Origin of the sequence: Dechloromonas sp. HYN0024, from assembly GCF_003441615.1 — a bacterium.
Taxonomy (GTDB): Bacteria; Pseudomonadota; Gammaproteobacteria; order Burkholderiales; family Rhodocyclaceae; genus Azonexus.
Genome location: NZ_CP031842.1, coordinates 113,926 through 342,443, shown reverse-complemented (window position 1 = coordinate 342,443; position 228,518 = coordinate 113,926). Strand labels below are relative to the sequence as shown.

Here is a 228,518-nt window from a genome sequence, read left to right as displayed (position 1 = left end):
CCATCAGACGCTTGATATTCATTGTGACTTCGCGACGCAGATCACCTTCTACGGTGAATTTGCCGACTTCGTCACGCAGACGATCCATGTCCGCATCGGACAGGTCCTTCATTTTGGTAGAACGAACGATGCCGGCCGCGTCACAAATCTTTTGTGCGCGGGTACGGCCGATGCCGAAAATCGCGGTCAAAGCGATTTCTGCATGCTGATGGTTCGGAATGTTTACCCCTGCGATACGGGCCATCGAATCACTCCACTATTTCAAAATTAACAAATGCCGACACCAGAGCCATTAGCCCTGGCGCTGCTTGTGACGCGGGTCCTTGCAAATGACGCGCACGACACCCTTGCGACGGATGACTTTGCAATTGCGACACACGCGCTTCACTGAAGGTTGCACTTTCATGTTTAACTCCTCGTCTGCGAGAGCTTGGAAGCAGCCGTGATTCCTTGCCCTGCGGTTTATTGCGTAGAGAACTCTTTTACTTGACCCGGAAAACGATCCGGGCCTTGCTTAAATCATACGGCGTCAATTGCACGGTCACTTTGTCACCAGGAAGAATTCGGATGTAGTGCATCCGCATTTTTCCGGAAATGAACCCATGAACAATATGGCCATTTTCCAACCGGACCTTGAAGGTCGCGTTTGGGAGGTTTTCAACAACCTCCCCTTGCATTTCGATGTAATCCTCTTTTGCCATAAGCGATTACTTGATCATCGGCGCGCCTTTGAAATTTGCCTTCTTCAGCAAGCTTTCATACTGGTGCGACATCACGTACGCCTGCACCTGGGACATGAAGTCCATGGTCACGACGACGATAATCAACAGAGAGGTACCCCCGAAGTAGAACGGCACATTCCACTTCAGAATCAAAAATTCCGGTAACAAACAGACGACAGTAATGTAAGCCGCCCCGATCAGCGTCAAGCGCATCAAGATCTTGTCGATATAGCGCGCCGTCTGCTCACCCGGACGGATGCCGGGAACAAAAGCACCGCTCTTCTTCAGGTTGTCGGCGGTTTCCTTGGAATTGAACACAAGGGCCGTGTAGAAGAAACAGAAAAACACGATCGCCGAGGCGTACAGCATGACGTAAATCGGCTGTCCGGGCGACAAGGTGCCGGCGACATCCTTCAACCAGTGCATCGACTCGCTGGCGCCAAACCAGTTGGCGACCGTAGCCGGGAACAGGATGATCGAGGAAGCGAAGATCGGCGGAATAACACCGGACATGTTCAGCTTGAGGGGCAGATGCGAGCTCTGACCGCCATAAATCTTGTTGCCAACCTGGCGCTTGGCGTAATTAACCAGAATCTTCCGCTGGCCCCGTTCGACGAAGACCACGAAGGCGGTGACGACCACGACCAGAACACAGATGATCAGTGCCGTCAGCGGGTGCATGGCACCAGTGCGAACCAGCTCGAGCAAGCCACCAATAGCGTTCGGCAGCCCGGCAGCGATACCGGCGAAAATAATGATCGAGATACCATTGCCCAGACCGCGCTCGGTGATCTGCTCACCCAGCCACATCAGGAACATCGTGCCGGTCAGCAGGGTCGATACCGTAGTCAGTCGGAACATGAAGCCCGGATCGTTAACCAGCCCAGCCTGCGCTTCAAGTGCCACCGCGATACCCAGCCCCTGGAACAGGGCAAGAATAACGGTGCCGTAGCGCGTGTATTGCGTAATCTTGCGACGTCCGGCCTCACCCTCTTTTTTAAGGGCTTCCAGCTGCGGACTGGCGACACTCATCAGTTGCATGATGATCGAGGCCGAAATGTACGGCATGATCCCCAATGCAAAAATGGTGAATCGCGACAAGGCACCACCCGAGAACATGTTGAACATGCCCAGGATGCCGCCCTGTTGCGAATTGAAGAGATCGGCCAGCGCGTTGGGGTCAATCCCAGGAACCGGAATGTGGGCGCCGATGCGATACACAACGAGCGCGCCAAGCAGGAACCAGAGCCGGCGCTTGAGATCGCCGAACTTGCCACCCTTGCCAACGGTATTGGGATTTGCTGCCAACGTTCTAACCTTTCCCTGTCTTACTCAGCGACGACGACGGAGCCGCCAGCGGCTTCAATTGCAGCCTTGGCACCCTTGGTCGCGCCCACACCCTTGAGGATAACCTTGCGAGCGATGGCGCCCGAAAGGATGACCTTGGCGGAGAGAGCATCACCCGGAACGATACCGGCGACTTGCAGGGCGAGGAGATCAATCTCTTCAACCGGCAGACGCTCGAGATCGGTCAGGCGGACTTCGTAGTTACGGGCACGCGTCAGCGAGTTGAAACCGCGCTTCGGCAAGCGACGCTGCAAAGGCATTTGACCGCCTTCGAAACCAACCTTGTGGAAACCGCCCGAACGGGACTTCTGACCCTTGTGGCCACGGCCACAGGTCTTGCCGAGGCCGGAACCGATGCCACGACCGACGCGCTTGGCGGCCTTCTTGGAGCCTTCACCCGGCTTGATGGTATTCAGACGCATGGCTTAACCCTCAACCTTGACGAGATACTGAACCTTCTGGATCATGCCGCGAACACACGGCGTATCCACCAGTTCAGAGGTGCTGTTCAGCTTGCGCAGACCCAGACCACGCACGGTGGCGCGGTGGTCCTGCTTGGTGCCGATGATGCTCTTGACGAGCTTCACTGTGATTTTCTTGTCAGCCATGACTTACCCCAGAACCCGTTCGATCGGAAGACCACGCTTGGCGGCAATTTCCGACGGCGTATTGACCTTCGACAGACCGTCGATGGTGGCACGCACGATGTTGTAAGGATTGGTCGAGCCGTGAGCCTTGGCCACCACGTTGGTCACACCGACAACTTCGAAGACAGCGCGCATGGCGCCGCCGGCGATGATGCCCGTACCTTCCGGTGCCGGCTGGATCATCACGGTCGTGGCGCCGTGACGGCCCATGACGGTGTGATGAACGGTGCCGTTCTTCAGGCTGACCTTGGCCATCTTGCGACGGGCCTCTTCCATTGCCTTCTGAGCAGCAACGGGCACTTCGCGGGACTTGCCCTTGCCCATGCCGATGCCGCCATCGCCGTCACCAACGACGGTCAGGGCTGCGAAACCGAGGATTCGGCCGCCCTTAACCACCTTGGTAACGCGATTGACCGCGACCATCTTTTCGCGCATGCCGTCATCACGCTCTTCAGCTTGCTGCGGCTTCTTGTTTCTTTCAGGTTTAGCCATTTTCTAACCTTATCCTTTCGCGGCGATCAGAACTTCAGACCGGCTTCACGCGCGGCTTCCGCCAGCGCCTGAACCCGACCGTGGTACTGAAGACCGGAACGATCGAAAGCCACTTGCTCAATGCCGGCGGCCTTGGCGCGCTCGGCAATCAGCTTGCCCACCGAAGTGGCAGCAGCCTTGTTACCGCCGTTCGGAACGTCATTACGAACGTCCTTGTCCAGCGTGGAAGCCGAAGCCAGAACCTTGCCGCCACAGGGCGAAATGATCTGAGCATAGATGTGCTGGTTCGTGCGATTGACGCACAGACGCACAGCCTTGAGTTCGGCGATTTTGGCCCGGGTTTGGCGGGAACGGCGCAGACGCGCTTGTTTCTTATTAAACATATGCCACCCTTACTTCTTCTTGGTTTCCTTGATAACCACCACTTCGTCCGAGTACCGAACGCCCTTGCCCTTATAGGGCTCCGGCTTGCGGTATGCACGAACTTCGGCAGCGACCTGGCCAACCTGTTGCTTGTCGGCCCCCTTGATCAGGATTTCGGTCTGGGTCGGGCATTCCACTTTCACACCAGCCGGCATCTTGTGCGCGACCGGGTGGGAAAAGCCCAACGACAGGTTCAGCACATCGCCGGCGGCCTGGGCGCGGTACCCCACGCCGACCAGCTGCAGCTTGCGCTCGAAACCCTTGGAAACACCAGTCACCATGTTGTTGATGTTGGCACGCATGGTGCCCCACATGGCAGCTGCGTTAGCGGCGCCTTCAACCTTGGAAACCTGGACGTTCTGACCTTCGACGGAAATCGTCACGGACGGATGCGTAATTGCCTTCAGGGTACCCAGCGGGCCCTTGACGGTAATTTGATCGCCGATGGAGACTTCAACGCCTGCCGGCAAAACGATGGGATTCTTACCAATACGAGACATCGTTATCCCCTTATGCCACGATGCAAAGAACTTCGCCGCCGACCTTGCTGGCGCGAGCCTTGCGATCAGTCATGACGCCCTTGGGGGTCGACACGATGGCGACGCCCAAACCGTTCATGACGCGAGGAATGTCTTCGCAACCCTTGTAGATACGCAGACCAGGCTTGGAGACACGCTCGATGCGCTCAATGACCGGACGACCGGCGTAATACTTGAGTGCGATATCGAGGGTCGGCTTGCCATCAGCCTGACGAACTGCGAAATCATCAACGTAACCTTCATCCTTGAGCACGGCAGCGATAGCCACCTTGACTTTGGACGAGGGCATGGAGACAGACGCCTTCTCGGCGAGCTGGGCGTTGCGGATGCGAGTCAGCATGTCCGCGATCGGATCGCTCATAGCCATTTCTGAATCTCCTTTTACCAGCTGGCTTTAACAACACCCGGAACTTCGCCATTGAAGGCCAGTTCGCGGATCTTGTGACGGCACAGACCGAACTTACGGAAAACACCACGCGGACGACCAGTCAGCTGGCAACGATTGCGCAGACGAGACGGGCTCGAATTGCGCGGCAGGGCCTGAAACTTCAGACGGGCAGCGTAACGCTCATCGTCAGACAGGCTCGCGTTGTTGAAAATCGCCTCGAGGGCAGCACGCTTCTTGGCGTACTGAGCCACAAGCTTGCGGCGCTTTTCTTCACGGTTGATCAGAGCAAGTTTTGCCATGATTGCCTCAATTCTTGAACGGGAACTTGAACGCCGCCAACAGAGCCTTGGCTTCTGCGTCGGTTTTCGCGGTCGTGGTGATGCTGATGTTCATACCCCGCAGAGCATCGATCTTGTCGTACTCGATTTCCGGGAAAATGATCTGTTCTTTAACGCCCATGTTGTAGTTGCCCTGGCCGTCGAAACCCTTGCCAGACACCCCACGGAAGTCGCGAACTCGCGGCAGCGCAACAGTAACCAGACGATCCAGGAACTCGAACATACGCGGACCACGCAGCGTGACCATGCAACCGATCGGGTAGCCATCACGAATCTTGAAGCCAGCAATAGACTTGCGAGCCTTGGTCGTCACCGGCTTCTGACCTGCAATCTTCTGCATGTCGCCAACGGCGTTTTCGAGAACCTTCTTGTCAGCCACCGCTTCACCGACACCCATGTTCAGGGTGATCTTGGTGATGCGCGGAACTTCCATCACGGACTTGTAACCGAACTGCTTGCTGAGATCAGCAACCACGGTTTCTTTGTAAAACTCTTGCAAACGCGCCATGTCCGCTCCTTATGCGTTTACCAGTTCGCCGTTCGACTTGAACACGCGAACCTTGCGGCCATCCTCGAGCGCCTTGATGCCGACACGGTCAGCCTTCTTGGTCGCCGGATTGAACAGCGCAACATTGGAGATATGAATCGGCATATCCTTATCGACGATGCCACCCGCCACACCCTTTACGGGGTTCGGCTTGACGTGCTTCTTGGCACGATTGACACCCTCGACGAGCACATGCTCATCATCGACACGACGCAGCACGGTACCGCGCTTGCCTTTGTCTTTACCGGTAATCACGACGATTTCGTCGCCTTTACGAATTTTTTCCATGGCCAGTCCTTACAGCACTTCAGGAGCCAGGGACACGATCTTCATAAAGCGCTCGGTACGCAGTTCGCGGGTTACCGGGCCAAAGATGCGCGTGCCGATCGGCTCGAGCTTGTTGTTAAGAAGAACGGCGGCATTGCCATCAAAGCGAACCAGCGAACCATCGGGACGACGAACGCCCTTGGCGGTACGAACCACCACGGCATTGTAAACATCGCCCTTTTTGACGCGGCCACGCGGGGCAGCATCCTTGATGCTGACCTTGATGATGTCACCAATGCCAGCATAGCGGCGCCTGGATCCACCGAGCACTTTGATACACATTACTGAACGTGCGCCGGTGTTATCGGCGACATCCAGAGTCGTCTGCATCTGAATCATTTAAATTAACTCCAACTTAATCCACTTGCGCGGTCAGTCTTGGAACCCGTACGGGTTGAACAACTTCGCAAACCCTCAGGACGAGGGCCGCAAAAAAGAAGCCGGATTATACCGGCTTCTTTGATGACTACGCAAGCATTTTAAGAAACTTTCGTTATACAACGATCGCCTTCTCAAGAACGCTCGTCACTGCCCAGGTCTTGGTGCGGGAAACCGGACGGGTTTCGACGATCTCGACGAGATCGCCGGCCTTGGCCGAATTGCCTTCATTGTGGGCGTGATACTTCTTGGAACGAACCATCACCTTGCCGTACATGGGGTGCTTGACCTTGCGTTCGACGAGGACGGTAACCGTCTTTTCCATCTTGTCGCTGACAACGCGACCGACGAGAGTACGTTTGATACTGGTGGTTTCGCTCATTGCTGCACCGCCTTTTCACGGATAAGCGTACGAACGCGAGCGATGTCGCGACGCACCTTGGACATTTGGCTGGTATTGGACAGCTGCTGGGTAGCGAGCTGCATACGCATACCGAACTGGGCCCTCAACAGGTCCAGCAATTCCTTGTTGAGCTCGTCCACGCTCTTGGTTCTCAATTCACTAGCTTTCATGATTACCCCAGATGACGAGTCACGAAGGTGGTGGCAATCGGCAACTTGGCAGCAGCGAGAGCAAATGCTTCGCGGGCCAGGGCTTCATTGACACCATCCATCTCATAGAGCACTTTGCCCGGCTGGATTTCAGCAACCCAGTACTCCGGGTTACCCTTACCGTTACCCATACGAACTTCGGCCGGCTTCTTGGAAATCGGCTTGTCCGGGAAGATACGGATCCAGATGCGACCGCCACGCTTGATGTGACGGGTCATGGCACGACGGGCAGCTTCGATCTGGCGAGCCGTCAGGCGGCCACGACCGGTTGCCTTGAGGCCCCACTCACCGAACGACACCTTGGTGCCACGGGTAGCCAGACCTTCGTTGCGCCCCTTGTGTTCCTTGCGGAACTTGCGGCGATTTGGTTGCAGCATGTTAAGCACCTGCCTTTCTTGCGCCCGGCGCACCAGCACCATCAGCCTTCTTGACGGTACGGGTACGCGGCTTGTCGCCTTCCGGCTTGCCCGGTGCACGACGCGGACGACGATCATCGGCCACCGGCTCGACAACTTCCGGCTGCTCGTTACGATCCAGCATGTCGCCCTTGTAAACCCAGACCTTGATACCAATGATGCCGTAGGTGGTCAGCGCTTCAGAGGTTGCGTAGTCAATGTCGGCGCGCAGGGTGTGCAGCGGCACACGACCTTCACGATACCATTCGCTACGGGCAATTTCAGCACCGTTCAGACGGCCGGCGCTCATCACCTTGATGCCCTGGGCACCGAGGCGCATGGCATTTTGCATGGCGCGCTTCATGGCACGACGGAACATGATGCGCTTTTCGAGTTGCTGAGCAATCGAATCGGCGATCAGTTGAGCATCGATTTCCGGCTTGCGGATTTCTTCGATCGACACATGGACGGGAACGCCCATGATGCGCTGAAGATCCGTACGCAGCTGCTCGATGTCTTCGCCCTTCTTGCCGATCACCACACCCGGACGAGCCGAATAGATGGTGACGCGGGCATTCTTGGCCGGACGCTCGATCAGCACACGACCCACAGAGGCGTGCGCCAGCTTGCGCTTGAGATACTCACGAACCTTGATGTCTTCGTTGAGCATCCCCGGGAAGTCCTTGCTGTTGGCGTACCAGCGCGAACCCCAGTTCTTGGTGACTGCCAGGCGGAAGCCAGTCGGATGAATTTTCTGTCCCATGGCTCTTCCTTAGTTACCAACGGTCAGATAGATATGGCAGGTCGGCTTGATGATCCGATTGCCACGACCCTTGGCGCGCGCGGTGAAACGCTTGAGCACCATGCCTTTTTCAACGTAGATGGTTTTCACCGTCAGTTCGTCGATATCAGCACCATCGTTGTGCTCGGCGTTGGCAATTGCCGACTCCAGCACTTTCTTGACGATACCGGCGCCCTTTTTGGGGCAGAAAGCCAGGATGTTCAGAGCCTGGCCAACCGGCTTGCCGCGCACGAGGTCCGCAACCAAGCGGCCCTTTTGCGCAGAGAGGCGTACGCCTCGCAAATTTGCACGAGTTTCCATGTCAGCTCCTTACTTCTTGGCCTTCTTGCCGGCGGTGTGACCCTTGAACGTACGGGTCAGCGAGAACTCGCCGAGCTTGTGACCGACCATATTTTCGGTAACGAACACCGGAATATGTTGCTTGCCGTTGTGCACCGCAATCGTCAGGCCGATGAACTCGGGGAGGATCGTCGAACGACGCGACCATGTCTTGATCGGGCGCTTGTCGCTGGTGGCGCGGACTGCTTCGACCTTGTCGATCAGATGCGCATCAACAAACGGGCCCTTTTTGAGAGAACGTCCCATTTCCTACCCCTTAACGCTTGTGACGGCGCTGAACGATCATGCTGTTCGTGCGCTTGTTGCTGCGGGTGCGGTAACCCTTAGTGGGCTGACCCCACGGATTGACTGGCACGCGACCTTCGCCGGTACGACCTTCACCACCACCGTGGGGGTGATCAACCGGGTTCATGGCAGTACCACGAACGGTCGGGCGAATACCACGCCAACGCATAGCACCGGCCTTGCCGTACTTGCGCAGATTGTGCTCTTCGTTGCCAACTTCACCGATGGTGGCGCGACATTCGACATGCACGCGACGCACTTCGCCGGAGCGGAGGCGGATCTGGGCATAGGAACCTTCGCGAGCCAGCAGCTGGACGGAAGTACCGGCCGAACGCGCAATCTGCGCACCCTTGCCAGGCATCATCTCGACGCAGCAGATGGTCGTACCAACCGGAATATTGCGGATCGGCAGAGCGTTACCCGACTTGATCGGCGCTTCCGAACCACTCATGATCGGCTGACCAACTACCATGCCCTTGTTGGCAATGATGTAGCGGCGCTCGCCGTCGGCGTAGCACAACAGGGCGATATTGGCAGTACGGTTCGGATCGTATTCCAGGCGCTCAACCTTGGCCGGAATCCCGTCCTTGTTGCGCTTGAAATCGATAACGCGATAAGCCTGCTTGTGACCGCCGCCTTGATGGCGAACGGTGATACGGCCATTGTTGTTACGACCGGCATTACCGGACTTGGCTTCTACCAGGGCGGCAAACGGCTTGCCTTTGTGCAGATTGGGGTTAACCACCTGAACAACGGCACGACGCCCCGGGGAAGTCGGCTTGACTTTAACGAGGGCCATTAAGCATTCCCCCCTTCAACAAAGTTGAGTTCCTGGCCCGGCTTGAGGCTCACATAGGCTTTCTTCCAGCCCTTGCGACGACCAACCGCACCCTTGAAACGCTTGACCTTGCCCTTGACGTTGGCGACTTGAACAGCGCCCACTTCAACCTTGAACAGGAGTTCAACGGCAGCCTTGATTTCCGGCTTGGTGGCATCGGAAGCAACGCGGAAGATTACCTGATTGTGCTTGTCAGCAACGTAGGTAGCCTTCTCGGAGATTTGCGGTGCGAGCAGCACCTGCATCAGACGCTCTTGATTCATCCCCACATCTCCTCGAACTTGGCCACGGCGTTCTTGGTCACGAGGACCTTGGCGAAGCGAACTAGGGAAACCGGATCGGCTTCCTGAGCTTCCAGCACCAGAACGTTGGGCAGGTTGCGCGACGAGAGATAAAGATTTTCACTCAGCGCGTCGGTGATGACCAGAAGATTGCCTTCGAGACCCAGATCCTTCAGCTTTTGCGTGAAAAGCTTGGTCTTCGGCGCATCGACGGACAGATCGTCGATGACGACGAGGCGGTCCTGGCGGGCCAACTCGGAGAGAATCGCAGCCATGCCGGCGCGGAACATCTTCTTGTTGACCTTCTGGCTGAAATTCTCTTCCGGAGAATTCGGGAAAATACGACCGCCCCCACGCCACAGCGGGCTGCCATTGCTACCAGCACGGGCACGACCCGTACCCTTTTGGCGCCACGGCTTGGTGGTGGTGTGACGGACTTCGGAGCGATCCTTCTGCTGACGGTCACCGGAGCGTGCGTTGGCCTGATAGGCGACGACGATCTGATGAACCAGCGCTTCGTTGAAATCGCGACCGAACAGCACGTCGGAAGCCTGCAGCTTGGCAGACTCCTGGCCTTGTTCGTTAATTACCTTGAGTTCCATGTCGCCCCCTTAGCCCTTGACTGCCGGACGTACGACGACGTCAGAACCCTTGGCGCCAGGAACGGCACCCTTGACCAGCAGCAGCTGGCGGTCAGCATCAACGCGAACAATCGTCAGTCCCTGCATGGTCGACTGAACGTCACCCATGTGACCGGCCATGCGCTTACCCGGGAAAACACGACCCGGATCCTGCGCCATACCGATGGAGCCCGGCGCGTTATGCGACAGCGAGTTACCATGGGTTGCACGGTTTGAACTGAAATTGTGGCGTTTGATACCACCCTGGAAACCCTTACCGATGGAGCTACCGGTCACGTCAACCTTTTGCCCTTCGGCAAAAATGGTGACGGCAACCTGGTCGCCCGCCTTGAAAGTGGCGAGCTGATCAGCACCGATCAGGAATTCCTTGAGCACATGCCCGGCTTCGACACCCGCCTTGGCCAGATGGCCAGCGAGGGGCTTCGAAACACGAGAGGCACGGCGCTTGCCGAATGCGACCTGAATGGCTGAGTAGCCATCGATCTCCGGCGTTTTTACTTGGGTCACTCGGTTGTTAGACACGTCAAGCACAGTTACCGGAATGGACGCGCCATCCTCGGCAAAAATGCGAGTCATGCCAACCTTGCGACCAACAAGGCCTAGACTCATGGTTATTCTCCTCATCGCCGGCTGCGATTGGCCGGTCGATGTAAAACAACAAATGGGCAGCCGTCGCCGGCCACCCCCGAAAGGCGCGGATTATATCCGCTAACCCTTATTACTGCAACTTGATTTCGACGTCCACGCCAGCCGGCAGATCCAGCTTCATCAGCGCATCAACGGTCTTGTCAGTCGGATCAACGATATCCATCAAACGCAGATGGGTACGAATTTCCAGCTGATCACGGGAAGCCTTGTTGACGTGCGGCGAACGCAGGATGTCAAAACGCTGTTTGCGGGTCGGCAGCGGCACAGGACCGCGGACAACTGCACCGGTACGCTTGGCGGTTTCAACAATTTCCTGAGCGGATTGATCGATCAGGCGATAGTCGAAGGCCTTGAGACGGATACGGATTTTCTGGCTTTGCATTTTTGGCTTCCAAAGAGCGATGGGGTGAAGCGAACCTCACCCCGAATTTTTAAAAGAACGAATTACTCGATGATCTTGGCAACGACACCGGCGCCGACGGTACGACCGCCTTCACGGATGGCGAAACGCAGACCTTCTTCCATGGCGATCGGAGCGATCAGCTTGATGGTCATGGCGATGTTGTCGCCAGGCATAACCATCTCGACGCCTTCCGGCAGATCGATGGAGCCGGTCACGTCGGTCGTACGGAAGTAGAACTGCGGACGGTAACCATTGAAGAACGGGGTGTGACGGCCGCCTTCATCCTTCGACAGGATGTACACTTCCGACGTGAAGTGGGTGTGCGGCTTGACCGAACCCGGCTTGCACAGAACCTGACCACGCTCGACGTCTTCACGCTTGGTACCACGCAGCAGCGCGCCAACGTTGTCGCCAGCCTGACCCTGATCGAGCAGCTTGCGGAACATTTCAACACCGGTACAGGTGGTCTTGACGGTCGGGCGGATACCAACGATTTCGATTTCTTCGCCAACCTTCACAACACCACGCTCGATACGGCCGGTCACCACAGTGCCGCGACCCGAGATCGAGAAGACGTCTTCAACCGGCATCAGGAACGGCTGGTCAATCGCACGTTCCGGGGTCGGAATGTAGGAGTCCAGGGCATCAGCCAGACGGAAGATCGACGGCTCGCCGATTTCAGACTGGTCGCCTTCGAGGGCCTTGAGGGCCGAACCGTGAATGATCGGGGTGTCGTCGCCCGGGAAGTCGTACTTGGACAGCAGCTCGCGCAGTTCCATTTCGACCAGCTCAAGCAGCTCAGCATCGTCAACCATGTCGCACTTGTTCATGAACACCAGAACGTACGGCACACCAACCTGACGGGCCAGCAGAATGTGTTCGCGGGTCTGCGGCATCGGGCCGTCAGCAGCCGAACAAACCAGAATCGCGCCGTCCATCTGGGCAGCACCGGTAATCATGTTCTTGACGTAGTCAGCGTGACCCGGGCAGTCAACGTGAGCGTAGTGACGATTCGCGGTTTCGTATTCAACGTGGGCGGTATTGATCGTAATACCGCGGGCCTTTTCTTCCGGCGCTGCGTCGATTTCGTCATACTTCTTGGCCGAACCACCAAACTTGGCGGACAGAACCGTCGTGATCGCCGCCGTCAGCGTCGTCTTGCCATGGTCAACGTGACCAATCGTGCCAACGTTTACGTGCGGCTTGGTACGTTCAAATTTCTCTTTTGCCATTATCTGTTCTCCAGCAATTACTTCTTGTTAATGACCGCCTCGGCGACGTTCTTCGGCGCTTCGGTGTAGTGCTTGAATTCCATCGAGTAGGTGGCACGACCTTGCGACAGCGAACGCACGGAAGTCGAGTAACCAAACATCTCGGACAGCGGGACTTCGGCCTTGATGACCTTGATGCCGCCAACCTGGTCTTCCATACCCTGGACGATGCCACGACGGGAAGAAAGGTCGCCCATGACGTTACCCATGTACTCTTCCGGCGTTTCGACTTCAACTGCCATCATCGGCTCGAGCAGCGTCGGGCTGGCCTTCTTCATACCTTCCTTGAAGGCCATCGAAGCAGCCATACGGAAGGCGTTTTCGTTCGAGTCAACGTCGTGGTAGGAACCGTCGAACAGCGTGAACTTGACGTCCACCACCGGGAAGCCAGCCAGAACGCCGCTGGTCACTGCATCGCGCAGGCCCTTGTCGACCGCCGGGATGAATTCGCGCGGAACCACGCCACCCTTGATGGCATCGACGAATTCGTAGCCCTTGCCGGCTTCGTTCGGCTCGATCTTGAGCCAGACGTGACCGAACTGGCCGCGACCGCCAGACTGCTTGACGAACTTGCCTTCCTGCTCGACAGCCTTCTTGATGCATTCGCGGTAAGCAACCTGCGGGGCACCGACGGTGGCTTCGACGTTGAATTCACGACGCATACGGTCAACCAGAATTTCCAGGTGCAGCTCACCCATACCGGAAATGATGGTCTGACCAGATTCTTCATCGGTACGCACGCGGAAGGACGGATCTTCCTGAGCCAGACGACCGAGAGCCAGACCCATCTTTTCCTGGTCAGCCTTGGTCTTCGGCTCGACGGCAACGTGAATCACCGGCTCCGGGAAAACCATGCGCTCAAGCGTAATGACCTTGGCCGGATCACACAGGGTGTCACCGGTCGTCGCTTCTTTGAGACCAACGGCAGCAGCGATGTCGCCAGCGCGCACTTCCTTGATTTCTTCACGCTGGTTGGCGTGCATCTGCAGAATACGGCCCAGACGCTCCTTACGACCCTTAACCGGGTTGTAGACGGTATCGCCAGAATTGATCACGCCAGAATAGACGCGGAAGAAGATCAGCTGACCAACGAACGGGTCGGTCATGATCTTGAAAGCCAGAGCCGAGAATGCCTCGTCGTCGGCGGCACGACGCTCGCCTTCGGATTCGTTCTCGAGAATGCCCTTGACCGGCGGGATGTCGACCGGCGACGGCAGCAGTTCGATCACGGCGTCGAGCATCTTCTGGACGCCCTTGTTCTTGAACGCGGTGCCGCACAGCATCGGCTGAATTTCACAGGCGATGGTACGGGTACGCAGACCGAAGATGATGTCGGCTTCCGACAGTTCACCCTCTTCCAGGTACTTGTTCATCAGCTCTTCGGTGGCTTCTGCAGCTGCTTCAACCATCTGCTCGCGCCAGCTGGCAGCATCGTCAGCCAGCTCAGCCGGGATGTCACGAGCGTCGTACTTCATGCCCTGGGAAGCTTCATCCCAGTAGATGGCCTTCATCTTGATGAGGTCAACCACACCCTCGAACTTGTCTTCAGCCCCGATAGGGATGACGATAGGCACAGGGTTGGCCTTGAGGCGAAGCTTGAGCTGATCAACGACGCGGAAGAAGTTGGCGCCGGAACGGTCCATCTTGTTCACGAAGGCCAGACGCGGCACGCCGTACTTGTTGGCCTGACGCCAAACAGTTTCCGACTGCGGCTGGACGCCACCGACCGCACAGTAAACCATGCAGGCAGCATCAAGAACACGCATCGAGCGCTCGACTTCAATGGTGAAGTCAACGTGACCCGGGGTGTCGATGATGTTGATGTGGTGCGGCTGGAACTGCTTGTCCATGCCACTCCAGAAACAGGTGGTAGCAGCCGAGGTAATGGTGATACCGCGCTCCTGCTCCTGCTCCATCCAGTCCATGGTGGCGGCGCCATCATGCACTTCACCGATCTTGTGATTAACACCGGTGTAATACAGGATGCGCTCGGTCGTTGTCGTCTTGCCGGCGTCGATGTGCGCGCTGATACCGATATTGCGGTAGCGCTCGATGGGTGTTTTACGTGCCACGTTAGAGCCCTTTGAAAATTAGAAGCGGAAGTGAGCAAATGCCTTGTTGGCATCAGCCATACGATGCACTTCGTCGCGCTTCTTGACGGCACCACCGCGGTTTTCAGCGGCTTCAAGCATTTCGGCAGCCAGACGCTGGCCCATGGACTTCTCGGAGCGCTTGCGGGCAGACTCACGCAGCCAGCGCATGGCGAGCGCGGCGCGGCGAGCCGGACGAACTTCGACCGGGACCTGGTAGTTGGCACCGCCAACGCGGCGCGACTTCACTTCGACCATCGGACGAACGTTGGCCATAGCGGAGGCGAACACTTCGAGCGGGTCCTTGCCGGACTTGGTGGTGATGATATCGAAAGCGCCATAGACGATACGCTCGGCAACAGACTTCTTGCCGCTTTGCATGATGGCGTTTACAAACTTGGAGACATCGACATTGCCGAACTTCGGATCCGGGAGAATGTCACGCTTGGGTACTTCACGACGACGGGGCATATTGACCTCTATTAAACACGATTCAGTTGAAAAGCCGGGCTAGGGTTTTACCCTCCCGGCCTCTCCCGACCGCCCAAGGGGACGGCCACTTACTTAAGCCACTAATTGAATTAAGCAGCCTTCGGACGCTTGGCCCCGTATTTGGAACGGGACTGCTTACGATCCTTGACACCCTGCGTATCGAGGGAGCCGCGCACGGTGTGGTAACGCACACCCGGCAAGTCCTTGACACGACCACCACGGATCAGGACCACAGAGTGTTCCTGCAGGTTGTGACCTTCACCGCCGATGTACGAAATGACTTCGAAGCCATTCGTCAGACGAACCTTGCAAACCTTACGGAGAGCGGAGTTCGGCTTTTTCGGGGTGGTGGTGTAAACACGGGTACAGACGCCACGCTTCTGCGGGCACTTTTCCAGAGCAGGAACCTTGCTCTTGGCCTTTTCGGCTACGCGCGGCTTGCGCACGAGCTGGTTAATGGTCGGCATATCAAACTTCCTTCAACGGCCGGGCACAGCAATACTGGTACACGACGGCTATTTTGTTATCCAAAGCAGAGACAATGATTAGCCTCCGCCGACAAAGACCATAAATTCTATGGCCGATCAACCCCCTTGTCAACGAGACAAGGGGGCTTCCAACAGACTTACTGGTCCAGCTCGCTGCCTTGCGTTGCGTTTTCTACCACAGCTTCGGCTACCGGAACAGCGGCTGCCGCGAGTTCTTCGCTCGCCACCTGGGCCTTGCGGCTGCGGTGATAAGCCAAGCCGGTACCGGCCGGGATGAGACGGCCGACAATGACGTTTTCCTTGAGACCACGCAGTTCGTCGCGCTTGCCCATGATGGCAGCCTCGGTGAGAACCCGCGTCGTTTCCTGGAAGGAAGCGGCCGAGATGAACGAATCGGTGGACAACGAAGCCTTGGTGATACCGAGCAGCATGTGGTCGAAATTGGCCGGAATCTTGCCATCGGCAATCGCCCGGTCATTTTCGGCCAGCAATTCGGCACGTTCGACCTGTTCGGACTTGATGAACTTCGTATCACCCGGTTCGGTAATGGCGACGCGACGCAGCATCTGACGGACGATCACTTCAATGTGCTTGTCGTTGATCTTGACGCCCTGCAGACGATAAACGTCCTGAACTTCGTCAGTGATGTAGCGGGCCAGCGCCTCGACGCCCTGCAGACGCAGGATATCGTGCGGATCCGGTTCGCCTTCGACGATCTTCTCGCCCTTGTTGACGACCTGGCCATCGTGCACCAGAACATGCTTGTCCTTGGGAATCAGGTACTCGTGAGCGGTGCCGTCGAGATCGGTAATGATCAGACGCTGCTTGCCCTTCGTATCCTTGCCGAAACCGATGGTGCCGGTGTACTCGGCGAGCACGGAGGCATCCTTCGGAGTGCGGGCTTCGAACAGCTCGGCAACCCGCGGCAGACCGCCGGTAATGTCGCGCGTCTTGGCAGATTCTTGCGGCATACGGGCCAGCACATCGCCAACACCGACCTGCTGGCCGTCGAGCACGGAAATGATCGAGCCAACCTGGAAGGCGATGGAGACGGTGTGGTCGCTACCAGCGACACGGACTTCCTGACCGTTTTCGTCAAGCAACTTGACGACCGGGCGCAGACCCTTGACGGCAGCCTTGCCGCCGCGCTTGTTGTCGATGACGACGAGCGTGGAGAGGCCTGTCACATCATCGACCTGCTTGGCAACGGTGACGCCTTCTTCGACATTCTCGAAGCGAGCGGTACCAGCGTATTCGGTAATGATCGGACGGGTATGCGGATCCCAGGTGGCCAGCTTGGTACCGGCCTTGACGGCCTTGCCTTCATCGACCGACAGCATGGCGCCGTAGGGCACCTTGTGGCGTTCACGCTCGCGACCATGATCATCAACGATCAGCACTTCGCCGGAGCGCGAAATAACGACCTTCTCGCCCTTGGCGCTGGTGACATAGCGCATATTGGAGGTGTAGCGCACGGTACCGGCAGACTTGCCTTCGACCTTGTCAGCGACAGCCGCCCGGGAAGCCGCGCCACCGACGTGGAAGGTCCGCATGGTGAGCTGGGTACCCGGCTCACCAATCGACTGGGCCGCGATCACACCGACTGCCTCACCGGCGTTGACCATGGTGCCGCGACCGAGGTCACGACCATAACACTGGGCGCACAGGCCGTAGCGGGTATCACAGGTCAGCGGGGTGCGAACCTTGACTTCGTCGATACCCAGCTTGTCGATCAGATCGACCAGATCCTCGTCCAGCATGGTGCCAGCGAAGATGATCGATTCCTGGGTTTCCGGATCGACCAGATCATCGACCACGACGCGACCGAGAATACGCTCGCGCAGGGCTTCGATGACTTCGCCGCCTTCGACCAGGGCCTTGACGACAAAACCGTTGCGGGTACCGCAGTCATCTTCGGTAATGACCAGATCCTGCGTCACGTCGACCAGACGACGCGTCAGGTAACCCGAGTTCGCCGTCTTCAACGCCGTATCGGCCAGACCCTTACGGGCACCGTGCGTCGAGATGAAGTACTGGAGAACGTTCAGACCTTCGCGGAAGTTGGTGGTAATCGGCGTCTCGATAATCGAGCCATCCGGCTTGGCCATCAGGCCGCGCATACCAGCCAGCTGACGAATCTGGGCAGCGGAACCGCGAGCGCCGGAGTCGGCCATCATGTAGATCGAGTTGAAGGAGTCCTGCTTGACCTTCTTGCCGTGACGATCGACCGTTTCTTCGTGGCCGAGTTCGTCCATCATGACCTTGGCAACCTGATCGCCGGTACGGCCCCAGATATCGACGACCTTGTTATAGCGTTCGCCGTTGGTCACCAGACCGTTGGTGTACTGGGTTTCGATCTCTTTCACTTCGGCTTCGGCCGAGGCGATGATCTCGTATTTCTTGGCCGGGACGCGCATGTCGTCAGAGCAGAAGGAGATGCCGGCGCGGGTAGCCAGGGCGTAACCGTTCTGCATCAGCTTGTCGGCGAAGACAACCGTTTCCTTCAGGCCGCAGCGACGGAAGGATTCGTCAATCAGCTTGGAGATTTCTTTCTTCTTCAGGGCGCGGTCGATCGACTTGAACGGCAGGCCCTTCGGCAGAATTTTCGAGAGCAGGGCGCGACCAGCCGTGGTTTCGACACGGACCAGCTTTTCAACGAACTCGCCATCGGCAGCCGCCGGCTCGTACTGCTTGAGACGGACGGAAATCCGGGAGTGCACGTCAAGCTGACCAGCCGCCATGGCGCGTTCGATCTCGTTGGTGTCGGCGAAGTACATGCCCTCGCCCTTGCCGTTGATCTTTTCGCGGGTGGCGTAGTACAGACCCAGCACGATGTCCTGCGACGGCACGATGATCGGCTGGCCGTTGGCCGGCGACAGCACGTTGTTGGAGGCCAGCATCAGGGTGCGGGCTTCCATCTGCGCTTCGAGCGAGAGCGGGACGTGGACAGCCATCTGGTCACCGTCGAAGTCGGCGTTGAAGGCCGCGCAAACGAGGGGGTGCAACTGGATGGCCTTGCCTTCGATCAGGGTCGGTTCAAACGCCTGAATACCAAGACGGTGCAGGGTCGGCGCGCGGTTAAGCATGACCGGATGTTCGCGGATGACATCTTCGAGGATGTCCCAAACGACCGGTTCCTGGCCTTCGACCATCTTCTTGGCTTGCTTGATGGTGGTGGCGTAGCCGAGCACTTCGAGCTTGTGGAAGATGAAGGGCTTGAACAGTTCGAGCGCCATGAGCTTGGGCAGGCCGCACTGGTGCAGCTTGAGCTGCGGACCGACCACGATGACCGAACGGCCCGAGTAGTCGACGCGCTTGCCGAGCAGATTCTGACGGAAACGACCGCCCTTGCCCTTGATCATGTCGGCCAGGGACTTGAGGGGACGCTTGTTGGCGCCGGTCATGGCCTTGCCGCGACGACCGTTGTCGAGCAGCGAGTCAACCGATTCCTGCAGCATGCGCTTTTCGTTGCGCACGATGATTTCCGGCGCCTTCAGTTCGAGCAGGCGCTTGAGACGGTTGTTCCGGTTGATGACGCGACGGTAGAGGTCGTTCAGGTCGGAGGTGGCGAAACGGCCACCGTCGAGCGGGACGAGCGGACGCAGGTCAGGCGGCAGGACGGGCAGGACTTCGAGGATCATCCAGTCCGGCTTGATGCCGGACTTCTGGAAACCTTCGAGAATCTTCAAACGCTTGGCCAGCTTCTTGTTTTTGGCTTCCGAGCCGGTCACTTCGAGTTCGGCGCGCAGGGATTCGACTTCAGTATTGAGGTCGAGGTTGCGCAGCAGTTCACGGATGCCTTCGGCGCCCATGAAGGCCACAAACTCGTCGCCGTGCTCTTCCATCATTTCCAGATACTGCTCTTCGGTGAGCAACTGGGCGCGCTGGAGGTTGCTGACCATGCCCGGATCGGTGACGACGTAGGCTTCGAAATACAGCACGCGTTCGATGTCACGCAGGGTCATGTCGAGGACCATGCCAAGACGCGACGGCAGGGACTTGAGGAACCAGATGTGGGCGGTCGGCGAGGCCAGTTCGATGTGACCCATGCGGTCGCGACGAACCTTGGCCAGCGTCACTTCAACGCCGCACTTCTCGCAGATCACGCCGCGATGCTTGAGGCGCTTGTACTTGCCGCACAGGCACTCGTAGTCCTTGATCGGGCCAAAGATCTTGGCGCAGAACAGACCATCGCGCTCCGGCTTGAAGGTACGGTAGTTGATGGTTTCCGGCTTCTTGACTTCACCGTAGGACCAGGAACGGATCTTTTCGGGCGAGGCGAGACCAATGGTAATCGCGTCAAATTCCTCTTCGGCGGTTACCTGCTTGAATAGATCGAGCAATGCTTTCATCGTTTATCTCCCAGCCCTAAATCAGTAACGTTCCAGATCGATATCGATCGCCAGCGAACGGATTTCCTTGACCAGCACATTGAAGGATTCCGGCATGCCGGCATCGATCCTGTGCTCGCCCTTGACGATGTTTTCGTACACCTTGGTACGACCATTCACGTCATCGGACTTCACGGTCAGCATTTCCTGCAGCACATACGATGCGCCGTAGGCTTCGAGCGCCCACACTTCCATTTCACCGAAGCGCTGGCCACCAAACTGTGCCTTGCCGCCCAGCGGCTGCTGGGTAACCAGGGAGTACGGGCCGGTCGAGCGGGCGTGCATCTTGTCATCAACCAGGTGATGCAGCTTCAGGTAGTGCATGTAGCCAACCGTCACCTGACGCTCGAATGCCTCGCCGGTACGACCGTCGAACAGGGTCATCTGGCCCGAGGACGGCATGCCGGCCATGGCCAGCATGGCCTTGATTTCTTCTTCCTTGGCGCCGTCGAACACTGGCGTCGCGAAGGGCACGCCGTTGGTCAGGTTACCGGCCATTTCAAGGATTTCGGTGTCGTTCAGTTCCTCGAGGTTTTCGGCCTTGCCGCTCGAGTTGTAGATCTGATCGAGGAAACCGCGGACTTCCTTGGCGCTCGACTGGGCACGCAACATGGCACCGATCTTGTGACCGAGACCCTTGGCGGCGAGACCGAGGTGCACTTCGAGAATCTGACCGACGTTCATCCGGGACGGCACGCCGAGCGGATTCAGCACGATGTCGACCGGGCTGCCATCAGCCATGTGCGGCATGTCTTCGACCGGCAGGATGCGCGAAACGACACCCTTGTTACCGTGACGACCGGCCATCTTGTCACCCGGCTGCAGGCGGCGCTTGACGGCGACATAGACCTTGACCATCTTCTGCACGCCCGGCGGCAGTTCGTCACCCTGGGTCAGCTTCTTGCGCTTGCCTTCGAAGGCGATGTCAAAGTCCTTGCGGGCCTGCTCCAGGCCATCCTTGACCTGCTCGAGCTGCTGCGCTGCTTCGTCATCGGCCAGGCGAATGTCGAACCAGTGGTGCGGATCCATACCGTCAAGGTAGGACTTCTCCAGGACCGAGCCCTTGGCCAGCTTCTTCGGGCCTCCATTGGCCTTCTTGCCAAGGATCAGACGTTCGACACGGGCAAAAGCGTCGCGTTCGACGATGCGCATCTGGTCAGCCAGATCAAGCTTGTAGTGACGCAGGTGCTCGTCGATGATCGACTGGGCACGCTTGTCGCGCTCGATGCCTTCACGGGTGAACACCTGGACGTCGATAACCGTGCCGGCGATGCCGGACGGCACGCGCAGCGAGGTATCCTTAACGTCAGAAGCCTTTTCGCCGAAGATGGCGCGCAGGAGCTTTTCTTCCGGCGTCAGCTGGGTTTCGCCCTTGGGCGTGACCTTGCCGACCAGCACGTCGGCGGCTTCGACTTCAGCACCGATATAGACGATACCGGAATCATCCAGACGCGACAGCTGCGATTCGCCGAGCGAAGCGATATCGCGGGTGATTTCTTCAGGACCGAGCTTGGTATCGCGGGCGACGACCGTCAGTTCCTCGATATGGATCGAGGTATAACGGTCTTCGGCGACAACGCGTTCGGAGATCAGAATCGAGTCTTCGAAGTTGTAGCCGTTCCACGGCATGAAGGCGATCAGCATGTTCTGACCGAGGGCCAGTTCGCCCTTGTCGGTCGATGCACCGTCCGCCACCACATCGCCCTTGGCGATCAGGTCGCCGACGCGCACCATCGGACGCTGGTTGATGTTGGTGTTCTGGTTGGAACGGGTGTACTTGACCAGATTGTAGATATCGACGCCGACTTCGCCAGCAATCGTTTCGTTGTCATTCACACGGACCACGACACGGGCGGCATCAACGTAGTCAACCTTGCCACCGCGCAGGGCGACCACGGCGGTGCCGGAGTCGACAGCGACGGTGCGCTCGATGCCAGTACCAACCAGCGGCTTTTCCGGACGCAGGCAGGGTACGGCCTGACGCTGCATGTTGGCACCCATCAAGGCACGGTTCGCGTCATCGTGTTCGAGGAACGGAATGAGCGAGGCAGCGACGGAAACGATTTGACCCGGCGCCACATCCATGTATTGAACGCGTGACGGCTCGGCCAGAATGGTTTCGCCCTTTTCGCGGCAGGTCACCAGGTCGTCGGAGAGACGGCCATCGACCAGCGAGGCATTGGCCTGGGCGACGACGTAGTTGCCTTCTTCAATGGCCGAGAGGTATTCGATATCGTTGGTCACCTGGCCGGCATTGACCTTGCGGTAAGCGGTTTCGATGAAGCCGTAGCTATTGACGCGGGCAAACAGGGCCAGCGAGTTGATCAGACCGATGTTCGGACCTTCCGGCGTTTCGATCGGGCAGACGCGACCGTAGTGGGTCGGATGCACGTCGCGCACTTCGAAGCCGGCACGTTCCCGGGTCAGACCGCCCGGGCCAAGGGCCGAGACGCGACGCTTGTGGGTGATTTCCGACAGCGGGTTGGTCTGGTCCATGAACTGCGAGAGCTGGCTGGAACCGAAGAACTCCTTGATCGCGGCGCTGATCGGCTTGGCGTTGATCAGGTCGTGCGGCATCAGGTTATCGGATTCGGCTTGCGACAGACGTTCCTTGACGGCACGTTCGACGCGCACCAGACCGGCGCGGAACTGGTTTTCGGCCAATTCGCCCACCGAACGGACACGACGGTTACCGAGGTGATCGATGTCGTCGATTTCGCCACGGCCATTGCGCAGTTCGACGAGGATCTTGATGACTTCGACGATGTCGCGCGGCGACAGGGTGAGCTGTTCACGCACTTCGATATTGGCGCCAAGCGGCTTGATCTTGGCGGCCAGGGCTTCGGCTTCAGCCTGGGTGACGTTCTCCACCATGGCGCGGGCGCCAAAGGGCATCAGACCAACCAGATCCTGAATGGCCGACAGCGCGAAACCAGAGGCTTCGGCCAGATTCTTCAGGGCAGCTTCAGCCTTGGAGGCCAGGCCCTTGAGCATCAGCTTGTATTCAATGACGTCCGGACGGGTCAGACGACGGTTGAACTTCATGCGGCCAACGCCGGACAGGTCGTAGCGCTCGTCGGAATAGAACAGGCCGTTGAAGAGGATTTCAACCGCTTCTTCCGTCGGCGGCTCACCGGGACGCATCATGCGATAGATGGCGACGCGGGCAGCCTGACGGGTCGCCGTTTCATCGGCGCGCAGGGTGTTCGAAATGAAGGAGCCGCGATCGAGTTCGTTGGTGTAGAGCGTTTCGATCGTGGTGATTTCCGACTCGCGCAGCTTGGCGAGCAGGGTTTCGGTGATTTCGTCATTGGCATTGGCAACCACTTCGCCGGTGCCCTTGTCGATGGTGTTCTTGGCGATGACGCGGCCAATCAGGAATTCGTCGGGCACGGCGATCTGCTTGATGGCAGCCGCGCCGATATCACGAATATGCTTGGCGGTAATTCGCTTGTCCTTGGCAACGATGACCTTGCCATCGGGACCCACGAAATCGAAACGGGCGACTTCGCCGCGCAGGCGTTCCGGAACCAGCGTGAACTCGACCTTGTCCTTGGCCAGCAGGAAGGTGTCGAATTCAAAGAACTGGGCCAGGATTTCCTCGGCCGACATGCCGATGGCCTTGAGCAGCGTGGTGACCGGCATCTTGCGGCGACGGTCGACGCGGAAGAACAGGGTGTCCTTCGGATCGAACTCGAAGTCCAGCCAGGAGCCACGGTAGGGAATGACGCGTGCCGAGAAGAGCAGCTTGCCGGAACTATGCGTCTTGCCGCGGTCATGCTCGAAAAAGACACCCGGCGAACGGTGCAGCTGGGAAACGATGACGCGTTCCGTACCGTTGATCACGAAGGAACCATTGGTCGTCATCAGGGGCATTTCGCCCATGTAAACTTCCTGCTCCTTGACTTCCTTCACGGTATCCGGCGCTTCGCGGTCCATGATGACCAGGCGAACCTTGGCGCGCAGGGACGAGGCAAAGGTCAGGCCGCGCTGCTGGCATTCGGTAACGTCGAAGGCCGGCTCACCCAGCATGTAGCTGACGAACTCAAGGCGGGCGTTGCCGGAATGCGAAACGATCGGGAAGATCGAGGTGAACGCAGCTTGCAAGCCCTCGTTTTTACGCCGTTCGGGAGCGACTTCGTCTTGCAGGAAATCCTTGAAGGACTGCAACTGGGTCGACAGCAAGTACGGAACGTCAAGCACACTGGCGCGCTTGGCGAAGCTCTTGCGGATGCGTTTCTTCTCGGTGAAGGAGTAAGTCATGGTAACTCCGTGAGGATTGAATCAAACGTTGAACCTGAGAAAACAGGCAAACGCAAACGAACTCTCCTCCCCCGGAGGGAAGAAGAAAGTGTCGTTTGCGTTTGCCAGCTGGCGATATTCAAGTTCGTTTTAGGGATCTAGCTAACCTGTCATACAAAGCACAAAAGGGCTGGCGACAAAGCCGCCAGCCCGCTTGCGAAGCGTCGATTACTTGACTTCGACCTTGGCGCCTGCGTCTTCCAGTTGCTTCTTGAGAGCTTCAGCGTCAGCCTTGGAAACACCTTCCTTGACTGCCTTCGGAGCGCCATCAACCAGATCCTTGGCTTCCTTCAGGCCCAGGCCGGTAACGGCACGGACGACCTTAATGACTTCGACCTTCTTATCGCCAGCTGCGTTCAGCATCACGGTGAATTCGGTCTGCTCTTCAACAGCAGCGGCAGCACCACCAGCCGGGCCGGCGACGGCGACGGCAGCGGCGGAAACGCCAAACTTCTCTTCGAATGCCTTGACCAGGTCATTCAGTTCCATAACGGTCAGGGAGCCTACGGCTTCCAGGATGTCTTCTTTGCTAATTGCCATTTCAATAAACTCCTAAATCAGTTCGTATGCGGTAGGGATCAAGCGGCAGCTTCTTCGCGCTGGGTAGCCAGGGCAGCCAGACCGCGGACGAAGCCGGCGACCGGAGCTTGCATGACGTACAGCAGCTTGGAGAGCAGCTCTTCGCGGCTCGGGACGGACGCGAGCGCCTGCACACCAGCCTTGTCGAGCACCTTGCCGGCGTAGGAGCCAGCCTTGAGTACCAGTTTGTCGTTGGTCTTGGCGAAATCGCTAAGGACCTTCGCTGCTGCCACGGGATCGGCGGATACGCTATAAATCAGCGGACCGACCATGTGATCAGCCAGGCCGGCGAACGAAGTGTCCGCGACCGCGCGACGTACCAGGGTATTCTTCAACACACGCAGATAGACGCCAGATTCGCGAGCCTTCTTGCGCAGCACGGTGAGGTCACCGACCTCAATGCCACGGTATTCGGCAATCGCGATGGTCTGGGCGTTGGCTACTTGTGCCGCTACCTCAGCTACAACCGCTTTTTTGTCGTTCAGATTGAGACCCACGGGTCCTTCCTCCTTTCAAGTCATAACACGACGGGAAAAATTTCCCGCCGCACCTACGGCGACCTGAACCAGAAGCTATGCTCCCCGTTGCCGGGTAGCAGAAAATCTTGTTCGGGGACACCGTCTGCGCAGGGTGCTTTCGCGATTAAGCTTCGTTTCCGAAGCGCCTGCGGTCTTTGACGATTCGCTGACGACTGTTTGCACAGCCCTCAGCGACCCAAAGTACTTTTAGCCAACCAGCGTGGCCTGATCGACGCGAACGCCGGGGCCCATCGTGGCAGCAACTGCAACCTTGCGGAGATACTGGCCCTTGGAAGAAGCCGGTTTCGCCTTGTTCAGCGCGTCGATCAGGGCCTTGAGATTGGACTCGAGGCTCTCGACCGAGAAGGAAGCACGACCGATGGTGGCGTGAATGATGCCGGCCTTGTCGGTACGGTACTGGACCTGACCAGCCTTGGCGTTCTTCACGGCGGTGACAACATCCATGGTCACGGTACCAACCTTCGGATTCGGCATCAGGCCGCGCGGACCGAGGATCTGGCCGAGTTGGCCGACGATCTTCATGGCATCCGGGGTAGCGATGACGACATCGAAATTCAGATTGCCAGCCTTGACTTCGGCAGCCAGGTCGTCAAAACCGACGACTTCAGCACCGGCAGCCTTGGCGGCTTCGGCCTTTTCGCCCTGGGCGAAAACGGCAACGCGAACCGACTTGCCGGTACCAGCCGGCAGCACAACGGAACCACGAACGACCTGGTCCGATTTACGGGCATCAACGCCGAGGTTAACGGCGACGTCGATCGACTCGTCGAACTTGGCGGTGGCGGTTTCCTTGGCCAGCGTCAGCGCTTCCTGAACCGGATAGAGCTTGAGCGGGACAACTTTGCCCTGCTGGGCCTTTTGCTTTTTGGTGAGCTTAGCCATGATTACAGACCCTCTACCGTAATGCCCATGGAACGGGCGGAACCAGCGATGGTGCGAACAGCGGCTTCCATATCGGCAGCAGTCAGATCGGGCATCTTGGTCTTGGCGATTTCTTCAGCCTGGGCGCGGGTGATCTTGCCCACCTTGTCGGTATGCGGCTTGGCCGAACCGGACTTGATACCGGCAGCCTTCTTGATCAGAATGGTGGCCGGCGGCGTCTTCATCACGAAGGTGAAGGACTTGTCGGCAAAAGCGGTGATCACGACAGGAATCGGCAGACCCGGTTCGACGCCTTGAGTCTGGGCGTTGAAGGCCTTGCAGAATTCCATGATGTTCAGACCGCGCTGACCCAGTGCCGGGCCGATCGGGGGCGACGGATTCGCCTTGCCAGCCGGCACTTGCAGCTTGATATAACCAATAATTTTCTTGGCCATAATTGCTCCTAATTGATGAGTGGTAGCGCGCTTTCACGGAAATCTATTCCGCTACCGGCGCTCCTCTTGCCGAAACAAAGGGCTTTCGGCTTGCCCTGAAACCAGAATCAGGCTTTTTCGACCTGACCAAACTCGAGTTCGACCGGCGTAGCGCGACCGAAAATGGTCACCGAAACGCGGATACGATTTTTTTCGTAATTAACGTCCTCAACAGCACCATGGAAATCGGTAAACGGACCTTCCTTGACCCGGACGACTTCACCCACCTCGAACAGCACCTTCGGACGGGGCTTTTCAACACCTTCCTGCATCTGCTGCATGATCTTGTCGACTTCCTTTTCGGAAATCGGGGTGGGCTTGGTGGCGGTGCCGCCAACGAAACCGGTGACCTTGGGCGTGTTCTTCACCAAGTGCCAGGAGTCGTCGTCCATTTCCATTTCGCACAGCACGTAGCCTGGAAAGAACTTGCGTTCCGAAATGGCCTTCTGGCCATTCTTCATTTCCACGACTTCTTCGACCGGAACGAGAATCCGACCGAACTTTTCCTGCATGCCAAGACGCTCAATGCGCTCCAAAATTGCGCGCATGACGCTCTTTTCGAAGCCGGAGTAAGCGTGAACAACGTACCAGCGTTTACTCATGATTTCTTCCAGCCCAGGACCAGGTCATAGAGAACCCATTCCAGGCTTTTGTCAGTGAGATACAGGAAGACCGCCATGACCACGACAAAAGCGAAAACCGCCCCGGTCGTCTGCATGGTTTCCTTGCGGCTCGGCCAGACCACCTTCTTGGCTTCGACAACAGCCTCGTTGGCGAACATGAAGAAGCGCTGCCCCGACTCGGTTTTCCAAGCCACGGCAACTGCCAGCGCCAACCCAACGAGGACCGCCAGGACGCGCAAAATCATTGCCTGCTCGGAGAGCAGGTAGAAGCCAGCCACGCCAGCTGCCAGAATAACCAGCGCCAGCGCAAACTTGATCTTGTCAGCCATGAAATTCGCGATCTTTAAAGAGAGTGGCAGGGGCGGAGGGAATCGAACCCCCGACCTACGGTTTTGGAAACCGTTGCTCTACCAATTGAGCTACACCCCTGCGGCAGAAACATCAAAGCGCCGCGGTTGCCCGAGGCGCCTTGATTACAAAAATTACCGATTACTCGATGATCTTGGCAACGACACCGGCGCCGACGGTACGACCGCCTTCACGGATGGCGAAACGCAGACCTTCTTCCATGGCGATCGGAGCGATCAGCTTGATGGTCATGGCGATGTTGTCGCCAGGCATAACCATCTCGACGCCTTCCGGCAGATCGATGGAGCCGGTCACGTCGGTCGTACGGAAGTAGAACTGCGGACGGTAACCATTGAAGAACGGGGTGTGACGGCCGCCTTCATCCTTCGACAGGATGTACACTTCCGACGTGAAGTGGGTGTGCGGCTTGACCGAACCCGGCTTGCACAGAACCTGACCACGCTCGACGTCTTCACGCTTGGTACCACGCAGCAGCGCGCCAACGTTGTCGCCAGCCTGACCCTGATCGAGCAGCTTGCGGAACATTTCAACACCGGTACAGGTGGTCTTGACGGTCGGGCGGATACCAACGATTTCGATTTCTTCGCCAACCTTCACAACACCACGCTCGATACGGCCGGTCACCACAGTGCCGCGACCCGAGATCGAGAAGACGTCTTCAACCGGCATCAGGAACGGCTGGTCAATCGCACGTTCCGGGGTCGGAATGTAGGAGTCCAGGGCATCAGCCAGACGGAAGATCGACGGCTCGCCGATTTCAGACTGGTCGCCTTCGAGGGCCTTGAGGGCCGAACCGTGAATGATCGGGGTGTCGTCGCCCGGGAAGTCGTACTTGGACAGCAGCTCGCGCAGTTCCATTTCGACCAGCTCAAGCAGCTCAGCATCGTCAACCATGTCGCACTTGTTCATGAACACCAGAACGTACGGCACACCAACCTGACGGGCCAGCAGAATGTGTTCGCGGGTCTGCGGCATCGGGCCGTCAGCAGCCGAACAAACCAGAATCGCGCCGTCCATCTGGGCAGCACCGGTAATCATGTTCTTGACGTAGTCAGCGTGACCCGGGCAGTCAACGTGAGCGTAGTGACGATTCGCGGTTTCGTATTCAACGTGGGCGGTATTGATCGTAATACCGCGGGCCTTTTCTTCCGGCGCTGCGTCGATTTCGTCATACTTCTTGGCCGAACCACCAAACTTGGCGGACAGAACCGTCGTGATCGCCGCCGTCAGCGTCGTCTTGCCATGGTCAACGTGACCAATCGTGCCAACGTTTACGTGCGGCTTGGTACGCTCGAATTTTTCCTTAGCCATTCCAGTTCCTCAATAATCAAATAAATAAAAAATCCAGAATCCAAGCTAACGGTGGTGCCCATGAGAAGAATCGAACTTCCGACCTCTCCCTTACCAAGGGAGTGCTCTACCACTGAGCTACATGGGCCTACCTTAAAACTCCAGCCGTACTGCGTTATGGAGCGGGTGAAGGGAATCGAACCCTCGTCTTAAGCTTGGAAGGCTTCAGCTCTACCATTGAGCTACACCCGCTTATTACGCCCGCAACACAGGCTGCTACAGCATTTAATCTGGTGGAGGGGGAAGGATTCGAACCTTCGAAGGCAGAGCCGACAGATTTACAGTCTGTTCCCGTTGACCGCTTGGGTACCCCTCCGGAAGAACCCGAGATTATCCGGACGACCATCAGCCCTGTCAACACCAAAAAACAGAAAAGCCGACATATAGTCGGCTTTTTGCAGATTTGCGTCCGAAATTACTTCTGGGAAAGAACCCAGGCAACCAGCTTCTTGGCTTCGTCTTCGGTGACATTGTTCGGCGGCATCGGGATCTGACCCCAGGTACCCTTGCCACCAGCCTTAACCTTGGCGGCCAGCATGGCCGGCGCACCCTTGTCGCCCTTGTACTTGGCAGCGACATCCTTGTAAGCCGGGCCAACCAGCTTCTTGTCGATGGCGTGGCAGGACATGCAGTTCTTGGCCTTGGCCAGAGCTTCGTCAGCCTGGGCCTGACCGGCCATCACGATACCAGCAGCAGCCATCACGGCAACATAAACAGCTTTCATTCTCTCGCTCCGTTATTCAGGTTAGTGGATACATCAGTAATGGATGATAAAACCCTTTTCTATCCCTTGCAAACCGGATGCTCAAAGGCACTTATCACGCCTATCCGAGTGAGTTAACGCGCGGTGCCGGCACACCGTTGACAGCGAATGTTTATATCGGGCGAGACGACACCGCCAGCAAGGCGCCGGCCGAGACAAACAAACCACCAAAAAAACGATTCTGCCGCCGGATCGCTATCGGGTCATGCAACCAGCGCCCAAGATGGACGGCTGCAAGTGCATAGCCCGACATCACGGTCAGATCGGTCAGACAAAGGGTCGTCGCAATGATCAGATACTGGGGCACCTGTGCCTGGCCCGGGCTGACAAACTGGGGCACCAGGGCGGCGATGAAAATAATCGCCTTGGGATTGGTCAGATTGACCAGGACGCCCTGCAGGAACAAGCCCTTGCGAAGTACCGGCGGCGCGTTGGCATCCACCGGCACTACCGGTGCCCGCCACTTCTGGAATCCGAGCCAAACGAGGTAAGCCGCACCGAGAAACTTGACCACCGAAAATGCCGTTTCGGACGCGGCGACCAAAGCACCGAGACCCAGCGCCACGATCAGCAGATGGATCAAAATTGCCGTCTGCAGGCCAAGTATCGCCATCAGCGCAGCCCAATAGCCATGCCGCATGCCAGTGCTCATGCTGATGACGGCTCCCGGCCCGGGCGTGACGGCAATCAGGATCGATGCCAGCAGAAACCCGAGCCAGACCGCCAGGGTCATTTGCGGCGCTGAATCTGCTTGACGTCGCGCACAGCACCCTTGTCAGCCGAAGTGGCCATCAGGGCGTAGGCCTGCAGTGCCGCCGAGACAGTACGCTGACGATCGACCGGCTGCCAGGCGGCGTCGCCCTTGGCATCCATGGCGACGCGACGGTTGACCAGTTCGCCTTCTGAAATGGCCAAATGAATGCGGCGATTCGGGATGTCGATTTCGATGGTATCGCCCTCTTCCACCAGGCCGATGGCGCCCCCATCGGCGGCCTCCGGTGACGCATGGCCAATCGACAGCCCTGACGTACCACCGGAGAAACGGCCGTCGGTCAGCAGTGCGCAGGCTTTACCGAGACCCATCGACTTCAGATAGGAGGTCGGATAGAGCATTTCCTGCATACCGGGACCGCCCTTCGGGCCTTCGTAGCGGATCACGACAATGTCGCCGGCAACGATGCGTTCGCCCAGAATGGCCTCGACTGCAGCATCCTGGCTTTCAAACACGCGCGCCTTGCCGGTGAACTTCCAGATCGATTCGTCGACCCCGGCCGTCTTGACGATACAGCCGTCGACCGCGATGTTGCCGTAGAGCACGGCAAGCCCCCCCTCTTGCGAGAAGGCATTGGCCTTGTTGCGGATACAGCCGTTGGTACGATCCAGATCAAGCTCGTTGAAGCGCCGATCCTGCGAGAAGGCGACCTGAGTCGGCACGCCGCCCGGCGCAGCCTTGAAAAATTCATGCACCTTGACGTCGTGTTCACGAACGATGTCCCAGCGATCGATGGCCTCGCCGATATTCTTGATATGGACGGTCGGCACGTCACGGTCAATCAGGCCAGCCCGGTCGAGTTCGCCGAGGATGCCCATGATGCCGCCCGCACGATGCACATCCTCAATGTGGTACTTGTCAGTCATCGGCGCCACCTTGCACAAGCAGGGAACGGCACGGGAAATGCGGTCAATGTCGGCCATCGTGAAATCGACGCCGGCTTCCTGCGCCGTGGCCAGAATGTGGAGGACAGTATTGGTCGAGCCGCCCATCGCAACATCAAGGGTCATGGCATTCTCGAAGGCCGCCTTGGTGGCGATCGAGCGCGGCAGCACCGAGGCATCATCTTCTTCGTAATAGCGCTTGCACAGCTCGACAATCTGCCGACCGGCGCGCAGGAAAAGTTGTTTGCGGTCAGCATGCGTGGCAACGACCGTACCGTTGCCCGGCAGACTGAGACCGAAAGCTTCGGTCAGGCAGTTCATCGAGTTGGCGGTAAACATGCCGGAACAGGAGCCGCAGGTTGGGCAGGCAGAGCGTTCGATATCATCGAGATCAGCCTGAGAAACAGCGGCATCCGCTGCCTTGACCATGGCATCGACGAGATCAAGGTGCACAACGTTGCCCTGAATCTTGACCTTGCCGGCCTCCATCGGTCCGCCGGACACGAAGATAACCGGGATATTGAGGCGCATGGCGGCCATCAGCATACCCGGCGTGATCTTGTCGCAATTGGAGATGCAGACCATGGCGTCGGCGCAATGGGCGTTGACCATGTACTCAACCGAATCGGCAATCAGGTCGCGACTGGGCAGCGAGTACAGCATGCCGCTATGGCCCATGGCGATGCCATCGTCGATAGCGATGGTATTGAATTCCTTGGCCACGCCGCCGGCCGCTTCGATCTCGCGCGCCACCAGCTGCCCCATGTCCTTGAGGTGCACATGGCCCGGCACGAACTGGGTGAAACTATTGACCACAGCAATGATCGGCTTGCCGAAGTCGCCATCCTTCATGCCTGTGGCGCGCCACAGGGAGCGGGCGCCGGCCATGTTACGGCCGTGGGTCGAGGTGCGGGAGCGATAATGGGGCATGGAAATCTCCGTCGGAAACTGGCGTCGATGTCTTGTCATCGGACGCGAACTATAATCGGCTAATTCTAGCCCACTCTGAACCTTCGATGCTTCTTCACCCGCAGTTCGACCCCGTCGCCTTTTCGCTCGGCCCCCTGTCGGTACGCTGGTACGGTTTGATGTATCTCCTTGCCTTCGTTCAGTTTATTTTTCTTGGGCGCTACCGCATCAAGCATGGTTCATCGACCCTCAGCGTCGAGCAACTCGACGACCTGCTCTTCTACGGCATGCTCGGGGTCATCGTCGGTGGTCGCCTCGGGCAGGTTTTCTTCTACGACCCGGCTTATTACCTGAGCAACCCGCTCGAAATCCTTGCCGTCTGGAAGGGCGGCATGAGCTTTCATGGCGGATTTATCGGTGTCCTGGTGGCGCTCGGGCTGTGGGCGAAAAAACAGGATGTGAACTGGTGGGACATCACCGACTTTGTCGCCCCACTCGTTCCACTCGGTCTTGCCGCCGGCCGCCTCGGCAATTTCATCAACGGCGAACTGTGGGGGCGCGTCACCGACGCCAGCCTGCCGTGGGCCATGGTCTTCCCGCAAGCCGGGGACATGCTGCCCCGTCACCCCTCGCAGCTCTATCACATAGGCCTCGAAGGCTTTTCGCTGTTTGTGATCTTGTGGCTTTATTCCAGGCAGTCCCGACCGCGTAGCGCCGTATCCGGCGCTTTCCTGGTCGGCTACGGCTGCTTCCGCTTCATCACCGAATTCTTCCGCGAACCGGACGCCGGCATTTTCGGCCAGTCCTACACGATCAGCATGGGCCAGTGGCTGTCCCTGCCAATGATGCTGATTGGCGTCGCGTTGCTGGTGCTCGCCTACCGCAGGAAATCTCTATAATTATGGATTACGTTATTCACCACACAACAGGAATCGACTCATGACACGTCCGTTCAAGGTTCTCGGCATTCAGCAAATCGCCATCGGCGGCCCCTCCAAAGAAAAGCTGCGCACCCTGTGGGTCGAGAAATTCGGCCTGGAAATCACCAGCACCTTTGTTTCCGAGCGAGAAAATGTCGACGAAGACATCTGCGCCATGGGTAGTGGCCCCTTCAAGGTCGAAGTCGACCTGATGCAGCCGCTCGATCCGGAAAAGAAGCCGGCCGTGCACACCACGCCGCTCAACCATGTCGGCTTGTGGATCGACGACCTGCCCAAGGCCGTCGAATGGCTCTCGGCCAATGGCGTGCGCTTCGCCCCGGGCGGCATTCGCAAGGGCGCCGCCGGTTTCGACATTACCTTCCTGCACCCGAAGGGCAACGAGGAGTTCCCGATCGGCGGCGAAGGTGTCCTCATCGAACTGGTTCAGGCGCCGCCGGAAGTCGTGTCGGCTTTCGCCAAACTGGCCGCCCAATAAGCCTTCATGGCGGACATCCCCGAGCACGAACTCGAGGAAACCCGCGCCGCGCTCGCCCCCACCCTGGAGGCGACTGCGGCGATCCTGCCCTGGGTCCGCACGCCACGCAAGGCACGCTTCGACCCTAAGCTCAATACCCGCTGGATCGCCGCCAGCCGCCATCTGGCCACGGCCTGGTCGGAGCGTCATGCGGCTGACAATGTCAGACCGGCCATTTTCAGTCTCTACGCCATCGCCATCGAAACCGCCGACGCCGATTGTCTTCGCCTCGGCGAAGCCCTGGCCTGCGCCGCCGACCGTCTTGAAGAAACATCCCCAACACCCCGCCTGATCGCGGCAATTACGGCCTGCATCGAATGCCTGGATGATGCCGCCGGCCTTGAACATACCGCCTTTGGCGAACGCGCCAGCCATTTTGCCAAGCGACTGGAAGCCTGCGCCACGGCGACGACGAGCGACGAGCGCTCGGCCATCCTCGACCAGTTATTTGTAAACGAAGCCAGCGAACAGATCCAGTTGATGCGGGATGCCCTGGCGGCCCTGCCGCCGGATGCTTATGCCCTGTCTGTCGAAGCCCGGAAGCTGACCGACCAGGCTGAGCTGCTCGAGCTATGGGGTGTCATGCACCTGGCCCGGCACCTCACCGGGTTGATCGGCCAACAAGCCGGCAATCTCGAGGATGGTGCTGTCAGAGCCAGTATTGAGCAAAGACTGGGGGAACTCGGTGCAGCCCTAGCCTGCATTCGGGGCTGAATCTGGCAACCTTACCGGCGGGCCTGCATCAGACACGCCCGTCACCAGCCCAACCGCAGGTCTAGTGGCCTGCCGCCAGGGCCAGCCCACCACCAAAGACAGCACGCTCCCGGGAGGCATCAAAAATTGCCTTGAGTTGCTCGCTGGCAATTTGCGCCTGACGCCGTGCCTCATTCGCCTCATGCTCAACCAGCGCAAGGGTCACCAGATTGGCCACCGCCTGGGCAAACAGGACATGGGCTGACGCCCACGGCTGGCGCGAAGCGACCTGTTCAAGACAAAGTACGCCCTGAAGTTCACCACGGATGTGAATCGGCATATCAAGCTTGGCCGTTACATCATGCTGCGGCAGGTAGCTAGCAAGAAACTCTGTGGTCAGAGGATGAACATAGGCATCGTCGGCGGCAATGCTGCGGCCTTCATGCAAGGCCCGGAAGTAAGACGGATACTGGCTGGCTCGCAGGCTCTCACCCTTGCTGTGGCGGCGAGCCGACATCTCGTAGAGATCGAGACAGACGAGTTCCTGATGCTCGTCATTGAGCGCCCAGATACTGACGCGCTCAACGCCGGAGCGTTCCGCCGCCGCCTCGGTCAGGATGCTGAGCATCATGTCGAGGGGAGCCTCCTTGAAAAAGGCACCACGCGACAAGCTGGCAATGCCCTCCTGTAACTCGAGCGAGGACATCAAGGGCCTTCCGATTCCCGGATTGAGCAGATGTTCCATAAGTTTCCGACTCGCCTAACCCCGCAAGGGGGAATAATCATGTCGGAATTTTAGGAAATCCTGCCCAATTCACCTGTGAAATTTTCCACACCAGACAAAAGTAATACGCTGAATCGTCTCTATTTTTCGGGCCCTGGGGTTGTTTTGAAAATAAACGCAGCCCGCTCGACATCAGTGACCCAGACCAGCCCGTCGCCGTAATGCCCGGTCTGTGCCACCTCGGTGATACGCTGAAAAAGGATTTCTGCCACCTCATCCGGCGCGACGATTTCAATCCGAACCTTGGGCGTGTAGTCGGTTAGCTCCTCCTTGATCCGGCTCCGCGCCGGCACGTGCCGCGACGGCGCGCTGCACCCCTCGACCTTGCTCACCGTCATACCCGGGAAGCCAGGCAACAGCACCAGCGCATCACGCAACATGGCGAGTTTGTTGGGACGGATAACCGCCTTGATCTCTTTCATGCCTGAACCTCGTCTTCGTCAAACCAGCGATAAATTGTCGGCAAAACCAGCAGCGTCAGCAGTGTGCAGGTGATCAGGCCGCCGATAACGACAATCGCCAGAGGGCGCTGCACCTCGGAGCCGGGGCCGCTGGAAAACAGGAAGGGGATGAGGCCCAGCATGGCCACGGTTGCCGTCATCATGACCGGGCGGAAACGCAGCGTAGCCCCTTCGACCACCGCCTCGCGCACACTGCGCCCCTCATCCCGCAGACCGCGGATGTACGAGACGAGCACCACGCCATTGAGCACGGCAATGCCCCACAGGGCAATGAAGCCGACCGAGGCTGGCACCGACAGGTATTCGCCGCTGACGAACAGGCCGATGATCCCGCCGATGGAGGCAAAAGGCAGCACGGTGATGATCAGCGTGGCAAAACGCAGCGAATTGAAAAGCAGGAAGAGCAGGAAGAAAATGGCCGCGATGGTGATCGGGATAATGATCTTCAGGTGGCCGAGCGCCCGCTCCATATTCTGGAACTGCCCGCCCCACTCGAGATAGTAGCCCTCTGGCAACTTGATCTGGCCATCGACTTTCTCCTGCAGCTCGGCGACAAAGCTGCCCAGGTCCCTGTCCTTGACGTTGACGCCGACCACGATGCGCCGTTTGCCGAGTTCCCGCGAAATCTGGGCCGGGCCATCCATGACGCTGATCTTGGCGACATCTGCCAGGCGAGCCTGCGCCCCACTTCGCGAGGTGATCAGAATGTTCGAAATTTCCTCGACGTTATTGCGAAACCGCTCCGGCAAGCGGACCACGCCCGGGAAGCGTCGTTCGCCCTCAAAAATCTCGGTCGCCACCTTGCCGCCCACGGCCGTTTCGAGCAGGTCGTTGACATCCGATACGTTGAGACCGAGTCGGGCAATCGCCTGCCGGTCGATTTCAACGGACAAGTACTGCTGGCCGCTGATCCGCTCGATACGCAAGTCCTCCGCCCCCTCAAGGGTCTGGGCGACCTTGCCAATCTGGCCGGCAATTCTTTTCAACTGATCGAGATCGTCGCCAAAGACCTTGACGGCAATATCCGAGCGAACCCCCGTCACCATTTCGTCCACCCGATCCGAAATCGGCTGCGCCATGACCACCTGAACGCCCGGCAAGGCTTTCAACTTCTCGCGCATGGCATCCTGAATGGTCTCCTGGGTCCAGCCAGAGGGCCATTCGCTACGCGGTTTAAGGCTGACAATGGGCGTTGATTCATTTGGCCCTTGTGGATCAGCCGGCGACTCGCCACGCCCAACCCCGGAAACCGCCGACTTGACACCCGGCACCTGCATGACCAGACGCATGGCTTCCATTTCCATCTTGACCGACTCATCGAGGGAGATGTTCGGCACGCGGTTGATGCCGGGCACCACCGAGCCTTCCTTCATTTCCGGGATGAAGGCCGTGCCCAGGAAGGGCAAGGTGGCGATGGTCAGGACGAAAGCCCCGACCGCCATGATCACCGTCTTGCGCTCGTTACCAAGAGCCCAGTGGAGCATTTTCAGGTAGCGCTGCTTCATGATGGCGATCAGCTTTGTGTCGTGATCCCCATCATGCGCTGGCGGCTTGAGCAGGTAGGTCGACATTACCGGCGTCAGCGTCATCGACAACACCAGCGAAATAGCCAGGGCAATGGCGATGGTGTAGGCCAGTGGCGCGAACATCTTGCCCTCCATACCCTGCAGGGTCATCAGCGGGAGGAAGACCAGAATAATGATGCCGACACCGAAAATAACCGGCGTTGCCACCTCGACCACGGCACGCAGAATCACCCGTATCTGGCCATCACCGCTCCTGGCATGACGGCCAAGCTGGAGGAAGGCATTTTCGACCACGACCACCGAGCCGTCGACCATCAAGCCGATGGCTATGGCCAGGCCGCCGAGCGACATCAGATTGGCCGATATGCCCAGCCTGTTCATCGCCATAAATGTCAGCAACGGCGTCAGCACCAGCGTCCCAACGACGATAAGCGATGAACGCACGTCCCCGAGGAAGAGAAAAAGCACGACCACAACCAGCATCACACCTTCGAGCAAAACCTTGGTCACTGTCCAGAGGGCCGCATCGACCAACTCGGAACGATCATAGTACGGCTCAATTTTCAGGCCATCGGGCAACATTCCCTTGCGATTAATTTCCTGGACCCGCGCCTTGACCCGGCTGACCACCTCCTTGGCGTTGCCGCCGGCGATCATCATCACGACACCACCAACCGCTTCCGTTGTCCCGTTCTTGATCACGGCGCCCTGGCGCACCTCATGGCCGATTTGCACATCGGCCACATCACCGACGTACACCGGCACACCTTCTTTCTCCTTGAGCACGATAGCCCGCAGATCGCCCAGGTCACGGACCAGGCCAACGCCACGAATCAGATATTGCTCGGCATATTGCGGCAGGACGCCGCCCCCGGCATTGGCATTGTTGCGCCCCACGGCCTGATAAACATCGGCGACACTCAGTCCGAAATGGCGCAGCTTGTCGGGATTGACCAGCACCTGATATTGCTTGGCAAAGCCGCCTTGAGAATTGATCTCGGCGACCCCTGGAATCGAACGCAACAGGGGACGAACCACCCAGTCCTGGGCGATCCGGCGCTTCATCAGTTCTTCTTCACTGAGCGTCTGATCGCCGTCATCCGCACGCTCCAGCGTGTATTGATAGACTTCACCGAGACCGGTCGACACCGGACCAAGCACCGGCGTGATACCCGCCGGCAAGCGGGACCCAACTTCGAGCAGGCGCTCCATGACCAGTTGGCGGGCAAAATAGACGTCTGTCTTGTCATTGAAGACCAGTGTAATCAGCGACAGGCCCGGCTTGTTCAGCGAACGCATTTCCTCCAGCCCGGGCAGCCCGGTCATCGCCACTTCGAGCGGCACGGTCGCGAAACGCTCTACTTCCTCCGGCGAACGCCCGGAGGCCTCGGTGGCAATCTGGACCTGAACATTGGTGACATCAGGAAAGGCATCGACCGACAAATGGCGCGCCGCATCCAGACCGAAAAAGAACAGGACGGTGGCAACTACCGCAACAACGAGGCGCTGCTTGAGCGCCGCACGTACAAGGGACTCGATCACGCGCCCTCCATTTCCTTGCGATTACGCTCGTTGTTGAGATGGAAAGCACCATCGACCACCAACTTCTCGCCGGCCTTGAGACCGGAAAGCACCACCCGAACCCCACCCTGATCCGGCCCTAGCTTGACCTTGACGAGGCGAAAAATGCCATTTTCCCCGGCCACAAAAACGTGATCCTCATCATTTTCGCGAACCACGGCACCGGCAGGCACAACCAGACGCTCGACTGGCTTCGCCTCGATCAGCATTGAAGCCAGCATGGCCGGCTTGAGACGACCGTCCCGGTTATCCAGTTCGGTACGCACCAGAACGGTACGCGTTTCGGGATCGATGGTCTGACCGACAAAAATCAATTTACCGACCAGCTTTTCGTTGCCCAGAGCCGGCACCTCAATACTCACCGACTGCCCGGCCTTGACCTGGCTAACCTGCTGCTCCGGCACCTGCGCAACCGCCCACAATCGGGAGAGATCAGCCACCACAAACAGGGCGTCGGCTGGCTGCACCACCTGCCCCTGCGCCAGCTTGCGCTCGACGACGACACCACTCAGGGTTGCCGCCACCGGTGTTACCGAGTTGACAGCCCCCTGTTTGGCCAGGCGATCAATCGCCCCCGGACTGACGCCGAGCAATTGCAACTGATCACTGGCCGCCCGTGTTTCGGCGGTCGAAATATGAAATTCGCTTTCCCGACGCTGCAGTTCAGCCGCGCTGATCACATCGGCCTCAAACAACGCCCTGGCGCGCTCGGCATTACGGCGATTGAGTTCAAGCTGGGAGCGCGCCTTGAGATACTCCAGTTGCTGACTGGACAGTTCGCTGCTGTTCAGGCGGGCCAGAACCTCTCCTTTTTGACGCTTTGCCCGAGCAGGGCATCGATGTCTGTGACCCGACCGGTCACCGTCGCACCAATGCGAGCCAAACGCTGCTCGTCAAAGTCTATGCGGCCGCTAACCCGCAAGGTTTCGGCCACAGGCTGGGTGTTGACTGCACTGATCCTGAGCTGCCCCAACAACGCCGGCGACGGAGAAACCGCCATTGGATCGTGCACCTGGGGCGCGGCGGCCTTTTTATGCTCCTGATTGCAGCCGCTCAGCGCGGTTACAACCAACAACAGAAACAGGAATTCTTTCATTGTTCTTTTCCTCCCGGCAGGGCCCGCAGTCGTTCAATTTCAACCCAGGCCGAAGCCAGTTCATAACGCGCCGTAATCAGTTCTGCCCGCGCCGCACGAAACACCCGCTGGGCATCGAGAACCTCGAGAAACCCGCGCTCGCCAAAACGATAAGCGGCCTCGGCCACCGTCACGGCCGCCTCGGCCTGGCGGAGGATGCCTGACTCGAGTGCGCCAACCTGCGCCTGGGCGATTTCATATTGCTGGAAAGCAATCTCGAGTTGCTGCGGCAGTGAAAACTCCTGTGCCGCCAACTCGTGGCGGGCCCGCGACAGTTGGGCCGATGCTTCGCCAACCGGACCGTGGCGTCTATCCCACAATGGGATCGAGACCACCACGCCGAACTTGCTGACCCGGGTCTCCGGATCTTCATCGAGACCCGCTTTCAGGGCCACATTTGGCCAGCGCTGACGCCGCTCAAGATCAAGCTGATGTTGCGCCCGCACCATTTCGGCGCGTGCCCGCGCCAAATCAGGGCTTGATTCAGCCAGTTGTTTGCGCAACGCACCAAGCGGGGGCACATCCAGGGGGTCTCTCAGGTTGCCGCGCAGGACAAAATCAGCGGACAAGCCTTCGCCGACGCTCTGGCGCAATTGCAACCGCGCCTGCTCCCGCCGAAAGCCAGCCGCCTGCGCGATTTTCTGCACATTCAGCAACTCGGCATCGGCTTTGATCAGTTCAAAACGTGGCGCTTCGCCAGTGTCCACACGGAGTGCGATGCGTGAGCGCACACTCTCCATGGCAGCCATATCTTCTCGGGTATTACTCAATTCAACATCGCGGCGCAGCACTTCGAAATAACGCAAACGGAGGCGCGCCAACGCATCTGCCTCGAACGCCTTGACCACTGCCGCCGTCGAATCCAGCCCGGCTTCCGCCACGCCAATCCGCGCCGTCCGCCGCCACGGCATATCGAGCGGCTGGGTCAAGGTGATGCTGCGAGCGTCGCCGGTATTGCCGCCCACTCCGCGGCTGCGCACCGTCCCCCCCAGATATTCAAGCTCCGGATTGGGAAAGGCTGCGGCACTATCTACCGCAGATCGCGCCACCGTAATCTGTTCACGAGCTGCCATAACAGTGCGGCTGGTGGAAAGCGCCAGGGCTTCAAGTTTCGCCAGGTCGTATTCGGGCTGCGCCACGGCGAGTGTCGCAGCGCAGCCCAAGGCGAAGGTCAGTACTTTTGTGCATTGCATCATAAGCATTACTTAGCAAAGCGCGTGCCATTGGAGGACGACGATTAACGACCGCCCAGTGCAGCAATCCGTTCTTCCAGCGGCGGATGGGTCGAAAACAGCGCCATCCAGCTGCTGCCACCGGCAATTCCCGAAGCCGCCATGCTTTGCGGCAAGGGATCGGTATGCAGGCTGCCCAGGCGACGCAAAGCATTCTGCATCGGCACCGGCGAGCCCATCAGGCCGGCGGCACCGGCATCGGCACGAAACTCGCGCTGCCGCGAGAACCAGGCAACGAGGATGCTGGCGAGCAAGCCGAAGACCACTTCGCAGATCATGCTGGTCACCATGTAGCCAATGCCCGGCCCGGAATTTTCGCTATCACCGCGCCGCAGGAAGCCATCGACCACATAGCCGACGATGCGGGACAGGAAGACAACGAAGGTATTCACCACCCCCTGAATGAGGGTCATCGTCACCATGTCACCATTGGCAATGTGGGCGACCTCGTGGGCCAATACGGCTTCAGCTTCATCACGCGTCATACCCTGGAGCAGACCGGTCGATACGGCGACCAGCGAACTGTTTTTGCTGGCGCCGGTGGCAAAGGCATTCGGCTCACCGTCGTAGATGGCGACCTCCGGCATGGGCAGACCGGCCCGTTTGGACAAACGGGCGACCGTGTCAACCAGCCACATTTCCGTCGATGAACTGGGCGACTCGATAACCCGTGCCCCGGTACTCCATTTGGCCATGGTTTTCGACATCAGCAGCGAAATGAAGGCACCGCCAAAGCCGATCACGGCGGCAAAGACAAACAGCATGCCGACATTGAGGCCGTTCGCGGTCAGGAAGCGATTGACGCCAAGCAAGCTGGTAGCGACGCTGAGCACCAGCATGACCGCCAGGTTGGTAGCAAGAAAGAGAAAGATACGTTTCATGGTGAACTCCACAAATGAGCAACGCCGCGATGATAGAACATTGCACCAAAGCAAAAAACTGATCAAAATTGAACAATACTTCGATTTTTTCGATAACAAATGACGCCACTCAACTATAAACATCTCCATTATTTCTGGGTCGTTGCTCAGGAAGGCAGCATCACTCGCGCCGCCGATCGACTTGGCGTTGCGGTCCAAACCATCAGCGGCCAGCTTTCGCTGCTCGAAAAGCAGCTCGGCAAGGCACTGTTCAACAGTCAGGGACGGGGATTGGTCCTCAGCGAGGCAGGTCGGGTAGCACAGGGCTACGCCGATCAGATTTTCCAGCTCGGCGAAGCCCTCACCGAGGCGGTCGAAAGCAGTGGCAGCGCGTCGACGCTGCGCCTGCGCGCCGGGATTTCCGATGGCATCCCCAAGTTGCTCGCCTATCGCCTGCTATCGACCGTCACCAGCATGCCGACCGATGTGCGCCTGATCTGCGATGAAGGCGAATTTGAAACCTTGCTCGCCGACCTCGCCCTGCATCGACTCGATGTCGTACTGACCGACCGGCCCGCCCCGGCCAGCGCCAATCTCAAGGTGTTCAGCACGCCGCTGGGCGAATTCGCCACCGGTCTGTTCGCCATCCCGGCATTGGCCGAACGCTACCGGGACAATTTCCCGGCCTGCCTGGAGGGTGCCCCACTCCTCCTGCCAACCCGCCACAATGCACTGCGTGGCCGTATCGATCGCTGGCTCGAAAGCACCAATATCCTGCCAAAAATCGTCGGGGAATTCGAAGACAGCGCCTTACTGACCACCTTCGGGCGCGGCGGGCTGGGCATCTTTCCGGCTCCGCTGGCCCTGGCCGAGCAAGTCGCCCACCAGCTGGAAGCAGTGCCGCTCGGGGCCATGAGCGGCGTCAGCGAACTCATCTACGCCATCTCCAACGAGCGGCGCATCCGCCACCCCGCCGTCGAGGTGCTTTGCGCTGCTGCGCCGCAAGGCGTCCTTGAGCCAAGGGTATAATTGCTTCCCCCCAACGCCAATCAAAGTACAACGCCAATGTCGCAGTTCCGCAAGACCGCCTTCCTCGCCCTGAGCCTCGTTTTCGCCGCCCAAGCCCTGGCTCAGCAACTCCCCGCTCCCCCGACGCTCGCCGCCAAGTCCTGGTTGCTGCTCGAAGTCGGCTCGAATCAGGTGCTCACCGCCGAAAAATCAGACGAGCGGCTTGAGCCCGCCTCGCTGACCAAGCTGATGACGGCTTACCTGACCTTCGCCGCCCTGCACAAGAAAACCCTGGCCCTTGAACAGCCCCTGCCGGTCTCGGAAAAAGCCTGGCGTACCGGTGGATCGAAGATGTTCGTCCGGGTCGATACGCAAGTAGCGGTCGAAGACCTGATCAAGGGCATGATCGTCCAGTCGGGCAATGATGCCTGCGTCACGCTGGCCGAAGGCATCGCCGGCAGCGAGGAGAACTTCGCCCAGATGATGAATCGTGAAGCCCAGCGCCTGGGCATGAATGCCTCCAGCTTCCGCAATTCGACCGGTTTGCCCGACCCTGCCCACTACACCACGGCGCGCGACCTCTCCCTGCTTGCCTCGGCACTGATCCGCGACTTCCCCGAGGAGTACAAAAAGTACTACTCGATGAAGGAATACACCTACAACAAGATCACCCAGCCGAACCGCAACCGTCTGCTCTATCTCGACCCTACGGTTGATGGCGTCAAGACCGGCCATACCGAAGCGGCCGGCTACTGTCTGATCTCCTCGGCCCTGCGCGACAAGCGTCGCCTGCTCTCGGTCGTTCTCGGGACGACCTCGGATAGCGCCCGGGCCAGCGAGTCGCAGAAACTGCTGAACTGGGGCTACATCTCCTACGACGCCGTGTCGCTGTACGCCAGGGGCCAGGCCGTCGCCACGCTACGCGTCTGGAAGGGGGCTCAGCGCGAGGTCAAGGCCGGCTTCACCAGCGATCTGGCGATCGCCGTGCCCAAAGGCTACGCCGACAAGGTCAACTCAGAATTCGTCGCCGAACCCCGCCTGATCGCCCCGATCGAGGCCGGCCAGAAACTTGGCATGCTCAAGGTCACCATCGACGGCAAGGTTTATGGCGAATATCCCGTCGCCGCCCTTGAAAAAGTGGAAATCGGCAACATCTTCATTCGTATCATGGATACCATCCGCCTCTGGTTCAACTAAGTCGTGACCCCTTACGTCGCCGATCCCGTTTACCTTAACGGACAGTTCCTGCCTTTGGCCGAAGCGGGCATTTCGCCGCTCGACCGCGGCTTTCTGTACGGCGATGGTGTCTATGAGGTGATCCCGGTCTATTCCCGGCGGGCTTTCCGCATCGAAGAGCACCTCAAGCGACTTCAATCCACACTGGACGGGATCAGGCTGACCAACCCCCTGACGACCGATGGCTGGAAAGCGGTGGTGGTCAAACTGATCGAAGGTGCGCCCTGGAGCGACCAGTCGATCTACCTGCAAGTCAGCCGCGGTGCCGACAACAAGCGGGATCATGCCTTCCCGCCCGCCACCGTGCCGCCAACCGCCTTTGCCTTCGCCTCGCCTTTGGTGACAACGCCGGCCGATGTGCGCACCAAGGGGGTTGCCGCGATCACGGTGCCCGACCTGCGCTGGGCACGTTGCGACCTCAAGGTCATCTCCCTGCTGGCCAACGTGCTGGCCCGGCAACAAGCCGTCGAGCAAGGCTGTGCCGAGGCCCTGCTGATGCGCGACGGCTACATGAAGGAAGGGGCTGCATCAAACATCTTCGTGGTCAGGGACGGCGTCCTGTGCGCCCCACCCAAGACCGAGCTGATGCTGCCCGGCATCACCTACGACGTCATCCTTGAACTGGCAGCGCAACATGGCCAACCCGTCAGAATCGCAGAAATCGAAGAAACTGAACTTCGCGCTGCCGACGAGGTCTGGATGACCTCATCAACCAAAGAAATCCTCGCCATCACGACGCTGGACGGCAAACCGGTCGGCAATGGACCCCATGCCGGCCAGCCCGGCCCACTCGGGCAGCAGATGTGGCAGTGGTATCAGGATTTCAAGAACACCGTAATGCGTAAAGGCTGAAATGGCTTCGTACAAGGACACGCTTCTCGAATTTCCCTGTGAATTCCCCCTGAAAATCATGGGCAAGGCCGATGATGGTCTGGCCCAGGTCGTCCTCGACATCGTCACCGTTCACGCGCCGGACTTCGACGGTGCCACCATGGAAATGCGCGCCAGCTCGGGCGGCAACTACCTGAGCCTGACGTGCACGGTGGTCGCCCGCTCCAAGCCGCAACTCGATGCGCTCTATACCGACCTGAGCGGCCACCCGCTCATCAAGGTCGTGCTCTAAACCTCCGTGACACCCATCATCAAACGTCTGGGGCATGTCGATTACGCGCCGACCTTCCAGGCCATGCAGGATTTCACGGCAACCCGGACAAGCGCGACGCCAGACGAAATCTGGATCGTCGAACACCCGCCGGTCTATACCCTCGGTCAGGCCGGCAAGCCGGAACACATCCTGCACGATGTCGGCATCCCCATCGTCAAGATCGACCGCGGCGGCCAGGTCACCTACCACGGCCCCGGTCAGGTTGTGCTTTACCTGCTGCTTGACCTCGCCCGCCTGAAACTCAAGGTACGCGAACTGGTTACTGCCATCGAGCAGGCGGTCATCGATCTGCTGGGCCAATACGGCGTCACCGCCGAACGACGCGACGGGGCGCCCGGCGTCTATGTTGGTGACGCCAAGATCGCCGCGCTCGGCCTGCGTATCCGTAACGGCTGTTCGTATCATGGCGTCTCGCTCAACGTCGACATGGATCTTTCCCCCTTCGCCGCCATCAATCCCTGCGGCTATGCCGGGCTGAAAGTCATCCAGACCAAAGACCTGAACATTCCGCTCACGGCTCATGAGGCCGGCGAGCAACTCTCTCAATACTTGCGACAGCAACTGGACAAACAACATGGCTGAGAACGACAACCCCGGCAGCACCAAGCAAAAAGGTGTCAAACAAAAGGGCGAACTAAAAACGGCGCGCATCCCGATCAAGATCGTGCCGGTCGACACCCCGCTGCGCAAACCCGAGTGGATACGCGTCAAGGCCGGCAACAGCGCCGGTCGCTTCGGCGAAATCAAGACCATGCTGCGCGAGAAGAAACTGCACACCGTCTGCGAAGAAGCGGCCTGCCCCAACATCGGTGAATGCTTCGGGCGCGGCACGGCAACCTTCATGATCCTCGGCGACATCTGCACCCGCCGCTGCCCGTTCTGCGACGTCGGCCACGGCCAACCGCTGCCGCCCAATCCGGAGGAGCCCCGGGAACTGGCGGAATCAGTCGCCATGCTCAAGCTTCGTTATGTCGTGATCACCAGCGTCGACCGTGACGATCTGCGCGATGGCGGCGCCCAGCACTTTGTCGACGTGATCAGCCATGTCCGCGAACTGTCGCCGACCACCACCGTTGAAACCCTGGTTCCCGACTTTCGTGGCCGCATGGATGTCGCCCTCGATGTCCTCGGCGGCGCCCTGCCCGACGTCCTCAACCACAACATGGAAACTGTGCCCCGCCTCTACAAGCAGGCCCGCCCCGGCGCTGACTACAAGCACTCGCTGGAATTCCTGAAACAATTCAAGGCCCGCTATCCTGCCGTTTCAACGAAATCCGGCCTGATGGTCGGTCTCGGTGAAACCGATGAAGAAATTCTCGACGTCATGCGCGACCTGCGCGCCCATAACGTCGAAATGCTCACCATCGGCCAGTATCTTGCCCCATCCGGCCATCACCTGCCGGTCACCCGCTACGTTCATCCTGACACCTTCAAGATGTTTGAGGAAGAAGCCAAGAAGATGGGGTTTACGGGTGCTGCTTGTGCCCCGATGGTTCGTTCAAGCTACTGGGCCGACCAGCAGGCACACAGCGCCGGGGTTGCCTGATATCGCACGTGGTATATCGTCAGCCGCAAAGGCCGACCAAAACAAAATGCCCGGTAACGGATACCGGGCATTTTTCTGGGCAAAACCTATCGGACGTTGGGCGGCGGTGGCGGCGGTGAACCCGGCGGCGGCGGCGGGATGCTGGCATCTGGCGTCCGCGCTGTAGATCGCGGAACCGCCATGTTGGCCGGCACCGGCACACGGTGTCCCTTGGCGTACATGCACTGGATGTACGCATTGTCGTATTGACGCTGGGTACCTACACCCGAGGCACGGGCGCTGTCAGCGCCAACGGCACTACCGAGCAGCAAGCCAGCCCCGGCCCCGGCACCAACACCGCGATGCCCGCCGATAGCGGCCCCGGCCACTGCACCGATGGCCGTTCCGACGGCGGCACTGGTGATCGCCGATTCCCTGGATGCATTTTCAGCCGTCTTGCCGCCAATCTGATAATGGGCATATTCACGGCAGGCCATGTCGTCGCCGCGGAAGGCTTCGATCGAATAGCCGGTACCGGGCAGAACCATGACTGTTGGCCCTGTCGGAAAAACGGTACAGGCACCCAGAAAGACAGCACCGACAACAAGCCCAAGGCGCTTGGCAACAATATTATGTTCGGTCATTTTCATCTCTCCGGTTGCGGCAGAATTTTTTGCCAGCCACCCGGGCAGTCCTTGATGTAAGGGTAATAGCCCTTGGCGCTAGCGCAGTAATACCAGTATTGCTGCCCACCAGACTCCGGGGCGGCTGCCGGTGCCGCGTCCTGCTGCTCGATATAGACTGGCGGCTGGGCGGGGGGCACAACGATCACCCGAGGCGGGTAGTAATACGGCGGGGGATACCAGACCGGTCCCCAGACAGGTGGTCCGACATAGACGCCGAAATGTGAACGGCCATGCGCCCAAGCGCCGTTCATGCCGACCAACAGCAAGGCCAGCAATACGACGATATATTTTTGCAGTTTCATAGCAATACCCGATTTACCAATAACTCACTTACAAGATAGCCAATTATCGGCAAACCGGGGAAACAAAATTGCTACTGTTTGTAAGCGCCAATCACAGCAATTTCAGGCGTTTTGCCGCTTCACGCAGCTCGCTGCGGAAATTCGGATGGGCGATGCCGATCAGTGCCTCGGTACGTTGCTTGGCGGTTTTGCCGCGCAGCTGAGCCACCCCGAATTCGGTGACGACATAGTTGATATCATTCTTGCTGGTCGACACATGAGTTCCCGGCGACAGCGTCGGGACGATGCGGGAAATGGTGTCATCCTTGGCCGTTGACGGCAGCACGATGAAAGCCTTGCCACCATTGGAGCGGTTGGCTGCCCGCACGAAATCGGACTGACCGCCGGTACCCGAGTAGGGAATCGGACCGAGACTTTCCGAGCCGCACTGGCCGAGAAAGTCGATCTGCATCGTCGCGTTGATGGCATGCAGGTTGTCGTTCTTGCCAGCCAGATAGGGGTCATTGGTGAAATCGACCGGATGCATCTCGAGGGCCGGATTGCGGTGCATGAACTGGTAGAGCTTCTTCGAACCGAGCGCGAAAGTAGCCAGCATCTTGCCCTGGTGGTAGTTCTTTTTCCGGTTGGTGACGACACCCGCCTCGACCAGCGACATGATGCCATCGCCGACCATTTCGGTATGGATACCGAGATCGCGCTTGTCAGTCAGTTGCATGACCACGGCGTCAGGAATGCCGCCATAGCCGATCTGCAGCGTTGCCCCATCGGGGATCATGTCGGCGACGTACTTGCCGATGGCCTCCTGAACCGGACCAATTTTGGGCAGGCCGACTTCGAGAATCGGATCATCGCTCTCGCACAGCGCCGCCACCTGTGAAACATGAATATGGCAGTCGCCATTGGCGAAAGGTACGTTCGGATTGACTTCAAGCACCACGACGCGCGCCCGACGAATCGCCGCCATGGTGTAGTCGGCGGCCAGCGCCAGCGAGAAGAATCCGTGCTCATCCATCGGCGAGGCCATGCTGAATACGACATCGGCCGGCATCAGGCCGCGATTGAGCAACTCCGGCATTTCCGAAAAATAAGCCGGAATGAAATCGACCCAACCTTCCTTGGCACCCGGACGCGTCGCACCGCTGTAGAAATAGGCAGTGTGACGAACATGCTCGACCGTTTCGGGGTCGAGATAGCCGTACTTCCGGACAGCAAGAATCTGCGAAATCTGCACATCACGGAAATCGCGACGGGCATCGGAGAGGGCAGTCAGCAGGCTGGGCGGCTCCCCGACCGCCGTCGGGACAACAATGGTGTCACCATTCTTGACAACACGAATGGCATCGGCGGCGGACATACGTTTTTGCTGGTACAAAGCCTGAACTGACATCTGCTATCTCCTGAAATTATATTTTGGCAAAACCATCATCCTCGCATGCCGGCTCAAGCCATAAGCTGACGAGGATCAAATCCCATGCCTGCTGCATGGCAGCCATCACGGCTTGCGATTGCTCCCCGCGACCATGCGAATTTCAAACAGGCGGCACTCGAGCGGACCGTTGAACAATGGCGTTTTGCGACTCGGCTTGAGTCCGACCAGTTTAGGCAAACGCAGGTCAGCTGTGAAGAAGAAACAGTTCCAGCCAGCCCAATGTTTTTTCAGCGCCGAACCGAGCTCGGGATAGAAAGCGGCCAGTTCATCCTGTTCGCCGATCCGCTCACCGTAGGGTGGATTGGTCACCAGAATGCCGTGATCGGTGAGCGGCTGTGTTTCCAGCAGGTCTTCCCGATCCACCGTCACGACATTGCCAAAGCCAGCTTCCTGAAGATTGCGCCGGGTCGCTCGCACAGCCTTGTCGTCAATGTCGTAGCCCCGGATATCCATCGGCTCGGCCGGCTTGACGCGAGCATCGGCGGCCTGGCGAATGTTCGCCCAGTTGAGGGCCTCGAAATTGCGCAGCATTTCAAAGGCAAAACCACGATCCAGTCCGGGGGCGCGGTCGAGCGCAATCTGCACCGCCTCAAGCAGGAAGGTACCACTGCCGCACATGGGATCAACCAGGGGTATGCCGGGCTTCCAGCCAGTGATTTTCAGAATCCCGGCAGCCAGGTTTTCCTTCAGCGGCGCATCTACGCTGGCCTTGCGAAAACCACGCTGCCACAAGGGCTGGCCGGAAGTATCGAGATACAGCGTGCATTCGTTTTCGGACAAAAAGACATGGATGCTGACATCCGGATGGCGTGTTTCAATATTCGGGCGGTCACCGCGATCCTCGCGAAAACGGTCGCAGATGGCGTCCTTGACACGCAGCGTGACGAAGTCGAGCGATTTGAGCGGACACTTGATCGCCGTCGTCACCACGCGCATCGTCCGCGTCACATCGAAATGATTCGGCCACAACTGGCGGACGGCCAGTCGATAGATATCGTCTTCCTTGGCGTACGGTCCCTTGACGATATGCCACAGGATGCGTGTCGCCAGCCGGGATTCAAGGTTGGCGCGATAGCAGACCGACCAGTCACCACTGAAGAAAACGCCGCCATGCGTCGTCCGCAACTCTTCACCGCCGACGTCACGCAGTTCTTCGAGCAGATGTTCTTCCAGCCCGCGCGGGCAGATAGCAAAATATTTGTTCATGTCAGAATGGCTTGAGGACGACGAGGAATAGAACGATCAACAGGACGATGACCGGCAGTTCGTTATAAAAGCGGTACCAGATGTGGGTCTTCTTGTTCCCGCCCCCCTGAAACTGCTGGAGAACGCGACCGCAGTGCCAGTGATACACCGCCAGAACAGCCACCAGCGTCGTCTTGGCGTGCAACCAGCCACCGGAAAACCCGTAGCCAAACCACAGCCAGAAACCCAGGGCAATGGCCAGAACGCCGAGTGGCGTCATGAACTTGTACAGCTTGCCGGCCATCAGCAACAGACGGTCACGCTCGGCGACACTGTCGGCCGGCACCATGGCCAGATTGACAAAGATGCGCGGCAGGTAGAACAGGCCGGCAAACCATGAAATGACCATCCAGATATGCAACGTCTTCACGACAAGCATGCGTTTCTCCTGGCTAGCGAATCAGCTATCCCGACATCAACCGTCGGGTAGGCAAGACGCAGTTTTAATTCGTTTTTAAGCCGCCCGTTACCGATGCGGCGGGATTCGCGCATGAAGGACATCTGCACCGGCGACAGTCGTTGCTCGGCCTCCTCCCGCGAAATTCGCGGCGCCTGAGGGAGGGCAAAGGCATCGGCAACCCGGTCGAAATAGTCAGCCATCTTCAGGTCGGAATCATCGACGACATTGTAGACGCGGTTGGTACCACCGTGACGCAAGGCGGCAATACAGGCAGCAGCCAGATCGTCAGCGTGGATATGGTTGGTGTAGGCATCATCTGCCTCACGCAAGGCCGGCATGCCCCGGCTCAACCGGTCGACCGGCAGGCGGTCGGCGGCATAAATACCCGGGGCGCGCAGGATGCTGACCCTGACCCCGGTGCGCAGCCCCCAGGCGCGCAGGCAGCTCTCGGCATCGACCCGGCGGCCAGCCCGCGAACTCTCGGGGTTAAGGTGGCGTGTTTCATCGATCTGCGCCCCGCCACAGTCGCCGTACACCCCCGTGGTGCTTACGTAGATCAGTCGCCGTGGTAGACTTTTGCCCTTGCTCAAAGCGGCCAGCAGATTGCGCGTTCGGGTGTCGAAGCGGCCTTCGCCGGGCGGCGGAGCCAGATGCAGCACGTCATCGGCCAGCCCGGCCAGGCGCTGCAAACTGGCCCGGTCGTCAAGGTCAGCCAGCACCGGCGTCGCTCCTGCGTCACGCCATGCGGCTGCCCGTGCCGGATCGCGCAGCAAGGCGAAAACGCGGGCACGGGAGGGGCGCAGGGCAAGGCGGGAGAGAATGCGGCGGGCAACGTCTCCGCTGCCGACAATCAGGATTTTTTGCACGCCGGCATTGTAGCCGACGACCAAGGGGATTTTATGAGCTACCACATCACTGTTCAGCCGAGCGGCCGCGAGTTCGCGGCTGAAAGCGGCGAAACCCTGCTCGACGCGGCGCTGCGTCAGGGCCTGACCCTGCCCTATGGCTGCAAGGATGGGGCCTGTGGTGCTTGCAAGGGCAAAGTGGTGAGTGGCGAGGTCGACCACGGCAAGTCACAGCCGCACGCCCTCAAGGACGACGAAAAGGCCGCTGGCCTGACGCTCTACTGCTGCGCCACGGCGCAGTCCGATCTGGTTATCGAATGCAAGCAGCTCGGCTCGGCCCGCGACATTCCGGTCAAGACCATGCCCTCGCGTATCGAAAAGCTCGAGAAGCTGGCCCCGGATGTCATCGAACTTCACCTCCGTTTGCCAGCCAACGAACGCCTGCAGTTCTGGGCCGGGCAATACATCGACATCCTCCTCAAGGATGGCAAAAAACGCAGCTATTCGCTGGCCAATGCGCCACACGATGATGCCGTGCTGCAACTGCACATCCGCCACGTAGCGGGTGGCCTGTTCACCGAACAGGTGTTTTCAAGCCTCAAGGTCCGCGACATCCTGCGCTTCAATGGCCCGCACGGCAGCTTCTACCTGCGCGAAGACTCAAAAAAGCCGATGATCCTGCTCGCCGGCGGTACCGGCTTCGCGCCGATCAAGGCCATCGTCGAACACGCCATCGCCGAGAACTGCCAGCGCCCGATAGCCATCTACTGGGGCACCAAGGCGCGCATCGATCTCTACCAAAACGAGTTGCCGGAAAAGTGGGCGGCCGAGCACGCCAATATCACCTATGTGCCGGTGCTCTCCGAACCCGCTGCCGATGATGCCTGGAGTGGTCGTACCGGCTTCGTCCATGCCGCTGTGCTGACCGACTTCCCCGATTTATCCCGCTATCAGGTCTATGCCTGCGGCGCACCGGTAATGATCGATGCGGCCAGACGCGATTTCGTGGCGCAAGGCTTGCCGGAAGAAGAATTCTTCGCCGACGCCTTCACCTTCTCAACGACCTGATCAGAAGCCAGCCAAGCGTCACAACACGGCGAACGCTCAACGCTGCCAGGCGCAGCCCTTGAGAACCTGGCCGTTCACCCCGACCGACGCGGTCCAGGCGAAAGCGCCATTGGCCTGGGCATCACGACAGATCGTCTTCTCCAGACTGACTGTCAGCTTGAGATTGTCGCCAGTCCCGTCATAGCGGGCGTACCGGCCATCCATCCGGAATTCGGCATAGGGCAGCACCACATCAGGCTTGCCATAGCGTTGCAGACGGACATGCTCGCCCCCCGCCACCAGCGCCCAGGCGGGGTCGTTGCCGGCGGCCCTCCATGACTCTTCCTTGCCCCCCGGCATCTGGCAGCGCCCTTCGACGCGCGCCATGTTGAAGGCCGAGGCTTTCAGCGTGCCGTTATCGAGCACGCCAAGCAGTTCAACGTATAGCCGCTTGCCTGCATCAAGACCGAGGCTGGTGAGTACCGCCGTCACACTGCCATCGGGCGAGACATCCTCGACATTGGCGTAACTGCGGTCACGACAAGGCGAGAAAATCAGCCGGTCGCCCTGCTTCATCATCAGTCCGAAAGCCATTTTTGGTGCTGCATCGACCGGTTTTACCTCGTCGGCCAGCAGGGCGGTGGCAAGCAACAAGACAGCCAGTGCGGCGGACAGGTGGCGAAATTTCATGGCTCGGCGTTCCGGTAAATGGCGATGTCGGGCATTGTCCTCCCGCCGGGTGGTAAATCGTTTGATCCAGCTAAAAAACCGCGGGTGAACTCAGGCTTCCCGGCCAAAACTTGTCAGACGGACGTCCACCGTCACTGCCAGCGTGGTCAGCGCTGCCGCTCGCCCCCGTCCTTCGGCGCTGGCACGATAGAGATGTGGCGTCATGGCCAGCAGATCGGCAATCAGTTCCTGACTATCAAGGCACAGGGAAAAACGGACGGTTTCCATGGACAGGCGACAAAAGCCGGCCGGCACCTGCTGATCAGCAGCGCGCTCGGGTTTCAGCGCCGGGTAGATGATTTCACGCAGCTCGCGCAAATGGTCGGGCCCGGCGTCTACCTGCAACAACCGGCCGCCAGGTTTGAGAACACGGGCAAACTCGGCATAGACCGGAAACCCGAACATGCACAGCACCCGGTCCAGCGTCTTCGCCAGGACGGGCAAATGGGCGTTGGTGCCGACAATCCAGTTCGGCCGCTGGTCCTGCTTGGCCGCCGACAGGACTGCCCACTTCGAAATATCCAGCCCGAGCACCGCCAAGGTTTGTCCATTATCCTGCGCCGCAGCGAGCTGACGCAGGTAGTAGCCCTCGCCGCAGCCAGCATCGAGGCAACTGATCGTCGCGTCATCGGGAAGTCCGTCCAGCACAGCCCGGCTGACCGCGGCGGCAATCGGCTGGTAATGCCCGGCGTTGAGAAAACGACGGCGGGCAGCGACCATTTCCTTGCTGTCCCCGGGGTCGCGTGAACGCTTTTGCTGAACCGGGAGCAGGTTGCCATAGCCCTGGCTGGCGATGTCAAAACTGTGGCCGGCTGCACAGCGCCAGGCCGGGCCGTGGCCGAACAGCGGGGCCCCATCGAGCGGACAGGCCAGCGACGGGAAGGGGATGACGTTCACGAAAACCGCCGACCGAACGAGGGCATCCGATTCATTCGCCGAGATAAGCGGCACGAACCTTGGGATCATCGAGCAACATCGCCGATTCACCATTGAATGTAATCTCTCCGCTCTCCATGACGTAGCCGCGCTGGCTCGATTGCAATGCCAGCCGTGCGTTCTGCTCAATGAGAAGGATGGTCATGCCATCAGCGGCGACAGCACGAATGACCTCGAAGATCTTCTGGACCATGATGGGTGCCAGCCCCATCGATGGCTCGTCAAGCAGCAGCATCTTCGGTCGGCTCATCAAGGCACGACCAATCGCCAGCATCTGCTGCTCTCCCCCGGACAAGGTGCCGGCTAGCTGAGCTGCGCGCTCCTTGAGGCGGGGGAAATAGCCGTAGACCTTGAGCAGATCGTTTTCGACCTCGGCTGGATCGGTACGGATAAAGGCCCCCATGTGCAGGTTTTCCAGCACGGTCAGACGAGGAAAGACGCCCCGCCCTTCGGGAACGAGCGCGATGCCTTTGCGAATGATGTCGTGCGGCGCGATGCGGCTGATCTTTTCGCCGCAAAAATGCACATCACCGCCGACCGCATCGAGCACCCGCGCAATCGCCTTCAAGGTACTCGTCTTGCCAGCGCCGTTGGCACCAATCAGTGCGACCGTTTCGCCCTCATTGACGTGGAAGGTGATGCTGCGCACCGCCTGAATGCCGCCATAGGCGACGTGGAGTCCGGTTACTTCAAGCACCTAGGTAAGCCTCGATAACGCGTTGATCTTTTTGCACGACGGCCGGCACATCCTCGATCACCAAGGCGCCATAGTCGAGGACGGCAACGCGGTCGCACAGGCCCATGACCAGCTTGACGTCATGCTCGATGAGCAGGATGGTCGTGCCGTCGCGACGGATGCCATCGATCAGGTCACGCAGTTGTTCGGTTTCGGTGGCATTCATGCCGGCGGCCGGCTCATCCAGACAAAGCAGTTTCGGCTCGGTGGCCAGGGCGCGGGCAATTTCCAGACGGCGCTGATCACCATAAGAGAGATTCTTGGCCAGATCGTCGGCCCGCTCCTCGATCCGTACATAGTGCAGCAGATCAATGGCGCGCTGGCGAATCGCAGCCTCTTCGGCCCGCGTCGCGGCATTGCGGAACATCGCCCCGATCACCCCGGCCCTAGTCCGCACGTGACGGCCGACCATGACATTTTCCAGTGCCGTCATGTTGCCGAACAGGCGGATGTTCTGGAAAGTGCGGGCGATACCACGCTCAGCGGCCTGATCCGGCGCATCGGCGACGAGCGGTTTGCCGTCAAAGACAAAACCACCGCCATCCGGCACATAAAGGCCGGTCATGCAGTTAAAAAAGGTGGTCTTGCCAGCCCCGTTCGGGCCGATCAGACCATAAATTTCGCCATGGCGGATCGACAACGAGACGTCCTGCAACGCCTTGACGCCACCAAAATGCTTGGCGATGGCTTTCGCCTCAAGCAGAACGGGGCTCATGACTTGGCCTCAGTCAATTCCCGCTGACGCTCCGGCGATGGCCACAGCCCGGCTGGCTTGAAACGCATGACGAGGACCAGGGCCAGGCCGAAGACCAGCATGCGCAGACTTTCCGGATCCACCAGCATCTTGCCGAAAACCGCCATCTGCAAGGGGCCGACGCCATAACGCAGGACTTCCGGCAACACTGTCAGCAACACCGCGCCAAGGATGACGCCGGGGATATGCCCCATGCCGCCGAGCACCACCATGGCCAGGATCATGATCGACTCGATCAGCGAAAAACTTTCCGGCGATACAAACCCCTGCATGGCGGAAAAAATGCCGCCGGCAACACCGCCGAAACTGGCCCCCATGGCGAAGGCCAGCAACTTGAGGTTGCGCGTGTTGATACCAATTGCCTTGGCGGCGATTTCATCCTCGCGGATGGCCTGCCAGGCCCGGCCGATCCGTGAATTCTGCAGACGGATGTTGATGATGATAACGAGGATGGCCAAAGCGACCAGAAGGAAGTAGTACTTCTGCGGACCGCTCAGCGAAAAACCCAAAATCTGTGTCGTCCCCGAGAACTTGAAAGCACCGAAACTGACCGGATCGATCAGCGTGATGCCCTGGGGGCCGTTGGTGACATTGATTGGTGCGTTGAGGTTATTGAGAAAGATGCGGACGATTTCGCCGAAGCCGAGCGTCACAATGGCCAGATAGTCGCCACGCAGCTTCAGCGTCGGCGAACCAAGCAGGACGCCGGCAAAACAGGCCAACCCGGCACCGAGCGGCAAAATCGCCCAGATCGGCCAATGCAGTCCGAAATGCGGGCTGGCCAGCAAGGCCCAGGTGTAGGCACCGACAGCGTAGAAAGCGATGTAGCCGAGATCGAGCAGGCCGGCCAGACCGACGACGATGTTGAGGCCAAGGGCAAGGAAAACGTACAGGATGGCGAAATCGAGGATACGCACCCAGGCCTGCCCGCCCAGCGCAGCGACAAACGGCAGGGCAATGAGGAGCGCAGCAGCCAGCACAACACCCGCACCCGACCGGAAAAACTGACTGGATTTCATGCCCGGTCCCCCGTCTTTTCGCCAAACAGCCCCGAAGGCTTGAACATCAGCACGACGATCAGCACCACGAAGGCAAAAATATCCTGATAGTGACTGCCGAGGAAGCCGCCGGTCAGGTCGCCGATATAACCCGCACCCAGCGCCTCAATGATGCCGAGCAGGATGCCACCGAGCATGGCCCCGGCGAGATTGCCGATGCCGCCGAGCACCGCCGCCGTGAAAGCCTTGAGACCAAGCATGAAACCCATCTGGTAGTGAGCAATTTCGTAATAGGTGCCCACCATGACACCGGCCACCGCCCCCAGCGCCGAGCCGATGACGAAAGCGGCAGCGATGACGCGGTTGATGTTGACGCCCATCAGACTGGCCACCGCCGGATTTTGCGCCGTGGCGCGCATGGCCATGCCAAGTTTGGTGCGATAGACGAGGAGAAGCAGCCCCCCCCATCGTTGCCGCCGAGACGAGCACGATGATGACCTGGATGGCGGTGAAATTGGCGCCAGCCAATTCGAAATCAATTTTCGGCAGCAAGGCCGGGAAAGTCAGGTAATTGCGCCCCCAGATCATCATCGCCAAATTTTGCAGGACAATAGACATGCCGATTGCCGTAATCAGCGGCGTCAGACGTGGCGCATGGCGCAGCGGCCGATAGGCAACGCGCTCCAGCGCCCAGCCAAGCGCCATGCACACCAGCACCGCCGCCATCAGCCCGGCCAGTCCGGCCAGTGCCACCGGCATGCCGGCCTTGATCAGTGATCCGGCGACGGTAATGGTGACCAACGTTCCAATCATCACCACCTCGCCATGGGCAAAATTGATCAGCCCCATGATCCCGTAGACCATCGTGTAGCCGAGCGCGACCAGCGCGTAAATGCTGCCCTGAACGAGACCATTAATGATCTGCTGGAGAAAAATATCCATTTAGTCTTTTTCTGGTGAACCATAAGGAAACGGCACCTTGCGGTGCCGTTTCCATGCAGCGGATTAAACGATTACTTCTTTTCTGCCGCCGCCTTGGTCGCTTCAGCCGCATCCTTGACGGCTGCAGCACCGGCCTTGACGACCTCCTTGGCCGCTTCCTTGGCTTCGCCGACAGCCTCCTTGCCGACGGCGCTGGCTGCACCGGCAACCGCCTTGGCGGCGTCCTTCACGTCAGCGACAGCTTCCTTGAGATCGGCTTTCGCGGCCTCGAGCGGACTACCGCCCAGCGTCTCGACATATTCGAGCTTGCCACCCGCATACTTGTAGATGGAAATGGCACCGCCCTTGAGATCACCCTGAGCATCGAACTCGATCTGGGCTGTGACACCATCGTACTTGGTCTTGCCAATGGCCGGCAGATACTTGGCCGGATCAACCGAATCGGCCCGCTTCATCGAGTCGGCCATGACCATTACGGCATCATAGACATACGGTGCGTAAAGCTGAATTTCTGCGCCGAACTTCTTGGTAAATCTCTCCCGGAACTCCGGACCCTTCGCCAGCTTTTCGAGGGGCATGCCGGGCAGCGAGCAGAACTGGCCTTCGGTGGCGGCACCACCGAGCTTCATGAATTCCGGCGTACAGATGCCATCGCCACCGAGGAATTTAGCCTTGATGCCAAGTTCCTTCATCTGCTTGGCCATCGGGCCACCTTGGGCATCCATGCCACCGAAGAAGACCATTTCGGCCTTGGTCGACTTGATCTTGGTCAGAATGGCCTTGAAATCGGTGGCCTTGTCGTTGGTGTATTCGGTGGCGACAATCTTGATGCCGGATGCTTCGGCGGCTTTCTTGAATTCGTCGGCCAGACCCTGGCCGTAAGCGGTACGGTCATCAACAATAGCCACCGTCTTGACGCCCTGCTTGACGGCAAATTCGCCCAGGCTCTTGCCCTGCTGAACATCGTTGGCCATGACCCGGAATGCCGTGGCGAAACCCTGCTGCGTGTACTTCGGATTGGTCGCCGAACCGGAAATCTGCGGAATGCCCGCATCGGCATAGAGCTTGGAGGCCGGGATGGTGGTACCGGAATTGAGGTGGCCAATAACGCCGTTCACCTTGGCATCGACGAGCTTCTGGGCAACGATGGAGCCCTGCTTGGGATCGGCCTGATCATCTTCGTTGATCAGTTCAAATTTGACCTTGGCACCACCGACTTCCATCCCCTTGGCGTTCAATTCCTCGACCGCCAGTACTGCACCGTTTTCGTTGTCCTTGCCCAGATGCGCCTGCGGGCCAGTCATCGGGGCGACATGCCCGAGCTTGACAACGACTTCGGGCTTGGCAGCCGGCACCGGAGCAGCAACGGGCTTGGGCTCTTCCTTCTGTCCGCAGGCAGACAGGGCAAAAGCAGCAGCAACGGAGAGGGCAACTACGGAAAGCTTGGCATGCATCGGGGGGGCTCCTGATCTGAGGGAAAAAGCACCCGCTGATTGTCCGGAGCCGCCTCGTGCCTGTCAATCATAAGATGGTATGATAAAAGCGTATTTTATCCCCCCAGAGTCATTGATGCCGGCCCTCGCCCGTTTGCGTTTCTATTTCAGCAAGACTGCCCGCAAGATCTTCTCCTTGCTGCCACAGAAGAGCCGTCACAACGTCTATCGTTCCTTCATCGACTGCGATCCCGAACCGAACAAACGTCTGGTTCTCAAAATCGCCGAAACCCGCGAGGAACTCGAAGCCTGTTTCAAGCTCCTGCACGACGCTTATGTCAGCAGTGGCTTCATGACGCCGGATCCTTCCGGCATGCGGGTCACGCTTTATCACGCCCTGCCGACCACCACGACCCTCTGCGCCAAACTCGACGACCAGGTCGTTGGCACGCTTTCACTGATCCGGGAAAGTGCCATCGGCTTTCCGCTTCAGCACATCTTCGACCTGACCAGCGTCCGCGAGAAAAAAGGCAATATCGCCGAAGTTTCGGCCCTCGCCGTACATCGGCGCTTCCGGCGGACCGGGGGAACCATTCTTTTCCCCCTGATGAAGTTCATGTACGAATACTGCACGACCTTCTTCGATACCCGCCACCTGGTCATTGCCGTCAATCCCCGCCATATCGAGATGTACGAGTCGCTGCTCTTCTTCAAGCGCCTGGCCGCCAACGTCGTCGAGAAATACGACTTTGTGAATGGTGCGCCGGCCATCGGCGCCACACTCGACCTCAAGCATGCACCGGAGAAAATGCGCCAGACCTATGCCGGGAAACCGCCCAACCGCAATCTTTACCATTATTTTGTTGAAACCCGGCTGGCCAACATCCAGATTCCCAACCGCCGGTTTTTCACCACCAACGACCCGGTATTGACCCCCGATCTGATCGACTACTTCTTCAACCAGAAAACGCAGGTCTTCGACAAGCTGAGTGATCGCAAAAAATCGCTACTCCACCTGATCTATGATCTGCCAGCTTATTCCGGCATTCTCCCGAAACTCCCCACCCATGGGGCGGCCAAAAAAATTCGCCAGCACCGACGCTTTTCGGTCAAGTGTCCTGGACGCCTGAGCAATGCGACAACGCTCTTCGAGAAACCGATCAATATCGAAATCATCGAGATCGCCCGCTTTGGTTTCCGGGCCAGAATTGACCGGCAGATTCCCGCCAATGTATGGCTCACCGCCACCGTCCGGCTCGGCCTCAATGAAGTCTCCCGCCTGACCGTCCAGGCCGTTCAGGAAATCGACGCCAACGATCAATACTACTGCGGCTTCCGCATTGGCGAACCAGATCTGGTCTGGCGAAAATTCGTCTCCGCGCTGTATGAAGGGCATACTCACCAGGATCTTGATCAGGCCACCAAATTCCTCACCTGACCCCTTCCCTGAAATGTTGTCCCAGTTACTGCCGCAGCATTCCGGCACTGCTTTTCCCTAGGCAACTCGGCGGGTCCCCAGTATCGCCGCGACGACTCCATCCCTGCCCCTAGGCCTCCATCTGCGGTCGCCCCAGCCGCAACCCGTGCCTCCGACTCAAAGGTCTACCGGGCGGCAGCGCCGGCGGAGCCTGAGAGAGAAGGGGCGAGATCGGCCTTGATGGCATAAAATTGGCAGATGTCCTCAACACCCAAACGCCAGTTCGCCCTGCAAGGCGCAGCCGTCATTCTGGTTTTGTCCATTGCCTGGCCCTATTACGGCTGGCAGGCCAGCGCCCTGCCGTGGCTGGAAACCAGCCTCGCTATTGGGGGCGTCGCCCTGTTTTTTGCAACGCTGTCGCGTCAGCCCTGGTGGTGGCGGGTCATTCACGCCGGCTTCATGCCGCTCGTCTGGTTCACCCACACCCAGGCCATTGACCCCAACTGGTTCCTCTTCGGGGCCATTCTGCTCCTGCTTGTCTTTCGCGGCGCGCTCTCCGGGCAGGTTCCGCTCTACCTGTCGAACCGGCAGACCGTCGGCGCGCTGGCCGAACTACTGGCCGAGCGAGGACCCAGCCGCTTCCTTGACCTTGGCGCCGGCCTCGGCAGCACCACTGTACCGCTCGCCGACGCACTCCCCGACAGCCGATTCACCGGCGTCGAGAACGCCCCGCTGACCTGGCTGGTCGGCCGATTCTTTAGCCTCGGCCGCCCCAACATTCGCTGGCGCTGGGACGATCTGTGGCAGACCCCGTTGAACGATTACGACGTCGTATACGCCTTTCTCTCACCAGCACCAATGCCTCGACTATGGGATAAGGTCAGGGCCGAAATGCCAGCCGGTAGCCTCTTCATCAGCAATACTTTTCCGGTTCCCGGGGTCGCACCGGATCGCATCATTGACGTTGACTGCGTGCCCCCCCGGCCGCTCTATTGCTACCAGCTCTAGCCAAGATGCTGACGAGAAAGCCTGAGACCCTTGCGCTGACTGTCGCCCTGGCCAGCACGCTGATAGTGCTCCTGGTCTTTCTTGTCGACCTGACCCTGGCCCGCCATAACGACATCGAAGCCGGCGAACGTCGCCTGCAGCACTTCGGCATCATGATGGCCGAGCACACCGCACGCAGCTTCGAGGCCGTCGACGTCCTCCTCCGGGAGACAGCCACTGACCTGTCGCACAACCGTCGCGACTGGGAGGACTGGAGTTCGGCCAAAGGTTGGGAATATGTCGCCCAGCGCCACTCGCGAGCCATGCCGCAGTTGCGCGACCTGATCGTTTTTGACCGGCAGGGCAACCAGCGTTTCATTTCCACCCAGTTTCCGACGCCGCTCATCAGCGTCAAGGATCGCCCCTACTTCATCACCCTTGAAAAGGGTGCCGAGGCGACCACTTTCGGCCCCTACGTCAGCCGTAATTCCGGTCACTACACCTACGCGCTGGCTCGCCGCCTGACCGGAGACAAGGGCACCTTCACCGGCGTTGCTTTCGCCACCATCGAACCCGCCTACCTGCAGGATTTTTGCTGGCCAAACCGGCTGACCGACGATTCGGAAGCGGTACTGACCAATGCCCAGGGTGCGATCATCGCCTCCTGCCGCCCCAGTGATCTGAGCCGGCAATCATCCATCCTCGGCGCCCAGGCGGGCAATGCGCTGTTTGACGGGAAATTGCGCAACCTGACCCTCGCAAACGGGATGGCCCGAAGCAATGGGCTGCTCGTCTCGATATCCGGCGTACCCGGTTTTTCCGACCTGCACATCCTCACCGCCATCCCTGAAAAAACCTTGCTGACTGCCTGGCACAGCCGTCTCTTCGAACTGTCCACGCTCGGCTTGCTGGTCACCGTTGTGCTCCTCGTCGGCGCCCTGCTCGTCCGCCGCCAGATGCGCGACATGTCGACCATGACGGCAGAGCTTGCCGCCAGTCACGACCATCTCGAAGAACGTATCCGCGCAGCAACCGTCGAACTGGCCGGCCAAAAGGATGCAGCCGAACGCGCCAACACGGCAAAAAGCCGCTTTCTCGCCGCCGCCAGTCACGACCTGCGACAGCCACTGCACGCCCTTTCACTCTTTTCGGCCGATCTTCAACGTCAGGTCCGTCATGGCCGAACGCCCACCGAACTGCCACGACTGGCCGAACAGATCGCGGCATCGACCAGCATGCTCGGCGAACTGCTCGACTCACTCCTCGACATTTCCCGCCTCGATGTCGCGGGGATCAAGCCGGATCGCCGACCTTTCCCGCTTCAGCCGCTGTTCGAACGGATCAACAACTCCTTCCGGCGGGCCGCTGCTGATCGCAATATCGCGCTGCGCTTCCGCCCTACCGAACTATGGGCCAATACTGATCCGCTGCTGGTCGACCGGATGATCGCCAATCTGGTTTCCAATGCCCTGCGCTACACCTCACCCGGAGGCCGTGTTCTTGTCTCCGCCCGACGGCGCGGCGATCAGATCCTGATCGAAGTGCGCGACAGTGGCATCGGCATCGCCCGCGAGCATCAGGCCGCGATCTTTGCCGAGTTTTATCAGGTCGGCAACACGGCACGGGAACACAACAAGGGATTGGGTCTCGGACTTTCCATCGTCGACCGACTGGCACGCGCACTCGACATTCAGGTTGCACTGCGCTCACGGGTCGGCGAGGGAACCACCTTTTCATTACGCCTTGCCGCCGCCTCACCGCTGGCCGAAGCCGATCAACCGGCGAGCCAGCCACCATCGGGGGACAGCGTGCATTGCATGGGCGACTCGGAAGACATGCAGGCCTGCATCGAACTTCTCAAGAGCTGGGGCTACGCCGTCAGCACCGCCCGTGGCGAAGCGACCCAGGCGCTCCCAAAAAATGCCGTGCTCATCATTGACGGGGGCGAGGCCGAAACCCTCAGCGCTGCACAGGCCACCGGCAACCCCCTGATCGTTCTGGCCGACACAGGTGGAGAACCCCTGCCCCCCGGAGCCCACCTTCTTCCAACGTCGGTGCGCCCGGCCAAACTGCGGGCGCTAATCAATCAACTTCAGAAGACGCTTTCGAAATCGATGCCATAACGGGCCACGGCGACCAGCGCCTGAGTCCGGCTGCTGACCCCGAGGGCCTTGAATACTGCCGTCGCGTGAATCTTGACGGTGCCTTCGGACAACCCCAGCTGTTCGGCGATATCGCGATTCGACATGCCGCGTACCATGAGTCCGAGGACCTGGCCCTGGCGATCGGTCAGGCCGATTTCGTCTGGCCGCACACTCATTTTCGACGGTGCAACCGGCGTCATATCGTCCATTTGCGACACCAGCTGACCGGCCGGCCGGAAAATGTTGCCCGCCAGAACATCGCGCACCGCGGCCAGAAGCGCTTCGCCGGAAAAGGCCTTGGGAATGAAGCCGGAAGCCCCGAGATTGAGGACCCGGGTGATCGTCGGCATATCGTCGAAAGCCGACACCACGGCCACCGGCATCGCCGGGTAACGCCGGCGCAGGATATCCAGGCCGGCAAAACCATCAATGCCGGGTAAAGCGAGATCGAGCAATACCAGATCAAACTCACCCTCGCCATCCAGGACGTTCAGCGCCGACTCGAAGTCCCCGCTCTCGTGCACCTGCGCCCCCGGTTCAACCTGACCGAGCAAGCGCACCAAACCCTCCCGAACCAGCGCGTGATCTTCTACCACCAACAGCTTCAACATAGGTCCCCCTTGTTCGATAGATTAGCAATTTATCATTTTTGCCTTAATAAGTGGTTTAAGATAATGAGATACAACGCGAAGGAGAACGAGATGTCCGACAATCAGGTACACGACCCGCTCAATTTCATGCGAAACATGTGGGGCAATATGGGCTTCTCCCTTCCCGGCATGGTCGCACCAACATTCGATGTCGAAGAGCTCGACAAGCGCATCAAGGACATGAAGGCAGTCGAAGGCTGGCTGCGCATGAACCTGTCAATGCTGCAGATGACCATCCAGGGTCTTGAAATGCAACGGACCACGGTTGGCGCTGTGCAGGCGATGGGCAAAATGGCCTCGGAATCCGCCAAGTCGATGACGCCTGAAGCAGCCCCCGAAGCGCCCCCGGCCGCTGCCCAGCCGAATTTCTTCCAGGGTGCCATTCATCCGGAAAACAGCCCCATTTCTGATGCGGCCATGTGGCCCTGGCAGATGATGCAGCAGATGCGTGAGCAGATGCAGCAAAGTGCCGAGGCAGCCGCCCAGGCTGCTGCTGCCGAAGCCGCTACGCAGCCGAAGGCGAAGCGCCCGGCCGCCAAGAAATAGTTAGAACTAGGAGGCCAGCCACGCTGCCCAGAGCGGCAGCGTGAGCATCGAACCGAGCGTCGTCGCCGAAATCAGCCAGGCCACGCTCCTGCCATCGCCCCCCATGCGCATGGCCAGAATATAGGCCGATGAGGCCGTCGGCAGTGCGGCAAAAAGCACCACCACCTGATAGTTGAGCCCGGACAGGCCGAGCAGCGTACCGACGCCGATGGCAACCAAAGGCAAAGCCAGCAACTTGACCGCCACCAGCCAGAGGGAAAGCCAGCGCACTTCCGGGGTACTTTCCAGACGCAATGCCGCCCCCACGGTAATCAGGCCAAGCGCGATCGACGCATCGGCCAACCGTCCCAGAAAAGCCTGCAGAGGTGCCGGTGGCACGAATCCGGCCAGATTGAGGAGAAAGCCGGCAGCCGTCCCCCAGATCAGTGGATTGCGTGCCACTTCGCGCCACAGGCCGACCTCGCCATGGCGCGCCAGCATCCACACGGAAACCAGATTGGCAAAAGGTACTGCAGCGCCGACTATCAGCCCCATCGTGGCGATGCCCGGCGAACCGAAGAGCATGCCGGCAACCGCCAGCGCAATGTAGGAATTAAAACGGTAGGCGCACTGGAACATTGAGGCGAAGGTCAAGGCCGGCAGCCGGATGAACAATCGAGGCACAATGCCCAGCAACATGCCCGCCCCCATCGCTGCCAGTGCCGTAGCCAGAACAGGGAGTGCGGCGCCGATATCAAGCCGGGTCTTGATGATGGCGTTGATGAGCAGCGCGGGAAAGAGGATGAAATACACCAGCTTCTCGACGCCGTTCCAGAAATGGTCGCCCAGCTGCATCCAGCGACGGATGGCCACACCCAGCAGGATCAGGGCAAAGTCCGGGAGAAGCAGCAAGGCGGTGTTCATAAGGGCCGGTCGGCGATTGCCGCATGCCGCGCCCCGGCGCGGTCACGCATCACTCTGGACAAACGCTCAGGAGGTCAGCCTCGAGTTCGACTTCAATACCTTTTTCAAGCTTTTGCCCGATAAACATGCCGCGATACAGGCGTCCGCCATTCTCGGCTTTTCTGGCATGTGGCGTCTCCCAGTCGATGACGCGCATACGGACCACGCCAATCTGCTCATCCCGTTCTGGTGCATCGGCTGAAACACAGGGTGATGTCAGCACATGGCGATTGAACTCATCCCGGCTGTACTGCAGGAGCGTTTTACCCGACACGACCGGACATTTCCCCAGATGGCGGGTACGAACGTCGGCAGCCAGCACCTCTCCCTTGAGGAAAAAGACCGGATCAGTTGCCACCCAGCCGGCCCCGCCTTCCTCGTAGCGAACGCAGTGACCGGTCCGCAGCAGTTCTGGCTGCTTGAACAACAGCCGGGCCGAGGGCCGTAGCGCCGGCTCGGCAGCTTGCGCTGACAGCGTCAGGCAAGCGAGCGCAACAAGGAGAATTCGCATGGCAATTTTCCGGCTCAATAGGTCCGGCTATCTTCAATCACCTTCCCGTCGTTGGGCAAGCCCCCCGGCGTAATAAATGCCACTTCGCCACGCAATTTGGTGACCTCACGCAGACTGGTCACCAAGGCCTTGTCGAGCACCTCATGTCCTGCCTCAATCTCGCAATGGAGGACCATGCGGTCCTGCCCGCCGGGATTGTCGACAACCAGACGCATGCGATGGATTTCCGGATGCCGGCTGGCAATCTGGGCCACCTGCTCGGGATGGACGAACATACCCTTGATCTTGGTCGTCTGATCAGCCCGGCCCATCCAGCCCTTGAGCCGGATGTTGCTACGTCCACAGGGGGAGCGACCAGGCAGGATGGCCGAGAGATCGCCGGTGGCGAAGCGGATCAAGGGATAATCGGGATCAAAGGTGGTCACCACGACTTCGCCAACTTCACCCGGCTCGACCGGATCGCCAGTACCGGGACGGACGATTTCAACGAGTACCCCCTCCTCGACAACCATGCCCTCTTCCGCATCGGTTTCGTAGGCGATGGCACCAATGTCAGCGGTGGCGTAACACTGGCGTACCGTAATGCCGCGCTCGCCGAGCCACTGGCGAGTAACCCCGGGCAGCGCCTCGCCGGACACGCAGGCCTTGCGCAGCGAGCCAATGTCAGCGCCCATTTCCTCGGCCTTCTCGACAATGATGCGAAGAAAGGAAGGTGTCCCGGTATACGCCTCCGGCTTGAGATCGACCATGGCCTGGACCTGTTGCTCGGTCTGCCCGGTACCGCCGGGAAAAACAGCGCAGCCGAGCTTGCGGGCTCCGCCCTCCATGAGAAAAGCACCCGGCGTGAAATGGTAGGAAAAGCAGTTGTGCACCAGATCGCCATCGCGAAAGCCAGCCGCGTATAGTACCCGCGCCATGCGCCAGGGATCTGTGTCCCGGCCCTGCATTTCGTAGATCGGCCCTGGCGATGCGAAGACCCGCTTGGCCTTGTGTCGGGGCAAGGCATTGAGACCGCCGAAGGGTGGCGTCTTTTTCTGCAATTCGATGAGATCGCGCTTGCGGGTCAGGGGCAATTTCGCAAGTGCCTCGCGCGTCGCGCACTCAAAAGGATTAACCCCGGCCAGCGACTGAAAATAGTAATGCGTCGTTTCCTTGGCATGCGCTACCTGACGCGCCAGCTTGTCCATCAGATCAGCCTCGCGCTCGTCCGGGTCGCGGGTTTCCAGCGGATCGTAATAGCTCATTTCAAATTTCTCCGTATTTTCGCGGTTGCCCATGGCGCTTCAGATTTTGGGTTTCCCGGTCACGAGGCGCATAGTCCTCGGTTGCAAAGTAGCGTTTCAGGGCAAGACGGAGACCGGCGCCGTTGGCTCCCGCCAACAAGCCGGCCGACAACGCCGCCATGGAACGCGCACTGCAACCGACTAAGATAGCCAGCGTTTGCGGCGACGGTAGTGCTTTACGTCCTTGAAGGACTTTCTCCCGGCCGAACTGAGTCCCAGATAAAACTCTTTGACGTCTTCATTCGTCCGCAGGTCTTCCGCATTGCCTTCCATGACCACCCGCCCGTTTTCCAGGATGTAGCCGAAATCGGCATAGCGCAGGGCAACCATGGTGTTCTGCTCGGCCAGCAGGAAGCTGACGTTCTCGCGGGAATTGAGGTCTTTGACGATCTCGAAAATCTCTTCAACAATCTGCGGCGCCAGGCCCATCGACGGCTCGTCAAGCAGGATCATCTCCGGCTTGGCCATCAGGGCACGGCCAATGGCGCACATCTGCTGCTCGCCACCGGAGGTGTAGCCGGCCTGCGAGGTACGCCGCGTCTTGAGGCGGGGAAAATAGTGATAAACCTTTTCCAGACTGTCCTTCAACTCGGCCCGCGAAATGCTGCGCGTGTAGGCGCCGGTCAGCAGGTTTTCCTCGATGGTCAGGTGGCCAAAGCAATGCCGCCCTTCCATGACCTGGATGACGCCGCGCTTGACCAGCTCGTTAGGTGTCAGCTGATCAATGCGATCACCCTTGTACTCGACCGAACCCTTGGTCACATCGCCGCGCTCGGCATGCAGGAGGTTGGAAATCGCCTTCAGGGTCGTAGACTTTCCGGCGCCATTGGCCCCCAGCAAGGCGACGATCTTGCCTTTCGGCACATTGAGCGAAACCCCTTTGAGCACCAGTATCACGTGGTCATAAATGACCTCGATATTATTGATGCTCAGGTAGTTGTCGACCGCAGCAGCGGCAGTTTGTGTGGTCATAAGTCTGTCCGATTCATGGGACGGAGAGAAAGAGCGAGGGCTCGCGCCCCCACCCTTTTCTCCTGACGTCTCATTTTTCCTTGGAGCAATCGCGCGGCGTGATGCCCTTTTCCTTGGCGTACTGCTTGGCAGAAGCCTGGAAGAGCGGGTGGATGAGGCCCTTGTTACCCTCGATCCAACCGGACACCGGTACCCACTTGGCACCATCCCACTGCTGGATTTTCACCTTGCCAGAGCCTTCGTGGTTGTCGCAGGAGGTCTTGATTTCCGGCAACAGATCGGTGGCACCCAGCGTCTTCAGACGGGCATCGGTGATGTTGAGATTTTCCAGCGCCCAGCGGGTCTGCTCGCCATTGAGTGCCTTGCCCTTGCCATATTTTTCCTGGCCCTTGCGAATGGCCTCGACCGACAGGACGGCAGCGGATACGCCACGGTTATAGAGGATGGTCCCGATCTTCGTCTTGTCCTGCATATTGCCCTTGCCGGCACCGTAAACCACCTTCTCGATATCGGCGATGACCGGCACCTGCGTCCCGGCGACGTTCCACGTTGCAGCCATATAGCCCTTGGCGGCATCGCCGGCCGGCACGACGTCTTCTTCCGAACCGGTCCACCACGAACCGATCATCTTTTCCCGCGGGAAGCCGACCTTCTGGGCAGCCTTGAGCGCCGTCTGGTTCATCACGCCCCAGCCCCAGAAAATAACGAAATCTGGCTTTTCCTGGCGAATCTTGAGCCACTGCGCGCCCTGCTCGTTACCCGGGTGGGCAACCGGAATCTGCACCATCTCGAACTTGTTGAGCGAGGCTTCGGCATTCAGCGCAACGATCGCTTCCTTGCCATAGGCCGAGTCGTGATACAGATAAACGATCTTCTTGCCAGCTAGGCTGCCGCCATTCTTGTCCTTGAGGAACTTGACGATAGCCGAGGCCTGCATCTGGTACGTCGTCACTAGGGGAAGGCGTAGGGGAAGACCGAGCCGTCAACCGCATCGGTGCGGCCGTAGCCCATCATGGCCAAGGGCAGCTTGTCCTGAGCCGACTTGTCGATCAGGGCGTAGGAGATGCCGGTCGACATCGTGTGCAGCGGGCCGGCCGACTTTGCAGCTTTGCTCTTGAGGCGCTCGTAGCACTCGACGCCCTTGGCGTTGTTGTATTCCGTTTCGCACTCTTCGTAGGTCATCTGGACGCCGTTGACGCCCTTTTCCTTGATGTTGACGTAGTTGAGGTAGTCGATGAAACCACCATAGAAGGCCTGGCCGTTGGAGCCATAAGGACCGACCCGGTAGTCAATCAGCGGAAAGAACTGTTCTTCGGCAGCCACGGCAAACTGGGACAGCATGGCCATGGATACCGCAGCGACGGCAACAGCAGGTTTGAATTTTTTGATCATTGAATGTCTCCTCCAGTTAATACAACAAGCGGCGGGGCCCCACCGCTTGAACCACAGTCATTCCTAGTGCGGGAACGGCCACAAGCGAAGCTTCTCCTTGGCGATCTGCCACAAACGGGCCAGCCCGTGCGGCTCGACGATCAGGAAGAACATGATCAGCGCCCCGAACACCGTAATTTGAATATGCGACACGGTGGCGCTGGAAAACGGCAGCCCGAACAGATCGGCAAAGAACGGCAGGGCAATATCAAGAAAGATGGGCAGCAGCAGGATGAAGGCCGCGCCGAGGAAGCTACCCATGATCGAACCAACCCCGCCGATAATGATCATGAACAGAATCTTGAAGGACATTTCGAGCGAGAAGCCATCCGGTTCGACCGAGCCGAGATAGCAGAAGGCGTACATGGCACCAGCCACACCGCAGTAAAAGGAACTGACGGCAAAGGCCAGCAACTTGGTCGGCATCAGCTTGATACCGATCACCGAGGCAGCCACGTCCATATCGCGCACCGCCATCCACGCTCGGCCCGTCGTCGAGCGGACCATGTTCTTGGCAGCCAGGGCGAGGACAACGACGATGGACAGGACCAGCAGGTATTTCTCGACCGGGGTCTTCAGTTCATGGCCGAAGAAAATCAGTTGCTGGGTCGAAATGACCCCGGACGATGAATTGTTCGACAGCCAGGGAAACTTGGTCAGGCACCAGACGATAAAGAACTGCGCCGCCAAAGTCGCCACTGCCAGATAAAAACCTTTGATGCGCAGTGATGGCAAGCCAAACAGGATGCCGACGCCGGCTGCAGTCAGGCCGGCCAAAGCGAAGGAGACGAGAATGGGTATGCCTTCGATACGCAACTGGAAGTTGTAGGCGGCGTAAGCACCAACCGCCATGAAGGCGGCCGAACCGAGCGACAACTGCCCGGCGTAACCGGTCAGGATGTTGAGGCCAAGCGCCGCCAGAGCAAAGATCAGGAAGGGGATGAGGATGGCCGAGAACCAGTATTCACTGGCAAACATCGGCACCCCAAGAAAAGCAACGATAAGCAGGGTGATGACCCCGATCCGGTCCTGGCGGATCGGAAACAGTTGCTGGTCGGCGGCGTAGGTCGTCTTGAATTGACCGGCTTCACGGTAAAGCATGTGTTTTCTCCCTTAAACCCGGTCGATATGGCGTTCGCCGAAGAGACCTTCGGGGCGAACGAGCAGGAATAGCAGGGCGAGTACGTAAGGGAACCAGCCTTCGATACCGCCAAAATTGCCCCCAAACAGGTCCTGCATGACGGGTGGAATGTAGATTTCAGCCAGCTTTTCGGAGGCGCCGATGATCAGGCCGCCGACAATGGCGCCCGGCACTGAGGTGAAGCCGCCAAGGATCAACACAGGCAGTGCCTTGAGCGCCGTGAAAGTGAGCGCAAACTGCACACCATTGCGGGCACCCCACATCATGCCGGCCACCAGAGCCACGAAGCCAGCCACGCCCCAGACGATTGCCCAGATGTTCTGCAGCGGGATACCGATCGACAACGCTGCCTGATGATCGTCCGCCACCGCCCGCAGCGCCCGGCCGATGCGGGTGTACTGGAAGAACAGGGCGAGCGTGGCGACGAGCACGGCAGCGACACCAGCGGCTACGAGGTCGAACTTGGAAATGACCATGTTCCAGTTGTCGAGAACCCAGGGAATCGGCTCGTCGACGATGCCCAGTTCAAGCGCCCGCGGCTCGCTGCCGAAAATCATCGGCGCCACACCTTCGATGAAAAAGGCCAGACCGATGGTCGCCATGAACAGCGCAATGGGCGGCTGATTGACCAGTTTGCGCAGAACGAACTTTTCAGTCGCAATGCCGAACAGCGTCATGATGATGAAGGCGAGAATGATCGCCAGCCACAGCGGCGCCCCCTTCTCCATGCAGCCGACGACCGACAGCGCCGCCAGATAGACCATGGCACCCTGAGCGAAATTGAATACGCCGGAGGCTTTGTAAATCATCACGAAACCGAGGGCCACCAGCGCATACATGACGCCGGACAGCAGACCACCGATCAGGACTTCGAAAAAGAAATTCATGTCCCCGTCTCCTAGTGACCAGCGCCCAGATAGGCTTTGATCACGTCTTCGTTATTTTTAACGTCGTCCGGTACGCCATCGCCGATCTTCTTGCCGTAATCGAGGACGACGACGCGATCGGAAATGTCCATCACCACGCCCATGTCGTGTTCGATGAGAACGATGGTGGTGCCGAACTGGTCGTTCACATCGAGGATGAAACGACACATATCCTGCTTTTCTTCGACGTTCATGCCAGCCATCGGCTCGTCGAGAAGCAGCATCGACGGTTCTGCAGCCAGGGCACGACCGAGTTCGACGCGCTTTTGCAGGCCGTAGGGCAGCCGACCAACCGGCGTTTTACGGATGTGCTGGATTTCGAGGAAGTCGATGACCTCCTCCACCTTCTTGCGATGTTCCAACTCCTCGTTCTTGGCACGGCCGAACCACAGCGCATGCTCAAGGAAGTTGGCCTTCATCTTGGTGATGCGCCCGGTCATGATGTTGTCGAGCACGGTCATACCCTTGAACAGGGCGATATTCTGGAAGGTGCGGGCAATGTTCTGCTGGGCCGCCATGTGCGGCTCCATGCGCTTGCGCTCGTTACCGTGCCAGAAGATCTTGCCTTCCTGCGGGTGGTAGACACCATTGATGACGTTGAGCATCGAGCTCTTGCCAGCGCCGTTCGGGCCGATGATGGCGCGGATCTCGTGCTGGCGGACATTGAAGGAAATGTCGGTCAGCGCCTTGACGCCGCCGAAGCGCAGGGAAATATTCTGCAGGTCGAGAATGACGTCGCCTATTTTCTTGGACATGTTCAGGCAGCCTTTTTCACGATCGGAAAGGTCTTCGCATCGATGATACTGAGGTCGGCCGACACCTTGCCGCGCCGGCCATCCTCGAACTTGACCTCGGTTTCGATGAACTGATTCGCCTTGCCCTCATAGAGCGCATCGATCAGCACCTTGTATTTTTCAGCCACGAAATTGCGACGCACCTTGCGCGTCCGCGTCAGTTCGTCGTCATCCGGATCGAGTTCCTTGTGCAGGACCAGGAAGCGATGAATCTGCGAGTCGGCCACCATGCTGTCGTGCACCAGATCGGCATTGACCTGTTCGACGCATTCACGGAGCAGTTCCAGCACTTCCGGCTTGCCGGCCAGGTCGGCGTAACCCGAGTAGGCGATGCCGCGACGTTCGGCCCAGTTGCCGACGGCACTGACATCGATGTTGATGAAGGCGCAGACCATGTCGCGGTCGTGACCGAAACAGACGGCCTCCTTCACATGCTGGAAGAACTTCAGCTTGTTCTCGATGTAGTTGGGCGCGAACATCGCCCCGTTGGTCAGCTTGCCGACGTCCTTGGCCCGGTCAATGATCTTCAGGTGACCGTCTTCATCGAGGAAGCCGGCATCGCCGGTCATGAAGTAACCATCGGCATTCAACGATTCGGCCGTGGCATCTGGGCGCTTGTAATACTCCTTGAGCAGCATCGGCCCCTTGACCAGTACCTCGCCGTTGTCGGCAATCTTGATCTCGACGCCCGGCGCCGGCTGGCCGACCGAATCGAACTTGATCTGCCCATCCGGCTGCAGGCAGACATAGGCGCAGGTTTCGGTCTGTCCATAGAACTGTTTGAGATTGATGCCCATCGAACGGTAGAAGCGGAACAGCTCCGGCCCAATCGCCGCGCCGGCCGTGTAGGCGACCTTGATGCGGCTCATGCCGAGAACGTTGCGCAGCGGGCCATAGACCAGCAGGTTGCCGAGCCAGTACTGGAAGCGGTCAGCCAATCCGACCGACTTGCCATCGAGGATATCGGAACCGCAACGCTTGGCCACGGCCATGAAGTGGTGGAACATTTTCTGTTTGATCTTGCCCGCGTCCTCCATGCGGATCATCACCGAGGTCAGCAGGCTTTCGAAAACGCGGGGCGGGGCAAAATAGCAGGTCGGGCCGATTTCGCGCAGGTCGCTCATGACCGTGTCGCCAGACTCCGGACAATTGATGGTGAAACCGGCAACCAGCGCCTGGGCGTAGGAGAACAGGTGATCACCCACCCAGGCCATGGGCAGATAGGAAAGGATGTCGCCATCGGCGTCCAGCCTGTCGACCTGGACCCCACCCTGGGCGGCCGCGATGAAGGCCGCGTGGGTCTGGCAGACGCCCTTCGGCTTGCCGGTGGTGCCCGAGGTGTAGAGCATGACCGAGGTGTCGTCGAAATGGCCGAGCTCGACTTCCGCATTCAGGAAGGACGTATGGTTGCGATCATGAATCCGCCCCATTTCCATGAGTTCATGGATGTCGTGCAGGAAGGGCTGGGTGTAATGCCGCATGCCGCGCGGATCGTCGTAAATGATGTGCTCAAGGGTACCGACCTGATCGCTGATTTCCAGCATCTTGTCGACCTGCTCCTGATCCTCGACGACGACAAAGCGAATGCCGGCATCCTGCAGGACGAAGAGCATTTCGTTGGCCACGGCATCCTGATACAGCGGCACCGGCACACCACCCAGACACTGGGCAGCCGTCATCATCATGTAAAGATGCGGCCGGTTGTCACCGATGATGGCCAGGTTGTCGCCACGCTTGAAACCGAGCGAAGACAACCCACAGGCCAGCGCACGGACGCGTTCGGCAACGTCGGCCCACGTCCAGGTCTGCCAGATACCGAGATATTTTTCGCGCATGGCCGGCGCATTCGGCCGGATGCTTGCGTGATGAAACAGTAGCCGCGGGAAGGTATGCAAACCATCCAGCGCGGCGAAATTCGCCTGCGTGGGCATTCTTAGTCTCCTCCGCCGCGTCTCGTTGTCCGCGGTCTAACGTTCGTTTGAATCATTGTGGGGGCTGCTGCCTTACACAGACCTTGCAGCACCCGGACAGTCTCTCACTTTGCGAGCCAGTGTATGCACCTGTCCGCCGTATAATTGTCATCCGGCAGACAATCGAGAAAATAAATTGAAGAACGCCGAAGAACTCCTTCGCACCTCCGTCTGGGGGCCGACGCTAACCGCCGAGGAAATGAACAAGGCGCTGGCCGGCACCTTCGAGCGCAGCTTCGCGCCCGGCGCCTTCATCTGCATGAAGGGCGAACCGGTCGACTACTGGATGGGCGTCATCGACGGGCTGGGCAAAATGGCCAGCCACTGGACGACCGGCAAAACCACCTCACTGACCGGCATCAGCACCGGCGGCTGGTTCGGCGAAGGCTCGCTGCTCAAAAGCGAAGTGCGCCGCTACGACGTCATGGCCCTGCGCGAAACCCGTGTCGCCTTCATGAGCCGCAGCACCTTCCTGTGGCTGCTCGACCACAGTATTCCCTTCAACCGCTACATGATCGCCCAGCTCAACGAGCGCCTCGGCCAGTTCATCGGCATGATAGAAAACGAGCGCATGCTCGACACCGACGCCCGCATCGCGCGCGGCCTCGCCGCCCTCTTCAACCCCGTGCTCTACCCCGGCACCAACCGCCTGCTGCAAATCTCGCAGGAAGAACTCGGCTATCTCGCCGGCGTTTCCCGACAGAGGGCCAATCAGGCGCTGAAGGTGCTGGAAGATGCGGGGCTGGTACGTAGTGAATATGGCGGGATCAATATTCTGGATCTTGATGGGCTGCGGACGTTCGGGGACTGACGATCAGGCGGCCGGCCATTCATCGAAAAAATGACCCGCGCATTGCCAAGACCCCGACTTGACGTCTCATATTTGCGATATCCACCGACCAATCTGTCGCAAACACCCCGCCCTTCCTTTGTCATAATGGCAACCTGAAAAAATTTTCCAGGATTCCTCATGCTTCGTTCCTTTTTTATCTTCATCGGTGTCGTTCTGCTCGGCGCTGTCGCCTGGGTCTGGCTGACCCTGAACTGGAGTTATTCCGACGGTGAGCGGGCCGGTTATATCCAGAAGCTGTCGCGCAAGGGCTGGTTATGCAAGACCTGGGAAGGCGAGGTGGCGATGGTCACCATGCCGGGGGCCATTCCGGATCGTTTCGAGTTTTCCGTGCGGGAAGAAACGATAGCCAACAAGATCAATGCACTGGCTGGACAGCGCGTGGTGCTCAGTTACGAGCAGCACAAGTTCGTGCCGACCAACTGCTTTGGTGAAACCGAGTATTTCGTCACCGATGTGCGCGCCGTCAATGAACAGCCGGTGTCGACTGCGCCGCCCGTGGCTCCGCCACTGAACACCCCGGCAGCGCCGGCGGCCACGCTGAACGCCCCCGCCAAGTAGACGTAAAAACGGCGAGGTACATAGCCTCGCCGTGTTGTTTTGCTCCTCCCGCCGGCCTGCGCCGGCGTTGCGATTCCCCTTTTTAAGTCCTTTATTCCATGCCCAGATCAATTGTGACGCGAAGACAAGCCGAAGACAGTGCGATTAGCACGGCGAGGTGAAGTCGACAAAGTCACGGTTGGTCTGGACATGAAATTACATGCTGCGGCGGTACTGGCCGCCTACTTCATACAGCGCGGTGCTGATCTGACCGAGCGAGCAGCATTTGACGGCGTCGACCAGCACGGCAAAGACGTTGCCGTCCTCGATCACGGTCTGCTTCAGCTTGGCCAGCATGGCCGGCGACTGAGCAGCATTGCGGGCCTGGAAGTCGCGCAGGCGCTTGATCTGCGACTGCTTTTCTTCGTCGCTGGAACGAGCCAGTTCGATTTCCTGCTGGGCCATACCCTTCGGATTGAGGAAGGTATTGACGCCGATGATCGGGTAGGAGCCGTCGTGCTTCTTGTGCTCGTAAACCATCGACTCTTCCTGAATCTTGCCGCGCTGGTAGCCGGTTTCCATGGCACCGAGGACGCCGCCGCGTGAGGCGATGGCTTCGAATTCCTTCATCACCGCTTCTTCGACCAGATCGGTCAGTTCGTCGATAACGAAAGCGCCCTGGTTCGGATTCTCGTTCTTGGCGACGCCCCACTCACGGTTGATGATGAGCTGGATGGCCATGGCGCGGCGTACACTTTCCTCGGTCGGCGTGGTGATCGCTTCGTCGTAGGCGTTGGTGTGCAGGGAGTTGCAGTTGTCGTAGATGGCGATCAGCGCCTGCAGCGTCGTGCGGATGTCGTTGAAGTCCATTTCCTGGGCATGCAGCGAGCGGCCGGAGGTCTGGATGTGGTACTTCAGCTTCTGGCTGCGCTCGTTGGCGCCGTACTTGTTCTTCATGGCGATGGCCCAGATGCGGCGGGCAACGCGGCCGATCACCGAGTATTCCGGGTCCATGCCGTTGCTGAAGAAGAAGGACAGGTTGGGCGCGAAGTCGTCGATCTTCATGCCGCGCGCCAGGTAGCTTTCAACGTAGGTGAAGCCGTTGGAGAGCGTGAAGGCAAGCTGGCTGATCGGGTTGGCGCCGGCTTCAGCGATGTGATAACCGGAGATCGACACCGAGTAGAAGTTCTGCACCTGGTTGTGCACGAAGAACTCCTGAATGTCGCCCATCATCTTGAGGGCGAATTCGGTACTGAAGATACAGGTGTTCTGACCCTGGTCTTCCTTGAGAATGTCGGCCTGCACCGTGCCACGGACGGTCTTGAGCGTCCATTCGCGGATTTTCTGGGCTTCGTCTTCGGTCGGCTGACGACCGTTGTCCTTTTCGAACTTGACCATCTGCTGGTCGATGGCGGTGTTGAAGAAACAGGCCAGGATGATCGGCGCCGGACCGTTGATGGTCATCGATACCGAGGTGCTCGGAGCGAGCAGGTCGAAGCCATCGTAGAGGACCTTGAGGTCGTCGAGGGTAGCGATGGAAACGCCGGAGTTGCCGATCTTGCCGTAGATGTCCGGACGCTCGTCGGGGTCGCAGCCGTAGAGCGTGACCGAGTCGAAGGCGGTGGACAGGCGATGGGCCGGCATGCCTTCGGAGACGCGCTTGAAGCGGCGGTTGGTGCGGAAGGCATCGCCTTCACCGGCGAACATCCGGGTCGGGTCTTCACCTTCTCGCTTGAAGGCGAAAACGCCGGCAGTGTAGGGGAAGGAGCCGGGAACGTTTTCACGCATCAGGAAGCGCAGGGTTTCGCCATCATCGCCAAAGGTCGGCAGGATGACCTTGCGGATCTTGGTGCCGGACAGCGACAGGCCGGTCAGCCGGGTGCGGATTTCCTTGTCGCGAATCTTCACGACGTACTCGTCGCCGGCATAGGCTTCAACCGTCGCTGGCCACATGTCGAGCAGCTTCTTGGCCTTGGGGTCCTGCTGGGCATCCTTGAAGGCGACCATTTCGTCGAAATCGGCAGTCGGCTTGTCGCAATCGGCGAAAAGGCTCTTGGCGACACGCAGGGACTGGCGTTCGCGGGCGATCTTCACTTGTTCGGCTGTATGGGCATGGTAGCCGCGCACGGAATCGGCGATTTCAGCCAGATAGCGGACGCGCTGGGCCGGCACGATGGCGCGCTGGGTGGACGACTGCTTGACAGTAACGATGGGCAACTGGCCCGCCTTCAGCTTCAGGCCTTTTTCGGACAGTACCGGGACCAGCGCCTGATACAGGGCAGTCACGCCATCGTCGTTAAAACGGGCGGCCTGGGTACCGAACACCGGCATGTCTTCGGTCGGCGTCGTAAAGGCTTCACGGTTGCGCTGGTATTGCTTGCGCACATCACGCAGCGCATCCTCGGCACCCTTGCGATCAAACTTGTTGATGGCGACAAAATCGGCGAAGTCGAGCATGTCGATCTTTTCGAGCTGCGAGGCTGCGCCGAACTCCGGCGTCATGACGTACAGCGACAGATCGACAAAGGGAACGATGGCGGCATTACCCTGGCCAATCCCTGAGGTTTCGACGATAACCAGATCGAAACCGGCCAGTTTGCAGGCGGCAATCACTTCAGGGAGGGCGACGGAAATTTCGGACCCGGTGTCGCGGGTGGCCAAAGAGCGCATGAAAATGTTCGGATGCTCGATGGCATTCATGCGGATGCGGTCGCCGAGCAGGGCGCCGCCGGTGCGCTTGCGCGACGGATCGATGGAGATCAGGCCAATCTTGACCGTATCGCCCTGATCAAGACGGAAGCGACGGACCAGTTCGTCGGTCAGCGAGGACTTGCCGGCGCCGCCCGTGCCGGTAATGCCGAGGACCGGCGTTTCGAGGGCAGCGGCGGCCTTGAGCAGCGGCTCCTTGAGCGCGGGCGCTTCGCCATTTTCGAGCAGGGTGATGATCCGCGAGAGCAGACGCTTGTCACCTGCCTTCAAGCCGGCCAGAGCCTGCTCGGCGCTGGGCACGCCTTCATCAGCGACATCGAAATCGGACTTCTGCACGACTTCGTTGATCATGCCCTGCAGGCCCATATGGACACCATCTTCCGGCGCGTAGATGCGCGTCACGCCGTACTCGTGCAGTTCCTTGATCTCGGACGGCACGATCACCCCGCCACCGCCGCCGAAGACCTTGATGTTGGCGCCACCATTGGCCTTGAGCAGGTCAATCATGTACTTGAAGAACTCAACGTGGCCACCCTGATACGAGGTGATGCAGATACCCTGAACATCTTCCTGCAGCGCGGCATTGACGATTTCCTGCACGGAGCGGTTGTGGCCGAGGTGAATCACTTCGGAACCGGTCGATTGCAGGATGCGACGCATGATATTGATCGAGGCATCATGGCCGTCGAACAGCGAGGCGGCCGTAACAAAACGAACCTTGTTCTTCGGCTTGTACGGAGAAAGCTTCTTGGCAACGGAAAGATCGGTCATGACGCCTGCCTCAATGAAAAGGTGGAAAGGCGCTTATGGTAGGCCGCTTTTCGCCCGCTGCCATTGTGGCGAATGACGACAATCATGCAAATTCCGCCAACCTGATACAGTACTGACATTGACGCCACCCAAAGGCCGGAAATGCTGCACCGCACCAACCCAGATTCACCAGCACGTACGCAAGCCACTGTTGCCATGGGGTTTGTTACCGGCATGCTGGCCGGGCTGGCACGTCGGCAGATCGATCCGCTGCCGTTGCTGCGCGCCACGTACATTGATATTGCAGACACCGCCAGCCGAATTCCCATCGAGCGTTACGCCGCGCTCTATAACCGCCTGAACCACCAACTCGACGACGAAGGCTTTGGCCTCTTCGCCCAGCCAATGCGCCTCGGCAGTTTCGAGTTTCTCTGCCGCGGCTGCCTGAGCGCACCAACGCTGGCCGAGGCGCTGAGCCGCGCCAGCCGCTTCCTGCATGTCGTACTACCCGATCTGGCGGTCAGCGTCCGCCGCGCCCAGGGGCGTGCTGAACTGGTGATCGCCGAGACCCGAAAGCTGGCCGACAACCCCGACGACCCCGGCCGCATCTTCGCCTTCGAGTGGCTGCTGCGTCTCCTGCACGGCCTCTCCTGCTGGCTGGCCGGACGCGGCATCGGACTCGACAGCGTGATCTTCCCCTACCGCCGACCAGCCCATTCCGCAGACTACCCGCTCATCTTCACCGAAGATTCGCGTTTCGCACCGACCGTTCCCGGTGGTGTCGGCACCCTGATCGCCAGCTTCAACGCCAACCTCCTCGAACTCCCCATCCGTCGCGACGAAGCAGCCCTGAGCACTTTCCTCGATGGCGCCCCGGGCAAAATCACGACGCTCTACCGGCGCGACCGCGAAATGGTCATCCGCGTTCGTGACCTGCTGCGCGCCGCCCTACCCGACACCCTGAGCCTCGACCAAATCGCCGACCGGCTCTATCTTTCGCCACGCACCATCCATCGCCGCCTGGAAGAAGAAGGCTCGAGCTTTCGCGGCATCAAGGACGCCCTGCGCCGCGACATGGCGCTGGCCAGACTGACCAAGACCAGTGACCCGATTACCAAGGTGGCAAGCGACCTCGGCTATGCCGACACCTCGGCTTTTTATCGGGCCTTTGTCGAATGGACGGGCATGGCACCGGTACACTACCGACGCAAATGGGCAGGAAAATCTGCCGGAGCCAATTGAAGGATGCGCATGAAACGGACTGTCGGATTTAAATCAGTATTTGCCGCGCTGGCCCTGATCGCCAGCGGAACCCTCTGGAGCGCCGGTTTTCTCGAACGGGAAATCTATTTCTCGGAGGCCGATATCCAGACACAGATGGACAAAAGCAGCACGATGCAAAAGAGCTACGGCAACGGCATCGTCGTCGTCGCCTTGATCGAACCGCCCAGAATCATCCTCGGCACCCCGGAAGGGAAGGCCACACTATTTGCCCGCATCAATGTCTCGCTGCTCGGCAATCCGGCAATTCCTGTTGCTTTCGAAGGCATCTCGGGCATTCGCTACGATGACAATGCCAAGGCCTTCTTTCTCGAAAATCCCGTCGCCCAATCGGTCCAGTCACAGGCCATCCGTCCCGAATCAGAACCGATGGCGCGCCAGGCCATCACCCAGCTGATGACCAATTATTTCCGTGCCAAACCGGTTTATATCCTGCGCGAAGATGGCTCGGCACAAGAAAAAGCAGCCCGCTGGCTGCTTCGCTCAATCCGCATCGAAGCAGGCCGGGTTGCCGCCCTGCTGTCACCGGTCTAAGGCACAAGACAGCCCAATACCGCCTAGCCGCCCTTGCGCTGACTGAGCAGCAACCATTTGAGCAGGACCCGGAAGAGGTCTTCCGGATCAACAGGCTTGGCGATGTGATCATTCATGCCTGCCTCGAGGCACAGGCTTCGGTCGTCATCAAAGGCGTTGGCCGTCATCGCCAGAATCGGGACATGGGCACAGCCGGGCAGCCGGCGAATGGCCTTGGTCGCCTCTATGCCACTCATGCGGGGCAATTGCATGTCCATGAGAATGAGATCGAATTTTTCGCGCTGCATCATTTCGAGCGCCTCAACCCCGTCTTCCGCCAGACAGACCTTGCAGTTCACTTCCGCCAGCATGCCGCGCGCCACCTCCTGATTGATCGGCTCGTCCTCGACCAACAAAATGCTGCACCCGGAAAACTCCATCCGCAATTGATTTTCAATGGACGGAGCGACCTCTGTAACGGTCTGGTCGAGACTGTCCCGCCAGTCGAAGCGGGCGGTAAACCAGAACAGGCTGCCACTGCCGATCTGGCTCTCGACACCAATGTCGCCATCCATCATGTGGACCAGGCGCTTGCTGATGGTCAAGCCAAGCCCGGTGCCGCCATAGCGTCGCGTCGTTGAACTGTCCGACTGCTCGAAGGCGAGGAACAGCCGAGCCTGGTCGTCCACCGCTATGCCGATACCGGTATCCCGCACCTCAAAACGAACGAGGACCCCGGTTGAACTGCTTTCCGAAACTGAAATATCCAGCGTCACCGTGCCCTCATCGGTGAATTTAATGGCGTTGCTTGCCAGATTGAGGAGCACCTGACCAAGACGCAGCGGGTCGCCTCTGAGCGGCTGCGCATCAAGTTCCGGCGACACCTTGATGATCAACCGGATGTCCTTCGTCCTGGCCGCCGGACCGATCAAATTCCGCATGCTTTCGAGCACGTCGGGCAGCCTGAATTCAACGCTTTCAAGGCTCAGTCGCTCAGCCTCGATCTTGGAGATATCGAGAACATCGTTGATAACCCGAAGCAGGTGCTGGGAGGATTGCTTTACCTTACGCAACTGATCGGCCTGCTTCTCGTCAGTAGCTCGCCGCATGGCCAGTTCGGTCATACCGATAATGCCGTTCATCGGCGTCCGCAACTCATGACTCATATTGGCGAGAAATGCCGTCTTCGCCCGATTCGCCGCTTCTGCCGTTTCCTTGGCAATTGAAAGGGCAGTGGTACGCTCGGCGACCTGTTCTTCAAGGTGCAGCCGGTAATTATTCAGCTCGGACTCGATTTTCTTGCGCTCAGTAATATCCCTGGCACAACCCACCGTACCGATCACTTCACCACGCTCATTGAGGAACGGCGCCTTGAATACATCGAGGTAGAGCAGCTCCCCCTTGACGTTGCCATACTCCTCGAAGCGCGATGCCCGGCCACGCTCGAGGGTGATCGCATCACTGTCCTGGCACAATTCACCGAAGGTATGCCAGTCGCGATTCTCCGGGCATCTGGCCCGCTCGCGCAGGGCGAAGAAAACATCGTTCTTGCCCAGGGGCTCCGAAGTATCCGAGGCGTTAAGGAGCTGGCTGCAAATGGCCTGATTGGCGAAAAGATACTGACCCGCCATATCCTTGGCCCAGATCATGTCCGGCACGTTGTCACACATCAGGCGGAGCAGGGAGGCCAATTTTCGCTGGTTGGCTTCGGCTTGTTTGAGCAGCGAAATATCCCGGCCAACAATAACCAGGGCACGTCGATTTTTTCTTCATCAAAGAGCGGCACCTTGATCACATCAAAACTGATCATCGACCCGCCTGAGCCGGGAACCTCTTCCACCAGTCTGGTCGTTTCCCCGGCAGCCCAAACCGCGTCATCCCCCGCCCGGCAAGCGGCCAGTACCGGCGCCAGTTCCGGCTGAGCCGCACCAATCTCGGTGTCGGTCAGGCCCTGCCACCATTTGCCGAAAAGGCCAAAGGTCTTCAGACAAACTTCATTGGCTACCAGCCAGCGGCCCTCGGCATCCTTGAACTGGATGGTGTCGGGAATCGCCTCGACCAGCGATCTAAGCTGCTCTTCACGCTCGGCCAGCGCCTGCTGGATACGTCTTTGTTCGGTTACGTCAATCGAGATGCCACACAGGGCATAGATGCTGCCATCGTCGTTCCGCAAGGGAAGTTTGGTCGATTGAAATACCTTCGTATCGCCAGTCATCGGTACGGTGTTGATTTCCTCGGTACGCAGGGTTTCGCCATCCACCAGAACGCGGCGATCATTCGCCCGAATATTCGCCGCCGTTGCCGCGTCAAAGAATTTCTCGTCACCAAAACCAACGAGGTCCTCCATGCTGGCATGCCACAGCTCACGAACCGAGCGATTGGCAAAAACATAGCGTCCCTCGGCATCTTTTAGGTAAATGTAGGCATCAAGATTTTCAAGAATGGTGAACATCTTCTGCTCACTCGCCCGGAAATCCTCCTCCGCCTTCTTTTGCTCGGTCAGGTCACGGAAAGACCAAAGGCGGGCTTCCTGATCAGTCAGCCGGACGCCCTGGGTATATCGCTCGAATTGCCGTCCATCCTTGAACAACAACATATCGAAGCCCTTGTCGTCGCTCTGATAGAGAGCGGTGACCGTTTTCAGAAAATAATCCGGATCAGCCAATTGCTCCAGCACAAATCCCAGCAAAGCCGCATCCTGCCCAACTGACGCAAGTGCTTCCGGGATACGCCACATCTCGAGAAAGCGATGATTAAACTCCAGGATGGCGCCATCTGCGCCAACCACGAGAATGCCGTCCGCCGTCGAATCGAGCGTCGCCCGTAGCAACGACTCCTGCGCCGCGCGCTCGTTCTGGTCCCGCCCCACCCTGATAATCAGATGCGCAACCAGACCGACCAGCCCGATGATCAGGGCCATGCCGATCCCACTCCGCCATTGCGTGAGGCTGATTTCGGACTCGATTGGCTCAACAATGGCAGCCTCATCGAGACCGACATTGATAACCAGGGAAAACCGTTCAATTTTCTGCCAGGCGTAAATCCTTACCCGCTTGTCGGAAAATGCCTCGGCGCGAAAAACACCCTCTGATGCGGCATCCGGGGCGAGAAACGGTCGATCCATCGGCAGCGAAGTACCGAGCACTTTTTCCAGATCGTGGCTGCGCGCCAGAAAGGTGCCATCCATAAAAAACAGGGTGATGACATCGTTCGGATCGCCTCCCTTTGGCGCCAGCGCCCCCGAAATATAATGGGGTGAAAGCGCCATGACCGCCACACCGGCAAAACGCCCCGCTTCATAAATCGGCCGCGTCAGCAACACCAGCCATTTCCCCTGCACGGTCCGGGCCAGAAATGGCTTGCTGATGAACAAGCGGTCTTCGCGTGCCGCCTGATGAAACTTGAAATATTCCCGATCACCGACATAGATGCGCGAGCTCAGATCAAGGCTGGAGAAACTGATGTAGCCATCGGCATCCACCCGCGAAAAATGCGTCACCGAACCTTCGGGGAATGACTCGAATGCCGTCCGCATCGTCGATCGGACTGCCGGCATGTTTTTGGCGGCCAGTTGATCGCGGAACTGGCGGAGCGTCGCGTCGGCCCCGTTGAGCAGAGCAGAAATCTGGTCTCGCCTTGCCTCGGAGAGTTGAATGGCATGCCGCGAGGCCCGCGCCAGCGTTTTTTCCCGAAGATCGGCGTTTGCCCGGTTCAATTGCCAGACATAAATCGCGCCGACCGATAAGACGATGGCGATCAACACCAGAACCAGTGTCCGAATCTGGTCTTGATCCGCAAACCCTTTGGGTGACATGCGCATATTGGCAGCTCTAACAGTAGCTACTTGGCCGGGCGGGAAGCCGCGACTCCTGAGCGGCTTTGCTATTTGGAATAGTTTCGCATATTTTGATACTTTTATCCCATGGGATTTATCCGGGCTCGGTTGACCCAAATCAATCGCCGTCGACATCCCGCCCGGAGCCTATCCGGGAAAACCGGCAAGGCTAGGCGCTGGTAAATCTCGCCCCGTGGCACGAGGCCCCGCCGACAGCAAGGTGAACGCTGCCGGCGGTGTTTAGGCGCTTATGCCGACTCATTCTCCCGCACATAGGGCTCACGTAGATCGACCGGTTTGCTGACCTTCTTGCGCATCCGGATATTCAACATTTCGACACCGACCGAGAAAGCCATGGCGAAGTAGATATAGCCCTTCGGCACGTGGTGGCCGAAGCCATCGGCAATCAGCACGACCCCGACGACAACGAGGAAGGACAGCGCGAGCATCTTGATTGTCGGATGATCCGAGACGAAGCGACCAATGCTGCTGGCAAAGAGCATCATCAGGCCGACCGAGGCAACTACGGCGGCGATCATCACGCCCACCTCCCTGACCATGCCGACCGCCGTAATGATCGAGTCGAGTGAGAAGACAAGGTCAATGACCATGATCTGGGCGATGACACCCGCAAAACTCGATGCCACCTTGTGCGACTCGCTGCCCTCCTCGCCTTCGAGAAGCTGGTGGACTTCGCCCGTGCTCTTCCAGATCAGGAACAGGCCACCCCCGATGAGAATCATATCGCGTCCGGAAATGGCATGATCGAGCACCGTCAGCACCGGCTCGGTCAGGCCGATGATCCACGACAGCAACAGAAGCAGGCCGATGCGCATGAACATGGCGAGAAACAGGCCGATGCGCCGGGCCAGTTCCTGCTGGGCACGGGGCAACTTGTCGACAAGGATGGAAATGAAAATGATGTTGTCGATGCCCAGCACCAGTTCCAGCGCAGTCAGCGTTAAAAAGGCGATCCAGATATCGGGAGAAAGCAGGAATTCGGGCATGGGATGGAGCCTGGCGATTGGTCAGGCATCCATTCTAGAAACCCTGAGGCATTCAAGCCACCCCACTGACCGGCAGCAACCCTTCGAAAAAACGGAAGTATTCGGCCGAATAAAGCACAACGTCGCCGGCAAACGTCCGCCAGAGGCGATTATTGTTGGCGCATATGCCCGCTTTTCCCCGTCAGCGACTATCCTATTGCTCTGCTGGCCGTCGTGGCCTTGCCAGACCCACGAACTCAGGAGATTTTGGATGAGCCATGCGAAGTCGCGCGAAGTCACCCTCGCCGCAAAGATCACCGACGAACTCAGCCATGCCCTGGACGCCCTGCGCCAGGCCTGGAAGGAGAATCCGGCGGCCATCCCGAAAGGCCTGTCGTGCTCGGAGTCGCTTGCCGGCGATTTTGTCCTGGTGGCTGCCGAGTCGGCCTTTGTCACGCTGCCTGGCGCCTGCGTCATCAAGGGCATCGGCGCCATCGAACTGCTCGGGCCGGATCCGGCCTTTGACGAAGGGGCCAAATCGAAGTCTCTGATCCTCAAGGCGACGGCGGAAGGCTGGCGGTTTTCGGTCAAGTTCCTGCCACCCATCGTGCGCGAAAGAAACGCCAGATAGCTGGACCGATGACGCCATGACGACGCCCTTCCGCATTCTCTGTGTCTGCATGAGCAATGTTTGTCGCTCGCCGACCGCCGAAGCGGTACTGCGCCAGTTGCTCGACAAGAACGGCCTGGGCGACCGCGTGGAAGTCTCCTCGGCCGGCACCCACGGCTATCGCGCCGGCGACTCCTGCGACCCCAACAGCCAGCGGGTCGCCTGGGAAAAAGGCTACGATCTTTCGACCATCCGGGCCAGGCGCATCGGCTGGCAGGATCTGGAAGACTTCGACCTGATCCTGGCCATGGACCGGACCAACCTGTACAACCTGCGCCGCATGGCGACGGAAGATCAATTGATGCGAATCAGGTTGCTTATGGATTACGCCACGCGTTTCACCGAGGACGAGGTGCCGGACCCCTACCTGACCCTGGGCGCCCGCTTCGACCTGGTGCTGGAGATGATTGAAGATGCTGCCAGCGGCCTGATCGACGAACTCAAACGCCAGCTTGAGCCAGCCGACAGTGCAACGCCGGCGCCAACACCACGGACATTTCATCGATGAGTCTCGACCTTTCCAAAGAAGCCAGCGCCGCCGCCATCACCTCCATCCAGCGCTATTTCAGCGAAAACATGGAGGAAGAAATCGGTAATCTCGCGGCGGGTGCTCTGCTCGGTTTCTTCCTTAAAGAGATTGCTCCCCTCGTTTACAACCAGGCCGTCGCCGATGTGCAGGCCCGCCTGCAAACCACCATCATGGAACTGGACATTGAGGTTCATGAGCCAGAATTCCAGTATTGGCAAGGCAAAGCAGGCCGGCGCAAGTAAGCTGGGCTGACCAGCGAAGGGCAATCCGGAATCAACAGGAAATCAAACGGATAGGTGGCAGTCAACTTAAATTGCTGCAGTGCACAATTTTTACAAATAGTGCGCTATACTCAATTCCGAACACACTGATAACCTTTTCTGGAGACACACATGTCTATCAACACCGAACAATTCACCGCCGCCAACAAAGCCACCGTTGACTCCCTGCTGTCTGTTGCCAACACCGCCCTGGCTTCTGCCGAGCGCATCGCCGCCCTCAACCTGAACACCGCCCGCGCCGCTCTGGAAGATACCGTTTCCGGCGTCAAGTCGGTCATGGAAGCCAAGGACCCGAAGGCTGCCCTCGCCGCCCAGACCGCCCTGGCCCAGCCGGCTGTCGAGAAGGCCGTTGCCTACTCGCGTTCGGTCTACGAAATCTCTGCCCAGACCCAACAGGATCTGGCCAAGATGGTTGAAGCCCAGTTCGGCGACTTCCAGAAATCCATGGCCGGTATGGTTGAAATGGCCACCAAGTCCGCTCCGGCTGGCTCGGAAGGTGCTGTTGCTGCGATCCAGAGCGCCATCGCTGCTGCCAACTCGGCTTTCGGCAACATGAACACCGTTGCCAAGCAGTTTGCTGATGCTGCCCAGGCCAACATGGCTGCCGTCACCAAGAAGTCCAAGTAATCACTCTTTCGGGCCTCCCGAAAGCAAAGCCCCGCCTGCCCGGCGGGGCTTTTTCGTTAACGTTTAATCGCCAGGATACAGGCCATGCCTTCAACTACCGGCATTTTCAATTACCCATATCGGCCTCGTCACAATTTGATACACAAAAGATGTTGCGGTGCACAATCGATCTGGGCATAATGAAGTCTGTCTCCTCCATCTCCTCCAAGAAATGGATTTAAGCCCGCCCCGTGCGGGCTTCTTTTTTTGTCATGCCAGCCCCTGCTGCCGGCACCAAAAAGAGGGGAGTTTGTCTTATTGCCGAAACCGGCCCTGGTTACCGCAGTTCGCTGCGCACGCTGAGTCCGGTCCGGCCACCGAAAGGAATCCTGATGCACGCCACAAAAGTTCTCGAACACCTCAAGAAACATGGCCAGTTGCTCGATTTCGATATTGCCAGGGCGATCGACATGCCACTGGCTGACGTTCGCGCCTCACTGACCGAACTATCGGCGCGCGGGGACATTTCCCGCTGCAGCGTCACCAGTTATGTCAAAGGCAAGGCAATAGAAGGGTTTCAATGCCGGGTTTCAGGGTATATTCCACGCCCGGCACCGGGCCGAAAGCCCGGCGTCAAGTAAAGACAGGAATTCGGCGGAACAACTGCCGAATCCGCAGCCGATCTGAATGGAGATTCCGATGTCGGAAAAAGATCTCGACGAGAAAGTCGAGCGTATGCTGAATGCCGCCCTCGGCGGCCTGACCCCGCATGAGGCGCTGATCAAGGCCTCGCTCGACGAGGCCGCCAACGTGGCCGAACGTGCCGCCGCCAAGGAAAAAAACCGCGAGCGCGCCCTGCGCCTGCTAGCTGAAATCGAAAAGGCCCAAGGCAAATCGGGAAGCTAGCGGCCTGCGGCAACAGAAAATAAAAATGGGCGTCGGCCGCAAGGCAGGACGCCCATTTTCTTGATCGCTATAAACCCTATCGAATGTCGAGGACGCTTTCGTCCCAGGCGGCATGTTTTTCCAGCCCGAGCAGATTGGCCACCGTCGCCGCAATATTCGACAGACCGGCCTTTTCCGTTTGCTTGAGCGCCAGTTTGCCGCCACTGACATTATCGTAGAGGATCAGCGGCACCGGATTGAGGGTGTGCGCCGTCTTCGCCTTGAACGTACCATCCGCATTCAGCGCCGGTTGCTTCGTTTTCTTGTCCAGTTCGAACATTTCATCGGCATTGCCATGGTCAGCCGTAATCAGGGCCACCCCACCGGCCGCATCGATCGCCTGCAGAACCCGCCCCAGCGACAGATCAACCGCCTCGACGGCGAGCGTTGCGGCATTGAAATTGCCGGTATGACCAACCATGTCGCCATTGGCGAAGTTGCAGCGCAGCGTCCTGTACAGGCCTGACTGGATGGCGGCAATCATCGCATCGGCGATTTCGGCCGCTTTCATCCATGGCCGCTGCTCAAAGGGAACCACGTCGCTCGGCACTTCCTGCCAGGTTTCACCCTCGAACTTGCCGGAACGGTTGCCATTCCAGAAATAGGTGACGTGGCCGAATTTTTGCGTTTCCGAGCAGGCAAATTGGGCAATCCCCGATTTTGCGAACCATTCACCGGTGGTGTCCTTGATCGCTGGCGGCGCCACGAGGAAACGGGCCGGCAGTTTGAGGTCACCGTCGTACTGCAGCATGCCGGCGTAGGTCACACGCGGCGAGCGGACACGGTCGAACTTGTCGAAACTGGCCTCTTCAAAGGCACGGGTGATTTCAATGGCACGGTCACCCCGGAAGTTGAAGAAAACCACCGCGTCTCCATCCTCGATGGTGCCAATGGCCTTGCCCCCGTCGGCAATGACGAACTCCGGCAAATCCTGATCGATCGTTCCCGGATGCTTCTCGCGCAGGCCGTTAACCGCCGCCGTGGCATTGGGGAACTGCGCCCCCAGCCCAAGCACATGCGCCTTCCAGCCTTTTTCGACCATAGACCAGTTGGCATCGTAGCGGTCCATCGTAATGAACTGGCGACCACCGCCCGAAGCGATACGCGCATCGAAACCGGCATCGCTGATTGCGGCGAGGAAGGCTTCGAAGGGAATGACGTAATCCAGCGCGCTGGTTTCCGGCACATCGCGCCCGTCAAGCAGGGCGTGGACGCGCACCGTCCTGATGCCGTCGGCCTTGGCCTGGACAACCATGGCCTTGAGGTGATCAATGTGGCTATGCACGTTGCCGTCCGAAAACAACCCGAGAAAATGAACGACGCCTCGACCGGCCTTGGCCCCGGCAATGATCTGCTGCCATGCCTCACCCTGCCAGATGGCGCCGGAGGCAATGGCGTTCGACACCAGCGAGGCGCCTTGGCTATAGACCTGCCCGGCACCGATGGCATTGTGCCCAACTTCCGAATTGCCCATATCGTCGTCGGACGGCATGCCAACCGCGGTACCGTGGGCGCGCAGACGGATGTTCGGATAGGCGGAAAAAAGGCGGTCGAGGGTCGGCTTGCGGGCAGCGGCGATGGCGCTGCCGACATCGCTTTTGGGCAAGCCGTAGCCGTCCATGACGATGATGACGACCGGGCCTTGGACACCGGCAAAGGCGGAGAGCTTATTCAGCATGGGCTGGCTTTCGGCAAAAGCCGTCATTTTACCTCGTCGTCACGACGTGCCGCAGCGCCTCGCCCCCAGATGAAATGCAGACGCAACACAAGTTTCACTTTTTGCCCTGCCTGGCTATGGGATAATCGCGCCCCTTTCGCAACACCGCAGCAGGCATGGCCAAAGACGCACCGATTCAGTTCAAGGGCACGACCCTCAAGATCATCCAGACGCAACTCCGCACCACCGACCCCGCCAGGCTGCACACAGCCCTGGCCGAATTGACCGGCAACAGCCCGGACTTTTTCGAAAACGAACTGGCGGTCCTCGATTTCAGCCTCACCGACCCCATCGCCGACCACCCCGATTGGGCTGGCATCAGCCGCCTGCTGGCCGCATCGGGCTTGAGCGCCATTGGCACCTGTGGTCTGCCCGCCACCCAGGCCGCCAGCGCAACCGCCGCCGGCCTGCCAACCGTGAGCAGTGATGCTCTCGGCCGCCCTGCCCGCCACCGGGTGGCAGAACCACCGACGCCCCCCGCCGCGCCAGTTGCCTCCCCCGAGCCGACCGCCCCGCTGCCCCCTGAGCCGCCCCCGCGCACCGTCATCCTCGACAAACCCTTGCGCTCCGGCCAGCGTTTTTACGCCAAGGGTTGCGACCTGATCGTCACCGCGATGATCAGTGCCGGTGCCGAAGTGATTGCCGACGGCCACATCCACGTCTACGCCCCCTTGCGCGGCCGCGCCCTGGCCGGGGCGAGCGGTGACAAGACGGCACGTATCTTCACCACCAGCCTGGAAGCCGAACTGGTTTCCGTGGCCGGTCTCTACCGCACTTTCGAGGCCGGCGTTCCCGCCGATCTCGCCCGCCAGCCGGCCACCATCAGCCTTGTTGAGGAAGGTGGCGAAAGCCGCCTCACCGTCGCCGCCCTGGCCCTCCGTTAATCGCGCGTTTCGACGCGAGCTTTTTCCACCACTTACCCAGCGAGAACACACGTGACCAGAATCATCGTCGTTACCTCCGGCAAAGGCGGGGTCGGCAAGACCACCACCAGCGCCAGCTTTTCCACCGGCCTCGCCCAGCGCGGCTTCAAGACAGCGGTCATCGACTTCGACGTCGGCCTGCGCAACCTCGACCTGATCATGGGCTGCGAACGCCGCGTCGTCTATGACCTGATCAATGTCATCAATGGCGAAGCGACGCTGACCCAGGCCCTGATCAAGGACAAGCACACCGACAACCTCTACGTGCTGCCCGCCTCGCAAACGCGTGACAAGGATGCGCTGACCGAAGAAGGCGTCGAGAAAGTCATCAAGGAACTCGAACACCAGGGTTTCGACTACATCGTCTGCGATTCGCCGGCCGGCATCGAGTCGGGTGCCGTGATGGCCCTGACCTTCGCCGACGAAGCCCTCGTCGTGACCAACCCGGAAGTCTCCTCGGTGCGCGACTCGGACCGCATCCTCGGCATTCTCCAAGCCAAGTCGCGCCGTGCCATCGAAGGCCGCGAGCCGGTCAAGGAACATCTGCTCATCACGCGTTACAACCCGACCCGCGTTGAAGCCGGCGAAATGCTGTCTTACAAGGACATCCAGGAAATCCTCCGGGTGCCGATCATCGGTGTCATTCCCGAATCGGAAGAAGTTTTGCAGGCTTCCAATCAGGGCTCACCGGTCATCCACCAGAAGGAGTCCGACGCCGCCGAGGCCTACCACGACGTGATCACCCGCTTCCTCGGCGAGGACAAGCCGCTGCGCTTTGTCGACTACGTCAAGCCGGGCCTGTTGAAGCGCCTGTTCGGAGGCAAGTGACATGTCGCTGCTTTCCATGCTCTTCGGCAACAAGCCGAAAACCGCCCATCTGGCCAAGGAGCGCCTGCAACTGATCATCGCCCATGAGCGCGACGGTGGCGGCAGCAGCGCCAATTTCCTGCCCGACCTGCAACGCGAGCTGATCGCCGTGATCTCCAAGTACGTCAAGGTGAACACCGAGGACATCCGCGTTTCGCTCGAAAAACAGGGAAATTACGAGGTTCTGGAAGTCAATATCGTACTTCCCGAAAATGGCTGAGAAGACTAGCATCGGGGCATTCCGAACAGGGAGTGCCCCGATGTCCAGCCAGCTCAAACCCAGCGAAATCGTCCGCCAGCTCTCCGAGCACGTGATCGGCCAGGAAGCCGCCAAACGCACGCTGGCCGTCGCCATTTACGCCCATTACCGACGCATGGCGGCCAATGCCGGTGACAATGCGGTCGAACTGAGCAAAAGCAACATCCTGCTGGTTGGCCCGACCGGTACCGGCAAGACCTTGCTTTGCGAAACACTGGCCCGCATCCTCGCCGTCCCTTTTGTCACCGCCGATGCCACCTCGCTGGCCCAGACGCAGTTTGTCGGCGATGAGATCGAGGCCATCCTGCATCGTCTGCTCGACCGAGCCGATGGCGATATCGAACGCGCCCAGCGCGGTATCGTCTTTGTCGACGAAGTCGACAAGCTCAAGGCCATTGGCGGCCAGGCGCGGGCCACCTCGGGCGAAAGCGTCCAGCATGCCCTGCTCAAGATCATGGAAGGCGCCCCGATCCGTCTCAAGGACGGCCGCCATCTCGACACCACGAACATCCTGTTCATCTGCGGCGGGGCCTTTGTCGGGCTTGACCACATCCTGACCCGGACGCATACCTTCGGCTTCATTTCGACAACCGCGGGCGATGACGAGAAAATCCTCGAACGCCTCAATGCCCGGGTAAAACCAACCGACCTCCTTGAATTCGGCCTGATCCCCGAATTCGCCGGCCGCCTGCCCATCGTCGCCCGCCTGCACGATTTGACGCAGGAGATGCTGGTGCGCATCCTGACCGAACCCAAAAATGCCATCTACCGCCAGTTCCGCGCCATGCTGGCGAGCGACGGCGTCGATCTCCAGATCGCCCCTGCCGTTTTCGGCCAGATGGCCGAACTGGCCATCGAATACAAGGCCGGGGCACGCAGCCTGCGGGGCATCTTCGAAGAAATGATGAGCGACGTGATGTACGCCGTGCCGGACAATCCGGGCATCCGCCAGGTGGTTATCCGCTCACTTTTCGAGCGCGCCGAGATGATTGCAACGGGGCCGACCGGCAGCTGACCCCCTACTGATCAGCCAGTCTTCTCCAGCCACTTGAGCAGGGTGGCGAACAGCACATCAGGATCGACCGGTTTGCCGACATGATCATTCATGCCGGCATCCAGACAATCCTGGCGATCCTCCTCGAAGGCATTGGCCGTCATCGCCAGGATCGGCAACATCGTCCTGCCCGGCAGGGCGCGAATGGCGCGGGTTGCCTCCAGCCCGCCCAGCACCGGCATTTGCATGTCCATCAGGACGACGGCGTAATCGACTGCCCGCACAGCGGCAACGGCCTGCTCACCATTTTCTGCAAGATCAACCTGCAAGCCGGCCATGTTCAGCAACTCGAGGGCCACCTCACGGCTGACCGGATCGTCTTCCACCAGCAAGACGCGGGTTCCGGCAAATTTTTGTTCGATCTGCACCTCCGGTAAAACGGCTGATGCCTTACCGGGCACAGCCAGAGCCTCAACGTTGGCCACCTTAGGGAAGCGCGCCGTCAGCCAGAACGTGCTGCCGACACCGGGTGCGCTGTCGACACCCACCTCGCCGCCCATCATGTTGGCAAGCTGCCGGGTGATGGCCAGCCCCAGACCGGTCCCGCCAAAGCGCCGGGTCATCGTGGCGTCGGCCTGGGTGAAGGGGCTGAACAGCCTGTCGCATTGCTCCGGCCCGATGCCGAGCCCCTGATCGACAACAGCAAAGCGGAGGAGCACCGCCTCGCCGTCATCCGCGACAACCGAGGTACGAACCACGATCCTTCCCTGCTGCGAAAACTTTATGGCGTTGCCCAGATAATTGAGCAGGCACTGCTCGAGGCGCAGGGCGTCACCATGCACCATGGGCGGCAAGGCCGGGTCCATCTCACTGTCAAGTTGCAGCCCCTTGGCGACAGCCCTTTCGCTGAGCATACCCAGGCTGTATTCGACAACCTGCGCCGGCGAGAAATCAGCATTGCTGAGCGTCAGTTTTCCCGCTTCAATCTTGGAGAAGTCGAGAATGTTGTTGATGATGCCGAGCAGATGTTTGGCCGAGTCAGTCAGTTTGCCCAGATGATCGATAGCCTTCGGCTCCGTAGCGTCCTTTTGCAGCAGATGGGCGAGACCCAGAATGGCATTCATCGGCGTCCGTATCTCGTGGCTCATATTGGCCAGGAAGGTACTCTTGGCCTGGCTGGCGGCCTCGGCCTCATCCTTGGCCTCGGCCAGTTGCGCCGTGCGTTCACCGACCAGCGTTTCAAGCTGATCGCGATATCGCTCAAGCTCCGCCTCGCTCTGCTTGCGGGCGGTAATATCGGTTGAAATGCCGCACAGGGCGTAGATATTGCCCTCTGCGTCACGCAAGGGCAGCTTGACCGAAACATAGGCACTCGTTACCTGACCATCGCGGGTCGTATTCACCTCCTCCTCGGCGACCCGTTCACCCTGCTCGATCACCCGCCGATCGTTACGGCGGAGGTTATCGGCCGTCGCTGCATCAAAAAAACGGGCATCGTCCTGCCCGACGATCTCTTCCATCGGCTTGCCGAACACTTCGCGCACCGGACGGTTGGCATATCGGTAGCGGTATTCCAGGTCCTTGATATAGATATGGGCCTCGACGCTGTCGAGTATGATCGCCAGCTTCTGCTCACTTGCCTGCAGGGCGGCTTGCTGGGCGAGGTTTTTCTCATGGTATTCGGCAAACAGCCGCTTCGACCAGCGGGAAAAGAGCAGCGACCCGGCCAGCCCGAGGGCGAGCGCCCCAACCGCCACCAGCAGCAATTTCAGCAAGCGCTGACTGGACCCGGCAGCGTAGGCTTCGCGCTCGGCCTCAAGCGCTCCCGCGAGTTCGTCATCGAAGACGGCGGCGATCACGGTCCATCCCCACGGCTCGACTTTCTGCACCAGAGCCGTTTTGTGGGCCAGCTCACCGCCTCCATCGCGGGGCCACTCGTAGCTGACAAAGCCGCCGCCAGCCCTGGCCCCATCCATGATCCTGGTCAAAGCCTCCCGTTCAACCGGGGGCAAGGCTTCCACCGGCAATCCTTCGTGCCCCGGACGACTGGGCGAAATCAGGGGACGTCCATCAGCATCGATCAGCGCAATATAGCCGGTCACCCCGAAGCGCACCGAACGCAAGCGCTCGATAGCCTCCTGCTGTTGCAACTGATCCCATTTGTACGCGTAGTCACCGGTACCGATCAACCAGTCGTAAGGCGCGAAGTGGCGAACGTAGGCCAGCTTTTCCGACATCGTTTTGGGATCATCAGGCCGATACCAGCGATAACGCGAAAAGCCCTCGCCCACCGGCTTGCCTGCCGCCTCGATCAGCCCGCGCATGATGAAATGCCCGGTATCATCGCGGTTGTCGATCATGGTCTTGCCCTCGAGCTGGGGAGCCGTCGGCAACAAGATGAACTGGCCTTGCATATCGTCAATAAAGTAGTAGCCCCGCCCCTCGTAAAATCGAACCGGACGCAGGGCTTCAATAATCAGGCGTTTGACTTCAGCCGGTGAATGCCGGGGTGATTCGCGGTCGTAAATCCCCTGAGCGACCTGCAAGGCAATATCAACCTGCTGCACGAGGCTCTGCCGCAAAACAGTCTCGCTTCGCATCCGCGTGAATTCGATATATTCCAGGGATCGGGCCACCTCCACCCTGAGACGGCCTTGTAATTGCGCACTGACATCCTGTTCGATACGGGCAAATGAATCGCGACGCTCAGCCAGGTTTTGCCAGGTGAAAAATGCCGACAGCGCAATGGTCAACAACAGAACCATGGCGATGGTGCCGATCCGGTGAATCCTCGGTACGGATTTTTCGTCGGCAACGAATGGCATGGTGGCCAGCCCCTTGGCGGTGCATAAATATGAGCAATTATTCTAGCTCTGCCAAAAGTAATGGCGTTAACCGAAATCAACAAATCCGACGTCAATCTACGACACTTTGTCCGATTGCGAGCCAAAAAAGGGGCCCGAAGGCCCCTGGAAAGAATGAGATGACGGGCGCTGTTCTCCCGATATCTCACCCGCAGAGTTGATTCAATCTCTAGTGGTCGTGGGCACCCGAAGCACCGAGGCCGGTTTGCGCACGAATGTACTGCTCTTCGTAGGCTTCCTTTTCCTTGTCGGCGCGGACGCTCTTGTCAGTGACCGACAGCAGCCAGGTGACAAAGAAGGCGAGCGTCATCGAGACGATGGCCGGGTGGTCGTACGGGAAGATGGCGGCCTTGTTGCCGAGAATCTTGACCCACACGGTCGGCGACAGGATGACCAGGCCAACCGAGGAGACCAGGCCGGAAATCCCGCCCCACAGGGCGCCACGGGTCGTCAGACCCTTCCAGTACATGGACAGGATGAGGACCGGGAAGTTGACCGACGAGGCGACGCCGAAAGCCAGCGCGACGAGGAACAGCACGTTCTGGTCCTTGAAGGCGATGCCGAGGACGATGGCGGTGAGCCCCAGACCGACGGAAGCGAAGCGGGTAACCTTCATTTCCTGGGCGCTGGTTGCCGTACCCTTCTTGATGACGCGGGCGTACAGGTCGTGCGAGATGGCCGAAGCGCCAGCCAGCGCCAGACCCGACACAACGGCCAGGATGGTGGCGAAGGCGACGGCCGACAGGAAGCCGAGGAAGACATCGCCGCCGACCGCCTTGGCCAGATGCATGACCGGCATGTTGTTACCACCGATCAGCTTGCCGCCAACCTGGCCGCCTTCGAAGAAAGCACCGTTGGTGCCGACGATGGAGATCGCCCCGGCACCGAGAATGATGGTAACGAGGAAGAACAGGCCGATGAAACCGGTGGCGTAGAAAACCGACTTGCGGGCTTCCTTGGCGTTCGGCACAGTGAAGAAGCGCATCATGATGTGCGGCAGGCCGGCAGTACCGAAGAGCAGGCCAAGCGACAAGGAGAAGGCGGAGATCGGATCAGCCATCAGCGAACCCGGCGCCATCATCTTTTCACCCAGCTTGTGCGACTCGATGGCCTTGGTGAACAGGTTGTCGAGCGACCAGCCGAACTGCGACAGGGTCAGCAGCATCAGCGTGATACCGCCACCAAGCAGCAGACAGGCCTTGATGATCTGCACCCAGGTCGTCGCCGTCATGCCGCCGAAGGTCACATAGACCATCATCAGGATGCCGACCACGGCCACGGCCGTGTTGTACTCCAGACCGAACAGCAACTGGATCAATTGACCGGCACCGACCATCTGGACGATCAGGTAGAAGCAGACGACGGTCAGCGAACCGATGGCGGCAAAGGTGCGGATACGGTTCTGGTCAAGACGATAAGAAGCGATGTCGGCGAAAGTGAATTTACCGAGGTTGCGCAGACGCTCAGCCATCAGGAACAGGATGATCGGCCAGCCGATGAAGAAGCAGACAGCGTAGATGAAGCCGTCGTAGCCCTTGAAATAAACCATCGACGTGATACCGAGCAGGGTCGCCGCCGACATGTAGTCACCGGCAATGGCCAGACCGTTCTGGAAGCCGGTGATACCGCCGCCAGCCGTGTAGAAGTCAGCCGTCGTCTTGGTCTTGCCGGCCGCCCACTTGGTGATACCGAGGGTAGCCAGGACGAAAATCATGAACATGGCGATGGCGCTGACGTTAACCGGCTGCTTCTCGACACCTTCAATGGCACCGCCAGCCGCAAACACGGCAAACGAGACGGCCAGCAGGCTACCGGCCAGCAAGGCAAAAATGGAGCGCTTCATTTGCCGGCCTCCTTGAGGATTTCCTGGGTGAGGCTATCGAATTCGCCGTTGGCACGGCTGATGTAAACACCCGTCAGCAACCAGCCACCGATGATGATCAGCGCAGCAATCGGCCAGCCGATGGTGATGATGCCGCCGTCGACGATCTTGCTGGCAAACAATTGCGGCTGCGTCGAAACGAGGAACATGAAGGTGTAGTAAGGCACCAGCACGACGAGGGAAAGAATGATCGCAAAGCGGGTGCGCTTGCCGACCAGTTCGGCAAATCGCGGATTGCTCCGGATCCTTGCCTGGATATTGGGTTGTGACATAAGTCCTCCTGAAAATTCCGATAAATTTTTGCTACTTTGCTGTTCTCTGTTTTTATATGTTTTCCGCTTGGCCGAACTATTCGACGGCCAAGCGGCGATGTCCTACATATTTGGATAGTTAGGCCCACCGCCACCTTCCGGAACCGTCCAGTTGATGTTCTGGGTCGGGTCCTTGATGTCGCAGGTCTTGCAGTGCAGGCAGTTCTGCCCATTGATTTGCAGCCTTGGCTGGCCTTCTTCCTCTCCGAGGATTTCGTACACGCCAGCCGGGCAATAACGCGTTTCCGGTGCCCCGTACTTGGCGTAGTTCACGCTGATGGCGATGCTTTCGTCCTTGAGGCGCAGGTGCGTCTGCTGGTTTTCCTCGTGGTTGGTGGCCGAGAGGAAGACGGAAGACAGGCGGTCGAAAGTCAGCTTGCCATCCGGCTTCGGATAGGCAATCTTCGGCTGGCTGTTCTTGTCGGCCAGTTGGGTGTGGTCGTCGTGGTGATGCAGGGTCCACGGTGCCTTGCCCTTGAAGACGAACGTGTCGATGGCACCGTAAGCCAGCGCCCCCCACAGCCCCCACTTGAAGGCCGGGCGAATGTTGCGAACCTGATAGAGTTCTTGCCACAACCACGACTTCTGGATCTGCTCGGCGTACTCGGTGGCTTCCGCCCCGACGTTGTCCTTGAACAGGTGCTCAAAGACGGCTTCTGCGGCAATCATGCCCGACTTCATCGCCATGTGCGTGCCCTTGATCTTGGGCACGTTGAGGAAGCCGGCGGTGTCACCAATGAGCAGGCCGCCCGGAAAGGTCAGCTTGGGAACCGACTGGTAACCGCCTTCCGACAGCGCACGAGCGCCATAGGAAATGCGGCGACCGCCTTCGAAGAAACCACGGATGGCCGGGTGCGTCTTGTAACGCTGGAATTCCTCGTAGGGCGACAGCCAGGGATTCTTGTAATCCAGGCCAACGACCATGCCGACAGCGACCAGGTTGTTTTCGAGGTGATAGAGGAAGGATCCGCCGTAGGTGTCGGACGTCAGCGGCCAGCCTACGGAGTGCACGATCAGGCCCGGCTGGTGTTTGGCCGGATCGATTTCCCACAGCTCCTTGATGCCGATACCGTAAGTTTGCGGATCGACGCCATCGCGCAGATTGAACTGGCTGAACAGCGTCTTGGTCAGCGAACCGCGACAGCCTTCGGCGAAGATCGTCTGCCGGGCGTGCAATTCCATACCCGGCTGGAAGTTATGGCCGGGCTGGCCATCCTTGCCGATACCGAGGTCGCCGGTCGCGACGCCTTTCACCGAGCCATCCTCGTGGTAGAGCACTTCGGCGGCGGCGAAACCGGGATAGATTTCGACGCCAAGCGCCTCGGCCTGCTCACCGAGCCAGCGAGCGAGATTACCCAGGCTGATGATGTAGTTGCCGTGGTTGCCCATCTGTGGGGGCGTCGGAAGTTTGTGAGCGCCCGCTTCGGTCAGGAACAGCAGGCGGTCCTCACCGGCCGGCGTATTGAGCGGCGCACCGCGCTCCTGCCAATCGGGGAAAAGTTCGGCCAGGGCATGCGGCTCAAGGACAGCGCCGGACAGAATATGGGCGCCGATTTCCGAGCCCTTCTCAAGCAGGCAGACCGAGACTTCCTTGCCAGCCTGTTCGGCCAGTTGCTTGATGCGGATCGCCGCCGACAGCCCCGAAGGGCCGCCACCGATGATCACCACATCGTATTCCATCGCATCGCGATCAGTACGCTGGGTCATGATCAGAACAGGGTTTCAGCCAGCGCAAACACCGAATCGCTGCCACCGGTAATTTCGGCAGCGTAGGCGGTGGCGAACGGCAGTTGGTGGGCGGCAAAGTAGGTCGCAGTAGCCAGCTTGGCCTTGTAGAAATCGTCAGTCGAGCCGTCGGCCAGATGCTTGACGGCAATCGCCGCCGACTTGGCCATCAGCCAGCCACCGACGACAATGCCGGTCTGCTTGAGGAAAGGCACGGACCCGGCGTGCACCGCCTGCGGGTTGCTTTCGTAATTGGCGATGATCCAGTCGGTCACTTTCTGCTGGGCGGCGATAGCGCTCTTCAGATTGGCCGAAATACCGGCCAGCTGGGCGTTCCCGGCAATCTCGTCGGCGGTTGCCGTCATTTCCGTAATCAGCGCCTGCATGGCCGCACCCGGCACCTTTTCGCGGGCCAGCTTGCGGCCGACCAGGTCATTGGCCTGAATGGCCGTGGTTCCTTCGTAGATCGTCGTGATGCGCGAGTCGCGGTAGTACTGGGCAGCGCCGGTTTCCTCGACGAAGCCGACGCCACCGAAGACCTGCAGCGCGGTCGACGACAGCTCGACGCCCTGCTCGGTGCTCCAGCCCTTGACCACCGGGGTGAGCAGATCGACGCGCGACTGGGCGGCGGCATCGCCGGCATGGGCGCGGTCGATGTTGGCGGCGGCGTAGTAGGCCAGTGTGCGCATGGCTTCAGTGCGCGACTTGATATCCATGAGCATGCGGCGGACATCCGGGTGATGCAGAATGGTCTTCTTCTCGTCCGACTTGTCGCCGATGATCTTGCCCTGAACGCGCTCACGGGCGTACCACAGGGCGTGCTGGTAGGCGCGTTCGGCGATGCCGACACCTTCCAGACCCACGTTGACGCGGGCGTGGTTCATCATCGTGAACATGTAGCCGATACCCTTGTTCTCGTCGCCGATCAGGTAGCCGACAGCCCCTTCGTTTTCGCCATAGGACATGACGGCGGTCGGGCTGCCGTGGATGCCGAGCTTGTGTTCGATCGAGGCGCAGATCAGGTCGTTACGCTTGCCGAGCGAACCGTCGGCATTGACCAGGAACTTTGGCACGAGGAAGAGCGAAATTCCCTTCAGTCCCGGCGGCGCATCCGGCAGGCGGGCCAGCACAAGGTGAATGATGTTCTCGGCAACATCATGCTCGCCCCAGGTGATGAAAATCTTGGTACCGCTGACCAGATAGGACCCATCGCCAACCGCCTTGGCCTTGCTGGAGATAGCGGCGAGATCGGAGCCGGCGTTCGGCTCGGTCAGGTTCATGGTGCCTGTCCACGTGCCTTCGATCATCTTCGGCAGGTAGATCTGCTTCAGTTCGTCGGAAGCGTGGTGGGCGATGGCTTCGATGGCACCACCGGTGAGCATGGGGCACAGGCCGAAGGCCATGTTGGCGCCCTTCCACATTTCATTGACAGCCATCGAGACGACAGCCGGCAAACCCTGGCCGCCATATTCCGGATCGAAAGGCATGGCGTTCCAGCCGGTTTCGGCGAACAGCTTGTAGGCTTCCTTGAACCCCGGCGCGGTGGTGACAACGCCATCCTTGCAGACGTGACCGACGCGATCACCGACGCTATTGATCGGGTCAAGCACGCCGGTGGCGAACTTCGAGGCTTCGTCGAGGATGGACTCGACGAGGTCGACGGAACATTCCTCGTTACCGGGCAAGGCGCAGATTTCTTCGAGGCCGGCCACTTCGTTGAGGACGAACTGCATGTCGCGAATCGGGGCGATATAGGTGCTCATGGATTACTCTCCGTAATACGTGTTTAGACGGCGGCGACGAGGGCCGGAATGGTTTCGAACAGATCCGCCACCAGCCCGTAATCGGCGACCTGGAAGATCGGTGCGTCGGGGTCCTTGTTGATGGCGACGATGACCTTCGACTCCTTCATGCCGGCCAGATGCTGGATGGCACCCGAGATACCGACGGCGATGTAGAGCTGCGGCGCGACGATCTTGCCGGTCTGGCCGACCTGATAATCGTTCGGCACGAAGCCGGCATCGACGGCGGCGCGGGAAGCACCAAGGGCGGCACCGAGCTTGTCGGCAAGCGGCTCAAGCAGGGCGTGATAGTTCTCGCCACTGCCCAGACCACGGCCACCGGAGACGATGATCTTGGCAGCGCCCAGTTCGGGACGCTCGGACTTGGTCAGTTCGCGGTGGGTCAGCGTGCTCTGTGCCGTATCAGCGGCCGCCGCGATGGCTTCGACCGGGGCGCTGTTGCCAGTGGCGACGGCATCGAAAGCGGTGGTCCGCACGGTGATGACCTTGACGCTGTCGGCGCTCTTCACCGTCGCCAGCGCATTGCCGGCGTAGATCGGACGAACGAAGGTGTCAGCCGATTCAACACCGGTGATTTCGGAAATCTGCGCGACGTCGAGCAGAGCGGCAACGCGCGGCAGGAGGTTCTTGCCGAAGGTGGTGGCCGGGGCCAGGATGTGGCTGTAGCCGGATGCGTTGGCGATGACCAGCGCCGTCAGATTCTCGGCGGTCTGGCTCTGGTAGTGGGCGGCGTCGGCCACTTTTACCTGGGTAACACCTTGCAGGCCGGCGGCGGCCTGGGCGGCAGCAGCGCAGTTGCTGCCAGCGACGAGGACGTGAATGTCGCCGCCAATCTTCTGGGCCGCAGCAACGGTATTGAGGGTGGCGGCCTTGAGGCTGGCGTGGTCGTGTTCGGCGATTACAAGAATAGTCATGATCAGATCACCTTGGCTTCGTTCTTGAGTTTGTTGACGAGTTCAGCGACATCGGCGACGCGGATGCCGGCACTGCGCTTGGCGGGTTCGGCGACCTTGAGGGTGCTCAGGCGCGGGGCGACATCGACACCGAGGTCAGCCGGCTTGACGGTGTCGAGCGGCTTCTTCTTGGCTTTCATGATGTTGGGCAGCGTGGCGTAACGCGGCTCGTTGAGGCGCAGGTCGGTGGACACCACTGCCGGCAGGGAGATTTCGAGGGTCTCGAGACCGCCGTCAATTTCGCGAGTAACGGCCGCCTTGCCGTTGGCGATGACGACCTTGGAGGCGAAGGTGGCTTGCGGCCAGTTCTGCAGGGCGGCGAGCATCTGGCCGGTCTGGTTGGCATCGTCGTCGATGGCCTGCTTGCCGCAGATGACGAGTTGCGGTTGTTCCTTGTCGCACAGGGCCTTCAACAGCTTGGCGACGGCCAGCGGCTGGAGATCGACATCGGTTTCAACGAGGATGCCACGGTCGGCACCAATCGCCATCGCCGTGCGCAGGGTTTCCTGGCAGGCGGCGACACCACACGAGACAGCAACGACTTCCGTCGCAATGCCGGCTTCCTTGAGGCGGACGGCTTCTTCAATGGCGATTTCATCGAAGGGGTTCATGCTCATCTTGACGTTGGCCAGATCAACACCAGTGCCATCGGCCTTGACGCGAACCTTGACGTTGTAATCAACCACACGTTTTACGGGTACGAGAATTTTCATGGGAATCTCCGCCTGTCGAGGCAAAAAGAAGCCCCACCGGCCAGTGACCGGGGGGCAAACGCAAGGATTACTCGATGGCGAGCGCCGAGTTGGCGTGCTGACGCAGGACGTACTTCTGGATCTTGCCGGTCGAGGTTTTGGGCAATTCGCCGAACACCACGGTCTTCGGCACCTTAAAACGGGCCAGATGGGCGCGGCAGTGTTCGATGATCTCGGCTTCGGTGCACTTGGCATCGACCTTCAGTTCAATGAAGGCAGCCGGCACTTCGCCCCACTTCTCGTCCGGCTTGGCGACCACGGCGGCAGCAATGACTGCCGGATGACGATAGAGGACATCCTCGACTTCCAGCGAGGAAATGTTCTCGCCGCCAGAGATGATGACGTCCTTGGAGCGATCCTTGATCTTGACGTAACCGTCGCTATGCACGACGGCCAGGTCGCCGGTATGGAACCAACCGCCGGCGAAGGCTTCTTCGGTTGCCTTCGGATTCTTCAGGTAACCCTTCATGACCAGGTTGCCGCGGAACATGATCTCGCCCATCGTTTCACCATCCCAGGGCACCGCTTCCATCGACACCGGGTCGAGCACGGCAATCGCTTCCTGCATGTGATAACGCACGCCCTGACGGCCGTTACGGGCGGCGCGCAGGTCGATCGGCAGCTTGTCCCATTCCGGGTGCTTGGCACAGACCGAGGCCGGTCCGTAGGTTTCGGTCAGACCATAAACGTGGGTAATGTTGAAACCCATCGTTTCGCAGCCTTCGATGATGGCAGCCGGAGGCGCGGCACCGGCGATCAGGCCATTAACCTGGTGCTCGATGCCTTCCTTGAGGGCAGCCGGGGCATTGATCATCATGCCGTACACAATCGGCGCACCGCACATGTGGCTGACCTTGTGCTCCTTGATCAAACCGAAGATCAGGGCCGGATCGACCTTGCGCAGGCAGACACTGGTACCGGCGTTGGCCGCCAGGGTCCACGGAAAGCACCAGCCGTTGCAATGGAACATCGGCAGGGTCCACAAATAGACCGAGTGCGGCGGCATGCCCCAGGAAATGATGTTGGAGGCCGAATTGAGGTAGGCGCCACGATGGTGGTAGACAACACCCTTGGGATTGCCGGTGGTGCCCGAGGTGTAGTTCAGGGCAATGGCATCCCACTCGTTTTCCGGCAGTAGCCAGGCGAAGTCGGGCTCGCCTTCGAGCAGGAAGTCTTCGTAGCTCTTTTCCCCGAGAGACTCGCCCTCGTGGTAATCCGGGTCAAGGCTGTCAATGACCAGCGGCTTCGGCCCGTCGAGCAATTCCAGCGCACCCTTGACGACCTTGGTGAATTCGGGATCGGTGATCAGCACCTTGGCTTCGCCATGGGCCAGCATGAAGGCGATGGCTTCGGCGTCGAGGCGGGTGTTCAGGGTATTGAGCACGGCACCGATCATCGGCACGCCGAAATGGCACTCGAACATCGAAGCAGTGTTGGGCAGCATGACGGCGACGGTATCGCCCTTGCCAATGCCGCGATTCTTCAGCGCCGAGGCGAGCTGGCGGCTACGGTCGTAGCTTTCCTTCCAGGTGTACTGGCGGTCGCCCTGAATGACCGAAATGCGTCTCGGGTAGACAAAAGCCGAGCGCTCGAGAAAGCTGAGCGGGGACAGCGGAACATAATTGGCCGGATTTTGCTCCAGCCCAACGGAATACGGGTTCACCACAGGTTATCTCCTCACGATTTCTTGCCGAGTGCTGTTCTCGTTGGCGCAAGTATTTTTTTATTGATCGAGAGGATGGCAAAACACTCTTGCGCAACTATTGGCAGAATGTAACGAATCGTTACATCACGAAATCCACCCTGTCCCGTGCACTAGAATCGACCGATGCTTGTGGAAACCCCCTCGTCTCCCCACCAACCCCCGCGCCATGAAATGCTGCAGGCCGGACTGGATTTGCTCGACCAGGGCATTACGGTTTTCGATGCCAACCTCTGTCTGGTCGCCTGGAACCGGACCTTTCTCAAGCTGCTCGAATTTCCCGATGAACTGGCTTATATCGGCGCGCCATTTGCCGGCTTCATTCGCCACAACGCCGAGCGCGGCGAATATGGCCCGGGCGACATCGAAGCCCAGATTGCCGAGCGGGTTGCCGCCGCCCGGAATTTCGCGCCACACGTCACCGAGCGCCAGCGTCCCAATGGCCGCGTCCTGCTCCTGCGCGGCGAGCCGCTGGCGCACAAGGGCTTCGTCACGCTCTACAGCGACGTCACCGAACAGCGCTATATCGAAAACCTGACGGAATACCAGAACATCCAGCTCGACGAACGGGTGCGCCGCCGCACCGCCCAGCTGGAAAACGCCAACGCCAACCTGCGCCGGGCCAGCGAGGAAAACGAACGGATCGCCGCCGCCCTGCGCCGCAGCGAAGAACGCTTGCGCCTGATCAACGACACCATTCCCATTCTGATCGGATATGTCGACCAGAACGAGGTCTACCAGTACGCCAACAAGGGCTATTCCGACTGGTACGGCCACCCGGAAGGCGGCGTTACCGGCCGCGCTGTGCTCGATGTCATCGGGCCACAGGTCTATAGCCAGGTGCGCGACCCGGTGCGGCGGGCACTAGCCGGCCAACAGGTCACTTACGAGTACCAGATGGAACGCCAGGGGCAGACCGTCTTCGCCCGCAGCACCCTGGTGCCGGAAATCACCACCGATGGAAGCAGTCTCGGATTTTTCGTCTTTTCGCACGAAATCACCGAGCAGAAACGCATGCAGGCCGCCCTCGTCCAGGCTCAGAAAATGGAAGCCATCGGCCAGCTGACTGGCGGCCTGGCACATGATTTCAACAATCTGCTAACGGTGATCATCGGCAACCTCGCCGCCCTTCAGGACCACCGCCCGGATGATTCGGCCGTCAACGAATTCGTTGAACCGGCCCTGCAATCAGCCCGCCGTGGTGTTCAGCTGATCAAGCGCCTGCTCACCTTCTCGCGGCAACAACCTCTCGAGCCGCAGGCCGTCGACATTGGGCAGCTCATCGTCAACCTGGGCAAACTGGTCCGCCGTTCGCTCCCCGAGACCATCGCCGTCTCCACCGATGTAGCAGGGACGACCGTGCATGCCCTGGTTGACCCCGGCCAGCTTGAAAGCGCACTGCTCAATTTCGCCCTCAACGCCCGCGACGCCATGCCGCAAGGCGGTCGCCTCCATATTGCTGCCCGCGCCGTCGAACTGTCCACCGATGCCGCCACCTTCGACGTCGGTCCTGGCCAGTACGCCCTGATCGAAGTTGCCGACAACGGCTGCGGCATGGACAGCAAGACCCTCTCCCGCGCCTGCGAACCCTTCTTCACGACCAAGCGACTCGGCCTCGGTAGCGGTCTCGGCCTGGCCATGGCCTACGGTTTCGCCAAGCAGTCCGGCGGTGGTATCTCGATCCAGAGCCAGCCGGAGCAGGGAACGACCGTCCTCATGGTGCTGCCGCTGACCACCCCGGAACCGGAGATCGATGCCCCCGGCGATGACGCCGCCCTTCCCAACGGAGGGGAACTGGTCCTGCTCGTTGAAGACGAACCCAACGTGCGACGGGTTGTCCGCCAGCAGTTGATCGACCTCGGCTATCCGGTCATCGAAGCAGAAGATGGTGTGCAGGCACTGGCCATGATCGAGCAGATTCCCGATATCGCCATTGTCGTCAGTGACGTCATCATGCCCGGCGGCATCGATGGACGCCAACTGGCCGACCAGGCGCTGATCATCCATCCCGCAATGCGCATCGTGCTGATGAGCGGCTATACCGACGAAGCCGAGGTTGGCAGCGACCTTCCCGTGCTCGCCAAACCTTTCGTCCGCCAGGACCTGGCCCGCGCCCTGCGCGCCGCCCATCGAGAAAAACCATGAAAGACAACGAACCCGCAAAATTGATCGCTATCGTTGAAGACGATCCGGACGTCGCCAAGATCATCGAACAGGTGCTCGCCGACTTCGGCTTCCGCACCGTCTGGTGCCGCAGTGCCGGCGATCTGCTGCGCCGCCTGCGCACACTCGCCCCGGACCTGTGCATCATCGACCTCGGCCTGCCGGACATGGACGGCATCGAGGCCATGCAGCGCGTGCGCGCCCAATCCGGCTGCGGCATCCTGATCCTGACCGGGCGAGCCCACGTCAGCGACCGGGTCATGGGCCTCGAACTCGGCGCCGACGACTACGTCCTCAAACCTTTCGAGCCGCGCGAACTGGTGGCCCGCGTACGCAGCATCGTGCGCCGGCGCGAAGGCGGCGAAACCCCGGCCCGCCAGATTGCGGAATTTTCCGGCTGGCGCTTCAATCTCGGCAATAACACGCTGACCGAACCGAGCGGCGAGGAGCACGCCCTGAGCACGGCAGAAGCCGACCTGCTGAAAGTCTTCGTCAACAATCCGAACCGCATCCTGCAACGCGAAAAACTGATGGGCACCCGCGATCTCGCACCAAATGATCGTGCCATCGACGTCCGCATCTCGCGCCTGCGCCGCAAGCTCGAACCGGACGCGCAAAGCCCGGCTTTCATCAAGACGGTGTATGGGGCCGGTTATCTGTTTCTGGCGACAGTTAACTGGTCAGGTGGGGCTAGCTAGACAGCCGCTTCGCATCGGAAGACACAAAGAAATGGGGCCCTGTGGCCCCATTTCCCTATTCGCCTTTCCGGCTCATCCCGGGAAAGCAAATGGCCGAACGCCAGACTCACTCATCGTCATCATGCAACTGGAACCGGCTTGCCAGTTGCTGCTGCACATTTGGCGGGACGGCGGCGTAGCGCGAGAACTCAATGGTGTAGCTGCCCTGGCCGCCGGTCAGCGACTTGAGACGTGACTGATAGTCGTTGAGTTCAGCCAGCGGCACTTCGCCAGTGATCGCTGCCATGCCGTGACCACGCCCGTCGGTGCCGGTAATGTGGCCGCGGCGGCCAGACAGGTCACCAGTGAGGTCACCAATGGCCGTTTCCGGCACGATGATCTCGATGTTCACAATCGGTTCCAGGACGATCGGTTTGGCACCGCGTATCGCTTCGATGACAGCCTTGCGCCCGGCGATGGTAAAGGCCACTTCCTTGCCATCGACAGCGTGCGTTTTGCCGTCGAAAACGGTGACTTTCAGGTCATCGACGGCATGACCGGCAACGACGCCGCCTTCCAGGCCCTGGCGGATACCCTTTTCAACAGCCGCCATAAAGACGCCGGGAATAACCCCACCCTTGACCGCGTCGACGAATTCGAAGCCTTCGCCGCGTCCTTTCGGCTCGATGCGCAGATGCACTTCGCCGAACTGGCCGGCACCACCCGACTGCTTCTTGTGCCGGTACATGGCTTCCGCCGAGCCGGTGATCGTTTCGCAGTAGGGAATGCGCGGCGGTTTGGTATCGACTTCGAGCTTGTACTGGCCGGCCATGCGGGCCAGCTTGGCCTTGAGGTGAATTTCGCCGAGACCGCGAACAACCGTTTCATTGCTTGTCGGATGACGCTCGATGACGAAGGTCGGATCTTCCATGGCCAGCTTGCCGAGAATGTCGAAAAGGCGCTGCTCGTCGCCCTTTTTCTTGGTTTCGACAGCCAGACCGGCCATCGGCTTGGGAAATTCGAGCGGCACCAGGTGGATGTGATCTTCGTCATGCGAATCGTGCAGGACGCAGTCAAAGTCGATTTCGTCGATCTTGGCGATGGCGCCAATATCCCCCGGCAGGAGTTCATCGACTTCGATACTGTCCTTGCCCTGCAACTGGTACAGGTGTCCGACCTTGATCGGCCGCTTGCTGTCGCCGACGAACAGTTGCATGTCTTTCTTCATCGTCCCCTGATGGACACGGAAGACGCCGATCTTGCCCATGTAGGGATCGGCCACCACCTTGAAAACGTGGGCCAGCACGTGTTTGGTGGCATCCGGCACAGCCTGGAACGGCTCGGTCTTGTCGCCCGGCTCACCCTTGTAGAAGGGCGGCGGGTTGCCCTCAGCCGGGTTCGGGGCCAGAGCGGCCAGCACATGCAGCAATTCCTTGATGCCGGCACCGGTCTTGGCCGAGGTAAACAGGATGGGAATCAGGTGGCCCTGGCGCAGCGCCTTTTCGAACGGGGCATGCAGGGCGGCCGCCGTCGGGTCGGCTCCATCCTCAAGGTACTGGGCCAACAGGTCTTCGTCCTCTTCGACGATCTGATCGATCAGCGCCCGGTGAGCCGCCGCTACCGATTCAAAATCGGCATCGCCGGCCTGATGTTCAAGCACTTCGACGACATCGGCAGCACCATGCGCCGGCAGGTCGAGCAGCATGCACTGCTTGCCGAAGCGTTCGCGAATATCGGCGACCAGGCCGGGCAGATCGAGGTTTTCGGCATCAATCTTGTTGATCACGATCATCCGGCACAACTGGCGATCAGCGGCATAGCACATCATGCGCTCGGTCATCAGTTCGACGCCAGTCTGGGCATTGATCACGATCAGAGCGGTATCGACCCCGGCCAGCGCAGCAATCGCCTGGCCCGAGAAATCCGGGTAGCCCGGCGTGTCGATAAGGTGAACATGGGTGTTTTCAACGCCAAAATTGACGACCGCAGACGTCAGGGAGTGGCCCGCCTCTTTTTCCTGGCTATCGAAGTCGGCGACCGTATTGCCCTTGTCGACGCTGCCCTGGGCATTGATGGTGCCGGTGGCAAAGAGCAGGGCCTCGGCCAGACTGGTCTTGCCGGCAGCACCATGGCCAACCAGCGCTACAGAACGAAGAGCCTCGGTGGTGTACTTGGACATCTTTTTCTCCCTAAGCAATAAATCAGCAGTGAATCAACGTGTTTTTTGATCTGCCTCGATCATTTCCGCGACAATTTTTTCGGCAAAGTGCGGCCCCAGGCCGATGATCAGTCCGGTCGCCACGGCCACCAGTGCGACACCAGCGATCAATTGGATGGCAGCCCGCCGGAACGCCGGACCGCGACTCAGCGCAAACCAGACCGGACCGATGACCGGCAGGAACAATACCGGCAACCCCGTTTTCCAGCCGAAGCTGAAGGCTGCCGGAACGGTGCCGATATAGCCGATGAGCAGCAAAAGGCCACCGCCGGCCAGAGACAAGGTCGACACCAGCGCAAACGCCATGAATCCCCAATCCATTATTTGGTCACTTTCTTCGGGCGTTCCCAGCCCGACAAGGTCATCTGTTTGGCCCGCGACACGGTCAGTGCATCAGGCGGGGCATTCTTGGTCAAGGTCGTGCCGGCTCCCAGTGTGGCCCCACGACCAACGGTGACCGGGGCGACCAGTTGCGTATCCGAGCCGATGAAAACGTCGTCTTCGATGATGGTCTTGAACTTGTTGGCCCCGTCGTAGTTGCAGGTGATCGTACCGGCACCGACATTGACGCGCTGGCCGATCTCGGCATCGCCGATGTAGGCCAGATGATTGGCCTTCGACTGGGCGCCGATGACGCTCTTCTTGACCTCGACGAAGTTGCCGATATGGACTTCCGGCCCAAGCTCGGTCCCCGGACGCAGTCGGGCGTAGGGGCCAAGCACCCCATCCGGACCGATAACCGCATCCTCGAAATGGCAAAAAGCAGCGATGCGCGTACCGGCACCGACTTTGACGTTCTTCAGCACGCAATAGGGGCCGACATCGACGGCATCGGCCAGTTCAACCCTGCCCTCGAAGACGCAGCCGACATCGATCGATACATCGCGGCCATGGGTCAAAGTGCCCCGGATATCGATACGCGCCGGATCGGCCAGCCTTACCCCGGCAACCAGTAACTCGTCGGCCAGATTGCGCTGGTGCTGGCGCTCCAGTTCGGCCAGCTGCACCTTGCTATTGACGCCGAGAACCTCCCATTCGCCTTCCGGCTGGGCCGAACGTACCGGCAGGCCTTCAGCAACGGCCAGCGCCACGATGTCGGTCAGGTAGTACTCGCCCTGGGCGTTGTTGTTCTTGAGCTTGCCCAGCCAGTCGGCCAGTCGTGCGGTGGGCATCGCCATGATGCCGGTGTTGACCTCACGGATTGCCTTGTCCTCGGGCGTCGCATCCTTTTCCTCGACAATACGTACAATATCTCCGGCAGCATTTCGCACCATGCGCCCATAGCCGGTGGGGTTGGCAAGGTCGACGGTAAGGATGGCCAGACCGTCCTTGCCTGCCTGCAACAGGCGCTTCAGCGTGGCTACCGAGGTCAGGGGAACATCGCCGTAAAGGACCAGTGTCTGGGCGGCTTGACCCAGTTGCGATACGGCCTGGGCGACCGCGTGGCCGGTACCCAGTTGCTGGGCCTGCTCAGCCCACAGGATATCGTCGGCAGCAAGCGTGGCGCGAACCACTTCACCACCATGGCCGTACACCACGATCAACTTCTCGGGCGCAAGAAGGCGAGCCGTATCGATCACATGCTGGGCCAGTGGTTTGCCGGCTATCGGGTGCAGGACCTTGGGCAGGTTGGAATGCATGCGCTTGCCCTGGCCGGCAGCGAGTATGACGATATTCATTATGGGCAGAATCTTGTGCAGTTGGGTAAGCTGCATTTTCACATGATAGTCACACACTGTCGAAGCCGGCGCAGCATTTGCTGGGGTCGACTTTTGATCCAGCGCAAATCCCGTCAAGAAAACAAAAGCCCCGCCGGCTTTTCAGATGGCGGGGCAGGTCTCGATTGCGTGATGCAAGCCGGACGGTCAGGCGCTTTTTTTCACGCCCTCGCCGCTCATGATGTCGCCGAGCACAGATTTGCCTCGGGCCGAAACAAACCAGTGCAGGACGTTCTTGTCGTTAATCCGGGTCTCGATGACACCCATGGTCTTCAAGACTGTCAGGCGCTGACTGACAAAATCGCGCTCCAACCCGGTACTGTCACAAATGGCGGCAAGATTTCCATAGACAAAGCCACCTTCGGACAAGGCCCGCAGGATTTCAACATCGTTGTAGGAGAGTGCATCCCGAGGATCCGGCTCGACCGGTTTCCGGACTTCCTGATCGGCCTTGGCGATGAGTACGGCGGGCTTTTCCTGCTTTTTCTGTTCGATGCGACCGACCTCACGCCGGAGCTGATCGATCTGCGCCATCAGTCGCTGCGCCATGTTTTCAAAAAACCGCCGGGAAGCGACCACATAGATCAGGCAGAACCCTGAAAACACGTACAGGTCGAGCGGCTTGGTTCGCGCCCCCTCAAGCAGGGTACTCGACAGCATGTTGAGAAACAGCGGCACGGTCAGGGCGGCGACGACACCGAATACCGGATATTTGAGCCAGTCCTGCCCACCCTGGTCGACGCGGCGTTCAGACAGGAAGTAATTGGCCGCCCCGCCAAGAATCCCGGCCAACACCATGATGCCCAGAATCAGCAGCATGTGTCCGTCGAGTGCGCCACTTGGCATGGTCACCTGCAAAGCAGGCTGAAGTTCAGCTGACATGGTTTCCCCCTTGAAATCAGCAGGCACGCTGCCACGACATGCCGGCCTGTATTGCCACCATAATGCCCTATGTCGCTAAAGGCCAGAAGTCCCGCCAAAAAAACAAAAGCCCCGCCGGCTTTTCAGACAGCGGGGCTCTTCTTGCAACGGTATTGACTTAGCGTGGCAGCGTCGTCGCGCCCATCAGGAAAAGATCAACTTCACGCGCCGCCTGACGACCCTCGCGGATCGCCCAGACGACCAGCGACTGGCCACGACGCACGTCACCGGCGGCATAGACCTTGGCGACATTGGTCTTGTAGCAGCCGGCCTCGTCGGTCGTCGCCTTGGCATTCTGGCGTGCATCCTTCTCGACGCCAAAGGCGTCCAGCAATCCACCCACCGGATTGGTGAAACCCATGGCCAGGAAGGCGTTATCGCACGGCAGTTCGAATTCCGAACCGGCAACTTCGCTCATCTTGCCGTCCTTCCAGTCGAGACGGACAGCCTTGAGCGCCTTGACGCTGCCCTTGCCATCATCGACGAAACCCTTGGTGGCAACGGCGAAATCGCGCGTGCAGCCTTCATCGTGCGAGGAAGAAGTGCGCAGCTTGTACGGCCAGTACGGCCAGGTCAGCTCCTTGTTTTCCTCTTCCGGCGGCATCGGCATCAGTTCGAACTGGGTGACCGAGGCGGCGCCATGGCGATTCGAGGTGCCGACGCAGTCGGAACCGGTATCGCCGCCGCCAATGACGATGACGTGCTTGCCTTTGACGTTGATCGGGTTGGCCTTGCCCTGCTGGACTTCCTTGTTCTGCGGAATGAGGAATTCGAGCGCGGCGTAGATGCCCTTCAGTTCGCGGCCCGGCACCGGCAGATCGCGCGGCACTTCGGAACCGGCGGCGAGGATGACGGCATCGAAATCGGCTTTCAGCTGGTCAGCCGAAATCACCGTCGTCGCATCGTTGTTGATGCCGGCCGGCAGGTTCTTGTCACCGATCAGGACCTTGGTCTTGAAGGTGACGCCTTCGGCTTCCATCTGGGCGACGCGACGGTCGACCAGGGTCTTTTCCATCTTGAAGTCGGGGATGCCATAGGCGAGCAGGCCGCCGAGACGATCGCTCTTCTCGAATACGGTGACGTCGTGACCAACCCGCGCCAACTGCTGGGCAGCGGCCAGACCGGCCGGGCCGGAACCGACGATGGCGACCTTCTTGCCGGTCTTGCTCTTCGGCGGCTGCGGCACAACCCAGCCCATTTCCCAGCCCTTGTCGATGATCGCATGCTCGATCGACTTGATGCCCACCGGCGCCGCGTTGATGCCGAGCGTACAGGCGGCTTCGCAGGGGGCCGGACAGATGCGGCCGGTGAAGTCAGGGAAGTTGTTGGTGGAATGCAGCACTTCCAGCGCCTGCTTCCAGTTGCCACGGTAAACCAGGTCATTCCAGTCCGGAATGATGTTGTTCACCGGGCAGCCGTTGTTGCAGAACGGAATGCCGCAATCCATGCAGCGGGCGCCCTGTGTCTTGGCGTCCTCGTCGTTCAGGGTATGAACGAATTCCTTGTAGTGCTTGAGGCGCTGTTCAACCGGGTCATACGACTCGGAGAGACGCTCGAACTCCATGAAACCAGTCGGCTTGCCCATTATGCGGCCTCCTTCTGTGCGGCAGCCATCTCGGTGAGGGCGCGCTTGTACTCGTGCGGGTAGATTTTGACGAACTTCTCGCGGTAGGCATCCCAGTTGCCGAGGATGTTCTTGGCGGTCTCGCTGCCGGTGTATTCGGCGTGACGGGTGATCAGCTCTTTGAGCTGGGTTTCGTCGGCAATGCCGAGGTGCAGTGGCTCGCCGGCGGCATGACGCGAGGCCGGGAGGACCTTCTCAAGGGCTACCTGGGCGAGGTTGCAGCGATGCTTAAAGCTGCCGTCCTCGTCGAGCACGTAGGCAATGCCGCCCGACATGCCGGCTGCGAAGTTGCGCCCGGTCATACCGAGAACAACGACGGTGCCACCGGTCATGTATTCGCAACCGTGGTCACCTACGCCTTCAACCACGGCCGTGCCACCCGAGTTACGAACACAGAAGCGTTCGCCGCCGACGCCGGCGAGGAAGGCCTCGCCTTCGGTCGCGCCGTACATCACGGTGTTGCCGCAGATGATGTTCTGCTGCGTGTCACCACGGAAGTCCGGGCTCGGCTTGATGATCAGGCGACCGCCCGACAAGCCCTTGCCGACGTAGTCGTTACCTTCACCTGTCAGTTCCAGGGTCACGCCCTTGGCCAGGAAGGCGCCGAAAGCCTGGCCGGCGGTGCCGGTCAGCTTGACGTGGATGGTGTCGTCCGGCAGGCCGGCCTGACCGTAGCGGCGGGCCACTTCGCCCGAGAGCATGGTGCCGCAGGTGCGGTTGACGTTGATGATGGTCGTTTCGATCTGGACCTTCTGGCCCTTTTCGAGGGCCGGCTTGGCCTGGGCGATCAGCTTGTGGTCGAGCGCCTTTTCGAGACCATGATCCTGCGTTTCCGTATGCAGACGCGGCACGTCGGCCGGGACGTTCGGCTGGAAGAAGATCTTCGAGAAATCCAGACCCTTGGCCTTCCAGTGTTCGATACCGGCGCGCATGTCGAGCAGGTCGGCGCGGCCGACGAGGTCGTCGAACTTGCGGATACCGAGCTGGGCCATGATTTCGCGGACTTCTTCGGCAATGAAGAAGAAGAAATTGACGACATGCTCAGGCTGGCCGGAGAAACGCTTGCGCAGTTCCGGATCTTGCGTCGCAACGCCGACCGGGCAGGTATTCAGATGGCACTTGCGCATCATGATGCAGCCTTCGACAACCAGCGGAGCGGTGGCGAAACCGAATTCGTCGGCACCCAGCAGGGCACCGATGACAACGTCGCGACCGGTCTTCATCTGACCATCGACCTGGACGCGAATACGCGAACGCAGGCGGTTTAGAACCAGGGTCTGCTGGGTCTCGGAGAGGCCGAGTTCCCACGGCGTACCGGCATGCTTGATCGAGGATTGCGGCGACGCGCCGGTACCACCGTCAAAACCGGCGATGACGAGGTGATCGGCCTTGGCCTTGGCGACACCGGCAGCAACCGTGCCGACACCAACTTCGGACACCAGCTTGACCGAGATGGATGCCTTGGAATTGGCGTTCTTCAGGTCGTGAATGAGCTGAGCCAAGTCTTCAATCGAGTAGATGTCGTGGTGCGGCGGCGGCGAAATGAGGCCGACACCCGGCACCGAGTGACGCAGGAAACCGATGTATTCGGAAACCTTGTGACCCGGCAACTGGCCGCCTTCACCCGGCTTGGCACCTTGTGCCATCTTGATCTGGATCTGGTCGGCATTGACCAGGTATTCGGTGGTCACACCAAAGCGGCCGGAGGCGACCTGCTTGATGGCGGAACGCAGCGAATCGCCTTCCTGGAAGGTGTAGTCGCGTTCGATGCGCGAGGCACCGACCACTTCCGAGAGCTTCTGACCAGCCTTCAGGGGCACGAAACGCTTGGCATCCTCACCGCCTTCTCCGGTATTCGACTTGCCGCCGATCCGGTTCATGGCGATGGCCAGCGTGGTGTGCGCTTCGGTCGAGATGGAGCCGAGCGACATGGCACCGGTAGCGAAACGCTTGACGATTTCCTTGGCGGATTCGACTTCGTCCAGCGGCACCGGGGTGCCCGTTGGCTTGAATTCGAAGAGGCCACGCAGGGTCAGGTGACGCTTGGTCTGATCGTTGATCAGCTTGGCGTATTCCTTGTAAGTCTCGTACTTGCCCGAGCGCGTCGAGTGCTGCAGCTTGGCAATCGAGTCGGGCGTCCACATGTGCTCTTCGCCACGCGTGCGGTAGGCGTATTCGCCGCCGGCATCAAGCATGGTGGCGAGCACCGGATCGCTGGAGAAAGCTTCGTCATGCAGACGGATGGCTTCCTCGGCGACTTCGAACACGCCAATGCCTTCGACGTTGGAGGGCGTGCCGGTGAAGTACTTCTCGACAAATTCCTTTTGCAGGCCGATGGCTTCGAAAATCTGCGCGCCGGTGTAGGACATGTAGGTCGAGATGCCCATCTTGGACATCACCTTCATGAGACCCTTGCCGATGGCCTTGACGTAGTTCTTGGCGTACTTCTCGGCCTTTTCCTCGTCACCCTTGGCGAAACCGGAGATGGTTTCGAGGGCAACGTAGGGGTGCACAGCTTCCGCACCGTAACCACCGAGCAGCGCGAAGTGATGCGTCTCGCGAGCCGAACCGGTTTCGACCACCAGACCGGCGCTGGTGCGCAGGCCCTTCTTGACGAGGTGCTGGTGGATGGCCGAGGTGGCGAGCAGGGCCGGAATGGCGACATGCTCGGCATCGATCTTGCGGTCGGAGACGATCAGGATGTTGGCGCCCGAACGCACCGCATCTTCCGCATCAGCGGCCAGCGAAGCGAGACGCGCCTCGATACCGTCCTTGCCCCAGGCGACCGGGTAGCAAATATCCAGTTCAAAGGACTGGAACTTGTTGGACGTGTATTTCTCGATATTGCGCAGCTTTTCCATGTCGTCGAAGGACAGCACGGGTTGCGCCACTTCGAGACGGATCGGCGGATTGATGTCGTTGGTGTTGAGCAGGTTCGGCTTCGGCCCGATGAAGGAGACCAGCGACATGACCAGTTCCTCGCGGATCGGGTCGATCGGCGGGTTGGTGACCTGGGCGAACAACTGCTTGAAGTAGGTGTAGAGCGTCTTGTTCTTGGCCGACAGGACCGGCAGGGCGGAATCCGTACCCATCGACCCGGTGGCTTCTTCGCCGTTCAGAACCATCGGTTCCAGAATGATCTTGACGTCTTCCTGGGTGTAGCCAAAAGCCTGCTGGCGATCGAGCAACGAAGCAGCCGGGGCCGAGCACTTCTCGTTCGGCGCTTCGACTTCGTCGAGCTTGATGCGGATCTTGTCGATCCATTCGCGGTACGGCTTGGCGTTGGCCAGGGAGTTTTTCAGCTCCTGGTCGTCGATGATGCGGCCCTGCTCCATGTCGATCAGGAACATCTTGCCCGGCTGCAGACGCCATTTCTTGACGATCTTCTTTTCCGGAATGGGCAGCACGCCGGATTCGGAGGCCATGACCACGAGGTCGTCATCGGTGACGAGATAGCGGGCCGGACGCAGACCGTTACGGTCGAGCGTCGCGCCGATCTGGCGACCATCGGTGAAGGCGACGGCGGCGGGGCCGTCCCACGGCTCCATCATGGCGGCGTGGTATTCGTAGAAGGCGCGACGGTTCTCGTCCATCTGCGAATGCTTTTCCCAGGCTTCCGGGATCATCAGCATGACGGCCTGGGCCAGCGAGTAGCCGCCGCCCATGACGAGGAGTTCGAGCGCATTGTCGAAGGAGGCCGAGTCAGACTGACCGGGGTAATGCAGGGGCCAGACCTTCTTCAGGTCATCGCCGAGAATCGGCGAGGAAATCGCCTGTTCGCGTGCCTTGAACCAGTTGACGTTGCCGCGCACGGTGTTGATTTCACCGTTGTGGGCGATGTAACGGAAAGGATGGGCGAGATCCCAGGTCGGGAAGGTGTTGGTCGAGAAACGCTGGTGTACGAGGGCGAGCGCCGAGACGGTACGCTTGTCCTGAAGGTCGAGGTAGTAAACGCCGACCTGGTCGGCCAGCAGCAGACCCTTGTAGTTGACCGTGCGGGCCGAGAAGGACGGTACGTAGAATTCCTGACCGTGCTTGAGCTTGAGCGACTTGATCGCATTGGCGGCGCGGCGGCGGATGATGTAGAGCTTGCGCTCGAGGGCATCGGTGACGAAGACATCGGGACCACGGCCGACGAAAACCTGGCGGATCACCGGCTCCTTGGCGCGCACGGTCGGCGACATCGGCATGTCGCGATTGACCGGCACGTCGCGCCAGCCGAGAACAACCTGGCCTTCGCCGATAATCGAACGCTCGATTTCTTCCATACAGGCGTGGCGCGAAGCGGCCTCCTGGGGCAGGAAGACCATGCCGACACCGTACTCGCCGGCGGGCGGCAGTTCGACGTTCTGGCGGGCCATTTCTTCGCGATAGAACTGGTCCGGAATCTGGATCAGGATACCCGCGCCGTCACCCTGCAGGGGATCGGCACCGACGGCACCGCGGTGATCGATGTTCTTCAGGATCTGCAAACCCTGTTCGACGATGGCATGATTTTTAAGACCTTTGACATGGGCGACAAAGCCCACGCCGCAAGCATCGTGCTCGTTGGCGGGGTCGTACAGACCCTGCCGCTCAGGTACTCCCGGTTCCATCACACGCATTCCTTCGAATAACTTGGCCGATGACCATGGCCAATGTTGAAAAACAGCCGAGCAGCATATTTTCTGCTTCAGCCTATAGGAAAATTAGAGGCAACCATCAAATATACTGGCAAACCCCTGTCAATTCAAGATGCTGCAACGCACCAAGCAGGCACATTCAGAATAAAAATTCCCTCTTCAGGTGCATCTGGCCTCGATTGCCACCCCGATCTGGCGGTCATTGGCCTGATCGGAAACAACAGCCCGACCGATTTCCTGAAGGAGGACCAGGCGTAGCTTTCCATCCTGAACCTTCTTGTCATGGCTCATCAATTCGAGATATCTGGCGGACCCAAGCCGCGGTCCGAACACCGGCAGCCCGGCCCGAACAAAAATCTGTTCGACCCGCTTAACGGCATTCGCATCCAGCCATCCCAGTTGATGCGACAACTCAGCAGCAATTAGTGTGCCGGCCGACACCGCTTCGCCATGCAGCCATTCGCCGTACCCCATTCCGGTTTCGATGGCGTGCCCGAATGTGTGACCAAGATTGAGCAGCGCACGTTCGCCCATCTCTTTCTCATCGGCCGCCACCACCTCGGCCTTGTTGGCACAAGAGCGGTGTATTGCGTAGGTCAGCGCCACCGGATCACGATCCAGCAGCTTTTCCAGATTAGCCTCAAGCCAGGCAAAGAACTCAATATCCCGAATCAGACCATATTTGATCACTTCGGCCAGGCCGGCTTTCAGTTCACGCTCGGGCAGCGTGTTCAGTGTCGAGATATCGGCCAGCACTAGCTGCGGCTGATAAAAGGCACCAATCATGTTTTTGCCGAGCGGATGATTGATCGCCGTCTTCCCGCCAACCGAGGAGTCAACCTGCGACAGCAGGGTTGTCGGCACCTGAATGAAGGGCATTCCCCGCTGGTAGCAGGAGGCAGCGAAGCCACCCATATCACCGATCACCCCGCCACCGAGAGCGACCAGGGTGGTGCCGCGCTCGCAGCGGGCGCCGAGCAGGGCATCGAAAACCAGATTCAGGGTTTCCCAGGTCTTGAATTGCTCGCCATCGGGCAGGATCACCGGCAGCACTGCGATTCTGCCACTTTCGAGGGTGCGCTGCAGCCTGTCGAGATAAAGGGGAGCGACGGTGGTATTGGTCACCACCACCACTTTTTTCTGTTTGATGTGCGGCTGGATCAAGTCCATTCGATCAAGCAGGCCGCTGCCGATATGGATGGGGTAAGAGCGATCGCCCAGGGCGACGCCGAGCGTTTCGATCATGGTTTGCATTGGCGGTTAAATTCTCTCAGGAGATGCATGACGATGCCGGAGGCCATCAGATGACCGCCGTCCACCACCATGTGGGCCGTCTCGCGATACAGGGGGTCGCGTATGGCGTGTAGTTCCTCGAGCTTGGCCAGTGGGTCGGCCACATGCAGTAATGGGCGATTGCGGTCATGGCGGGTCCGCTCATGGAGCATGGCGGGCGGCACATTGAGGTAAACCACCCAGCCGGTATCGTGCAGACGGCGCCGGTTTTCGGCATTGAGGACGACACCGCCACCAGTGGCCATGACGATGTTGTCGCTCTCCGTCAATTCATGGATGGTCTGCACTTCGCGCCGACGAAATCCATCCTCGCCTTCGATTTCGAAGATCGTGGGGATCGGCACACCGGTTCGCTCGACGATTTCATGGTCGGAATCGAAGAATGGCCGAGCCAGACGCCTCGCCAACTGACGACCAACGGTTGTTTTGCCGGCCCCCATGAGTCCGACGAGATAGATGTTGCGACGATTTTCCACGTTCGGATTTTAGCCGACTACCCACCAAGCACAAAAAAACAGGGCCGGCATAGCCGACCCCGTGAGTTAAAGGCCATCGACGATCAGTCGAAGCGCATCTTGTCCGAAATGACGCGCGGCGTGATGAAGATCAGCAGTTCGCGACGCTTGCCCGTTTCGTTCTTGTACTTGAACAGCCAGCCAAGGAACGGAATATCGCCGAGCAGCGGGACCTTATCAACGGTGTTCTGCATGTCAGTGATGAATACGCCACCAATCACTACCGTGCCGCCATTTTCGACAACCACGTTGGTTTCAACTACCGAGCTCTTGATCGGCGGATTGAGGAAGCCATTGACGCTGACGGCGCGGGTCCAGTCCGGCTCTTCCTTCTTGACGATGAGGTTCATCCGGACCGTACCCTCGGGCGTGATCTGCGGCGTGGCCTCGAGTGAAAGCTTGGCCGGCTTGAAGGCCACGGTATAAGTGCCGGCACCACCACCACTACCCGGCTGGAAGCTGATGTAAGGAACTTCCGTACCGTCCTCGATCTTGGCCTTGACGTTGTTGGCCGTGATGACGCGCGGGCTGGAAATGATCTTGCCGATACCGTCTTCCTCTAGGGCGGCGATTTCGACATTGAGAATTCGGGTAACCGCCGAGTTGAACAGCGAGAAGGCGAGCGCTCCACCCGTAGTTGGCAACGGCAAATTGACGCCGACCATCGGATTCTGCGTGAGGGTCGCTGGCGTTGTCGTTGTAACGCCAGCGGTAGTGGTCGAGGTTCCCGGTGTCATCTTCCCACCGGCCACATTGATACCAGTTCCCAGAATCTGACTCGACTTCGAATTGATGAGCCCGAGCTTAGCCCCCAGTTCCCGCTTGAAGCTATCCTGCGCCTCGACAACACGTGCCTCGATCAGCACCTGACGAGCCGCCGTATCAATGGCGCGGATGAAAGTGTGGATTTCTTCCAGCTTGGTCGGAATATCGTTAACAAAGACGATGTTCGACTGCGGATCGGCGACAGCGCTACCGCGCTTGCTGAGGATGCGCTGGGTCGAGGTCGCAGCACCAGCAGCCGGGGCAGCAGCAACGCCGCCAACCGCAACACCGGAGAGCAGGCGGGCGACATCAGCGGCCTTTTGATAATTCAACTGGAACTGCTCAAGCTTGAGCGGCTCTAGTTCGCTGATCTGCTGCTTCGATTCGAAATCAAGCTTTTCGCGGGTAGCAATTTCGTCGCGTGGGGCAATCATGATGATGTTGCCCTTCTTGCGCATGTCCAGACCTTTTTGCTGGAAGATGATGTCGATCACCTGGTCAGCCGGGACATCCTTCAACACAAGTGTCGTCGTGCCGGTGACCGTTTCGCTGATCACGGCATTGAGGTTGAGTTCCTCGGCCATCAGACGAAGCAGCGCACGGACGTCGCCATTCTGGTAATTGATGCTGACACGCGGACCCTGATAACCAACCTTGGCACCCTGCACCAGCTTGTTCGGATCTTCGACGATCTGTTTGACCTCGACGATGAACTGGTTGTCGCTCTGGTAAGCGTTGTGTTCCCAGACACCCTTGGGCGTAATGATCATGCGAACGTTGTCGCCGAAAGTCTTGGTCTCGACGGCCGTGACCGGCGTAGCGAAATCAGTGACATCCAGCTTACGGCGCAGGCGATCCGGCACCGACGTCTTCATGAAGTCGACAACCAGATTGGGGCCTTGCTGGCGAATGTCGATACCGGTACCGGTATCGCTCAGATCGACGATGATCCGACCTTCGCCGTCTTTACCGCGACGGAACATCACATCGTTGACTGCATGCCGCGAACCGACCAGACTTTCTTCGGCAAAACGCGTCGTGCGCTGAGCCGCTGAATCAGCCAGGCGCTCGATCGGCGTCAGGGTGACATAGAGCGACTTGCCATCGATCCGGGTCTTGTAGTTCATGTTGCGGACAAGATTGAGCACCATCCGGGTGCGATCGCCGACCTGAACTACGTTCATGCCGCGCAAATCGCCCTGGTTGAAGACCTGGCTGGTCTTGCCCAGACCGTTAGCGGTCGACTGGAAGTCAAGGGCGATCTTGGCCGGGTTGGCTACGCTGAACCCTGGGGGCGGAGAGGCCAAAGCCTCCTTGAGATCAATCCGCAACGCGATTTCGTTACCCTGCTGGGCCACGTTGACCGCTTCGATCGTATTCGCAGGCGGCGCTTCGGCTCGCGCCGGAGACGAGAAGGCAAGGCAGGCCGAGGCTACAGCCATCGCATAGGTGATGAATTTCATTTCTTGCTTCCCTCCTTGCTCTGCAGGTAGAGCGAGCTCTTGCGCTCAGTCCAGTCACCCGCAGAATCCTGTATCAATTCGCGCAGTTGAACTTCCGTGTCCGTAATCTGCGTCACCATACCGAAATCAAGGCCAACGTAGTCGCCAACCTTGACCTGCTTAACCTTGTCTTCAACCTGCACAACCGCCATCGGACGATTGTTGACATGCATGTAGCCGATCATTTTCAGTGACTCGATCGGATACTTCTCGAGCAGGCTGTTACGTACCTCACGGGCCTCGAAATCGGGCTGGAAGGCACCACCCTTGCCGGCCACCTGCTTGTATTTCGACTCCGGCTCGATCTTGTTCGGCTTGAACGGATCGACCATCGCGTCAACATCGTAGGGCACCGGCTCGTAAGGCTTGACGTCAGGCAACTTAGGTATCTTGCCGCGCATGTCCTTGGTGTTTTCAGCCATCCACTGTTTCAGGTCTTCGTGGCTTCCGCCGGCGCAAGCACCAAGGAAACCACACAGGGCGACGAGCAATATTCGTTTCACTTCTTCGCTCCTTGCGCTGCCTTCTTCTCCTGCTCAATCTTCTTCTGCTTGGCGATCTCTTCATCGTCCAGATAGCGGAAGGTTTTAGTCGTCGCGTCCAGAGACAGTTGACCGCCCGCCTGGGCCGGAGCAATGGAAATATTGTTCAGGGTCACGATACGCGGCAGCTTGGCGATATCAGCAGCAAAGGCCCCAAAGTCATGATAGCTGCCATTGATCTTCACGGCGATGGGCAACTCGGCGTAGAAATCCTTGACCTGCTCCTGGCCCGGCTTGAACAGTTCGAACTGCAGGCCACGACCAAGACCGGCCTGGTTGACTTCAATCAGCAGGGCATCAATTTCGGACTTGTCCGGCAACTGCTTGAGCAAAGCACCAAAAGAACGATCAATATCGGCCAGTTGCTGGATATACAGGTCCAGATTGACCGCCTGACGCTTCTTGTCGACATACTGCTGCTTGAGCGTTTCTTCTTCTTTCTGCTTGGTCTCGAGCTCGGTCAGCTGGTCATTCCAGACGAACCACCAACCACCAATCAGGATTGCGGCAAACAGGCCGACCAGGACAGTAATTTTCGGAATCAGCGGCCAGGCGCCCGGATCATTCGGATTCATCAGCCGAAAATCATCGGCCATCGCCTGGAAATCGATATTGGGGAGGGAAATAGTCTTGGCGTTCACTTTTTCACCTTCTCGTCTTCAGGCCGGACGCGGGTGAGCACGAAAGTCATGCCGAACTCGTTGATCCGCCGACCGTTGATCACCACCGCCTTACTTTCGATCAGTTGCGGCGTTTCCATCCACGGCGACGCTTCAAGATTACGCATCAGTGCGGAAATGCGGGCATTCGACTGGGCGTGACCGGTAATGCTGACCTTCAGTCCATCCTGCTTCAGTGACTTGAGGTAGATACCCTCGGGTACCTGCTTGACCAGTTCGCTCAACAGATAAACCGTTTCGCCCCGATCACGCTGGAGATTTTCAATGACCTGTTTGCGGGATAGCAGGGCCTGGGTTTGCTCTTTCAAACGCTTAATCTGGTCAAGTTGCTTGTCGAGGACAGCGATTTCACCCTTGAGGAAGGTATTTGAACTGTCCTGATCGGTAATCGAACTGCCAATCAAGGTGTATCCGGCAAACACAATGAGCGCACCGAGCACTGAAACCAGTCCGGCCAGAACGAAGAATTGCTCACGCCTGGCTTTCTTCGCCTCTTCGCGATGCGGAAGGAGGTTGATGCGAATCATGATGGATCGAACCTCCGCAATGCCAGACCGCAGGCCACCATCAGCGACGATGCGTCAGCCAGCAGGCTCTTTGCGCGAACCCGGTCGGACAGCACCATGTTGGCAAATGGGTTGGCGATCAGCGTATTGACCTGTGTTCTTGTTGCAACGACTTCATCGATGCCGGGGATAACGGCGCAGCCACCAGCCAGAACGATATGATCGACTTGGTTGTATTGGGTCGACGTGAAGAAGAACTGCAATGCACGGGAAACCTCAAGCGCCAGATTTTCCATGAAAGGATTCAGCAACTCGATTTCGTAACCTTCCGGCAAATTGTCGGCCCGCTTGGCCGCCTCGGCATCTTCAAAGCTCATGCCATAGTGACGCGCGATGTCCTGGGTCAACAAGCCGCCGCCAAATGCCTGCTCGCGGGCATAGACCTGCTGGCCATTGCGCAGCACGGTCAGATTGATCACATTGGCACCGGCATCGACCAGAGCGACCACCTGATTTTTGCCGGCATCCGGCAACTGGCGCTCGATCAGCTCAAACGCCGCCAGCGCCGCAAAGGACTCGACATCAACAACGGTCGCATTCAGGCCAGCCGCGTCGGCCACGGCGACGCGATCCTCGACCCGTTCCTTTTTCGACGCAGCGATCAGCACTTCCAGCTCATCGGGCACAGCCGGAGCCGGACCGATCACCTGATAATCCAGATTCACTTCATCGATGGCAAAGGGAATGTACTGATTCGCCTCGGTCTCGACCTGAGACTCGAGCTCCTCATCGCGCAAGCCGGCCGGAACGATGATTTTCTTCGTGATAACGGCGGAGCCAGGCAAGGCCATCGCCACGTTGCGGGTCGATGTCCCCATGCGCTTCCAGGCGCGCTTGACGCAGTCGACCACGCCTTCGAGATTGGCAATATTGCCATCGGATACCGCATCCTTTGGCAACACCTCTATGGTGTAGCGCTCGACGCGATAGCCATCTTTCCCGTTGGCGGTCAGTTCGACCATCTTGACGGCGGACGAACTGATGTCCAGACCGAACAAGGAACGCGCCTTGGGATTTAACAACGATGAGATATCTAAGCCCACCAGACCCCCAAAAAGTCCTTACGGAATGCGAAGTTAGCAAAATAACCAATAATTCACTTCAGATGCTAACAATAACATCTGGGCATGTAAAGCTATTTCACGGCACGGAAATGGCCCGGCGTATAATCCGTGCAACTCCCATTACGCTACTCAGACCACCGTGCCCTCATTACCTCCGGCGCTGCGCCTAGCTGTTTTTCCCCTCATGTTCCTGGCCGGACTTGTCGCCATTGGTGTCGCCATGGCACTGATCGTTCTGGTTCTCGCCTACCCCAACCTTCCATCGCTCGAGGTACTGACCGATTACCGGCCGAAAATCCCCTTGCGGGTTTATACGGCGGACGGCTTCCTGATCGGCGAGTACGGCGAGGAGCGCCGCGCCGTCGTCGCCATCGGCGAAGTACCCGACGTCATGAAGCATGCCATCCTCGCCGCTGAAGACGACCGTTTTTATCAGCATGGCGGCATCGACTACACCGGCGTCGTCCGGGCCATCGGTGCCAACCTGATCGGTGGCGGCAAGCGGCAGGGCGCATCCACCATCACCCAGCAGGTGGCACGTAACTTCTTCCTCACCGGCGAAAAAACCTACACCCGCAAGCTCTACGAAGCGCTGCTTTCTTTCAAGATAGAAAACAACCTGTCGAAAGACCAGATTTTCGAGTTGTATATCAACCAGATTTTCCTCGGCCAGCGCGCTTATGGTTTCGCCGCGGCGGCACAGATCTACTACGGCAAGCAACTCAAGGATATTTCGATTGCCGAGGCAGCCATGCTGGCCGGCCTGCCCAAGGCCCCCTCGGCCTACAACCCGATCGTCAACCCCAATCGGGCCAGACTTCGTCAGCACTACGTCCTGCGCCGCATGCGCGAACTGGGGCACATCACCGAAGCCCAGTACGACGCGGCGCTCAAGGAGCCACTCATCGTCAAGCGCGAACTGTCCGACTACTCAGTGCATGCCGAATACGTCGCTGAAATGGCCCGACAGATCACCGCCGAGCGCTTCCCCGAAGATGTCTACTCACGTGGCCTGAAGGTTTATACGACCCTCATCAAGGCCGAACAGGAAGCTGCCTACACCAGCCTGCGCAAGGGCGTCATGGATTACGATCGACGCCACGGCTACCGGGGAGCCGAATCCTATCTCGACATGAAGGGCATCAAGTCCGACCAGGACGAGGCCATCGACGAAGCTCTACAGGACATTGCCGACGCCGGCGACCTCATTCCTGCCCTGGTACTGGCCGCCGACGCCAAGAGCATCAAGGTCTACCGCAAAGGGGGAGAAATCACCACGCTGACCGGCGATGCCATCAAATTTGCGGCCAAGATGCTCGATGACAAGGCCCCGCCGAACAAACGCCTCAGGCGCAGTGCCATCGTTCGCCTGCAAAAGGACGACAAGGGCGGCTGGCAGGTCAGCCAGCTCCCCGAGGTCGAATCTGCTTTCGTCGCCGTCGATCCAAAGGATGGGGCAATTCGAGCGCTGGTCGGCGGCTTCGATTTCAACCGCAACAAATTCAATCATGTCACTCAGGCCTGGCGCCAGCCCGGCTCGAGCTTCAAGCCGTTCATCTACTCGGCCTCGCTGGAAAAAGGCTACAGCCCGAACAGCATCATCGCCGACGAACCCATCGTCATCCCGGCCAGCCAGACTGGCACCGCCGCCTGGGAGCCGCACAACTACGACGGCAAATACGAGGGGCCGATGCGCATGCGTACGGCACTGGCCAAATCGAAGAACATGGTTTCCATCCGTATCCTGCAATCGATCGGCACCACCTACGCCCAGGACTACACCACGCGCTTTGGCTTCGATGCAGCCAAGCATCCGCCTTACCTGACCATGGCTCTTGGTGCCGGGTCAGTCACCCCGTGGCAGATGGTGACGGCCTATTCCGTTTTCGCCAACGGCGGCTTCCGGGTCAATCCCTTTGTCGTCCGCGAGATTCGCGACGGTGGCAATCAGGTCCTGGCTGTCTCGGCCCCCAGCGAATCTGGCAGCGAAGAAAATCGCGTCATCGATCCGCGCAATGCCTTCCTGATGGATGCCATGCTGCGCGACGTCACCATCTATGGCACGGCCGCCAAGGCTTCAGCCATCCTCAAGCGACAGGATCTGGCCGGCAAGACCGGCACCACGAACGAATATGTGGATGCCTGGTTCTGCGGTTATCAAATGACCGTCAGTGGCTGCGCCTGGATAGGTTTCGACCAGCCCAAAAAGCTCGGCGACAAGGAAACCGGCGGCGCCGCTGCCCTGCCCATCTGGATCGGTTACATGAATCGGGCGCTCAAGGATGTCCCAATGGCCCTGCCGCAAGCACCGGAGGGGCTGATCGCCTTTGGCGAAGGCAAGGAACGCAGCTACATCTACGCCGAGAACGCCAAGGAGAAGAGCGCCGAAGAAGAGGCCCACGAAGCCGCACCGCTGCCCAAACCGGACCTCAGCGCCCCACCCAGCGACTGATCAGGAGAGGTCGATGGTCTCGCCGGCTTGCTGGCTGGCGAGCGCCGACAGCTTGGACATCAGTTCGGCCGCATCACGGGTATCGCGCCAGACGGCACCGTCCCAGCGAAAATGAAAGCCGCCCGAACGGGCTGCCACCCAGATTTCCCGAGCCACTCCGTGACGGTTGACGATGATCTTGCTACCGTCGTCAAACTCGATTTCGAGAACGCCCCCGGCCGCCAGCTGGCAATCGACATCTGCCCCACTGGCCTCCAGTGCCGCATCGATCCTGGCCAGGGTGGCATCAGCCAGGGTGTTGAATTCCTTGTCATCCATCGTGTGCTACCATCCCGCTCTTCGCTGACCGCGCCCCGAACATGTCCAGAATCGCCGCCTTGCTGATTATCCTGAGCCTTGCCGCCTGTGGCATGAAAGGCCGGCTTGAACGACCACCCGGCCCGGCGCCAGAGCCCCTGCTTGGCACTGCCAAGAATGTTAGCACGCCCACCAGCCCTCAAGCCCAATGACCCACTTTGCCCTGAAAAATGGCGTTCTGCACGCCGAATCCGTCTCCCTGCCGGCCATTGCCGAGCAATTCGGAACACCCGCCTATGTTTATTCCCGTGCCGCACTGGAGGCCTCTCTAGGCGAATTCCATGACGTCTTGGGCAGCCACCCCGTTGGAAAAAATGCGCTCGTCTGCTACGCCGTCAAGGCCAACTCCAATCTCGCCATCCTCAACGTCTTTGCCCGCCTCGGCGCCGGCTTCGACATCGTGTCCGGTGGCGAACTGCAGCGCGTGCTAGCGGCTGGTGCAGACCCTAAAAAAGTCGTTTTTTCCGGCGTCGGCAAGACCGCCGACGAAATGAAACTGGCTCTCGACGTCGGCATTTTCTGCTTTAACGTCGAATCTGCCCCCGAACTCGAACGCCTCAACGAAGTCGCCGGCCAATGCGGCAAGAAGGCGCCGATCAGCCTGCGCGTCAATCCCAACGTCGATCCGAAGACGCACCCCTACATCTCCACTGGCCTCAAGGGGGCCAAGTTCGGCGTCGCCTACGACAGCGCGCTAGCCCTCTATCGCCGCGCTGCTGCCCTGCCCCACATCGAAGTCGCCGGGATCGACTGCCACATCGGTTCGCAACTGCTCGATCCGTCACCCTTCGTCGAAGCCCTTGACCGGATTCTGGCCCTGGTGGACCAGATGGCCGCCGAAGGCATCCGCATCCACCACCTCGACCTTGGTGGCGGCCTCGGCATCAAGTACAACGCCGACCAGGTGCAACCAACCGTTGCCGCCTACCTGACGCCGCTCCTCGACAAGCTGGCCGGGCGCGGCCTGCAGGTTGTCCTTGAACCGGGTCGCCGGCTGGTCGGCAATGCCGGCCTGCTGCTGACCCGCATTGAATACCTCAAACAGGGCGAGGCGAAGAATTTCGCCATTATCGATGCTGCCATGAATGACCTCATGCGGCCGGCACTCTACGAAGCCTGGCACGACATTTTGCCCGTTGTGCCGCGGGCCGGTGCCACCGCCACCTACGACATCGTCGGTCCGGTATGTGAAACCGGCGACTTCCTCGGCCAGGATCGCCCCCTCGCCGCCGAAGCGGGCGACCTGCTGGCGGTCATGTCGGCCGGCGCTTATGGCATGGCCATGGCCTCCAACTACAACACCCGGCCCCGCGCCGTTGAAGTCATGGTTGATGGCGACCAGATCCACGTCATTCGCCAGCGCGAAACCGTCGAACAACTCTACGCCGGCGAGTCCACACTCCCCAAGTGAGCGGCCTGCGCGTCGATAAATGGCTGTGGGCTGCGCGTTTTTTCAAGACGCGCTCCCTGGCCAGCGATGCCGTCAGCGGTGGCAAAGTCAAGGTCAATGGCGCCGCCACCAAACCTGCCCGCGAGATCAAGCCCGGTGACCAACTGGACATCGCCAACAGCGAAACGCGTTGGACAGTGACGGTAAGGATACTCTCGGAAAAACGCGGCCCCGCCCCGGAAGCCCGACTGCTTTACGAGGAAACCCTCGACAGCATCAGCGCCCGCCAAGCGGCGCGGGAAGGCCGGCAGTTCATCCAGGACCCGGCGGCTGATATCCATGGTCGGCCGACCAAGCGTGATCGCCGCCAGATGGACCGCTACGGCCGCTAGGCCGAAGACATTACAACACCCAGGCGAGCGCCAGGGGCAGAAAAATCAATGCGGCCAGATTGCCGATCAGGACAATAGACGCAACACGCTGTGGCTCCTGCTTGTAGCGCTCGGCGAACAGGAAGTTGAGCACAGCCGGTGGCAGTGCGCCGAACACGAACAGCATGGCCGCATCCCTTCCCTGCAGCCCAAGCAATTGGATAATGCCGGCGGCGATCAGCATCCCGGCGAGCGGCCTGAGCACGGCGCAGCCCAGCGCCAGCCGCCAGTCGCGAAAAGAAACGTCAGTCATGCGCACGCCGAGGGCAAACAACAGCAGCGGTACCGATACATCCCCGAGCATCTTGATTGCCGTCAGCAACGGCGGCCAGATAGAAATCTTGAGCAGAGCAACAGCCAACCCCGCGATGGCCGCAAATAGCACGGGCACACGCCACAAGCCGAGAACTCGCGTCGTGGGGTCGAGCAAGCGCGCCCCAAACGAGAAGTGCAGGGTGTTTTCAACCATGAACAGGATCACCGCCGCCGGCAAGGCGCTATCACCCCAGGCCAGCACTGCAAGGGGCAGGCCGATGTTGCCGGAGTTGTTGAACAGCATTGGCGGCACCAGCGTTTTGGGCTGGATGCCGAGCAGGCGGGCGAGCGGCCAGGCGAGCAGCCCACAGGTGGCGAGAACCAGCAAGCCGCCGAGCGCCAGCGGCGCATAGGCGACCAGATCGAAGGACTTGCCGGCCATCGCGGCAAAGACCAGAGCCGGCACGAAGACATCCATATTCAACCGGTTGGCGACGGCCATTTCCGGCTTGTGGTGGCGAGCGTAAAAATAGCCCGCCGCGACGATGCCGAAAATCGGGAAAAGAATCGCCGCCAGGCGAAAGGCCAGGCTATCGCCCATCAAAGAACATAGCGCGACAAGTCTTCATCGCTGGCCAGTTCGCCAAGCCGACCATTGACGTAGGCGGCGTCGATCAGGACCTGGTCAAGGCCAACCTTGCCGGCCCCGAAGGAGACTTCCTCGAGCAGCTTTTCCATGACCGTATGCAAGCGGCGAGCGCCGATGTTTTCAGTCTTTTCGTTAACCTGAAATGCAATTTCGGCCAGCCGCCGGATACCGTCATCGGCAAATTCCAGATGCACCCCCTCGGTATCCAGCAAGGCCTGGTATTGCTTGGTCAGACAGGCATCGGTCTGGGTCAGGATGGACTCAAAATCAGCCACCGACAGCGAATCCAGTTCGACGCGGATCGGGAAGCGCCCCTGCAACTCGGGAATCAGATCGGATGGCTTGGACAAATGGAAAGCCCCCGAGGCAATGAACAGGATATGGTCGGTCTTGATCATGCCATACTTGGTCGACACCGTCGTTCCCTCAACCAGCGGCAACAGATCGCGCTGGACCCCCTGACGGGAGACATCGGCGCCCTGCATATTCGAACGGCTGGCGATCTTGTCGAGTTCGTCGAGAAAGACAATGCCATTCTGCTCGACCGCCCGCACCGCCTCCAGCTTGACGTCCTCGTCATTGACCAGCTTGGCAGCCTCCTCCTCGGTCAGCAGCTTGAGTGCCTCAGGAATCTTCAACTTGCGCGATTTTTTCTTGCCGCCACCGACACTCTGGAACATTCCCTGGATCTGCTGGGTCAGTTCCTCCATCCCGGGTGGCGCGAAAATTTCGGCCTGCATGCCGGGCACGGCAACGTCAATATCGATTTCCTTGTCGTTCAACTCGCCTTCACGCAGCTTCTTGCGGAATTTCTGGCGGGTCGTGCTGTCGCTTGCCGAAGCCTCGGCATTTTCGGCAAAAAATCCGGGGCTGCGGGCAGGCGGCAGCAGCACGTCGAGAATACGTTCCTCGGCGGCATCCTCGGCGCGCGCCCGCATACTCTTCATGGCCCGTTCACGGTGCGACTTGATGGCCATTTCGACGAGGTCGCGGATGATTGTCTCGACATCACGGCCAACATAACCCACTTCGGTAAACTTGGTCGCCTCGATCTTGATGAAAGGGGCATTGGCCAAACGGGCCAGACGGCGAGCGATCTCTGTCTTGCCAACGCCGGTCGGCCCGATCATCAGGATGTTCTTCGGGGTGATTTCCTGACGCAGCGGCTCGGCCACCTGCGAACGCCGCCAGCGATTGCGCAGGGCAATGGCGACCGCCTTCTTGGCATTGTTCTGGCCAACAATATGCTTATCGAGTTCGGAAACGATTTCCTGTGGAGTCATCGCGGCTCCCCCACTCATTCGAGCACCTCGATGGTGAAATTGCGGTTGGTGTAGATGCAGATGTCACCAGCGATTTCCAGGGACTTGGTAACGATGTCACGCGGCGCCAGGTCGGTATTTTCGAGCAGGGCACGCGCCGCGCTCTGGGCATACGCGCCACCGGAACCGATGGCGACAATTCCCTGTTCCGGCTCAAGTACGTCACCATTGCCGGTAATGATCAGCGACACATCGCGATCAGCCACCGACAGCATTGCCTCAAGACGACGCAAGGCGCGGTCCGAACGCCAGTCCTTGGCCAGTTCGACAGCCGAACGTAGAAGATTGCCCTGATGCTTTTCGAGCTTCGCCTCAAAACGTTCGAACAGAGTGAACGCATCTGCCGTACCGCCGGCAAACCCGGCCAGGATACGACCCTGATAGAGACGGCGAACCTTCTTCGCGGTGGCCTTGATGACGATGTTGCCGAGCGTGACCTGTCCATCGCCACCCATGGCGACGGCGTTGCCCCGGCGCACCGACAGGATAGTCGTGCCGTGATATTGCTCCATGCGATTACCTTAAAACTTGGGAACGAGAATGCGCGCCTGCTTGTTGAGGCCGACCACGGCCATCAACTCGGCGACCAGATGATTCGGGCTGCGGATAATGATGTCGCGTCCAGCCGCCTTGTAGGGTGCAAGACGATTAACCAGTTGCCCGGCCGATACGAAATCGAGCCGGCGAACACCGGAGAAATCAAGGACCGGATGCTCGGTCGCCTCGATCACGGCAGTCAACTCCTCAAAGCGGCATCCTTTGAGTTCACCGGACAAGTAGTAGGCACCATCCCTTGGTTCAACGGCACAAGCCAAAGCCGCAGCAGACAAGTCGCCGGCGGATCGCGGCTCCCAGGATGGCGGCGACAACTCGAAGGTAATGGCGTAATCGACAGCGCGCTCCTCGAAAGCCTCCTGTGTTCCATTCCGCTGCAACAACTCCAGCAGCAGACGCCAGGATGGCTCGTGCGCAGCGTCGCCAGAAACCAGGCGGCTATTCAACCGATCGACGAAAACATCGGTACCGCAAAGCGTCACCGACAGACGGCTCTTGCGCGCCCGGCTGAGCATGTCAGCCAGTTGTCCGGCCACTTCATCATCGCAACCGACCAGCTTGGTGCAATCAACCGTGACCTGTTCCTTTTTGTCGATCAGCCTGAGCAGTTCGGTGACCGGCAAGGCGCCTTCCGAGGTCAGCACGCCCTGCAGGAATACCTTTTGCGGCCCCGTTGCACCCGTAGCCACCTTCGCCACAGGCAAGGCACGCGTCCAGGTCGGCGGCGACATTTCGCAGGCCTCGGCGTACTCGGCACCCAGCCGTTCGAACGCAGCCCGTTCGCCGGTCGCCTGCAACAGATCAAAGAGCAGAATCCAGAAGCGGCGTCCTTCGCTACCGTGGTAGGAACGGACAAAGGTTTCCAGCAGCGAGCGTGCTGCGCCATCCTGGCCATTGGCGTAAAGCACGACAACCTGCTCGACACAGGCTTGCAGGGGATCGTCGTCATGATTGACGTCAACCCCCATGACGCTCGACTCGGTGAAGTCATCGCTGTCGAAATCGTCGATGGTGAAGCCTGAATCGGCGGTCAGGGGTGTTTGTTTGGGCAAGGCCTGACCCGCCAACGGGGTCGATGCCTCGGCTCCCCGACGGGCGGTGGCAGAGGACTTGCTCGATTTTGCCGGGGTAAACTCGAGATCTGGTAGCGGTTCCGGGCGGGCTTTGGCCTGTTCTTCAGCCGGCGCCGCCTCCGGGGCTGGCAATACGGACTGCGGCTCCGGTGCACGCGGACGAGCTGCCGGTCGTTCCGGCATCTTCTTGTCCTGCTTCTTGAAAAAGGAAAAAACCATGGTTACTCCGCCTGCGGGACAGTAGTTTTAGCACGGCCTCGGACTTCATGCAACGAGCAAACCGGCGAGAACCAACAGGAGCGCCAAGACAGGACCAAACGGCTGATCCAGAGCAAGCGCCAGAATGAAGGCGGAGACATAGGCCAGAACGCCGATACCCAGCGCCCAACCGAGGCCGGCACGCCAATTGGCTGCGCGCCGGAAGGCCAGCCAGGGCGGCACAAAGATCAGGGCGAAGGCGCCCATGACACCGATACTCATGGTGGCCAGGGCAAGGCCAACGGCAGCCAGCAGATCAAAACCAACCTCGACCGGCCAGACAGGCAAACCGCGCAAACGGAAAATGTCGGGATAGACGCGCGCCAGCAACAGGCGGGAAGACAGGGTTCGCATGACAAACAAGGCAAAAACGACAGCTCCTGCGACCGGCCATAGTTGCTCGCTGCTGGCAAAATACAGTTGGCCGTCAAACAGCGCATGGCCGAGGCGCTCGGCCATCGGGGCGTTGGCCGCCAGCAACACAGCCCCGGCCCAGCCGCCGAGCAACAACAGGGCATCACCGGCCCGGCCGGGCAAACGCCGGGCAAACCAGTGCCGACCGCCGCCAGCCAGTGCTGCGACGGAAAGTCCGCCGAGCAAAGGCGGCAGCCCGGCAAGTAAGGCCAGCAATGCGCCGGCCGCAGCAACATGGGAATAAGCCAGGGCAGCCAGCCATTGGTCCCGCAAGCGCAGGTAACTGCCAAGCACCGGCAGGAGGATCGCGAAAGCCAGGCCGGTCAGAAACGGCACGAGAAAAAGGTCAGCCGACATGCGCCTCCTCCAGAACGATTACCCGATCGCAAACGGCGGCGACAAATTCGGCATCATGACTAACCACCAAAAGACCCACCCCGGCCGCCGCCCGGTCGCGCAGATGGGCGGTCAGATGGCTGACCCCGGCAGCATCCAGATTATTGGTCGGCTCATCGAGCAGAATGAGGTCGGCAGGTGCCTGAAGGACCGCCCACAGCGTCAGGTAGTGACGCTGGCCGCCCGATAGCCGGTCGAGCCGGCAATCGAGGCGACCGGCCAACCAGGAGGGCAGACCATCGGCGGTAGCGCCGGTCAGGGCCAGAAGCTCGCGACCGGACAAGGGCAGCCCGACCACCGGCGGCACATCCTGGGCCTGCAAGGCCAGGCGGATGCCGGGAGACAGCTCGAAACGCCCGGAAAAGACCCTGGCTTTGCCCGCAAAGGCGGCCAGCAGGGTACTTTTACCAACCCCGTTCGGACCGGTCAGCCCAAGCACTTCGCCGGCCTCAAGGCACAAGTCGAAAGGCCGGGTAGCCGGCTGCTGCCACCCGGCCACGAGTTTTTCGGCCCGCAAGAGAATACTCACCGCATACCTTTCAACAAACGTTCGACCGTATCGTCAAAAAGACCGAACAAGTCCTTCGCCTCCGGTGTGCCACCAATCGTATAGGGCAGCAGGACGGCCGGCATACCCGCCTTGCCCGCCATCCAAAGGCTTGGCCCGTCCTGCTGGTAAGCGGCGCGCAACACCATTTTGGCCGGTGCCGTCTGCTGCCGCGCAAGGAGACCGGTCAGATGACCGCTGGTCGGCTCGATACCGGGCTTCGGCTCGAGCGTTCCTGTTTCCCTCATACCCAGCCAGTTGAGGAGATAAACAAAGGATGCATGATGAACGAGCACCGGCATACCCCGCAGCGGTGCAGCATCTTTCTGCCAGCGGCTCATCGCCACCTGCCATTTGCTGGCAAAGTTCTGGAAACCAGCCTGATAGCCAGCCGCGTTGGCGGCATCGAGTTCGACCATCCGGGCCGTCAGCGCCTCGCCAACCTTGAGGACATTGCGCGGATCGAGGTGGGTGTGGGGATTGCCGGCAGCGTGGACGTCACCATGGGCGCGATCGATTGTCGCTGGAACCTCGAGTCGATTGACAACGTTTGCTGCCTCGAAATACCCCGGCCGACCGACCTGGATGGCTGCATTCCCGGAATCCCTCAAAACCAGTGGCAACCAGCCAACTTCCAGATCAGCACCGGCGGCCACCACCAGATTGGCCTGCCGGGCCTGAGCCAGCAATGATGGCTTGGCTTCGATGCGATGCGGGTCCTGAAAGGCGTTGGTGGCGCTATAGACCTTGACCTTGCTGCCGCCGATTTCCTGAGCCAGCGCCCCCCATTCCGGCACTGTGGCAAAGATTTTGAGATCGGCCTGAGCCGAACCCACCGCCAGCCCGAGACAACAAACAAAAACATGACGATTCATTGTCCCCTCCTAGAACTTGTGGGCGCCGTGTGCACCCAGGCTCATGACGTACTGGATGGTCAGTTGATTGTCGGTGATACCTGACATTGACCTGTCCTGCGCCAACTGAAGACGAACCCGCGAAAACTCGCTCCAGCTGTAATCGATCATCGCCGATGCTTTCTTCGGCCGGTAGCTGTCGACGACGAGATTGGCAGCGTTGGTACCAAAATCGCGCGTACCGCTGTCGAGCTGCTCGTAACGCAGGCCGGCGCGCCATTGCGGCGTGAACTGGTAGACGCCCTGGGCGTACCAGCCGGACTGGTTGGTTTTGTAGCTGCTATCGACGCACGCACCGACACAACTCAGCCCACCTTTTTCCTCGCGGACAAAATACTCGCTCTGGAACTTGAAATTCTGATATTTCGGATTGCCGTTCGGCGCCCATTTCCAGACAAAATCGGCCAGCCAGGTCGTCGAATCTCCGTTGAAAGCACCCTGCGCTACCGCCCCCCCGATCTCGACAAATTCCGAGCTCCGCTCGCTGGCCCGCGTTTTCAGCCAGGACGCTCCGGCCCGCCAGCTGTTGGAAACGCCAACATCATCGCCGACATGCACGTGCAGCGTGCCACCACCGGTTCCGTTGTTGTTCCGATCAGTCCCCGGAAAATTGGCGCCGCGACCGACTTCAGCGCCGACTTCGACAAACAACGAAGTCGGCGCCAGCCACTTGAGCTGCACGCCATCCTGCACATAGCTGGCGCCCTCGCCGAACATCGTCTGATACATCAGTGGCGCATCGGAAAAATCCCACATGTGCGGGTGTTGCTCATTGAGATAACCGATGCCGGAGCGGAAACGCCCGACTTTCAGGCCGACACCCTGGCCAATGGCCAGCGACTTGAACCACGCCTCCTCGATACTGGCCTGCCCGTCGGCCATCGCCACGATGACCTGACCGCGCCAGTAGGGATCGATATTGGCGGCCAGCACCAACTCCGTTTCGTCGACCGAGAAGCCGCGGGTGTTGAGCCCGTCGCCGCCCGATACAAACCCGGTAATGCCACGCCCCGGAACGTTTTTAGCGTTGCGGTACTGCCCTTGGAGGATCAGGGAAATTTCGGGATTGAAGGCGTTGGCGCTGGTCGCGGACTGGCGACTTTCCACCGGAGCAGGTACCGGCACCGATTGCCCGGATTTGGCCTGAGATTCAGCCTGGGCCACCTTCTGTTCGAGTGCCGCAATGCGCTGCTCGTAGTTTTTTTTCATCTCGTCGACCTGGGCGCGAATCGCCGCCAAATCGGCATCTGAAGCGGCGTTAACGCCGAACGAGGCGACCATCAAGGCCGCCATGGCAATAGATTTTTGCATGGAATTTTCCTGAAAATACGTCGAAAGCGGCCTCGGCACGGATGCCTCAGCCGACCGTCAAGAACGGGCAATTTTCAGGACAACGGGGGGCCGCGCTGGCTGGCCAGCGGCGCCGGCAAAGCGCAGCGGCCATGCGCCGCAAATACTGCGGGAACAAACGTGAAATGCGGCAGCGGGGGCAATACGGCCAGTGACGGCAGCGCCGCCCCCAGATCGTGCGCTGCCAGACAAAGCTCGCAGGCGTGCGTCGGCAAGCCATCCTCGTTACCTGCTGCATGCTCGAGCGCATGCGCCTCCGCCGCCAGTTGGGCGAAGAGAAGTACGGCAACAAGAATTAGGTGACGCAACTGAAGCATCATTTCAATCTATCAGCGGGCATCCGTGGCGATGGAAGGGGCGCTGGTTCAGTCAGCCTGAACCAGCAAGCCTTTGAGATACTCACCTTCCGGAAAGTTCAGTGCCACCGGATGATCGGCCGCCCCCGACAAGCGACGGACGATACGCGCACTACGCCCAGCATCGAGCGCCGAATCGGCAATGATCTTCTGGAACATTTCGAGCCCAACGCCGCCGGAACACGAATAGGTCATCAGGAAACCGCCCGGTCTGAGCAAGCGGAAACCGAGGATATTGATATCCTTGTAGGCCTTGGCGGCACGGTCGGCATGGGCCGCCGAGGGCGCAAATTTGGGCGGATCAAGGACGATCACGTCAAACAACCGGCCCGCTTTGCGAAAATCGCGCAGCGCCTGGAAAACATCGGCCTCCTGCCATTGTGCGCGGTCAGCCGGCAATGTCGGATTCAGCGCCAGATTGGCCTGAGCTTGGGCCAATGCCGGGCCGGACGAATCGATGGACAGTACGCTGGCCGCACCGCCGGCCAGTGCCTGCAGCGAAAAACCGGCGGTATAGCAGAAACAGTTGAGGACATCCTTGCCGGTCGACAACTGGCCGAGCAAGCTACGATTCTCACGCTGATCGAGGTAAAAGCCGGTCTTGTGGCCACCGGCAATATCAATCGCCAGCCGGACACCATTTTCATCAATGGCCAACGGCGTCGCCGGTGCCTCGCCATGCAGCCATCCGGTCGTCGGACCGAGGCCTTCAAGACCGCGGACATCGGAATCGGAGCGCTCGTAGACACGGGCACATCCCGTCTCCTTGACCAGGCCGGCGACAATGGCACTCCGCCACTTGTCGGCACCGGCCGAGGTCAGCTGAACGACGACGGTATCGCCGTACTGGTCGGCAATGACGCCGGGCAGGCCATCAGATTCGGCATGGATGAGGCGCAAGCCCTGCTGGCCGCGCAGTTCAGGCAGTGCCTGACGAAGAGCGACGGCCGCCGCGATGCGACGCTTGAAGAAGGCATCATCGATCGACTCGTCAGCATCAAAGGTCCAGAAGCGGGCGCGAATCTGCGACTTCGGACTGTAGGCCGCGCGGCCGAGTGGGCGCAGGTTGTCAGCCAGCACTTCGACCGTATCGCCCGGCCGGGCCCGGCCTTCAAGACGGCCGACGGAGCCGGCGAACAACCACGGGTGATGCTTGAACGCCGAACGTTCCTTGCCCGGAAGCAGAATCAGCTGAGCCATGTTTTTCCTGAACTAAAAAGCAAGAAGCCCCGGTTACCTTGCGGCAACCGGGGCTCGGGAATTCTTTTACCGGCTATTCCGTGCCCGGATCAAGCGTGACGCGAAGACAAGCCGCAGGCAGTGCACACAGCACGGCAAGACAGCGTCGACAAAGTCATGCCTGGAACAGGAGGGAAATTAAGCGCCCAGAGCCTTGCGGTTGCGCTGATGGCATTCGGCACCGTACATGACCTTGAACATGGTCTTGCTCATGCCCTTGAACAGGCGCTTGGTAGACTTGGAAACGCAACGGCGCTCCAGGGAGGAACGACGGGTACGGTTGATGGTGGCAGCCATGAAAACTCCTTGAATACAGCGAATTTGCGAAACCGTAGAGGATAGCGCCCCGCAGCGGAATCGTCAACGAAGCCTTGATTTTTCGCCAATTTTCCGGATCAGCCACGTCCCGCCAGGTTATTTCGATTTGGCGCGGGGATGGGCCGAATCGTACACCTTGGCCAGGTGCTGAAAATCCAGGTGCGTATAGACCTGGGTCGACGCAACGCTGGCATGACCCAGCATCTCCTGGACCGCCCGCAGATCGCCCGAAGACTGGAGAACATGCGAGGCGAAGGAATGGCGCAGCATGTGTGGATGGACATGGGTTGGCAAGCCCATCTGGATGGCCCGCCTGGTCAGCCGGGCTTCGACCAGGCGCGGACTGATGCGCCCGCCCCGCTGGCCGACAAACAAGGCCTGCTCGCCTGGGCGGGCCAGACCATCACGTACCGCCGACCATGTGGCAAGAGCCTCCCGCGCCTTGCTGCCGACAGGGACCAGACGCAGCTTGCTGCGCTTGCCGAGCACCCGGATTTCACCTTCATGGGCGACGCTGTCGAGAACATCACAATCAAGCGAAACCAGCTCGGCGAGCCGCAAACCCGAGGAGTAGAACAACTCGAACATGGCCAGGTCGCGCGCCCCCTGCACCGGATCATCGTCCTCGAAGGGCGCCAGGAGACGAGCCGTTTCGTCTACGGAGAGCGCCTTGGGGAGAAGGCGGGGGGATTTTGGCGGCCGGATACCGTCGCAAGGATTGGCCTGGACCAGACCACGCTCACCGAGCCAGGCGAAGAAACCGCGCCAGGCCGACAGGGTCCGCGCCAAAGAACGGCCGCCAAGTCCCTGACCATGAAATTGAGCGATATACCGCCGAACATGGTGCACCTGCACGCTGGCCAATGACGTCTCACCCATCGCCACCTGAAGCTTTTGCAGATCGCGCCGATAATTTGAGACGGTGTGCGGCGACAGCCGTCGCTGATCCGAAAGTTCGGCCAGCCACGTATCAACCGCAACACCGGGGGTCACAGCACGCTCTTGGTCACTCTGGCCAGGGCAGCGGAGACCATTTCGCCAAGGCGCTCGAGATAGAGCGTCCCCATGTCGGCGTAGAAACGCTGCGCTTCCTCGCTGCCCAGGGCGATCATGCCGATCGTGCCGCCACCGTTGCGCAAGGCGATAAGGGCTTGCGAACGAATGTGCGATGCCGCCTCGCCAAACCACGAGGTTGTGCCAAATCCGGCCGTCGAGCCGCAGTAGGGGCGAGCCAGGGTTTCAGCGAATACCTGCAACTCTTCGCTAACCGCCGCGAACTCCGGCAGGTCTTCGATCTCGGCCGGCTTGTCCCACAGGCGCAGGGCGACGTGCGGAACGGAAAAGTCATCGCGCAGGTGAAAATTGAGCAGATGAATGACCGCCTGGAATGTCTCGGCAGCGATCAGGGCGACGGAGAGTCGGTGCACCTTCTCGCTGATCTGGTCATTTTCCTCGCCGAAGGAAATCAGCTCGGCCAGCTTGCTCTCGGTCGCCCGATTCTTGTCGCGCAGCGTCAGCATCTGGCGCTCGGCCAGCGAGACGGTGCGCCCGCCGTGCGGATGGGGCACGAAAATCTGCGCCATGAGATCGGCGTACTGCTCGAAAAAGCCCGGATTGTTTTTCAGGTAATCAGCAATTTCTTCCGGAAACATGGCACTCATAATTCGATTTCTCCAGAAAAGACAGTGACTGCCGGCCCGGTCATCAAGACCGGCCGGTCAGCGCCGCCCCAGGCAATATTCAGGTCACCGCCGCGCGTCGTGACACGCACCGGCGAATCAAGGAGGCCGCGGCGAATGCCTGCAACGACGGCAGCGCAAGCTCCTGTACCGCAGGCCATGGTTTCACCGGCACCCCGCTCATAGACGCGCAGTTTGATGGCATGCCGGTCGACAATTTGCATGAAGCCGGCATTGACGCGCTGCGGGAAGCGCTGATGGCTTTCAATCAGGGGGCCATGTTGGTCAACCGGTGCCGCGTCGACGCAATCCACCACCTGCACGGCATGCGGATTGCCCATCGAGACGACGCTGGTTTCCAGGGTTTCGTCGGCCACGTCGAGCATGTGGACGATCACGTCATCATCGGCGAGAAAGGGGATTTCAGCCGGCAAGAAGCGGGGAACGCCCATATCCACGGTCACATTGCCATCACCTTCGAGGCGTGGCGAAATGAGGCCCTTCATGGTTTCGACGCGAATTTCGCGCTTCTCGGTCAGCCCCTGCTCATGGACGAAACGCACGAAACAACGGGCCCCGTTACCGCACTGCTCGACCTCGCCACCATCGGCATTGAAAATCCGGTAACGAAAATCGACGCCCGGCTGGGTCGCCTTTTCAACCAGCAGAATCTGGTCGCAGCCGACGCCGAAATGGCGGTCAGCCAGATAGCATAACTGCTCTGGCGTCAGCGACAGGGACTGGCGAATTCCGTCGAGGACAACGAAATCGTTGCCCAGACCATGCATCTTGGAAAATTTTAGTTTCACGTGCCGCCCTAAGAAATTGTTTTGAAAAGCATAACAGAGACAAATAGTTACCTCAAAGTCTTAAAGCTTATTCTCCATCACAAAATCATCCATCACATAACCGCGACCGATGTCGTCGACAATTGCTTCGCGCACGACAAAACCGTATTTCTTGTACGAATTGATAGCTTTTTCGTTGCGCTTGTTTACCGCCAGAATTACGCAGGGATAGCCTCCAGCTTTTGCCCGTGCGGCAACGTGGGCGATCAGCTGACCACCCACACCCTGACGCTGAACGTCGGGATGGATATAGAGCTTGTCGAGCTTGAATTCACCCCGGTAAATTTCGCTGAAGGCAAAGCCGACACGACGGTCGCCAAAAAATGCCTGATCCAGCCATTTGTTCGAATCTTCAAGATCGTCGTTCAGGCGTTCATGCCCATAGCGCTGCTCGAGCATGAAATCGATCTGTTCCTGAGTGATGATGCCGGGGTAGGTGGCCTGCCAGATTTCGCGGGCGAGGGCCGAAATTGCCGGCACATCGGGCGGCGTCACGGGACGAATTTGTATGTTCAGGCTGTTCATTTGTAAAACCTCTGTTCTCCGGGGGGCCGGGTTTTGAAACGCTTGTGCAGCCAGAAATACTGCTCCGGCATGCGCAGGACCTGGCTTTCAATAAACTGGTTCATGAATTCGGTATCGGCTTCGACGCTTTCGCCGGGGAAATTATCCCAGGGCGGCATGACTTCGATCTCGTAACCGTCCGAGACCTGATGGCAAATTACCGGCACAACGCGCGCCCCGGTCAGCCGGGTCATGCGCGACAGTGCGGGAATGGTCGCCGCCTGAACGCCGAAGAAGGGGACAAAAATCGACTCTTCGGGGCCAAAATCCATATCGGGCAAATAGTAAAAGGGGTGGCCGGCCTTCATCGCCTTGACGATCTTGCGCATGCCATCCTGGCGCGACAGCAGGACCGCCTCGTTAAAACGCATCCGGCCATCATAGAGCAACTGGTTGAGGACAGGATTTTTCTGCTTCGAGAATACGCTGCAGCCGGCAACATGCATCGAGATTGCCGTACCGCCGGCATCCAGACCGACGAAATGGGGGGAAAGCATGATCACCGGCCGGCCTTCGGGATCGGTCAGATGCTCGACGCCGTGGATGCGGATGATCCTCTGCAGCCGTTCTTTCGAAGCCCACCAACCCAGGGTGCGATCGAGCACAGCACGGGCGAATGCGACAAAATGCCGGCGCGCCAGATCTTCCCGCGCCGTTTCACTCTGCTCGGGGAAACACAGGCGCAGGTTAGTCAGGGCGACCTGGCGCCGCTCTCGACCCAGTGCATAGAGCAGGCGCCCCAAGCCCCAGCCGAGGGCGCGCAAGACGGACAGTGGCAGCCAGTGCAGCAACCACAGAAACCCGACCAGAACATAGGTAAGCATCACCTTCACAGCAGCATCACTCCACCGGTGCCGGTTCTGCACCGGTCGGTCGTTTATAGCGGTTATAGCCCCACAGGTACTGGGTCGGGCACTGACGAATCAGCGTCTCGATTTCGCCATTAATCTGCTGTGCCCGCTCAACCGTAGACCCGGCCAGCGGCTTCTGAGGCAGTTCGAAATGAACCCGGTAGCCACGTCCGCCCGGCAGCCGCTCACCCCAGGTCAGCAGCGAGGCGGCACCCGTTTCGGTAAGCCGGGCAGCCAGGGTCATGGTGTAGGCATACCGCCCGAAAAATTTGAGCCAGACGCCCTCCCCGGTCTTCGGTGCCTGGTCGGGCAGCATGCCGACCATCTGACCCTTCTTCAAAGCCTTGATCAGTGCCCGCACGCCAGAGAGATCGGCTGGTGCCAGATGCAGTTGCGCCCGCTTGCGGCCGGTCAGGATGAGTTCCTGGGCCACGGCTGACTTGGGAGCGCGATAGAGCACGGTGATATCACCGAACGACGACAGATACTGCGCAGTGATCTCGAAACAGCCGAGATGCGGCGTCAGAAAGACGATCCCTTTGCCAGCCTGCTGCGCCGCCTCGACGTGTTCCCAGCCGACAACTTCAGCGACCAGCGGAATCGCTTCCTCAAGCGGCCGCATCCAGATGCGCGCCAGTTCGACCATCTGCTTGCCGGTTTCAGCCGCCACCCGCCCCCGCAAGGTGGAGGGCAACCCGGCCTGGGCGATGTTTTCCTGCAGATGACGACGGTAGGTCGGCGACAGCCAGTAAGTCAGGCGGCCGAGCCCGCTGCCGAGGGCATGCAGGAGACGCAAAGGGAGCAGGGAAAGTAGGCGAAAAATAAAAACCATGAGGCCTCGGGGGTTGAATCCCCCTGAGAAAAGTTTAATATTATCCGTTCGCCGAGTTAAACAGACAACTTGCGGGGCGACTAATAAATTCTGCTAAAGCGTCGCCTGCTCGTGGTCCGAGGTTGGTAGCGCCGGATCAAAGGACCACTGGAGCTTCGCATGAGCGAATATTTCTTCACTTCCGAATCCGTTGGCGAAGGCCATCCGGACAAGGTTTCCGACCAGATTTCCGATGCCATCCTCGACGCCATCCTGGCGCAGGACAAGCACTCCCGCGTCGCGGCGGAAACGCTGTGCAACACCGGCCTCGTCGTACTGGCCGGTGAAATCACCACCAACGCCAACGTCGATTACATCCAGATCGCCCGCGACACCATCAAGCGCATCGGCTACGACAATACCGACTACGGTATCGACTACAAGGGTTGCGCCGTCCTCGTCGCCTACGACAAGCAGAGCCCGGACATCGCCCAGGGCGTAGACAAGGCCTACGACGACAACCTCAACCAGGGTGCCGGCGACCAGGGCCTGATGTTCGGCTACGCCTGCGACGAAACGCCGTCGCTGATGCCGCTGCCGATCTACCTCTCGCATCGTCTGGTTGAACGTCAGGCCATGCTGCGCAAGGACGGCCGTCTGCCCTGGGCGCGCCCGGACGCCAAGTCGCAGGTCACCATCCGTTACGTCGATGGCAAGCCGCATTCGATCGATACCGTCGTGCTGTCCACCCAGCATTCGCCGGACATCAGCCTCGATGATCTGCGCGAAGCGACGATCGAACAGATCATCAAGCCGGTGCTGCCGAAAGAGCTGATCAAGGGCGACATCAAATTCCTGGTCAACCCGACCGGCCGCTTCGTCGTCGGCGGCCCGCAGGGTGACTGCGGCCTGACCGGGCGCAAGATCATCGTCGACACCTACGGCGGCGCCGCGCCACACGGTGGTGGCGCCTTCTCCGGCAAGGATCCGTCCAAGGTCGACCGCTCGGCCGCCTACGCCACCCGCTATGTCGCCAAGAACATTGTCGCCGCCGGCCTCGCCTCGCGCTGCCTGGTCCAGGTTTCCTACGCCATCGGCGTCGCCGAGCCGACCTCGATCATGGTCGAGACCTATGGCACGGGCAAGGTCAGCAACGAAATCCTGACCGGCCTCGTCCGCAAGCATTTCGACCTGCGCCCGAAAGGCATCGTCAACATGCTCGACCTGCTTCGCCCGATTTACCAGAAGACTGCGGCCTATGGTCACTTTGGCCGTGATGAGCCGGAATTCAGCTGGGAAACGACGGATCGTGCAGCGGTGCTGCGTAACGACGCCGGCCTGTAAGACAACTTACATTAGCGTCCCCAGGTGCCGAACGGACCGTTGAACCGCGACACCGGTTGGTAAGGCAGCAGCGATACCCAGCAAAAGGGAAGCCACACGGCTTCCCTTTTTTTCGCTAAAATTAGCAAATATGCTCAAACGAATCCCGGTGGACCAACTCGGCCTGGGTATGCACCTTCAGGCATTCTGCGGCGCATGGCTGGATCATCCGTTCTGGCGGACGAAATTCGTCCTGAGCGACCCGAATGACCTCGTATTGATCCGGCAAAGCCCAATCACCGAGGTGTGGATTGATGTCTCGAAAGGTCTCGACATTGCCGCCTCCTGCACCCAGGAGATCGAGGTCGCCGAGCAAATTCCCGAACCACAGCCCACCGTTGCTCAGGAAAGCGCCTCTTTCAACAACGAGTTGAAACGCGCCGCTAAAATTTGCGCCAGAGGCAAGGAAGCTGTCGTTTCGATGTTCCAGGAAGCCCGTATGGGCAAGGCCATCGAAGCCGATGCGGCAGCGCCGCTGGTTGAGGAAATCTCAAATTCCGTGCTGCGCAACCCCGGTGCCTTGATCAGTCTGGCCCGGCTGAAAACCGCCGACGATTACACCTACATGCATTCGGTCGCCGTCTGCGCACTGATGATCGCACTCTCCCGGAAACTCGGGCTTGACGAGCCAACCACCCGCGAAGTCGGCATGGGCGGCCTGCTGCACGACCTGGGCAAGGCGATGATTCCCGCCGACATCCTGAACAAGCCGGGCAAGCTGACCGACGCCGAGTTCGCGGTGGTCAAAACCCATCCGGCAGAAGGGCACAATCTGTTGCTGGCAGGCAAAGGGATTAGCGACATCGTCAAGGATATCTGTCTGCACCACCACGAGAAAGTCGACGGCAGCGGTTACCCCAAGCGACTCAATGGTGAAACCATGAGCCTGTTTGCCAAGATGGGCGCCGTTTGCGACGTCTATGACGCGATTACCTCGAACCGTCCCTACAAGGCTGGCTGGGACCCAGCCGAGTCGATCAAGCGAATGGCCGAATGGACGGGGCATTTCGACCCGGTGGTCTTTCAGGCTTTCGTCAAGAGTCTCGGCATCTACCCGGTTGGCTCGCTGGTCCGGCTCGAATCCGGCAAACTGGGCGTCGTGGTCGAACAGGGTGAGCAGTCACTGCTCAAACCCAAGGTCAAGGTCTTCTTCTCGACCCGCTCACAGGCCTACATCAACCCCGAACTGATCGACATAGCCCGCAGTGCCGAAAAAATTGCCGGCCGCGAGGAGGCCAGCAAATGGGGCATCAAGGATATCGATCGCTACTGGGCCGGCGAAAAAATCTGAAATCGGTTTATAATCCTCGACCTACCGAGGGGCGCTGCAGGGGCTTGGTCGTCAAAAACCACTCTCTCAGGCTCGGTTTGAAACTGCGCTCACCCATTTAATCCGTGCCGGGCACGGGATGCCGGGTGAGCATCCCCTCCCGGCCACAGTTCATCAGGAGCTTACTGTGGCTGACTTCAAAGATTTTGTTATTGCCGACATCAACCTTGCCGCCTGGGGCCGCAAGGAAATCAATATTGCCGAAACCGAAATGCCCGGCCTCATGGCGATTCGCGAAGAATTCGCCAAGACCCAGCCGCTCAAGGGCGCCCGCATTACCGGCTCGCTGCACATGACGATCCAGACCGCCGTCCTCATCGAGACGCTGACCGCGCTCGGCGCCGAAGTCCGCTGGGCCTCCTGCAACATATTCTCGACCCAGGACCACGCGGCCGCCGCCATCGCCGCGCAGAACATCCCGGTCTTTGCGGTCAAGGGCGAAACCCTGGTCGATTACTGGGATTACACCCACCGCATCTTCGAGTGGGCCGACGGTGGCTACTCGAACATGATCCTCGACGACGGCGGCGATGCCACCCTGCTCCTCCACCTCGGCGCCCGTGCCGAGCAGGACATCTCCCTGCTCGCAAAGCCGGGTTCGGAAGAAGAAACCATCCTCTTCGCCGCCATCAAGGCCAAGATCGCTATCGATCCGACCTGGTACTCGGTGCGCCTCGCCGCCATCAAGGGCGTTACCGAGGAAACGACGACCGGCGTCCATCGCCTCTACCAGATGCACCAGCGCGGCGAACTCAAGTTCCCGGGCATCAACGTCAATGACTCGGTGACCAAATCGAAGTTCGACAACCTCTACGGCTGCCGCGAATCGCTGGTCGATGGCATCAAGCGCGCCACCGACGTCATGATCGCCGGCAAGATTGCCGTCATCGCCGGCTACGGCGACGTCGGCAAGGGATCGGCCCAGGCCATGCGCGCCCTCTCGGCACAAGTCTGGGTCACCGAAATCGATCCCATCTGCGCCCTGCAGGCGGCGATGGAAGGCTATCGCGTCGTCACCATGGAATACGCCGCCGACAAGGCCGACATTTTCGTCACCACCACGGGCAACTTCCACGTCATCACGCATGACCACATGGCGGCCATGAAGAACAACGCCATCGTCTGCAACATCGGCCACTTCGACAACGAAATCGATGTCGCCTCGATCGAAAAGTACCAGTGGGAAGAAATCAAGCCCCAGGTCGATCACGTCATCTTCCCCGATGGCAAGCGCATCATCCTGCTCGCCAAGGGCCGTCTGGTGAACCTCGGTTGCGGCACGGGCCATCCGTCCTACGTCATGAGTTCCAGCTTCGCGAACCAGACCATCGCCCAGATCGAACTGTGGACCGAGGCCGTCAAGGGTTCCAACAAGTACCCGGTCGGCGTCTACACCCTGCCCAAGCACCTCGACGAAAAGGTCGCCCGCCTCCAGCTCAAGACGCTCAACGCCCAGTTGTCCGAACTGACCGACGAGCAGGCTGCCTACATTAGCGTGCCCAAGGACGGCCCGTACAAGGCCGACCACTACCGCTACTAAAGGCATGTGTTAGTTATGGCCGGGGAGCTGACTCCCCGGCTTCTACTAGCAAACACTTACGTCATGAGCATGAACTCCTTCCACGCGCGTCAGAAGAAGCCGCCGGCACCCCGCCAGCCCTCCCATGAGCGGCCGGCCGGGATGTCACGCGCGGATGCCTTGCTCGTCGCACAGGGGCTCGCCCCCTCGCGTACGGCTGCACAGGCGATGATCAAGGCGGGAAGCGTCAGCTGGGCCGGCGGCGCAATCAACAAGCCGGCCATGGAACTGCCTGAAGCAACCCCCCTCAGCGTCAGCGCCGATGCTGAAATGCCTTACGTATCGCGCGGCGGCCTGAAACTGGCGGGTGCCTTGGCCGACTGCGGCATCCCGGTGCGCGACAAAACCTGTCTCGATGTCGGGCAATCAACCGGTGGCTTCACCGACTGCCTGCTGCAAGCGGGAGCCGAACGCGTTGTCGGCGTCGATGTCGGACATGGCCAGTTGCATGCAAAACTGGCCAACGACTCGCGCGTGACTGCGCTTGAAGGCGTCAACTGCCGCGCACTTGACCCGGCCGACCTAGGCAGCGCCCGGCCTGCCAACGGTTTCGCGTTGATTGTCGGCGACGTTTCCTTTATCTCGATGACCCTGATTTTGCCGCAACTGCTCGCTCTGCTGGCCTCCGATGGCGACCTGCTGTTGCTGATCAAGCCGCAATTCGAAGTCGGCCCGGCCAACATCGGCAGGGGCGGCATCGTCCGCGACCCGGCGCTTTACGCCGACGTCGAACGCAAGCTGCGCGACTGTGCAACCGGTCTCAAACTCAAATGCCATGGCTGGCTCAACAGCCCGATTACCGGCGGTGATGGCAACCGCGAATTCTTCATCTGGTTGAAAAAATGACAACAGACATCTCCATCGAATTCTTCCCGCCGCAAACGCCAGAAGGCGTCGACAAGTTGCGCACCGTCCGCGCCAAGCTGGCCGAACTGAAGCCGAGTTTCTTTTCGGTAACCTTCGGTGCTGGCGGCTCGACGCGCGAACGCACCTTCGCCGTGGTCAAGGAAATTGCTGCCGAAGGCCACGATGCCGCACCGCACCTTTCCTGCATCGGTTCGACGCGCGACAACATCCGCGAAATACTCAATGAATACAAGGCCGCCGGCATCAAGCGCACCGTCGCGCTGCGTGGCGACCTGCCCTCGGGCATGGCAGAAACCGGCGAATTCCGTTACGCCAACGAACTGGTCGAATTCATCCGGGCCGAAACCGGCGACTGGTTCAGCATTGAAGTCGCCGCCTACCCGGAATGGCACCCCCAGGCGCGCAGTCCGAAAGACGACATGGATGCCTTTGTGCGCAAGGTCAAGGCTGGCGCCAACTCAGCCATCACCCAGTACTTCTACAATGCCGACGCCTACTTCAGCTTTGTCGACGAAGCCCAGGCCCGGGGTGTCGATGTCCCCATCGTGCCCGGCATCATGCCCATCGTCGGCTTCACCAAACTGGCCCGCTTCTCGGATGCCTGCGGTGCCGAATTGCCGCGCTGGATGCGCAAGAAATTCGAAAGCTTTGGCGACGACAGTGACTCGATCCGAGCCTTCGGCCTCGATATCGTCACCGAACTGTGCGAACGTCTGCTCCAGGGCGGCGCACCGGGGCTGCATTTTTATTCAATGAATCAGGCCACGCTGACCACGGAAATCTGCCGCCGACTCGGGTAAAAGCGCCCATCCTAAACGGCAAAAAACCGCGAAATTCGCGGTTTTTTGCCGCTTACCGGGTAGATCAGGCGGCTTGCGTCACGATCACGCTCTGCGCCGGCATCGGCGCCGGGAAACCCGCTTCGGCCAGCGCCTCGCGCAGGACCTTGTTGGTGTCGAAATAGACCTGCCAATAGTGATCGTTGTTGCAGTAAGGGCGCACGGCCAATACTGGGCCGACCAGCGTGAAGTAGAGAATTTCGACATCGACCTTGGGCTCGGCCACGACATTCGGAATCGCCGCGATCTTCTCGCGCAGCAGGGCCATCGCCGCTTTATGATCGGCCGCTCCCGACAACTGGCACTTCAGATCAACCCGGCGGAACGGATTGACCGTGAAGTTCTGGATCGTTTCGCTGAACACCTTGTTGTTGCCCAGAATGGTCTGGACGTTGTCCGGCGTATTGATCGTCGTCGTAAACAACCCCAGCTCAACCACCGTCCCGGTCACCCCGGCCACCGAGACGAAGTCGCCGACCTTCATCGGACGCAGCACAACCATGAAGGCACCCGCCGCAAAATGCGCCAGCAGCCCCGACCAGGCCATACCGATAGCCACGCCGCCAGCCGCGATGAGCGCCGCAAAGGTGGTGGTCTGAATCCCGAAGTAACCCAGTATGCCGATCACCAACAGCACGTTCAACGTCACTGTGACGATAGATCCGATGTAGCGCAGCAGGGTCGGATCGACCTTTTGCTGTTCCAGCGTCGAGCGCAACATGCGTAGCGCCATACCGATCAGCCAACGGCCGATCATCCAGAAGGCAATGGCTGCCAGCAGTTTCAAGCCGACGTCTGTCGCTGTCGTGATCAAAATATCCTGATAGCGTGAAATATCCTGTTCCGTCATCCTCTTCTCCTAAAAAGTCTCTTCCGGGGCCCGGCCATCCCAGGCCACGCATAACGATCGATTGTAAGTAGATCAAGTTCACCTGGCATCCAGATCGACCCGATCCTCACAATTCTTCACAGAGCCGGTTTTCGTTGACGGTCACAGTCGCCGTCTATATAATGCGCGCTCCCTGTAGGTCGGGTCGGTAGCTCAGTCGGTAGAGCAGCGGACTTTTAATCCGTTGGTCCCGAGTTCGAATCTCGGCCGACCCACCAGTAGCACAAGGGAAATCTGGGGCGCTAGCTCAGTTGGTAGAGCAGCGGACTCTTAATCCGTAGGTCGACAGTTCGAATCTGTCGCGCCCCACCAGAATTATCAAGCACCTAGCCTCGGTTATTTGCCGGGGCTTTTTGCTTCATGCAGGTTTAAAAGGCACTGCATCAGGAAACCTCCTGACCGGAGTGTGCATCACGGACGCGGGATGGAGCAGTTGGCAGCTCGTCGGGCTCATAACCCGAAGGTCGCAGGTTCAAGTCCTGCTCCCGCAACCAAAGACAAAGAAAAAGGCCAGTCAAACGACTGGCCTTTTTCTTTGTCTTTGGCGCCGGCTACTTGCGACCAAATTTTTCGGCCAACTGGCTCAGTTTTTCGGCTCGCCGCGCCTCAGCCTTGGCTTCTGCCTCAGCGGCCTTGCGCACTTCGGCCTGTTTCTTGAAACGCTCGCGCAACTGTTCAGCGGCGTGCTGACGATTTTCGTCGGTCACTTCGTCGGCCGGCGTACCGTCAAGATTCAACCGTACCGTTCCCTTTTCCATTTCCTTGAGATAACGCGTCGAAATGGTGTGGCTGCGCATGGCCAGCCGCAGGGATTTCTTGCTCAGTTCAGGGAACACGGCAAACACCTGCTTGTCGATGCCGATGGCCAGAGGACTGAAATTACGGAATACATCGAATCGCGTCTGCAAATCCTTGAGCAGGGCACGGGTATCGTTCGGCTTGTCGGTGGTGGCTTCGGTAGTCGTCATGATGGAACTGTGTCTTGTGAGGCGCGAAGGGTAGCACGAAGGCGCCCCCTTGCAGCCTCGAATCGGCAATCAGACGCCGTTTTTGCGGAACCAGGCGAGCATTTTTTGCCAGCCATCCTCGGCTTCTTCCTTGCGATAACTCGGTCGATAATCGGCATGGAAGGCGTGTGGCGCATTATCGTAAACATGGATTTCCGATGCCCTGGCCGCGACGCTTCCCGATTTCAAGGCTTTTTCCATCGCCTCGACGGTTTCCAGAGGGATACCGGCATCCAGTCCGCCGTAGAGACCGAGCACCGGCCCCTTGATCTGCCCGACCAAGTCGGTCGGGTGTCTGGGCGTCATGGCATTACTCGGGCCAACCAGCTTGCCATACCACGCCACACCTGCCTTGACGGCCGCATTGTGGGCGGCATACAGCCAGGTAATTCGACCGCCCCAGCAAAAACCGGTGACTGCCAGACGGCTTGTATCGGCACCTTTCGAGGCGGCCCAGGCGACGCAGGCATCAAGATCGCCCATCACCTCGGCATCGGGCGTCTTGCCGGTGATTTTCTCAAGGATTTCCGGCACGCTGGCAATCTGGCGCGGATCACCCTGCCGGGCGAAAAGATCGGGGCCAATGGCGCAATAACCTTGTTTGGCCAGGCGGCGACAGGTATCCCGGATGTATTCATGGGCCCCGAAAATTTCCGACACCACCAATACCACCGGCGGCTTGACGGCACCAGCCGGCACCGCACGGTAGGCCACCATCTCGCCATCCTTCACCGGCACCTTGATCTCGCCGGCGAGAAGGCCGGCATCGTCGGTCTTGATCGCCGTCTGCGCCATGATCGGCTGGGTCGCCAGGGCAAAGCCGGCACCCAGGCTGGTGACGATGAAACTCCGCCGGTTAAAGGACTGGGCGGGCAAAAGGCTATCGAACTCGGGTTCGCTTTTCATGGGTTGTCTCCTCGGTGAGCATCACATCAGGACGATGTCGTACTGCTCGGGAGAATAACTTGGTTCGGATTGCAATGAAACGGACTTGCCGATGAAATCGGAAAGCATGGCCAGCGCCTGCGACTCTTCATCGAGGAACAGATTGACAACAGCCGGGCCGGCCAGGATGCGGTATTCGCGGGCATTGAACTGGCGTGCTTCGCGCAGCAGTTCACGCAGGATTTCATAGGCCACGGTGCGCGCCGTCTTGACCTCACCACGCCCACCACAGGTCGGGCAGGGTTGGCAAAGCACATGGGCGAGCGACTCACGCGTCCGCTTACGGGTCATTTCGACCAGACCGAGAGCGGTAAAGCCATTCACCGTCAGGCGGGTGTGGTCACGGGCCAACGCCTTGTTAAATTCATCGAGGACGGCCTTCTTGTGTTCCTCGTTTTCCATGTCGATAAAGTCGACGATGATGATCCCACCCAGGTTGCGCAGGCGCAGCTGGCGGGCAATGGTCACTGCTGCCTCAAGGTTGGTCTTGAAAATGGTGTCGTCAAAATTACGCACGCCAACAAAACCGCCGGTATTGACGTCAATGGTCGTCATTGCCTCGGTTTGATCCATGATCAGGTAGCCACCCGATTTAAGATCGACGCGGCGGGCCAGGGCTTTCTGGATCTCGTCCTCGACCCCGTGCAGGTCGAACAGCGGACGCTGACCGGTGTAGTGTTCGAGTAGCGGGATGACGGCCGGCGTGTATTCCTCGGCAAAGACCGTCAGCTTCTGAAAATTCTCCCGGGAGTCGACCAGCATGCGGGTGGTTTCCGGATTGACGAAGTCGCGCAGGACGCGCTGGCCGAGCGACAACTCCTGATAAAGGAGACTGGGCGGCCCCGAGGTGCGGGCCTTGTCACGGATATCGGCCCAGGTCTTGCGCAGGTAGGCGATGTCCGTCGCAAACTCGGTTTCACTGGCGTTTTCGGCCATGGTCCGGACGATGAAACCGCCCGGCTCGTCGGCCGGCACGAGGCGGGTGATCTTTTCGCGCAACATTTCGCGCTCGGATTCCGACTCGATGCGCTGCGAAATGCCGATATGCTTTTCCTGCGGCAAATAAACCAGCATGCGACCGGCAATCGACACCTGCGTCGACAGACGGGCGCCCTTGGTCCCGATCGGATCCTTGATGACCTGGACGAGAACGCTCTGCCCTTCGTGGAGAATCTTTTCGATGGGGCGCTCGGTCGCGGTTTCCCGGGGCTGCCAGATATCGGCAACGTGCAGGAAAGCGGTTCGATCCAGGCCGACATCGATGAAGGCCGACTGCATGCCAGGCAGAATGCGGCAGACGCGACCCAGATAAACGTTACCGACCAGCCCGCGGCTCGCCGTGCGCTCGATATGGAGTTCCTGGACGACGCCCTGTTGCATGACGGCAACGCGGGTTTCCTGCGGAGTGAAATTGATCAGGATTTCTTCAGACATAGTCTCTACAATGCGCGGTTTCGCCGCATTCTACTATGTCCAAAGCTCCCGAACTCCTCGCTCCTGCCGGCTCCCTCGAGATGATGCGCACCGCCTTCGATTTCGGGGCCGACGCAATCTACGCTGGCCAGCCACGCTACAGCCTGCGCGTGCGCAATAACGAGTTCGGCAGCATCGAGAAACTGGGCGAAGGCATCAACGAGGCGCACGCCCGCGGCAAGCAGTTTTTTGTCGTCAGCAACATCATCCCGCACAACGCCAAACTGCCGACCTATCTGGCTGACATGGCACCGGTCATTGCGCTCAAGCCCGACGCCCTGATCATGTCTGATCCGGGCCTCATCGACATGGTGCGCGAAACCTGGCCGGAGCAGGTCATCCACCTGTCGGTACAAGCCAACACGGTCAATTGGGCTGCTGTTCGCTTCTGGCAGAAAATGGGCGTCCAGCGCATCATCCTGTCGCGCGAACTGTCGCTCGACGAAGTCGCCGAAATCCGCCAGCGCTGCCCCGACATCGAACTCGAAGTCTTTGTGCATGGTGCGCTGTGCATCGCCTACTCGGGCCGCTGCCTGCTTTCGGGCTACTTCAATCACCGCGACCCGAACCAGGGCACGTGCACCAACTCCTGCCGCTGGGACTACAAGGTCAGCACCTCGGACGGGCAGCCGGCCAAACTGCTCAAGCAGGATCAGGAAATCCTCCTCGAAGAAAAGCAGCGCCCGGGCGAATTGATGCCCATTGAAGAGGATGAACACGGCACCTACATCCTCAACTCGAAAGATCTTCGCGCCATCGAGCACGTTCATCGCCTGGTGGAGATCGGCGTCGACTCGCTGAAAATCGAAGGCCGCACCAAGAGCCCTTACTACGTCGCCCGCACCAGCCAGGCCTACCGCCAGGCGATTGACGACGCTGTTGCCGGCAAGCCGCTCGACCCGGCGTTGCTACGCGAACTTGAAGGTCTGGCCAATCGCGGCTACACCGATGGCTTCCTGCAGCGCCACCACGACGTCGAGTACCAGAATTATCTGCGTGGCAGTTCGGAGTCTGACCGCAGCCTCTACGTCGGCGATGCCGTAGCCTTCGACACGACGCGCGGCCTCATGGAAATCGAGGTCAAGAACCGCTTCTCCATTGGTGATCGTCTGGAATGCGTACACCCCTCCGGCAATCACGTGATAACCCTGAACCGGATGGAAAACAGCAAGGGTGAAGCGGTCACCGTAGCACCCGGCAGCGGTCACCGGGTGTGGATTGATTTACCAGCGATGTACACCGATTCCTTCGTGGCGCGTTTTGTGTAATTTCCTTGCAAAAACAACAACAAACTATTTTGTGCGCCGCAGCATTTCGTGTAAACTTCCTGTCATGAGTAAAGTTGCCAACCGCATGCCGCTGATCGACGCCCTGAAGGCAGTCGCGGCCATGCTCGTCCTGCTTCATCATTTCTCGTCCTACGGCCCGCTCGCCGCAGCCGCACGCGAGGCGATGCCGGCGGCCGCCGACTGGCTGTTCGACTATGGCCGCATGGCCGTTCAGATATTCCTCGTCATCGCCGGCTTTCTGGCTGCCCGTGGCCTGTCCGGCGAAGGCCAGGCACTCTCGGTTTCCCCCCTGCCACTGATCTGGAAGCGCTACCTGCGTCTTGCCATTCCGTATCTTGCTGCAATCGGCCTGGCCATCATGGCAGCGACCATCGCCAACCAGTGGCTTGATGACGAGGCGGTTCCGGCCCGCGCCACCCTCGGCCAATGGCTGGCCCATGCCGTTTTGCTGCACGGGATACTCGGCGTCGATTCGCTGTCGGCCGGGGTCTGGTATGTCGCCATCGACTTCCAGCTATTCGCATTGATGGCGCTTCTCCTGTGGGCCGGTCGTCGCCACGTGATCGCTCCAGCCCTTGTTCTGGCCACCGCCCTCGCTTCCCTCTTCTGGTTCAACCGTGACGCCAGCTGGGATAACTGGGCCATCTACTTCTTTGGCTCCTACGGCCTCGGCGCTGCCGCCTGGTGGGCCTCCGGCCGCCGCCAGATGTCGACCTGGCTCGCGGTCATCGCCTGCGTTGCCATTGCTGCCCTGGTGGTCGATTTCCGGCTGCGCATTGCACTCGCCCTGGCCGTCGCCTTGCTGCTTGGCTTCAGCCGCCGCAACGGTCTTCTCGAAACCTGGCCGACTGCCCGACCGCTAGCCTTCCTCGGCCAGATTTCGTATTCGATTTTCCTGGTGCACTTTCCCATCCTGCTGCTCGCCAACGGCCTCTACAGCCGCTTCGAATTCGAATCACCGCTTTCCGGCTTGGTTGCGCTGATGCTCAGCGTATTCGCCAGCATCCTTGGCGCAACCCTGTTCTACCGGTGGATCGAAAGCCCTGCCGCCAGCCAGCGCATTACCAACGCTCTCAGCTGGCTCTCTGGCAACCTTTGGGTACTCGCCAGGCACACCCGGCGGCTGGCGCGCCGTGCCGTTCTCGGCGCCGAAACGCCCTAACTTCCGAGTTCGCTCCGTCCGCGGAAGAATTCCAACGCTTCGGGATTGGCCAACGCCTCGACATTCTTGACCGGCCGGTCGTGCACCACATTGCGCACGGCCAGCTCGACAATCTTGCCTGACTTGGTGCGCGGGATATCGAGCACCTGGACAATCTGGGCCGGCACATGGCGCGGGGTCGTGTTGTCCCTGATCTGCTTCTTGATGCGCTCGATCAGCGACGCATCAAGCTTATGGCCCTCCTGCAGCTTGACGAAGAGGACCACGCGCACGTCGTCACTGCGTCCCGGTGGCCAGTCCTGGCCGATAACCAGGGCTTCGAGAATTTCCGGCAGCTGTTCGACCTGACGGTAGATTTCCGCCGTACCGATCCGCACGCCACCGGGGTTAAGCGTCGCATCCGAGCGGCCGTAAATGATCATGCCGTCGTGCGCCGTCAGTTCCGAAAAGTCGCCGTGGCACCAGATGTTGTCGTAGCGCTCAAAATAGGCGGCGTGATATTTCCGGCCATCGGGGTCATTCCAGAAACCGACCGGCATGACCGGGAAGGATTTTGTACAAACCAGTTCACCTTTTTGTTCCCGCACTGACTGGCCAACGTCATCGACGACATCGACCGCCATGCCCAGACCGCGACATTGGATTTCGCCGCGATAGACAGGCAACACGGGATTGCCGAGTACGAAGCAGGAGACAATGTCGGTGCCGCCGGAAATCGAGGCGAGCAGGATGTCCTGCTTGATTTCACGATAGACCCAGTCGAAACCCTCTGGCGACAGCGGGCTACCTGTCGAGAACATGGCCCGCAGGGCAGTCAGGTCGTGGGTCTTACCGGGCGTCAGGCCGAGCTTGGCGGCGGCGTCGATAAATTTGGCCGACGTACCGAAGTGTGTCATTTTCTCGGCTTCCGCATAGTCAAACAGCACCTTGCCCCGCACCGCAAATGGCGAACCGTCGTAAAGCAGGAGGGTGGCCCCACAGGCCAGGCCGGAAACCAGCCAGTTCCACATCATCCAGCCGCAGGTCGTGAAATAGAACAAGCGGTCACCAGGCCTCACATCACTATGCAGTTGATGCTCCTTGAGATGCTGGAGCAAAACGCCACCGTGACAATGAACAATGCATTTGGGCACACCGGTCGTACCGCTGGAAAACATGATGAACAGCGGGTGATTGAAGCCAAGCCGCTGGAAAATCACGTCTTTTGCCCGACTATTGAGCGAAATATCCCCCCAGCCCACCGCCTGCGCAATATTGGCCATATCCGGTGCGGCGTTCAGGTAGGGCACGACGACCACCTTGAGCAGCGACGGCATCTGCGCCACGATCTCGGCATTCTTGGCCAGACAATCGACCGGCTTGCCGTTGTACCAGTAACCATCGACACAGATCAGTACCTTGGGCTCGATCTGGCCAAAACGGTCGAGCACCCCCTGCACGCCAAAATCCGGCGAGGCCGATGACCAGATGGCACCAAGTGCCGTCGCCGCCAGCATGGCAATCAGGGTCTCGGGCAGGTTGGGCAGGTAGCCGGCCACCCGGTCCCCCGCGCCGACACCAGCCTCGACCAGAAACTGCTGGAAGCGGGCGACTTCGGCGTACAGCTCAGCCCGGCTCAGTCGCCGCTTGACCTTGTCTTCGCCCCAGAAAACCAGCGCTTCGCTGTCATCGCGGCATTGCAGCAGGTTTTCGGCATAATTGAGACGAGCCTCGGGAAACCATCGGGCGCCTGGCATCTGGTCGCCATCGATGACGATTTTTTCGCCTTTTTTCCCAACCGCAGAACAGAAATCCCAGACCTGGCTCCAGAAAGCTTCCGGCTGGTCGATCGACCACTGCCAGGTCTCGCCATAACTCCCCTGACCCATCGCCTGAATGAACTGCGCCATGCGCGTATCGCCCACCGTAAGCGGATTGGGCTGCCACAACGGGCGGGATTCGGTGGCGTGGGACATGAGAGTAAGCTCCTCGGCAATAGTGGACTGGGCGAAGATTAACAGCATGGCCCGAACAAAGATTGTCGTCTGCCGGACAAAGCCATGCCATCAGACTGCTAAGATAATGACCCGTCACCGACCAAGGGTGACCGGTCGCAACCAACAACAACACCAGGAGAACACCCATGTCGCAAGTCGTTTTGACAGAAACCCACGGCAAGGTCGGTCTGATCCGCATCAACCGTCCCGAGGCCATGAATGCCCTTAACAACGAGGTGGTCGATGCCATCGGCGCCGCCATCGATGCCTTCGAGGCGGATGAGAACATCGGCTGCATGGTCATCACCGGCAATGAAAAAGCCTTCGCCGCCGGGGCCGATATCGGCTTTATGAAGGATTTCGACTACATGCATGCCTACAAGACCGATTTCATCACCCGGAACTGGGAGCGCATCAAGACCACGCGCAAGCCGGTAATTGCCGCGGTGGCGGGATTTGCCCTCGGCGGTGGCTGCGAAATGGCGATGATGTGCGACATGATTTTTGCCGCCGATACGGCCAAATTCGGCCAGCCGGAAATCCGCCTCGGCACCCTGCCCGGCGCCGGCGGCACCCAGCGCCTACCCCGCGCCGTCGGCAAGGCGAAGGCCATGGATCTGTGCCTGACCGGACGCATGATGGATGCTGCTGAAGCCGAAAAGTCCGGCCTGGTCGCCCGGGTCATCCCGGCCGATCAACTGATCGAGGAAACGCTCAAGGCGGCGACCACCATTGCCGGCTTCTCGCTGCCGGTGGTCATGATGATCAAGGAGTCGGTCAATCGCGCCTTCGAGTCTTCACTCAACGAAGGCCTGCTCTTCGAGCGCCGCGTCTTCCATTCGGCTTTCGCCCTGGACGACCAGAAAGAAGGCATGGCCGCCTTCGCCGAGAAACGCAAACCGACTTTCAAGAACCGCTGAGACATGCCTCGACAAGGAATCCGGGCATCCCGTCCGGATTCCTTCGGGGAAACGCACTAATTTGGCGAAAACACCAGAAACCACCAGCACTCAGCGCGAGAAAGCCGCAAATCTTTTCCCGCACGAAGCCGTAAATTCCCCGTTTCTGCCTGGATTTGGCACAATTCGGCATGCTCGAAACCAGCCCTCAATCCAGCCTGCCCAGCCGCCTGTGCGGCCCTGATTCCGCCGACCTGATACGGTCCGAGGTACTGGCTGACCTGTTCGAAGCCACGGCGACCAGAACGCCGGACAAGATCGCCCTGATTTTTGCCGAGCGCGAGCTCAGCTATGGCGAACTGAACGCTGCCGCTGACCGTGTCGCCTCGCGCCTCATCGCCGATGGCGTCCGCCCGGGCCACATTGTCGGCCTCTGGCTACCGCGCGGCATCGACCTGCTGGTCATGCAACTCGGCATCGCCAAGAGCGGTGCCGCCTGGCTGCCCTTCGACGCCGATACGCCGATCGACCGCATCAAGGTCTGCCTCGATGATGCCGACAGCACCGGCCTCGTCACCATCGCCAAGATCGAAGATTTCGGTCATCGCTGCTGGCTGGCCGACGACCTACAGGCAGACCACCCCGGCCCGCTCAATCACCGCCACGACGCCCGCCCGAGCGATCCGGCCTATGTTATCTACACCTCCGGGTCGACCGGAAAACCCAAGGGTATTCTGATCAATCAGGGTGCCATCTGCCATTTTCTGCGCAGCGAAAACGTCATTCTCGGCATCAATGAACACGACCGGGTCTATCAGGGCTTCTCTGTCGCCTTTGACATGTCCTTCGAGGAGATCTGGATCAGCTACCTGGCCGGGGCCACGCTCTGGCTGGCCCCCAAGGAGGTAGCAACCGATCCCGAGGCACTGCCGATTGCCCTGATCGACAACCGGGTCAGCGTCCTCCATGCGGTGCCGACGCTGCTCGCCCTGTTCACCTGCGACGTACCCGGCCTTCGCCTGATCAACCTGGGTGGCGAAGCCTGCCCGCAAGCCATCGTCGACCGCTGGGCCGGCCCCGGACGTCAGGTGTTCAACACCTATGGCCCGACGGAAGCTACGGTATCGGCCAGCCTGGCCGAACTGCACCCCGGCCAGCCGGTCACCATTGGCCGCCCGCTACCCAACTACGGCCTGCTGGTCATTGATGCGGCAGTTGACTACGGGCTGCGTCTGCTGCCACAGGGAGAAACCGGCGAACTGTGCATCACCGGCCCGGGGGTCGCCGCCGGCTACCTGGGGCGACCGGATCTGACGGCAGAAAAATTCCTCGATAACCCGTGGGCCGCCAATCCTCATGAAAGCCGCCTGTACCGCACCGGCGACCTCGCCCGCATCGACGAAAGTGGGCAAATTCACTGCCTGGGCCGGACCGACGACCAGGTCAAGATTCGCGGTTTCCGTGTCGAGCTGGGCGAAATTGAAGCTGCCTTGACCCGCCAGCCGGGGGTTGGCACAGCCGCTGTCATCCTGCGCCAGGATGAAGGTATCGAGCGACTGGTCGCCTACCTCATTGTCGACGACCGTGAGACGATCACCGGCCCTGCACTGCGCAGCGAACTGGCGAAGATTTTGCCGCCCTACATGGTGCCTTCGCAGGTCGAGATGCTGGCTGAGATGCCGCGCCTGACATCCGGCAAGATTGACCGCAAGGCCCTCCGGGCCCGGCCGCTCGAACTGCCAGCCGGCGCTCCCGGCGACTCCGATACGCCGGAGTCGCCAGCCGAAGAAATTCTCTTCGCGGCGCTGACTCGCCTCTTCCCCGGTCAGGCCATCAAGCGCGGGGCCGATTTCTTTGCTGACCTCGGCGGCCACTCCCTGCTTGCCGCCCGCCTGGCTTCGACGCTGCGCCAGGAGGCCCGCTTTGCCGGATTTTCCGTCCGCGACATTTATGTTCACCGCCGCCTTGGCCTGATCGCCGCAGCGCTCGACGCCACCGTCGAAGTCGCCACCGATGCCAGCGCGACTGAATGGACGCCACCACCAACCCATCGCCGCTGGCTTTGCGGCCTGGCTCAGGCCCTTGTCCTGCCGCCGCTGGTTGGCCTGCGCATGGGGCAATGGCTGGCTCCCTTCTTCACCTACCACTATTTCACCGGTGACCCCGGCGACTCTATCGCCGTGGCCGTCGCCATTTCTGCCGGCGTATTCCTGATCGCCACACTGCTCGGTTTTGTTTTTGCCATTGTCGGCAAATGGCTCATTGCCGGGCGACTGAAAGCCGGCAGCTATCCATTGTGGGGCCTGACCTATTTCCGCTGGTGGTGTGCCAACCGGCTGATCGAAGGGGCGCCGGTTTACATGCTCAGCAGTTCGCCGCTCAACATCTGGTGGCTGCGAGCCCTGGGCGCCCGCATCGGCAGCGAAACAATCATCGGCAATGTCACCCTGCGCGTCCCCGAACTGCTGCAAATCGGCGACGGCGTCAGCATCGGCAATGCCGCCAACCTTGAGAACGCGCGGGTTGAACGCGGCCAGCTTCACCTTGGCTCGATTACCATTGAAGACAATGTCTGCATCGGTTCTTACGCCGTCGTCGAAGGCAATACAAAAATCGGCTGCTACGGCCATCTGGAAGCGCAATCAGCCCTGAGCGAAGGGCAGGTAATGCCGCCCCGGCGCATCTGGCTCGGCTCGCCGGCACGCGACATCGGCGAATTCGATCCGGAATCCCTGCCGCCCCGCCCCGAGGTTTCAGAAACGCGACTGGCCCGCGAAGGACTTTTCTACGTACTCGGCATGCTGGCCACCGCCACCATCTTTTTCATGCCGGTCTTCCCCAGCTTCATGCTCGTGGACTGGCTGGATGTCGACCCAACGCCGGAAGTGCTGAGCAATACGCCAATCATTGTGCAGCTGTGCAAATATTTTGCCCTCGCCTTCCCCGGCACGGCCGTACTCATTGTCGGCACCATCCTCAGCTCCGCCCTCCTGCGCTGGACGCTGATGCCACGACTGCAGGCGGGCAGCTGGCCGATCCACAGCCGGGTCTATTGCAGCCGCTGGCTGGTCAACCAGATTCAGGAGTCGAGCCTGAACATCCTGCACGGTATCTACGCCACGGTCTACGCGCCGTTCTGGTATCGCCTGCTCGGTGCCAAGGTCGGCCGCGATGCTGAAATCTCCACCGCACAAGGCCTGGTTCCCGATCTGCTGACCCTGGGCGATGAGACCTTTATCGCCGATGCCGTCATGCTCGGCGACGAAGAAGTCGATGGTGGCTGGATGACCATGAAGCCGACGGTCGTTTCACGCCGCAGCTTTGTCGGCAATGGTGCCTACATTCCGGACGGCACGACCCTGCCGGAAAATGTGCTGATCGGCGTCCAGTCGCGCGCCCCGGCCAATGAGCGGATGCAGCCGGGCGATACCTGGCTCGGTTCGCCGCCGATCAATCTGCCGGCCCGCGAGCAGACCGCAGGCTACCCAGAGGCACTGACCTTCCGACCGTCACCACTACGCCGACTTGGTCGTGCGGTAGTTGAAGCCTTTCGCATCATTTCACCGCACGCGCTGGTCATCGCCGTTGGCTACACCGTCGTGATTAACGTCATGCCGCTGGCCGAAGCCGGCCGCTGGCGTGATGTCTGTGCCCTGCTGACCGGAGCTGGCGTCTTTTTCAGCCTGAGCACCATCATCTTCGTCGCCGTTCTAAAATGGTTGTGCATCTGGCGTTACAAGACGCACTCGGTGCCGATGTGGACACCCTTTGTCTGGACCTCCGAAGCGATCACCAGCCTCTACGTCGGCATGGCTGTACCGAACTTGATGAATTACCTGCGCGGCACGCCCTGGCTACCACTCGCCCTCAACATGCTGGGCTGCCGCATCGGACGTGGCGTCTATCTCGACACCACCGATGTCACCGAATTCGACTGCGTCCGCATCGGCGACTATAGCGAACTGAATAGTCTGGCCTGTCCGCAAACCCACCTGTTCGAAGACCGCGTCATGAAAATCGATCTGGTCGATATCGGTCAGCGTGTCTATGTCGGGCCACGTACGACCATTCTCTATGGTGCCGTGGTCGGCGATAACGTCCGCCTCGGCCCTTTGTCGCTGGTCATGAAGGGCGAAAGCCTGCCGGCCGGATCAAGCTGGTCGGGTTGCCCGGCCGCACCGGCCAGCCGTTGAGATGAATCACAGTGCAGCGGCCGTCCTGCACTGGCCGGTCACCTTCGACAAGACACCGGAGTTGCTGATTGTTGGCGTCCCTACGCCTGATACGTCGCTTCGTTCGACAGCCCGGCAGATCGTTCGTGAGGTGCTCAGGGAAATACTTGGTCAGGTCGAACTGATCTCGGTACCAGGTCAGCCAATACAGATCGCCGGAACAGATCGGCGGATCGGCATTTCAGTCAGCCATGAAAGCGGACTTTCGCTCGTCGCCATCAATTATTCCGGCCCGATTGGCGTCGATCTGCTTCGAGTTCCGGCATCTCCGCTCCCAGAGGAAGAAATCGCAGTACTGGCCCGCGACTATCTCGGCCCGGACAGCGCCCGCCGAATCGCCGAGCTACCGGCATCGGCACAGTTGATGCAATTTGCGCAGGACTGGGCGAAACACGAGGCCAGCCTGAAATGCCTGGGTTTAGGACTGGAAGAATGGAGCACGGCCTTGGCGGAGAAACTGCTGCCATGCCGGACGCAAAAACTGGCCTTGCCGGCCGGCTACACCGGCGCCATGGCAACGCTCAAAGAGGACGAAAGCCCAAACGCTTGAGTAACTCGCCAGTTTCACAAACGGGCAGCCCCATGACCCCGGTATAGCTGCCGGCAAGGTGGGCCACGAACATGCCGGCACGCCCCTGGATGCCATAGGCACCGGCCTTGTCCATCGGTTCGCCGCTCATCACGTACTGGCGGATTTCGCCATCGTCGATTTCGCGGAAGGTTACTTCACTGGTCGACAACACATATTCGCTCCGCCCCTGATGATCGACGGCAACCCCCGTTAGCACACGATGCGTGCGCCCCGACAGGCGACGCAGGATGGCGGCGGCATCGGCCCGGTCGACCGGTTTGCCGATAATTTCCCCATCCAGTTCAAGTGTCGTATCAGCCGACAGGACGGGACGCATCGGCAGGCGGCGCTCCTTGACAATGCGCTGGCCATGCACCGCCTTGGCCCTGGCTACGCGTTCGACGTAATCAACGGGAGCCTCACCGACCAGTGGCGTTTCATCAGTTTCGCTATCGGCCCGCTTACCGTCGCGAAAGACGACCGTATCGAAGTCAATGCCGATCTGATGCAGCAACTCGCGACGGCGCGGGCTGCGCGAAGCTAGATAGATACGCATCACCCCTCCCGGTGGTATGGATGGTTTTTCAGGACGCTGACAGCACGATACAACTGTTCACACAATAGCAGACGCGCCATGCCATGTGGAAGTGTCAGACTGGACAGCCGCAAACGGTCGTCAGCCTGCGCCTTGAATTCCTCATCCAGTCCGTCGGCGCCACCGATCAGCAAGGCTACGTCGCGCCCGTCCTGCATCCAGACCTCCAGCCTCTTGGCCAGCTTGAGGGTGGTCAGGTCGTCACCTTTCTCATCGAGCACGACAATCCGGCAACTGCCCGGCAAGGCATCGCGGATGCGGCCCTTCTCGGCGGCGAGCAATTGTTCGCGGGTTTTGGAACCACGTGCTTCAGGCTTGATCTCAGTGACGCTAGCCGGCAGTTCGCGCGGCATGCGCTTGAGGTACTCGGCACAGCCTTCGTTCACCCACGCTGGCTGACGATGGCCGACGGCGAGCACCGCCAACTTCATGCGTCGCGGGCCTGCTCCACGGCCTTGCGACGCTGGGCAGGGGTGGCTGACCAGAGTTCTTCAAGGTTGTAGTACTGACGCACGTTGGGTTGCATGACATGGACGACGATATCGCCGAGGTCAACCAGCACCCATTCACCGCCGTCTTCGCCCTCGGTCGAGATGACTTCGGCACCAGCTTCCTTGACCTTTTCCTGGACGTTGCTGGCCAGCGACTTGACCTGGCGGTTGGAGTCACCGGTGGCGATGACGATGCGATCGAACATCGACGTCAGCTTCGATGTGTTGATGACTTCGATGTCCTTGCCCTTGATGTCTTCGAGGGCGGAAACGATAATTTTTTGCAGCTTGCGGATGTCCATCAGGTACTTTTATAGAGTTGGTGAAGGTGAATATAGTCGAGAACGGCATCGGGCAGCAAATAACGCGCCGATAAACCGTTGGCCAACAGCTTGCGGATTTGCGTCGCCGAGATGGCGAGTTGGGTCATGGCAAAAGTGACAATGCCCCCGGCTGGCGATTGTTTCAGCCCGCCGACATCACTCAGGCGACGGTCGTAAAATTCGGTCGCCAGTTCATGTGGCAGGCTGCTCGCCTCCACCGGAAAACCCGGCCGGTGCGACACGGCCACATGCGCCAGAGCAAAAATGTCGCGCCAGCGATGCCAACTGGCCAGGCCGGCAAAGGCATCGGCCCCGACGAGCAGGACCAGCGACTGATCGGCCCCGAGCTCCTGGCGCAAGCGCTCGAGCGTGTGCACCGTATAGCTTGGGACTGCGGCGTCGACTTCGCTGGTATCGACAGAAAATCGGTCATTGTTATCGGCGGCCCGCAGCACCATCTCCAGACGCTGCCCCGCCGTAACTTGAGGCGTGCCGCGATGCGGCGGCTGACCGGCCGGAATCCAGCGCACCCCCCCCAGCCCGAGATGGGCGACGGCCTCCTCAGCCAGCCTGAGATGACCAAAATGGACGGGGTCGAAGGTGCCTCCGAAGAGGCCGAGCGGCTCAGACAATTTCGGAGATGCCGAAGATGTCGCGGTAACAGGCGTAGAAACTGGCGAACACGGTCGGCGCTATGACCAGCACCATCGGCATGGTAATAACGGCCGCAATGAAATTCGCTGCATCGGGAAAAATCAGCAGCAACAGACCGAGCAGGACGCCGGGCGCGATGCCGGCCACCAACATCAGGCCAACACCATAAACAAGGAAAGCCCGCCAGTTGATCCAGCAGGCGACCAGGCTGAAGAACAGCGAGCGCCCCAGCGACAGGTGGTGCCAGGCAGCAAGCACCGGGGCAAACCAGTAGGCCATCATGACCGGCGTCATCATGACCATGACGAATAGTGCCGGCGCGATGAAATCAGCGTCTTCGGCGGCAAGTCTTTCGGCGCGGCTACTGGCCATCATGAAATGAAACATGTCACCACCATCAAGCAACGCGGACAGGCCGAGAATGCCGAGCGTGCAGCACAGGTAGAGGGCACCAAGAGCGATCAGGGTGCGGCCGTTTTCCTTCAGGCTGCCGAACAGGGTCTGTACGCCAATCGGCTGACCGCGTTCGACCTGACGGGCCGCCTGCATGAGGCCAACCGACAGCCCCGGGATAATCAGCGAGGCGGCCAGTGTGCCGATAAAGGGCAGAATATTGAGGAAAATCACCGTAAACCAGTAGGTCAGCACGAGCATGCCGAGCACCAGCGGATTACGGCGGAAGATGGCAAAGCCGGTCATTATCCAGCTCCAGCCCGCGGCCGAAGGCAGTGTCTGGGCGCGCATGCTCAACTCCCCACGAAGATGTCGCGGTAGGAGACGTAGACCGCGCCGGAGGCAACCGGCAGGAGCAGGAGCAAGCCCATGCCGACCGGCAGCATGGCGAAGAACAGCGCCACCACGAGAAAAATGGCAAAGATGGCCATCGGCAGGAAATTTTTGGCTCCGGCGGCAAAGCTCGCTTTCATCGCATCGAGCGCTTGCATGTCGTGCAGCAAAACCAGGGCTGGCGCGAACCAGGTCGCCATAATGACCGGTACCGACAGCACCATGACGAGCAATCCGGCCAGCATGACACCGCCAAGGGCAATGCCGAAGCCGGCGACCTTGCCAGTGATGCCTCCGCCAATGATGCCGCCGCTGACGAGCAAAAAGGCGACGAAGGCAATGCCGAAGATTCCCATCGCAAAGAAGACGCCAACCATGACCAATTGCCCGGCATTATGGCGAAAACCGGCAAACAGATCGGCAATTTCAGGCTCTTCACCCTCACCCAGGCGTCGGCACAGCTTGATCATGCCCGCCCCGAAGAGCGGCACCAGCAGGTGCGCAGCGATCTGCCCAAACAGGGGCACGATGGAAATGGCCATGAGCATGATCAGTAACAGGACCGTACTGCCGATCCACACCCCCGGATTAACGAGGAACATGGTCCAGCCCTGACGCAGCCAGTCAAAACAGGCACCGGGATCGACTTCACGGCTGTCGCCCGTAAAACGGGTCGGCGCCATCGGGAAAACAGGAGTTTCGCTCATGCGCGGATGCTAACGGGGCAGCGCTTCGGGAGCAAGGCGAAAACGCGCCAACATGTGCTGAAAGTGTGTCGGATTCTTGATCGTTACCACTTCTCCCCGCCGTGGCCGATGCCTGACTTCCAGCCGGAGCAACCAGAAACGCAAGGCGGCAGCCCGCCGCATGGCCGGCCAGGCGACTCTTTCAGCCTCGCTCAGCGGACGTTGTCCTTGATAGCCGGCGATCAGCGCATCCAGCGCCATCTCGTCAGCACACCAGTCGTTGGCGACAACGGCCAGATCAAAGAGCAGGACATCCTCGCCCGCGAAGTAGAAATCGAGGATGCCGGACAGTCGATCATCGCAATCCCACAACACATTGTCGCGAAAGAGGTCGGCGTGAATGATGCCGCGCGGCAAAGCCGAATAATCCTGAGCCGACTGGAAAGCCAGTTCATCAGCCAGCAATGCGCGCTCTTCCGGCGCGAGCATCGGTAACAGGCTTTCGCCCGTCGCCTGCCGCCAGGCTTCACCACACGGATTGGGCAAGGGATTGGGCAGGCGCAACGCTGCCCGGTGGAGGCGGGCCAAAAGATCACCCACCGCTTTGCAATGCGTGGCCCTGGGCAATTCGAGGGCAGCACCTGGCAGGCAGGTGAGCAGGGCTGCGGGTTTACCGGCCAGCCAGCGCCATTGACGCCCGTCACCGGCTGCCAACGGGCGCGGACAGGGAATGCCGCTGTGCGCCAGGCTATCCTGCAAGGCAAGATAAAAATCGAGGGCGGAGGTGTCGAGGCCTTCGAACAGCGTCAGAACGAAACGACCAGCGGCCGTCGTCACAAAATAATTGGAGTTCTGCATGCCGGCAGCGATGCCGGCATGATCAATCAGTTCGCCGAGACCGAGGGGCTGGAGCCAGACAGCAAGCTCATCCCGACCAACCGTGGTATAGACGGACAAACCTTACCAGCTATGGATGATCCACATCGGTGGCTTGACCACCGGCTGGGCGATATCGGCCTGGATGAACTGGCCGTCCCCATGGTTGTCGACCAGGTAGTAGGCGGGACCAACTGCCGGCGTCACCTTGACCATGTAGAGCTTGCCTTTGATACGGTATTCCTCGCGGGTCTCAGTTTCGCGTTTGACAATGGTGACTTGCGGCTCGAGTGCCTCATCGAAGGCTTCCATGCCCGGTGGCGGTGGCGGCACAGCCGGCAAGGGCTGGAGATCGCCTTTCTGCGCCCAGACAGGCAAGGCGGCAAGGAGCAGTAGGGGAATAAGGCGGCGCATGTTCGAATCCTCGGTGATGATGTGTCGATTTTACAGGTTGAGGAGCATCTCGTGTTCGTTCGGCAGTGGGCCGAATGGACGAGCCTCGTAGTGCTTGAAAATGGCTTCGACGACTTTTTCCGGCTCATCGATAAGCTGGATAAGGTTCATGTCTTCGGCGTCGACCATCCCCTCGCTGACCAGCCGCTCCCTGAACCAGTCGATCATGCCGCCCCAGAATTCCGAACAGACGAGAATCAACGGAATCTTGCGTGCCTTGCCGGTCTGGATCAGGGTCAGCGCCTCCATCAGTTCGTCGAGCGTACCGAAACCGCCGGGCATGACGACATAGGCGCTGGCGAAGCGGACGAACATGTACTTGCGGGCGAAGAAGTGACGGAAGGTCTGTGAAATATCCTGATAGGGATTGTTGGCCTGTTCGTGCGGCAGCTGGATGTTGAGGCCGACGGAGGGCGACTTGCCAAAGAAGGCGCCTTTGTTGGCGGCTTCCATGATGCCGGGGCCACCGCCGGAAATGACCGAAAAACCGGAGTCCGACAGGAGGCGGGCGGTCTGCTCGGCAAGCATGTAATAGGGTGAATCAGGCCGCACGCGGGCGCTGCCGAACATGGTCACGGCCGGCCGGATGGCGGCGAGACGTTCAGTCGCCTCAACGAACTCTGACATAATGCCGAATATCCGCCAGGACTCGCGGGCCGTCGTGTTTTTCAGCAGGGCCTCGGTCTCAACGCCCATCACCAGCTTATCGCTCTCAGTCACCCGAATTACTCCTTATGCCTCTCTTATTGTTGGTGGACGGTTCGTCCTATCTCTACCGCGCCTTCCATGCCCTGCCTGAACTGCGCAACAAGGCGGGCGAGCCGACGGGTGCCATCTACGGCGTTCTGAACATGCTACGTCGTCTCGAGACCGACCACAAGGCAGACTACAAGGCCGTCGTCTTCGATGCCAAGGGCAAGACCTTCCGCGACGACTGGTACCCGGAATACAAGGCACACCGCCCGCCCATGCCGACCGACATGGTCAGCCAGATCGAACCCTTGCACGCTGCCATCAAGGCTGCCGGCTGGCCCTTGCTCATGGTCGACGGGGTCGAGGCTGACGACGTTATCGGCACGCTGGCCACCCAAGCCGCAGCGCACGGCATCAATACCCTGATTTCCACGGGGGACAAGGACCTGACTCAACTGGTCAATCCGCTCGTCCGCTGGTACAACACGATGAGCAACGAATTGCTCGACGAAGCCGGTGTCGAAGCCAAGTTCGGCGTCCCGCCGAACAAGATCGTTGATTACCTTGCCCTGGTTGGCGATACGGTCGACGGCGTCCCCGGCGTTGCCAAGTGCGGCCCGAAAACCGCCCTCAAGTGGCTAACGCAATACGGCTCGCTCGATGCAATCGTCGCCCACGCCGACGACATCGGCGGTGTCGTCGGCCAGAACCTGCGTGACCACCTCGGCTTTCTGCCGCTCGGTCGGAAACTCGTGACGGTTGCCTGCGACCTCTCCAATCTGCCAGCACCTAGCTCGCTGACCGTCACACCCCGCGACACCGACACCCTGCGCGAACTTTACAGCCGCTACCAGTTCCGCACCTGGCTGGGCGAAATCGACGGCCCCGAAGCAGCCGCCGCGGTGCCCGCCCGCGAAGGGTTGGCAGCAACGCCGGTCACCCCGACCGTCCCCACTCAGCTCTGCTACGAAACGGTACTGAGCTGGCCGCAATTCGACGACTGGCTGGCCAAGATTAACGCTGCCGAACTAACCGCACTCGACACCGAAACAACCAGCCTCGACTCTTTTGCTGCCTGCATTGTCGGCATCTCGCTATCGGTCACGCCCGGTGAGGCCTGCTACATTCCGCTCGCCCATACCGCCCCCGGCGTCGCCGACCAGTTGCCGCGCGAAGAAGTGCTCACCAAGCTGAAATCCTGGCTGGAAAGCAGCGAACACAAAAAAGTCCTGCAAAACGCCAAGTACGACCAGCATGTTTTCGCCAACCACGGTATCTCGCTGGCCGGCATCGCCCACGACACCATGCTGCAAAGCTACGTCATCGAGTCGGACAAGGGCCACGACCTCGGCCAGTTGTGCACCCGCCACCTGGGACTAGCCACCATCGCCTACGAAGACCTCTGCGGCAAGGGCGCCAAGCAAATCGGATTCGATCAGGTGGATATCGAACGCGCCGCCACCTATGCCGCCGAGGACGCCGACGTCACCCTGCGCGTCCATAACGTCCTGCACCCACAGTTTGCCCACGAAGCCGGCCTGTCGCGCATTTATCACGACATCGAAATGCCGGCCCGTCAGGTCATCTGGCAGATCGAGCGCAACGGCATCCTGATCGACAGCGATGTCCTGGCCCGCCAGAGCCACGAGATGGGCCAGAAGATCATGGCCCTTGAGGCCCAGGCTTACGAACTGGCTGGCCAACCCTTCAACCTCGCCTCGCCGAAGCAACTGGGCGAGATCCTGTTTGAAAAACTGGCCCTTCCGGTCAAGAAAAAAACGCCTTCGGGCGGCCCTTCCACCGATGAAGAAGTGCTCTCCGAACTGGCCCTCGACTACCCCTTGCCCAAGCTCCTGCTCGAACATCGCAGCCTGTCGAAGCTGAAGGGCACCTACACCGACAAGCTACCGCGCATGGTCAATCCACAGACCGGACGAGTGCATACTCACTTCTCGCAAGCCGCCGTGGTAACTGGGCGCCTGGCCTCAAGCGACCCCAATTTGCAGAACATTCCGGTGCGCAGCGAAGAGGGGCGCAAAATCCGCACCGCCTTCATCGCCCCACCCGGCAGCCATATCGTGTCAGCCGACTATTCGCAAATCGAACTGCGCATCATGGCCCACCTCTCAAGCGACGAACGCCTGCTCGACGCCTTCGCGCAGGGCGAGGATGTACATCGCGCCACAGCCGGCGAAATCTTTGGCGTCACACCGCTCGAAGTTGGCCCCGACCAGCGTCGCGTCGCCAAGAGCATCAACTTCGGCCTGATCTACGGCATGAGCGCCTTCGGCCTGGCCCGCCAGCTCGGACTTGAGCGCAGCGCGGCGCAAACCTACATCGACCGCTATTTCGCCCGTTACCCCGGCGTTGCCGCCTACATGGAAGAAGCCCGCGAAATGGCCCGGCAAAAGGGCTATGTCGAAACCGCCTTCGGCCGCCGACTGTGGTTCCCCGAGATTCGTTCAAGCAATGGCAATCGCCGCCAGGGCGCTGAGCGCGCCGCCATCAACGCGCCGATGCAGGGCACAGCGGCCGACCTGATCAAGCTGGCGATGATCGCCGTGCAGGACTGGCTGGAAAAATCAGCCCTGAAATCCCGCCTCGTCCTGCAAGTGCACGACGAACTGTTGCTCGAAGTACCGGATGCCGAACTGATGGAAATCCGCACCCATCTGCCGCGACTGATGAGTCAGGTAGCCGAGTTGAAAGTGCCGCTAGTTGTCGAGGTAGGTGTTGGGGCGAACTGGGAGGCGGCGCACTGAATCCGATCTGGGCCGACATCAAGCAGTGTTAGGGCCAAACTGCTGGCGGCGCCCGGCGCTCACCTGCTCCACGGTATAGGCATCAATACCCTGCTGCGCCCGGACCCGGTCCCCGGCCAGAATCTCGGCCAGACGGCGCTCATTTTCGGGCAAGTTCGACCGGTCATTTTCATGGTGCCAGAGATGCAGGACGGCAGTGGCAAAGCGACCATCCTTCCGGCGCACGCCAGCATGCAACAGCCGAATGGCAAGGTCGGCATCCTCATGCCCCCAACCCTGAAATGCCTCGTCAAAACCATTCACGCTATCAAAATCACTGCGCCAGATAGCCAGATTGCAGGTCCGCGCTCCTTTCCAGCGATTTGGCTGCGATTTCCGCCAGCCCTGACCGGGCACAAAACAAAGCGGCAGCCAACGGTTGATGGCTCCCGACAACCGACGCCCCAGCCAGGCCAAACGGCTATCAAAATGGAGGCGGGGGTACGGCGCCAGCAAGGCGTTGATGGTGAAATCCTTGCCCAGCAGGATGCGATTACCGGCAACGAACCAGCCTGCTTCGGCCAGCGCCCGGTGGCGGGCGACGAAATCGGGACGCAGGACACAATCGCCGTCAATAAAGACCAGATAATCACCACCACTGGCAGCCACCGCGAGATTGCGCGCGGCAGCGGCACGGAAGCCGTCATCAGTTTGCCAAAGATGGACCAGTGGCACCGGAAAATCAATCGCCGCGTCGGCAATCGCCGCTGCAGTCTCGGGTCGGGAGCCATCGTCGGCAACGAGAACCTCAAAGCCGGAGTCCGTCTGAGCGGCAAGGGAAAGCAGGACGGCCCGTAATGCATCCGGGCGGTTATAGGTGGTGACGATGAGGGAAAGTCTCATCGTTGCCTGTCATTCAGAAGCATCAGTTTCACTTGACGATAATAAGTACCTTCGGCATTGGAAACTGCGAGCATGAATCCTTCGCGACCATCGAGAAATCCGGCGCGTATGACGTAGGTCCGCAAAAAGGCAACCAGCCCCTTCAGAACGGCCAGCCCAAGGGATGAGCCCCTTCCCTTTTGCCGAGCCATTTCGGCACCAGCGCTTGAGTAGCGGTTCATCTTGTCGATCACTTCTTCAAGGCTGGTAAATGCCTCGTGCTCCAGATGGGCTCGCAAATGCCCCGGACGCTCGGAAAAAACGAGCTTTTCATGAACCAAATCTGGAGAAAACCGTGCGCTACCCCGCCGGAAAAGACGGGCGACATAATCCGGCCACCAGCCGGAGTGACGCATGGGACGCCCCAGATAAGAGGAAAGACGAGGCATCATGTAAACATTGGATACACCTGCTTCCATGACCTGAAGGATTTCCTCACGCAGGGCGTCAGTCACCGCTTCGTCAGCATCGAGCGACAGTACCCAATTTCCCCGGGCAAAATCGAGCGCTCTATTTTTCTGTGGCCCGAATCCAGGCCAATCGGTCACTTCGACCCTGGCCCCGAGACCCCGACAAATCTCCACGGTCTTGTCGCTACTTCCAGAATCAAGAACGATCACTTCATCGGCAAACGACACCGAGCGTAAACAGTCTCCAATGCAGTGCGCTTCGTTCTTTGTGATCACTACGACGGAGAGTTTCATGCCGGCCTTTTCATTACGAACAGCGCCCCGATTACCGCCGCTGTGTTTCATTTGACGCCCTCCCGCAGCTTCGTCAATTCAGGCCGGCGAGGTGAGCGGTGTATTATAAATACTTTACCGTTTCCGATCATTCCCCACTCTTGTCTGCCTTAACTTCGCCCCCTGACCCCATCCTCAAGCCCCGAAACGTCTTGTTGGTATGCACCCAACGGATTGGCGATGTATTGCTGGCCACCCCTTTGGCACACTCGTTAAAAAATGCCTGGCCCGATATCGAGGTCGACTTTCTGGTTCTACCTGGCACCCAGGGTGTACTCGAAGGCAATCCAGACGTGGGCCGAATCCTCATCTTTCCGCAGCGCGTTAATTTGCGAGAGAAAGTCAGCCAGTTTGCCCGTATATGGCGCCGCTACGACCTAGCGATTGCCGCAACGCCCAGTGACCGTGCCCGAATTTTCGCGGCAGCGGCATCAGCTAAATCACGTGGCTTTCTCACGGATGAAAAACATCAGTGGGCCCAGCGCCGCCTTCTCGACCTCGCCATTCCTTTTGACAATCTCCACACGCACACCATCTGCATGGGCTTGCAATTGCTTGAGTCACTGGGCATTCCCCCAATTGCCGAAGTCCAGACACCGCGCTGCTCGCCAAGCCGCTGGGTTCAGCGCAAGAATGAACTTGGCCTAGACAGCCAAAACTATGCGGTCATCCATCCCAACCCAAAGTTCCGCTACAAAATGTGGCGTCAGGAAAACTGGTCCGCACTGATCGACTGGCTGCGCGAGCAGTCGTTACAAGTACTCCTGACTGGCAGCAACGCGCCGGAAGAAGCAGCCTACGTCAACGCCATTGCCGCATCCAGACCACATGCCTGCCGCTCGCTGGCAGGTCAGCTCTCGCTTGCCGAAACAGCTGAGCTATTACGGGAGGCTCGGCTATATGTGGGCCCGGACACAGCTGTCACCCACATTGCGGCTGCAGCAGGAACGCCCACCATCGCGCTGTTCGGCCCCTCCAATCCTATTAAGTGGGGTCCGTGGCCAAACGGCTGGAACAGCCATGAAAGCCCATGGGCAAGCCGTGGCAGTCGCCGACACGGGAATGTTTGGCTGATTCAGGGCGAAGGAGACTGTGTTCCTTGCCTGCTCGAAGGTTGCGACCGTCACCTTGAGAGCGAGAGTCGCTGCCTTGTGGAAATCAGCGTCGAACGTGTTGCAACGGCAGCAAGCGCTTTACTTGCAGACGCCTAACTCTGCAATCGCGCCCTGACCTGGGCATAGGCAAAACCTAGTACCAGCGCTTGCATCAGCAGCATGTGATCGCGGTAAACCGAGTCAAACACGCCACGCGCTATCCATAAGAGCGACAATCCGGCCAGCACAAGCGCCCACGTATTTTGACGTCCATCCATCGATAGGGCGCGCCAGCCGGTCAGAAAAAACGACCCCAGCAACAAAAAGTAGAGCAGCCCCCCCAACCAGCCCAGCGCCAAGGCCGTATCGATCCAGCCGTTGTGCGAATGCGCCATCAGAATGGCAGGTTGTGCACAGCGCTGACGTAGCGCCTTCTCAAACGACTGCTTCGATCCGTCGATGCCCAGCGGATGTTCAAGCACAAGATCAAGACCGATTCGCGCCAGCGCCACACGGGTTCCATCGCCATTAGCAACCTTTGTCTGGATATCGGCCAGATCAATCGGGGACAACTCGGGACGCTCCAGCTTAAGTCGAGCACCGTATGCCTCTTGCCCCTCACAGTAGAGCACTTGCGGATCGCCAGAAAAACCCTGCGCAAGTCGATTGACCATGCCCAACCAGCGACCGTCTGTGTGTCCAGCAAACATTAACAGCCCGCCCGCCAAGACAAGCGCGACAGCGGCTAAACCAGCCAGTGTTTTCCATTGCCGAGACTGGTAGGTCGACAGTATCCAGATCGCCGGCAAGCCAAACATTGCGAGCAATACGAAAATGACACCGGCTCTTGAGTGGCTGATCAAAGGACAAATTAGGCAAAGCATGAGGGGTATCGCCAGCCGCGCCCTCGCCTTCCCAGTCATCGACCTGCCGGCGGCCATCAATAGCACAACTGACTGTAGTGCTGCATAGCCAATATCTGCATGGTGCAGGTGGACACCCCAATAGCCCCAAGGAAATGCCTCTATCGATCCCGGTGCCGCACTCTGAATCTGCGCCGGGCCCCCATCTCCCGACCAGAAACCAACACTAGCCGGCAACACCCCGCACCACACGAACAAGACCATCCCTAGATGCAACATTAAAGGCACGGCACTGGCCAGCCCCAAGACTAGACAGAGACCCTCGTCTCGCCACCCAGGCACGGCCATGCGACCAACAAGGGATGTTGCCATCAAGGCCAATCCGGCAGGCCACCATTGCCTGCCCATGTTAACCAGTGTTGACGACGCATCCGCAGTCAACAACGGAAAGATAAATAGGAAGCCCACCCATAAGGCCACTAGCGGCTCATGCAGGAAGCGAACACTCCAGCCGGAGCACCGAAAAACCACCAGCAGCACAAACAGCAAAAGCAGAGAATGCCTCAACACCGGCAGGTTTGGAAAAGGCAATATCGCCAACAGGGTCGCGAGGAGGACAATGAACAACGAAACCGCCCACCCATGCAAGCTGCAAACAGCGGACAAGATTTGTCTGACCGGAGATATTGTCATGAAGTTTCAACACCTGATTTTCTCACCTTGCGGCGCCACAACCAGCGCTTCAGCGGATTACGCGGCAAGTCGGACATAAGCATGACGGCACGCAGCTTCTGCCGAGTTTCCAAAGCTTCGTTCCAGACCCCGCTCTGCTTCAACCGCGCATACGCGATAAGAACGGCAAGATTGTCGTCTCTTCTGTGGGGCATGCGGGCATCAGGATGCCGACTCAGGAAAATTTCCTTGTTGCGCCGAATCAACTGCTTCTGCTCCGCGGTTCGCTTGAAACTTGAGCTCCCAGCGTGATAAACAAAGGCATCTTCGCAAATGGCGGAAATAAAGCCGAGTCGCAGGGCCCGCATGCTGAAATCGAAATCCTCGTAATAACCTTTGCCGAAGACAGTATCGAGACCACCCAAACTGGCCCACAGAGAACGGCGGATACCGACACAGAAAAAATCGGCCCGGTAACAAGGAATTAGTACCCCCGTATCATCGGCCAACAGGCGGCCGGCAGAAGCAATAACCGTTTCCGGCGTTTCCCCTTCGAGCGCCAGGTATTGACCGTTGCCCGCAGCGTTGGTGAGGGGACCAATGATGCCCACATCCGCTGCAGCACGGCCGAAAGCATCAATCAGCCGCGCCAGGGCATCTGAGGCAAAACGGGTATCGCTATTGACCAGTACGATCCAATCAGCATCGGTGGCAGCGACTCCAAGATTCATGCCACCGGCAAAACCAAGGTTCTCCCCGGTAAGCAAGACGCGCAACTCAGGATGCAATTCGCCATACGCCTGCAACTGGCTGGCACTGTCATCCGGCGAAGCGTTGTCTACAGCCAATACAGGAACGCCCAAGCTGATGGCGGCAGGTAGTACCGAATCAAGGCAATGGCGGGTGAGCTTATCGAATTGCCCGTAGCCCAGAACAATCAGCGCCGCCCGGGTCATTTATTTTCTCCCACCAGTCCGGCAGTCCCGCATTCATCGAGGATGCGCCGGACAGCCTGCTCGACACCGAGTGGCGGCGATGCCTCCGGTGTCATCGTCAAACAACCCGCTGACCAATCAGCATAGATGCTGTCAATGCCGTTGAGAATTGCCGCCTGATCGTCTGTCGGCGCAACGTATCCACCATGTTCGATGACCAGTCGATCAAGTTGCGGATTGCGCCAGGTCAACGCAAGCACCGGACGCCTCGTCCAGAAATACTCATAAACCTTGGACGGAATGTATTCGGGACATTCTGGAATCATTCCGTGCATCAGCAACAGACAATCCGCCTCATGCATCTTGATCATGACCCGCTCACGACCGGACAACCCACTCTCTGGACAAGCTTCCAGTCGCCCATGGCAAACCATGAGAGACTCGATTCCCAGCGTTTCAGCCAGCTTACTGCTGTCGGTATCGAGTGCGCCTCCGTAGATGTCGACGCGGATCTGCCGGCGTCGTTCCGGATACCGTTGCAGCCACTGGCCCAGTGTCCGAACAAAGGGGGCCAGACTACGCGTCGCATCCAGCGACCCAAAATGGGCGAAGACCAATTGCTCGCCACGACGGTAACTTGCTTGAACCGTCGGTGGATTGGCGCCAGGAAAAACAACAAAACCACGCGCCGCGAGTTGCGGATTTCGGGCCTGCGCACCGCGCAAAGCACCCTCCGTAAACCACCAGACGCGGTCGGCATGGGTACAGATCATTTTTTCGAGCCATGCCTGAAAGCGCTGATCCCGCGTCTGCGGCACCTGCCCCGGCCGAACCATGGGATCATGGATTTCGGCAATCCACGGCGCCCCAAGCCAGCGCTTGAGCCAGTAGGCAGCCAAATGCGCAGAATAGGCACCGCCGGTCGAATACACGACTGTGCCAGCAGTTTTCCGAAGCATCAGTGCGCCGCGAATAGCAGCAGGGAACGCCCACGACCATTGGCTCTGCAGTCCGAACAGGGCGCGCTCCAAAACGATAAGCGGTAGCAAGACAATAGATACGACGAGCATGATCATGCGATAGGCAAATCCCTTCCCGATACGAAGACGCAACATGTGCCGCAGATCGAAACGCAGCCCGGATGGCCCCCAGGGCAATAGTTGCTGATGTGTAACCGCTTTATCCCTGATTCCGGTCACCGCTGACAGGACAGATAAATGTACGCCATGAGCAGAAAGGAATGGCAGCTTGTCGGTAATGGTCTGACTGGCAGCCCGGCCATCCATATTGAAGCCATGCGAGAGAATGAGGAAATGAGGCATTGGTGTTGGAATGGGCTGAGCAAGTGTCATTGTAGAATACAACGCCGATTTAACTGAATGACAACGTCCCGATGAGCCCCACCGACAACCTCTACCAACAAAAAAATGACGCCTACTTTTCCCGGGCCCGCAAAGAAATCGCCCCGTTACTTACCAAAGAACGGAAACTGCGGGCGCTTGAAGTGGGTTGCTCCCAGGGGCAAACACTTGCCTGGCTAAAAAAAGAGGACTATTGCGAATGGGTCGCTGGCGTGGAGCCTTTCTCTCAGCCAGACGATGAAGCACTGGCATTAATTGACACGTTTTCCACGGTGAATATCGAGGAAAAATTGCCGGACATACCGGAACAGTCACTTGATCTGATTTTGTTTTTAGATGTACTCGAACACCTGATTAATCCGTGGCAAACATTGCGCGACATTGACTGCCTTCTGAAACCAGGCGGACGCTTCATCATTAGCGTACCAAACATCCGCAATTACCACATCCTTTCCGCCCTAGTGCTCAAAGGTCGCTTCGACTACACCGATGATGGCATTCTGGACAGAACTCACCTGCGATTTTTTACCCTGGCATCGGCCAAGCAACTCGCCGAGGCATCTGGGGCAAAAGTGGAAGCCTACCTGACGACCGGACTGGAGCGCCCCCAAAAGAAACTGCTCGGCAAACTCGGACTGGAAGGATTGTTGGCTACCCAATTCATTCTCTCCGCCCAAAAGCCATACTAAACGCCAAGGTAGCGGATATAACGCTTGATCGAACGGACAAGCCTCGATGCCAAATGCTTGTCAGATGATCCGCAATGTACCAAATTCCAGTTCGACTGCCGAAGCACCCCCAGATAGTTTTTCTGTAACTCCTTGTCTCCAATTTTTCTCTTCTGGTCGAAAAAATACTGGCTCTCATAGTAATAGATCTTAAATAACGGCTCACACGGCCAGAGGACAATGGGCCTGTATTTCAGCAACACTTCTCCATAGATTCGCAACTCATATGGAAACCGCACAATCAACTCGGCAAACGAAATACCCATCGGTACAAGTACTTCGCGATCCAGCGTTTTCCATACTTCTACCGACCACACCGCAGGAATCGCAAATATAAATTGGCGACCAGGCCGATCAAAGAATGCCTGCGCTTCAGCACATTCACGGGATATGTCCTTCCTGACCTGCGGATAGCGATAGCGGTCGCAGAACTCAAACAGTTCTTTGCCTTCCGTCATCACGGTATAAGGACTACCATCCGGCGCAATAAAGTCGTCCTCGCTGAAGTCGCGCAGGAACTCAGCATCAGAGTCGAGGCAGACATAACATTCGCTATGGCCCAGTCGCCAGAATTCGGATTTGACGATCTGCTGCGAAATGCCGCCTGGAAGGGCATTGATTTGCGCGATATCGTGCTTCGGGTTGGCCGCAATGATCGACTCATCGGACAGCAGGATCACGCTTGTCCCCGTCAGGTGTTGCCGGAACATCTCCAGGTCAGCCGCTGGAACTGACATGTAGAACGGCAATCCTTCACGGTTATAACGACCAATCGATTCAGCAAGATGTCCAGCGCGCAAAAGATCGCGCCTAAAGCTCTTACAGTACAGTGACAATTTACGCATGCGGCACTCACCAGGAGCTAAAAAAGGAAAATCTATTCTTCCGTTCTATCACTCAGCGAACTCCGCACCAAGAATAGACGAACAGTTAAACCAGCCTCGGACAGGGGCCCGATCTGACGCTCAATCAGCCAGCCAGGGAACCAACGTTATCGTGCTGCAAACGCTGTAATTTGGCATACACCCCATCAAGCGCCAACAACTCCGCATGCCTGCCGCGCTCGACGATGCGCCCCTGATCCAGCACCACAATCAGGTCTGCACGTTCGATGGTCGACAGGCGGTGGGCAATCACGATAGTCGTCCGGCCAAGAATCAGTGTGTCCAAGGCGGCCTGGATCAGACGTTCGGATTCGGTATCAAGGGCCGAAGTCGCCTCATCGAGAATCAAGACAGGTGCATTTTTTAGGAAAGCCCGCGCGATGGCCAGGCGCTGGCGCTGCCCCCCGACAGCTTGACGCCGTTTTCACCCACTTCGGTATCCAGCCCCTGATCCATCTGGTTGATGAATTCCCAGGCATTGGCCGCCTTGGCCGCAGTAATAATCTCTTCTTCACTCGACAGGCCGGCATAACCGTAAGCAATGTTGGCGCGGACCGTATCGTTGAACAGCACAACATCCTGGCTGACCAACGCGATATTGTTGCGCAGGCTTTCGAGCTTGAGTTCCTCGACATGATGCCCATCCAGCAGCAAGCGTCCGGCATTCAGGTGATAAAAGCGCGGAATGAGTGCCGCCATTGTCGTCTTGCCGCTTCCCGATGCACCGACTAGCGCCACCGTTTGGCCGGGCAGGATATCCAGATTGATGTCTTGCAACGCGGGGCGACTGGTCCCCGGATAGGCGAAATTAACCTGATCAAATGTCAGATGGCCGTTAGCGCGCGGCAGTTCATACTGGCCTAGATCATCTTCGGGAATTTCATCGAGGACCTGGAACACGCTTTCTGCTGCGGCCAGACCACGCTGCAGTGGGTTGCTGACATCGGTCAAGCGCTTGACCGGGGCGAGCAGCATGAGCAGTGCTGTAATGAAAGAGAGGAATTCGCCAACCGTTGTGCCATCAGGCCCTGCCGACTGACGCAGGGCGAGGTAAGTAATGATCGCAACCGAGGACGATGCAGCGACCTGGGTCAGCGGCACGGTTGCTGATGCCGCCGCAGCTTCGCGCATGGTCGCCCGACGATAGACATTGGTCGCCTCGTCGAAACGAGCTGCCTCGTATTTCTGGCCGCCAAAAATCTTCACTACCTTGTGCGCCCCGACCGCCTCTTCAAGGATGTGGGTAATCAGGCCCATGGCGGAATAGCCTGAGCGGCTGGCAGCCCGCAGGCGCTTGCTGAAAATCTTGATGACGCCGAGGATGACCGGTCCGACGGTGAGGGCGATCAGGGTCAGTTTCCAGTCAAGATAGAGCAGGAAGCCGAGCAGGCCGAGGATGGTCAGGGTATCGCGGATGACCGTGGTGATGACACCGGTGGCGGCCTGGGTGACGTTGGTGACGTCGTAGGCCACCTTGGAAATCAGGACACCGGTCGACTGGTCGTCGTAGAACCGGGTCGGCAGGCTGAGCAGGCGCCGGAACATGGCCTGACGCAGATCAAGCACGACCCGCGCGGCGACCCAGGCCATTGAGTAGCCGCTGGCGTAGGTAGACATGCCGCGAAAAATAAAAATGCCAATCATCGCTGCCGGAATCAGGACAATGTCGCGCTCGTCCTTGGCGACGAAGCCGCTATCGAGCAAATGCTTCATCAGAGCCGGGAATAGCGGCTCAGTAGCAGCCGTGCACACCATGCCAAGCACACCCAGGGCAAAAACCCGCCAGTGCGGCTGCACCCAGGTCAGCAGGCGGCGATAAATCTGGCTATTGGAATAGGCCGGGCTTGAATTTTGAGTCACAGAGTGCGGTCATTCGAAACGAAAGTCGACATTCTACCGATTCAGACGGATCAGGTCGGCGCTGTCGTGGGTCAGGGAAACCGTGGTCACTGTCGAAAATTCGAATTGCAACTCGTTCCACCGCGCTGGCGGCAGGCCCAGCCAGTGCGCCAGCAACATCCGGATAACCCCGGCGTGGGTAACCATTACCGCCTCCGGCACGGTCAACCCGGCAACAAAAGCCAGCGCTCGCTGCTGCAAGGCAGTCGGAGACTCGCCTCCGGGTGGCGCATAGTTCGCGATATCGGCCGCCCAGGCATCGAGTTGCGACCGGGGAATCTCATCCCACGGCCGCCCTTCCCAATGGCCAAAATTCATTTCGGCCAACCGGTCATCGATGATCGGCTGCGCATGGAGTTGATCCGACAGTACGCGGCAGCGCTGTAGCGGGCTGCTCCACACCGGCAGACCGGGCGGCAACTCGGTGCGCAGACGGGCAAGGTCGGCCGACTCAATGGCGGCCGGAAGATCGCTTCTTCCATAGCAAATACCCGCTTCGATCATCGGCTTAGGGTGGCGGATCAGATGCAGGATCATGGCAGCCAGTTCGCCAGCAGCCCGAGATAGAAGGCGATTTCGCTAAGCTGCTGCGTCGCCCCCAGGCAGTCGCCCGTATAGCCGCCCAACCAGCGCCGAAATTTGGCCGCCAGCCAGAGCGTGACGAGCGCCGCCATCACGCCACCAGCCAGCCCCTTGGCCAAGGGCAGAAAACCCAGTGCCGGCAGCACGAAGGCCAGCCCGACCAGCATCGCACCCACGGACAGCCGGGTGGCCAGGGGCTTGGCTTTCGACTGCATATCCTCGCGCACATAATCCATCGTCGCCAACAGGGTCGTGGCGCAGAAGCGTGACAGGGCGTGGCCGGCGATCAGGGCAAAGGGAACCAGGGCGCCATCAAGCGAAGAAAGCAGGGTGAATTTACCGAGCAGCGCCAATACCATCGCCACCACACCGTAGCTGCCGACCCGCGAGTCCTTCATGATCTCGAGGATACGTAATTTATTCCAGCCACCACCGAAGCCATCAACGGTGTCAGCCAGCCCATCCTCGTGGAAAGCCCCGGTTGCATAAATGGTTGCCGTCATCGACAGCAGCACGGCCACCGGCTGCGGCCAAAGCATTACCGCGCAAAGATAGACCAGTGCACCAATGCCGCCGACGATCAGGCCGACGGCCGGAAAGTAGCGTGCCGAATGATTGAGCGCCTCGGCCGAATGCCCGACCCAGCCGGGTACTGGCAGCCGCGTAAAAAAGCGGATGGCACCGAAGAAATATTCCAGCTCGTGACGTAGCATCAGACCTAGTCCGCGTTTTTGTCGGACACGCCGGCCGATTCGAAACTGGCCATTTCGATGAGAAAATTGAGTGATGCCTGCACCAGCGGAAAGGCCAGCGCCGCGCCGGTCCCTTCGCCAAGTCGCAGACCGAGGTCAAGCAAAGGTTCGGCACCGAGCGCCGACAACTGGGCGCGATGCCCCGCCTCGGCCGAGCGGTGGCAGAACACACAATAGTCGGCCAGCGCCGGGGCCAGACGGGTCGCCACCCATGCCGCCGCACTGACAATAAAACCATCGATGAGCAGGGTCATCCTCGCTTCTGCCGCGCCAAGCATGGCACCAACCATCATGGCGATCTCAAAGCCACCGAATTCGGCCAGCACCGCCAATGGCTCGTTACCGCCGCCGGCTGCGCGATAGCGCTGGAGCGCCGTTTCGAGCAACGCGTGCTTGCGGGCCAGCCCGGTATCGTCCAGGCCGGTGCCGCGACCGATGCATTCGGCCAGCGGCAGACCGGTCAGACAATGGGTAATCAGCGAGGCCGACGCCGTATTGCCGATACCCATTTCGCCAAAGCCGACGACATTGCAGCCATTGGCTGCCAGATTGCGGCTGATTTCTGCGCCGCGCGCGATGGCCTGCGCACACTGATCAGCGCTCATCGCGGCTGCCTCGATGTAATTCGCCGTACCGAACGCCACCTTGGCATCGATCAGCCCGGCCCGCTTGCCGAAATCATGGGCGACACCAGCATCGATGATGGCCAGATGCAGCCCGTTCTGCCGGGCGAAGACATTGATCGCTGCACCACCCGCCAGAAAGTTCTCGACCATCTGCCAGGTCACATCCTGCGGGTAGGCCGAGACACCGGCCTTGGCCGCCCCGTGGTCGCCGGCAAAAACCAGCAGATGCGGCTGGCCGAATTGCGGATCGAGCCGCTGCTGGATCAGGCCGACCCTGATCGCCGTACGTTCGAGCAGGCCAAGCGCACCGAGCGGCTTGGTCTTGCGGTCGACCTTGTTGATCAGTGAGGCTTCAATGGCCCGGTCCGGGGCGGTAATCTGAAACGAATGCATCCGATTCTCCAAAAGGAAAAGGGCCTCGCGGCGACGCCAGGCGAAAATCGCCAAGGCACGGCCGCGAAACCCTGTCCACAGGTTTCCCAAGAGGACTCGACACGTCTTCTGGCTTTCGGATCAGCCGGTTCGCTGCGCCTTCCCGGCTTTCACCAGTGGCATCGTGCAGCTGCCGTCCCCGATTACAGCGGCGGGCCCGCCCCGGAATTGCACCGGGTTCCGTTACGTCGAATCGGGACGAATTATCCGGCTTGCCGGTTGGCTATGCAATCACCTAAAGTGCCGGCATGAAAGAACTTATTCTCGGCGGAGCCCGTTCCGGCAAGAGCCTGCTGGCAGAACAGCGGGCCCGCGAATCGGCGAGCCAACGCTGCCTTAAGGTGGTCTACCTCGCCACCGCTCAAGCCCTCGATGGCGAAATGACCCGCCGCGTCGCCCATCACCGTGAACGCCGGCCGGCCGACTGGGGCTGTGTCGAGGAAACCCTGCACCTGGCAAGCCGCCTGCGCGAACTGGCCGCAGCAGACACCTGCATACTGGTCGATTGCCTGACCCTGTGGCTGTCCAATCTGATCTTCGCCGGTCAGGCGGCGGCGCAGGCCGAGGCCGGCGAGGCCATCGCCTGTCCCCTGCTCCGTGACGAAACCGCCGCACTCGTCGAGCTGTTACCGCAATTGCCCGGCCACATCATCCTGGTCTCCAACGAAGTCGGCTGGGGAATCGTGCCGATGCATCCCGTGTCCCGCCTGTTTGCCGACGAACAGGGCCGGCTCAATCAGCGCATCGCAACGGTCTGTGATCAGGTCACCCTGGTCGCTGCCGGTTTGCCACTCTGTCTGAAGCAGACAACCCGCTGAGCTGCATTGTGCTAGCCTGAACAGCCACCCGGCACGTTCAGGAGAACGCCATGCCTCTTTTCGCCCGCCTGACCGCCTTGTGCCAGGTTCTCGAGCAACACGCCACGCTGCCGGTCAGCGTCAGTCGCCCCGCAGAAGCCCCCGGCCTTTACATCTGGCCCTGGCGCATCGAGGAAGATACGCGGGTGCGCAGCACCCCCCTGCCCCGTGCGGCCGACAGCGATCCGCTGACCAGCGCCCCGGCCCCGGCCATTCACTTTCTCGTCCTGTCCAGTACGAATCTCGATAGCGAGACTATAGCCGCCCTCGAATCGGCCCGCCGCGCCTTGCTCGAGACGCCGGTTTTCGCGGTCGGCAACGGGCGGGTCAGCGTCATGCCAGCCACCCTGAGCACCAGCGAACTGACCGATCTGTTCACTGCCGCCGCCATTCCGCTGCGCCTATGTCTCGCATATACGCTGCGTTCTACGGCCTGACAGGTTATGCTTGAGAAAAAAACAGCTGGAGACAAAGCATGCATAAACAGCTCGACATTCTCGCCTCGGGCGTTCACGACGCCAAGAACCAGCTATTTATCGCCGAATCCCTGATCGCCGCGAGTGAGGCGGAGCATGGCATTGAGATGGCAGAAGCCCGTTACGCCATCGAATCCGCCGCCACCCGCCTGTCGCGCACCCTGACTGCCTACCACCTGCTGCGCCAGGATGCTGTTGCCGCCATCACGCCCGCCATCGTCGGCGACATCTGCGACGAAGTCATGCTCGCCCAGCAGAAGCATCTGGCCGTCCGCAACATTGCCCTCACAGTCAATTGCACTGTTGTAGACGAATGGCCGCTTGACCGCGACCTGATCACCGACATGCTCAACAATGCCGTCCAGAATGCCGGACGTTACGCTCGCCAAGAGGTATGCCTGAGCGCCACGGTAAACGATGGCTGGCTATCCCTGTGTGTTGACGACGATGGTCCGGGCTTCACTTCACTACCACCGGCGCAAGGAACCGGCCTGATGGTCGCCGAACGTCTGGCCCAACTGCACCATCGCCGAAGCCGGCAAGGCAGCCTGCACTTGAGCAACCACGGCGCACTGGGGGGTGCCCGTTTCGAGCTGCGCCTACCCTGATGGCCGACTACAGCAAAAAGCGTTTTCTCGTCATTGACGACCAGCCACAAGCGCGTGACGCCCTGCGCACCGTGGCCTTGCAGCTGGGTGCCTTTTCAGTCGAATTCGCCACCAACTACCAGGATGCAATTTTTCGCATCCGCAATAATGCCCCTGACATTATCCTGTGCGATTACATGCTGGGCGAAGGACGCTCCGGCCAGCAACTGCTGGAAGAGCTCCGCCGTTTCAGCCTGCTGGCAGACGAAACGATTTTCATGATGGTCACCGGAGAACAGACTTACGAACAGGTCGTTTCCGCCGTTGAACTGATCCCCGACGATTACATCATCAAACCATTTTCACCAGACAAGCTGCTCTTGCGCCTGGAACGAATCGTCGCCAAAAAACTGTTCTTCGCCGCCTATTACAAAGAGAAACGCAAGCAGGAATACGCCAGAGCCCTGGCCATTCTCGAAGCGACCGGCAAGAGCGAAGCCGGACGGCCTTACCGCTTCGAAGTCCTGCGTCAGCGAGCCGAGGTTTTCCTGGCCAGCGGTGATGCAAAATCAGCCGAAAGCGCCTATCGAGACATTCTCGAAAACTTTGAGTTCCCGTGGGCCCGGGCTGGCGTCGCCCGTTCCTTGCACAAGCAGAACCGCCTGCAGGAGGCCCGCGCGGAAATTGACCGGGTGGTCGCCGAAACGCCGCATTTTTTCGATGCCGGTGATCTCAAGGCGAGCATCTGCATGGCCCAGGGAGAACACAGCGAAGCCCAGCAGATTCTCGATGAAATGGCCAAAAAAACACCGCGCAACTACGTTCGCAAACGGCTGCTGGCTGAAGCCGCCACGCTGAATGGCGACACCGAAGTGGCACTGGCGGCGATGGCTGACGTGATCGCCAATGACACCATGCCCGGTGCCATATCGGCAGAAGATCGGCTGGCCATTGCCCGGAGTCACGTCAATGCCGGCGACAAGATCACCGCCGAAAAAGTCCTGTTGGGTATCCGGGACACGGAAGTACAAAAAATGACCCTGTCCGGACAAGCCAGCTTCGCCGCACTGCTCGCCATCAGTTCGGTGGAAAAGGGCACCCCGCGTTTTTCCGGGCTTCGCCCGGCCATGCTCAGTGCCGATTTCGAGGCCACCCACCGCATGGACATCATGCGCGCCGCCCTTGGCCTCAACGACCATGAACTGGCTGACCTGCACGCCGAACAACTGATGGCCAGCGCCGATGCCAAGAAAGTGTTCGCCACCCTACGCGCCCAATATTCCCTGCACGGTCGGGAAAAAGACCTGCGGGAAATCCAGCGGCAAGTAGCCCTCAAGCGCATCAAGCACGAAGAAGCCCCGAATGGGGTGCCGCTCGCCCCACCTTAGTCAGGCGATGCGCACCGATCACAGCAGAACCGGCGTTCAGTCCAGTGCCTGATTGATGAGCAGGGCATCCATTTTTGACCAGTCGAGTGCCGCCTCGACCGAATCCGCCAGACGCTCGAGATCAGCCTCGCGGCGGGCGGCAAAATCGACCGGTTGGCTTTCTGCCATACCGGCCCAGGCGAGTAACCCAGTCAACGCCTCGGGATGATCGAAAACCCCGTGGCAGTAGGTCGCAAACACCTGACCATCAGCTGAAATGGCGCCATCGTAGCGACCGTCAGCCAACCGGATGGCGCTGTTGGCCAGGCCCTCGCCCCGCGTCACGCCAAGATGAATTTCGTAGCCAGTCATGGCCGGGCGGCCCGGCAGAGACAAGTGACCACTCACATTTCGCAACTGTTTCTCGGCTTCCAGCGTCGTTTCGACCTCGAGCACCCCAAGACCAGGCGAGCTGCCGGGCTGCCCCTCCAGCCCCTGCGGATCGTGTATCGTCCGGCCCAGCATCTGATAGCCGCCGCACAGACCGACGACCTTGCCACCGTAGCGTAGATGCTTGCGAATGGCCGTTGACCAGCCTTTCTCATCAAGCCAGTCGAGATCAGCACGGACCGCCTTGGAGCCCGGTAGAACAATCAAGTCCGCCGGAGGCGGGGTTTCACCCGGACCGATCCAGCGGAAATCAACCTCCGGATGCAGGCGCAGCGGATCAAGATCATTGTGGTTGGAAACGCGCGGATAAGCCGGTGCGATGACTTTCAGTTTCGCCGCCTGTTGGCCGCCGACCGCAGCCGTTGCGATGGCATCCTCGGCATCAAGCATGAGGCCTTGCAGGTAGGGTAAAACGCCAAGCACAGGCTTACCGGTGCGTTCCTCCAGCCAGGTCAGCCCCGACTCGAGCAGCGCAATGTCGCCGCGAAAGCGGTTGATGACAAACCCCTTGACCCGCTGCTGCTCGGACGGTGACAACAGATCGAGCGTCCCGACGAGATGGGCGAACACGCCACCGCGGTCGATATCGGCGATAAGGATTACCGGACAATCCACCGCCTCGGCAAAACCCATGTTGGCAATATCGCGGTCGCGCAGATTGATCTCGGCCGGTGATCCGGCCCCTTCGACCACCACGCAATCGTAGGCGGCCGTCAGCCGCGCCCAGGACGCAAGCACCGCGCCCATCGCCCGTGGCTTGTAGTCGTGATAGGCCTTGGCATCGAGATCGAAAGCAACCTGGCCGTGAATGATCACCTGCGCCTGCTTGTCGGTCGTCGGCTTCAGGAGCACGGGATTGAAATCGGTATGCGGCGCAAGACCGCAAGCCAGCGCCTGCAAGGCCTGCGCCCGGCCAATCTCACCACCGTCGTCGGTCACTGCCGAATTCAAGGCCATGTTCTGCGGCTTGAACGGCGCAACCCGAATACCGCGACGATGCAGAATCCGGCACAGCGCCGCGACCAGAGTCGTCTTGCCAGCATCGGAGGTGGTGCCTTGGACCATCAGGGAAGAACAGGACATGGCGGGCAATGGTGTGAAAAAGGACGCAATTATGGCACCATCGACCTTCCTGATTTTCAGGAAAGCAAGTATCTCCGGGTGCTGGCCAGCTTCGCTGGCCGGAGAATCGGGAAGGCGGTGCGATTCCGCCACGTGCCCAGCGCTGTGAGGATGACGCTGACTGCAAATTGCCACTGGCCAACGCCGGGAAGGCGCAGCCAGTGGGTGATTCCAAGTCAGAAGACCGGCCGGGAGATCGTTTTCGGCTGCATGGAACGCAGCTGCCGTTTTTCCACAAGGGGAATCCATGGAAAACCAGCCCGCGCCACCGGCGCAAGCTTTCTCCGACGCCGACCGGGCGGCGGTGTATCAGGCCATTTTCAGTCGCCGCGATGTGCGCGGCCAGTTCCTGCCAACGCCTGTGCCCGACGCATTGCTCAGTCGCGTCTTGATGGCCGCTCATCACGCCCCGTCGGTTGGCTTCATGCAGCCATGGAACTTTCTGCTGGTCCGTTCGCAGGCGGTCAAGCAGCGCGTCCATGATGTCTTTGCCGAGGCCAATGCCGAAGCAGCGCTGATGTTCCCGGATGAAAAGCGCGAGATTTACAGCCAGCTCAAATTGCAGGGGATTCTTGAGGCGCCGATCAACCTGTGCATCACCTGCGACCGCACACGTACCGGGCCGGTCGTGCTTGGCCGCACGCACATGCCGACGATGGACCTCTACAGCAGCGTCTGTGCCGTACAGAACCTCTGGCTGGCGGCGCGGGCCGAGGGGCTGGGTGTCGGCTGGGTCAGCATTTTTCACGAAAAGGCGCTGCAGGACGCACTCGGCATTCCGCAGCACATCGTTCCCATCGCCTATCTGTGCATCGGTTACGTCAGCCATTTCAACGACCGGCCGGAACTGGAAAAGGCCGGCTGGCTGCCGCGCCTGCCGATCAATGAACTGGTCTATTTCGAGCAGTGGGGTGAAGCCGATGCTGGCCACAACTTGCCATTGACCGCAGCCCTGAGCGAAATGCAGGCGGCCATTCAGGGACAGGGTATTTTCCCGAAATGAGCTTTGCCATTGATGCCTTGTCCATGCCACTGGCGGCGCTCAGCGCCGTTTTACTGGATCGTGTCCTCGGCGAAGTGACCCGCTTTCACCCTTTGGTCGGCTTCGGCAACCTGGCGACGGTTATCGAAAAGACACTGAACCGGCGTTCGCTGGCGGGCGGTCTGCTCGCCTGGCTACTCGCCGTCGGGCCGTGGGTCGCCCTGGCCTTCTGGCTACGCCCGTTCGCCCCCTTCGCCGTCGATGTCGTTCTGCTTTATTTCGCACTCGGCGCACAGAGCCTGTGCGAACACGCCGATGCGATCGCCAGGCCTCTGGCGGCAGAACGTCTCGACGAAGCCAGGCAGCGCCTCAGCTGGATCGTTTCCCGCGACACCGCGAGACTCGATGCCACCGGGATCGCCAGAGCTGGCGTTGAATCGGTCCTCGAAAATGGCAACGATGCCATCTTTGCCACGCTCTTCTGGTTCGCCCTCCTCGGTGGCCCCGGCGCTCTACTTTTCCGCCTGGCCAACACGCTGGACGCCATGTGGGGCTACCGCAGCGAGCGTTTCAATCTGTTCGGCCGCTGTGCCGCCCGTCTTGACGATGGGCTGAACTTCATTCCGGCCCGCCTCACCGCCCTCTCCTATTCACTGCTCGGCCACACCCGCAACGCGCTGGCCTGCTGGCGGGCACAGGCGCCGGGCTGGGACAGCCCGAACGCCGGCCCCGTGATGTCGGCCGGTGCCGGCAGCCTTGGCGTACTGTTGGGCGGTGCCGCGATTTATCATGGGCAGGAAGAAATCCGCCCGCCGCTCGGTAGCGGCCAGCCTCCCGTGGCGGCCGACCTTGGCCGGGCGATAACACTGATCCAGCACAGCCTGTGGCTATGGCTGGCTGCTTTATTGATGATCGGACTACTGAATGCTTGAACACGGCGGCAACCTGCGCAAGGCGGCAATCCAATACGACATTCCGCTGGTTGACTGGCTCGACCTGTCGACCGGCATCAATCCGGATGGCTGGCCGGTACCGGCGCTCCCGCCGGAAGTCTGGCAGCGCCTGCCGGAGGAAAACGACGGCCTGGAGGCAGCTGCTGCGGCCTATTACGGCAACACCAACCTGCTCCCGGTGGCCGGTTCGCAAGCCGCCATTCACTGGTTGCCAGCCCTCTTGCCACGCGCTGTCGTGGCCTGCATTTCGCCGATCTACAGCGAGCACCCGCAAGCCTGGCAACGGGCCGGACACAAGATGCGTTTTCTGCAAAACGCCATGCTGCCGCGCGCTCTGGCGACAGCGACGCCCTATGTACTGCTATGCAACCCGAACAATCCGACGGCCGAGCGCCACCCCCATGATGTCGTGCTCGATGCTGCCAGACAGCTGAAAAAACGCGGTGGCTGGCTAATTGTGGACGAGGCCTTCATGGACCCGACACCGGACGAGAGCCTGACGTCGCTAGCCGGCACCGACGACGCCCCCAACCTGATCGTGCTGCGCTCCCTTGGCAAATTTTTCGGCCTGGCTGGCGCCCGTGTCGGCTTCATTTTTGCCGCACCCGATATCCTGGCCCGGATGAGCGAGGCAATGGGGCCGTGGACGGTCAGCCACCCGGCCCGCCAGGTCGCCCGACTGGCCTTGCTCGACACTGCCTGGCAGGAGACCGCCCGGCAGCACCTGCAGGGGGCTGGCGAACGCCTGCACCATCTGCTGGCCCCGCTCGGCGACGTCAAATCCACTGCCCTCTTTGCCACGCTGAGCAGTGCCCGGTCAGCCGAGTTGCATGAGATGCTGGCCCGCCAGGGCATCCTCACCCGCCACTTCGAACAGCAACCGCTGTTGCGCTTCGGGCTACCGGCTAGTGCAGCGGACTGGCGGCGCCTGACTGCTGCACTAGCCGCATGGAAATCGCCATGAGACACGCCGCCTTATCGTTTGGTCGCCCTCGGCCGGCCCTTGTTTCCCTATGTGCGGCCCTGCTCGTATCGACAGCCGCCTACGCCGATCTGCTTTTCAAGGACGATAGCGGCCAGGAAGTGCGCCTCAAGACACCGGCCAAACGTATCGTCACCCTGGCTCCGCATGCCGCCGAAAGCCTCTATGCCGCAGGGGCTGGCGACAAGCTGGTTGGCACCGTCGATTACAGCGACTACCCGGCGGAAGCGAAGAAAGTGCCGCGCGTCGGTGGCTATTCGCGCCTCGATCTGGAAGCCGTCGCCGCCCTCAAGCCGGATCTCGTTCTGGCCTGGGAAAGCGGCAACAACATGACCCAGGTCGACCAGCTCAAGGCACTCGGCCTGACGGTTTATGTGTCACAGCCGAATACCATCGACAACATCGCAGGCCAGATCGAACGCCTCGGCCAGCTGGCCGGCACGGAAGCAGTCGCCAATGCGACGGCAGATCGTTTCCGTAAGCGCCTCGCCAGCCTGCGGGCAAGCAATGCCGGCAAACCCAAAGTCCGCGTCTTTTACCAGATATGGAAAGCACCACTGATGACCGTCGGTGGTCCCCAAATCATCAGCGACGCCATCCGGATTTGTGGCGGCGAGAATATTTTTGGCCACCTCAAACAGATGGCGCCCAACGTCACCGTTGAAGCTGTCCTCGAAGCTGACCCGGAAGCCATCATTGCGACCGGCATGGGGGATGCGCAGCCCGAATGGCTGCATGACTGGGACCCATGGACAAGAATGACCGCGGTCAAACGCCATAACCTGTTCCACATCAACCCCGACATCATGCAACGCCACACGCCGCGCATCCTCGACGGCACCGAGCAGCTTTGCGCCCACCTCGATACCGCCCGCCGCCTCCGTCCCGGTAAATAACCATGTCCCGCCTGCCCCAACGCATCGTCTGCCTGACCACCGAAACCGTCGAGGTACTCTACGCCCTCGGCGAGCAGGATCGCATCGTCGGCATTTCCGGCTACACGGTACGTCCGCCTGAAGCGCGCAAGGAAAAGCCCAAGGTCTTTGCCTTCACCAGCGGCGACATCGACAAGATTCTCGCTACCCGCCCCGATCTGGTCCTCACCTTCTCCGACCTGCAATGCGACATCTCTCGCGACCTGATCAAGGCCGGGGTAACGGTTTATGCCTTCAATACACGTAGTGTCGAAGACATTCTCGGCATGATCGAAACCATCGGCCGGCTGGTCGGGGCCGAAGCCAAGGCCCTGGCCATCGTCGCCGGACTGGAAGCACAGATCGAACAGACCCGCGCCATAGCCGCCGAACGCCTGGCGAGAACCGGCAAAAGGCCGCGCGTCTATTTCGAAGAGTGGGACGAACCACTGATCAGCGGCATACGCTGGGCCTCGGAACTGATAGCCATCGCCGGCGGCGAAGACATCTTTGCCGAACGGGCGCGCTCGCCACTGGCCAGAGACCGCATGCCCAGGCCGGAAGAGATCATTGCCGGCAACCCGGACGTCATCATCGGCTCATGGTGCGGCAAACACTTCCGCCCCGAGCGCGTCGCCTCGCGCCCGGGCTGGGAGACCATCCCTGCCGTCACGAGCCAGCGCATCCACGAAATCAAGTCAGCCATCATCCTGACACCTGGGCCGGTAGCCATCAGTGAGGGGCTGCCACAATTACTCGACATTTTTGATCTGTGAAAAGGCCGGCGTCGCCACACTGCCTATAATCGGCGGTCTACCTTGAGGATTCCCGCCATGAAGATCGGTTCCCTGCTGTTCACCCTCGCTGTGTCTTCCCTCGCCCACACCGGCCTGGCAGTTGCCGCCGATGACGGCACCGCCGCCGTCGAAGCGCTTGGCCGCCTGAATGGCATTGCCCTGGCGTGCCAGCAACCGGCGCTGGTCAGCCGGGCCCGCAATGCCGTCGTTACCACCGCGCCGAAAACCCGCGGCTACGGAGAAGCTTTCGAAGCCGCTACCAATGCCGCCTATCTTGAACATGGCAAAGGCGTCGCCTGTCCCGATGCCGCCACGCTGGCCAGCCAGATGGCCACCGCCGAAAAACGTCTGCAAGCGAGCTTTGCCACCATCAAATGATTCGTCTTGCCGCTGTTCTGCTGGCCCTACTATTGGCCGGTCAGGCTTATGCCCAGGCCGACCACAGCCTCGAACTGCTCAGTGACGCCACCCCGGGCATCATCCCGCGCTACCTGCTGCAGGATCCGAATGGCCGCTCCGTCACCAGCGAGAATTTTCGCGGCCGCTTTCAGCTGATCTCGTTCGGCTATACCTACTGCCCCGACATCTGCCCGACCACGCTGGTCGACATGGCTGAAATTCTCAAACAACTCGGCGACAGCGCGCCCCGCGTCCAGCCCATCTTCATTTCCGTAGATCCCGAGCGCGATACCGGCAAAGTCCTCAAAACTTATACCGAATTCTTCGACCCCCGCATCCTCGGCCTGACCGCTTCACCGGCCCTCGTTCGCCGCGCCGCCGACAATTTCAAGATCCGTTACGCCAAAGTGCGCGAGCCGGGTGCGGCGACAGATCGCTATGCGGTCGACCACTCGGCCGGCATGATCCTGCTCGGACCGGATGGTGCCTTCGTCAAGAAATTTGCCTTCGCCATGCCGGTCACTGAAATTTCCGAACAGATCAGAAAATTCATCGAAAATCCGTGAATTACGGAACTCCACAATTGCCTTGGCATAGGGGCTAGGGCAATATGCGGTCATAATGCTGCGCCGCGTGTCACTTTCTCTATTTTTGCTGCTTTCCCTCGTTTTTCCAGCTTGGGCCGGTAGTCTGGCGATCGTCCTGAGTGATCGCGGGGGAAGCTATGCCGATTATTCGGCTGCCTTCGAAGAGGCGCTGATCGGCACCTCCTGGACCGTCACCGCCAAGCTTCAGGCAGACACCCTGTCGCCCTCCGCGACTCAGGCCGACCTGATCGTCACCGTCGGTAGTGAAGCCTTGCGCAGAGTGCTTGGGCAAGCCGACAACCCACCGATCATCGCCACCCTGTTACCCCGGCAAAGCTACGAAAAGATCGTCTCGGAATTCCGCCGGCCGGGACGTACCACAGCCATTTACCTCGATCAGCCCGCCGCTCGTCAGGCAGCTTTCGTCAATCATCTGCTGCCCGGCCAGAAGCGGGTAGGGATGCTGGTCAGCCAGGAAACCAAATCACTGATGGCCCACTACCGTCAGGCTTTCGCCAGCGCCGGCCTGGTTCTGGACAGCGAGGACAGCGATAGCGATAGCGCCCTCCTGCCTGCACTGAATGCCTTGCTCGGTCGAGTCAATGCACTGATCGCTCTGCCCGACATTTCAATTTACCAGCGCAACAACATCAAGCCGATTCTGATCACCACCTTCCGTTACCAACGCCCGGTCATCGGCTACTCCCCCGCCTTCGTCAATGCCGGCGCACTCGCCGCGCTGTACAGCACGCCGGCCCAGATCGCACGCCAGACAGTTGACTTGATCATGGCGCACGGCACCAACCTGTCCGCTCCGACCGGACCAAGCCAGTTTGCCATCGCCATCAACAGCAATGTCGCCCAGTCACTGGGCCTGAAAATCCCCGACGAGGCGAGCCTGCGGCGGGCCATGATGAATGACAGGGAAGCACGATGAACCGCCTGACCCTGCGCCATCGCCTGCTGCTGCTGACGCTGCTGCCAAGCACCCTGATCGCCATCGCCCTGGTCGCCTATTTCACCTACAGCGGCATCCGTACGCTGGAAGGCGAGTTGCGCACCAAGGGGCTGGCAACCGTCCGCTACCTCGCACCGATCAGCGAATACGGCATCATCGCCGGGCAGTTCGATAACCTGCACGGACTGGCCCAGGCAACGGTCCAGGAAACCGGGGTAAAAGCCGCCGTCATCGTTAACCAGAAAGGCCGCACCATCGCCGTCAGCGGTCACGTCTCGCTCGCCGCCGAAGACCTCCGGCGCAGCCTGAACGAACCGCTTCAGGTTGGCGAAACCGAACACTGGGTGGCCTTTGGCGCCCCGGTCAGACGCTCGGTCGGCGAATCAGACGTGCTGTTCGAACCGCTGACTGACAGCAAGGCGCTTCCCGCCGAAACCATCGGCCATGTTTTTGTCGAATTCGACAAGACCGAAGTGGCCAACAAGCAGCGCCAGCTGATGCTGCGCGGGCTGATGATCGTGTTGTCCGGCCTCCTCATTCTCGCCGCACTGGCCATTGCCATGGCCGATAACCTTGCCCGGCCGGTCATGCGTCTCGTACAGGCGATTCATGGCATGTCCTCGGGACGCCTGAACACCCGCGTTCCGGCCACCTCCAGTGGCGAAATCGGGGTTCTCGAAAACGGCTTCAACGAAATGGCGGCGCATATTGAAGAAGTCCACTTCTCGATGCAGTCGCGCATCGAGGAGGCCACGGCACAACTCGCCTTCCAGGCGCGACATGATGCCCTGACTGGCCTCTTCAACCGGCGCGAATTCGAACATCGACTGGAAAAGGCGCTGGCTGCCGTCCATGCCGGCGGCGAAGAATTCACCGTGCTTTTTGTTGACCTCGACCGCTTCAAACAGGTGAACGACAACTGCGGCTACCTCGCCGGGGATGAATTGCTCCGCCAGATAGCCTTGCTCTTCCAGGGGCGCCTGCGCGAAGAAGATACGCTGGCCCGTCTGGGCGGTGATGAATTCAGCATCCTGCTGGCCAATTGCAGCGGCCGTCGCGCCAGTCAGGTCGCCGAAGATATCTGCAACCTCGCCACCAATTATCGCTTTATCTGGCAGGACAAGGTCTTTGCCCTGGGTGCCAGCGTCGGCCTGACCACCGTCAACCGCAAGGTTCGCCACATCAACGAAGTCCTCGCAGCCGGCGATGCCGCCTGCCATCGCGCCAAGGAAAGTGGCCGCAACCGGGTTTGTGAGGTGCACGCCGCACAGCGTTCGGATCATCGCCAGGACAGCAGCAACTGGGCCAGCCGAATCGCCAATGCCCTGGCCGAAAACCGGCTGCTGGTCGAAGCCTTGCCGCTGCGCTCCCTGCAACGGGGATCGGACAAGTATCTGGTAGAACTGACTGCCCGCCTCAACGAGCCAGGGCAGCCAACCGTCGCACTGGCCGCCCTGAGCGACGCAGCAGAACGTTACGACCTGGCACCAGCCATTGACCAACACCTCATCGAAACCGCCATTGCCGCACTATCCCGTGCCCGGCAGCGGGAGAAGGAGTTGTATTGCCTGGTACCGTTATCCCGTGCTTCGATCGGCAAACGTCAAACCATCGACTTCATCACCCACAGCCTGAACCGGCGAAACCTGTCGGGCAACCGACTGTGCTTCGTCTTTTCCGAAGACACCCTGACCCTTCTGACCAGCCACGCCATGGAATTTGCCAGCCAGATGCGGACACTCGGCTGCCAGATCGGTCTCGACGATTTTGGCGGTGGCCTGTCGTCATTCAGCCATTTGCGGACAATCAGCCCCAGCTACGTCAAGCTTAGCCGCAGCCTGACCCGGGAACTGGGCGGCAATCGGGCATCGACGGCCTTGCTGCGGGCCGTTCAGGAAATCACGTCAGATCAGAAGATCAATACCATCGCCGATGGCGTTGATGACCTGGAGACCCTGGAACAACTGCAAAGCCTGGGGATCAACTTCGCCGAAGGCAAAGCCATCGCCCCGAGCGAGCCCTTCGACGTCTGGCTGGAGGGCGCTGTCATGCGCTTAGCCTGGCGCGACGAAACCCTCAAAAATCCAGACGCAGGCTGACCCACTGACGACGCTCGACGATGCGACCGTTCGGCGTCGCATCACCAGGGTTGGTCCATTTGTATTCGTTGTGGTCGCCATTGAGACTTTGCACGGTCACTGCCAGCTCTCCGGCCAAACCACCCGTGCGGAAGGGGTAACCGAGGCGCATGTCGATGCGGTGATAGCGCAGCGCCGTAGTGTTGGTACTCCACTTCATCGACTCCTGCCAATACCCGGCGGTTGAAAACTCCAGGCCGAGCGGCAGTTTCTGCATCAGCATGACCGAGGTCGAGCAGGTCGGCATGGAGCGGTCAGTCAACTCCTGTATCTGCACCGCTTTGGAGGTGGTCAGCGATGAATTGGTCAAGACCAAAGCCGAGGGCAGATACTGGCTGGAGACATTGGCCAGGGTCTGAGTAAAGATCAGCCGGGTGACATCGAAGGGTTGCCATTTGAACTGGTATTCCACCCCCTGAATGTCGACATCCTGAATCGGCACAGTCGACAAGCCAATCAAATTGCCGGCCAGGTTGGTCCGCGCATCCATGTCAATCTTGTACAGGCGATTGCGGATCCGCTCGCTGAACAGGCGGACATCGAGACTAGCCCGCCAGTCTCGCCAGTCCCCCAGATAACCGACTTCAAACGTCTCAAGAGATTCGGCCGCCATCAAATCGGGACGGGCATTGAAATATGAAACGCCGAAGGCCTTTTGTTGGCCGCGATAATCAACGGTGCTGCCAGTGTGATAAGCCCGCGAATAGCCAAGGCGGAGGGTATTTTCCGCATTCAGGTGAAAACTGCTGCTTAACCGCGGAGCGAGATGCATGCCGGCCAGCGAATCGTTCTCGACGGCCATACCGGCATTGCCGGTAAACCACTGCACCGGCTTCCACTCGACATTACCGAAGAGACGCCCAACACTGCGATGAACGTCGCCCATCCCCGGCAAAGACCAGTCGGAGCGCATGGCATCATCACGCCATCCGCCACCCCAGGCGATCCGAGCCGTATTCGCCAGTTTCAGGCTGTGCTGAACCTCAAGCTCATGTCGAACCCCCTCGTCACCCGACTGATTTATCCGCAAATTGGAAATTGTGAACGCGTCGTCGGAGCGATCAACCACGTAGGAATAGCGAAACTGCAGATCGGAATCAGGCGAAAATACCCGACGCCAGAGCAATTGGGCATAGCTGTCCGACTGCCGCATATCCCGCAGGGGATTTTCCGGGTTACTTACCCACAAGCCGTGGCTGAGCAACATGCGGCCATTCTGAACTACCCCGTCGGCCTGCCCGGCGCTGACCTGGAGACTGTCCCGGTCACTCAACGCGAAGTCAGCACGAAAATCGAACAAGCGGGAGAAATAGGAGTCGACCCAATCATAGCGGTTAGTCAGGCCATCATCATTCTGCTGCTTGTACGTAAAGCGAAAATCCCCGACATCCCCGATCTTCCCACCGGTCCTGAAGACATAGTCGCGCACGTTCTGATTGCCATAGCTGGTGGACACAGAGGTTCCACGCGCCAGTGCCGGGTCCACAGTGATGATGTTGATGACGCCAAGGAAGGCGTTGCTGCCGTAGGAAACGGCATTGGTCCCGCGCACCACTTCGATCCGCTCGATATCTTCCAGCGCCACCGGCAGGGTGGCCCAATTGACGCCGCCGCCAAACAGCGGCGAATACATCGACCGACCGTCGATCAGAACCTGAACCCGCGACGAGTAATCGCCATCGCCCATGCCGTGGTAGGTGGCCCGCGCCGATTCGGTGTTGTTCGGATAGGTCTGGAAACCCGGCACCAGACGGAAAATATCATTGAGATCGCGCGCCCCGGAGGCCTTGATCATCTCGCGATCGACCACCGTCACCGACGTCGGCGCATCCGCCAGGCGCTGCGGCAGACGGCTGACCGAGGCAACAATCGGCAATTCGCTGAAATAGGCCTCCTCATCGGCAGACCAGGCCGTGCCGCTGAGCCAGGCAGCGGTCAGAACGATAAACCGGCAGATGGGTGGCAGATTGGTCGCTTTGCTATCCATTATTCGGCACATCCAGCTTTTCAAGCGCCCCGGGAACGGCCAGGGCCTGCTTCCAGGCTTCGGCAAAGCAGGGCGACTGGTTACCGAGCTTGACTCCATGCCGACTGACGGCCACCAGACACAGGGCCAGGCCACCCTGATCAACCAGAGAAACGCCGTCGAGATCGATTTCGTCAACGCCGACGCGGGTCAGTGCATGCATGAAATCATTGCGCAAGGTATTACTGAGACCACCAGTTATCCGCATGACTTTGCGGCCGGCCAGCTCGTGAACGACAAGAATCGAGGCGTGCCCGGAAGCCAGCGCAGAATTGATGGCATCATCGATCAGAACCTGATTGATCGGCCCGGTCTGAAAATGCACGCCAAACATGTTGCCGACACGACTGACCACGGCGGCCGGCACGTCAATCAGGGGGGAACCGAAAATGCGGAATTCGCAGCCGATATTGTGGGCAATCTCAAGTGGCATCGCCGTGCGTACCATCAAGCCCGACAACGAGAGGTTTTCAATGAGCCCTTCACCGACTTCGCCCCCGAAGCCAATGCGAATCCTCGGCAAAACGCCGAAACGAATTCGTTGGTGCCGCCGTTGCTCCTGCATTGTGGCCAGCGCTTTCCATAAATTTTATTTGTTACGATTTTATCAAATCCCGGGGCGACCACCACCCATTACATCAGCAAACCGTTACATTGACTTTTAGCGTCCTGCTCGGTATTGTCCGAAGACGCTGGGTATTCTCCAGTAGCGCCGATTTGAGCTCTGATTGCGGGCGCCCAATAAATTCAGCTAAAACGGGAACCACCCAGTTCGCCCGACGAGTTCACGTTACAGGCCAACTGGGTTTTTGTTTTTCAGGATGAGCATGCCAGGACAATCCGTTGGCGTCGTTGAATCACAGCGCGCCCACTTCGACGAACCACTGCATTTGCGCAGCGGCGGGGTACTGCCGGCCTACGATCTGGTTTATGAGACGTACGGCACGCTCAATGCGACCAAGTCAAACGCCATCCTCGTCTGCCATGCGCTTTCCGGCCACCATCACGTCGCCGGCCACTACGCCGACCAGCCCGACAACATCGGCTGGTGGGACAATATCGTCGGCCCCGGCCGGCCGCTCGACACCGACAAATTTTTCATCGTCGGCCTTAATAATCTTGGCGGCTGCCACGGCTCGACCGGACCATCGTCGATTAACCCAGCTACCGGCAAGCCCTGGGGGGCCAGTTTTCCCATGGTCGCCGTCAACGACTGGGTACATGCTCAGGCCAGGCTGGCCGACCGACTCGGCATCGACAGCTGGGCCGCCGTCATGGGTGGCAGCCTCGGCGGCATGCAGGCGCTGCGCTGGAGCATTACCTTCCCGGAGCGCGTCCGCAACGCCATTGTGATCGCCGCCGCCCCCAAACTGTCGGCCCAGAACATTGCTTTCAATGACGTTGCCCGGCAGGCCATCCTGACCGACCCGGATTTCCACGGCGGCAATTATTACGAGCACAACACCCGGCCGGTGCGTGGCCTGCGCCTGGCGCGCATGCTCGGCCACATTACCTATCTGTCGGATGACCAGATGGGCGAAAAATTCGGCCGCGAACTGCGCAACAGCGCCTTTTCCTTCGGTTTCGACGTCGAATTCGAGGTTGAATCCTACCTGCGCTATCAGGGTGACAAGTTCGCCGGCTATTTTGACGCCAACACCTACCTGTTGATGACCAAGGCGCTCGATTACTTCGACCCGTCGCGCGAGGACCATGGCGACCTGAAGGCGACCATGGCGCGCAGCAAGGCCAACTTCCTGATCGCCTCATTCACCACCGATTGGCGCTTCACCCCGGCCCGCTCTAAGGAAATCGTCGCTGCCCTGCTGGCCAGCGGGCGCAACGTTTCCTATGCCGAAATCGACCTCAACTTCGGCCACGACTCCTTCCTCATGGACGATGCCCACTATCACGGCGTGGTCGATGCCTACCTGCGGAACATCAAGCTATGACGCACACCCTGGGACGTCCTGATTTCGAGGTCATCGCCGGCTGGGTGGCGCCGGGCGACCGCGTACTTGACCTGGGCTGCGGTGACGGCACCCTGCTCAAGCACCTGATTGACACCCGTGGCGTCAGCGGTGTTGGCGTCGAAATCGATGATACCAACGTGCTGGCAGCGATCAGGAACGGCATCAACATCGTTCAGGGGAATCTGGAAAATGGTCTTGATGTCTTCGCCGATCAGGCGTTTGACCACGTCGTGCTGTCGCGCACCTTGCAAACCGTCCGCCACACCGAAGGCACCCTGCGCGAAATGTTGCGCGTCGGGCGCGAGGCGGTCGTCTCCTTTCCCAACTTTGCCTACTGGAAGAACCTGCGTTCGGTCCTCGATGGCCGCATGCCGGTATCGGAAGACCTGCCTTACCAGTGGTACGACTCGCCCAACGTCCGCTTCTTCACGCTGCTCGACTTCGAAGCCCTGTGCGCCAAGATGGGCCTGATCATCCGCGAGCGCAGCGTCCTCGACGAGACAGGCAATCCGGTCACCGACGAGGTCAACTTCCTCGGCAGCCTGGCGGTCTATCGCCTGACGCAGCAACGCTGATGCCGGGCTGGCTTGCCGCCTTGCTCAGCCGGAAGATGCTGATCTGCATCTTTACCGGCTTCAGTTCGGGTCTCCCCCTTTATCTCCTGCTCAACCTGCTGCCGGCCTGGCTGCGCAGTTCGGGCGTCGATCTCAAGACCATTGGCTTTTTTGCCCTGATCCAGTTTCCCTACACCTGGAAATTCCTCTGGTCCCCGCTCCTTGACCGCTTCAGCGTGCCGGGTTTTGGCCGCCGCCGGGGATGGATGTTGCTCACTCAACTCGGTCTACTCTTCGTCATCGGCTCGCTCGGCGGCCTTGATCCCAAAGAGAGCATCTGGCCCATCCTATGGCTGGCCGCCCTGCTCGCCTTCCTGTCCGGTACGCAGGACATCGCCGTCGACGCTTTCCGCCGGGAGATTCTCGACGACAACGAACTGGGGCTGGGCAATGCCGTTCACGTCAACGCCTACCGCATTGCCGGCCTGATTCCCGGTTCACTGTCGCTGATCCTGGCCGATCGGCTACCGTGGAACGAGGTCTTCTGGATTACCGGTGCCTTCATGATTCCCGGCATGGTCATGGCCTGGCTGGTCAGCGAACCGCTTGTCCGAGGGGCGCCGAAAACCCTGCGCCAGGCGGTCACCGAACCCTTCCACGAATTTATCGGCCGGCAAGGCTGGCGCGGCGCGGCCATGGTCCTCGGTTTCATTTTCCTCTACAAGCTCGGCGATAGCCTGTGCACGGCACTGGCCACACCGTTTTACCTCGACATGGGCTTCACCAAGACAGATATCGGCTTGATCGCCAAACATGCCGGCCTGTGGCCCGCCGTCATCGGCGCCCTGCTCGGCGGACTGTGGATGATTCGCCTCGGTATCAACCGGGCACTGTGGCTGTTTGGCGTCGTCCAGTTGGTGTCGATCTTCGGCTTCGCCTGGCTCGCCGCACAAGGACACTACGACAGCATCGGGGCAGCTGAGCGCATCTCGCTGGCCTTTGTCATCAGTCTTGAAGCACTGGGCGTCGGCCTTGGAACAGCCGCCTTCGTCGCCTTCATTGCCCGGTCAACGCACCCGGCCTATACGGCAACCCAGATGGCCCTATTCACCAGCCTGGCTGCCGTACCGCGCACCTTCATCAACGCGTCGGCTGGCTGGCTGGTTGAAACACTAGGCTGGGGAAGTTTCTACTGGTTATGCGCTGCACTCGCCGTGCCGGGTATGGTGCTATTGCTCAAAGTGGCACCGTGGAACGACACCGGGACCACACTCAGTCATCCCGGCTGACGCGACGCCGATCCAGCCACCAGGCATAGAGCGGCAGCAAAAAGATCGAACCGGGCAGGAGCAGGGCAATCAGAAAGGGTGAAATGCGAACCATCCGGCGCAAATGCCGGATCAGCTCGACCTTTTCCTCCGGCGTCCAGTGGCCGCCATTACGCACCCGCATCAAAAGGGGCATGATGCCGCGCGTCGCAACCAACTCGGCCAGCACGCGACGCACTTGCCGGCGCTGCGAGGTAAGCATCTGTTGCCACCAACCAGGCAGCGCGCGCTCTTCCCCACCCGCCTCAGCGACAGTCACTGCGCACCGATCAAGGACTTACGGATTGCTTGCCAGCCGCGCCACAGAAAGAACCCTCGCCTTGCCCACCGCACGGCCCTTCGGGGACGGGCGACGGCGGCCACGGCGATGGCAATCGCGACAGCTGCCGGATGATGTTTCAGCCAGTCCACCCCTTTGAGGACCTGATCGCCGCGCGCCAATGCCCCTTCGAGCGGCACCGAATGCTGCCCGAGAAGACGACGCTGTTCGTCGATGCGCGCCTTGAGGGCTCCGTGCCGCGTCGCCAGCTCAAGTAGTTTTGGGTTCATTCCGGCTTGTTGGCATGGCGGTGCAGTTGCGCCATGTCGGTCTCAAGTTCCGACAGGCTCGCCCGGAACAATTTACTGGGTTGGGCTGCCTGTCTCTTCAGTGAGGCAATCAACACCAGCCCTGCCGTGATAAAAAGCAGCGCCAGGATGGAGCAAACAACAACCCGCTGCTCCCAGAATGCCAGGATCAGGGCAAAAACACCGAGCAAAACACCGACGGCCAAGGTAAACGCAGCGCCGATCGCCTTCGACCACAAGGAAATGAGGCGGAGTTTCTCTTCCTCAAGCTCGGTGACGAGAAGTTCGGCGCGCGTCTTGCCAATCGCGATCAGCGTCGCGAGGGTGTTTTTCAACGCGGCGAAGAGGCCGGCGCGACCTGCTTCACCGCCTGCCTGATCGGCCATTAGTTTAACGACGGCCGATCAGTACACCCAGCGCAAGACCCAGTGCGGCAGCAACGCCAACGGCCTTCCACGGCTCTTCGTGCACAAAATCATCGGTGGCGCGGGCAGCGGCCTTGGTCTTGTCAACGAGGGCGGCCTCGAGATCAATAACGCGCTCCTTGGTATCGCGCAGACGAACACCCAAACGCTCGCGCAACTCACTCACTTTTTCACCCGCAGCACCTGCCGTGGCACGCAGCAACTCTTCGGTATCGGAGATCACGACCTTCAGATCGGTAACCAACTTTTGCTTGTTGGCAGCAGTCATTTCTTCAGACATTTTGAACCTCGTTGGTGAGTTAAGCAGAATTACAGATTATCCCTAGTGGGCGGCGAAATCAATTCACTTTGGATGCTTATTTGTAGTCGTAGTCAATGATTAGAGGCGCATGGTCGGAAAATCGCTCGGCCTTGTAGACTTCAGCGTTCACGGCCGTTGCGGCAATGCCCGGGGTGGCAATCTGGTAGTCGATTCGCCACCCGACATTCTTGGCCCAGGCCTGGCCGCGATTGCTCCACCACGTATAACAGGCTTCGCCGGCATCCGGATACAGTCGCCGATAGACGTCGACCCAGCCCTGCTCATCAAAGAGACGGCCCAACCAGGCGCGCTCCTCAGGCAGGAAACCCGAGTTTTTCTGGTTCGATTTCCAGTTTTTAAGGTCGATGGCCTGATGCGCGATATTCCAGTCACCACATAGGACAATTTCCCGGCCCTCGGCGCGCAAGGCCAGCATCTGAGGATAGAACACATCCAGGAAGCGGAATTTGGCTTCCTGGCGCTCGGGCGACGACGAGCCCGATGGCAAATAGAGCGAAATCACCGACAGATTTCCAAAATCCGCCCGGATATAACGACCCTCGGCATCAAACTCGCCACCGTCAAAGCCTTCTATGACCCGGTCGGGGGCCTGACGACTCCAGATACCAACGCCGCTATATCCCTTCTTTTCGGCGCAGTGATAGAACGCCCGCATGCCATCGGGCGCCATCATTTCCGGCGTCAAATCGGGCAACTGGGCTTTCAGTTCCTGCAGACAGATGATGTCGGGCTGCTGCGAAATGACCCAGGGCAGCACATTTTTGCTCCAGGCAGAGCGGATACCATTGAGATTCAGGGAGATGATGCGTAACATTGAGCATTGATCGGCCCGGTTTTCCCGGCCGAAGTGAATGGAAAAATATGGATTTTCGTCAGGATTTCATCGAATTTGCGCTGAACTGTCAGGTACTGCGCTTTGGCGAGTTCAAGACCAAGGCCGGAAGGCTCTCGCCTTACTTTTTCAATGCCGGTCTGTTCAACGATGGCAACTCGCTTGGCCGTCTGGCCGAATTCTACGCCAAAGCAGCCGAAGCCGGCGGCATCCAGTTCGACATGCTGTTTGGCCCTGCCTACAAGGGCATTCCGCTGGTCGCCACGATCACCATGGCACTGGCCCAACGCGGCCGCAACTTCCCCTTTGCCTACAACCGCAAGGAAGCCAAGGATCACGGCGAAGGCGGCAGCATCGTCGGTGCCCCGCTGAATGGCCGTGTGCTGATCGTTGATGACGTCATTTCGGCCGGGACCTCGGTGCGCGAATCGGTCGAACTAATCCGCGCCGCGGGCGCCACCCCGGCTGGCGTGCTGATCGCCCTCGATCGTCAGGAACGCGGCCAGGGAGATCTCTCGGCTGTCCAGGAAGTCCAGCGCGACTATGGCATCCCGGTCATCGCCGTGGCCGGACTCAGCGACCTCATGTCCTTCCTTGCCCACCACCCTGAATTTGCCACCCACCGTGACGCGGTCACTCGCTACCGCGAGCAGTACGGCATCCATGCGTAAACTACTCCTCGCCCCTCTGTTGTTGATTTCGTTGAACTCGGCGCAGGCTTCGGGCGAGTTTTACTGTTGCCAGGACCCGGGTACTGCTCGCCGCGTCTGCGGCGATGTTTTACCGGATCAATGCCGGGGTCGCGCCTATCGCGTCCTCGACAGCGGCGGCAATATCGTCAAGGAAGTTGGTGCCGCCCTGACGCCGGAACAAAAGGCCGAGCAGGTCGCTGAGAACCGTCGGCGCAAGCAGCTTGAAGATGCCAGTCGCGAGCAGCGCCGACGCGACCAGGCCCTGCTCGACACCTATGCCATGCCAGAAGACATCGACCTGGCCCAGAAAAAGGCCGAGGCCGACGTTAACTTTGCCATTCTGGCGACGATTTCACGTATCGACCAGGCACGTACCAAGCGCAAGAAATTTGAGGACGAAGCCGAGTTCTACAAAAAGAAAACCCTGCCCCCCGATCTCGAGCGGGATTTGCGCGCCCTCGACCACGAGATCAAACTCCAGCAGGAACTCCTCGACATCAAGAAGCGGGATTTCGAGTCGATCAAGGCCAAGTACGACGCCGACCGCAAGCGCTATTTCGAACTGACGCGCCGCCCCCTGCCGGCAACGCCCACCCCGATCCGCTGATCAACCCGCCAGTTTCTGCTTGAGCAGGTCATTGACCTGCTGCGGATTGGCCTTGCCCTTGGCTGCCTTCATCACCTGACCAACCAGCGCATTGAAGGCCTTTTCCTTGCCCGCCTTGAATTCGGCGACATTGGCGGGATTGGCCGCCAGTACTTCATCCACCAGAGACTCGATGGCACCGCTGTCGGTAATCTGCTTGAGTCCCTGCTTGTCGATGACCTCGTCCGCCGTCGCCCCCTCCCCGTTCCACAAGGCCTCGAAAACCTTCTTGGCGATGTTGTTCGAGATGGTGTTATCGGCGATGCGCTGGATCAGGCCAGCCAACTGGGCGGCGGATACAGGCGACGCGGCGATCTCCTTGCCATCCTTGTTGAGCCTCCCGGCGAGATCAACCATGACCCAGTTGGCACAGGGCTTGGCATTCTGTTTGCCGGCGCTGGCGACGGTCGCTTGGAAGTATCCGGCAATTTCCTGACTGGCGGTCAGGGCGCTGGCGTCGTAGACCGACAGACCCAGTTCGCTGACAAAGCGCTCGCGCATCTGACCTGGCAACTCGGGCAACTCGCCCTGAACGCGGGCAATCCATTCGCTGGAAATGACCAGCGGCAGCAGATCTGGATCGGGGAAATAGCGATAATCGTGCGCATCTTCCTTGCTGCGCATCATGCGCGTCTCGCCGCTATCGGGGTCAAACAGCACGGTGGCTTGCTGAATTTTGCGACCTTCCTCGATTTCGTTGATCTGCCACTGGACTTCGAAATCAATGGCTTCCTTGAGAAAGCGGAAAGAGTTGAGATTTTTGATTTCGCGCCGCGTCCCAAATTCAGCCTGCCCTTTCGGACGCACGGAAACGTTGGCATCGCAACGGAAAGAGCCTTCCTGCATGTTGCCGTCGCAGATACCGATCCACTGCACCAGTGCGTGCAGCGACTTGGCGTAGGCTACCGCCTCATCGGAGGAGCGCATGTCCGGCTCGGAGACGATTTCGAGGAGCGGCGTACCGGCACGATTGAGATCGATACCCGACTTGCCCTGAAAATCCTCGTGCAGCGACTTGCCGGCATCCTCTTCGAGGTGGGCGCGGGTCAGGCGCACGACTTTTTCGTAAGCCTTCTCGCCTTGGCCTACCTGCAAGGTGATATTGCCGCCGACGACGACCGGCAGGTCCATCTGGCTAATCTGGTAGCCCTTGGGCAGATCGGGATAAAAGTAGTTCTTGCGGGCAAAAACGGATTTCTGCGCCACTTCGGCACCGATGGCCAGACCAAAGCGAATGGCGCATTCGACCGCTTTCTTGTTGAGCACCGGCAAAACACCGGGCAAGGCGAGGTCAACCGCGCAAGCCTGCGTGTTGGGTGCCGCGCCGAAGGCTGTCGAGGCACCGGAAAAAATCTTCGAAACCGTCGCCAGTTGTGCGTGTGTTTCGATGCCGATCACTACTTCCCACTGATTCATAGCTTTATCCGTTTCAGAAACATTGCCCGCTCTTCGCCTCGACCATGATCGGCCACAAATATTCGAAGGCCCCGCCATCGCAGGATTTGGGACAACTGTTAAATGCAATCGTTACTTTTGGGCCCTGCTCCCACATACGCACCAGACAATCCGACTGTTTTTTATGGCGCAGCAGGGCTTGCGGCATTTTTTCGACCTGATCAAACTCATTCAGGTCAAAGCGGCAGGTGCCACGCCCCTTCATGCTGACCTGAGCGACGAAAGTCTTGACCTCGGCCTCCTTGACCAGCAGATCGAGCCGGGTCTGCGTACCGATCGCATCCTTGTGCGTACAGCGCGAACGGACATTGAGCGGTCGCGTCGGCTGGGGCTTCAGGTTGCGATTGGCCAGATACTTCAGCGTCGAATTCTTGAGCTTCGGCTCACTACTCTCTGTCGCCTGCATCTCGGGCACCGGCGCGTCTTCGGCAGCCGTTTTCGGCTGCTTTCCGACCTCGGCACAACCCGCCGCAGCCAGGACAAAAACGAGCAGCAGACGCCGCCACATGCTTATTCGATGGCCGCCCGGCGCAGATGCCAGTCGGTCGCCTGCTGATAACGGTGCGCCACGTTGAGCAATTGCCCCTCGGCAAAGTAATTGCCGATCAATTGCAGACCGACCGGCAAGCCACCGACGAAGCCACAAGGAACCGACATGCCGGGCAGGCCGGCCAGATTGACGGCGATGGTGTAGATATCCGAAAGGTACATCTGGACCGGATCGGCGGCTTTTTCACCAAGTTTGAAGGCGGTAGACGGCGAGGTCGGCCCCATGATCACGTCGCAATGCTTGAAGGCTTCGACGAAATCATCGGCAATCAGGCGACGGATGCGCTGCGCCTGCAGGTAGTAGGCGTCGTAATAGCCATGCGACAGCACGTAAGCGCCGATCATGATGCGTCGCTTGACCTCGGCACCAAAGCCCTGGGCCCGGGTCTTCTCGTACATCTGCTCGAGATTGGCATAATCCGGGGCGCGATAGCCGTAGCGGGCGCCATCGAAGCGCGACAGATTGGAACTGGCCTCGGCCGGCGCAATCACGTAATAGGCCGGCACCGACAGATGCGAATTGGGCAGCGATACCTCAACTGTCGTCGCCCCCAACTTCTCGTATTCGGCAATGGCAGCGCGCACGGCAGCCATCACCTCGGCATCGCAGCCTTCACCGAAAAACTCTTTGGGCAGGCCGATGCGCAGGCCATTCAGCGGCTTTTCCAGATCACGGCTGTAGTCTTCGAGCGGGCGGTCGAGCGAAGTCGAGTCACGTTCGTCAAAACCAACCATGGTATTGAGGAGCAGCGCGCAGTCCTCGGCACTGGCCGCCATCGGGCCACCCTGATCGAGCGACGAGGCGAAGGCAATCATGCCGTAACGGGAAACCACACCGTAGGTAGGCTTGAGCCCGGTCAGGTTGCACAGCGCAGCCGGCTGGCGGATTGAACCGCCAGTATCGGTACCGGTCGCGGCCGGAGCCAGACGGGCCGCGACAGCAGCGGCCGAACCACCCGACGAGCCACCCGGCACCCGGCTGGTATCCCAGGGATTGCGCACCGGGCCGAAGAACGATGTTTCGTTCGACGAACCCATGGCGAATTCGTCCATGTTGGTCTTGCCAAGCGAGACGAGACCGGCTTCGGCATGCATCTTGTGGATCACCGTCGCGTCGTAGGGCGAGACGAAATTGGCCAGCATTTTCGATCCGCAGGTCGTCGTCCAGCCTTCGGCACAAAAGATGTCCTTCTGGGCGATCGGAATGCCGGTGAGCAGACCGGCGGTGCCTGCGGCAATCCGGGCATCGGCGGCACGAGCCATGGTCAGGCTCTTTTCGCGGTCGACCGTAACAAAGGCGTTGAGCGTCGGGTTCAGACGCTCGATGCGGTCGAGGAACAAGGTCGACAACTCGACGCTGGAAATCTGCTTCGCGGCCAGCGCCTGCGACAGTTGCTTGAGACTGGCATTGATCATTCGATCACCTTCGGCACGAGATAAAGACCGGCTTCGGTATCCGGGGCAACGGCCTGATAGGCAGCCCGCCGATCACCCTCGGTGACAGCGTCTTCACGCAGACGCTGGCTGACATCCTGCGCATGCGCCATCGGCTCGACGCCACGGGTATCAACCGCTTGCATCTGCTCGATCAACTGGAAAATGCCATTGAGATGGCCCTGGGTGGTCAGCGCCTCGTCATCGCTGATCTCGATCCGGGCGAGATGGGCGATGCGTTTTACCTGTTCTAGTGTGAGCGACATGGGGTCCAAAGACTTTTTTGCAGTGCACAAAGTCTTAAAATGGGAAGCGTTATAAGGTATCATAAAAGTTTTCCCTACCGCACCCCCCAAGCGGAGCATACATGTTTGGTTTCCTCAGTAAATACTTCTCCAACGACCTCGCCATTGACCTTGGTACCGCCAACACGCTGATCTATGTGCGTGCCCGCGGCATCGTCCTGGACGAGCCATCGGTCGTCGCCATCCGCCTCGAAGGTGGTCCCAATGCCAAAAAAACCATCCAGGCCGTCGGCAAGGAAGCCAAGGAAATGCTTGGCAAGGCACCGGGCACGATTACCGTCATCCGCCCGATGAAGGATGGCGTTATTGCCGACTTCACCGTCACCGAGCAAATGCTCAAGCAGTTCATCAAGAAGGTGCATGACTCGAAGCTGTTCAGCCCGAGCCCGCGCATCATCATCTGCGTGCCTTCCGGCTCGACCCAGGTCGAACGTCGCGCCATTCGCGAATCCGCCCTCGGTGCTGGCGCCAGCCAGGTTTACCTGATCGAGGAGCCGATGGCTGCCGCGATCGGTGCCGGCCTGCCGGTCTCCGAAGCGACCGGTTCGATGGTCGTCGATATCGGCGGCGGCACCACCGAAGTCGGCGTCATCTCGCTTGGCGGCATGGTCTATGCAGGTTCCGTGCGCGTCGGCGGCGACAAGCTCGACGAAGCGATCATCAATTACATCAGCCGCAACTACGGCATGATGATTGGCGAGAACACGGCCGAAAACATCAAGAAGAACATCGGCTCCGCCTTCCCGGGTGCCGAGGTCAAGGAAATGGAAGTTTCCGGCATCAACAAGGCCGAAGGCATCCCGCGCAAGTTCACGATTTCCTCCAACGAAATCCTCGAAGCGCTGACCGACCCGCTCAACCAGATCGTTTCGGCCGTCAAGTCGGCGCTCGAAAAGACGCCGCCCGAACTCGGTGCCGACATTGCCGAAAAGGGCATGGTCCTGACCGGTGGCGGTGCATTGTTGCGCGACCTCGACCGTCTGCTCATGGAAGAAACCGGCCTGCCGGTGATCGTTGCCGACGAGCCGCTGACCTGCGTGGCCCGCGGTTGCGGCATGGCACTCGAGAAAATGGACAAGCTGGGCAGCATCTTTGCCTCGGACTGACCATTGACCGCAGCACGCCAGGACTGAGCGATGGCCGGCATCGACCACGCGCCTCCACCGTTCTTCAAGCAAGGGCCAGCGCCGCTGGCCCTTCTGACTTTCTATATCGCCGTTTCGCTGGCGATCTTTGTCGTCGACCTGCGCTTCAAGAGTCTCGACCTGCTGCGCCAGAGCATTGCCCTGGTCGTCGATCCGGTCCAGCGCGTCGCTCAGACGCCCGGCAGCCTGGTTGATTACGCAGCCACCTACCTGCAGGGCATGCACAGCCTGCAGCAGGACAATAACGAACTGAAGCACGCCCAGCTCGCCACCGCCCCAAACCTGCAGCGCCTGGCCCAGCTCGAAGCCGAGAATGAACGGCTGCGCAAGCTGCTCTCGGTCAAGGAGCGGGAAAAAGCCAGTGGCCAGGTCACCCAGATCCTGTACACGGCGCGTGATCCATTTTCCCGCAAGATCATCGTCGACAAGGGCCAGCAGGCCGGCATCGTCGCCGGGCAGCCCGCCATCGACGAAACCGGTGTCGTTGGCCAGGTCACCCGTGTCTTCCCGTTCTCGGCTGAAATCACGCTGATCACCGACAAGGATCAGGTGGTGCCGGTGCAGATCGTGCGCAGCGGGCAGCGCTCGGTCGTCTTCGGTCTCGGCAACGGCCAGCTGGAACTGCGCTACATGCCGGCCAATGCCGACATTCAGGTCGGCGACGTGCTGGTCACCTCGGGACTCGATGGCATTTATCTGCCGGGCTTCCCGGTTGCCAAGGTGGTCAATATCGAACGCGACAGCGCCTATTCCTTCGCCCGTATTTTCTGCGTGCCGATTGCCGGGGTCGAAAACTTTGGCGAAGTGATGGTGCTTGACCTGCGCCAGCCCTTGCCGCCGGCCCCGCCGGAATCATCCGGACGGCCTGGCAGCAGCGACAAGACCGGCCTGCGCGGCAAGAAAAAGAAAACCATGAGCAAGGGCAACTGATGCAGCCGACTTTTTCTTCTTCGCGCATTTTGCAGCCGGTTCAGCCCTGGTTCATTTTCTTCAGCCTGATCGGTGCCGTCGCCCTTAATTTCATGCCGACGGCGCACTGGCCGGGCGTCCCCGACTGGGTGGCGCTGGTCCTCTGCTTCTGGTGCATCCGCGAGTTTCGCCGGGTCGGCATGGGCTGGGCCTTTGTCCTCGGCCTGCTCATGGATGTCGCCGATGGTGCCGTCCTCGGCCAGCACTGTTTCGCCTACGTCCTGCTCGCCTACACGGCCTCGGCACTGTCCCGCCGCATTCTGTGGTTCCCGCTGGTGCAGCAGGCCTTGCAGGTGCTCCCGCTGCTCATCGCCACGCAACTGCTGCAGGCCCTGATGCGCCTGGCGGTCGGGGCCGATTTTCCGGGCTGGGGCTATTTCATCGGACCCATCGTTGCCACGCTGCTCTGGATTCCGGCCACCTTCATCCTGCTCCTGCCCCAGTACCGGCCGGTCGAGCAGGATCCCAACCGCCCGATTTAAGACGGAAGCGGAGCGTTCGTGGGCCATTTCGCCAATCCCGAAGCCGATGTCGACCGCTTTCGCTTTCGCCTGGGCTTTGCCGCGATCTTCGTCCTGCTCGCCTTCGCCATCCTGCTCGGGCGCTTTTTCTGGCTGCAGGTCATCCAGCGCGACTTTTACCACACGCGGGCTGAAGACAACCGCATCGCGCTGATTCCCATTGTCCCCAATCGTGGCGTCATCACCGACCGCAACGGGGTCGTCCTGGCTCACAATTACTCGGCATTTACCCTCGAAATTACCCCCTCACAGACGGGTCAACTCGACGCCACGATCGATGCGCTGGCCGAAGTCATCGACATCCAGCCGAAAGACCGCAAGCGTTTCAAGCGCCTGCTCGACGAGGCAAAGAACTTCGAATCGATCCCGATCCGCACCCGCCTGACCGATGCTGAAGTGGCCAAGTTCGCCGCCCACCGTTATCGCTTTCCCGGCGTCGAAGTAAAGGCCCGGCTATTCCGCCAATATCCTCTCGGTGAGACGGCTTCGCACGCCCTCGGCTACATCGGACGGATCACCGAACGCGACCTGAAGTGGATCGAGGAGGCGGAACGGCAAGCCAATTACAAGGGTACCGACCATGTCGGCAAGACCGGCCTCGAACAGCACTACGAATTCGAACTGCACGGTGAAACCGGTTACGAAGAAGTCGAAATCGATGCGGGTGGCCGCGCCCTGCGCAGCCTGAAGCGGATTCCCCCGGTTTCCGGCAACAATCTGGCCCTGACCCTCGATGCCAAGCTGCAGCAGATCACCGAGCAGGCCTTCGGTGACCGCAAGGGATCGCTCGTCGCCATCGACCCGAAAACCGGCGGTATCCTGGCTCTGGTGTCGACGCCGACCTATGACCCCAACCTCTTCGTCGACGGCATTACGCCGGACAACTGGAAGGAATTGAACGACCATCCGAGCAAGCCAATGGTCAATCGGGCAATCAATGGCGCCTACCCGCCGGGCTCTACCTTCAAGCCCTTCATGGCCCTGGCCGCGCTGGAAATGGGCAAGCGCACACCGAACCAGACGATCAGCGATCCCGGCTACTACAATTTCGGCAACCACCAGTTCCGCGACGACAAGAAGGGTGGCCACGGCAGCGTGGATATGTACAAGTCCATCGTCCACTCCTGCGACACCTATTACTACATGCTGGCCAACGACATGGGGATCGACAACATCGCCAAGTTCATGGGATCGCTGGGCCTCGGTCAGCGCACCGGCATCGATCTCGGCAAGGACGACAACGGCGAATCGAAGGGCGTACTCCCCTCGCAGGAGTGGAAAAAGCAGCGCTTCAAAAAACCCGAGCAGCAAAAGTGGTACGCCGGTGAGACCATCTCGATTGGCATCGGTCAGGGTTACAACGCCTACACACCGATCCAGCTGGCTCAGGCGACTGCCACGCTGGCCAATAACGGCGTGATGTTCCGGCCGCACCTGGTGCATTACCTGGTCGACACCAAGAGCGGCGAGAAACGTCAGGTCGAACCGCAGCCGATTCGTGACCTGCAACTCAAGCAAAGCAACGTCGACGTGATCCGCCGTGCCATGATCGGGGTTAACAAGGAAGGCACCGGCGCCCGCGCCTTTGCCGGCGCCCCCTACGAAGCCGCCGGCAAGACCGGTACGGCCCAGGTCTTCTCGCTGAAAGGTGCCCAGTACAAGGAAGGCGGCACCAAGAAGGAACTCCGCGACCACGCCCTGTTCATCGCCTTCGCCCCGGCCGACAACCCGAAAATCGCCCTCGCCGTACTCGTTGAAAACGGTGGTTTTGGCGCCCAGTCGGCAGCACCCATTGCCCGCATGGTCATCGACTACTACCTGCTCGGCAAACTGCCGGGTGGCGCCGCCAAGGAAGATGTGGCCGCCGTCGAGGGGGAGCCTGAAGAATGATCGACATCGTCGGTACCCTGCGTCGCAGCTGGCTACAGCTCATCGCCCACATCGACTTCCCTCTGCTCTTCATCGCCCTGGCCATCATGAGCGTTGGCCTGGCTACCGTCTATTCAGCCACCTACGACGGCAATCAGCGGGTCCTGTCGCAACTCGGCAACATGGGCGTGGCGATGACCATCATGTGGTTCGTTTCGCGGCTGCCACCGCAAAAGCTGATGAGCTTCGCCATCCCCATCTATGTGGTTGGCATCGTCCTGCTCGTCGCCGTCTTCCTCTTCGGCATCAAGGTCAATGGTGCCAAACGCTGGCTATCGCTCGGTTTTACCCGCATCCAGCCGTCGGAAATCATGAAGATCGCCATGCCGTTGATGCTCGCCTGGTATTTTCAGAAATACGAAGCGACGCTGAAGTTCAAACACTATGTCGTCGCCGCCCTCCTCCTGTTGGCCCCCTTCGCCCTGATCGCCAAGCAGCCCGACCTCGGTACCGCGCTACTCGTCGGCTCGGCCGGTTTCTACGTCATTTTCTTCGCCGGCTTGCCGTGGAAGATCATTGCTGGACTGATGATTGCTGCCGGCTCGGCTGCCCCGCTGATCTGGAGCGTCATGCACGACTACCAGCGCAAGCGCATCCTGACCCTGATCGACCCCACCACCGACCCGCTCGGCGCCGGCTACCACATCATCCAGGCAACCATCGCCATTGGCTCCGGCGGCGCCATTGGCAAGGGCTACCTGAACGGCACCCAGACCCACCTCGAATTCATCCCGGAAAAGCACACCGACTTCATTTTTGCCGTCTATTCGGAAGAATGGGGTCTGCTCGGCAACGCTCTGCTGGTTTTCCTGTACACCCTGCTCATCGGGCGCGGCCTGATGATCGCCTCGGCCGCACCGACGCTCTTCTCGCGTCTGCTCGCCGGTGCCATCACGCTCGGTTTCTTCACCTACGCCTTCATCAACATGGGCATGGTCAGCGGCATCCTGCCCGTGGTTGGCGTCCCCCTGCCCTTCATGAGCTATGGCGGCACGGCGCTGGTCACGCTGTTCCTCGGTCTGGGCATTCTGATGTCGATCCACACCCACCGGATGCTGGTCAAAAAATGATCCGCTGGCTTGCCATATTCGGCCTCGTATTGCTCGCTGGCTGCGGCAGCACGCCCCCCGCCCCGACACCGGGTCCGGCGATAGGCGACAGCGAAAAGCGACCCATCGCCAAAGCACCAACCCCGACCAAAAAGCCCACCGCCGTCCTCAAACGCGGTGGCGGCTTCTATAAGGATGATGGCCCGGCCGACGACATTCCGGATGGTCTGGAAGACATCCCCGATGCCGAGCCAAAATGGGAACCGCTGCACAAACCGGCGACCAAGCCCTACACCGTGCTCGGCAAGGAATACGTCCCGAACAACTCAGTCAAACCCTACAAGGTGCGCGGCATTGCCAGCTGGTACGGCAAGAAGTTTCATGGCCAAAAAACCTCCATCGGCGAACCCTACGACATGTTCGCCATGACCGCAGCGCACCCGACGCTGGCCCTGCCCTCCTACGTTCGGGTCACCAGCGTACAAAGCGGCAAATCGGTCATTGTCCGCATCACCGACCGCGGCCCCTTTCACGCTGATCGCGTCATCGATCTGTCCTACACCGCAGCTTACAAGCTCGGCCTAATCAATGGCGGCAGCGGCCAGGTCGAGGTCGAAGCGATCGTTCCCGGCGAAGCAACCGGCACTACGTATGCCCAGGTATCGCCGGCCCGACCGAGCAGTTCCGACAGCGACCAGATCGAGCAACTGTCTCGACGCATGGCGCTTGAAGAAAAAGTGCCCCAGCCCGCCCCGGCCAGCCCGCCGGCCCAGACCGGATCGATAAAAGGCATTTATCTGCAACTCGGTGCCTTTGCCAGCGCCGACAATGCCGAAAACCTGAAAAGCCACCTGATGCGCGAACTCGACTGGCTGACCGAAAACATGCAGGTCAATCCGGGCGGTGGCATGCATCGCCTGCAACTTGGTCCCTACGCCAGCCGTAGCGACGCCGACCGGGTAGCAGAAAAAATTCGTGCCGCGCTCGGCTATCGGCCGACCGTCGTCAACCGCTGAGCTTGGGCTCGCCCACCGGGCGATGGCAATGCCCTCCATTTGACCAGGATCAATGGCCGCCTGCTGTGACTGGCTATACTCCGGCGCTTGATTATCCGGATGTCTGCCATGACTTCCCTGCCCGATCTCGTCTGTCCCGCCGGCAGCCTGCCGGCCCTCAAGGCTGCCGTCGATAACGGCGCCGATGCCGTTTATCTCGGCTTCAAGAACGATACCAACGCACGCAATTTCGCCGGCCTCAATTTTGACGCCAAGACCATGGCCGAAGGCATCCGTTATGCCCACGGAAAGGGTCGCGAGATCCTCATGGCGATCAATACTTTTCCTCAGGCCGGCCGGGTTGGCGACTGGCAAAAGGCCGTCGATGCGGCAGTCGATCAGGGCGTGGACGCGATCATCCTGGCCGATATCGGGCTGCTCGATTACGCCCGCCAGCGCCACCCGCAACAGCGCCTGCATCTCTCGGTGCAGGGTTCGGCCACCAGCTATGAGGCCATCAACTTCTGCCAGTGCGAATTCGGTATCCGTCGCGCCGTGCTGCCGCGTGTCCTGACGCTGGCCCAGGTTGAAAACGTCATCAAAAACACCACCGTCGAAATCGAAGTTTTCGGCTTCGGCAGCCTTTGTGTCATGAATGAAGGCCGTTGCTGGCTCTCCTCCTACGCCTGCGGCGAATCGCCAAACACCGTCGGTGCCTGTTCGCCAGCCAAATACGTCAAATGGGACAAACAGCCCGGCGCCATGGAAACGCGGCTCAATGGCATCCTCATCGACCGTTTCGGCGATGAGGAGCCTGCCGGTTACCCAACGCTGTGCAAGGGCCGCTTCGACGTCGAGGGCGACACCTACTACGCCCTGGAAGAGCCGACCAGCCTCAACGTCCTCTCCATCCTGCCGGAAATTCTCAAGATCGGCGTCCGGGCCATCAAGGTCGAAGGCCGTCAGCGCAGCCCGACCTATGTCGCCCAGGTGACCAAAACCCTGCGGGCCGCGCTCGACTCGCTGCGGGACGGGAGCGAACGCTTCCACGTCAAACCGGCCTGGCAAGCTGAACTGTCCAAGGTCTCCGAAGGCAGTCAGGCGACGCTTGGCGCCTACAGCCGGCCGTGGCGTTAAGCGGAGGCAGCGCATGAAACTCTCGCTCGGACCCCTCCTCTACTTCTGGCCCAAGGCCGAAGTCATGGATTTTTACGCCGAAATGGCGCAAAACCCCGCTCTCGACATCATCTACGTCGGCGAAGTCGTCTGCTCGCGCCGCCAGCAGTTGCGCACCGCCGACTGGATCGGCCTGGCCCGCGACCTGACCGATGCCGGCAAACAGGTCGTGGTCTCGGCCCAGGCCCTGCTTGAATCGGAAAGCGACCTGAAAGCACTACGCCGCCTGATTGACGATTCGGGTTGCATGCTGGAAGCCAACGATCTCGGCGCCGTCAATCTCATGCACGGCAAGGATTTCGTCGCCGGCCCCCATCTGAATATCTACAACGAGGCGACGCTGGCCTCCTACGCCCGCTTCGGTCTCAAGCGCTGGGTGCCGCCGCTTGAAGGCAGCCGGGCGATGATCGAGGCCCTGCATGCCAGCCGGCCCGCCGGTGTCGAAACGGAGGTGTTCGCCTTCGGCAAGATCCCGCTCGCCTTTTCTGCCCGCTGCTTCACGGCACGCCACTATGATCTTAACAAGGACGACTGCCAGTTCAAGTGCCTCGACCATACCGAAGGCCTCACCCTGAAAACCCGCGACGGCCAGGATTTCCTGACCATCAACGGGATCCAGACGATGTCCGCGCAGAGCTACAACCTGCTGCACGAAGTTCCGGAGATGCTGACAATGGGCATCGATATTGTCCGGATCAGTCCACAAAAGGATCACATCAACGCCATCATTGCTGCCTTCGATGCCGCCCGAAAGGGCGCTGCCGTTGACGTCGACAGTCAGGCCTGGAACGCCAGCGGCCTCGTCGATGGTTACTGGTTCGGCGATGCCGGCATTGTCCAGCACCACAGCCAGGCCCTGGCCCAACTCGGAGCATGATCATGAACGGCAGTTTTACCATCCCGAAATTCCGCCTTCCGGGTTTTGTTGCCCGCCTTGGTGAAAAGCTGCCGCAATGGCCGCATGCCCTGGCCCTCGTCGCCGCGCTGAACGGTGCGCTGAAAATGAAATTATTGCCGGAAAGCGAGCTAGCCTTGCTCGAAGACAAGCAGTTTCGTGTCCGTGTACTCGATACCGGTGGCGAAGCTTCCTACACCTACAGCAACGGTCTTTTCCGGCCGGTCTTCAGCCCGCAACGCGAACCCGACCTGGCTTTCGCCGCCAATCTGTCGGCCTACCTGCAACTGCTCGCCCGCCAAGAAGACCCGGACACGCTGTTCTTCAGCCGAGAACTCGAAATCACTGGCGACACCGAACTCGGCCTCATTGTCAAGAACATGCTCGACGCCGTCGAATGGCCGAAATTCTCGGCCCGGCTACCGATTTTCCATCACTAGCCGACTGCACCTTCACGGGTTGTCTGGGCGACGATACTGACCGTCTCGGCCGTTCTATAGGCGTCGCCAGCCCCTGCAGGTCAGCAATACTGCGCGGCCCGAGAAAAACAGCCATGCCCGGCGGCAAGTCACCCTGCGCTGAGATCAAACGGCGACGAATGGCCGGATACTCGTGGCCGACTGCCTCTAAAACATCACCCACGGTGTCGCCACTGGCCGTCACTTCCTGGCGACCACCGGCAAAACAGCGCAGAGCCTGAGGGATATGAACGGAGACAACGGGAGAGTCGAACATGGCTGGCCTCCTTTTTCGGTCTATATCGATATGACCGGCCAAATTTGCCATGGTTCGATCAACCGATGCCCCTGCTGGCTCAACGTCCGTCTTCTTTACCACGAAAAAACGGGGCGTCGCCGCCCCGTCTTTGACTCAAACCGCCGATTTTGACTAGCAGCCGGCCGTCTTCTTGAACGATTTGCTTTCGTTCTTGCCACCGGCATTATCAAACTTCGCGCGAATTTCATCGCCTTCGACGATGCGCTTGTCCTTGAACTTGTCGAGGGTCAGGTCGTCGGTAATGTTGATGGTGACGGCGTCACCGCTCTTGCCGTCCTTGAGGATAGCCTGGGCCGATTTGCCGTCGCCAGCCATCTTGATCTTGGTGATGACGCCAACCATCTTGACGTCGTCAGCCGAGGCGACTGGCGCCACGGTCAGTGCTGCGGTGGCCAGGGCGATTGAAACGAGAAGCTGAGAGAGTGTTCTAGACATGGCTTGCTCCTGCAAATGGGGTGATCAGAACTTCACTTCGACGGTAGCGTAGGCGTTGTAGGCCTTGGACAGCGGTGCCGTGGTCATCATCTGGCCATTGACGTCAGAAATCCTGACCGGGGCACCGATCCAGTTGTTGCTACCCGTATATTGGAAATCATAGTACTGGAATCCGAGGCGGAAGAAACTCTTGGCCATCACCGACGAGATCGGCTTGGCGTTCAGTTCCTGGATGGCATACACCTCATACACGTTGCCTCGAGTGCCCACCTTGGATGTCCAGGAGTCACTTGCCGCTGGGGCGAAGGTAATCCAGTTCTTCGACCCATGGTTGTATTCCACACCCAGTTTGGTCTTCGACGGCAGGTCATAGCGCAGGCCGACATAGACAGCGCTGCCGGTCTTGCTGGTCGGCGCTTCGGGGCTGAAGAAAGCACCGGTCATCAGGCCCTGGAACCCGAATTGCGATGAAACATTGTCATTCGGGTGAGTGACGCTCATGCCGACATCGGCGAACCAGTTGAGGTCACCGGGACCAAGGCGCTTGATGGTGCCGAGTGCACCAGTACCGAACCAGTCAATATCGCCGAGATTGGTTTTCGGCATGGTCGTGCCGAAATAAGTACTCGCCATCTTCGGGGCATCGAAAATACTCATGCCCCGATTCCACTGCAGCCAGACGCGCAGTGGATCGGTGTCGATGGGTACGACCGAGAGGCCGACCATGTCGGTATCTTCCAGCGAATTGGTCAGGGCCTTGCTGAAACCGCTCTCGAACCCACGGCCGTAGCAGAGCTTGCCGTAGGCGCCGGGCAAGGCATCGATATCAGGTGCCCAGCCGATGGTCATGCCATCAAAGGCGTAGTCGACGAGCAGGGCCGGCGTACCGCCGGTGCCCGGACGGGCCGTATTGGCGCGCAAGTGGCTAGGCGCACCATGTGTCGATGGCCGGCGACCAACGGAGAACCAGATATCCTGGTCAGCGATGTTGCTCCACGTGGCATAGACGCGGTCGACATTTAGGAAACTGCTCGATGGAATATGGCCCAGCGTACCGTCGAAAACCCCGACGCGATCGGCAAAGAAAGGCGCAGAGCCGCTATTGGTCGTGGCCCCTTCATCCGACGCGCCAAAGGTCTTGTACATAAGCAGGCGGGCGGTCACTGACACATCCTGTGTCGCCTTCATGTTGAGATCGAGGCCGAAGCGGTTGGTATAGAGGGTTTCGTTTTTGGGTTTGTAGGCGGGGATGGCGGCCTGTGCAGCGTATGGCATCAAACCCCCGATCATTGCTGCATTTGCCCCAAGAAAGGCATTTGCCTGTTGGAAGGTTTGGACTCTGGACATAGCACCAGAGAAGGCGATCATCTGCCCCATCATGGCCGGATTACTCATTGCATCGGTTTGGGCTGCAGCGAAAAATGCATTTACGTCAGTAAAAGACTTCGTTTCCCCAGCCAGACTATCCACCCGGAACTGGTAATCGCCACCCACCGTTAGCCACTTGTCGAGTGATTTCTCTTCGCTCTTCTGGACCTTTTCCTTTACTTCGCGGACGTCGGCAATCGCCTGCCTGTTGGCTTCCTGATTGGCCTGGACCTGAGCCCGCAGGGACTCGATTTCCTTGGCCATGGCTTCGATTTTCTTCATCAGCTCAGCGTCGGCTGCCTGGGCGCCGAGCGGGATGAAGAGGCTGGCCACGAGGCCGGCCAGCAGTTTGCGTGTGATATTACGTTGCATGATCGGTATTCCCTTTTGTATCTGTTGCTTACCGCGCATTGGCACCTTGCGGTTCTTCGTTCACGTCGTCGTCCCAGCCGGTGACCATGGCCTTGAAGTGGGCAGTCGGGGTGTGACCGGCGGTCCCAAGATAGACATGGGCAATAAGGAACAGCAGCATGAGGAAAGCACCGAGCGTGTGGGCCAGGGCGATGAGGCCGAGGGAAACACCGCCGAGACCGACGCTGCCAAGCTGGTTGTAGAACAGATAAAACAAGCCGGAACACCAGAGCAGCGGATTGATGAACAACTTGACGCCGAGGTAGGCGACCCGTTGCAGCGGGTTGTGCTTGCGGTTCTTCGTCTTCAGGTAGGGATGATGTTCGCCCTTGAACATGCCGAAGGCGTAGAACAACGCCACATCGATCATCTTGTGGGTAGTCGGGATGTACTGGCGCCATTCGCCGGTCGTAAAGTGCCAGAAGATGGCGAATATCCACAGGCCCATCAGCCCCCACGCCGAAGTGGTGTGCAACTCGGCCGCCTTGTGCCAGCTCAGCAGCGAGTAGCTGCCATGCACCTCGAAGCCGGTAACCAGCATGGTGATGATGAGCAGGGCCTGGGTCCAGTGCCAGAAACGTTCGAAACCTTTGAAAATATAAACACGTGCCATGTTGTTCCCCTTAGTGCTTGCGCTTGGCGGTCAGGATGCGGCCAATACCGTGGCCGATGACGCCGAGCAGCGTGAGGGCGGCAAGCGCCCAGCCGGCGGTGTCGAGCAGGGCGATATGATCGCGCCCACGGCCGGGGATGTAGATGCCATCGACTTTTTCCAGACGGCCATTGCTGCTGTGGCAATCACTGCAACCGAGGGCCTTGTCTTTCGGCGCAACCATATGGGTGATCGGCCACATGGCAGCGGTCTCGATAAAGTCATACTTGCCGGAATACGGCTTCCCGGCAGCTGCCATACCGGCGGCGATGGCCTTGTCCCAGTTCAGGTTGGTCCAGTAGGCGGAATCGTCCTGACCGGCCAAGTGGTTGATGGTTAGCGTCTTGTTCTCGGCGTCATAGGGTTGCTTGCCGCGGAAGAGCTTGACCGGCCAGATCATCGACTTGCCATCATCAGCAGAGCCTTCAAACTTGCTGATGTAGATCGGCTGGTTGGCTTTTTCGATCTTGGTGTCGGCCAACGTGTAATTGACCTTGCCGTTGAACCACATGTACTCCGGCTTGACGTTTTCTTCATAAACGAAATCGCCCTTGATACCCAGGTAGATATCGTGGCCTTCCTCGTTCTTGATAACCAGCGGCTTACCGTTCGGGCCACGCTTGCCGGCCGTCGACCAGTCCCAGGACATCTTGGTTGGCACGTCGCCACGGGCGAAGGCCGGGATGTGACAGGTCTGGCAGGCCAGCTTGTCTGTATGGTCGTTCAGCTTGGCTTCCTTCTTGTGCGGTGCCTGACCATGGCAGGACTGGCAGGTGGCCGGATTGCTGTGGTCAACCTTGCCACGGATGTGCGCGCCATCCTTGTCCTGAGCGGTCGGCGCATAGCGACTACCCGGCACCTGATGGCCTTCAGTCTGGTGGCAGGTCGAGCAGGTGAAATTCAGGCCCTTGGCATCCATGTGCACATCCAGCGCCTTGTCGGGTGCTTCGAGCGAACTGTCGAGGTCGCCGTGCTTGACCCCATCGCCGCCACCACCGTAGAAGTGACACGCACCACAGGTGTTGCGCTTGGTTTGGCCGACTTTCTGGGCGATGTCGCTGAGATTGATGCCACGGATGATCTTGCCGGAGCCGGGCGGGAATTCGGTGTCCTTGGTCACCGGATTCCCGGCAAAGCCGGCCGGCTTCTTGTATTTTCCGGTCTGGTCATGGCAGACCAGACAATCGACATTGCTTTCCGAGCTCAGGTCAAAGTTCGGGCCATCGGTGTTGTACCCGATGTGGCAACTGGCGCATGCCTTGTAGTTCGAGGTGACCGAGGTACAGAAATTGTTGACCACATGCTTTTTGCCGAGCAACTGCTGGCTATCCGGATTCCGGAATTCCCATTTCCAGTGCTGGGTCAAATGAATCTGCTTGGCGGCCTCGGTATGGCAGCTGATACAGGCCTTGGTGACTTCCGGCCCGGAGGCAAATTCTTTTTGCAATTCCTTGAATTTGCTATGGTCTGCCGTTGATTTGAGCAACTTTTGCGTTGCTTGCGGACTATCCGGCAGATTGGCCGAGTAGGCTGAACCGATGAACGCCAGAGCGGCGAACACGGCTACTGCTTGCTTGAACACTTTCATGATTTCCCCTTGTTACGAGCCCCAAGGCTCCGGACTGTGGCAGCCCCGCCGGGACCACAACTCCAGGGAATAGATTAGTTAAGTCTAATATTACAATATTGATTTTTA

The 228,518-nt window shown here is 59.7% G+C and carries 228 protein-coding genes, 7 tRNA genes, 3 pseudogenes and 3 riboswitches (1 of these 241 running past the window's edge); of the genes and pseudogenes, 77 read left to right on the top strand and 161 right to left on the bottom strand.

Translation table 11 applies throughout. The annotated features are described in order from the left end of the window. The 45 genes from rpsM to ilvD all read right to left on the bottom strand — a co-directional run. Positions 1-244, bottom strand: partial view of a 30S ribosomal protein S13 gene (gene rpsM / locus HYN24_RS01710; RefSeq protein WP_117607664.1) — the 5' portion only. 119 nt of this gene lie to the left of the window's left edge; 244 of the gene's 363 nt are visible here — the first part of the coding sequence; it begins with the start codon at positions 242-244; its stop codon lies off the left edge, out of view. A 48-nt stretch (positions 245-292) separates the two neighbouring features. Then, a complete protein-coding gene (gene rpmJ / locus HYN24_RS01705) occupies positions 293-406 on the bottom strand; it encodes a 50S ribosomal protein L36 (protein WP_028994206.1) in 114 nt (37 codons plus the stop codon). A gap of 76 nt (positions 407-482) precedes the next feature. Beyond that, positions 483-701, bottom strand: coding sequence for a translation initiation factor IF-1 (gene infA / locus HYN24_RS01700; protein WP_117607663.1), 219 nt, complete (start codon positions 699-701; stop codon positions 483-485). Positions 702-707: 6 nt separating this feature from the next. Beyond that, positions 708-2,030 carry a preprotein translocase subunit SecY gene (secY, locus tag HYN24_RS01695; RefSeq protein ID WP_117607662.1) on the bottom strand — a complete coding sequence of 441 codons (1,323 nt, stop codon included), beginning with the start codon at positions 2,028-2,030 and terminating at the stop codon, positions 708-710. 20 nt (positions 2,031-2,050) lie between these two features. Then, a complete protein-coding gene (rplO, locus tag HYN24_RS01690) occupies positions 2,051-2,491 on the bottom strand; it encodes a 50S ribosomal protein L15 (protein WP_117607661.1) in 441 nt (146 codons plus the stop codon). Between the two features lie 3 nt (positions 2,492-2,494). Further along, positions 2,495-2,677 (bottom strand): 50S ribosomal protein L30, encoded by a 183-nt coding sequence (rpmD, locus tag HYN24_RS01685; protein ID WP_117607660.1) that lies wholly within the window; start codon positions 2,675-2,677, stop codon positions 2,495-2,497. Positions 2,678-2,680: 3 nt separating this feature from the next. Then, positions 2,681-3,208 (bottom strand): 30S ribosomal protein S5, encoded by a 528-nt coding sequence (gene rpsE / locus HYN24_RS01680; protein WP_117607659.1) that lies wholly within the window; start codon positions 3,206-3,208, stop codon positions 2,681-2,683. Positions 3,209-3,234: 26 nt separating this feature from the next. Then, entirely contained in the window at positions 3,235-3,591 is a 357-nt protein-coding gene (gene rplR / locus HYN24_RS01675) for a 50S ribosomal protein L18 (RefSeq protein ID WP_117607658.1), read from the bottom strand. A gap of 9 nt (positions 3,592-3,600) precedes the next feature. Then, entirely contained in the window at positions 3,601-4,131 is a 531-nt protein-coding gene (gene rplF / locus HYN24_RS01670; RefSeq protein ID WP_117607657.1) for a 50S ribosomal protein L6, read from the bottom strand. Positions 4,132-4,141: 10 nt separating this feature from the next. Beyond that, positions 4,142-4,537 carry a 30S ribosomal protein S8 gene (rpsH, locus tag HYN24_RS01665; RefSeq protein ID WP_117607656.1) on the bottom strand — a complete coding sequence of 132 codons (396 nt, stop codon included), beginning with the start codon at positions 4,535-4,537 and terminating at the stop codon, positions 4,142-4,144. 14 nt (positions 4,538-4,551) lie between these two features. Next, on the bottom strand, positions 4,552-4,857 hold the full coding sequence (rpsN, locus tag HYN24_RS01660) for a 30S ribosomal protein S14 (protein WP_117607655.1): 306 nt from the start codon (positions 4,855-4,857) through the stop codon (positions 4,552-4,554). A 7-nt stretch (positions 4,858-4,864) separates the two neighbouring features. Continuing rightward, positions 4,865-5,404 (bottom strand): 50S ribosomal protein L5, encoded by a 540-nt coding sequence (gene rplE, locus HYN24_RS01655; RefSeq protein ID WP_117607654.1) that lies wholly within the window; start codon positions 5,402-5,404, stop codon positions 4,865-4,867. Positions 5,405-5,413: 9 nt separating this feature from the next. Next, entirely contained in the window at positions 5,414-5,731 is a 318-nt protein-coding gene (gene rplX, locus HYN24_RS01650) for a 50S ribosomal protein L24 (protein WP_117607653.1), read from the bottom strand. A 9-nt stretch (positions 5,732-5,740) separates the two neighbouring features. Beyond that, positions 5,741-6,109 carry a 50S ribosomal protein L14 gene (gene rplN / locus HYN24_RS01645; protein WP_011286097.1) on the bottom strand — a complete coding sequence of 123 codons (369 nt, stop codon included), beginning with the start codon at positions 6,107-6,109 and terminating at the stop codon, positions 5,741-5,743. Positions 6,110-6,263: 154 nt separating this feature from the next. After that, positions 6,264-6,530 (bottom strand): 30S ribosomal protein S17, encoded by a 267-nt coding sequence (gene rpsQ, locus HYN24_RS01640; RefSeq protein WP_117607652.1) that lies wholly within the window; start codon positions 6,528-6,530, stop codon positions 6,264-6,266. Next, the gene (rpmC, locus tag HYN24_RS01635; RefSeq protein WP_117607651.1) at positions 6,527-6,721 is read right to left on the bottom strand and encodes a 50S ribosomal protein L29; all 195 of its coding nucleotides are present in this window, start codon (positions 6,719-6,721) and stop codon (positions 6,527-6,529) included. The genes rpsQ and rpmC overlap by 4 nt, the downstream gene beginning before the upstream one ends. Positions 6,722-6,723: 2 nt before the next feature. Next, on the bottom strand, positions 6,724-7,137 hold the full coding sequence (rplP, locus tag HYN24_RS01630) for a 50S ribosomal protein L16 (RefSeq protein ID WP_028994191.1): 414 nt from the start codon (positions 7,135-7,137) through the stop codon (positions 6,724-6,726). 1 nt (position 7,138) lies between these two features. Continuing rightward, entirely contained in the window at positions 7,139-7,918 is a 780-nt protein-coding gene (rpsC, locus tag HYN24_RS01625; protein ID WP_117607650.1) for a 30S ribosomal protein S3, read from the bottom strand. A gap of 9 nt (positions 7,919-7,927) precedes the next feature. Continuing rightward, a complete protein-coding gene (gene rplV, locus HYN24_RS01620; RefSeq protein WP_117607649.1) occupies positions 7,928-8,257 on the bottom strand; it encodes a 50S ribosomal protein L22 in 330 nt (109 codons plus the stop codon). 9 nt (positions 8,258-8,266) lie between these two features. Continuing rightward, positions 8,267-8,542, bottom strand: a complete 276-nt coding sequence (gene rpsS / locus HYN24_RS01615) for a 30S ribosomal protein S19 (protein ID WP_011286091.1) — start codon at positions 8,540-8,542, stop codon at positions 8,267-8,269. A gap of 10 nt (positions 8,543-8,552) precedes the next feature. Continuing rightward, the gene (gene rplB / locus HYN24_RS01610) at positions 8,553-9,380 is read right to left on the bottom strand and encodes a 50S ribosomal protein L2 (RefSeq protein WP_117607648.1); all 828 of its coding nucleotides are present in this window, start codon (positions 9,378-9,380) and stop codon (positions 8,553-8,555) included. Continuing rightward, positions 9,380-9,682: a 50S ribosomal protein L23 gene (rplW, locus tag HYN24_RS01605; RefSeq protein ID WP_117607647.1), complete on the bottom strand. Its 303-nt coding sequence runs from the start codon at positions 9,680-9,682 to the stop codon at positions 9,380-9,382. Before rplW ends, rplB begins: the two co-directional genes overlap by 1 nt. Beyond that, complete coding sequence (rplD, locus tag HYN24_RS01600; RefSeq protein WP_117607646.1) at positions 9,679-10,302, bottom strand: 50S ribosomal protein L4; 624 nt, start codon at positions 10,300-10,302, stop codon at positions 9,679-9,681. The genes rplW and rplD overlap by 4 nt, the downstream gene beginning before the upstream one ends. Before the next feature lie 9 nt (positions 10,303-10,311). After that, positions 10,312-10,950: a 50S ribosomal protein L3 gene (gene rplC / locus HYN24_RS01595; RefSeq protein ID WP_117607645.1), complete on the bottom strand. Its 639-nt coding sequence runs from the start codon at positions 10,948-10,950 to the stop codon at positions 10,312-10,314. Between the two features lie 109 nt (positions 10,951-11,059). Beyond that, entirely contained in the window at positions 11,060-11,371 is a 312-nt protein-coding gene (gene rpsJ, locus HYN24_RS01590; protein ID WP_028994183.1) for a 30S ribosomal protein S10, read from the bottom strand. 62 nt (positions 11,372-11,433) lie between these two features. After that, on the bottom strand, positions 11,434-12,624 hold the full coding sequence (gene tuf, locus HYN24_RS01585) for an elongation factor Tu (protein WP_117607634.1): 1,191 nt from the start codon (positions 12,622-12,624) through the stop codon (positions 11,434-11,436). 17 nt (positions 12,625-12,641) lie between these two features. After that, positions 12,642-14,735: an elongation factor G gene (fusA, locus tag HYN24_RS01580; protein ID WP_117607644.1), complete on the bottom strand. Its 2,094-nt coding sequence runs from the start codon at positions 14,733-14,735 to the stop codon at positions 12,642-12,644. An 18-nt stretch (positions 14,736-14,753) separates the two neighbouring features. Further along, positions 14,754-15,224: a 30S ribosomal protein S7 gene (gene rpsG / locus HYN24_RS01575; protein ID WP_117607643.1), complete on the bottom strand. Its 471-nt coding sequence runs from the start codon at positions 15,222-15,224 to the stop codon at positions 14,754-14,756. 110 nt (positions 15,225-15,334) lie between these two features. Beyond that, positions 15,335-15,712: a 30S ribosomal protein S12 gene (gene rpsL, locus HYN24_RS01570; RefSeq protein WP_011286083.1), complete on the bottom strand. Its 378-nt coding sequence runs from the start codon at positions 15,710-15,712 to the stop codon at positions 15,335-15,337. A gap of 158 nt (positions 15,713-15,870) precedes the next feature. Next, the gene (gene rpoC / locus HYN24_RS01565; RefSeq protein WP_117607642.1) at positions 15,871-20,085 is read right to left on the bottom strand and encodes a DNA-directed RNA polymerase subunit beta'; all 4,215 of its coding nucleotides are present in this window, start codon (positions 20,083-20,085) and stop codon (positions 15,871-15,873) included. Between the two features lie 21 nt (positions 20,086-20,106). Continuing rightward, positions 20,107-24,387, bottom strand: a complete 4,281-nt coding sequence (gene rpoB / locus HYN24_RS01560; protein ID WP_117607641.1) for a DNA-directed RNA polymerase subunit beta — start codon at positions 24,385-24,387, stop codon at positions 20,107-20,109. A 207-nt stretch (positions 24,388-24,594) separates the two neighbouring features. Next, on the bottom strand, positions 24,595-24,966 hold the full coding sequence (rplL, locus tag HYN24_RS01555; protein ID WP_117607640.1) for a 50S ribosomal protein L7/L12: 372 nt from the start codon (positions 24,964-24,966) through the stop codon (positions 24,595-24,597). A 38-nt stretch (positions 24,967-25,004) separates the two neighbouring features. After that, positions 25,005-25,502, bottom strand: coding sequence for a 50S ribosomal protein L10 (rplJ, locus tag HYN24_RS01550; RefSeq protein WP_117607639.1), 498 nt, complete (start codon positions 25,500-25,502; stop codon positions 25,005-25,007). A gap of 228 nt (positions 25,503-25,730) precedes the next feature. Further along, complete coding sequence (gene rplA, locus HYN24_RS01545) at positions 25,731-26,426, bottom strand: 50S ribosomal protein L1 (protein ID WP_117607638.1); 696 nt, start codon at positions 26,424-26,426, stop codon at positions 25,731-25,733. Positions 26,427-26,428: 2 nt separating this feature from the next. Continuing rightward, a complete protein-coding gene (gene rplK / locus HYN24_RS01540) occupies positions 26,429-26,860 on the bottom strand; it encodes a 50S ribosomal protein L11 (RefSeq protein ID WP_117607637.1) in 432 nt (143 codons plus the stop codon). A 107-nt stretch (positions 26,861-26,967) separates the two neighbouring features. Then, positions 26,968-27,501 carry a transcription termination/antitermination protein NusG gene (gene nusG, locus HYN24_RS01535; RefSeq protein ID WP_117607636.1) on the bottom strand — a complete coding sequence of 178 codons (534 nt, stop codon included), beginning with the start codon at positions 27,499-27,501 and terminating at the stop codon, positions 26,968-26,970. After that, the gene (secE, locus tag HYN24_RS01530) at positions 27,498-27,851 is read right to left on the bottom strand and encodes a preprotein translocase subunit SecE (RefSeq protein ID WP_117607635.1); all 354 of its coding nucleotides are present in this window, start codon (positions 27,849-27,851) and stop codon (positions 27,498-27,500) included. Before secE ends, nusG begins: the two co-directional genes overlap by 4 nt. 24 nt (positions 27,852-27,875) lie before the next feature. Then, a tRNA-Trp gene (locus HYN24_RS01525) sits at positions 27,876-27,951 on the bottom strand. Between the two features lie 60 nt (positions 27,952-28,011). Next, positions 28,012-29,202, bottom strand: coding sequence for an elongation factor Tu (gene tuf / locus HYN24_RS01520; RefSeq protein ID WP_117607634.1), 1,191 nt, complete (start codon positions 29,200-29,202; stop codon positions 28,012-28,014). 52 nt (positions 29,203-29,254) lie between these two features. Further along, positions 29,255-29,329: transfer RNA gene (locus HYN24_RS01515), tRNA-Thr, on the bottom strand. Positions 29,330-29,359: 30 nt separating this feature from the next. Beyond that, positions 29,360-29,433, bottom strand: a tRNA-Gly gene (locus tag HYN24_RS01510). Positions 29,434-29,472: 39 nt separating this feature from the next. Beyond that, a tRNA-Tyr gene (locus HYN24_RS01505) sits at positions 29,473-29,557 on the bottom strand. Between the two features lie 99 nt (positions 29,558-29,656). Beyond that, positions 29,657-29,965 (bottom strand): c-type cytochrome, encoded by a 309-nt coding sequence (locus HYN24_RS01500; RefSeq protein ID WP_117607633.1) that lies wholly within the window; start codon positions 29,963-29,965, stop codon positions 29,657-29,659. A 151-nt stretch (positions 29,966-30,116) separates the two neighbouring features. Continuing rightward, positions 30,117-30,737, bottom strand: coding sequence for a homoserine/homoserine lactone efflux protein (gene rhtB / locus HYN24_RS01495; protein ID WP_117607632.1), 621 nt, complete (start codon positions 30,735-30,737; stop codon positions 30,117-30,119). After that, positions 30,734-32,590: a dihydroxy-acid dehydratase gene (gene ilvD, locus HYN24_RS01490; RefSeq protein WP_117607631.1), complete on the bottom strand. Its 1,857-nt coding sequence runs from the start codon at positions 32,588-32,590 to the stop codon at positions 30,734-30,736. Before ilvD ends, rhtB begins: the two co-directional genes overlap by 4 nt. A gap of 86 nt (positions 32,591-32,676) precedes the next feature. On the opposite strand from ilvD, the gene lgt reads away from it, so the two are divergent. Genes lgt through HYN24_RS01475 form a run of 3 tightly spaced genes read left to right on the top strand, consistent with a single transcriptional unit; the run spans position 32,677 to position 34,738 of the window. Next, positions 32,677-33,468 carry a prolipoprotein diacylglyceryl transferase gene (gene lgt / locus HYN24_RS01485; RefSeq protein ID WP_117607630.1) on the top strand — a complete coding sequence of 264 codons (792 nt, stop codon included), beginning with the start codon at positions 32,677-32,679 and terminating at the stop codon, positions 33,466-33,468. A gap of 40 nt (positions 33,469-33,508) precedes the next feature. Continuing rightward, on the top strand, positions 33,509-33,985 hold the full coding sequence (locus tag HYN24_RS01480) for a VOC family protein (protein ID WP_117607629.1): 477 nt from the start codon (positions 33,509-33,511) through the stop codon (positions 33,983-33,985). Between the two features lie 6 nt (positions 33,986-33,991). Further along, on the top strand, positions 33,992-34,738 hold the full coding sequence (locus HYN24_RS01475) for a hypothetical protein (protein ID WP_117607628.1): 747 nt from the start codon (positions 33,992-33,994) through the stop codon (positions 34,736-34,738). A 61-nt stretch (positions 34,739-34,799) separates the two neighbouring features. On the opposite strand, the gene HYN24_RS01470 is transcribed toward HYN24_RS01475, so the two are convergent. The 7 genes from HYN24_RS01470 to htpX form a co-directional block, all read right to left on the bottom strand. After that, complete coding sequence (locus tag HYN24_RS01470; RefSeq protein ID WP_117607627.1) at positions 34,800-35,462, bottom strand: GAF domain-containing protein; 663 nt, start codon at positions 35,460-35,462, stop codon at positions 34,800-34,802. A 119-nt stretch (positions 35,463-35,581) separates the two neighbouring features. Continuing rightward, on the bottom strand, positions 35,582-35,923 hold the full coding sequence (locus tag HYN24_RS01465) for a P-II family nitrogen regulator (protein WP_117607626.1): 342 nt from the start codon (positions 35,921-35,923) through the stop codon (positions 35,582-35,584). Beyond that, the gene (locus HYN24_RS01460) at positions 35,920-39,030 is read right to left on the bottom strand and encodes an efflux RND transporter permease subunit (protein ID WP_117607625.1); all 3,111 of its coding nucleotides are present in this window, start codon (positions 39,028-39,030) and stop codon (positions 35,920-35,922) included. The genes HYN24_RS01465 and HYN24_RS01460 overlap by 4 nt, the downstream gene beginning before the upstream one ends. Further along, positions 39,027-39,830 carry an efflux RND transporter periplasmic adaptor subunit gene (locus HYN24_RS01455; RefSeq protein ID WP_371413241.1) on the bottom strand — a complete coding sequence of 268 codons (804 nt, stop codon included), beginning with the start codon at positions 39,828-39,830 and terminating at the stop codon, positions 39,027-39,029. Before HYN24_RS01455 ends, HYN24_RS01460 begins: the two co-directional genes overlap by 4 nt. Positions 39,831-39,856: 26 nt before the next feature. Next, positions 39,857-40,165 (bottom strand): hypothetical protein, encoded by a 309-nt coding sequence (locus HYN24_RS16325; protein ID WP_371413221.1) that lies wholly within the window; start codon positions 40,163-40,165, stop codon positions 39,857-39,859. Next, positions 40,162-41,406, bottom strand: a complete 1,245-nt coding sequence (locus HYN24_RS01450; RefSeq protein WP_117607624.1) for a TolC family protein — start codon at positions 41,404-41,406, stop codon at positions 40,162-40,164. The genes HYN24_RS16325 and HYN24_RS01450 overlap by 4 nt, the downstream gene beginning before the upstream one ends. Before the next feature lie 35 nt (positions 41,407-41,441). Further along, the gene (gene htpX / locus HYN24_RS01445; RefSeq protein ID WP_117607623.1) at positions 41,442-42,317 is read right to left on the bottom strand and encodes a protease HtpX; all 876 of its coding nucleotides are present in this window, start codon (positions 42,315-42,317) and stop codon (positions 41,442-41,444) included. Between the two features lie 99 nt (positions 42,318-42,416). Between htpX and HYN24_RS01440 the strand changes: the two genes are divergently transcribed. From HYN24_RS01440 to lipA, 6 genes are read left to right on the top strand one after another with little or no spacing between them, the layout of a single operon-like run. After that, the gene (locus tag HYN24_RS01440; RefSeq protein WP_117607622.1) at positions 42,417-43,325 is read left to right on the top strand and encodes a LysR family transcriptional regulator; all 909 of its coding nucleotides are present in this window, start codon (positions 42,417-42,419) and stop codon (positions 43,323-43,325) included. A 36-nt stretch (positions 43,326-43,361) separates the two neighbouring features. Next, positions 43,362-44,501 carry a D-alanyl-D-alanine carboxypeptidase family protein gene (locus HYN24_RS01435; RefSeq protein ID WP_117607621.1) on the top strand — a complete coding sequence of 380 codons (1,140 nt, stop codon included), beginning with the start codon at positions 43,362-43,364 and terminating at the stop codon, positions 44,499-44,501. A gap of 3 nt (positions 44,502-44,504) precedes the next feature. Continuing rightward, positions 44,505-45,392, top strand: coding sequence for a D-amino acid aminotransferase (locus HYN24_RS01430; protein WP_117607620.1), 888 nt, complete (start codon positions 44,505-44,507; stop codon positions 45,390-45,392). Between the two features lies 1 nt (position 45,393). Beyond that, positions 45,394-45,663 carry a YbeD family protein gene (locus HYN24_RS01425; RefSeq protein WP_117607619.1) on the top strand — a complete coding sequence of 90 codons (270 nt, stop codon included), beginning with the start codon at positions 45,394-45,396 and terminating at the stop codon, positions 45,661-45,663. Between the two features lie 6 nt (positions 45,664-45,669). Further along, positions 45,670-46,287 (top strand): lipoyl(octanoyl) transferase LipB, encoded by a 618-nt coding sequence (lipB, locus tag HYN24_RS01420; protein WP_117607618.1) that lies wholly within the window; start codon positions 45,670-45,672, stop codon positions 46,285-46,287. Then, positions 46,280-47,251, top strand: a complete 972-nt coding sequence (lipA, locus tag HYN24_RS01415; protein WP_117607617.1) for a lipoyl synthase — start codon at positions 46,280-46,282, stop codon at positions 47,249-47,251. The genes lipB and lipA overlap by 8 nt, the downstream gene beginning before the upstream one ends. 86 nt (positions 47,252-47,337) lie before the next feature. On the opposite strand, the gene HYN24_RS01410 is transcribed toward lipA, so the two are convergent. The 6 genes from HYN24_RS01410 to HYN24_RS01385 form a co-directional block, all read right to left on the bottom strand. Next, positions 47,338-47,874, bottom strand: coding sequence for a YMGG-like glycine zipper-containing protein (locus HYN24_RS01410; RefSeq protein ID WP_117610163.1), 537 nt, complete (start codon positions 47,872-47,874; stop codon positions 47,338-47,340). Between the two features lie 2 nt (positions 47,875-47,876). Beyond that, positions 47,877-48,218: a hypothetical protein gene (locus tag HYN24_RS01405; protein ID WP_117607616.1), complete on the bottom strand. Its 342-nt coding sequence runs from the start codon at positions 48,216-48,218 to the stop codon at positions 47,877-47,879. Positions 48,219-48,309: 91 nt separating this feature from the next. Continuing rightward, on the bottom strand, positions 48,310-49,605 hold the full coding sequence (locus tag HYN24_RS01400) for an acetyl-CoA hydrolase/transferase family protein (protein ID WP_117607615.1): 1,296 nt from the start codon (positions 49,603-49,605) through the stop codon (positions 48,310-48,312). 105 nt (positions 49,606-49,710) lie between these two features. Next, positions 49,711-50,853 (bottom strand): class I SAM-dependent RNA methyltransferase, encoded by a 1,143-nt coding sequence (locus HYN24_RS01395; RefSeq protein WP_117607614.1) that lies wholly within the window; start codon positions 50,851-50,853, stop codon positions 49,711-49,713. 1 nt (position 50,854) lies between these two features. Next, positions 50,855-51,271 carry a CopD family protein gene (locus tag HYN24_RS01390; RefSeq protein WP_117607613.1) on the bottom strand — a complete coding sequence of 139 codons (417 nt, stop codon included), beginning with the start codon at positions 51,269-51,271 and terminating at the stop codon, positions 50,855-50,857. Beyond that, a complete protein-coding gene (locus tag HYN24_RS01385) occupies positions 51,259-52,158 on the bottom strand; it encodes an SDR family oxidoreductase (RefSeq protein ID WP_117610162.1) in 900 nt (299 codons plus the stop codon). Before HYN24_RS01385 ends, HYN24_RS01390 begins: the two co-directional genes overlap by 13 nt. Before the next feature lie 33 nt (positions 52,159-52,191). Between HYN24_RS01385 and HYN24_RS01380 the strand changes: the two genes are divergently transcribed. After that, on the top strand, positions 52,192-53,205 hold the full coding sequence (locus HYN24_RS01380) for a CDP-6-deoxy-delta-3,4-glucoseen reductase (protein WP_117607612.1): 1,014 nt from the start codon (positions 52,192-52,194) through the stop codon (positions 53,203-53,205). 36 nt (positions 53,206-53,241) lie between these two features. Here the strand turns inward: HYN24_RS01380 and HYN24_RS01375 are convergent, their stop codons facing one another. The 7 genes and pseudogenes from HYN24_RS01375 to HYN24_RS01345 form a co-directional block, all read right to left on the bottom strand. Then, positions 53,242-53,874 (bottom strand): COG3650 family protein, encoded by a 633-nt coding sequence (locus HYN24_RS01375; protein WP_117607611.1) that lies wholly within the window; start codon positions 53,872-53,874, stop codon positions 53,242-53,244. 90 nt (positions 53,875-53,964) lie between these two features. Then, complete coding sequence (locus tag HYN24_RS01370) at positions 53,965-54,810, bottom strand: putative RNA methyltransferase (RefSeq protein ID WP_117610161.1); 846 nt, start codon at positions 54,808-54,810, stop codon at positions 53,965-53,967. Positions 54,811-54,841: 31 nt separating this feature from the next. Beyond that, positions 54,842-55,546 carry an ABC transporter ATP-binding protein gene (locus HYN24_RS01365; protein WP_117607610.1) on the bottom strand — a complete coding sequence of 235 codons (705 nt, stop codon included), beginning with the start codon at positions 55,544-55,546 and terminating at the stop codon, positions 54,842-54,844. Continuing rightward, entirely contained in the window at positions 55,539-56,300 is a 762-nt protein-coding gene (locus HYN24_RS01360; RefSeq protein ID WP_117607609.1) for an ABC transporter ATP-binding protein, read from the bottom strand. Before HYN24_RS01360 ends, HYN24_RS01365 begins: the two co-directional genes overlap by 8 nt. Next, positions 56,297-57,358, bottom strand: coding sequence for an ABC transporter ATP-binding protein (locus HYN24_RS01355; RefSeq protein WP_117607608.1), 1,062 nt, complete (start codon positions 57,356-57,358; stop codon positions 56,297-56,299). Before HYN24_RS01355 ends, HYN24_RS01360 begins: the two co-directional genes overlap by 4 nt. Then, positions 57,355-58,279: pseudogene (locus tag HYN24_RS01350) on the bottom strand (branched-chain amino acid ABC transporter permease). Before HYN24_RS01350 ends, HYN24_RS01355 begins: the two are co-directional and overlap by 4 nt. 71 nt (positions 58,280-58,350) lie before the next feature. Beyond that, entirely contained in the window at positions 58,351-59,733 is a 1,383-nt protein-coding gene (locus HYN24_RS01345) for a branched-chain amino acid ABC transporter substrate-binding protein (protein ID WP_117607607.1), read from the bottom strand. 115 nt (positions 59,734-59,848) lie between these two features. On the opposite strand from HYN24_RS01345, the gene HYN24_RS01340 reads away from it, so the two are divergent. The 3 genes from HYN24_RS01340 to HYN24_RS01330 all read left to right on the top strand — a co-directional run bounded on the left by HYN24_RS01340 (position 59,849) and on the right by HYN24_RS01330 (position 64,239). Then, positions 59,849-61,150: a hypothetical protein gene (locus HYN24_RS01340; RefSeq protein ID WP_117607606.1), complete on the top strand. Its 1,302-nt coding sequence runs from the start codon at positions 59,849-59,851 to the stop codon at positions 61,148-61,150. Positions 61,151-61,387: 237 nt separating this feature from the next. Beyond that, on the top strand, positions 61,388-62,137 hold the full coding sequence (locus HYN24_RS01335) for a trans-aconitate 2-methyltransferase (protein WP_117607605.1): 750 nt from the start codon (positions 61,388-61,390) through the stop codon (positions 62,135-62,137). Between the two features lie 5 nt (positions 62,138-62,142). After that, positions 62,143-64,239, top strand: a complete 2,097-nt coding sequence (locus HYN24_RS01330) for an ATP-binding protein (RefSeq protein WP_117607604.1) — start codon at positions 62,143-62,145, stop codon at positions 64,237-64,239. Here the strand turns inward: HYN24_RS01330 and HYN24_RS01325 are convergent. After that, on the bottom strand, positions 64,209-64,871 hold the full coding sequence (locus tag HYN24_RS01325; RefSeq protein WP_117607603.1) for a response regulator transcription factor: 663 nt from the start codon (positions 64,869-64,871) through the stop codon (positions 64,209-64,211). The genes HYN24_RS01330 and HYN24_RS01325 overlap by 31 nt on opposite strands. Positions 64,872-64,961: 90 nt before the next feature. Between HYN24_RS01325 and HYN24_RS01320 the strand changes: the two genes are divergently transcribed. Beyond that, the gene (locus HYN24_RS01320) at positions 64,962-65,456 is read left to right on the top strand and encodes a PhaM family polyhydroxyalkanoate granule multifunctional regulatory protein (RefSeq protein WP_117610160.1); all 495 of its coding nucleotides are present in this window, start codon (positions 64,962-64,964) and stop codon (positions 65,454-65,456) included. 6 nt (positions 65,457-65,462) lie between these two features. Here HYN24_RS01320 and HYN24_RS01315 read toward each other — a convergent pair whose 3' ends face one another. From HYN24_RS01315 to HYN24_RS01275, 10 genes are all read right to left on the bottom strand, one after another. Continuing rightward, a complete protein-coding gene (locus tag HYN24_RS01315) occupies positions 65,463-66,359 on the bottom strand; it encodes an AEC family transporter (protein WP_117607602.1) in 897 nt (298 codons plus the stop codon). Positions 66,360-66,408: 49 nt separating this feature from the next. Further along, entirely contained in the window at positions 66,409-66,909 is a 501-nt protein-coding gene (locus HYN24_RS01310; protein ID WP_117607601.1) for a hypothetical protein, read from the bottom strand. A 14-nt stretch (positions 66,910-66,923) separates the two neighbouring features. After that, positions 66,924-68,153, bottom strand: a complete 1,230-nt coding sequence (locus tag HYN24_RS01305) for a phenylacetate--CoA ligase family protein (RefSeq protein WP_117610159.1) — start codon at positions 68,151-68,153, stop codon at positions 66,924-66,926. A gap of 180 nt (positions 68,154-68,333) precedes the next feature. After that, a complete protein-coding gene (locus HYN24_RS01300; RefSeq protein WP_117607600.1) occupies positions 68,334-69,164 on the bottom strand; it encodes an ABC transporter ATP-binding protein in 831 nt (276 codons plus the stop codon). A gap of 70 nt (positions 69,165-69,234) precedes the next feature. Beyond that, entirely contained in the window at positions 69,235-70,116 is an 882-nt protein-coding gene (locus HYN24_RS01295; protein ID WP_256372101.1) for an ABC transporter substrate-binding protein, read from the bottom strand. After that, a complete protein-coding gene (locus tag HYN24_RS16250) occupies positions 70,116-70,556 on the bottom strand; it encodes an ABC transporter substrate-binding protein (protein ID WP_256372100.1) in 441 nt (146 codons plus the stop codon). Before HYN24_RS16250 ends, HYN24_RS01295 begins: the two co-directional genes overlap by 1 nt. Positions 70,557-70,619: 63 nt before the next feature. Then, the gene (locus tag HYN24_RS01290; protein ID WP_117607599.1) at positions 70,620-71,696 is read right to left on the bottom strand and encodes a branched-chain amino acid ABC transporter permease; all 1,077 of its coding nucleotides are present in this window, start codon (positions 71,694-71,696) and stop codon (positions 70,620-70,622) included. A gap of 12 nt (positions 71,697-71,708) precedes the next feature. Continuing rightward, on the bottom strand, positions 71,709-72,623 hold the full coding sequence (locus tag HYN24_RS01285) for a branched-chain amino acid ABC transporter permease (RefSeq protein WP_117607598.1): 915 nt from the start codon (positions 72,621-72,623) through the stop codon (positions 71,709-71,711). 11 nt (positions 72,624-72,634) lie between these two features. Continuing rightward, entirely contained in the window at positions 72,635-73,417 is a 783-nt protein-coding gene (locus HYN24_RS01280) for an ABC transporter ATP-binding protein (RefSeq protein ID WP_117607597.1), read from the bottom strand. A gap of 2 nt (positions 73,418-73,419) precedes the next feature. Further along, positions 73,420-75,387 (bottom strand): long-chain fatty acid--CoA ligase, encoded by a 1,968-nt coding sequence (locus HYN24_RS01275; RefSeq protein ID WP_117607596.1) that lies wholly within the window; start codon positions 75,385-75,387, stop codon positions 73,420-73,422. 175 nt (positions 75,388-75,562) lie between these two features. Here HYN24_RS01275 and HYN24_RS01270 point away from each other — a divergent pair, with 175 nt between their 5' ends. Both HYN24_RS01270 and HYN24_RS01265 read left to right on the top strand, forming a co-directional pair. After that, entirely contained in the window at positions 75,563-76,237 is a 675-nt protein-coding gene (locus tag HYN24_RS01270; protein ID WP_117607595.1) for a Crp/Fnr family transcriptional regulator, read from the top strand. Positions 76,238-76,396: 159 nt separating this feature from the next. Further along, positions 76,397-76,837 carry a hypothetical protein gene (locus HYN24_RS01265; RefSeq protein WP_117607594.1) on the top strand — a complete coding sequence of 147 codons (441 nt, stop codon included), beginning with the start codon at positions 76,397-76,399 and terminating at the stop codon, positions 76,835-76,837. A gap of 195 nt (positions 76,838-77,032) precedes the next feature. Here the strand turns inward: HYN24_RS01265 and icmF are convergent, their stop codons facing one another. Then, positions 77,033-80,296 (bottom strand): fused isobutyryl-CoA mutase/GTPase IcmF, encoded by a 3,264-nt coding sequence (gene icmF / locus HYN24_RS01260; protein ID WP_117607593.1) that lies wholly within the window; start codon positions 80,294-80,296, stop codon positions 77,033-77,035. Between the two features lie 141 nt (positions 80,297-80,437). Here icmF and HYN24_RS01255 point away from each other — a divergent pair, with 141 nt between their 5' ends. After that, entirely contained in the window at positions 80,438-81,517 is a 1,080-nt protein-coding gene (locus HYN24_RS01255) for an AraC family transcriptional regulator (protein ID WP_117607592.1), read from the top strand. A gap of 9 nt (positions 81,518-81,526) precedes the next feature. Continuing rightward, positions 81,527-82,090: a DUF1439 domain-containing protein gene (locus tag HYN24_RS01250; protein WP_162888564.1), complete on the top strand. Its 564-nt coding sequence runs from the start codon at positions 81,527-81,529 to the stop codon at positions 82,088-82,090. Between the two features lie 23 nt (positions 82,091-82,113). On the opposite strand, the gene HYN24_RS01245 is transcribed toward HYN24_RS01250, so the two are convergent. From HYN24_RS01245 to HYN24_RS01235, 3 genes are all read right to left on the bottom strand, one after another. Continuing rightward, positions 82,114-83,760: a response regulator gene (locus HYN24_RS01245; RefSeq protein ID WP_162888563.1), complete on the bottom strand. Its 1,647-nt coding sequence runs from the start codon at positions 83,758-83,760 to the stop codon at positions 82,114-82,116. After that, positions 83,739-85,883 (bottom strand): PAS domain-containing protein, encoded by a 2,145-nt coding sequence (locus HYN24_RS01240; protein ID WP_162888562.1) that lies wholly within the window; start codon positions 85,881-85,883, stop codon positions 83,739-83,741. The genes HYN24_RS01245 and HYN24_RS01240 overlap by 22 nt, the downstream gene beginning before the upstream one ends. 269 nt (positions 85,884-86,152) lie before the next feature. Then, positions 86,153-86,911: a TerC family protein gene (locus HYN24_RS01235; protein ID WP_117607588.1), complete on the bottom strand. Its 759-nt coding sequence runs from the start codon at positions 86,909-86,911 to the stop codon at positions 86,153-86,155. Positions 86,912-87,161: 250 nt separating this feature from the next. Between HYN24_RS01235 and HYN24_RS01230 the strand changes: the two genes are divergently transcribed. The 6 genes from HYN24_RS01230 to HYN24_RS01205 all read left to right on the top strand — a co-directional run bounded on the left by HYN24_RS01230 (position 87,162) and on the right by HYN24_RS01205 (position 89,882). Next, the gene (locus HYN24_RS01230; protein ID WP_117607587.1) at positions 87,162-87,521 is read left to right on the top strand and encodes a hypothetical protein; all 360 of its coding nucleotides are present in this window, start codon (positions 87,162-87,164) and stop codon (positions 87,519-87,521) included. A 16-nt stretch (positions 87,522-87,537) separates the two neighbouring features. Further along, positions 87,538-88,068, top strand: coding sequence for a low molecular weight protein-tyrosine-phosphatase (locus HYN24_RS01225; protein WP_117607586.1), 531 nt, complete (start codon positions 87,538-87,540; stop codon positions 88,066-88,068). Further along, positions 88,065-88,331: a DUF2164 domain-containing protein gene (locus tag HYN24_RS01220; protein WP_117607585.1), complete on the top strand. Its 267-nt coding sequence runs from the start codon at positions 88,065-88,067 to the stop codon at positions 88,329-88,331. The genes HYN24_RS01225 and HYN24_RS01220 overlap by 4 nt, the downstream gene beginning before the upstream one ends. A 150-nt stretch (positions 88,332-88,481) precedes the next feature. Next, positions 88,482-88,997: a phasin family protein gene (locus HYN24_RS01215; protein WP_117607584.1), complete on the top strand. Its 516-nt coding sequence runs from the start codon at positions 88,482-88,484 to the stop codon at positions 88,995-88,997. Between the two features lie 371 nt (positions 88,998-89,368). Continuing rightward, positions 89,369-89,617 (top strand): transcriptional regulator, encoded by a 249-nt coding sequence (locus HYN24_RS01210; RefSeq protein WP_117610158.1) that lies wholly within the window; start codon positions 89,369-89,371, stop codon positions 89,615-89,617. Positions 89,618-89,675: 58 nt separating this feature from the next. Then, a complete protein-coding gene (locus HYN24_RS01205; protein WP_162888561.1) occupies positions 89,676-89,882 on the top strand; it encodes a hypothetical protein in 207 nt (68 codons plus the stop codon). Positions 89,883-89,958: 76 nt separating this feature from the next. On the opposite strand, the gene gpmI is transcribed toward HYN24_RS01205, so the two are convergent. Then, positions 89,959-91,599: a 2,3-bisphosphoglycerate-independent phosphoglycerate mutase gene (gpmI, locus tag HYN24_RS01200; protein WP_117607582.1), complete on the bottom strand. Its 1,641-nt coding sequence runs from the start codon at positions 91,597-91,599 to the stop codon at positions 89,959-89,961. A 155-nt stretch (positions 91,600-91,754) separates the two neighbouring features. Between gpmI and minC the strand changes: the two genes are divergently transcribed. The 4 genes from minC to clpX are packed head-to-tail and all read left to right on the top strand — an operon-like array spanning position 91,755 to position 94,702. Then, positions 91,755-92,522, top strand: a complete 768-nt coding sequence (gene minC / locus HYN24_RS01195) for a septum site-determining protein MinC (RefSeq protein ID WP_117607581.1) — start codon at positions 91,755-91,757, stop codon at positions 92,520-92,522. Between the two features lie 51 nt (positions 92,523-92,573). After that, positions 92,574-93,389, top strand: coding sequence for a septum site-determining protein MinD (gene minD, locus HYN24_RS01190; RefSeq protein WP_117607580.1), 816 nt, complete (start codon positions 92,574-92,576; stop codon positions 93,387-93,389). A gap of 1 nt (position 93,390) precedes the next feature. Beyond that, positions 93,391-93,648, top strand: coding sequence for a cell division topological specificity factor MinE (gene minE, locus HYN24_RS01185; protein WP_117607579.1), 258 nt, complete (start codon positions 93,391-93,393; stop codon positions 93,646-93,648). 40 nt (positions 93,649-93,688) lie between these two features. Next, positions 93,689-94,702, top strand: coding sequence for an ATP-dependent Clp protease ATP-binding subunit ClpX (gene clpX, locus HYN24_RS01180; RefSeq protein ID WP_240327705.1), 1,014 nt, complete (start codon positions 93,689-93,691; stop codon positions 94,700-94,702). A gap of 11 nt (positions 94,703-94,713) precedes the next feature. Here clpX and HYN24_RS01175 read toward each other — a convergent pair whose 3' ends face one another. The 8 genes from HYN24_RS01175 to HYN24_RS01140 form a co-directional block, all read right to left on the bottom strand. Next, the gene (locus tag HYN24_RS01175; RefSeq protein WP_117607577.1) at positions 94,714-97,506 is read right to left on the bottom strand and encodes a cache domain-containing protein; all 2,793 of its coding nucleotides are present in this window, start codon (positions 97,504-97,506) and stop codon (positions 94,714-94,716) included. A gap of 208 nt (positions 97,507-97,714) precedes the next feature. Then, positions 97,715-99,388 (bottom strand): cation acetate symporter, encoded by a 1,674-nt coding sequence (locus HYN24_RS01170; protein ID WP_117607576.1) that lies wholly within the window; start codon positions 99,386-99,388, stop codon positions 97,715-97,717. Beyond that, on the bottom strand, positions 99,385-99,699 hold the full coding sequence (locus HYN24_RS01165; protein ID WP_117607575.1) for a DUF485 domain-containing protein: 315 nt from the start codon (positions 99,697-99,699) through the stop codon (positions 99,385-99,387). Before HYN24_RS01165 ends, HYN24_RS01170 begins: the two co-directional genes overlap by 4 nt. Positions 99,700-99,801: 102 nt before the next feature. Next, positions 99,802-101,445 (bottom strand): electron transfer flavoprotein-ubiquinone oxidoreductase, encoded by a 1,644-nt coding sequence (locus HYN24_RS01160; RefSeq protein ID WP_117607574.1) that lies wholly within the window; start codon positions 101,443-101,445, stop codon positions 99,802-99,804. 2 nt (positions 101,446-101,447) lie between these two features. Next, positions 101,448-103,226 carry an acyl-CoA dehydrogenase gene (locus tag HYN24_RS01155; RefSeq protein ID WP_117607573.1) on the bottom strand — a complete coding sequence of 593 codons (1,779 nt, stop codon included), beginning with the start codon at positions 103,224-103,226 and terminating at the stop codon, positions 101,448-101,450. A gap of 23 nt (positions 103,227-103,249) precedes the next feature. Then, complete coding sequence (locus HYN24_RS01150) at positions 103,250-104,179, bottom strand: electron transfer flavoprotein subunit alpha/FixB family protein (protein ID WP_117607572.1); 930 nt, start codon at positions 104,177-104,179, stop codon at positions 103,250-103,252. Between the two features lie 2 nt (positions 104,180-104,181). Further along, complete coding sequence (locus tag HYN24_RS01145; RefSeq protein WP_117607571.1) at positions 104,182-104,931, bottom strand: electron transfer flavoprotein subunit beta/FixA family protein; 750 nt, start codon at positions 104,929-104,931, stop codon at positions 104,182-104,184. A 67-nt stretch (positions 104,932-104,998) separates the two neighbouring features. Next, entirely contained in the window at positions 104,999-106,636 is a 1,638-nt protein-coding gene (locus HYN24_RS01140) for an acyl-CoA synthetase (protein WP_117607570.1), read from the bottom strand. A 162-nt stretch (positions 106,637-106,798) separates the two neighbouring features. Between HYN24_RS01140 and HYN24_RS01135 the strand changes: the two genes are divergently transcribed. Together HYN24_RS01135 and HYN24_RS01130 are read left to right on the top strand one after the other, a co-directional pair. Continuing rightward, the gene (locus HYN24_RS01135) at positions 106,799-108,817 is read left to right on the top strand and encodes a PAS-domain containing protein (RefSeq protein WP_117607569.1); all 2,019 of its coding nucleotides are present in this window, start codon (positions 106,799-106,801) and stop codon (positions 108,815-108,817) included. Next, entirely contained in the window at positions 108,814-109,533 is a 720-nt protein-coding gene (locus tag HYN24_RS01130; protein WP_117607568.1) for a response regulator transcription factor, read from the top strand. Before HYN24_RS01135 ends, HYN24_RS01130 begins: the two co-directional genes overlap by 4 nt. Positions 109,534-109,639: 106 nt before the next feature. On the opposite strand, the gene fusA (HYN24_RS01125) is transcribed toward HYN24_RS01130, so the two are convergent. From fusA (HYN24_RS01125) to HYN24_RS01065, 13 genes are all read right to left on the bottom strand, one after another. Further along, positions 109,640-111,691 carry an elongation factor G gene (fusA, locus tag HYN24_RS01125; protein WP_117607567.1) on the bottom strand — a complete coding sequence of 684 codons (2,052 nt, stop codon included), beginning with the start codon at positions 111,689-111,691 and terminating at the stop codon, positions 109,640-109,642. Between the two features lie 33 nt (positions 111,692-111,724). Then, entirely contained in the window at positions 111,725-112,036 is a 312-nt protein-coding gene (locus HYN24_RS01120; RefSeq protein ID WP_117607566.1) for a hypothetical protein, read from the bottom strand. Between the two features lie 14 nt (positions 112,037-112,050). Continuing rightward, the gene (gene glmU / locus HYN24_RS01115) at positions 112,051-113,409 is read right to left on the bottom strand and encodes a bifunctional UDP-N-acetylglucosamine diphosphorylase/glucosamine-1-phosphate N-acetyltransferase GlmU (RefSeq protein WP_117610157.1); all 1,359 of its coding nucleotides are present in this window, start codon (positions 113,407-113,409) and stop codon (positions 112,051-112,053) included. Between the two features lie 186 nt (positions 113,410-113,595). Further along, positions 113,596-114,330: a YEATS-associated helix-containing protein gene (locus tag HYN24_RS01110; RefSeq protein ID WP_117607565.1), complete on the bottom strand. Its 735-nt coding sequence runs from the start codon at positions 114,328-114,330 to the stop codon at positions 113,596-113,598. Positions 114,331-114,487: 157 nt separating this feature from the next. Further along, positions 114,488-115,954 (bottom strand): glutamate synthase subunit beta, encoded by a 1,467-nt coding sequence (locus HYN24_RS01105; protein ID WP_117607564.1) that lies wholly within the window; start codon positions 115,952-115,954, stop codon positions 114,488-114,490. Then, the gene (gene gltB, locus HYN24_RS01100) at positions 115,954-120,588 is read right to left on the bottom strand and encodes a glutamate synthase large subunit (RefSeq protein WP_117610156.1); all 4,635 of its coding nucleotides are present in this window, start codon (positions 120,586-120,588) and stop codon (positions 115,954-115,956) included. Before gltB ends, HYN24_RS01105 begins: the two co-directional genes overlap by 1 nt. Before the next feature lie 186 nt (positions 120,589-120,774). Continuing rightward, on the bottom strand, positions 120,775-121,857 hold the full coding sequence (gene aroB, locus HYN24_RS01095) for a 3-dehydroquinate synthase (protein ID WP_117610155.1): 1,083 nt from the start codon (positions 121,855-121,857) through the stop codon (positions 120,775-120,777). Further along, entirely contained in the window at positions 121,857-122,384 is a 528-nt protein-coding gene (locus HYN24_RS01090) for a shikimate kinase (protein ID WP_117607563.1), read from the bottom strand. The genes aroB and HYN24_RS01090 overlap by 1 nt, the downstream gene beginning before the upstream one ends. 83 nt (positions 122,385-122,467) lie before the next feature. Then, a complete protein-coding gene (gene pilQ, locus HYN24_RS01085; RefSeq protein WP_117607562.1) occupies positions 122,468-124,651 on the bottom strand; it encodes a type IV pilus secretin PilQ in 2,184 nt (727 codons plus the stop codon). Beyond that, entirely contained in the window at positions 124,648-125,193 is a 546-nt protein-coding gene (locus HYN24_RS01080) for a pilus assembly protein PilP (protein ID WP_205421419.1), read from the bottom strand. The genes pilQ and HYN24_RS01080 overlap by 4 nt, the downstream gene beginning before the upstream one ends. Then, positions 125,190-125,873, bottom strand: coding sequence for a type 4a pilus biogenesis protein PilO (locus HYN24_RS01075; RefSeq protein ID WP_240327704.1), 684 nt, complete (start codon positions 125,871-125,873; stop codon positions 125,190-125,192). The genes HYN24_RS01080 and HYN24_RS01075 overlap by 4 nt, the downstream gene beginning before the upstream one ends. After that, entirely contained in the window at positions 125,870-126,439 is a 570-nt protein-coding gene (locus HYN24_RS01070; RefSeq protein WP_117607560.1) for a PilN domain-containing protein, read from the bottom strand. Before HYN24_RS01070 ends, HYN24_RS01075 begins: the two co-directional genes overlap by 4 nt. Beyond that, complete coding sequence (locus HYN24_RS01065; RefSeq protein ID WP_117607559.1) at positions 126,436-127,521, bottom strand: pilus assembly protein PilM; 1,086 nt, start codon at positions 127,519-127,521, stop codon at positions 126,436-126,438. Before HYN24_RS01065 ends, HYN24_RS01070 begins: the two co-directional genes overlap by 4 nt. A 205-nt stretch (positions 127,522-127,726) precedes the next feature. On the opposite strand from HYN24_RS01065, the gene HYN24_RS01060 reads away from it, so the two are divergent. After that, positions 127,727-129,994, top strand: a complete 2,268-nt coding sequence (locus HYN24_RS01060) for a penicillin-binding protein 1A (protein WP_117607558.1) — start codon at positions 127,727-127,729, stop codon at positions 129,992-129,994. Here HYN24_RS01060 and cyaY read toward each other — a convergent pair whose 3' ends face one another. Further along, complete coding sequence (cyaY, locus tag HYN24_RS01055) at positions 129,995-130,312, bottom strand: iron donor protein CyaY (RefSeq protein WP_117607557.1); 318 nt, start codon at positions 130,310-130,312, stop codon at positions 129,995-129,997. Between the two features lie 41 nt (positions 130,313-130,353). On the opposite strand from cyaY, the gene HYN24_RS16320 reads away from it, so the two are divergent. The 3 genes from HYN24_RS16320 to HYN24_RS01045 are packed head-to-tail and all read left to right on the top strand — an operon-like array spanning position 130,354 to position 132,133. Then, positions 130,354-130,503 (top strand): lipoprotein, encoded by a 150-nt coding sequence (locus HYN24_RS16320; RefSeq protein WP_371413220.1) that lies wholly within the window; start codon positions 130,354-130,356, stop codon positions 130,501-130,503. Then, positions 130,500-131,762 carry a diaminopimelate decarboxylase gene (gene lysA, locus HYN24_RS01050; RefSeq protein WP_117607556.1) on the top strand — a complete coding sequence of 421 codons (1,263 nt, stop codon included), beginning with the start codon at positions 130,500-130,502 and terminating at the stop codon, positions 131,760-131,762. Before HYN24_RS16320 ends, lysA begins: the two co-directional genes overlap by 4 nt. A 5-nt stretch (positions 131,763-131,767) precedes the next feature. Then, positions 131,768-132,133, top strand: a complete 366-nt coding sequence (locus tag HYN24_RS01045) for an RNA-binding S4 domain-containing protein (protein WP_117610153.1) — start codon at positions 131,768-131,770, stop codon at positions 132,131-132,133. A 10-nt stretch (positions 132,134-132,143) separates the two neighbouring features. Here HYN24_RS01045 and HYN24_RS01040 read toward each other — a convergent pair whose 3' ends face one another. The 17 genes from HYN24_RS01040 to HYN24_RS00965 form a co-directional block, all read right to left on the bottom strand. Further along, complete coding sequence (locus HYN24_RS01040; RefSeq protein WP_240327703.1) at positions 132,144-133,028, bottom strand: AEC family transporter; 885 nt, start codon at positions 133,026-133,028, stop codon at positions 132,144-132,146. Further along, on the bottom strand, positions 133,028-134,359 hold the full coding sequence (gene hslU, locus HYN24_RS01035; RefSeq protein ID WP_117607555.1) for an ATP-dependent protease ATPase subunit HslU: 1,332 nt from the start codon (positions 134,357-134,359) through the stop codon (positions 133,028-133,030). Before hslU ends, HYN24_RS01040 begins: the two co-directional genes overlap by 1 nt. 14 nt (positions 134,360-134,373) lie before the next feature. Next, a complete protein-coding gene (gene hslV / locus HYN24_RS01030) occupies positions 134,374-134,910 on the bottom strand; it encodes an ATP-dependent protease subunit HslV (protein WP_117607554.1) in 537 nt (178 codons plus the stop codon). Between the two features lie 9 nt (positions 134,911-134,919). Continuing rightward, a complete protein-coding gene (locus HYN24_RS01025) occupies positions 134,920-136,245 on the bottom strand; it encodes an STAS domain-containing protein (RefSeq protein ID WP_117607553.1) in 1,326 nt (441 codons plus the stop codon). Positions 136,246-136,290: 45 nt separating this feature from the next. Next, entirely contained in the window at positions 136,291-137,055 is a 765-nt protein-coding gene (locus HYN24_RS01020; RefSeq protein ID WP_117607552.1) for a metal ABC transporter permease, read from the bottom strand. Further along, positions 137,045-137,623: an ATP-binding cassette domain-containing protein gene (locus tag HYN24_RS01015; RefSeq protein ID WP_240327702.1), complete on the bottom strand. Its 579-nt coding sequence runs from the start codon at positions 137,621-137,623 to the stop codon at positions 137,045-137,047. The genes HYN24_RS01020 and HYN24_RS01015 overlap by 11 nt, the downstream gene beginning before the upstream one ends. Continuing rightward, the gene (locus HYN24_RS01010) at positions 137,620-138,516 is read right to left on the bottom strand and encodes a metal ABC transporter solute-binding protein, Zn/Mn family (protein WP_117607551.1); all 897 of its coding nucleotides are present in this window, start codon (positions 138,514-138,516) and stop codon (positions 137,620-137,622) included. Before HYN24_RS01010 ends, HYN24_RS01015 begins: the two co-directional genes overlap by 4 nt. Positions 138,517-138,525: 9 nt before the next feature. Then, positions 138,526-139,866, bottom strand: a complete 1,341-nt coding sequence (locus tag HYN24_RS01005; RefSeq protein WP_117607550.1) for a carbohydrate porin — start codon at positions 139,864-139,866, stop codon at positions 138,526-138,528. A 74-nt stretch (positions 139,867-139,940) separates the two neighbouring features. Further along, the gene (locus tag HYN24_RS01000; RefSeq protein ID WP_117607549.1) at positions 139,941-140,225 is read right to left on the bottom strand and encodes a hypothetical protein; all 285 of its coding nucleotides are present in this window, start codon (positions 140,223-140,225) and stop codon (positions 139,941-139,943) included. Between the two features lie 45 nt (positions 140,226-140,270). Further along, positions 140,271-141,461, bottom strand: coding sequence for a class I SAM-dependent rRNA methyltransferase (locus HYN24_RS00995; protein WP_117607548.1), 1,191 nt, complete (start codon positions 141,459-141,461; stop codon positions 140,271-140,273). Positions 141,462-141,638: 177 nt separating this feature from the next. Then, positions 141,639-141,797 (bottom strand): hypothetical protein, encoded by a 159-nt coding sequence (locus tag HYN24_RS15735; RefSeq protein WP_162888560.1) that lies wholly within the window; start codon positions 141,795-141,797, stop codon positions 141,639-141,641. A gap of 117 nt (positions 141,798-141,914) precedes the next feature. Further along, positions 141,915-142,811 carry a tyrosine recombinase XerC gene (xerC, locus tag HYN24_RS00990; RefSeq protein WP_117607547.1) on the bottom strand — a complete coding sequence of 299 codons (897 nt, stop codon included), beginning with the start codon at positions 142,809-142,811 and terminating at the stop codon, positions 141,915-141,917. Beyond that, entirely contained in the window at positions 142,808-143,479 is a 672-nt protein-coding gene (locus HYN24_RS00985; protein ID WP_205421418.1) for a DUF484 family protein, read from the bottom strand. Before HYN24_RS00985 ends, xerC begins: the two co-directional genes overlap by 4 nt. After that, entirely contained in the window at positions 143,476-144,306 is an 831-nt protein-coding gene (gene dapF / locus HYN24_RS00980; protein WP_117607546.1) for a diaminopimelate epimerase, read from the bottom strand. The genes HYN24_RS00985 and dapF overlap by 4 nt, the downstream gene beginning before the upstream one ends. Before the next feature lie 60 nt (positions 144,307-144,366). Then, the gene (locus HYN24_RS00975) at positions 144,367-144,870 is read right to left on the bottom strand and encodes a GNAT family N-acetyltransferase (protein ID WP_117607545.1); all 504 of its coding nucleotides are present in this window, start codon (positions 144,868-144,870) and stop codon (positions 144,367-144,369) included. Next, entirely contained in the window at positions 144,867-145,733 is an 867-nt protein-coding gene (locus tag HYN24_RS00970) for a lysophospholipid acyltransferase family protein (RefSeq protein ID WP_117607544.1), read from the bottom strand. The genes HYN24_RS00975 and HYN24_RS00970 overlap by 4 nt, the downstream gene beginning before the upstream one ends. Positions 145,734-145,749: 16 nt before the next feature. Continuing rightward, the gene (locus HYN24_RS00965; RefSeq protein ID WP_117607543.1) at positions 145,750-146,592 is read right to left on the bottom strand and encodes a lysophospholipid acyltransferase family protein; all 843 of its coding nucleotides are present in this window, start codon (positions 146,590-146,592) and stop codon (positions 145,750-145,752) included. 159 nt (positions 146,593-146,751) lie between these two features. Here HYN24_RS00965 and metK point away from each other — a divergent pair, with 159 nt between their 5' ends. The 5 genes from metK (at position 146,752) to metF (ending at position 152,530) form a co-directional block, all read left to right on the top strand. Beyond that, entirely contained in the window at positions 146,752-147,915 is a 1,164-nt protein-coding gene (gene metK / locus HYN24_RS00960) for a methionine adenosyltransferase (protein ID WP_117607542.1), read from the top strand. 130 nt (positions 147,916-148,045) lie between these two features. Continuing rightward, positions 148,046-149,245: an HD-GYP domain-containing protein gene (locus HYN24_RS00955; RefSeq protein ID WP_117607541.1), complete on the top strand. Its 1,200-nt coding sequence runs from the start codon at positions 148,046-148,048 to the stop codon at positions 149,243-149,245. Positions 149,246-149,265: 20 nt separating this feature from the next. After that, positions 149,266-149,343, top strand: a riboswitch (S-adenosyl-L-homocysteine riboswitch). 20 nt (positions 149,344-149,363) lie between these two features. Further along, a complete protein-coding gene (gene ahcY / locus HYN24_RS00950) occupies positions 149,364-150,824 on the top strand; it encodes an adenosylhomocysteinase (protein ID WP_117607540.1) in 1,461 nt (486 codons plus the stop codon). Positions 150,825-150,887: 63 nt separating this feature from the next. Next, positions 150,888-151,709, top strand: coding sequence for a TlyA family RNA methyltransferase (locus tag HYN24_RS00945; RefSeq protein WP_117607539.1), 822 nt, complete (start codon positions 150,888-150,890; stop codon positions 151,707-151,709). Further along, entirely contained in the window at positions 151,706-152,530 is an 825-nt protein-coding gene (gene metF / locus HYN24_RS00940) for a methylenetetrahydrofolate reductase [NAD(P)H] (protein ID WP_117607538.1), read from the top strand. The genes HYN24_RS00945 and metF overlap by 4 nt, the downstream gene beginning before the upstream one ends. A 64-nt stretch (positions 152,531-152,594) precedes the next feature. On the opposite strand, the gene HYN24_RS00935 is transcribed toward metF, so the two are convergent. Then, entirely contained in the window at positions 152,595-153,419 is an 825-nt protein-coding gene (locus HYN24_RS00935) for a mechanosensitive ion channel family protein (RefSeq protein ID WP_117607537.1), read from the bottom strand. A gap of 181 nt (positions 153,420-153,600) precedes the next feature. Between HYN24_RS00935 and HYN24_RS00930 the strand changes: the two genes are divergently transcribed. The 3 genes from HYN24_RS00930 to HYN24_RS00920 all read left to right on the top strand — a co-directional run bounded on the left by HYN24_RS00930 (position 153,601) and on the right by HYN24_RS00920 (position 153,952). Next, a tRNA-Lys gene (locus HYN24_RS00930) sits at positions 153,601-153,676 on the top strand. A gap of 18 nt (positions 153,677-153,694) precedes the next feature. Then, positions 153,695-153,770, top strand: a tRNA-Lys gene (locus HYN24_RS00925). Between the two features lie 106 nt (positions 153,771-153,876). Then, positions 153,877-153,952 (top strand) — tRNA-Met (locus HYN24_RS00920). A 57-nt stretch (positions 153,953-154,009) separates the two neighbouring features. Here the strand turns inward: HYN24_RS00920 and HYN24_RS00915 are convergent. The 3 genes from HYN24_RS00915 to rng form a co-directional block, all read right to left on the bottom strand. Next, positions 154,010-154,426, bottom strand: coding sequence for a ProQ/FINO family protein (locus HYN24_RS00915; protein ID WP_117607536.1), 417 nt, complete (start codon positions 154,424-154,426; stop codon positions 154,010-154,012). A 69-nt stretch (positions 154,427-154,495) separates the two neighbouring features. Beyond that, complete coding sequence (locus tag HYN24_RS00910; RefSeq protein WP_117607535.1) at positions 154,496-155,371, bottom strand: dienelactone hydrolase family protein; 876 nt, start codon at positions 155,369-155,371, stop codon at positions 154,496-154,498. A 21-nt stretch (positions 155,372-155,392) separates the two neighbouring features. Continuing rightward, complete coding sequence (rng, locus tag HYN24_RS00905; protein WP_117607534.1) at positions 155,393-156,844, bottom strand: ribonuclease G; 1,452 nt, start codon at positions 156,842-156,844, stop codon at positions 155,393-155,395. A gap of 35 nt (positions 156,845-156,879) precedes the next feature. On the opposite strand from rng, the gene yegQ reads away from it, so the two are divergent. Both yegQ and HYN24_RS00895 read left to right on the top strand, forming a co-directional pair. Next, a complete protein-coding gene (yegQ, locus tag HYN24_RS00900) occupies positions 156,880-158,151 on the top strand; it encodes a tRNA 5-hydroxyuridine modification protein YegQ (RefSeq protein ID WP_117607533.1) in 1,272 nt (423 codons plus the stop codon). A 64-nt stretch (positions 158,152-158,215) separates the two neighbouring features. Continuing rightward, entirely contained in the window at positions 158,216-159,334 is a 1,119-nt protein-coding gene (locus tag HYN24_RS00895) for an acyltransferase (protein WP_117607532.1), read from the top strand. On the opposite strand, the gene HYN24_RS00890 is transcribed toward HYN24_RS00895, so the two are convergent. After that, positions 159,331-161,223 (bottom strand): acetoacetate--CoA ligase, encoded by a 1,893-nt coding sequence (locus HYN24_RS00890; protein ID WP_371413240.1) that lies wholly within the window; start codon positions 161,221-161,223, stop codon positions 159,331-159,333. The genes HYN24_RS00895 and HYN24_RS00890 overlap by 4 nt on opposite strands. Before the next feature lie 233 nt (positions 161,224-161,456). On the opposite strand from HYN24_RS00890, the gene HYN24_RS00885 reads away from it, so the two are divergent. The 3 genes from HYN24_RS00885 to HYN24_RS00875 all read left to right on the top strand — a co-directional run bounded on the left by HYN24_RS00885 (position 161,457) and on the right by HYN24_RS00875 (position 166,991). Then, complete coding sequence (locus tag HYN24_RS00885; RefSeq protein ID WP_117607531.1) at positions 161,457-162,230, top strand: enoyl-CoA hydratase; 774 nt, start codon at positions 161,457-161,459, stop codon at positions 162,228-162,230. Positions 162,231-162,400: 170 nt separating this feature from the next. Next, positions 162,401-166,402 (top strand): Pls/PosA family non-ribosomal peptide synthetase, encoded by a 4,002-nt coding sequence (locus tag HYN24_RS00880; RefSeq protein WP_117607530.1) that lies wholly within the window; start codon positions 162,401-162,403, stop codon positions 166,400-166,402. A 1-nt stretch (position 166,403) separates the two neighbouring features. Further along, entirely contained in the window at positions 166,404-166,991 is a 588-nt protein-coding gene (locus tag HYN24_RS00875; protein WP_117607529.1) for a 4'-phosphopantetheinyl transferase superfamily protein, read from the top strand. Here HYN24_RS00875 and HYN24_RS00870 read toward each other — a convergent pair. The 9 genes from HYN24_RS00870 to HYN24_RS00830 are packed head-to-tail and all read right to left on the bottom strand — an operon-like array spanning position 166,963 to position 172,596. Then, positions 166,963-167,568 carry a nucleoside triphosphate pyrophosphatase gene (locus HYN24_RS00870; RefSeq protein ID WP_117607528.1) on the bottom strand — a complete coding sequence of 202 codons (606 nt, stop codon included), beginning with the start codon at positions 167,566-167,568 and terminating at the stop codon, positions 166,963-166,965. The two genes, HYN24_RS00875 and HYN24_RS00870, sit on opposite strands and share 29 nt — an antisense overlap. Further along, complete coding sequence (gene rlmH, locus HYN24_RS00865) at positions 167,568-168,038, bottom strand: 23S rRNA (pseudouridine(1915)-N(3))-methyltransferase RlmH (protein ID WP_117607527.1); 471 nt, start codon at positions 168,036-168,038, stop codon at positions 167,568-167,570. The genes HYN24_RS00870 and rlmH overlap by 1 nt, the downstream gene beginning before the upstream one ends. After that, positions 168,035-168,400 carry a ribosome silencing factor gene (gene rsfS / locus HYN24_RS00860; RefSeq protein WP_117607526.1) on the bottom strand — a complete coding sequence of 122 codons (366 nt, stop codon included), beginning with the start codon at positions 168,398-168,400 and terminating at the stop codon, positions 168,035-168,037. The genes rlmH and rsfS overlap by 4 nt, the downstream gene beginning before the upstream one ends. Next, positions 168,400-169,053: a nicotinate-nucleotide adenylyltransferase gene (gene nadD / locus HYN24_RS00855; RefSeq protein WP_117607525.1), complete on the bottom strand. Its 654-nt coding sequence runs from the start codon at positions 169,051-169,053 to the stop codon at positions 168,400-168,402. Before nadD ends, rsfS begins: the two co-directional genes overlap by 1 nt. Further along, on the bottom strand, positions 169,046-169,819 hold the full coding sequence (locus HYN24_RS00850) for a BPSS1780 family membrane protein (protein WP_117607524.1): 774 nt from the start codon (positions 169,817-169,819) through the stop codon (positions 169,046-169,048). Before HYN24_RS00850 ends, nadD begins: the two co-directional genes overlap by 8 nt. 2 nt (positions 169,820-169,821) lie before the next feature. Next, positions 169,822-170,568, bottom strand: coding sequence for a BPSS1780 family membrane protein (locus HYN24_RS00845; RefSeq protein ID WP_117607523.1), 747 nt, complete (start codon positions 170,566-170,568; stop codon positions 169,822-169,824). 9 nt (positions 170,569-170,577) lie between these two features. Then, positions 170,578-171,504 (bottom strand): homoserine kinase, encoded by a 927-nt coding sequence (locus tag HYN24_RS00840; RefSeq protein WP_117607522.1) that lies wholly within the window; start codon positions 171,502-171,504, stop codon positions 170,578-170,580. Positions 171,505-171,507: 3 nt separating this feature from the next. Then, positions 171,508-171,837, bottom strand: coding sequence for a DUF2782 domain-containing protein (locus HYN24_RS00835; RefSeq protein ID WP_117607521.1), 330 nt, complete (start codon positions 171,835-171,837; stop codon positions 171,508-171,510). Between the two features lie 30 nt (positions 171,838-171,867). Further along, a complete protein-coding gene (locus HYN24_RS00830; protein ID WP_371413219.1) occupies positions 171,868-172,596 on the bottom strand; it encodes a TIGR00730 family Rossman fold protein in 729 nt (242 codons plus the stop codon). Between the two features lie 14 nt (positions 172,597-172,610). Between HYN24_RS00830 and polA the strand changes: the two genes are divergently transcribed. After that, the gene (gene polA, locus HYN24_RS00825) at positions 172,611-175,331 is read left to right on the top strand and encodes a DNA polymerase I (protein ID WP_117607519.1); all 2,721 of its coding nucleotides are present in this window, start codon (positions 172,611-172,613) and stop codon (positions 175,329-175,331) included. An 18-nt stretch (positions 175,332-175,349) separates the two neighbouring features. Here the strand turns inward: polA and HYN24_RS00820 are convergent, their stop codons facing one another. Beyond that, positions 175,350-176,213, bottom strand: a complete 864-nt coding sequence (locus HYN24_RS00820) for a glycosyltransferase family 2 protein (protein WP_117607518.1) — start codon at positions 176,211-176,213, stop codon at positions 175,350-175,352. After that, positions 176,210-177,007, bottom strand: a complete 798-nt coding sequence (locus HYN24_RS00815; RefSeq protein WP_117607517.1) for a glycosyltransferase family 2 protein — start codon at positions 177,005-177,007, stop codon at positions 176,210-176,212. Before HYN24_RS00815 ends, HYN24_RS00820 begins: the two co-directional genes overlap by 4 nt. Positions 177,008-177,180: 173 nt before the next feature. Between HYN24_RS00815 and HYN24_RS00810 the strand changes: the two genes are divergently transcribed. Next, positions 177,181-178,206, top strand: a complete 1,026-nt coding sequence (locus tag HYN24_RS00810) for a glycosyltransferase family 9 protein (RefSeq protein ID WP_162888559.1) — start codon at positions 177,181-177,183, stop codon at positions 178,204-178,206. Here the strand turns inward: HYN24_RS00810 and HYN24_RS00805 are convergent. The 3 genes from HYN24_RS00805 to HYN24_RS00795 all read right to left on the bottom strand — a co-directional run bounded on the left by HYN24_RS00805 (position 178,203) and on the right by HYN24_RS00795 (position 181,911). Further along, positions 178,203-179,579: an O-antigen ligase family protein gene (locus HYN24_RS00805; protein ID WP_162888558.1), complete on the bottom strand. Its 1,377-nt coding sequence runs from the start codon at positions 179,577-179,579 to the stop codon at positions 178,203-178,205. The two genes, HYN24_RS00810 and HYN24_RS00805, sit on opposite strands and share 4 nt — an antisense overlap. A gap of 62 nt (positions 179,580-179,641) precedes the next feature. Beyond that, positions 179,642-180,580: a glycosyltransferase family 2 protein gene (locus tag HYN24_RS00800; RefSeq protein WP_117607514.1), complete on the bottom strand. Its 939-nt coding sequence runs from the start codon at positions 180,578-180,580 to the stop codon at positions 179,642-179,644. Then, a complete protein-coding gene (locus HYN24_RS00795) occupies positions 180,577-181,911 on the bottom strand; it encodes a glycosyltransferase (protein WP_205421417.1) in 1,335 nt (444 codons plus the stop codon). Before HYN24_RS00795 ends, HYN24_RS00800 begins: the two co-directional genes overlap by 4 nt. Before the next feature lie 41 nt (positions 181,912-181,952). Here HYN24_RS00795 and HYN24_RS00790 point away from each other — a divergent pair, with 41 nt between their 5' ends. Continuing rightward, complete coding sequence (locus tag HYN24_RS00790; RefSeq protein WP_117607512.1) at positions 181,953-182,609, top strand: bifunctional 2-polyprenyl-6-hydroxyphenol methylase/3-demethylubiquinol 3-O-methyltransferase UbiG; 657 nt, start codon at positions 181,953-181,955, stop codon at positions 182,607-182,609. On the opposite strand, the gene HYN24_RS00785 is transcribed toward HYN24_RS00790, so the two are convergent. From HYN24_RS00785 to cobT, 6 genes and pseudogenes are all read right to left on the bottom strand, one after another. Then, the gene (locus HYN24_RS00785; RefSeq protein WP_117607511.1) at positions 182,606-183,493 is read right to left on the bottom strand and encodes a DUF6492 family protein; all 888 of its coding nucleotides are present in this window, start codon (positions 183,491-183,493) and stop codon (positions 182,606-182,608) included. The genes HYN24_RS00790 and HYN24_RS00785 overlap by 4 nt on opposite strands. A gap of 124 nt (positions 183,494-183,617) precedes the next feature. Beyond that, positions 183,618-183,881 carry a hypothetical protein gene (locus HYN24_RS16060; RefSeq protein ID WP_240327796.1) on the bottom strand — a complete coding sequence of 88 codons (264 nt, stop codon included), beginning with the start codon at positions 183,879-183,881 and terminating at the stop codon, positions 183,618-183,620. 36 nt (positions 183,882-183,917) lie between these two features. Next, positions 183,918-185,245, bottom strand: a pseudogene (locus tag HYN24_RS00780) (ABC transporter transmembrane domain-containing protein); the annotation flags it as partial. Between the two features lie 180 nt (positions 185,246-185,425). Further along, complete coding sequence (cobC, locus tag HYN24_RS00775) at positions 185,426-185,968, bottom strand: alpha-ribazole phosphatase family protein (protein WP_117607510.1); 543 nt, start codon at positions 185,966-185,968, stop codon at positions 185,426-185,428. Then, positions 185,965-186,726, bottom strand: coding sequence for an adenosylcobinamide-GDP ribazoletransferase (locus HYN24_RS00770; RefSeq protein WP_117607509.1), 762 nt, complete (start codon positions 186,724-186,726; stop codon positions 185,965-185,967). The genes cobC and HYN24_RS00770 overlap by 4 nt, the downstream gene beginning before the upstream one ends. A gap of 5 nt (positions 186,727-186,731) precedes the next feature. After that, positions 186,732-187,784 carry a nicotinate-nucleotide--dimethylbenzimidazole phosphoribosyltransferase gene (gene cobT, locus HYN24_RS00765; RefSeq protein ID WP_117610148.1) on the bottom strand — a complete coding sequence of 351 codons (1,053 nt, stop codon included), beginning with the start codon at positions 187,782-187,784 and terminating at the stop codon, positions 186,732-186,734. A gap of 80 nt (positions 187,785-187,864) precedes the next feature. Beyond that, positions 187,865-188,036, bottom strand: a riboswitch (cobalamin riboswitch). Positions 188,037-188,071: 35 nt separating this feature from the next. Here cobT and cobU point away from each other — a divergent pair. Genes cobU through HYN24_RS00745 form a run of 4 tightly spaced genes read left to right on the top strand, consistent with a single transcriptional unit; the run spans position 188,072 to position 191,131 of the window. Next, positions 188,072-188,641 carry a bifunctional adenosylcobinamide kinase/adenosylcobinamide-phosphate guanylyltransferase gene (gene cobU, locus HYN24_RS00760; protein ID WP_117607508.1) on the top strand — a complete coding sequence of 190 codons (570 nt, stop codon included), beginning with the start codon at positions 188,072-188,074 and terminating at the stop codon, positions 188,639-188,641. A 50-nt stretch (positions 188,642-188,691) separates the two neighbouring features. Next, positions 188,692-189,117: a Pvc16 family protein gene (locus tag HYN24_RS00755; RefSeq protein ID WP_117607507.1), complete on the top strand. Its 426-nt coding sequence runs from the start codon at positions 188,692-188,694 to the stop codon at positions 189,115-189,117. Between the two features lie 38 nt (positions 189,118-189,155). After that, positions 189,156-189,764, top strand: coding sequence for an ATP-binding protein (locus HYN24_RS00750; protein ID WP_117607506.1), 609 nt, complete (start codon positions 189,156-189,158; stop codon positions 189,762-189,764). Further along, positions 189,764-191,131 (top strand): response regulator, encoded by a 1,368-nt coding sequence (locus HYN24_RS00745; RefSeq protein ID WP_117607505.1) that lies wholly within the window; start codon positions 189,764-189,766, stop codon positions 191,129-191,131. Before HYN24_RS00750 ends, HYN24_RS00745 begins: the two co-directional genes overlap by 1 nt. Positions 191,132-191,167: 36 nt before the next feature. Here the strand turns inward: HYN24_RS00745 and HYN24_RS00740 are convergent, their stop codons facing one another. Further along, positions 191,168-192,643, bottom strand: coding sequence for a cobyric acid synthase (locus HYN24_RS00740; RefSeq protein WP_117607504.1), 1,476 nt, complete (start codon positions 192,641-192,643; stop codon positions 191,168-191,170). Between the two features lie 59 nt (positions 192,644-192,702). Next, positions 192,703-192,890, top strand: a riboswitch (cobalamin riboswitch). 39 nt (positions 192,891-192,929) lie between these two features. Between HYN24_RS00740 and bluB the strand changes: the two genes are divergently transcribed. The 9 genes from bluB to HYN24_RS00695 all read left to right on the top strand — a co-directional run bounded on the left by bluB (position 192,930) and on the right by HYN24_RS00695 (position 201,353). Further along, positions 192,930-193,685 (top strand): 5,6-dimethylbenzimidazole synthase, encoded by a 756-nt coding sequence (bluB, locus tag HYN24_RS00735; RefSeq protein ID WP_117607503.1) that lies wholly within the window; start codon positions 192,930-192,932, stop codon positions 193,683-193,685. Next, on the top strand, positions 193,682-194,596 hold the full coding sequence (cbiB, locus tag HYN24_RS00730; protein ID WP_117607502.1) for an adenosylcobinamide-phosphate synthase CbiB: 915 nt from the start codon (positions 193,682-193,684) through the stop codon (positions 194,594-194,596). The genes bluB and cbiB overlap by 4 nt, the downstream gene beginning before the upstream one ends. Next, complete coding sequence (cobD, locus tag HYN24_RS00725) at positions 194,589-195,581, top strand: threonine-phosphate decarboxylase CobD (RefSeq protein WP_117607501.1); 993 nt, start codon at positions 194,589-194,591, stop codon at positions 195,579-195,581. The genes cbiB and cobD overlap by 8 nt, the downstream gene beginning before the upstream one ends. Beyond that, positions 195,578-196,495: a cobalamin-binding protein gene (locus HYN24_RS00720; RefSeq protein WP_205421416.1), complete on the top strand. Its 918-nt coding sequence runs from the start codon at positions 195,578-195,580 to the stop codon at positions 196,493-196,495. The genes cobD and HYN24_RS00720 overlap by 4 nt, the downstream gene beginning before the upstream one ends. A gap of 2 nt (positions 196,496-196,497) precedes the next feature. Continuing rightward, positions 196,498-197,289 carry a cobalamin-binding protein gene (locus HYN24_RS00715; RefSeq protein ID WP_205421415.1) on the top strand — a complete coding sequence of 264 codons (792 nt, stop codon included), beginning with the start codon at positions 196,498-196,500 and terminating at the stop codon, positions 197,287-197,289. A gap of 57 nt (positions 197,290-197,346) precedes the next feature. After that, positions 197,347-197,688: a hypothetical protein gene (locus HYN24_RS00710; protein WP_117607498.1), complete on the top strand. Its 342-nt coding sequence runs from the start codon at positions 197,347-197,349 to the stop codon at positions 197,686-197,688. After that, positions 197,685-198,275 (top strand): SCO family protein, encoded by a 591-nt coding sequence (locus HYN24_RS00705; RefSeq protein WP_117607497.1) that lies wholly within the window; start codon positions 197,685-197,687, stop codon positions 198,273-198,275. The genes HYN24_RS00710 and HYN24_RS00705 overlap by 4 nt, the downstream gene beginning before the upstream one ends. 67 nt (positions 198,276-198,342) lie before the next feature. Continuing rightward, on the top strand, positions 198,343-199,233 hold the full coding sequence (locus HYN24_RS00700) for an ABC transporter substrate-binding protein (protein ID WP_162888557.1): 891 nt from the start codon (positions 198,343-198,345) through the stop codon (positions 199,231-199,233). Continuing rightward, positions 199,230-201,353, top strand: coding sequence for an EAL domain-containing protein (locus HYN24_RS00695; RefSeq protein WP_117607495.1), 2,124 nt, complete (start codon positions 199,230-199,232; stop codon positions 201,351-201,353). Before HYN24_RS00700 ends, HYN24_RS00695 begins: the two co-directional genes overlap by 4 nt. Here the strand turns inward: HYN24_RS00695 and HYN24_RS00690 are convergent. Together HYN24_RS00690 and HYN24_RS00685 are read right to left on the bottom strand one after the other, a co-directional pair. Next, positions 201,331-203,379 carry a TonB-dependent siderophore receptor gene (locus tag HYN24_RS00690; protein WP_117607494.1) on the bottom strand — a complete coding sequence of 683 codons (2,049 nt, stop codon included), beginning with the start codon at positions 203,377-203,379 and terminating at the stop codon, positions 201,331-201,333. The genes HYN24_RS00695 and HYN24_RS00690 overlap by 23 nt on opposite strands. Beyond that, positions 203,372-203,983 (bottom strand): PilZ domain-containing protein, encoded by a 612-nt coding sequence (locus tag HYN24_RS00685; RefSeq protein ID WP_117607493.1) that lies wholly within the window; start codon positions 203,981-203,983, stop codon positions 203,372-203,374. Before HYN24_RS00685 ends, HYN24_RS00690 begins: the two co-directional genes overlap by 8 nt. A 262-nt stretch (positions 203,984-204,245) precedes the next feature. Here HYN24_RS00685 and HYN24_RS00680 point away from each other — a divergent pair, with 262 nt between their 5' ends. The 3 genes and pseudogenes from HYN24_RS00680 to HYN24_RS00670 all read left to right on the top strand — a co-directional run bounded on the left by HYN24_RS00680 (position 204,246) and on the right by HYN24_RS00670 (position 207,234). Beyond that, positions 204,246-205,370: a homoserine O-acetyltransferase gene (locus tag HYN24_RS00680; protein WP_371413218.1), complete on the top strand. Its 1,125-nt coding sequence runs from the start codon at positions 204,246-204,248 to the stop codon at positions 205,368-205,370. Beyond that, a pseudogene (gene metW, locus HYN24_RS00675) lies at positions 205,322-205,966 on the top strand (methionine biosynthesis protein MetW); the annotation flags it as partial. The gene HYN24_RS00680 and the pseudogene metW, both read left to right, overlap by 49 nt. Next, on the top strand, positions 205,966-207,234 hold the full coding sequence (locus HYN24_RS00670) for an AmpG family muropeptide MFS transporter (protein WP_117607490.1): 1,269 nt from the start codon (positions 205,966-205,968) through the stop codon (positions 207,232-207,234). The pseudogene metW and the gene HYN24_RS00670, both read left to right, overlap by 1 nt. Here HYN24_RS00670 and HYN24_RS00665 read toward each other — a convergent pair. The 5 genes from HYN24_RS00665 to HYN24_RS00645 form a co-directional block, all read right to left on the bottom strand. After that, a complete protein-coding gene (locus tag HYN24_RS00665; RefSeq protein WP_117610147.1) occupies positions 207,218-207,475 on the bottom strand; it encodes a hypothetical protein in 258 nt (85 codons plus the stop codon). The two genes, HYN24_RS00670 and HYN24_RS00665, sit on opposite strands and share 17 nt — an antisense overlap. Before the next feature lie 53 nt (positions 207,476-207,528). After that, positions 207,529-207,822, bottom strand: a complete 294-nt coding sequence (locus HYN24_RS00660) for a YqjK-like family protein (RefSeq protein ID WP_117607489.1) — start codon at positions 207,820-207,822, stop codon at positions 207,529-207,531. Further along, a complete protein-coding gene (locus HYN24_RS00655; protein WP_117607488.1) occupies positions 207,819-208,226 on the bottom strand; it encodes a phage holin family protein in 408 nt (135 codons plus the stop codon). Before HYN24_RS00655 ends, HYN24_RS00660 begins: the two co-directional genes overlap by 4 nt. A 4-nt stretch (positions 208,227-208,230) precedes the next feature. After that, on the bottom strand, positions 208,231-208,545 hold the full coding sequence (locus HYN24_RS00650; protein ID WP_117607487.1) for a YqjD family protein: 315 nt from the start codon (positions 208,543-208,545) through the stop codon (positions 208,231-208,233). 76 nt (positions 208,546-208,621) lie between these two features. Beyond that, on the bottom strand, positions 208,622-209,401 hold the full coding sequence (locus tag HYN24_RS00645; protein ID WP_117607486.1) for an exodeoxyribonuclease III: 780 nt from the start codon (positions 209,399-209,401) through the stop codon (positions 208,622-208,624). A 47-nt stretch (positions 209,402-209,448) separates the two neighbouring features. Here HYN24_RS00645 and pyrE point away from each other — a divergent pair, with 47 nt between their 5' ends. Then, positions 209,449-210,090, top strand: a complete 642-nt coding sequence (pyrE, locus tag HYN24_RS00640) for an orotate phosphoribosyltransferase (protein WP_117607485.1) — start codon at positions 209,449-209,451, stop codon at positions 210,088-210,090. Continuing rightward, the gene (locus tag HYN24_RS00635) at positions 210,083-210,718 is read left to right on the top strand and encodes a hypothetical protein (protein ID WP_162888556.1); all 636 of its coding nucleotides are present in this window, start codon (positions 210,083-210,085) and stop codon (positions 210,716-210,718) included. Before pyrE ends, HYN24_RS00635 begins: the two co-directional genes overlap by 8 nt. Here the strand turns inward: HYN24_RS00635 and gatB are convergent, their stop codons facing one another. The 4 genes from gatB to gatC are packed head-to-tail and all read right to left on the bottom strand — an operon-like array spanning position 210,719 to position 214,461. Beyond that, positions 210,719-212,173 carry an Asp-tRNA(Asn)/Glu-tRNA(Gln) amidotransferase subunit GatB gene (gene gatB, locus HYN24_RS00630; protein WP_117607483.1) on the bottom strand — a complete coding sequence of 485 codons (1,455 nt, stop codon included), beginning with the start codon at positions 212,171-212,173 and terminating at the stop codon, positions 210,719-210,721. It lies immediately after the preceding gene. A 13-nt stretch (positions 212,174-212,186) separates the two neighbouring features. Then, a complete protein-coding gene (locus HYN24_RS00625) occupies positions 212,187-212,720 on the bottom strand; it encodes a hypothetical protein (protein WP_117607482.1) in 534 nt (177 codons plus the stop codon). A gap of 2 nt (positions 212,721-212,722) precedes the next feature. Beyond that, positions 212,723-214,177 (bottom strand): Asp-tRNA(Asn)/Glu-tRNA(Gln) amidotransferase subunit GatA, encoded by a 1,455-nt coding sequence (gatA, locus tag HYN24_RS00620; RefSeq protein WP_117607481.1) that lies wholly within the window; start codon positions 214,175-214,177, stop codon positions 212,723-212,725. After that, the gene (gene gatC, locus HYN24_RS00615; protein ID WP_117607480.1) at positions 214,174-214,461 is read right to left on the bottom strand and encodes an Asp-tRNA(Asn)/Glu-tRNA(Gln) amidotransferase subunit GatC; all 288 of its coding nucleotides are present in this window, start codon (positions 214,459-214,461) and stop codon (positions 214,174-214,176) included. Before gatC ends, gatA begins: the two co-directional genes overlap by 4 nt. A gap of 101 nt (positions 214,462-214,562) precedes the next feature. Between gatC and HYN24_RS00610 the strand changes: the two genes are divergently transcribed. From HYN24_RS00610 to HYN24_RS00570, 9 genes are all read left to right on the top strand, one after another. Further along, on the top strand, positions 214,563-215,606 hold the full coding sequence (locus tag HYN24_RS00610) for a rod shape-determining protein (protein WP_117607479.1): 1,044 nt from the start codon (positions 214,563-214,565) through the stop codon (positions 215,604-215,606). A 30-nt stretch (positions 215,607-215,636) separates the two neighbouring features. Beyond that, positions 215,637-216,575 (top strand): rod shape-determining protein MreC, encoded by a 939-nt coding sequence (mreC, locus tag HYN24_RS00605; protein ID WP_117607478.1) that lies wholly within the window; start codon positions 215,637-215,639, stop codon positions 216,573-216,575. Then, a complete protein-coding gene (gene mreD, locus HYN24_RS00600; protein ID WP_117607477.1) occupies positions 216,575-217,096 on the top strand; it encodes a rod shape-determining protein MreD in 522 nt (173 codons plus the stop codon). The genes mreC and mreD overlap by 1 nt, the downstream gene beginning before the upstream one ends. Positions 217,097-217,114: 18 nt before the next feature. After that, the gene (gene mrdA / locus HYN24_RS00595) at positions 217,115-219,025 is read left to right on the top strand and encodes a penicillin-binding protein 2 (RefSeq protein WP_117607476.1); all 1,911 of its coding nucleotides are present in this window, start codon (positions 217,115-217,117) and stop codon (positions 219,023-219,025) included. Next, positions 219,022-220,134: a rod shape-determining protein RodA gene (gene rodA, locus HYN24_RS00590; protein ID WP_117607475.1), complete on the top strand. Its 1,113-nt coding sequence runs from the start codon at positions 219,022-219,024 to the stop codon at positions 220,132-220,134. The genes mrdA and rodA overlap by 4 nt, the downstream gene beginning before the upstream one ends. Then, entirely contained in the window at positions 220,131-221,129 is a 999-nt protein-coding gene (locus HYN24_RS00585) for a septal ring lytic transglycosylase RlpA family protein (protein WP_117607474.1), read from the top strand. The genes rodA and HYN24_RS00585 overlap by 4 nt, the downstream gene beginning before the upstream one ends. Positions 221,130-221,237: 108 nt before the next feature. Continuing rightward, a complete protein-coding gene (locus tag HYN24_RS00580; protein ID WP_117610146.1) occupies positions 221,238-222,245 on the top strand; it encodes a peptidase U32 family protein in 1,008 nt (335 codons plus the stop codon). Between the two features lie 13 nt (positions 222,246-222,258). Next, the gene (locus HYN24_RS00575; RefSeq protein ID WP_117607473.1) at positions 222,259-223,161 is read left to right on the top strand and encodes a U32 family peptidase; all 903 of its coding nucleotides are present in this window, start codon (positions 222,259-222,261) and stop codon (positions 223,159-223,161) included. Between the two features lie 2 nt (positions 223,162-223,163). Continuing rightward, positions 223,164-223,619: an SCP2 domain-containing protein gene (locus HYN24_RS00570; protein ID WP_117607472.1), complete on the top strand. Its 456-nt coding sequence runs from the start codon at positions 223,164-223,166 to the stop codon at positions 223,617-223,619. Positions 223,620-224,067: 448 nt separating this feature from the next. Here the strand turns inward: HYN24_RS00570 and HYN24_RS00565 are convergent, their stop codons facing one another. Genes HYN24_RS00565 through HYN24_RS00550 form a run of 4 tightly spaced genes read right to left on the bottom strand, consistent with a single transcriptional unit; the run spans position 224,068 to position 228,410 of the window. Then, a complete protein-coding gene (locus HYN24_RS00565) occupies positions 224,068-224,391 on the bottom strand; it encodes a hypothetical protein (protein ID WP_117607471.1) in 324 nt (107 codons plus the stop codon). A 24-nt stretch (positions 224,392-224,415) separates the two neighbouring features. Continuing rightward, positions 224,416-226,131: a DUF3373 domain-containing protein gene (locus HYN24_RS00560; RefSeq protein WP_117607470.1), complete on the bottom strand. Its 1,716-nt coding sequence runs from the start codon at positions 226,129-226,131 to the stop codon at positions 224,416-224,418. A gap of 28 nt (positions 226,132-226,159) precedes the next feature. Continuing rightward, the gene (locus HYN24_RS00555) at positions 226,160-226,783 is read right to left on the bottom strand and encodes a cytochrome b/b6 domain-containing protein (protein WP_117607469.1); all 624 of its coding nucleotides are present in this window, start codon (positions 226,781-226,783) and stop codon (positions 226,160-226,162) included. 10 nt (positions 226,784-226,793) lie between these two features. Further along, positions 226,794-228,410 (bottom strand): tetrathionate reductase family octaheme c-type cytochrome, encoded by a 1,617-nt coding sequence (locus HYN24_RS00550; RefSeq protein ID WP_117607468.1) that lies wholly within the window; start codon positions 228,408-228,410, stop codon positions 226,794-226,796. Positions 228,411-228,518: the final 108 nt, after the last annotated feature.

Coding starts and splice junctions, on each gene's coding strand:
- rplB (WP_117607648.1), bottom strand. CDS start 9,380: ATGGCCCTCGTTAAAGTCAAGCCGACTTCCCCGGGGCGTCGTGCCGTT.
- HYN24_RS00915 (WP_117607536.1), bottom strand. CDS start 154,426: ATGACGACTACCGAAGCCACCACCGACAAGCCGAACGATACCCGTGCC.
- HYN24_RS00680 (WP_371413218.1), top strand. CDS start 204,246: ATGCCAGGACAATCCGTTGGCGTCGTTGAATCACAGCGCGCCCACTTC.
- HYN24_RS00660 (WP_117607489.1), bottom strand. CDS start 207,822: ATGAACCCAAAACTACTTGAGCTGGCGACGCGGCACGGAGCCCTCAAG.
- HYN24_RS00885 (WP_117607531.1), top strand. CDS start 161,457: ATGTCGCAAGTCGTTTTGACAGAAACCCACGGCAAGGTCGGTCTGATC.
- HYN24_RS00610 (WP_117607479.1), top strand. CDS start 214,563: ATGTTTGGTTTCCTCAGTAAATACTTCTCCAACGACCTCGCCATTGAC.
- HYN24_RS01155 (WP_117607573.1), bottom strand. CDS start 103,226: ATGAGCACCTATATCGCCCCGATTCGCGACATGCAGTTCGTCCTCAAC.
- HYN24_RS00685 (WP_117607493.1), bottom strand. CDS start 203,983: ATGCAGGAGCAACGGCGGCACCAACGAATTCGTTTCGGCGTTTTGCCG.
- HYN24_RS01070 (WP_117607560.1), bottom strand. CDS start 126,439: ATGATTCGCATCAACCTCCTTCCGCATCGCGAAGAGGCGAAGAAAGCC.
- HYN24_RS00565 (WP_117607471.1), bottom strand. CDS start 224,391: ATGTCTAGAACACTCTCTCAGCTTCTCGTTTCAATCGCCCTGGCCACC.
- HYN24_RS00870 (WP_117607528.1), bottom strand. CDS start 167,568: ATGCGTATCTATCTAGCTTCGCGCAGCCCGCGCCGTCGCGAGTTGCTG.
- HYN24_RS01120 (WP_117607566.1), bottom strand. CDS start 112,036: ATGGCGTTTGCGCTGGTGTCGACCTTGTCTCTGGCCGGCGGTGGCCTT.
- rplO (WP_117607661.1), bottom strand. CDS start 2,491: ATGCGTCTGAATACCATCAAGCCGGGTGAAGGCTCCAAGAAGGCCGCC.
- HYN24_RS00715 (WP_205421415.1), top strand. CDS start 196,498: ATGTCCCGCCTGCCCCAACGCATCGTCTGCCTGACCACCGAAACCGTC.
- rplR (WP_117607658.1), bottom strand. CDS start 3,591: ATGTTTAATAAGAAACAAGCGCGTCTGCGCCGTTCCCGCCAAACCCGG.
- HYN24_RS01220 (WP_117607585.1), top strand. CDS start 88,065: ATGAGTCTCGACCTTTCCAAAGAAGCCAGCGCCGCCGCCATCACCTCC.
- HYN24_RS01410 (WP_117610163.1), bottom strand. CDS start 47,874: ATGACCGAACATAATATTGTTGCCAAGCGCCTTGGGCTTGTTGTCGGT.
- HYN24_RS01315 (WP_117607602.1), bottom strand. CDS start 66,359: ATGAACACCGCCTTGCTGCTTCTCCCGGACTTTGCCCTGATCCTGCTG.
- HYN24_RS01285 (WP_117607598.1), bottom strand. CDS start 72,623: ATGAATTTCTTTTTCGAAGTCCTGATCGGTGGTCTGCTGTCCGGCGTC.
- HYN24_RS16320 (WP_371413220.1), top strand. CDS start 130,354: ATGTCCAGAATCGCCGCCTTGCTGATTATCCTGAGCCTTGCCGCCTGT.
- HYN24_RS01305 (WP_117610159.1), bottom strand. CDS start 68,153: ATGAGCTATTACGATCCGCTGGAAACCCGCGACCCGGACGAGCGCGAG.
- HYN24_RS00945 (WP_117607539.1), top strand. CDS start 150,888: ATGAGCATGAACTCCTTCCACGCGCGTCAGAAGAAGCCGCCGGCACCC.
- cyaY (WP_117607557.1), bottom strand. CDS start 130,312: ATGGATGACAAGGAATTCAACACCCTGGCTGATGCCACCCTGGCCAGG.
- rplL (WP_117607640.1), bottom strand. CDS start 24,966: ATGGCAATTAGCAAAGAAGACATCCTGGAAGCCGTAGGCTCCCTGACC.
- HYN24_RS01230 (WP_117607587.1), top strand. CDS start 87,162: ATGAGCCATGCGAAGTCGCGCGAAGTCACCCTCGCCGCAAAGATCACC.
- HYN24_RS00635 (WP_162888556.1), top strand. CDS start 210,083: ATGCGTAAACTACTCCTCGCCCCTCTGTTGTTGATTTCGTTGAACTCG.
- bluB (WP_117607503.1), top strand. CDS start 192,930: ATGGAAAACCAGCCCGCGCCACCGGCGCAAGCTTTCTCCGACGCCGAC.
- cobT (WP_117610148.1), bottom strand. CDS start 187,784: ATGCATTCGTTTCAGATTACCGCCCCGGACCGGGCCATTGAAGCCTCA.
- HYN24_RS00820 (WP_117607518.1), bottom strand. CDS start 176,213: ATGAGACTTTCCCTCATCGTCACCACCTATAACCGCCCGGATGCATTA.
- HYN24_RS01145 (WP_117607571.1), bottom strand. CDS start 104,931: ATGAAAATTCTCGTACCCGTAAAACGTGTGGTTGATTACAACGTCAAG.
- rplF (WP_117607657.1), bottom strand. CDS start 4,131: ATGTCTCGTATTGGTAAGAATCCCATCGTTTTGCCGGCAGGCGTTGAA.
- HYN24_RS01300 (WP_117607600.1), bottom strand. CDS start 69,164: ATGACCACACAAACTGCCGCTGCTGCGGTCGACAACTACCTGAGCATC.
- minC (WP_117607581.1), top strand. CDS start 91,755: ATGGCCAAAGACGCACCGATTCAGTTCAAGGGCACGACCCTCAAGATC.
- rlmH (WP_117607527.1), bottom strand. CDS start 168,038: ATGAAGTTGGCGGTGCTCGCCGTCGGCCATCGTCAGCCAGCGTGGGTG.
- HYN24_RS00750 (WP_117607506.1), top strand. CDS start 189,156: ATGCATAAACAGCTCGACATTCTCGCCTCGGGCGTTCACGACGCCAAG.
- HYN24_RS01240 (WP_162888562.1), bottom strand. CDS start 85,883: ATGTCACCCAAAGGGTTTGCGGATCAAGACCAGATTCGGACACTGGTT.
- HYN24_RS01435 (WP_117607621.1), top strand. CDS start 43,362: ATGTCGCAGTTCCGCAAGACCGCCTTCCTCGCCCTGAGCCTCGTTTTC.
- gatC (WP_117607480.1), bottom strand. CDS start 214,461: ATGTCGCTCACACTAGAACAGGTAAAACGCATCGCCCATCTCGCCCGG.
- HYN24_RS00720 (WP_205421416.1), top strand. CDS start 195,578: ATGAGACACGCCGCCTTATCGTTTGGTCGCCCTCGGCCGGCCCTTGTT.
- HYN24_RS01165 (WP_117607575.1), bottom strand. CDS start 99,699: ATGTCACAACCCAATATCCAGGCAAGGATCCGGAGCAATCCGCGATTT.
- HYN24_RS00895 (WP_117607532.1), top strand. CDS start 158,216: ATGAGTAAAGTTGCCAACCGCATGCCGCTGATCGACGCCCTGAAGGCA.
- rpmC (WP_117607651.1), bottom strand. CDS start 6,721: ATGAAAGCTAGTGAATTGAGAACCAAGAGCGTGGACGAGCTCAACAAG.
- HYN24_RS01160 (WP_117607574.1), bottom strand. CDS start 101,445: ATGACCCAGCGTACTGATCGCGATGCGATGGAATACGATGTGGTGATC.
- rplE (WP_117607654.1), bottom strand. CDS start 5,404: ATGGCGCGTTTGCAAGAGTTTTACAAAGAAACCGTGGTTGCTGATCTC.
- rpsH (WP_117607656.1), bottom strand. CDS start 4,537: ATGGCTATGAGCGATCCGATCGCGGACATGCTGACTCGCATCCGCAAC.
- rpsS (WP_011286091.1), bottom strand. CDS start 8,542: ATGGGACGTTCTCTCAAAAAGGGCCCGTTTGTTGATGCGCATCTGATC.
- HYN24_RS01325 (WP_117607603.1), bottom strand. CDS start 64,871: ATGTTGAAGCTGTTGGTGGTAGAAGATCACGCGCTGGTTCGGGAGGGT.
- HYN24_RS01150 (WP_117607572.1), bottom strand. CDS start 104,179: ATGACTATTCTTGTAATCGCCGAACACGACCACGCCAGCCTCAAGGCC.
- HYN24_RS00880 (WP_117607530.1), top strand. CDS start 162,401: ATGCTCGAAACCAGCCCTCAATCCAGCCTGCCCAGCCGCCTGTGCGGC.
- HYN24_RS16325 (WP_371413221.1), bottom strand. CDS start 40,165: ATGAAAGAATTCCTGTTTCTGTTGTTGGTTGTAACCGCGCTGAGCGGC.
- rplA (WP_117607638.1), bottom strand. CDS start 26,426: ATGGCTAAGCTCACCAAAAAGCAAAAGGCCCAGCAGGGCAAAGTTGTC.
- pyrE (WP_117607485.1), top strand. CDS start 209,449: ATGGATTTTCGTCAGGATTTCATCGAATTTGCGCTGAACTGTCAGGTA.
- HYN24_RS00745 (WP_117607505.1), top strand. CDS start 189,764: ATGGCCGACTACAGCAAAAAGCGTTTTCTCGTCATTGACGACCAGCCA.
- HYN24_RS01345 (WP_117607607.1), bottom strand. CDS start 59,733: ATGCATGCCAAGCTTTCCGTAGTTGCCCTCTCCGTTGCTGCTGCTTTT.
- HYN24_RS00705 (WP_117607497.1), top strand. CDS start 197,685: ATGATTCGTCTTGCCGCTGTTCTGCTGGCCCTACTATTGGCCGGTCAG.
- HYN24_RS01170 (WP_117607576.1), bottom strand. CDS start 99,388: ATGAAGCGCTCCATTTTTGCCTTGCTGGCCGGTAGCCTGCTGGCCGTC.
- HYN24_RS00970 (WP_117607544.1), bottom strand. CDS start 145,733: ATGCTTACCTATGTTCTGGTCGGGTTTCTGTGGTTGCTGCACTGGCTG.
- minE (WP_117607579.1), top strand. CDS start 93,391: ATGTCGCTGCTTTCCATGCTCTTCGGCAACAAGCCGAAAACCGCCCAT.
- HYN24_RS00845 (WP_117607523.1), bottom strand. CDS start 170,568: ATGAGCGAAACTCCTGTTTTCCCGATGGCGCCGACCCGTTTTACGGGC.
- icmF (WP_117607593.1), bottom strand. CDS start 80,296: ATGACCGATCTTTCCGTTGCCAAGAAGCTTTCTCCGTACAAGCCGAAG.
- HYN24_RS00650 (WP_117607487.1), bottom strand. CDS start 208,545: ATGTCTGAAGAAATGACTGCTGCCAACAAGCAAAAGTTGGTTACCGAT.
- HYN24_RS01105 (WP_117607564.1), bottom strand. CDS start 115,954: ATGGGCAAGCCGACTGGTTTCATGGAGTTCGAGCGTCTCTCCGAGTCG.
- cbiB (WP_117607502.1), top strand. CDS start 193,682: ATGAGCTTTGCCATTGATGCCTTGTCCATGCCACTGGCGGCGCTCAGC.
- mreC (WP_117607478.1), top strand. CDS start 215,637: ATGGCCGGCATCGACCACGCGCCTCCACCGTTCTTCAAGCAAGGGCCA.
- yegQ (WP_117607533.1), top strand. CDS start 156,880: ATGTCCAAAGCTCCCGAACTCCTCGCTCCTGCCGGCTCCCTCGAGATG.
- rplX (WP_117607653.1), bottom strand. CDS start 5,731: ATGGAAAAAATTCGTAAAGGCGACGAAATCGTCGTGATTACCGGTAAA.
- HYN24_RS00985 (WP_205421418.1), bottom strand. CDS start 143,479: ATGAGTGCCATGTTTCCGGAAGAAATTGCTGATTACCTGAAAAACAAT.
- fusA (WP_117607567.1), bottom strand. CDS start 111,691: ATGTCCAAGTACACCACCGAGGCTCTTCGTTCTGTAGCGCTGGTTGGC.
- HYN24_RS00710 (WP_117607498.1), top strand. CDS start 197,347: ATGAAGATCGGTTCCCTGCTGTTCACCCTCGCTGTGTCTTCCCTCGCC.
- HYN24_RS01390 (WP_117607613.1), bottom strand. CDS start 51,271: ATGCTTGTCGTGAAGACGTTGCATATCTGGATGGTCATTTCATGGTTT.
- HYN24_RS00580 (WP_117610146.1), top strand. CDS start 221,238: ATGACTTCCCTGCCCGATCTCGTCTGTCCCGCCGGCAGCCTGCCGGCC.
- HYN24_RS00645 (WP_117607486.1), bottom strand. CDS start 209,401: ATGTTACGCATCATCTCCCTGAATCTCAATGGTATCCGCTCTGCCTGG.
- HYN24_RS01040 (WP_240327703.1), bottom strand. CDS start 133,028: ATGGGCGATAGCCTGGCCTTTCGCCTGGCGGCGATTCTTTTCCCGATT.
- rplK (WP_117607637.1), bottom strand. CDS start 26,860: ATGGCCAAGAAAATTATTGGTTATATCAAGCTGCAAGTGCCGGCTGGC.
- infA (WP_117607663.1), bottom strand. CDS start 701: ATGGCAAAAGAGGATTACATCGAAATGCAAGGGGAGGTTGTTGAAAAC.
- HYN24_RS00555 (WP_117607469.1), bottom strand. CDS start 226,783: ATGGCACGTGTTTATATTTTCAAAGGTTTCGAACGTTTCTGGCACTGG.
- HYN24_RS01330 (WP_117607604.1), top strand. CDS start 62,143: ATGCTGACGAGAAAGCCTGAGACCCTTGCGCTGACTGTCGCCCTGGCC.
- gatB (WP_117607483.1), bottom strand. CDS start 212,173: ATGAATCAGTGGGAAGTAGTGATCGGCATCGAAACACACGCACAACTG.
- rhtB (WP_117607632.1), bottom strand. CDS start 30,737: ATGACCCTGGCGGTCTGGCTCGGGTTTCTGCTGGCATCGATCCTGATT.
- rplV (WP_117607649.1), bottom strand. CDS start 8,257: ATGGAAACTCGTGCAAATTTGCGAGGCGTACGCCTCTCTGCGCAAAAG.
- HYN24_RS01280 (WP_117607597.1), bottom strand. CDS start 73,417: ATGTCCAAGAAAATAGGCGACGTCATTCTCGACCTGCAGAATATTTCC.
- HYN24_RS00910 (WP_117607535.1), bottom strand. CDS start 155,371: ATGAAAAGCGAACCCGAGTTCGATAGCCTTTTGCCCGCCCAGTCCTTT.
- rpmJ (WP_028994206.1), bottom strand. CDS start 406: ATGAAAGTGCAACCTTCAGTGAAGCGCGTGTGTCGCAATTGCAAAGTC.
- HYN24_RS01225 (WP_117607586.1), top strand. CDS start 87,538: ATGACGACGCCCTTCCGCATTCTCTGTGTCTGCATGAGCAATGTTTGT.
- HYN24_RS01340 (WP_117607606.1), top strand. CDS start 59,849: ATGCCGGCCCTCGCCCGTTTGCGTTTCTATTTCAGCAAGACTGCCCGC.
- HYN24_RS01130 (WP_117607568.1), top strand. CDS start 108,814: ATGAAAGACAACGAACCCGCAAAATTGATCGCTATCGTTGAAGACGAT.
- HYN24_RS01025 (WP_117607553.1), bottom strand. CDS start 136,245: ATGGTTTTTTCCTTTTTCAAGAAGCAGGACAAGAAGATGCCGGAACGA.
- HYN24_RS01310 (WP_117607601.1), bottom strand. CDS start 66,909: ATGCGAATTCTCCTTGTTGCGCTCGCTTGCCTGACGCTGTCAGCGCAA.
- HYN24_RS00935 (WP_117607537.1), bottom strand. CDS start 153,419: ATGACGGAACAGGATATTTCACGCTATCAGGATATTTTGATCACGACA.
- HYN24_RS01290 (WP_117607599.1), bottom strand. CDS start 71,696: ATGCTTTACCGTGAAGCCGGTCAATTCAAGACGACCTACGCCGCCGAC.
- HYN24_RS01205 (WP_162888561.1), top strand. CDS start 89,676: ATGTCGGAAAAAGATCTCGACGAGAAAGTCGAGCGTATGCTGAATGCC.
- HYN24_RS00790 (WP_117607512.1), top strand. CDS start 181,953: ATGAGCCCCACCGACAACCTCTACCAACAAAAAAATGACGCCTACTTT.
- mreD (WP_117607477.1), top strand. CDS start 216,575: ATGCAGCCGACTTTTTCTTCTTCGCGCATTTTGCAGCCGGTTCAGCCC.
- HYN24_RS16250 (WP_256372100.1), bottom strand. CDS start 70,556: ATGATCAAAAAATTCAAACCTGCTGTTGCCGTCGCTGCGGTATCCATG.
- HYN24_RS01010 (WP_117607551.1), bottom strand. CDS start 138,516: ATGAATCGTCATGTTTTTGTTTGTTGTCTCGGGCTGGCGGTGGGTTCG.
- HYN24_RS01235 (WP_117607588.1), bottom strand. CDS start 86,911: ATGCCCGAATTCCTGCTTTCTCCCGATATCTGGATCGCCTTTTTAACG.
- rpsE (WP_117607659.1), bottom strand. CDS start 3,208: ATGGCTAAACCTGAAAGAAACAAGAAGCCGCAGCAAGCTGAAGAGCGT.
- metF (WP_117607538.1), top strand. CDS start 151,706: ATGACAACAGACATCTCCATCGAATTCTTCCCGCCGCAAACGCCAGAA.
- rpsN (WP_117607655.1), bottom strand. CDS start 4,857: ATGGCAAAACTTGCTCTGATCAACCGTGAAGAAAAGCGCCGCAAGCTT.
- HYN24_RS00785 (WP_117607511.1), bottom strand. CDS start 183,493: ATGCGTAAATTGTCACTGTACTGTAAGAGCTTTAGGCGCGATCTTTTG.
- HYN24_RS00955 (WP_117607541.1), top strand. CDS start 148,046: ATGCTCAAACGAATCCCGGTGGACCAACTCGGCCTGGGTATGCACCTT.
- lysA (WP_117607556.1), top strand. CDS start 130,500: ATGACCCACTTTGCCCTGAAAAATGGCGTTCTGCACGCCGAATCCGTC.
- HYN24_RS01250 (WP_162888564.1), top strand. CDS start 81,527: ATGAAACGGACTGTCGGATTTAAATCAGTATTTGCCGCGCTGGCCCTG.
- HYN24_RS01000 (WP_117607549.1), bottom strand. CDS start 140,225: ATGATGCTTCAGTTGCGTCACCTAATTCTTGTTGCCGTACTTCTCTTC.
- HYN24_RS00695 (WP_117607495.1), top strand. CDS start 199,230: ATGAACCGCCTGACCCTGCGCCATCGCCTGCTGCTGCTGACGCTGCTG.
- HYN24_RS01465 (WP_117607626.1), bottom strand. CDS start 35,923: ATGAAAGAGATCAAGGCGGTTATCCGTCCCAACAAACTCGCCATGTTG.
- HYN24_RS01425 (WP_117607619.1), top strand. CDS start 45,394: ATGGCTTCGTACAAGGACACGCTTCTCGAATTTCCCTGTGAATTCCCC.
- ilvD (WP_117607631.1), bottom strand. CDS start 32,590: ATGCCCCATTATCGCTCCCGCACCTCGACCCACGGCCGTAACATGGCC.
- HYN24_RS00975 (WP_117607545.1), bottom strand. CDS start 144,870: ATGAACAGCCTGAACATACAAATTCGTCCCGTGACGCCGCCCGATGTG.
- HYN24_RS01005 (WP_117607550.1), bottom strand. CDS start 139,866: ATGCAAAAATCTATTGCCATGGCGGCCTTGATGGTCGCCTCGTTCGGC.
- HYN24_RS01360 (WP_117607609.1), bottom strand. CDS start 56,300: ATGAGCCCCGTTCTGCTTGAGGCGAAAGCCATCGCCAAGCATTTTGGT.
- HYN24_RS01215 (WP_117607584.1), top strand. CDS start 88,482: ATGTCTATCAACACCGAACAATTCACCGCCGCCAACAAAGCCACCGTT.
- rng (WP_117607534.1), bottom strand. CDS start 156,844: ATGTCTGAAGAAATCCTGATCAATTTCACTCCGCAGGAAACCCGCGTT.
- rplP (WP_028994191.1), bottom strand. CDS start 7,137: ATGCTGCAACCAAATCGCCGCAAGTTCCGCAAGGAACACAAGGGGCGC.
- HYN24_RS00665 (WP_117610147.1), bottom strand. CDS start 207,475: ATGCTTACCTCGCAGCGCCGGCAAGTGCGTCGCGTGCTGGCCGAGTTG.
- HYN24_RS00690 (WP_117607494.1), bottom strand. CDS start 203,379: ATGGATAGCAAAGCGACCAATCTGCCACCCATCTGCCGGTTTATCGTT.
- HYN24_RS01355 (WP_117607608.1), bottom strand. CDS start 57,358: ATGAAATCCAGTCAGTTTTTCCGGTCGGGTGCGGGTGTTGTGCTGGCT.
- HYN24_RS00875 (WP_117607529.1), top strand. CDS start 166,404: ATGAATCACAGTGCAGCGGCCGTCCTGCACTGGCCGGTCACCTTCGAC.
- rpsQ (WP_117607652.1), bottom strand. CDS start 6,530: ATGAGCGAAACCACCAGTATCAAACGTACTCTCGTCGGTCGCGTTGTC.
- HYN24_RS15735 (WP_162888560.1), bottom strand. CDS start 141,797: ATGGCTGCCACCATCAACCGTACCCGTCGTTCCTCCCTGGAGCGCCGT.
- lgt (WP_117607630.1), top strand. CDS start 32,677: ATGCTTCTTCACCCGCAGTTCGACCCCGTCGCCTTTTCGCTCGGCCCC.
- HYN24_RS01275 (WP_117607596.1), bottom strand. CDS start 75,387: ATGCCCACGCAGGCGAATTTCGCCGCGCTGGATGGTTTGCATACCTTC.
- rpoC (WP_117607642.1), bottom strand. CDS start 20,085: ATGAAAGCATTGCTCGATCTATTCAAGCAGGTAACCGCCGAAGAGGAA.
- tuf (WP_117607634.1), bottom strand. CDS start 12,624: ATGGCAAAAGAGAAATTTGAACGTACCAAGCCGCACGTAAACGTTGGC.
- HYN24_RS00550 (WP_117607468.1), bottom strand. CDS start 228,410: ATGAAAGTGTTCAAGCAAGCAGTAGCCGTGTTCGCCGCTCTGGCGTTC.
- polA (WP_117607519.1), top strand. CDS start 172,611: ATGCCTCTCTTATTGTTGGTGGACGGTTCGTCCTATCTCTACCGCGCC.
- HYN24_RS00670 (WP_117607490.1), top strand. CDS start 205,966: ATGCCGGGCTGGCTTGCCGCCTTGCTCAGCCGGAAGATGCTGATCTGC.
- HYN24_RS01405 (WP_117607616.1), bottom strand. CDS start 48,218: ATGAAACTGCAAAAATATATCGTCGTATTGCTGGCCTTGCTGTTGGTC.
- HYN24_RS01020 (WP_117607552.1), bottom strand. CDS start 137,055: ATGTCGGCTGACCTTTTTCTCGTGCCGTTTCTGACCGGCCTGGCTTTC.
- HYN24_RS01110 (WP_117607565.1), bottom strand. CDS start 114,330: ATGTCAGCTGAACTTCAGCCTGCTTTGCAGGTGACCATGCCAAGTGGC.
- hslV (WP_117607554.1), bottom strand. CDS start 134,910: ATGGAGCAATATCACGGCACGACTATCCTGTCGGTGCGCCGGGGCAAC.
- HYN24_RS00815 (WP_117607517.1), bottom strand. CDS start 177,007: ATGAAACACAGCGGCGGTAATCGGGGCGCTGTTCGTAATGAAAAGGCC.
- gatA (WP_117607481.1), bottom strand. CDS start 214,177: ATGATCAATGCCAGTCTCAAGCAACTGTCGCAGGCGCTGGCCGCGAAG.
- rplW (WP_117607647.1), bottom strand. CDS start 9,682: ATGAATCAAGAGCGTCTGATGCAGGTGCTGCTCGCACCGCAAATCTCC.
- rplD (WP_117607646.1), bottom strand. CDS start 10,302: ATGGAACTCAAGGTAATTAACGAACAAGGCCAGGAGTCTGCCAAGCTG.
- HYN24_RS01255 (WP_117607592.1), top strand. CDS start 80,438: ATGCTGCACCGCACCAACCCAGATTCACCAGCACGTACGCAAGCCACT.
- HYN24_RS01480 (WP_117607629.1), top strand. CDS start 33,509: ATGACACGTCCGTTCAAGGTTCTCGGCATTCAGCAAATCGCCATCGGC.
- rodA (WP_117607475.1), top strand. CDS start 219,022: ATGATCGACATCGTCGGTACCCTGCGTCGCAGCTGGCTACAGCTCATC.
- rpmD (WP_117607660.1), bottom strand. CDS start 2,677: ATGGCTGACAAGAAAATCACAGTGAAGCTCGTCAAGAGCATCATCGGC.
- rsfS (WP_117607526.1), bottom strand. CDS start 168,400: ATGGACATCCGCAAGCTGCAAAAAATTATCGTTTCCGCCCTCGAAGAC.
- pilQ (WP_117607562.1), bottom strand. CDS start 124,651: ATGAAATTCATCACCTATGCGATGGCTGTAGCCTCGGCCTGCCTTGCC.
- gltB (WP_117610156.1), bottom strand. CDS start 120,588: ATGGAACCGGGAGTACCTGAGCGGCAGGGTCTGTACGACCCCGCCAAC.
- secE (WP_117607635.1), bottom strand. CDS start 27,851: ATGGCTGACAAGATCAAGTTTGCGCTGGCGCTGGTTATTCTGGCAGCT.
- HYN24_RS00625 (WP_117607482.1), bottom strand. CDS start 212,720: ATGTGGCGGCGTCTGCTGCTCGTTTTTGTCCTGGCTGCGGCGGGTTGT.
- HYN24_RS01265 (WP_117607594.1), top strand. CDS start 76,397: ATGCTTCGTTCCTTTTTTATCTTCATCGGTGTCGTTCTGCTCGGCGCT.
- cobC (WP_117607510.1), bottom strand. CDS start 185,968: ATGATCCTGCATCTGATCCGCCACCCTAAGCCGATGATCGAAGCGGGT.
- HYN24_RS00965 (WP_117607543.1), bottom strand. CDS start 146,592: ATGGTTTTTATTTTTCGCCTACTTTCCCTGCTCCCTTTGCGTCTCCTG.
- HYN24_RS00795 (WP_205421417.1), bottom strand. CDS start 181,911: ATGACACTTGCTCAGCCCATTCCAACACCAATGCCTCATTTCCTCATT.
- HYN24_RS00655 (WP_117607488.1), bottom strand. CDS start 208,226: ATGGCCGATCAGGCAGGCGGTGAAGCAGGTCGCGCCGGCCTCTTCGCC.
- HYN24_RS01395 (WP_117607614.1), bottom strand. CDS start 50,853: ATGAACAAATATTTTGCTATCTGCCCGCGCGGGCTGGAAGAACATCTG.
- HYN24_RS01060 (WP_117607558.1), top strand. CDS start 127,727: ATGTTCCTGGCCGGACTTGTCGCCATTGGTGTCGCCATGGCACTGATC.
- HYN24_RS00995 (WP_117607548.1), bottom strand. CDS start 141,461: ATGGCTCAGCTGATTCTGCTTCCGGGCAAGGAACGTTCGGCGTTCAAG.
- hslU (WP_117607555.1), bottom strand. CDS start 134,359: ATGACTCCACAGGAAATCGTTTCCGAACTCGATAAGCATATTGTTGGC.
- tuf (WP_117607634.1), bottom strand. CDS start 29,202: ATGGCTAAGGAAAAATTCGAGCGTACCAAGCCGCACGTAAACGTTGGC.
- HYN24_RS01475 (WP_117607628.1), top strand. CDS start 33,992: ATGGCGGACATCCCCGAGCACGAACTCGAGGAAACCCGCGCCGCGCTC.
- gpmI (WP_117607582.1), bottom strand. CDS start 91,599: ATGCTGAATAAGCTCTCCGCCTTTGCCGGTGTCCAAGGCCCGGTCGTC.
- HYN24_RS01440 (WP_117607622.1), top strand. CDS start 42,417: ATGACGCCACTCAACTATAAACATCTCCATTATTTCTGGGTCGTTGCT.
- HYN24_RS01470 (WP_117607627.1), bottom strand. CDS start 35,462: ATGGAACATCTGCTCAATCCGGGAATCGGAAGGCCCTTGATGTCCTCG.
- HYN24_RS01210 (WP_117610158.1), top strand. CDS start 89,369: ATGCACGCCACAAAAGTTCTCGAACACCTCAAGAAACATGGCCAGTTG.
- HYN24_RS01375 (WP_117607611.1), bottom strand. CDS start 53,874: ATGAAATTTCGCCACCTGTCCGCCGCACTGGCTGTCTTGTTGCTTGCC.
- htpX (WP_117607623.1), bottom strand. CDS start 42,317: ATGAAACGTATCTTTCTCTTTCTTGCTACCAACCTGGCGGTCATGCTG.
- HYN24_RS01500 (WP_117607633.1), bottom strand. CDS start 29,965: ATGAAAGCTGTTTATGTTGCCGTGATGGCTGCTGCTGGTATCGTGATG.
- HYN24_RS01335 (WP_117607605.1), top strand. CDS start 61,388: ATGTCCTCAACACCCAAACGCCAGTTCGCCCTGCAAGGCGCAGCCGTC.
- HYN24_RS01400 (WP_117607615.1), bottom strand. CDS start 49,605: ATGTCAGTTCAGGCTTTGTACCAGCAAAAACGTATGTCCGCCGCCGAT.
- HYN24_RS01320 (WP_117610160.1), top strand. CDS start 64,962: ATGTCCGACAATCAGGTACACGACCCGCTCAATTTCATGCGAAACATG.
- cobU (WP_117607508.1), top strand. CDS start 188,072: ATGAAAGAACTTATTCTCGGCGGAGCCCGTTCCGGCAAGAGCCTGCTG.
- HYN24_RS00755 (WP_117607507.1), top strand. CDS start 188,692: ATGCCTCTTTTCGCCCGCCTGACCGCCTTGTGCCAGGTTCTCGAGCAA.
- rpsC (WP_117607650.1), bottom strand. CDS start 7,918: ATGGGACAGAAAATTCATCCGACTGGCTTCCGCCTGGCAGTCACCAAG.
- HYN24_RS00850 (WP_117607524.1), bottom strand. CDS start 169,819: ATGCGCGCCCAGACACTGCCTTCGGCCGCGGGCTGGAGCTGGATAATG.
- rpsJ (WP_028994183.1), bottom strand. CDS start 11,371: ATGCAAAGCCAGAAAATCCGTATCCGTCTCAAGGCCTTCGACTATCGC.
- HYN24_RS00585 (WP_117607474.1), top strand. CDS start 220,131: ATGATCCGCTGGCTTGCCATATTCGGCCTCGTATTGCTCGCTGGCTGC.
- HYN24_RS00575 (WP_117607473.1), top strand. CDS start 222,259: ATGAAACTCTCGCTCGGACCCCTCCTCTACTTCTGGCCCAAGGCCGAA.
- HYN24_RS00770 (WP_117607509.1), bottom strand. CDS start 186,726: ATGCTACGTCACGAGCTGGAATATTTCTTCGGTGCCATCCGCTTTTTT.
- lipA (WP_117607617.1), top strand. CDS start 46,280: ATGGCTGAGAACGACAACCCCGGCAGCACCAAGCAAAAAGGTGTCAAA.
- rpsL (WP_011286083.1), bottom strand. CDS start 15,712: ATGCCGACCATTAACCAGCTCGTGCGCAAGCCGCGCGTAGCCGAAAAG.
- HYN24_RS00570 (WP_117607472.1), top strand. CDS start 223,164: ATGAACGGCAGTTTTACCATCCCGAAATTCCGCCTTCCGGGTTTTGTT.
- HYN24_RS01135 (WP_117607569.1), top strand. CDS start 106,799: ATGCTTGTGGAAACCCCCTCGTCTCCCCACCAACCCCCGCGCCATGAA.
- clpX (WP_240327705.1), top strand. CDS start 93,689: ATGTCCAGCCAGCTCAAACCCAGCGAAATCGTCCGCCAGCTCTCCGAG.
- rplC (WP_117607645.1), bottom strand. CDS start 10,950: ATGAGTCTAGGCCTTGTTGGTCGCAAGGTTGGCATGACTCGCATTTTT.
- nusG (WP_117607636.1), bottom strand. CDS start 27,501: ATGAGTAAACGCTGGTACGTTGTTCACGCTTACTCCGGCTTCGAAAAG.
- HYN24_RS01175 (WP_117607577.1), bottom strand. CDS start 97,506: ATGCCATTCGTTGCCGACGAAAAATCCGTACCGAGGATTCACCGGATC.
- ahcY (WP_117607540.1), top strand. CDS start 149,364: ATGCCGGGTGAGCATCCCCTCCCGGCCACAGTTCATCAGGAGCTTACT.
- HYN24_RS01380 (WP_117607612.1), top strand. CDS start 52,192: ATGAGCTACCACATCACTGTTCAGCCGAGCGGCCGCGAGTTCGCGGCT.
- metK (WP_117607542.1), top strand. CDS start 146,752: ATGAGCGAATATTTCTTCACTTCCGAATCCGTTGGCGAAGGCCATCCG.
- HYN24_RS00835 (WP_117607521.1), bottom strand. CDS start 171,837: ATGCGCCGCCTTATTCCCCTACTGCTCCTTGCCGCCTTGCCTGTCTGG.
- HYN24_RS01450 (WP_117607624.1), bottom strand. CDS start 41,406: ATGCTTATGATGCAATGCACAAAAGTACTGACCTTCGCCTTGGGCTGC.
- HYN24_RS00740 (WP_117607504.1), bottom strand. CDS start 192,643: ATGTCCTGTTCTTCCCTGATGGTCCAAGGCACCACCTCCGATGCTGGC.
- HYN24_RS00890 (WP_371413240.1), bottom strand. CDS start 161,223: ATGGCGCAGTTCATTCAGGCGATGGGTCAGGGGAGTTATGGCGAGACC.
- rpsG (WP_117607643.1), bottom strand. CDS start 15,224: ATGCCCCGTCGTCGTGAAGTACCCAAGCGTGACATTCTCCCGGATCCG.
- rplN (WP_011286097.1), bottom strand. CDS start 6,109: ATGATTCAGATGCAGACGACTCTGGATGTCGCCGATAACACCGGCGCA.
- HYN24_RS00560 (WP_117607470.1), bottom strand. CDS start 226,131: ATGCAACGTAATATCACACGCAAACTGCTGGCCGGCCTCGTGGCCAGC.
- rpoB (WP_117607641.1), bottom strand. CDS start 24,387: ATGACTTACTCCTTCACCGAGAAGAAACGCATCCGCAAGAGCTTCGCC.
- cobD (WP_117607501.1), top strand. CDS start 194,589: ATGCTTGAACACGGCGGCAACCTGCGCAAGGCGGCAATCCAATACGAC.
- HYN24_RS00800 (WP_117607514.1), bottom strand. CDS start 180,580: ATGACCCGGGCGGCGCTGATTGTTCTGGGCTACGGGCAATTCGATAAG.
- glmU (WP_117610157.1), bottom strand. CDS start 113,409: ATGAATATCGTCATACTCGCTGCCGGCCAGGGCAAGCGCATGCATTCC.